The following is a 230,686-nucleotide window of genomic DNA, read 5'->3' on the forward strand; positions in this document are numbered from 1 at the left end:
GGCAAGCTTGCCCTTCTGGCTGATCAGCCCGAGTTTTGCGCGCAGCCACGGCTCCAATGCGTCGATCAGCGGGCGGCTTCTCTGCTGCCGAACGATCCGACGCTCGTCGGCGCTGCGGCCGCGGATGTCCTTCTCGATCGCATACAGCGCGGCAATGCGCTGAAGCGCTTTGCTGGCGATCGGCGCAGGTCCGGGCGTGGCGAGCTTGTAGAAGTTGCGCCGCACATGCACCCAGCAGAATGCAAGCTGCACGTCGCCGCGCTCAGCCAGCCTGCGGTAGCCGGCATAGCCATCGACCTGCAAGACGCCCTTGAAGCCGTTGAGATGGGTTATCGGCCGCTCGGCCTTGCGGTCCGGGGCGTAGACATAGACCGCACCCGGCGGATCGGATCCGCCCCATGGCCGGTCATCAGCGGCATAGGCCTACAACTGGCCGGTCTTGGTGCGACCGCGACCGGGGTCCAGCACCGGCACCGTGGTCTCATCGGCGAACAGTTTTGGCCGCTCGTTGAGCTTGTCGAGCAGGCGTTGGTGTAGCGGGCGCAGATGCCAGGCGGCATGGCCCACCCAGTCTGCCAGCGTGGAGCGGTCGAGGTTGACGCCCTGGCGGGCGCAGATCTGGGCTTGGCGATACAGCGGCAGATGATCAGCATATTTGGAGACCAGCACCTGGGCGATGGTGGCTTCGGCAGCCCACCCTCGATCAACCGCGCCGGCGCCGGGGCCTGCACGACGCCATCCTCGCATGTGCGGCAGGCGTATTTGGGTCGGATCGTGACCAGCACCCGGAACTGCGCTGGCATGATATCCAGCCGCTCGCTCTTGTCTTCACCGATCCGATGCAACGCGCCCTGGCAGCAGCGGCAGGTCTTGTCGTCGATGTCGATGGTGGTCTCAATCCGCGGCAGATGCGCCGGCAGCGAGCCGCGATTGGCCCGCCGCTTCGCAGCTCCGGCCTGTCGTGCGGCCGGTGTCGCCTGCTCCGCGTCTGTCGCGTCACGCGCCGCCGCCTGCTCGACGTCTTCCAGACCCAGCAGCATCTGGTCTTCGGGCAGTGTCTCCGCCCGGCGGCCAAACTGGTGGCGTTGCAGGTCCCTGATGATCTGGCGCAGCCGTTCGTTCTGCACCCGCTCGGCGAGCAGCATCGCTTTCAGCGTCTCGGAATCATCGGGCAATGCGTCGCGCGGCATGATCAAATCAGATCATATTTCCCGGAATTTTGCGACGCTCCCGATGCTGCTGATTCACTTTGCCGCAACAACACGCATGAGCTCGGCCGTGCGGGCGTCACCGTCTCACGCGCCGCATGGACACGCCGCCAGTCCAGCCTTTCGAGCAGCGCCGACAATTGCGCGGCCGACAAATGGATCACGCCGTCTTCGATCTTCGGCCAGCGGAAGATGCCACCCTCCAGTCGCTTGGCGAACAGGCACAGACCCGTGCCGTCCCAAAACACCAGCTTGATCCGGTCCGCACGCTTCGCGCGGAACACGTAGACCGCGCCCGAGAACGGATCCGCTGCCATGCTCTTGCGCACCAGCGCCGCCAGCCCATCGGCGCCCTTGCGGAAGTCCACAGGCCTGGTCGCCACCATCACCCGCACCGTGCCCGTCGGGCCGATGACGCGCCGGCTTTCAAAGCCCGCAAGACCGCGGCGATTGTGTCCGCCGGAGCGCCAGGGCCAATGCGCACCGTCACGCCGTCAATCACAACCTCGATCGTTCCGGCGAGCGGTTCGTCCCGCTGACGGCGCGGCGTCTTGCGCTGCAGATGTCCCGCGGTGTCGGACGGTGCCGCATCTACGACCGCCGGGACGAACCGCGGTTCATCATCTTTGGAAACGACCGCCTGAGCTTCTTTGACTTGCCGGCGCCAGCCAAACAATTGCTGCGGCGACAATCCGTGCCGCCGCGCTACGCCGGAACCAGTGTCGCCGCTGGTCTCGATCTCCGCGACCACCCGCGCCTTGTCCTCATCGCTCCACGTCCGCCGGCGACCTGCGCCGGTGAACACCTCCAGCCGGCGAACCGACTTGGTGATAGCACTATCCACTGTGTCCATTCTAAGCCTAGCGGTTCGACAGAACCGCAAAGTCGCAGATCAGGACGTCAGCCGGAAGGTGGCGCCGGAACGACGCTTACCAAACGATTGTGGTCCCTTCAGGTAATGGTCTGTAAGTGAGGGTGACTATCCTGGGAGCCTGCATACTGTCTTCTGCAATCACGCATTTGCTAAATTTCCTCGGCGTCGGAAAGTAAATTGGCGCTCCGATAAGAGCGGCGTCCAGATTTCTTCGGATATTGACTCATGCATCGGCTTCTCTGTCAGCTTCAAGATAGTTGCTTCCGATAGCACGACCGTTGTTTTTTCTAACGCTTTGGTCGTTCAGCGATATAGATATCAGCGATCTTTGAACGCGCAACGCGTTCGAGGCCCGGTGCCGCGATCGCGCTCTCGCAAGTACCGTGGAGGTCGACGACGACGTCGAAACGGTCGCGCCAATGCGAAATAACATTTGCCCATGCCGCGGGCGCATCCGCTTTCAATTTCAACTGTCCCGAAGTTCCTGAAAGCCACTCAGAGTTCACGATCGCCTGTGGCGCGGCCGCGATCGCGGCGTCTCGCGCGCGCACCGGCTGCAGACCCTGTCCGGCGAACAACGTGTTCACCTGTGCACGTCGGTCGATGACGGCGAAGGTCGAGAGGTTGTATTCGAAGTTGAGATTTGGATCGGGGCAATTTGGTGGTGCGACGGCAAGCACACTCGAACCAGGAGGAATGGCGGAGAGAGCGGCACGCAATTCGACGACATCCTCGTTATACGCGCTCCACACGGGAATCAGCAGTGCGAGCCGCGCAAGTGCGAAAGCGAAGACAGCGATCGAGACAAAGCCGACCAGATGCTTGGGCTTGGGGACACGCGCGACGGTCGCGCCTAGCGCCAAATACGCCCAAAGCACCACGAGGCGCGCATCTACCAGGTTCGCTGTGCCCATCGAGGAAGGCGCGCAGGCTGCGACGACAAAAAATCCGAACACGGCGAACCTCGCCGGCTCTGCGATGACGATGAAGCGTACGGCGAAAAGCGCCAGGATAAGCGCTGCCAAACCGACGCCCCATTGAAGGTCTAGTGGGAGACCACTATAGAAGGGCGCAACGAATATCCAAAATTTGGCGCCCGTTAATTCATAGCCGTGCGGCAGCTGCGGCATCGACCAGACAAGGGCCACAGCTGCGGCGACATGGAGCGGAGACCGCAGGGCGCGAAGGAATGCCACCTTGAGCGGCTCTCCCTGGTGTGGCGTGGCCTCCAAGAACCCGAAAATGATGCAGAAAGAAGCGAGCGCCATCAGGTGACAGAAGAACAACGCGATTGCGACCGCGTTGACGACCAAGAGATCGTATAAGACGCGTCGGCGCTCGTGTGCGGCCCACCAAGCGAGCGCGATCAGCGCGAAGCCCATGCCAAGTCCGTAATTGACGAGCCCCACCGTCGTAACGAGGTTGTAGCTGAGAATTGGTGCGATAAGGATCGTCGGCGATGGTTCCTGCGCCCATACGCGATGCAAAGCCCAAACACCGAGCGCGGGCAGCCAGAACGCGAGGATGAAGGCGAGCCTTACGACCATCTCGGCACCCAACAGCGGCGCCAGCGCAATATAAATGAGATCGAGCCCAAGGTTGGGATAGGCCCCCCATTGGACAAGGTAGAAGGTGTTGAGCGGATCAGACGCCGGCATGGTGAGAATTGTCAGCCGAGCCCAGTGGTTCACGAGGTCTGCCGTACGCGGGATCAGGAAAAGCGCCGGCAGCGTCATCAGCGCCAGCAGGGCGAAGTAGGCCGTGCGCAGATCGAAGGCTCCAGTCCGTTCCACCCACCGCTTCGCTTTCATGTCGCTCCTTTCGAATGGTGCAATCCAAAGCTTACAGGCTGTTAGGACCTGAGCCGAGATTATCGATTTGGCGGCCCAAACACGGCAGAAAGAACACCATCGCCTGCTACCATTTTGGAAACCTTCATCTGGCGAATCTGGTCGATATGGTATTTCATGCACCATGATTTCTTTTGCGATCTTGGCGGCGATCTTAACGTCGCTTGCCGAATTCGTGACTTCCGCCATAACCGGCCGTTTATCCATTCTGCTTCGATCTAACGTCGTCTCGACGCCCAAGATTCTCGCCGCCTCGGCGAGGCCAGCGTCAGGCGAACAGAGTTCAGCGAGATCCGCCACCGCTGGTAACAGCTCTTCAATCGCTGGCCCAGTCCTCAGCCGATTGACATCGGACCGCTAGTTTCGCGAGGTTTTGCAGTGTTGGCCCGCGCGAGATGGCGGAACCATTTGGCTCTGATTGCCTCAAGTCGTCCAGCTCCCCGACTTTTTTATGCCGATAGCGGACTCAGTACCCATTTCGTGATCGAGGTGCCGGCGCCCAACACCATACACCGGTCTTCAGCGAATGCGCCTCGGCCGGTAGCGGCCTCCCTGGCTCATTTATCGCTCCTTGTCGCCACTAACTTTCGTTCCCATCAATCGAAGATCTGTTGGACTAAGCCATCCCACTTCGTCAGGCGACGTGTTTATCATGCGGCGAATGATTGACCAGGGGACGTCCAATTCCTTCGCGACGTCTGCCATCGACTTGGTAGCAGCGCGAGACACGACACCCTTCTCGGAGGCGCCATGCACTCCGATGCGGGCACTCATACTTGCGTATTTGGTTTCCCCTGCGGAGAAAATAAGAAAGCAAGCTGATGCGCAGGTTGCGCTCTGTCCTACATTCGTGGATATTTTCGCAGACTTGACCCAGTCTGCCACCAGGACAGCTTCTAGCAAATTGCCGCCCTCAGAGTTTAACCGCAGCGAGGTCACCATTTCCCCGCATCATTCGCCGCTTTGATGGAAGCCCTCAGTGCGTCAATGTCGCCCGGCGCTATATTGCCGGAGATGGAAATTTCGACGTTATCGTCTTTGAGATTAAAGGACTTTATCTCGGCGGCGGCTGCGATCGACGGACTCAGTGCGAATCCCACATTCAGAAGCGCGCAAAGCGCAATTCCCACTTTTGCCACTCGCAGAGAACAGGGGTGCTCATTTCTTCGCCTTCTCTTCGAGGTCCTACGGTCTAGCACCTTACCTTCTAACGCCAACCGCACCCAGGGCAAAACGTCAGATAAACAAGTCGGCGCCAGCCCTGCACAAGTAAGGTTGACGGGTTAGGTTAAATCGAGTTCTCAGTTGTGCTCGTTTCGGTCGTGCCACGAAGGTGGTTATTATCTTGTGGGCTACCTGATTTGAGCAAGGCTGCGATTTCGAGCACGGACCTGATTGGAGGAATTTTCAGCAGAAGTTGTCTTCCCTCAGTGGCAACTCTGCGCCGGTGTTCGAGTGCGATCATACCAAACAACGGCAGTTGGTTACCGTCACGGGCGCGCGAGCAAAAAGCAACCGAGCAAGTCAAACGGGTCGCAAAGATACAAAAGCACATGTACGGTGCGGCCGGCGGACCTAGATCGTTCTTGTTAATCCGCTTCGTTAGAACATAAACTCCACGAAGCATGGGCGTAGCAGTTCGCCGCAGCCCCATCACCAATGGCCGACGTGCAATCAAGCCGCTGCAATTCGTGCCGTAGATCTTGTCGCTTGTCGCCGATCATTCAATCACTGTTATCGTCGCAGTCCCCGATAGCGGCCACAGATCGCCTTCTCAAACAGTCCTATCGATATCAGGAGCCTACCCCCGGGAGCCATTGATGCCAACTCTTGCCAAGGCCCATTTGGTCCAATCCGACTCGCCGTGGCGCGCCGCGTACGACCGGATGTATCTCGAACTGCGCCACCACCGCGCCGACATATTGACCGCTCTGGGATTTTACGCGGAACGCGACTTGTTGCCCCCGGAAAATCCAGACACCACGCCTACCGAGCAGGAAGAAGAGCTACGCCAGATAGCCAGCGCGCTGACGGTCGCGGCTGCGGCGTCGGAGGCAATGCCCACGAGTGTCTTGGTCTCCACCCTTGCCAAGGTTTCGAAGGATCCGAGCTTGCTGTTTGGCCGGGAGTTCCCACAGCCCGTCGAATGGGAAATCGCAAACGATTATCAGCGCGCCGACGAGCGCCCCGGCACGCACTGGCGCGACGTATGGGGTGACCAAACGGCTACTTTCCCAGGCGAGGTCGAACAACCGACCGAGCTCAATATTGCGAAAGCCGCAGGCGCCGCACTCGCTAGAATTCAGGAAACGCGGAACGATGGCCGACCTTACAATCAAGCCGATCAAGTTCTTGCGGACCGATTGGGCGCGATTTTTCGCCAAAGCGGACAGGCGATTCGCCGGCGCCGCGAACCGGTCATGCGCCGGGACCAGGTGGTCTACGTCGAAGGTGGTCCCATTTACGATTTTCTCGAGCTTGTTTTGAAACCGCTGCGCGCACACCTGCACGAGCGGCACTTGGCACCGGTGACCGCCGACACGATCGTGCGGCGCATTACCGCCGATTTCCCCCCCCCGGCTGACTAAGCCGCCTTACCCGATTGTTCCCACAGCGGGACGCTCGCAGAATCCTTTCCGCTCCTGCTCCTTGATAAACGGCACAATTCCGTGCCGTTTATGAGGAACCGCGATGAGCACCCACGAACCCATCCAAACGAAAATCCATCCGCTGAAGATCCACTCGCGGCTTCTCGACGCTCCGGAACTGCTCCCCCACGAAAAGCCGGAGGAATTCGTCGAGTTGTATGAAAGACTCCAGGATCATGGAAAACCGCAGAATTCCCGCGACTATTTGGCTGTCCACCAAGCCGCGGTGTTGACCTGGGATATCCTGCGCTACCAGACGATGAAAATCGGCGTGGTGCGCAACCACCATCGAGCGGCACTGGAGTCCCTGGTCTTCAAAACGCAGGTATCGAGGCCGATCGTGAACGCCTTGTCCGAAGCGTCTGCGAAAACGGAGGTACAGAGGCTCGTGGCCCCGTGGTTCAACGACCCGGCCTGCCGACCCGGCATGATGAAAAGGATCGAGAACGCCGGCTACCCGCCCAATGCCCTGGAGGTGGAAGCATTCACGATGGCGCTGCCGGCCTTGGCCACGATCGAGCGCTTGATCGTGTCGGCACAGAAGCGTCTGAACGTGTTCCTGGACGATCTGGAAAGGTCATCCAAAGCGAGCGCCCGCGCGCTGCGCCTGGCAACGGAAAAGGCCGTCGCCACCAAGGCTGCCGGCCAGTCGCAGCCGACGATGAAGTAAGCCTATGACGTCACAAAGGAAGATCGCGGCCAATAAGCGCAGCGGCGCAAAAAGCCGCGGTCCCTCTCAGTCAAGAAGGCAAAGCGCGCTCGAGGATGAACGCGCTTCGCCACGGATTGGCGGCTAAGGCTACACCGAGGGCAAGTTTCGATGCGCTGGCCACGGCCGATGTCGACCACGCCTGCCCCGACGAGTTGTTTGCGGATGCCATGTACCAGCGTCTCCGGCAGATCGAAGTCGAGCGTGTTAAGGTCCTGAACGACTTTTACAGCCTCTCAAGCTCCCAGGATGTCGACAAACTCGAAACTGTACTGCGGACCCTCACGGCGCTGGAACGCTACTCGCAGCGCTCGCATTCGAAATTGAAGAAACACATTTCTCTTGCGGAGGTATCAACCAGAAAAATGAAATAAAAATGAAATAATGGGAATTCTGCAGAACGAACCCAACCGAAATACTTTTTAGAACACAGAAGGTTACCGGAACAATGTCTAGCTCCCAGATCGCAATGACAACGAGGTCGTTACCGTTCGCACGGCCGAATTGATGCGCTGCACAATCTTGACAAATTGAGCCGCAAACAGGACCATCCGCCCGGTCACCACCATGGCGATCCGCCACTTGGTCGTTTTGGGGCTGAAGGTTAGCAAATGAGTGCGGATAAGCTTCAGTCAGTGAGCGATACTGCTGCGGAGATACTCAGTGAGCCTCCGTCGCCCCATACTTACTTTGATGAGGATCCAGGCGAGGCAGAGCAGGTTGCGAAGGCTTCTGGCAATCTTGGGCCGGGCACCGAAACTTCAAAAGAAAATTTCGGAAGGCTAAACGCTCGCAAATTTGGAATTTCACCCAGCGCTATTCACGATGTGCGCATTGTCCGCGACGCCAAGAACGAGAGCGTTGGCATAGCTCGTCAAGCGCTTGCCGATCAGATCCCTGCTGCCCCTCAGGGCGATGCGGATCAACGGCTTTCCATGCTGTCGCACGAAACCGCAAGCGCCCGGTCGGATCCGCGTACCGCGAGCATGAGCCCGTTTCCCCCGGCGGACTCGGGCAACCGGATTTCACCTGGCAGATGGTCGTTACGGGGCTTCGTCGTCATCCTGCTGGCAGCCGGCGTCGGGGTAGCCGCCGTCACGTGGTTTGGGTCGTCCCGCGATGCTGCAAAGACAGCCCTTTCACAACCCGCACCTCAGGCCCGGATCGCGCCGACCGCCGCCGTGCCGCTCGAGTTGACGCCGTTGCTCCAGTCGATGGCGCGCGATCTCGCAAGCGTGGGAAAGGAAATCGAGCAGCTCAAGGCCGGTCGTGAACTCTTGGCTCGCGACAATGTGAATCTCAGCGAGCAGCTCAAGGCGAGCCAGGAGCAATTGACCCGCGTCGTTGCTCGGCTTTCCGAACAGCTTCAGGCCAGCCAGGATCAGGCCGCGCGCGACAATGCGAACGTGGCAGAGCAGATCAAGGCAATCCAGGATCAATTGGCCCGCGTCGTTTCCCAGGCGTCCGAGCCGAAGAAGCTGCCCAAAATAGCTGCGACTTCGCCACGGCTGCCACCTCTTCCGCTAGGGCCTGCAGCTCCCGCGGCGCGCAAGCCGGTGCCCACCGCCCTGCCAGCGCCGTCCGCAGCCAAGCCGAAAGGCGAAAAGCCAAAACTGTCATCGGCGCCGCGTCCGCCGGCGCCCGCGCGCTAGACTAGTTGGGCGGCAAGACGATGTCGGCTTGCCGGCTATCGCGTCTCACGATGATGATTGAACCGTTGCGGGTGGTGAACCTAGCCCCGAGCAGTTTTGGGATCTTCTCCATCAGCGGCGAGGGCAACGGGATCGTTGCAATGCCGACCGTATCGCCGACATTGATCGCAGGCGCGGGCGTGCCTGCGGACGGAGCTGGCTTGATGTAGTCCCGGACCAGATGAACTTCTTCTGCTGTCAGGCTGAGCGCGGCTTGCTCGGTTCGAAGGTTGGCTCCAGCCCTACTGTTTTCAGCCGCCGATTTGTTTTGGGATTCCTTTTGCTGGTCAGCATTCTGCTTTGCTTTTTCCAGAAGGTCCGCCCTGGTTGCGCGTTCCCTGAGAGGCGAGAGCTCGCGCTGAAGCGTAGCGACTTCTGACTTCAGGGATCGGATCTGGGTGAGGGCAAACACCGCTCCGGCGCAGATCACGAGCACGAGCAGGGTGAGCATCGCAATCGCTCCGGCGCCAACGTTGCTGGTCGGTTTTCCGGCCCTTAAGTCCGGCGTATCCCGCTCCAGATGACGTCGCCAGACCGCGCGCGCCTGCTGAAGTCGGGCGGCAATCAACAGGAGGAGACGGGCTTGCCGCGGGCGTGAAGCTTCGGGTGCCTTGATGCCTGGATTGAAGCGATCTCGTGACAGAAAAGCCGGCGCGTCCTGGGATTTCGCGGTCGCGGATACAGGGGTGTGCGCTGTTTCCGGCGCCCAAGGAGGTGCGCTGCCGTGGTCCAGGTAGGCATTGCCAGTTTCCCGAGGAATGCCTGGCAGGGCAAATTCAGGGGGGAGGTCCGGGTCTGTCTCTTCTGCTGGGTTCGACGGGGCAGGCGTCGGGGCGGCATCCTCGGCTTCGGTCCCCTCGGGATCAGGTTCGATTACTTCGCTTCGCAGCTCAAGGTCGAATATCTTCTGACGTTCCTCCGAGCCGATCAGATCGTCGATCAACTTGAGTGAATGCGAGGTGGCGGAAGTGGGGGACAGATCGAACGAGGCCTCGCTTGCGCTTTCCAGCGCCTCCAGCGCCGATCGGCCCCTATCGGTGAGCCGCAAACCGCCGTCCTCCGGGATCACCAGGCCGGACTGAAAAATATCGATGTCGTCGAGTGCGGACGCGAGACCATCGGGCTGATCGGCGTTGGCCGTAAGCGCCTCGACCTCGCCCTTGAGCTCGTCAAGCGTCGCACGGCCGTCGGGCCGCGTGGCGAGGACACTCAGGATCGCCAGTTTGAATTGCACAGCGTCCTCGGCGAAAAAATGAGACGGTCTGATTCGGGTGACAGGCGACCTCTTGATAGCCTGCCCCGGCCGCTTTGATACTCCTCGCAGCCCAAAAGTCGGTCAATTGAAACCAGCGTGGGCCGCCAAGACCCTTGATAAGTGATCCGCCCTTTGGCACTCTTGAGCAGAACCACCTCGGCCAATTGAGGTTACCATGCAAAAATCATTACTTGCGATCTTCGCCGTTTTTTCCTTTTTGATTGCGACCAGTGGCGGGGCAATGAGCGGGCCGTACCCGTACGGTGACGAGCCCTACACGCTTGATTGGAGACCTCATCCCCAAATTGAAGCTGGCTGCTGGAAGTGGAATTGGCAGCAGTATCTCTATAACGATGTCTGCCCGGTCTATGTGCACCCGAAGGCTTACATGTATCCGCGTTCCTCACGCGTCGTGCTTCGCACCAAAGGCTGATAGCCCCTGCGGGAGCAGCCTGTGCGCTGCTTCCGTTGCCGGTGCGGCAGAACCGCCGATGAGCTCGTCGGTGGTTTAGGAATGCTGGATCGTACAGGCGGTCTGGCTGTGCTTTCCGAAATTCAGCAAGGCATTCTCGCGGAAGCCATCGAGCCAGATCCCGCGTCCGGCGTAGCGATAGCCGACACCCATCGGGATCAATCTGACATGCGTTGCTCCGCGATGTCCGGTGTGCAGTGAGGCGGTAACGACCTCTCCCACAACGCTGACGGCAATCGGGCAGAGCGGATAGGTACGACCGTTTTCACAGGTGAATACGATCTCCGAACAACTCCCGACAGCGCTCGGACCGGATGTCATGATGCCGAGGTCGGCAGCCGCCGCTGAATGCGGACTGGCACCCACGGCAAACCCAGCAAACAGTACAGTCGAAATAAACGAGTAAAATGCGGCGCGCATGGCTGCCCCCAAGGTGATAATCTATCGTCAACAGAGCAAGAATCTTCAAAAAGGTCAATCGGGGTAGTAGGTCAGTTTAGTTGTGGCGCCCGGACGGGCTGAAAACTGAGATCGCGGTCAGGATTTTTCTCCCTTCGCAATGTCCATGATCGACTGGGCGAGCTTGTTGAAGTCTCGGGGGCGTTTGGTATGCATTCAAACTAAGCTTTCCTTGGCGCCGGCAGCAAATCAGGCTTTCGGCCACAGCTCCACATAGCTGTAAACTTTCCAAGTCACTTTCCTCGCCTTGATCAGGTCCCCCTATTGGGGCGGGGAATTTTAGCTTTCCCGACTATGCGCTGGGACTCCGGGCCCGATTGCTCGCCTAAAAACGGGCACGGCAACGCCATGGTGCTCGGTTGAATTCGTCCGTGAGGTCAACCCCACGGCAGAGGTCGACTGAGGGTTGGCGACATCGATCCGGCCGTGACAAGTGCGTTACAATGGGCATTTTGCCGCCCCTTTCGCTGCCTGAGCGATTAACGGGGGCAAATCAGACTGCAAAATCAATCGATTACAGTATTGTGCGTCACGCTAACCACACTTGCGTCCGTCTTGCTTATGCCCGTCAATTCTGGGGGGTTATCGTTGGTGGATGAACTCAATTGAATTATAAGGAACTCATTAAGAGAGATTGCTAAATCCTTAATTCATTTGAGGCAGCTTGATGTTTTCCGTCCTGAGCGACAGCGGCCCCGCTGGGGGACTATCTCCCTTGAAGTTGGGCGACGCTTTAGGCTTTGGCGAGGCGGCAAATGCCGGTCGTATCGTTGTTCCGGATGCGAATCTCCTGTTCTCCGGCGACTTCAAGCGCTCGGGTCTCGATCTCGAGCTTTCCCACGACGACCGCCATTTCCTGGTCCGGGACTACTTCCGCGGTGAACATCGCGCAGCCCTGTCGTCATCTGACGGGGCCTGGCTTACCGGCGATGTCGTCAGCGCGCTGACGGGCCACACTCAGTTTGCGCAGGCCGACGGCCTTGCCGGCGCCGGCAAAATTATTGGTCACGTCACCAAGCTCGCCGGCAGTGCCACCGTCATTCGCAACGGCGTATCAATTATCCTGAACCTCGGCGACAACGTCGAGAAGGGCGATGTCGTCCAGTCAGGCTCCGACTCCAAGCTCGGTATTACCTTTATCGACGGCACCGTGTTCGGCCTCGCGTCCAATTCGCGCATGGTCCTCAACGAAATGATCTACGACCCGAACGGGTCGAACAACTCCTCGCTGCTGAGTCTCGTTGCGGGAACCATCACTTTTGTCGCCGGTCAGACCGCCAAGCACGGCGACATGAAGGTCGATACCCCGGTTGCGACCATGGGTATCCGTGGCACCGCGGTCCTGGTCCAGAAGATCGAATTTCTTGTTTCTCAAAACGCTCAGAGTGGAGGCCCGGCTCAGGTTACTGGAGGGTTTCAGGTTCTGGTCGAGCCCGACGGAACAACCGGTTCCTATGTTCTCATGGACCGGATAACGCTCAATCCGATCGCGACGGTCAATGATGCCGGTCGGATCGTCACCTACAATCAGGGCGTGTTCGGTACTTCGGCCGCTGCGCCGCTGTCGGCGGAAATTCAGCAACTCATCACCGACGTGTTTGCGCTGAAGTTTACCGACACAAACCCGAAAACATTGAACCAGTTTACCGATTCGATCGTTCCGGACGGTATTCCGCACGCGGTGTTTGCAAGCGACGATGGCAATCCATCGAAATATTCGGTTGGTTTCGGGCAGGGCGCGGTAACGGCCACGGCTACCTTCGAGGTGATTACAAGTCAGGTGCACTACGACGCGCCGCCGATCGTCAATGCGACGTCGGGTGAATTCACGGTGCGCTCCGGCGCGGTTCACCGCGGCGGGATCGATGCCGTTTCGGGCGTCATCACCTTTGACGACGTCAATCGCGGCGATGTTCCGACGGTCAAAACCAAATTTGCCTCGTTCAAGGTTCTGGATGCGCAGGGCAACGATATCACTTCGAGCCTGACCGCCAAGGAACTGGCCGCAATCGCGGCGGTGGAAGTTGGCCTTACCGTGGTGGCCAGTCCGGGTAATGGCAGTGCCGGTTCAGCCACGTGGACCTATAGCGTCGCCGACAGGGCGTTCGATTTCCTGGGGGCCGGCAGGAAGCTGGTGCTGACCTATCAAGCCCAGGTCGACACCAATTACGTGGGCTATAATACGACGGTTCTCCAGCCGTTTACGATTACGATCTCCTCTCCCCACGCGGTTGAGTGGATCCACCCGAGCGACGGCTTGTGGAGCGTCGGTTCAAACTGGAAGACCGGCCTGGTGCCAACCGCGCTCGATGATGCCATTATTCCTGCGCAGGACATTGTTGGCGGAACCGGTCACTACGCGGTGACCATCGCCGAAGCCGCGTTTGCGAACTCGGTGACACTGGATGCCGCCGACACCACTGGCGCGCAACTCATCAACAACAGCACCTTGACGGTAAGTAATGCGCTGACGCTGTTCAACGAAAGCGCATTCTACAATTTCGGCACCACGAACGCCGGCCTGATCGAGCTGGTGAACCAAAGCTCGCTCCACAATTCCGGTCTCATCAAGCTGACGGAGGGTGGTGATTTTATCGATCAAAGCTCCGTTTCGAATGACGAGGCGGGAATACTCGAATTAGCCGGCGGCACGCTCAATGTTGCCGTCAACGTTGCCAACGCCGGCCTGGTACTGATCGATCCGGCCGCGAACCTGACGCTGCACGGCGCCTCGATCAATGGCAGCATCGAAAACAAAGGGACCATTGATCTCACCGGTTTGGCCGCGTTGATCAATGGCACGTTGGATAATTTTGGTCATGTCAATGTCAGCGGCGCCGGCAATGCCCTGCACGACGAGATGGTCAGCAACTTCGGCGCCATCGTCGTTACCGGGGAATTGACCCTCGATCTCGGCACGACGATCACAGGTGGCGTCGTTTCAAACGCCGGCACCGTCAGGGTTGAAAGCGAGCAGGGTGCGACGCTCGATAATGTCGACGTTGAGAATCTTGCAGGTGCCATTCAGGTCGGTAGCACGCCGGCCGCGACCGTGCTGGTCGTCGAGGACGGCACCGTCATCAATGGCGGAACGCTGTCGACAGGATCGGCCGGCACATTTGAGGTTGCGGGAGCTTCAATCGCGACGCTCGGCGGCGTTAGCGTCTTCAATTCCGGATATGTGCAGGTGGACGAGGGATCCACACTCAATCTCCTGGGTTCAACCATTTCTGGCGGCTTCATCACCGACAACGGCATCATTGATGTCAGTGGCGACAGCGCGATCAACAATGCAGCCCTTAATGGCGGCCAGGTTACGGTTGACGCGACGCGGACGCTGACACTGGACGGCACCACGGTCACGGGCACCACGATTATCGACGACGGCACCATCAAGGTCGGCAGCGGCAAGACGCTGAACCTGAGCGGGGTGTTTCTGAGCGGCGGGTTGATCATCAACCTTGGCCTGATTGATATCAAAGGCGACAGTTCGATCAGTGACGATACGATAAATAACAGCCAGCTCACGATCGATGATGGCACGACGCTGACCTTGAACGGCACCATCATCCTCGGGGGCATCGTCACCGACGACGGCATCATTCATGTCACCGGCGACAGCGCCATCAACAATGCGGCGATATATGGTGGCCAGATCATCGTCGATGATGGTTACACGCTGACGCTAAACGGAACCACGGTGACAAATACCGTGATTCACGACGACGGGTTCATTCAGATCGATGTCGACAAGACGCGTTTGCTGGATGGGGTCGCGATCAACGGCGGTACGATCAACAATTTTGGACTCCTTGAGATCATCGGCGATAGCTCGATCAGCAATGACTTGCTGAATAACCACCAGCTGACGATCGACACCGGCAAGACGCTGACCTTGAGCGGAGCCACGATAACCGGTGGCATCATCAGCGATAACGGCGCCATTCATGTCATCGGCAACAGCGCCATCAACGGCAATGCCGAGCTGAACGGCGGCCTCGTCACGGTTGACGCATCGACGCAACTGACGCTCGACAATGTGACGGTCAGGGGGACCGCCATCGTCGACAATGGCACGGTGACGGTGGATGCGGGCTCGGCACTGGATTTAAGCGGGGTGACGCTCAGCGGCGGGGCGATCGACAATCTCGGTTTGATCGACATCGTCGGTGACAGCTCGATCACCAACGACACGCTGACCAACGCCAACACGCTGAGTGTGATCAACAACAGCATCCTGGAGCTGACCAACACGGCGGTGGCCAACCTCGGCGGCGTGGTGACGGTGGCGGCCGGCTCGACGCTGGACCTCGACAGCGGCGCCAGCATCACCGATGGCGCGCTGGGCAACTCCGGCGAGGTCAACGCCGAAGGCACCACGGCGCTGCATCACCTCGGCATCACCAATTCGGGCACGCTGGAATCGACCGGCGGGGTCCTGACGATCGACGCCGGCAGCAGCATCAGCAATACCGGCACGCTGCAGGCCAATGGCGGCGAACTCGACCTCACCAACGACACGGTGACCAACAGCAATGCGCTGAAGGCGATCAACAACAGCATCCTGGAGCTGACCAACACGGCGGTGGCCAACCTCGGCGGCGTGGTGACGGTGGCGGCCGGCTCGACGCTGGACCTCGACAGCGGCGCCAGCATCACCGATGGCGCGCTGGGCAACTCCGGCGAGGTCAACGCCGAAGGCACCACGGCGCTGCATCACCTCGGCATCACCAATTCGGGCACGCTGGAATCGACCGGCGGGGTCCTGACGATCGACGCCGGCAGCAGCATCAGCAATACCGGCACGCTGCAGGCCAATGGCGGCGAACTCGACCTCACCAACGACACGGTGACCAACAGCAATGCGCTGAAGGCGATCAACAACAGCATCCTGGAGCTGACCAACACGGCGGTGGCCAACCTCGGCGGCGTGGTGACGGTGGCGGCCGGCTCGACGCTGGACCTCGACAGCGGCGCCAGCATCACCGATGGCGCGCTGGGCAACTCCGGCGAGGTCAACGCCGAAGGCACCACGGCGCTGCATCACCTCGGCATCACCAATTCGGGCACGCTGGAATCGACCGGCGGGGTCCTGACGATCGACGCCGGCAGCAGCATCAGCAATACCGGCACGCTGCAGGCCAATGGCGGCGAACTCGACCTCACCAACGACACGGTGACCAACAGCAATGCGCTGAAGGCGATCAACAACAGCATCCTGGAGCTGACCAACACGGCGGTGGCCAACCTCGGCGGCGTGGTGACGGTGGCGGCCGGCTCGACGCTGGACCTCGACAGCGGCGCCAGCATCACCGATGGCGCGCTGGGCAACTCCGGCGAGGTCAACGCCGAAGGCACCACGGCGCTGCATCACCTCGGCATCACCAATTCGGGCACGCTGGAATCGACCGGCGGGGTCCTGACGATCGACGCCGGCAGCAGCATCAGCAATACCGGCACGCTGCAGGCCAATGGCGGCGAACTCGACCTCACCAACGACACGGTGACCAACAGCAATGCGCTGAAGGCGATCAACAACAGCATCCTGGAGCTGACCAACACGGCGGTGGCCAACCTCGGCGGCGTGGTGACGGTGGCGGCCGGCTCGACGCTGGACCTCGACAGCGGCGCCAGCATCACCGATGGCGCGCTGGGCAACTCCGGCGAGGTCAACGCCGAAGGCACCACGGCGCTGCATCACCTCGGCATCACCAATTCGGGCACGCTGGAATCGACCGGCGGGGTCCTGACGATCGACGCCGGCAGCAGCATCAGCAATACCGGCACGCTGCAGGCCAATGGCGGCGAACTCGACCTCACCAACGACACGGTGACCAACAGCAATGCGCTGAAGGCGATCAACAACAGCATCCTGGAGCTGACCAACACGGCGGTGGCCAACCTCGGCGGCGTGGTGACGGTGGCGGCCGGCTCGACGCTGGACCTCGACAGCGGCGCCAGCATCACCGATGGCACGCTGGGCAACTCCGGCGAGGTCAACGCCGAAGGCACCACGGCGCTGCATCACCTCGGCATCACCAATTCGGGCACGCTGGAATCGACCGGCGGGGTCCTGACGATCGACGCCGGCAGCAGCATCAGCAATACCGGCACGCTGCAGGCCAATGGCGGCGAACTCGACCTCACCAACGACACGGTGACCAACAGCAATGCGCTGAAGGCGATCAACAACAGCATCCTGGAGTTGACCGGGACAACGGTAATCAACACTGGCGGCACGGTGACGGTCGGTACCGGCTCGACGCTGGACCTCGACACCTCGACCATCACCAGCGGTCTCGTTACCATCAGTACCAACGGCTCGATCGATCTGAACGGCCTGGCAGTGCTTGCGAACGGATCGCTCAGCAATTCGGGCCACCTCAGTGTTAATGGCACCGGAAATGAGCTGTATCATGAAACCGTCACAGCCAATCACCTGCTGGAGATCATGGCCGGCGGCGCGCTGCTGATTGATCAGGGCTCTACGATTGCCAATAGCGGTGGCACGGTGCAGGTCGACGTTGGCGGAACGCTGACGCTGAACTCAGCGAGCTTGTCACCAGCAATCATCGACGGGGGCACGGTCGCTGATTACGGCACGATCTATGTCATCAATACGGTTGATATTTCCGGAAACATCATCGGGACCGGTGCGATCAATATCGCAAATCTGGCCGAGCTCGAGATCGGTGGCTCGGTTGCATCCGGCAATACGGTGCTGTTTACGGGCGTCCAGGGCGAACTCATCCTCGATCAATCAAACCAATTTTTCGGATTGATCACGGGGTCTTCGGTCGGGACGCTTCTGACACTGGATGATCAAATTGACCTGAGGGATCTGTCGTTCAATTCGAACCATATGTCTACAACGGTTTCCTACAGTTCGAACGTCAGCACGGTCACTTTCATTGATCATACCGATGCCGGCGACATCTCTGTCCAGATCCGGCTCTCGGGCGACTATACAAACCAAGGATGGCTATTCACGAATGATGGTTATGGCGGCAGCTTGGTGCAGTTGGCACCGCCGCCGGTGTTCTCAGACATCATCGACAATCGATATGCGTTCACGGGACACAAAACTGCCGCAGGAACCAGTTGGACGTTCCAGGCTGCAGTGACGGATGACGACGCGACCACTGTCGGCCAGGGCGGCATCACAAAATTCGACCTTTATGATAACGGGACGTTGTTCGGCTCTGCGACGTTTAACGGGAGCGCATGGACGGTGTCCGGCTCATTAATGTCTGTCAGTTATGCGGACGGCATCTATACGATTACCAGCAATACGACAGCTATCAAAAACGGAGACCTTCTCGAGATTACTGCATACGACGCCGCGAACTTATCTGCCTCGAAGTCCGTAACGCTCAAAAATGAATCCTCTTTCCAGGTCGCGCCTGCCGGTATCGCGGGAGAGCCAATCAATTTGGCGCTGACGGATCCCTCGGGTGGCCAGCTAACGGGTCCGGTCCACCTGACGTTGACGGGTGTGCCGTCGGATTGGAGCATCAGCGAAGGCACCAATCTCGGCAACGGCACCTGGACGGTAGAGACGAACGATCTCACCGCGCTGACGGTCACAACGGCCGCAGCCTATACCGGAGCCATGGTCCTCAGCGTGACCGAGACCTGGACAAATGCGGACGGCAGCACGGGAGCCGCGGTCGTATTGGACAACGTCGAAGCCTATGCGACGGGTTCGCCCATCTTTGCCCTGTCAGGCGACGACACGCTGACCGGCGCCGTCGGGAATGATCTCTTCGTCTTCGCGCAGCCGATCGGTCACGACACGGTTTACAGCTTCGATACTGGACACGATCAGATTGACTTGATCGGCTACGCCGGGTTCACGAGCTTCGCCGATGTGCAGGCGCATTTGACCGAAGACGCTAACGGCAATGCGTTGATCACGTTGGGAGACGGACAGTCGATCGAGTTGCAGGGAGTGCATGCGGCAGCCTTGACACAGACCGACTTCGTTTTCGACCAGGTGCCGACCCTTGACAACGCCGGAACAATGACGATCAGCGATGGGGCCGTGATGCCCCTGAGCGGCACGATCAACAATAGTGGCACTATCGCGCTGAATTCGACCGGCGACGAAACAGACTTGCAGCTGATCGAGCACGGCGTGACGCTCCAGGGCGGCGGCCAGATAGTGCTGTCTGACAGCGCCGCGAACATCATTTCCGGAACAAGCTCCGGTGTCACGCTGGACAACGAAGACAATACGATTTCCGGAGCTGGCCAGCTCGGCAACGGTGAACTGACATTGACAAATGCCGGCACTATCGATGCTACCGGCACGCACGCTCTTACGATCGATACCGGCGCGAACTCCGTGATCAATTCAGGAATTCTGGAAGCGTCGGGCGGCGGCGGGTTAACGGTTGCAAGTTCGATCGTGAATTCAGGTGTATTGTGGGCAAACGGATCCACCCTCACGGTTCAAGGCCAGGTGAGCGGAAACGGCACCGCCGTGATCGATGGCACCGCGACGCTTGATCTCGAGGCCTCCGCCACGGTCAATGTAACGTTTGGTTCGGGGGCTGGCACACTAAAGCTTGGAGACTCATTCCACTTCAATGGGACGATCGCGGGATTCGGCGGTGCGGATGTCATCGACCTTGCCCATGTCGAGTTTGGTACGGCCTCGCTCAGCTACCATGAGAACGTTGGCGGCACCGGCGGGACGCTAACGATTTCGGACGGAGTGCACATTTCCGAGCTGTCGCTGGTCGGCAATTACTCGGCCGACAATTTCAGTCTTGCGCCGGACCTTATAAAGGGGACCGCAATCACCTATCTGGCTCACGATCTCGTCGTGTGATGTGTCTCGGTCTTGGCGGTGCCGCGGGCGCCGGCAACAGCCGGATTGGGGGCCCCCCGTAGAATTACGGAATGGCGACGGGGCTTACCCGACTTCCTTCCATGCCGTGCGGGTCTTTTTTGAACGAAGTGTTGCACGTTCGCCGCAGTGACATAGAATGTTGTACGAGACGTATGTTTGCCAGTGCTGGTATACCTTTACTCGCCACAATTAACCTGCAAGTGGTCAGCATGCTCGATTCGGACATTTCGTTCGGATCAGTAGGCCATGGGGGCAGGGAATGAACTTTCGCGTATTTGCAGCGATTATTGCCGTGCCCTTGTTCTCGCTCCCGGCTCAAGCCCAAGACACCAAACCCCCATCGGCTCCATCCCAAACTCAGCAGACCCTACAGCATGAGGCCGCGCCGACGGAGGCTCCGAGCTTCCGTAAGGGACTTTGGCGTTTTATCAGAACCTTGGACATCGTCCGGAATGCCAACAAGAACGTCAAGTATCGGATGGTCAACCGGGAAATGACCCGCTGCGTCGACCCCACACGCGCCATGCAGGCTACCTTTTCCTCGCCGCCGGTCGGAAGCTGCGTTTCGGACAAACCGGAAAAGGTCGGCAACAAGTACACGTTCGGCCACAGGTGCGATTACCTGGGGGCGGTCAGTACTGTCATAACCGTTCACGGCGATGACAGTTATACCGAACTCAACGAAGTTACGGTCGGCGACAGTCCCAAGACCGATACCGTCGTTGCAACGCGAATTGGGGATTGCAACGACGAGAAGGCGGAAGATCCGGCAAGATCAGCCGTTTCGTCCCTGCAGCACTAAAGCGCGTCTCTTGCCCGGCGTGCCTCACCCGCCGGGCAGCCAGGTCCGCGGTCGTTCCTCCATCGGTTCTGTCGCTCGAACGGCTTCGCATCGGATCCTGATTACATTCTCGTTTACTAGGCCGGCGGCCATTTCAAGCCGGGCTTGATTTGTTAACCGGGCCTTAATGCAGGGGGCCTGGAATGACAGCGTATCGAGTAGAGCCGCATTCATCGGTCGTGATCGACTGACCGGGACGCCGTCATGGGGAAATGGACGATGGGTTCGAGTAAAGACTTGGCGAGGCAAAAAGCCGCCGTTCGCGTCCTCTCTGTCATGGCGGCACTGATCGTCTCAGTGCCCTTGTTTCCGTCAGCGGTCTCGGCCGACGAGGGCTTCAGTGGCCCGACCTTTCGAAAAGGGATGTGGCGGTTTGTGCGCACGCTTGAAATCGTCACCCATTCGAATGTCAGGCAAAAGTTGCTGGAACGCGAGATGACGCGCTGTGTTGATCCGACCCAGGCCATGAAGGCCACATTTTCATCATCGTCGGTCGGAAGCTGCCATTCTGCCAAGCCTGAAAAAATCAACAACAGGTACATATTCTCGAACCGCTGCGACTACATGGGCCCTGTGAGCACCGTGATTACGGTTCAAAGCGCAGAAGCCTACACGGAGTCCAACGAACTCCACGTTGGGCAGCTTCCCAGGAAAGACCTCGTAATTGCAACACGCGTTGGTGACTGCCGCGAGGATAGTGCTGCACTCAGTCAACCACCTGGATCGCCGATCGAGAACTAAAGCGTGAATTTGCTCGCGCCCAACCTTGCCTCGCGCGATGATTGACGCGACGAAAGGCGAAAACGCGGCACGCCACCGTCGGGATTGAACTCGTTCCAAAACCCTTGCATCGAGACCAGCAGGTCAGATTTAGTCTCTGCAAGGTTGAAGTCTCGCTTTGCTTGGATTTCCCTTGTAAATCATCACAAGCAGCTTTCGCGCTATTAGTCTGGACGATGATGAGAACGATCGCGATTATAATTTTGCTTGGTTTATCTCCCGAGGCTGTCACCGCGCAGACGGCGATTCAATGTTCAACTCTGCCGAGGGCCGGGGACCTGTTGGCTTGCTATAATGGAATTGCGCCACAGCACGTCCCGCGTAAGCAGGTCACGCCAAAAGCTCCGACAGTCGCGGAAAAACGCGACACGGCTGCGACCGTCCAGCAACCTCACGACGACATGCTGGAGGCCGAGAACAAGAAATTGGGTGCGAAGCTAAAGACCATTTGCCGGAATTGCTGAACCCCGCTCCGCGATGCGCAAGCGGGCGACATCGCCGACCACCCTGCTAGGCTCGGTCTCGAGCGGCGCCGTGCCGTTAGCCGGTATGGTCTGGAAGGAGGCGAGCCGAGCCTTGGAGGTCAGTCAGGATTCCGACGCTGCAGGGCCAGGCGCGGGATATGGATCGCGCGCCTTGCCGCGCCGCTGGAGCCCTTCTGCCATGGTTGGCGGGGTGCGATCATTCGAACCGAATTTTTAGCCGACAGGTCATTTGTGGGGGCTTGGGTAGTCCACCTTTTGACGCGCGAGGTGTGGCGCATCTTGCCGACGAATCGGACTGGAGCGAACGGGTCGTACCCAAGGCGCTACCCCGATGGAGCCATCTTCTAATTCGGGCAGAATGGCCATTCCGACCCCCTCGCGGGTTGGCGCGTGCCAGTGTGATCGTTCGCGGAAAGGCACAGTTACGCCTCGGATGGGTTGACCCGATATTGGAGCGGTCGAAGCCTTTCAGATCTTTTGTTGCCCGCCCGGACCGTTCACTTTCACCGTAATTTTCTGAATTTCCGTACGGCCCCCTTCGTATTTGACCTCGATGGTCAGGATGTCGTCTCCTAGAAATTCTGGTGGGGATTTGTAAAACGCCACATAGGCGGGCACTTCGAGCGCCAAACAAGCCTTGTAGTTGGTCGCCTTTGCCTTTGCGGTCTTTACGACCACCTTGCCTGCGGCAGGCGGGCTAACCAGTCGGATGGTGGGCAGGGGTCCCGACGTGCAGTCGGGCAAGACGTTCAGAAATACGCCTATTTGCGTATCTCGGTTGGCCAGAGTTTTGACCGAACGCTCGACGGTCGTCTCCGTCGGGGCCTGCGCGCTCGTCGCCGTAATGGACCCCAAGAGCAGCGTGATTGCGCCCGCCAGACAGATTACCCGCATCGGCCTCTCCAAATTCTCAGGAAAATCAACAAAAGCGGGCGGGTTAAGGCCCGTCAAAAGGTTAACTCCCGCTAACCTTTTGTTCTGACGGCAAGTCTGTCCCCTCTTTACCACATCCCCATCGAAAGTATTGATTAACCAAACACTTTTCTTGACCGGGATAGGGGTTAACAATACTTTAAGCTCAAATTTATCGCTAAAATTTCGACAAATCTAATTCAAAAGACCTCAGGGGTCGGCGGAGTTTAAAATGAACGGTCAGTTTCAGGTTGCTCAGGCTACCGGCACCGGCGGCAATTCCAACAGCAGCGCAACGCCGCGTATCTACAAACTGACAAAGCCGCTTACGGATCAGTCCGTCGTCGTCAATGTCGGATACGACCAGAAAGTTCAGGTCGATTTCTCGGGTATTGCCAACGAAAAAATCACGCTGGTTCACGTCGGCGAAAAACTCATCATTCTGTTCGACAACCAATCGACCTTGACGGTAGAGCCGTTTTTCGATTCGCGGGCGGACGGGCTTGCAAACGGAGTTGGAGGCCAGGCTCGCGATAATATCACGGTTGAGATGGCGCCCGGCCGCGATATCTCAGTCAAGGAATTTGCGAACCTCTTCACGATAACGACCGATACCTCCGTCTTGCCGGCGGCCGACGCTGGCGGCACGTCAAACGCCAATGCCCAGGCCTCCGGTGCGAACTTTAGCCCGTTCACGATTGACCCGCTTCCGCCCGTGCCGACGAACCAGTTGGCCCCTCAGGAAGATTTGGGTAATTTTACTCCCGAGCTGCCGACCGGTGTTGTCCCGCCACTCGAAACTCCGGCTCCTGGTCCGACCATCACTGCCGGTGTTGTTCCGGGGCTGGTCGTTGACGAGAGCTTCCTGACCGTTGCGACCAATGGAATTGCCGGTTCGACCCCTAACGTTGCGAACACGGTGGCGACGGGATTGGTGCCGTTCACCATCGACGTTCCGGCCGGCGAAAAGTCACTCACCTTTGCGCTTTCTGTAAGTGCGCAGGGCGTTGACTCGGGGCTCATCGACTCGCAGACCGGCCATCATGTCTTTTTGTTCGTTGAGGGTGGCCAGGTTGTAGGCCGTGAGGGCGCGACCTCTGGCGCGGCTGCCGGCGGACCGATCGATTTCAGGCTGTCGGTGGATGCGACGGGTCATATTACGCTGACGGATCTGCGTTCTGTTCATCAGGGTGCTGGTGAGGTCGGCGATATCAATGAGGGGGCATCACTGCCCGCCGGCCTAGTGTTGCTGACGGCGACGGTGACGGACGTCAATAATAACACCGCGAGCGCGAGCGTCGATGTCGGCCCGCATCTTGCGATCCTGGACGACGGTCCGAGCATCTCTGTCGTGATCGAAGGTGAGACGCCGTTCTTGGTGGTTGACGAGAGCAACCTGCCGAACGGCACGACGCCGACCCCGGCGCTGACGGTTGTGACCGGCGACTTCCACGGCGCGTTCACCTCGGTGCAGGGCGCCGACGGCGCCACCATCGCGTACTCGCTGGGCGTGAGCTCGCCGAGCGTGGACTCCGGGCTGATCGACTCGGCGACGGGTCAGCACATCCTGCTGGTCCTGAACGGCAACACGGTGGAGGGCCATGTCGGCGCCACCGCGACGCTGGCCTTCACGCTGGCGGTCAATACCGCGACCGGCGTGGTGACGCTGACCGACCTTCGCGCGGTGCATCAGGGCGTCGGCGAGAACGGCGACGTCAGCGAAGGCATCAGCCTCAACAGCATTGCCAACCTGGTGACGCTGACGGCGACGATCACGGATGCGGACGGCGACCACCAGGCCGCCACCATCGACCTCGGCAAGCAGGTCACCTTCAACGACGACGGCCCGACCATCGTGGTCAACAACTCGGTCGAACCGACGCTGGTGGTTGACGAGAGCAACCTGCCGAACGGCACGACGCCGACCCCGGCGCTGACGGTTGTGACCGGCGACTTCCACGGCGCGTTCACCTCGGCGCAGGGCGCCGACGGCGCCACCATCGCGTACTCGCTGGGCGTGAGCTCGCCGAGCGTGGACTCCGGGCTGATCGACTCGGCGACGGGTCAGCACATCCTGCTGGTCCTGAACGGCAACACGGTGGAGGGCCATGTCGGCGCCACCGCGACGCTGGCCTTCACGCTGGCGGTCAATACCGCGACCGGCGTGGTGACGCTGACCGACCTTCGCGCGGTGCATCAGGGCGTCGGCGAGAACGGCGACGTCAGCGAAGGCATCAGCCTCAACAGCATTGCCAACCTGGTGACGCTGACGGCGACGATCACGGATGCGGACGGCGACCACCAGGCCGCCACCATCGACCTCGGCAAGCAGGTCACCTTCAACGACGACGGCCCGACCATCGTGGTCAACAACTCGGTCGAACCGACGCTGGTGGTCGACGAGAGCAACCTGCCGAACGGCACGACGCCGACCCCGGCGCTGACGGTTGTGACCGGCGACTTCCACGGCGCGTTCACCTCGGCGCAGGGCGCCGACGGCGCCACCATCGCGTACTCGCTGGGCGTGAGCTCGCCGAGCGTGGACTCCGGGCTGATCGACTCGGCGACGGGTCAGCACATCCTGCTGGTCCTGAACGGCAACACGGTGGAGGGCCATGTCGGCGCCACCGCGACGCTGGCCTTCACGCTGGCGGTCAATACCGCGACCGGCGTGGTGACGCTGACCGACCTTCGTGCGGTGCATCAGGGTGTCGGCGAGAACGGCGACGTCAGCGAAGGCATCAGCCTCAACAGCATTGCCAACCTGGTGACGCTGACGGCGACGATCACGGATGCGGACGGCGACCACCAGGCCGCCACCATCGACCTCGGCAAGCAGGTCACCTTCAACGACGACGGCCCGACCATCGTGGTCAACAACTCGGTCGAACCGACGCTGGTGGTCGACGAGAGCAACCTGCCGAACGGCACGACGCCGACCCCGGCGCTGACGGTTGTGACCGGCGACTTCCACGGCGCGTTCACCTCGGCGCAGGGCGCCGACGGCGCCACCATCGCGTACTCGCTGGGCGTGAGCTCGCCGAGCGTGGACTCCGGGCTGATCGACTCGGCGACGGGTCAGCACATCCTGCTGGTCCTGAACGGCAACACGGTGGAGGGCCATGTCGGCGCCACCGCGACGCTGGCCTTCACGCTGGCGGTCAATACCGCGACCGGCGTGGTGACGCTGACCGACCTTCGTGCGGTGCATCAGGGTGTCGGCGAGAACGGCGACGTCAGCGAAGGCATCAGCCTCAACAGCATTGCCAACCTGGTGACGCTGACGGCGACGATCACGGATGCGGACGGCGACCACCAGGCCGCCACCATCGACCTCGGCAAGCAGGTCACCTTCAACGACGACGGCCCGACCATCGTGGTCAACAACTCGGTCGAACCGACGCTGGTGGTCGACGAGAGCAACCTGCCGAACGGCACGACGCCGACCCCGGCGCTGACGGTTGTGACCGGCGACTTCCACGGCGCGTTCACCTCGGCGCAGGGCGCCGACGGCGCCACCATCGCGTACTCGCTGGGCGTGAGCTCGCCGAGCGTGGACTCCGGGCTGATCGACTCGGCGACGGGTCAGCACATCCTGCTGGTCCTGAACGGCAACACGGTGGAGGGCCATGTCGGCGCCACCGCGACGCTGGCCTTCACGCTGGCGGTCAATACCGCGACCGGCGTGGTGACGCTGACCGACCTTCGCGCGGTGCATCAGGGTGTCGGCGAGAACGGCGACGTCAGCGAAGGCATCAGCCTCAACAGCATTGCCAACCTGGTGACGCTGACGGCGACGATCACGGATGCGGACGGCGACCACCAGGCCGCCACCATCGACCTCGGCAAGCAGGTCACCTTCAACGACGACGGCCCGACCATCGTGGTCAACAACTCGGTCGAACCGACGCTGGTGGTCGACGAGAGCAACCTGCCGAACGGCACGACGCCGACCCCGGCGCTGACGGTTGTGACCGGCGACTTCCACGGCGCGTTCACCTCGGCGCAGGGCGCCGACGGCGCCACCATCGCGTACTCGCTGGGCGTGAGCTCGCCGAGCGTGGACTCCGGGCTGATCGACTCGGCGACGGGTCAGCACATCCTGCTGGTCCTGAACGGCAACACGGTGGAGGGCCATGTCGGCGCCACCGCGACGCTGGCCTTCACGCTGGCGGTCAATACCGCGACCGGCGTGGTGACGCTGACCGACCTTCGCGCGGTGCATCAGGGCGTCGGCGAGAACGGCGACGTCAGCGAAGGCATCAGCCTCAACAGCATTGCCAACCTGGTGACGCTGACGGCGACGATCACGGATGCGGACGGCGACCACCAGGCCGCCACCATCGACCTCGGCAAGCAGGTCACCTTCAACGACGACGGCCCGACCATCGTGGTCAACAACTCGGTCGAACCGACGCTGGTGGTCGACGAGAGCAACCTGCCGAACGGCACGACGCCGACCCCGGCGCTGACGGTTGTGACCGGCGACTTCCACGGCGCGTTCACCTCGGCGCAGGGCGCCGACGGCGCCACCATCGCGTACTCGCTGGGCGTGAGCTCGCCGAGCGTGGACTCCGGGCTGATCGACTCGGCGACGGGTCAGCACATCCTGCTGGTCCTGAACGGCAACACGGTGGAGGGCCATGTCGGCGCCACCGCGACGCTGGCCTTCACGCTGGCGGTCAATACCGCGACCGGCGTGGTGACGCTGACCGACCTTCGCGCGGTGCATCAGGGCGTCGGCGAGAACGGCGACGTCAGCGAAGGCATCAGCCTCAACAGCATTGCCAACCTGGTGACGCTGACGGCGACGATCACGGATGCGGACGGCGACCACCAGGCCGCCACCATCGACCTCGGCAAGCAGGTCACCTTCAACGACGACGGCCCGACCATCGTGGTCAACAACTCGGTCGAACCGACGCTGGTGGTCGACGAGAGCAACCTGCCGAACGGCACGACGCCGACCCCGGCGCTGACGGTTGTGACCGGCGACTTCCACGGCGCGTTCACCTCGGCGCAGGGCGCCGACGGCGCCACCATCGCGTACTCGCTGGGCGTGAGCTCGCCGAGCGTGGACTCCGGGCTGATCGACTCGGCGACGGGTCAGCACATCCTGCTGGTCCTGAACGGCAACACGGTGGAGGGCCATGTCGGCGCCACCGCGACGCTGGCCTTCACGCTGGCGGTCAATACCGCGACCGGCGTGGTGACGCTGACCGACCTTCGTGCGGTGCATCAGGGTGTCGGCGAGAACGGCGACGTCAGCGAAGGCATCAGCCTCAACAGCATTGCCAACCTGGTGACGCTGACGGCGACGATCACGGATGCGGACGGCGACCACCAGGCCGCCACCATCGACCTCGGCAAGCAGGTCACCTTCAACGACGACGGCCCGACCATCGTGGTCAACAACTCGGTCGAACCGACGCTGGTGGTCGACGAGAGCAACCTGCCGAACGGCACGACGCCGACCCCGGCGCTGACGGTTGTGACCGGCGACTTCCACGGCGCGTTCACCTCGGCGCAGGGCGCCGACGGCGCCACCATCGCGTACTCGCTGGGCGTGAGCTCGCCGAGCGTGGACTCCGGGCTGATCGACTCGGCGACGGGTCAGCACATCCTGCTGGTCCTGAACGGCAACACGGTGGAGGGCCATGTCGGCGCCACCGCGACGCTGGCCTTCACGCTGGCGGTCAATACCGCGACCGGCGTGGTGACGCTGACCGACCTTCGCGCGGTGCATCAGGGTGTCGGCGAGAACGGCGACGTCAGCGAAGGCATCAGCCTCAACAGCATTGCCAACCTGGTGACGCTGACGGCGACGATCACGGATGCGGACGGCGACCACCAGGCCGCCACCATCGACCTCGGCAAGCAGGTCACCTTCAACGACGACGGCCCGACCATCGTGGTCAACAACTCGGTCGAACCGACGCTGGTGGTCGACGAGAGCAACCTGCCGAACGGCACGACGCCGACCCCGGCGCTGACGGTTGTGACCGGCGACTTCCACGGCGCGTTCACCTCGGCGCAGGGCGCCGACGGCGCCACCATCGCGTACTCGCTGGGCGTGAGCTCGCCGAGCGTGGACTCCGGGCTGATCGACTCGGCGACGGGTCAGCACATCCTGCTGGTCCTGAACGGCAACACGGTGGAGGGCCATGTCGGCGCCACCGCGACGCTGGCCTTCACGCTGGCGGTCAATACCGCGACCGGCGTGGTGACGCTGACCGACCTTCGCGCGGTGCATCAGGGCGTCGGCGAGAACGGCGACGTCAGCGAAGGCATCAGCCTCAACAGCATTGCCAACCTGGTGACGCTGACGGCGACGATCACGGATGCGGACGGCGACCACCAGGCCGCCACCATCGACCTCGGCAAGCAGGTCACCTTCAACGACGACGGCCCGACCATCGTGGTCAACAACTCGGTCGAACCGACGCTGGTGGTTGACGAGAGCAACCTGCCGAACGGCACGACGCCGACCCCGGCGCTGACGGTTGTGACCGGCGACTTCCACGGCGCGTTCACCTCGGCGCAGGGCGCCGACGGCGCCACCATCGCGTACTCGCTGGGCGTGAGCTCGCCGAGCGTGGACTCCGGGCTGATCGACTCGGCGACGGGTCAGCACATCCTGCTGGTCCTGAACGGCAACACGGTGGAGGGCCATGTCGGCGCCACCGCGACGCTGGCCTTCACGCTGGCGGTCAATACCGCGACCGGCGTGGTGACGCTGACCGACCTTCGCGCGGTGCATCAGGGCGTCGGCGAGAACGGCGACGTCAGCGAAGGCATCAGCCTCAACAGCATTGCCAACCTGGTGACGCTGACGGCGACGATCACGGATGCGGACGGCGACCACCAGGCCGCCACCATCGACCTCGGCAAGCAGGTCACCTTCAACGACGACGGCCCGACCATCGTGGTCAACAACTCGGTCGAACCGACGCTGGTGGTCGACGAGAGCAACCTGCCGAACGGCACGACGCCGACCCCGGCGCTGACGGTTGTGACCGGCGACTTCCACGGCGCGTTCACCTCGGCGCAGGGCGCCGACGGCGCCACCATCGCGTACTCGCTGGGCGTGAGCTCGCCGAGCGTGGACTCCGGGCTGATCGACTCGGCGACGGGTCAGCACATCCTGCTGGTCCTGAACGGCAACACGGTGGAGGGCCATGTCGGCGCCACCGCGACGCTGGCCTTCACGCTGGCGGTCAATACCGCGACCGGCGTGGTGACGCTGACCGACCTTCGTGCGGTGCATCAGGGTGTCGGCGAGAACGGCGACGTCAGCGAAGGCATCAGCCTCAACAGCATTGCCAACCTGGTGACGCTGACGGCGACGATCACGGATGCGGACGGCGACCACCAGGCCGCCACCATCGACCTCGGCAAGCAGGTCACCTTCAACGACGACGGCCCGACCATCGTGGTCAACAACTCGGTCGAACCGACGCTGGTGGTCGACGAGAGCAACCTGCCGAACGGCACGACGCCGACCCCGGCGCTGACGGTTGTGACCGGCGACTTCCACGGCGCGTTCACCTCGGCGCAGGGCGCCGACGGCGCCACCATCGCGTACTCGCTGGGCGTGAGCTCGCCGAGCGTGGACTCCGGGCTGATCGACTCGGCGACGGGTCAGCACATCCTGCTGGTCCTGAACGGCAACACGGTGGAGGGCCATGTCGGCGCCACCGCGACGCTGGCCTTCACGCTGGCGGTCAATACCGCGACCGGCGTGGTGACGCTGACCGACCTTCGTGCGGTGCATCAGGGTGTCGGCGAGAACGGCGACGTCAGCGAAGGCATCAGCCTCAACAGCATTGCCAACCTGGTGACGCTGACGGCGACGATCACGGATGCGGACGGCGACCACCAGGCCGCCACCATCGACCTCGGCAAGCAGGTCACCTTCAACGACGACGGCCCGACCATCGTGGTCAACAACTCGGTCGAACCGACGCTGGTGGTCGACGAGAGCAACCTGCCGAACGGCACGACGCCGACCCCGGCGCTGACGGTTGTGACCGGCGACTTCCACGGCGCGTTCACCTCGGCGCAGGGCGCCGACGGCGCCACCATCGCGTACTCGCTGGGCGTGAGCTCGCCGAGCGTGGACTCCGGGCTGATCGACTCGGCGACGGGTCAGCACATCCTGCTGGTCCTGAACGGCAACACGGTGGAGGGCCATGTCGGCGCCACCGCGACGCTGGCCTTCACGCTGGCGGTCAATACCGCGACCGGCGTGGTGACGCTGACCGACCTTCGCGCGGTGCATCAGGGTGTCGGCGAGAACGGCGACGTCAGCGAAGGCATCAGCCTCAACAGCATTGCCAACCTGGTGACGCTGACGGCGACGATCACGGATGCGGACGGCGACCACCAGGCCGCCACCATCGACCTCGGCAAGCAGGTCACCTTCAACGACGACGGCCCGACCATCGTGGTCAACAACTCGGTCGAACCGACGCTGGTGGTCGACGAGAGCAACCTGCCGAACGGCACGACGCCGACCCCGGCGCTGACGGTTGTGACCGGCGACTTCCACGGCGCGTTCACCTCGGCGCAGGGCGCCGACGGCGCCACCATCGCGTACTCGCTGGGCGTGAGCTCGCCGAGCGTGGACTCCGGGCTGATCGACTCGGCGACGGGTCAGCACATCCTGCTGGTCCTGAACGGCAACACGGTGGAGGGCCATGTCGGCGCCACCGCGACGCTGGCCTTCACGCTGGCGGTCAATACCGCGACCGGCGTGGTGACGCTGACCGACCTTCGCGCGGTGCATCAGGGCGTCGGCGAGAACGGCGACGTCAGCGAAGGCATCAGCCTCAACAGCATTGCCAACCTGGTGACGCTGACGGCGACGATCACGGACGCGGACGGCGACCACCAGGCCGCCACCATCGACCTCGGCAAGCAGGTCACCTTCAACGACGACGGCCCGACCATCGTGGTCAACAACTCGGTCGAACCGACGCTGGTGGTTGACGAGAGCTTCCTGACAGCAACCACAAACGGCATCGACGGTTCGACGCCGAACGCGGCGAACACCCACGTCACGGGCAATTTTAGCGGTCTGTTCACCGCGGTGCCAGGCGCTGATGGCTCAGCTGGAATCACCTATGCGCTGAGCATCACGGGCGGCAACGGCGCGGCATCTGGGCTGCTGGATGCGCAGACCGGGCTGTCGGATGTGCTGGTTTTGAACGGCAACACGATCGAGGGCCATGTCGGCAGCGCGCTGGGCGCGCTGGCGTTCACCATTGCGATCGACCCGAACACGGGGATTGTGACCTTCACGGAGGACCGTTCGGTGAAGGAGGCCACGGCCTCGAACCCGGACACCAGCGAGGGCATCAGCCTGACCGCGGGTATTGTGAACCTGACGGCGACGATCACGGACAAGGACGGCGACACTGCGACGGCCAGCATCGACCTCGGCAAGCAGCTGACGATGCTGGACGATGGTCCGACGATTGGAGGCTTCGAACACGCAATTATCGCCGCCCAGGACAATCAGATTGCTAACGGTACCTACAACGTCAATTTCGGCGCGGACGGCGACGCGGCTATGCTTGTGGCCGTCCACAGTGGGGCCGTTGGTAGTACGGGATACAATCTGGCGACAGCGCCGGCTGCAGGTAGCGGCGTCACGTCCGTACATGTGACCGGGAATGGTGACGATTATACCTTCTATTACACAACCCACGCGGTGAGCGGCGGTGTGGAGCTGGATGCGTTCTTCACCGACACAAGCGGGACGCTAAGCAATCCATTCTTTACGTTGGCGATCGATCCAAATGGAACGTACACGTTTGACTTGGAGAGCGTCGGCGCATTGACGCAAACGACGGTAAGCGGCTCTACTTTCGGAGCCTCCGGCGGCGGCACGCTGTCACTTACCGCTGGTGATCTCACCATCACTGGCAGTGACAACGCTGGCAACCCCCTCGACGTCAAGGCATCGAACAACGGCATCGCGGTCGGTGACACCGGGCTGCAAATGGATGTGAATGAGAACTTGCATCTGACCTTCGTGGACCCGACAACGCACCTTGCGGTGGAGCAAACGCAGATCAGCTTCACTCTGGTTCAGTGGCAAGGAAACGGCACGGCCGACGTTTTGTTCAAAGTCTATGACGGAGCAACTCATACAGACTTCGACATCCAGATTCCAAAGCCAGCGGGCGGCCTTGACACGGTCTTTGTGGTAGAGAATGCTGCGCTCGCGGGCACCCACGTCGTCGATAATGCCGCTCACACGATTACACTGTACGTGGGATCGACATTCGATCAGGTGCAAGTTGACTATGTAAGTGCGGTAACAGGGAACACCACGTTTACCGTCAATAGCATCACCTTCGACCAGAAAACGACCATCCCCAGCACGGATCTGTTGTTCGATGTAACAGCCGTCGACGGTGACGCTGATACGTCAACGACCCAGCTTCAGGTCGACCTGCAGGGCGGTTCAAACGTTCCGACTGGTCTCACAGTTAATGGCACCACGGGCGACGACGTGCTGGTTGGCGGCAGCGGCAACGACACGCTGATCGGCGGAGCAGGAAATGATAGTCTGACCGGCGGCGGCGGGAACGATCTATTCGTTCTGGACGGGCACAGCAGCGGAGGCGTGAGCCTGAGCGGGCACGACGTCATCCAAGATTTCGCAGCGGGTGATCTGATCCTGGTAGACGTTGCCAGTCAGGCCTTTACGATTGGTACCTCGGCGGCGATTTCAGCCGCGCAGTTTACTTCTGTTGCAACAGATGCAGCACAGACAGCTGCGTGGAACGGGACGACCAACCAATTCGTCTTTAACACGGCTAATCACGAGCTCTTCTATTCAGCTAATGGTTCAGCGGCCACAGCGATTGACCTCGCCCACGTGAGCACGGGCATCCCAGCAGCGACCGCAATCCATACGTTCTGAACATACAATCTAAGAAGACCAGCTGGCAGTTATGCCGGCTGGTCTTTTCGTTTTCGCTCTCGATTGCTCCGACCGAAAGATCACATTAGCAGCGGCAGCCAGCCCGACGGGGCGGGGCCTCGCTTGGACGCATCCGCATCTCCCCATTCGTGGACATCATCGCTACCAGCCGCCGCAGGCGCAGTCTCGACATCGTCAGTTAGCAACAGATGTTGGGCATAGGGCGCCGCGAATAGCTGAACGCCGCGATGGTTGATCGCATAGAATGGTGTGAAGCTCGTGGCGTCGGCGTCATCCATCAAGTCTGAGCGTCGGCTGTCGAGGATGAGCCAACGGCCGTCCAGACGTGCGGCGAGAACGGCATGGTCCTGCCGGACGGCGCGATCGCGAACCAGGACCAGTCGCAGTTCTTCGCGCGGGAAGCCGGCCTCGGTCAGCGCAACGTATTTGGCGATCGCATAATCCTCGCAATCGCCCTTTCCGGTTGCAAAGGAGGCGAGCGGAGCACTCCAGCGATCAGCTTCGCCGTGCTGGGCAAAATCGCTGACATAACGGATCGCGACATTGACCGCGCGATTGGCTTCTTCCAGCTGGCCGCGGCCGGATTGCGCTTTCACCGCGTTGATCAACCGCAGGAACTGCGCTGCATAGGAAGGGCAGCTCCCGGCGTCGGTCCGGCAGCGATCCAGCACAGCCTGTTCTTTCGTGATGTCGGATTCAATGCCGCGCCACTTGCGCCACAACACGCCCTCCGGTGCCCGAAAGGTAAAGAGACCGAATGGCTCTGTGCCGACTGCAGGAGCTGCTTTCGGCACAGGCGAAGCGTCGGTCGCAACATTCGAGGGGGTCAACGACGCCAGTCGCAAGGCGCCAGGGCCGCGCCCGCGCTGACGATCGAGCTTCGCCAAGACCTCGTTGATGGTGAAAAAAGTCGCCGGCGGGCGCATCGCTTCGCGGTCCGAGCCCGGTACCATGTCGCCATTGGCTCCAAGGGGAACGCCCTCATCCGCGGCGATCGCGACAGGAGCGGCGGCGCTGAGGCCCACCGAAAACGCGGTTGCCGCAATGAGTGGAGCCAAGGCAAGTCTTGGCCATTTCCGACACGCAATCATTTGACGTCCCCAAGGTCAGGGACGCACGTCAACGTCTTGTGCGTTGATCCGCGTCCCGAGCTGTTATCGGAACGAAGATTGCGGTCGCTACCGCTTAAGCCGGGTTAAGTGACGCTTGAGAGGGGAGCAATGTTGAAAGAGAGGGTCTACTGCCGGTTTGCAGGGTCGTTCAAAGTTGAACGACCCGATTTAGTAAACCTTTAAGCAACCTCGTTGCTCAATGCTCGCGAAGGGCGTCGTCGCGCAGGGTACGCGCGGGCTTCACCAGATAATCCAGGACCGATTTCTCGCCGGTCAGCACTTCCACCGTTGCTATCATGCCTGGGATGATCGGCAATGGCTTGGCCTCGGTACCAAGGTGGTTTTTCTCGGTCCGCACCATCACGCGGTAGAACATTTCCGGCCGTTCGGTTTTTTCCTTGTCGTCGACGATGGTATCGGCGCTGATGCGCTCGACCTTGCCTTTTAGCGACCCATAGACCGAAGAATCATAGGCGGAGATCTTTACGACGGCGTCCTGGTTTGGACGGATAAAGGCAATGTCCTGCGGACGGATCTTTCCCTCCACCAGCAATGAATCGTCCAACGGAATAATATCCATTAAATTGGCACCGGGCTGCACCACCGCGCCGACAGTTGTGACATTCAATTTGTTGACGATGCCGTGTACCGGCGATTTCAGATCAGTCCGCCGTACCCGATCCTGCGCAGACTTGATGTTTTCATCGAGCACGGCGAGGTCGCCGCGCGATTTCGCCAAATCTTCATCGGCTTGGGAGCGGAAGGACGCGGTGATATTGACGATTTTTGATTGAGCCTCGGCGAGCTGTCCTCTCATTTCGGTGGCTTGCCGATCCAGTCGTAGCATTTCGATTTCAGGCACGACCTTTTGTTCGTAGAGCTTGCGAGTGATCGAAAGCTCGCGCTCAAGCAATTTGAGCGAACCGCTGAGGCGGGTGACCTGTTGGTTCAAGACGTCGACGTCCTGCGCGACCTTCTGCGATCGCATTTTGAACACGCTGGTCTCGGTCGAGACCGCAGCCGGCACCATCTTGTCGAGCTGATCGGGGAACGTGACTTCGCTGCGCCCTCTCGCCTCGGCCTCAAGTCTGGCAACCCGCGCGGCCATCGCCGCGCGACGCTCACGGATTTCGCCAAACTCCGAGGCAAATTTGGTGTCCTCGATTCGCATCAGGGATTGTCCGCTCTGAACGATGGCGCCCTCCTGAACGAGAATCGCGCCCACGATACCGCCCTCGAGGCTCTGGACCACTTGGGTTTGTTGCGATGGCACGACCCGGCCGTTGCCCCGCTTGACTTCATCCAGCACCGCAAAGTGCGCCCATACCAAAAACGCGACAAAAAGCGCCAAGAAGGAGAACAGCAGCATGCGCGAGGTGCGTGGCGTACGCAGCGCAGCTGCCGCCCGAATATCGTTCGCAAACGCAAAATCAGAGGAGGGCATTGAAATTACACGTCCTTGACGCCGTCTACGCAGATTTGGGTTGAATTGTATTCTCGTGCACCGGGGCTGTTGCCGCTGCTACCGGTTTGCCTTGCAAGATCGCCAACACCTTGTCGCGAGGCCCATCCGCCACCAGCCGGCCGTTATCAAACAGCAGCAATCGGTCGACCATATTCAGGAGTGAAAGGCGATGCGTCGAAATAATGATCGTCATCCGTTCGCCGCGAATGGCTTTCAGCCGCTCCAGGAATTCGGCCTCGCTTCGGATATCAAAATGCGCCGTTGGCTCATCCAGGAAAAGAACCCGGGGTTTCCTGATCAAGACGCGGGCAAGTCCGATCGCCTGCTTCTGGCCGCCCGACAGGCTACGCCCGCCCTCGGAAATGGGCATATCATACCCCATCGGATGACCCGCGATGAAGCTCTCCACGCCAGAAAGCCTAGCGGCCAGCAGGATCTCTTCATCTGTCGCCTCCGGCTTGCCCAAGGCGATATTGTCGCGCAACTTTCCAAAGAAGAGGTCGGTATCCTGCATCGCGAAGCCGATGCCAGTACGCAAATCGGAAGGGTCATATTGTCTGGAATCGACCCCATCGACCAGAATGCGACCCTCCTTGGCATCGTAAAAGCCGAGAAGCAGCCGCCCAACGGTGGTCTTGCCGGATCCGACCCGACCGATGATACCTACCTTTTCACCACCCTCGATCTTGAACGAGACCTTCTCGAGTGCGTTGCCCGGGGCATTCGGATAGGCGAAGGTTACGTTTTCGAATGCGATCCGACCTTCTTCGATCTTCCTGGCTACGTAAGCTCGCTGCGGTGACCGCTCGCGCTCCAGCGACATGATCCGATCAATCGACTTGAGTGACGTCAGGGTCTGGGTTCCTCGCGTGATTACCGAGGCAATTCCGGCTATAGGGGCAAGGACACGTCCGGCCAGCATGTTTGCGGCGACCAGCGCTCCGACCGTAAGTTTGCCGTCGAGGATCAGAAAGACACCAATTACCAGCAGGGAAAGGCTGGTAATCTGCTGGGCAACGTTAGCGCTGGTCAGTGATAGCGAGGACCAGAAATGAACGTCTTCTCCAGAGCGCGCGGTCGCGGCGACAGAACGCTCCCAGGCTGTCTGCATGCGGGATTCGGCACCCGTTGCGCGAACGGTCTCAAGACCTGACAGCGTTTCCACCAGCACGCCATGGCGTGCGGCCGATTCAGCTTGCAGTCGCTTCATCGCACGATCGAGCGGCCGTTGAAGGACAAAGCCGATCAAGATCATGACTGGAAACATCAGAAGCGGAATCCATGCCAACGGCCCGGCGATAATGAAAAGAACTCCAATGAATAGGAAGGCAAAGATCAGATCGGTTGCGGAAACCACGCTACCGGAAGTGAAGAACTCGCGCGCCGAATCAAAGTCTCGGAGCTGGTTGGCGATGATGCCAACCGAACTCGGTCGCTGCGCCATCTTCACGGCCATCACATGCTCGAAAATGTTGGCAGCGAGAACGACGTCCACCGTCTTTCCGGTGACATCGATCATTCGGCTTCTGACCATCCGGAACAAAAAGTCGAACGCGATGGCCAGACCCATTCCGATCGACAGCGCAATGAGCGAGGGGATGGCGCCGTTCGGCACCACCCGATCATAGACGCTCATCGTGAAGAGCGGAGTGGCTAATGCGAGAATGTTGGTCAGCAGGGCGGCGAGAGCGATATATCCATAACTGCGCCAGTGCACCTTAACAACTGACCAGAACCAGTGACTTCGTGGCAAGTCGCCCGCTGCAACAGCCCGTGCGTCAGTTTCCGCCGCAGCCCTGACAAGGAATGCATAGCCGGTATAATCAGTGCCAATCGTTTTGATACCGAGCAGCCGCGGCGAGTTTGATCTCTCCAGGGGATCCAAAACTTTTACGCTTTGGTTTGCCTGGTCTACGCCGAGGAGAATGAGTGCCGTCCCGTTTTTCATGATCAGGACAGCCGGCAGCACTAGCGCGGGAATATCAAGAATATCCCGCTTGATAGCTTCGGTTTCGAGCCCTGCGCGTCTGGCTGCACGGTCGTAAAGGGCAACCGACAGTCTCCCATCCAGGATTGGGAGCCCTCCCAGCAAAGCCTCGCGGCTTACGGCACGGCCATGATAGGCGGCGAGATAGGTTAGCGACGCCGCGAGAGTATCGTCTCCTCCGGGGTCAACCCGAGCAGGCCCATCGATTTTCGATTTTGGCTCGTTGTTGGCTACGCTGCCGGGCTCAGAAGCCACTTTAGGGGTTCGAAATAACAACGTGGAAGCCTTTGGTCTGTAATAAGTTGCACGAAAAATAAGACACGCTTACCCGCCTTGAATACCACAAATTGCTAACGGAATCATTTGGTTAATTGGAGTTTCTGGTCTGAGAGTTAAAAAAGGAAAAGGCCCCGATTAAGGGGCCTTTTCCGCATTTTTGGCATCAAGATTACGTCAAGATATCGAACGAAGACTCTATTTCTGAACCGTGGCGAATGCCGACAGCAGCCAGTGAGGCTTTTTCTGATCCGTTGCAGCGAAGGACGAAGCCTCTGCCCCATCGGCGGGCCCGTAAATAACGGTCGGCGTATCGACGTTGCGGCCCTTTTGCTGTGCGATCCAAGCCGAAGCGCCGGGCGCGTTACCAGCCACAGTGGAACTTGGCCAACGATCTGCGAAGCCATCCGTAGCCTGGGCCACGCTCTTCTGCGGCGTCGCGCTCCCTAGGGATTGAACCGAGGCGTAGGCTGCCGAGGGGCCAGTGCCGGCCACAGCATTCGAGACGCGCAGCGGCTCAGAACCGGTCTGCGGTGCGTTGATACGAACCGTCGGAAGCGAATATGCTGGCAGACCGAACGACAGGGTGTCGACCGGCGCTGCATCGACCGGAGGCGGAGCTTTAAGATATTCAGCTAGCGAGCCCATGGCAGCAAGCAGTTGATAGTCTGCGAAGACCACGACGCCGCGTGCCGAAGTCAGCGACACCGCTGCGTTGAAATATTGATTCTCTGCGTTCAAAAGATCGATCAGGGAGCGCTGGCCTAGTTCATATTCCTTTTGGAAGGCCGCGATGGTCTTCTTGTCGGCCTGAAGCTGACGAGTCAGCGCTGCGATGCGGGTAGCGGTGACGGTACGAGCAGCCCAAGCCTTGTCGATTGACTCAAGGGCGTCGCGCTGCAGGCGAGCGTGCCGCATCGTTGCTTCTGTAAAGCGCTCGGCCTTTTCCGACCTGTTCCAGACATCCTGCCCGCCGCGGAAGATATCCCACGACATCACGACCTTGCCTGAGTAATCCTCATGAGTAACGTTCGGCAAACCAGGTGAGGTGACATACGGAAACGCGTTCTCGTAATGTGTCGCCCGACCTTCCAGGTAGAGTTTGGGAACGAATGCGCCGTCAGTCACCCGGAATGCATGTTTCGCGGCATCGGCGTCGGCCTGAGCCGCCTGGATCGTCGGGTTGAACCTTACGGCGACCGCCAAGGCTTCGTCCCGGCTACCCGGCATACCACCAAGAGGCGCCGGGAAACGAACGTTGTAAGCTTCAAAACCGACAACCTTGCGGTATTTTGCCCTTGAATCATCCAAGGTTTTACGGAACTCGGCGAGCTGGGCCTTGGCGTTTTCAACGCGTTCCCTGGATTGTTCCAGATCGCCTTCGCCGGCCCGACCACCGGAAAAACGAGAATTCACATTGCTAAAAATCTTCTCATGGTTGGCGACGTTTTGTTCCGCAAGACCAACCAGCCGCATGTAGCGCGCAACATCGACATAAGCTTCGGCGGCATCGAGCGCCAGCAGTTCGGTTCTCTCCTTCACGCGAGACGCCGCGGCGTTGACTCGCGCGGTCTGGCGCCAAATATCGTGAATCGAAGCAAACCCGTCGAAAAGGATCTGTCGGACGACGAGCGACTCCTGGTTGCCAGTACGCCAAGGACCGGAACCCACCGTCGGCACCTGTATATTATTGCCGACGACGCCTGGACTTTGATCAAATTTTTCAGGCCCCACACTGGCATCGATGCGAACCTGAGGTAACAACGTGCTTTGGGTCTGTCGAAGTTCGCTTTCTGTGGCGCGTCGATTTGCCGAAGCCTCGCCGACACCAGGATTGGTCAGCATCGTCTGGCGCAGTGCATCGTTAATCGAAAATACCTCGGCTGCCGCAGGACTCACGGCCAGACAGAGGCCTGCGATCGCAAAATATGCCGGTTTCATATCCCTAGCCCCGCTAAAATCTACTACCTAGAATGTCTGTCAAAGCCTAACAAACCGAACATCGTTCACCTATGACATTTCGGCCACACGTCGGAACCAACTTGCGCCAGCCGCAGGTCGCTATCGCGCGGCATGCATATTGAAAAATAGTCTTTATTTATCAATTTGTTACGAGAATTTAAATGTGTTGCGAAATAGTTCCACATGGCAGGACTCGATAACCTCGAGCTTGAATCTCGGTTAACACCCTAGCAGCCGCCGATCGGCTCTCGGCCGGAGCAATCCAGATTGCAGTCTGAGTCGCGGCACAACCAAATCTTGGTTTTGTCGCTGTGGCGCAAAAGCATGCGCCGACGCATTCGCGAGCCGCACCGCTTGGGCGAGTGAAGGAATTAGCAACACCTAAAATTTCGTTTTCGGCTTTTGCCGTCGTTTTCACTCGACCGTCCTCGGGGACCGCAACTTCGACCTGTGCGTGTGATCACAAGGCGGTAGCAAAAATGCTGAACATTACGGACCGAGAAGATAAACATCCGCATCCCGTTAGCTCCTGCCCAGTTGATGACGCCTTCGGCGTGCGTCGAAATCAGCGCCAATGGAAGCGCACATATGTGGGCGACGCTTGCTGTCAGGTCAGATCATACCCGTGACCGCCAAGTGTAAGAACACGAACCGCAAGGTCCAGTGTTGGGTGTGGGCATATCAGTTTTGAAAAATACCAGATCAATAATTCGATTGTTGGGATGATAGGTCATGCACCGACCTTATCTCTCGCTCAACGACGCGCCGACACCGCGCCCTGAGGCTGGACCCGCAAGCGGCTTTACCTTTCGACCAGTGCGAAAGGACCCAGATCGAATGAGCCGAGCCGGGAAACCTCCTGGTCTGAATAGGGCGATGGCTGCATCACGACAAAGGTCGCATTCGGATGCATCTTCCAGATCCAAATTTCATCCGCACGTATCTGAACAAGGCCGTATCGCGACTTGTATTGGCCGGGTTCAGTCGTCATCCCGACATCGCTCCAACTGAGTTTCAGAACGTCTCCATTGCTTTGTAGCGGTAAGAGCTGTTGCCCTGACACCAGTTTGCTTTCGAATTCCCTGGGCCTGCTTGCACTGGCCAGCGCGTTCTGTACTGGTGGCTCTGGCTGGGGTGGTTTGGTTGAGGCCTGCTCAATCGTGGTCGCTGCCTCAGACTGGATGGTCGTCGCTTCGGGAGGCTTTTCCCTTGTTGGCGACGTTTCGGTTTCCGGCACGGGCAGGGCCGCGCGGTCGGGCTGCTTTTCACCCGCGGTCGTCGACTGAAACGGGTCGATCTTATGTTCTTCGATCGGTGGAGTGTCCCTCGCAGACGTCAACGTTCTGACATCGAACTGCCGCTCCGATCCCATGTGCGGCGCCTTCGGCTGTGTCGCTTGTTCGTCCGGCTTGCTAGCGGCTTGTGCTTCCGTTGCTCGCGGCCCAGCAAGTTGCTTGGCGGAGTCCAGGAGATCCCAAGCAAAATGAGCGATCGAATCTTCGGTATCCATTTACCTTGCTCTGCTTTAACGCCGATCAGGTGTTTCGAAGCCAAACGGTGATGTCCGTGCCGCTTTTTCGAGAGGGACCATCGTCTCTTGCCGAGGGCTCGTCAAATCGGCGGAAGGCCTTTCCGCAAAAGGTCCAGCATTGTTTCCCGCAAGAAACGACGTTTGGCTGACCATTGGGGCCCGCCGTTCTGAGAGGCCCAGTCCGGCCTGCAGACGCACGACGTTTCGCGCTTGGGGGCGGGCCCTACCAGCCGCATCCAGCATCCGCTCCGCGTCCATTACTCAGAACGCCGAACTATAATTCTCCGTGGAGGCAGTGGAAGGTCACGAGGAACGAAAGCTCTGACGCTCCGTTGATGGAACCAGACAATTATCAAGGGAGAATTTGCATGAAAAGAGTTGCTGTCGTCCTAGCTGCGGCAACCTCGGGCTTGTCGGTTTAGCGTTCAGGAAGAACAGGGGGGGAGCCCTCCCATCCGAGTTAGCGTATATCGTGCTCGTTACGGCACATTCAAAGTTCGCGACATGTGCTTTGCACTAATTGTCTTATTCTTTTTGCCGATCGCGCTCTGTAGCTGCGCGGTGCCGGCCGCTCATATCAGTTTCGACCCGCCTCCAAAGCCTCAAGTGTTCGCCTGGGGAGGGGGCGGGTCACGATCCCAACCGGCCGCGCGCAAAGTGAAACGCGTCAGGGTTGCAGCCGAGAACGGACCTGAAGCCCCTTGACGCGGCTGGGCTTCACGCCAGAATGAACGCTGCACAAAGCCGGGAGCGTTCATGAAATTTTATATAACTGCGCTCGATACATCTGGGACGGTCACGTTGCATCGTGACTCCGTGCCTGCCGCAATAAAGAAAGCTTCCGAGCTGATTTCCGACGGATGCCTGAACGTGGAGATCGTCATGCCGGACGGGGCAACCTATCGACGCGGCGAATTTGAGCAGTTGAAAGAGCGCATCGGGGCCTGATCGAACGAGGCGCCGAATTGAGGCGGTCTTGGAGGGCTTTCGGGATTCCGTCTCGGCTGTCCTCGATGCGGGCTCTGCGACCAATTGCCGTCGGCTGGGCTAGCCGGAAATGTCCCTGCTGCAGCGGCCGACGCGCAAGCTCGATATCAAACACTTTTTCTCTGGCCGGCGCCCGCCCTGCGGCGCCATCTCGCCGTGCCATGAAGCCATGCACCGACGAGAATCGACGGCGCTACGGCGGCGGTCATGAAGTAGGGCGATATCGGCTTCGGCGTGATCCACTCGATCGCCATCACCGATACCAGCCACAGCGTTGCCAGCGTGATCGCCAGATCCGGCCCCGGCAACTTCAAATGATAGAATACGGCACCGACGATCATCGCCGGCGCCAGCACAGCCCCGACCATGTAGACGTTCAGTTCCTTCGGCGTCAGCACGTCGATCAGCATCGCCGCCAACAGCCAAAGCGCGCCTGACATGACGGCCGTGTCCATCGGGTGTCTCATGGCTCCCCCACCTTCCCGTCGGGTGGTATCGAAGTGGGAACCACGGCGTGCGTCAATAGCCGTTCAGAGCAAAAATGCCCTTCGCGAATCATCCGCGGCCGCACTTACGCCGCGCACCGTCGCCGGCTATCGCGGCGCAAACCGCTGGAAAGGCTATGCGAGCAGCGCCATCAACGGACGAACATGAAACTCACCGTCGGCCGTAATGGCGCCCTCGACCGCCATTGCCTTTTCGGGGCCGATGGCGTCGGCCAACAGCGCCCTTGCCTTCGCCGTGACCCGTTCGTCCGGCACGGGCCTGCTCCAGCTTCCCATCGGGGCATCGCAACGCCGCCGGATGATCTGGCCATCGTTCAATTCAACGGTGATCTCGACATGCATCTGGTCGAAGCGGCCGGAGATCGCGGGATCGCTGATCAGGACAGTGCGATCCAATAGTGCGACGACATCGTCGCCAAATCGCCGTTCGTCCTTGAAACTCGCGGGCTCGACCTTGCCGTCCAGCAGGGCGATATCAGCCGTATATTGCCATGAGAATTTTCCGTCGAGGCCCGAATAGGGGCGCGGCCGGTCGATGTAAGGCATCGCCGGCGTTCGCAGTTCGACGCGAGAAATCCGCTTCAACGCATCGGCGCCGATGGCCTCGCGCGCTTCGAGCGCGGCGGTGATGGCGAAATGCGTCGCGAATTGCGACGGGAAAAGCTTCCAGGCCGGACCGGGATTCAACGCGCGGCCGCTGCCGACCGGCGCCAGCAGATGCGCGCGATCGAACGTCGCGCCGAACAGCGAAGCGCCCCAGCCGCGCGGGCTCCCGAGCGCATCTTCGTCGGCACTGAAGCCTGCCGCCGCCAGCATCGCGGCCTGAACGCCGTTCGCGGCGGCGTCGCCACAGTGAAGCGCCTTCGTCATCGAGCCGACATTGGCGAGCAGTCCGCCGGAGCGTGAACTGGCGATGGCGACCGCCGCGGCCGACCGCTCGCCTGCGAGGCCAAGCATATCAGCGCATGCGAGGGCGGCCGCCAGCGCGCCGACGGCGCCCGGCGGATGGATCGAGAGCTTGGCCGGTTCGATTTGACCTGAAGCGAGGCGCAGCCGCCCCTGGGCCTCGACGCCCTTGGCGATGGCCCGCAACACGACGTGTCCTTGCGGGCCGGCGCCGTCCCGCTCGCGCAGTTCGGCCAGCGCGAGCAGCGCCGGAAGCAGCGTCGAAAGCGCGTGGTTCGGCGGATTCCACATCGGTTCGAAATCCAGCACATGCATCGCCATGCCATTGACGCGCGCGGCTTGCACGACGCTGGTCGTAAGCCCATGGCCGATCACGGTCGCCGGGCCGTCAGGACATTCGGCTCGCGTCTGCTCAGCCATCAAGCTGGGCCCGCGTTCGCCGGCGCCCGCCGCCGCGACGGCAAGTCCGTCCAGCAACAGCAGCCGGCAGCGATCCAGCAACGCTGGATGATCCGGCTGCCACGCCGCCAGCAAGTCGGTGAAAGCGCGGGTCAGCGAGACCGCTGGTGCAGCGGCGGTCACCTGATCGGCTAACGCGGGAGTTCCATGGTCGAGGTCCAATTTTGGCATCATTTTCCAACTTTTCGCTTTGCATATGTATGTATACAAGGTTATACAAACAGGAAAGGTCGAAGTTTCTCTCTTGGAGGCGGCTATTTCGGGATCCAGCACGATTGAGGATGACACGCTTCTGGCCTGGCCCGGCGGCGCCTCATCGCGGGCTGCCGGAGGGTTGGCCGAACAGGCCTATCGGGCCATCCGCAATGCGATCCAGGAGGGCCAGCTCGAAGCCGGCCAACGCGTTCCCGAACTTGAGCTTTGCTCCTGGCTGAAGGTCAGCCGCACGCCGATCCGCGAAGCCATGCGCCGTCTGCAATCCGACGGCATGCTGGTCCATGCGCCGGGTGGAGGGCTTTCGGTTGCGCAACACGACCTGCGCGCGGTCGCCGAACTCTATGATGTGCGCGAACGCCTCGAGGGTGCCGCGGCCGGGATGTCGGCGCGCTTTGCCGACGCGACCGAAATCCACATGCTGCAGGCGATGGTGGATACGCATCGTCAGTTGCCCGACGATCCCAAGGTCCATGCGCGGGAAAACACCATCTTCCACGAGCACATCTACCGCGCCGCCCATAATCGTTTCCTGCTGAAGAGCCTGCAGGACCTGCATGATTCCGTCGTCCTGCTCGGCCGCACCACGTTCGCCGCACCGGGCCGTATCGCGGAAGCGCTCGGCGAACATCAGGCCATCGTTGCCGCCATCGCGCGGCGCGACGAGGCCGAGGCCGAGGAACTGGCCCGCCGTCACGTCCGGCGTGGCTACGAGCTTCGCCTTGCCGCCATGGCCGAGGCTGCGCGTGCCGGATCGCAAAATCGGGTCGATGGTCTGAAGGATCTGCCGCGCCGATAAAACAACAAGTCCCCGTCATCAAAACAAGACGCGGCCAAGCCGCGCAAAAACAGGGAAACTGCCTATGACGAGAATCGGCGATCGCGACATCACGCGCCGTACTGCCCTTACAAGTCTCGGCGCCGCGCTGGCGCTCGGTGCCTTGGCGCCATCGCGTGCGATGGCCGCCGCCGAGGACTGGCCCGCGGTACAGGCCGCGGCATTGAAGGAAGGCAAGCTCAGCTTCTATCACAACCTGCGCCCGCAAGGCGTCGAGCAGCTTCTCGTCGAATTCCGCAAGGCAAATCCCGGCATCCAGACCGAACAGATCCGGCTCGGCAGCGCGCCGCTGATCGAGCGCTTCTCGACCGAATTCAACGCCGGCCGCAACCTCGCCGACGTCATGCTGACCTTCCCCGATGACGCGATGTTCGCCGGTGTCGACAAGAGCGGCTGGGCCGCCGAATGGACGCCGCCGGAACTCGCCACGTACGACAAGGCTGTCAATCACGCCAACAAGATCTTCGCCGTCCACACCTCCCGCAACGTCATCATCTACAACAAGCAGCGGGTGAAGCCATCAGATGCGCCGAAGGAATGGACCGATCTCTGGGATCCGAAGTGGAAGGGCAAGGTCGCCATGGACCCGCCCTGGCGCTCGATCGCCGTGCAGGGTCTCGTCGCTTTCTGGGTCAAGAACGGTATCCCTGACGCGGCGCAGAAGCTGAAGGCCAACGACGTGCGGTTCTTCGAAGGATCGGCCGGCGTGTTCCAGGCTGTGCTGCGCGGCGACGTAATGGTGGCGACGCTGGCCGACCTGCCGCTCGAGCCTGGCCTCGAGGACGGCGCGCCGATCGGCTTCGTCTATCCGAAATCCGGCACCGCCACCAATAGCGGCTACGTCATGGTGAGCGGCCGCGCACCGCATCCCAACACCGGCAAGGTGTTCGTCAACTGGCTGATGAGCGCGCCGGGACAACTGGTGCTGCAGGAGCAGGGCGGTTTGCCGGTGACCAGACCGGGCGTGACGCCGACCAAGTTCATTCCACCGACCTCGGCGCTGTCGAACGCGGTCGATTCGCTGACGATCGTCTCCGGGCCCGAGCAGAACAAGACCATCGACGTGTGGCGTGAAACCTTCGGCATTCGTTGAAGCCCAGTTGAGACCTATGTCGATCTTCGAGAGTTCACAGCTGGATCAGAGCGAGGAGCGCTTCGGGCTGGAAGCGTCCGCCGCGCGCGTGCGTCCTTCCGCCGTCAAGCGCGCAGCCGCCCATGACGGCGTCCTGACCGGGCTCTATGTCGTGGTGTTTGCGATCGTGGCGTTTCTCGCGCTGGTTCCGCTCGCGGCACTGGTGATCGGCAGCCTGCGCGACACCTCGCCCGGCATGCCGGGGCAGTGGACATTGGCGAACTGGGCCAACCTGGCTTCGCCCGGCGTCGTCGAGACCTTGCTGACGACGCTTGAAGTCGCCGGCCTGAGCACCTTGTTCGCAATGATCATGGGCACCGCGCTCGCGCTGGTGATCCATCGCACGGATTTCCGCTGGCCCAACACCATGACGGGACTGCTGGGGCTCAGCTTCTATTTCCCGTCCTTCATCCTGGCGATGGCCTGGATCGTCATCGGCTCGCCCGGCGGCGTCATCAACGATCTCTTGCGCTTGCTCGATATCGAATCCGTCTCGGTCGATATTTACAGCGCCGGCGGCATCATCTTCGTCATGATTCTGCATCAGGTGCCGTTCGTCTATCTGACGATCCGCGGGCCGATCATGGGCATGGATCCGAGCTACGAGGAGGCCGCCCGCACCGCGGGCGCATCGCCGTGGCGGATGCTGCGCAGCGTCACGCTGCCGATGCTGTCCTATGCGCTCGCCTCCAGCGCCTTGCTGTGCCTGGTGCTGACGCTGGAGCAGTTCGGCATCCCCGTGCTGATCGGCGTTCCCGGCCACGTCACGGTTCTTGCCACCCAGATCTATCTGTTGTGCCGGTTTCCACCGACGGCCTATGGGCTCGCGGCCGCCATCGGCCTGACGCTCGCGGCCATTACCGGCATTGCCATCCTGCTGCAGCGGCGGCTGGCGCGCGGCGGACGCTCGGTGGTGACGACGGGCAAGGCCGGCAAGATCACGCCGATCCCGCTCGGCGCCTGGCGCTGGCCGGTGAACCTGCTGTGCGGTTTCTACATCGCGGTCAGCCTGGTGCTGCCCGGCTTGATCCTGCTCTACACGTCGCTGATCAAGTTCTTTACCGCCAATCCGTTCGACGCCGCCTTCACCTTCCGCAACTATCTCTATGTCTGGAATTCCGAAGAGACGCAGCAGGCGATCGTCAACACCGTGATCGTCTCCGGCGGCGGCGCGCTGGTCGGCGTCGTGCTCGGCATCGCCTGCAGCTATTTCACCGTGCGGCTGCGCCCGACCGGATATCGCGCGCTCGATGCGCTGGTCATGCTTCCGTTCGGCGTACCCGGCATCGTGCTCGGCCTCGGCCTGTTATGGGCCTACGCCTATCTGCCGCTACCGCTCTACGGCACGCTGACCCTGATCGTACTGGCCTATGTCACGCGCTTTCTGCCCTATGCGACGGAAACGTCCGGCGCCCGCTTCGTGCAGCTCGATCGCAGCCTCGAGGAAGCGGCCTGGACCGCGGGCGCCAGCCGGATTTCCGGCGTCTGGCGCATCCTGATGCCGCTCAGCCTGCCGTCGCTGCAGAGCAGCTATTTCCTGCTGTTCATGGCGTTCTTCCGCGAAATCTCCGCCACGATCCTGATCTTCACCGCCTCGACCTCGGTGCTGTCGGTTTCGATCTGGTCGTCGTTCGAGCAGGCCAATTGGGGCCTGGCGAGCGCGCTCTCGATTCTCGCCATGATCTTGATGGTCGCCATGATGTCCCTGCTGCTTTGGGCCATGCCCGGCGCCCGCAGGCGATAGAGCAAAGGAACCATCAGCGATGGGTATCGCCGTAAGTAACCTCGTCAAATCCTATGGCGCCTTCACCGTGATCCACGCGATATCGTTCGATGTCGCCGACGGCGAGTTCGTCACGCTGCTCGGTCCTTCCGGCTGCGGCAAGACCACCACGTTGCGATGCATCGCGGGCCTGGAAACCCCGACCGGCGGCAGCATTGCGATCAACGGCGAGACGGTTTCCGATCCTGCCACCAACCTGTTCGTGCCCCCGCATGAGCGCGATCTCGGCATGGTGTTCCAGTCCTATGCGGTCTGGCCGCATTTGACGGTTGCAGAGAACGTCGCGTTTCCGCTCACGGTGAAGGGTGAGCGCGACGTCGCCGCCGGCGTCAACTGGGCGCTCGACATCGTGGGCATGGGCAAGCTCGCCAAGCGACGCCCTTCCGAATTGTCCGGCGGCCAGCAGCAGCGCGTGGCGCTGGCGCGGGCGATCGCGGCGCGTCCCCGATTGCTATTGTTCGATGAGCCGCTGTCAAACCTCGACGCCCGCTTGCGCGATCGCACCCGGCTCGAGATCAGCCGGATCCAGCGCGAACTGAAAGTGCCTGCGCTCTACGTGACGCACGACCAGACCGAAGCGCTGTCGATGTCCGACCGCATCATCGTGATGGAGACCGGCCGGATCGTGCAGGAAGGAACGCCGCGCGACCTGTACCAGCAGCCGGTCAACCGCTTCGTTGCCGATTTCATCGGCAACGCCAATTTCCTGCATGTGCAGCGCGTCGGCCGCGTGTGGCAACTGGAAAACGGCTCGCCGGTCGAGGTCGATCCGGCGACCGACCGCGACGATGGCCGTTCCAAGATCGCCCTGCTGCGTCCCGAGGCGATCCGGCTCGACCAAAGTTCGGCGCAGGCCGTTGCCGGGCAAAACCGGCTGACCGGCCGCGTTATCGGCGGCATGTATCTCGGTCCGCATGTCGAATACATCGTCGAGGTCGGCGCCGACCGCCTGCGCGCCTATTCGCGCAGCGCGCTCGCGCCGGGCAGCCCCGCGATTCTTTCGTTCGATGCCCGCGACTGCCGGCTCGTCGACGATATGGCTCACACGGAAGCGAGGCCGCATCATGCTGGATAAAACCTCCGCAGCCGCCGTAGTCACCAAGCCCGCTCAACGCCTGGCCGAATTTGCTGCCGGCTTGAAGTTCGAAAATATCCCGGCACCGGTGCTGCACCGCGCCAAGCTCCTGATCCTCGACGCGCTGGGCTGCGGCCTTGCATCCAACGCCTATGACTTTGCCGATGTCGCGGTCGCCGGCGCCACGGCGCTGGGCGGCGAGGGGACCTGCAGCGTGATCGGCCGCGATGTCCGCCTGCCGGTGCGCGACGCAGCGCTCGCGAACGGCATGCTGATCCACGGCCTCGACTTCGACGACACCCATCTCAACAGCATCATTCACGCCACCGCGGCCTGTCTTCCCTGCGCGCTGAGCTTCGGCGAATCCCGCGACATCGACGGCAAGGCAATGCTGGTCGCCTACGCCGCCGGAATGGAGACCGCGATCCGCGTCGGGGCGGCGGTCAAGGGCGGCTTCCACCATGCGGGCTTTCATGCCACCGGCCTCGTCGCCCATTTCAGTTCGGCCGTGGTGGCCGCGCGCATCCTTGGACTGTCCGCGGAAGGCATCGTCGCCGCGCAAGGCATTGCCGCCAGCACGGCTTCGGGCGTCCAGGTCTTCCTTGAGGAGGGTGCCTGGACCAAGCGCATGCATCCGGGCTGGGCCGCAGTCGCCGGAATTACCGCCGCCGTTCTTGCGCAAAAAGGCTTCAAGGCCCCGACGCGTCCCTATGAAGGCCGCTTCGGTTTCTTCGATACGCATATTCAGCATCCGCCGGCGCCGATCGACCTCAACGCCGAACTCGCCAGTCTCGGCGACGTCTGGGAACTGGCCCAGACGGCGATCAAGCCCTATCCGGTCTGCCATTTCATCCATGGCTGCGCGGATGCCGCGATCGAACTGCATGCCGAAATCAAGCCTGCCGATATCGCCAGCGTCGAAGCGTACCTGCCACGCGACACCATGCCGATCATCGCTGAGCCCGCCGCCGCCAAGACCCGGCCGACCAATGAATATGAGGCGAAGTTCAGCGCCCAGTTCGTGGTGGCAACCTGCCTCATCAAGGGGGCGTTCGGCCTCGCCGACCTGATGCCGGCCGCATTGGCCGATCCGGTGGTGTTGGATCTGACGCAGCGCGTCACCTGCGCCATCGATCCCGACTCGGCCTTCCCGACCTATTTCTCCGGCGGCGTCCGCGTGACGCTGAAGGACGGCCGCAGCCTCTTCAAGCACATCCGCATCAACGCCGGCGCCGGCGAGCGTGCGCTGGACGAAGCCGCGGTCTCGAAGAAATTTCTCGCCTCTGCCGCCCTGTCGATCCCGTTGCATCAGGCCGAACGCATTCGCGAAGCCGTGCTGAAGCTCGAAACCCATTCCGTCACCGAGATCGCGGCCTTGCTGCGATCCACAACAAACTGATCAATCAGGAGAGCGAAGTTATGAGTACGTATGACGTCATCGTGGTCGGCGCCGGCAACGCTGCATTGGCTGCCGCCGTTTCCGCCAAGGAGAATGGTGCCGAGCGCGTCGTGGTGATCGAGAAGGCGCCGCGGGAGATGCGCGGCGGCAACACCCATTGGAGCGGTGGCGTGCTGCGCTTTGCGTTCGACGATCCCCGCGAGATCGGTGAGCTGCTGCCAGACGTCGAAGAGGAGTTCGAGAATTTCTACGACGGCATCTCGCCTTATCCGAAGGAAGACTTTCACGGCGACCTGATGCGCGTCACCAGCGGACGCACCGATCCGGTGCTGTCGAAATTGCTGGTCCACAATTCCTTTGACACCGTGAAGTGGATGAAGAAGGTCGGCGGCATCAAGATGGAGCCGGCGATCACACTGTCTGCGGTCAAGAAGGACAACGTCATGGTGTGGGCGCGCGGCCTCGTTGTGCGTGCCGAGCATGAGGGCGTTGGCCTGTCGCGGAGCTGGTTCGCCACCGCCGAGCGGCTCGGCATCGAAATTCGCTACGGCACCGCGGCGGTCGAACTGTTGATCGGAGACGACGGCAGGGTCAACGGCGTCAAGGTGCGCGACGACGACGGCATGTCGGTGCTGAACGCCCGTTCGATCGTTCTTGGCTGCGGCGGCTTCGAAGCCAATGTGCAGATGCGCACCCAGCATATCGGCCCGCTGGTCGGCGCGGCCAAGGTGCGGGGAACACCGCACAATCAGGGCGACGGCCTGCGGATGGCGATGAACGTCGGCGCCATGCCATGGGGACAGTGGAGCGGTTGCCACGCCACGCCGATCAGTGCGGACTGGGGCGAGTTTGCGCCGCGCGAGCTCACCGATCGCAGTAATCGTCTGAGCTACGTCTATGGCATCATGCTCAACCGCAAGGGCAAGCGCTTTGTCGACGAGGGCGAGGACGGCGCGCTGTTCACCTATGCCAAGTTCGGCCGCGCGATCTTGGCCGAACCCGGCGCCAAGGCCTGGCAGATCTTCGACTCGCGGGTGATCCATCTGCTCGAGCCGCGTTACCAGACCAGCAAGCCGATTACGGCGAACACGCTGGAAGACCTCATCGAACAGCTCGACTTCGACGACAAGGCGCAGGCTTTGAAGACCGTCGACGAATACAATGCCCACGCCCGTGAGATGGACGACGGCTTCGATCCGACCAAGAAGGACGGCCTGTCCAGCAAGGGGCTCGATCTCGAAAAAACCAACTGGGCGCTTCGCGTCGCCAAGCCGCCGTTCTATGCCTACAGCGCCACCGGCGGCATCACCTTCACGTTCGGCGGGTTGAAGGTGAACGAAACCGCGCAGGTGATCGGTACCGACTGGAGGCCGATCAAGGGGCTTTTCTGCTGCGGCGAAATGGTCGGCGGCCTGTTCTACGACAACTATCCGGCTGGTACCGGGCTGGTCTCGGGGGCGACGTTCGGGCGGATTGCCGGACGTAGCGCGGCCGCGGCCGATTAAGAGCGTACGAACGGGAGAAGCAACATGAGCGACGTATCTTTGGCATCGGTGAAAGCAAACCCTGCAACACTGCTAGGCGGTTCTTCCGGTATCACGCTGCTTCAGAACCTGGCGCAGCATGTTCTCGCCTTTGACAAGCGTCAGCTCACCAAGGGCGCGGTCGCGCAAGCGCGGACGTGTATCCTCGATGCGATCGGCGTAACCTTGGCGGGATATCCGGAACCCTGCACGCAGATCCTGCTGAAAACCCCGGGCGTAGCGACAGCGCCGGGGCCTTCGCTGATCTTCGGCTCGGCGCGGCGCACCAGCGCGCTGGATGCCGGGCTGATCAACGGCGCCGCGTCGCATGCGCTCGATTTCGACGATTTCAGCGGCATCATGGGCGGCCATCATTCGGTGCCGCTGGTATCGACGCTGCTGGCGCTCGCCGAGGAGCGCGGCGGCACCGGCCAGGATATCGTGGCGGCGTATGTGATCGGCGTCGAGGTCGAGATCAGGTTGGCGCGCGCCGTCAACTTCCACCATTATGACAAGGGCTGGCACCCGACTGCGACGCTCGGCGTGTTCGGCGCCGCGGCGGCCGCCTGCCATCTGATGAAGCTCGATCATTCAAAGACCACGATGGCGCTGTGTATCGCGGCATCGCTCGCCAGCGGCCTGAAGTCGAATTTCGGCACCATGACCAAGCCGTTGCATATCGGCCAGTGCTGCCGCAACGGCCTGCTCGCCGCGCTGCTGGCCGAGGGCGGCTTTGATGCCGCCACCGATGCCTTTGAGCATGCGCAGGGCTTCCTCAACGTCTTCAACGGGCCCGGTACGTTCGACACCGCAAAACTGTTCGAGAACTGGGGCCAGCCGTGGGAGATCGAAGCCAAGTCGATCGGGCTCAAGCAGTTTCCCTGCTGCGGCAGTACCCATCCCGCCATCAACATGGCGCTGAATTTACGCCGCGAGGAGAAGATCGACGCCGGCGACATCGCGCGCATCGAAGTGATGCCGCATGGCCGGCGGCTGCGCCATACCAACACGCCGCATCCGCAGACATCGCTGGAAGCCAAGTTCAGCGTTCAATATGTCGTCGCGCGCGCGCTTCGTTACGGAGTCTTGCGCCTGAAAGACTTTGAAGGCGACGCGCACTTCGACCCCGAGATCGTGCGGCTGCTGGACCTGACGACGGCCAGCCCGCATCCTGATATGGCCGACGATGCCGAGCATCAATGGGGCGCCGAGGTGATCGTGACACTGAAAGACGGCAGGCGCCTGGCGCGGCGGGTCGACAATCTCGTCGGCCGGGGCGGGGATAACCCGATGAGTAGCAGCGAGTTGTGGGACAAGTTCAGCGATTGCGCGGCCCGCAGCCTGCCCCGCGAGCAGATTGCGCCGTTGTTCGAACGGCTGGAGACATTCGAAAAGATCACCGAGGTCGCGCAAGTCACGCGGCTGTTGGAAGTCAGCGAGTTGCACAAGGCTCCGGCCAAGAAGGTCGTGTTCGCCCCCCGCGGCGCGCAGGAGGCTCCTGAGACGACCTGGGTACCCTGAAATGACAAGCGCCGCCGGTGTTTGCCGACGGCGCTCGTTCGGGATGTGCTGTTACTGCAAATCGATCGCGGCGCTGCCCAGCGCCAACAGGCGCTCGCCGCAGACGACGCGCAATTCGAAATGCGCGAGGCTCGCGGTCGTCTCGCCCACCACCATTTCGAGCGTGACCGTCTCGCCAATTCTGGCGGGATCGAGAAACTTGGCCGTCAGTCGTCCGGTTCGGCTCCATGCGGCTTCGCCGAATAAATCGCAGAACCAGGTTTCGAAGCGGGCCAGCAGCAGGGGCCCCTGTGCAATGACGCAGCCGAACTGGGTTTTGGCTGCGTAGGCGGCATCGTTGTGGACGGGCGCATCGGTGCCGAGCAGGGCACCGAAGTCGGTAAAGGCCTGAAGCGTGAGCGGCGGGCCGGGGCGCGTCAGCCGCTGTCCGGTCTTGAGATCATGTCGGTTCAGCATGGCCAGTACAGAATATGTTTGATCGTCATGATGGATCGCTGGTCGGTCGCGCAACGCACGTGCTGATCAAAGACGATGAAGCGTTTGTCGTTGCGGATGTACTTGTCGGCGATCACGATCGAGACCATCAGCGGCTCGCCGAGGCGGGCAGCGCTGTGCATCTCGATTTCCTCCTGCGCGTGCAACACGCCCGGTGGAAATCTCAGCTGCTGCTTCAGCGCGCGGATTTCATTGAGCAGGAATGCCGGTATGCGGGTGCCGATCTCGGGCGTCGGACGTACCTCACCGATGCTGCGGTAGAAGCGGGCCACATCGTCGGCACTGATCGGGAGCGGCTGCGGCGGATAGGTGCGTCCGACCTCGATGTCGTCATAGCCGACGCCGGTCCATCCGCCCATGCGGCGGTCGGGCTCGGGCATGCTCATGCGCCGCGGCCTGCCTGCATCGTGGATGTTGTCGACCGGCGCATTTTCCGTAGTCCCCGCGTCCGAAGGCCGCAACGTAGGGGACCTCCAAAAGATGTCAACAGTTTTCAGATGACATAGAAAGGCAGGGCGGGGTAGGGTGAAACCATGCGGCCGAATGGCCCATCAAGAAACGCTCAAAGGAAACGCAATGCCGCTGTTCAACGATTTTGGTTTCACCGACGAACAAAAACTGATGCGCCAGAGCCTGCTTGCTTTGGCCGAACAGCATCTGCCGGTGGAAAAAATCCGACAGCTCGACCGCGATGCCGGCTGGCCGACCGAAGCGTATCAGGCGCTGGCCAAGGGCGGATGGCTGGGCCTGCCCTATCCCGAGGAATACGGCGGACTCGGCGGCAGCTACAAGGACATGGCGATCCTGCTCGAGACGCTGTCCTATCACTATGCCTGTCTCGGCACGACCTACATGACCAGCGCGATCTATGCCGGCCTGCAACTGCTCTACAACGGCAGCGAATATCTCAAGCAGACCTACATGGTGCCGATGATCAAGGGCGACATCTACATCGCCTTTGCGCTGACCGAGCCGCAGACCGGATCGGATGCCGCGTCGATCAAGACCAATGCCGTGCGCGACGGCGATGACTACGTCATCCGCGGCCAAAAATGGTTCATCACCTCGGCCCATGTTGCCGACTACATCGTGCTGGTGGTCAAGACCGATCCCTCGGCGAAGCCGGCGCATGACGGCTTCAGCCTGTTCCTGGTCGACGCCAAGGCAAAGGGCGTCTCGATCCGACCGATCGAAACCATGGGGCGTCACACCACCCACACCAACCAGATATTCTTCGACGAGGTCAGGGTGCCCGCGCGCAACCTGATCGGCGAGCAGAATCGCGGCTGGAAAATTCTGATGCGCGGCCTGAACCTCGAACGGATGGCGATTGCCGCCTGCGGCGCCGGCAACGCACAGAAGGCGATCGATATCGCGCAGGACTATGCGACCCAGCGCATTCAGTTCGACCGTCCGATCAGCAAGTTCCAGGTGATCTCGCACAAGCTGGCGGACATGCGGATCAAGGCCGAGATCGCTCGTCTCGTCACCTATCGGACCGCGGAGATGATGGACGCCGGATACGATACGCGGATGGAAACCGCGATCGCCAAGATCGTCGCCACCGACAACGATTTCGAATGCGCCCATATCGGCATGCAGGTGATGGGCGGCGCCGGCTTCTCGATGGAGCACGACATGCAGCGGTTGTTCCGGGACTCGCGGCTCGGACCGATCGGCGGCGGCAGCAACGAAATTCAGCGCAACATCATCGCCAAGCTGATGGGACTCTAGGTTTGGACGCAACGGAGACCGTGGATATGACCGACGTTCCCGCCCCACGCGGCATGTATTTCGAGGACTTCGAAATCAACCAGGTTTTGCAAACCGGCCGCCGCACCATTACGTCGACCGACATCGTCAACTTTGCCTGCCTGTCCGGCGACTTCAACGACGTCCACGCCAACCACGAATACTGCAAGACCACGCCGTTCGGCGAGCCGATCGCGCATGGACCGCTGGTATTCGCCGTGGCGGCCGGGCTGAACTACGCCTCCGGGATCAACGACGGCACGCTGATCGCGCTGCTCGGCATCGACAAGTGGCGGATGAAGAAGCCGGTCAAGCACGGCGATACCATTTACGTGCGCACCACCGTCACCGGCAAGCGCGAGACCAGCCAGCCCGACCGCGGCGTGGTGACCTTTGGGCGGGCGTTCGTCAACCAGCACGGCGAAGAGGTGCAGGAGATGGAAGTGACGATCATGTACCGGCGACGGCCCAAAGGCTGATCTCTCGCTGCATAAACAAGAAAACAGGGAAGAACGAAATGAAGATCAGCCGGAAACTCGGAGCACTGTTGCTGGCGCTGACGGCGATGGGCGGCATCGCCAACGCCGAAAGCTACCCGACCAAGGCCGTGAAGCTGGTAGTCGGCTTCGCGCCCGGCGGCACCATCGACGTCGTCGCGCGCATCGTTGCCGACAAGCTCGGCAGCAAGCTCGGAAAACCCTTCGTGGTCGAGAACCGCAGCGGAGCCAACGGCATTCTCGCAGCGACAGCGGTGGCGCAGTCGGACCCGGACGGCTACACCATCTTCGTCAGCAACAGTTCCACCATCACGCTGAACCCGACGCTGTTCAAAGACCTCAAATACAATCCCGAGCGCGACTTCGCGCCGATCACGACGGTGATTTCGGTGCCGCTGATCCTGGCCGTCGACACCACCAATCCGCAGACGGCAGGGATCAAGACCCTTGCTGATCTCGTCGCGCTGGCGAAGTCGAAGCCGGGCATGGTGACCTACGGGTCGGCGGGCAACGGCAACATCACCCATCTGGCATTCGAACTGCTGAGCCAGAAGGCCGGCATCCAGATGCTGCATGTTCCCTATCGCGGCGCCGCGGCGGCGGAAGTCGGCCTGCTCGGGCATGAGGTGATGGTGGCGTTCGATACGCTATCCGCCGTGCAGCTTGTGAATGCCGGAAAGTTTCGCGCGCTGGCGGTTTCGTCGAGTGAGCGACTGGCGTCGCTGCCGGATGTGCCGACCATCGCCGAACTCGGCTATCCCGGCTTCGATGTGACGTTCTGGGTCGGCCTGTTTGTGCCGAAGGCCACGCCAACCGCCACCGTCGATCTCTTGAACAAGGAGATCGTGACGGCGGCGACCGAGGCCGCCGTGCGCGAACGCCTGGAGCCGCAGGGCAACGTCCTGACGCTCTCGCAGGCCGCGTTCGCCGAGAAGATACAAAAGGAGACCAGGGAACTGGCCGACGTGGTCGCCAAGGCCAACATCAAGGCGGAGTAGTGGTCTGCACCTCCCTGACGGCCGGCTAGGCGTGAACCGGCCACCAGAGAGGGAGGTCGACTAGTTTTTCGGCTTGGCCCAGTTCTGGTACATCGCCAGCAGCGAGACGATGTCCTGGCCGCGAAACCCTTCGGCCAGCGCCAGCGCATACATTTCGCGGGTCGCGGAAGCCGAAGGCGTCGGCATCCGCGTCATGCGCCCGAGCTCGACGCCGAGCGCGAGGTCCTTTTCACCCAACTCCATCTTGAACCCGGGCGAGAAGTCGCCCTTGATCGCATTCGGGAAGCGCTTGGTGAAATGATGCGAGCGGCCGCCGCTCACCGACAGCACGTCGTAGAGCTTCTCCGGCTCGACGCCGGCGGCGACGCCGAGCGCAAACGCTTCGGCTGCGACCAGCACGTTGCCCATCGACATCATGTTGTTGACGATCTTGACGACCTTGGCGGTGCCGACGCCGCCGGTATATTTCCACTCGTTGCCGAGCAGTTTCAGGATCGGTTCGGCGCGGGTGACGTCGGCCCTGTCGCCGCCGGCGATCAGGATCAACTTGCCGGCGCGTGCCTCGTTGGGGCTGCCACTGACCGGGCAATCGACCACCGCGATGCCGCGCGCGGCGGCGGCTTCGGCCGCCTGCCGCATGGTCTGCGGATCGATGGTCGAGAGTTCGATGCACAGCGTGCCCTTGGCGGCATGGGCGACGATCCCCTCGGCGCCGAGCCAGGCTTCCGTCACTGCTTTCGGGTCGGGCAGGCTGGTCAGCACGATCGAACGGCCTGACAGCGCCTCCGCGATGCTCGATGCCATCGCAAAACCGTCCTTGGTCAGGCGCGCGCGCTGCTCGGCGTTGACGTCGTAGCCGACGACGTCAAGGCCGGATTCCTTGAGCCGTCCGGCCATCCCGGATCCCATCTGCCCCATTCCGATGACCGCGACCTTCTCAAACATTGTTTTTCTCCCGTTCTTCATTGGTTGCAAGGATTCTTGCAAGGCCGTGTCGCCCCGCCGAAGCTTGTTCGCCGGCCCCCTCTATACAGACAGGCTCGCCGTTAAGCGACGCCGTAGCCCCGCTGGCCGCGCAACGACGTGCGCCCATACCGCATAATGAAAACTGTAGACAGTTTGACGGGGCGGCGATACGGTCTGCCGCAATTCGACCGATCGCGCCCGCGACCCACTATCCGGCGGACCGGTTCGACGCGCACATCAAGGGAGATGCACATGAGAGAGTATGACGTTGTGGTCGCCGGTGCCGGAAACGCGGCGCTCTGTGCGGCGATCTCCGCGCACGAAAACGGCGCGCGGGTGCTGGTGCTCGAACGTGCGCCCGAAGCCGAGCGGGGCGGTAACTCCTATTTCACCGCCGGCGGGTTCCGCTTCGTCCACGAAGGCGCGGAAGATGTCGCCTCCGATATCATCCCGGACATGACCGCGGAGGAACGATCCAAGATCGTGCTGCCACCGCACAGCCGCAAATTCTTCTACGACCAGTTGATGGAAGTGACCCACCACCAGTCCGACGAGGACCTGGCCAACCTCCTGATCGACCGCTCGCGTTCGACGATGGCGTGGCTGCGCAGCCATGGCATCCGCTTCGTTCCGATGTACGGTCGCCAGTCGTTCCTGGTCGACGGCAAGCATCATTTCTACGGCGGCGTGAACATCGAAGCCGTCGGCGGCGGCGCTGGCCTGGTCGAGGCCGAAATGGCGCGCCTTGAGAAGCTTGGCATTGAAATCCGCTACGGCTCGGCGTTGATCGGCCTGGTGCAGCGGCCCGACCGCGTGATCACCGGCGTGAAGATCCGGACCCAGCAGGGCTATTCCGAAATTGCGACCAAGTCGGTGATTCTCGCTTGCGGCGGCTTCGAATCCAATCCGGAGATGCGGGTGCGCTATCTCGGATCGGGCTGGGATCTGTGCCGGGTTCGCGGCACGCGCCACAACATGGGCGAAGGTATTCTGGCCGCGCTTGCGATCGGCGCGCGTCCGTTCGGCAACTGGTCGAGCTGTCACGCCTGCGAATGGGACATCTCGGCGCCACCCTATGGCGACCGCTGGGTGCTGGATAATTTCCAGAAGCACTCCTATCCGCTCGGCATCATGGTCAACATCAACAGCAAGCGCTTCGTCGATGAAGGTGAGGACTACCGAAACCTCACTTACGCGAAATTCGGCCGCGAGATCATGAACCAGCCGCGCCGCACCGCGATCCAGATATTCGACCAGCAGACGGTCGCGATGCTGCGCGACGAATACCGCATCAAGCAGGTGACCAAGGTCGAATCGGACACCATCGCCGGCCTCGCCGAGCAGCTCGAGCTCGATCCGGTGGAACTCGAGAAGACCGTCAGCGAGTACAACGCCGCCTGCGGTCCGGAGCCGTACAATCCGGCGATCCTGGACGGCAAGGCCGCCCGCGGCATCTCACCGCCCAAGTCGAACTGGGCGCTGCCGATCAACAAGCCGCCTTACGTCGCCTTCGTGACCACGACCGGCATCACCTTCACGTTCGGCGGTCTGCAGATCAATACCAGCGGCGAAGTGCAGGACATGACCGATCAGTCGATCCCGGGGCTCTATGCCGCCGGCGAGCTGGTGGGTGGCCTGTTCTACGAAAACTATCCGGGCGGCACCGGCCTGATGTCGGGTTCGGTGTTCGGCAAGCTCGCCGGCGAAAGCGCCGCGGCCTATGTCGGGGCCAAGGACAAGCGTTCGGTCGCCTGATCCGCTACCGATATCCGAAGGGCGTCCTGCGCCCTCCGGATCTCATGTCCGCGCGCGCGGATATCATCGAGGGGAGCCCGTCTCGCGGGCTTCCTGTTTGCCGCGGCTAGCGGCGTTGTCTGCGAAAGAGTTGTGAGCCTCCATGAAGATCGCGGAAGGAAAGTTTGTCGTCACCGGGGGCGCCAGCCTGATCGGATCGCACGTCGCGGAACAATTGCTGAGCCAGGGCGCGCGCGAGGTCGTGCTGCTCGACAATTTTGCGCTGGGCAATCCGGATACCGTCAAGTCGCTGCTGGCCGATCCCCGGGTCAAGCTGCTGCGCGGGGACATCCTGCGTATCAATGAGCTTTACGATGCCTTCGAAGGCTGCGACGGCGTGTTCGCGATTGCCGGCTTCCTGACGCTGCCGCTCAGCCAGAATCCGAGCCTTGGCCTCGCGGTCAACGTCGAGGGCCAGGTCAATATCTTCGAGGCGTGCCGCTACCGCAACGTCAAGAAGGTGGTGTTCTCGTCGTCGGTCGCCGTCTATGGCGATCCGGCCCCCGGACTGGTCGACGAACAGGCCCCGGCGCAACTCAACAGCTTCCAGCCGGCGGCGGCGCTATATGCCTGCACCAAGCTGATCGGCGAAAATCTCTGCAAGCTCTACAGCGCCAAGCACGGCGTCCAGGCGGTCGGGTTGCGATACTCGACGGTCTACGGCGAGCGCCAGCACTATCGCGGCGTCAACGCGCTCTACATCATGGAAAATTACGACCGCATCGCGCGCGGCGAACCGCCGGTCATCACCGGCGACGGCAGCGAGGTGCATGACTACATTCACGTCGCCGACGTCGCCCGGGCCAATGTCATGGCGATGGCCTCCGACGTGACAGCCGAAAGCTTCAACGTGGTGACGGGCGTTGCGACCTCGCTCAACCGCCTGGTCGAGATCCTGCTGTCGATCACCGGCAGCAAGCTCAAGCCAGTGTTCAAGACCGGCGGCGGCAGCGTGCGATCCAGCGTGACCGATCAACTCGATTTCAGCCGCGCCAAGATCGAGAAAATGCTGGGATGGGTGCCCGAAGTCTCCATCGAGCAGGGCATTCGCCGGCTGCTCGAATGGCGCAAGGCGCAAGAAAAGGCCTGAGACGAGGCCGCGAGCTAGCCGCCGGAACGGAGCAACCATGTCGGAATACGAAATCCTCGCGATCCGCTACGCCCACAATGCCGAGCGTAAAACGGCGGAGAATTTTCTCGGCGGCGATCCGCATGACGGGCCGATGCCGATGGACTTTTTCGTCTGGGTGCTGAAGGGCGGCGGCCGGACCATCGTAATCGATACCGGCTTCGACGCCGACATGGCGACGCGCCGCGCGCGAAAACTGACGCGGCCGGTGGCCGAGGGCCTGAAGGCCGCAGGTATCGACGCGGCCGGCGTCAAGGACGTGATCCTGACCCATATGCACTACGACCATGCCGGCAACCACGACCTGTTTCCGAACGCGAAGTACCACGTTCAGGACCGGGAAATGGAATACTGCACCGGCCGTTGCATGTGCCATTCCACTTTGCGTCACCCGTTCGAGGCGGAAGACGTCACCGCGATGGTGCAGAAGCTGTTCCAGGGCCGCGTCGCGTTCCACAACGGCTCGAGCGAAATCGCCGATGGCGTGTCGCTCCATCTGGTGGGCGGTCATTCGCGTGGCCTGCAGTTCGTGCGGGTCCGGACCCGGCGCGGATGGGTGGTGGTCGCCTCCGACGCTTCGCATTACTACGCAAATTTTGAACAGTACCGGCCGTTCCCGGTCGTCGTCGACGTCAGCGAGACGCTCGAAGGTTATGACGCGATGCGGCGCATGGCGACGTCGCTGTCCCATATCGTACCGGGCCACGACCCGCTCGTGTTACAACGCTATCCGGCGCAGCCGGGCGGGCCTGCGGATATCATCCGCCTGGATGCCGAGCCGTTGAAGTAAGGACGAGAGGGACCCTCCATGGCAAATGCTCGACTTCGTGCGGTCTTCATGCGGGGCGGCACTTCCAAGGCGGTGATGTTCCGAAAGGAGGATCTGCCGGCCAAGACTGCGGATTGGGATCCGATCTTTCTGCAGGTCATGGGCTCGCCCGATCCGAACGGCCGCCAACTCGACGGCATGGGTGGCGGCATTTCCTCGCTGTCGAAGATCTGCATCATCGGCCCGCCGAGCCGGCCGGACGCGGATGTCGACTACACTTTCGCGCAGATCGGCGTTCGCGACACTTTTGTCGATTACGGCGCCAATTGCGGCAACATGTCTTCAGCGGTCGGCCCGTTCGCGCTCGACGAGGGTTTGGTCACCGGTCCCGCCAATGGCGAAGCCACCGTCCGCATTCACAACACCAACACGTCGAAGATCATCGTCGCGCGCTTTCCGGTCGAGCAGGGCTCGCTGGCAGCCACCGGGGATATCGAAATCGATGGCGTCGGCGGCAAGGCCGCACCGATCCGGTTGGAATTTCTCGAGCCGGGCGGCGCGCGGACTGGCAAGCTGTTGCCGACCGGCCGCGCCGTTGACGAGTTCGACATCAACGGGCTCGGGATCGTCAAGGCGTCCTGCGTCGATGCCGCCAATCCGTGCGTGTTCGTCGAAGCGAGTGCCGTCGGCCAGTCCGGCGACGAACTGCCGGACGCGCTCGACCGCGATACGGTCTTTCTGCAGCGCATGGAAGACATCCGCTGCGCGGCATCGGTCAAGATGGGCATTGCGCCGGATCTCGAAACGGCGCGCCGCATGACCGGCATTCCCAAGGTCGCGATGGTATCGGGTCCGCGTGCCGGGCGGACCTTGTCGGGCCGCGAGCTTGCCGTCGCGGATGCCGACATCTGGGTCCGCATGATCTCGGTCGGCCAGCCGCATCGCGCCACGCCAATCACAGGCGCGATCTGCCTGTCGGTCGCGACCCGGGTTCCCGGCAGCATTCCCGCGCAGCTGAGCAACGCGAACGGGCCGATCCGGATCGCGCATCCGTCCGGCGTCACGCTGGTCGATGCCGGGGTCTCGCTTTCCGCAGACGGCGTCGCGAAGGCCGACTACGGCGCGGTCTATCGTAGTGCCCGCCGCCTGTTCGAGGGCAACGTTGTCTATCGAACGCCGCAATAGTCCGTATCCATAGCCTGGTGAGTATGCCGATGTTTCCGAAACTGTTTGCGCCCGGCAAGATCGGCTCACTGGAGCTGCCGAACCGGGTCGTGTTCGCGGCCACCAGCTCGGAACTCGCGGACAAGGACGGCTTCGTCGGCGACGATCTCGTCGAGTACTATGCCGAGCGCGCCCGCGGCGGTACCGGGCTGATCGTCGTCGAAGCCACCTATATCGAGCAGGAAGGCAAGCGGCTGCATCACAATGCGATGCTGCACGACGATTGCTTCATTCCCGGCCTGCGGAAGGTAGTGCAGGCAGCCCATGCCGAGGGCGCCAGGATGGCGCTGCAGCTCAACCATGGCGGCCGCGAATCCATTCCCGACGTGTCGGGCTCGGTGCCGCTGGCGCCATCACCGATTCCCTCGCAATTCACTGGTGTCGGCGACGCGGTGATTCCGAAGGAATTGACCGTCGGCGAGATCGACCGCATCGTCGAGCGGTTCGCGGAAGCGGCGCGGCGTTCGCGCGACGCCGGGTTCGACGCCGTCGAGCTGCATGGCGCGCACGGGTATTTGATCGGCGAGTTTCTGTCGCCCGATTCGAACAAGCGCGAGGATGACTACGGCGGCAGCGTGCAGGGCCGTGCTTATTTTTGCGTGCGCCTGATCCAGGCGATCAAGGCGAGGCTGGGCGCGGACTATCCCGTCATCGTTCGCATGAACGGCCGGGATCATGTCCAGCACGGCCTCGAACTCGCCGACGCCGTCGAGATGGCCGTGATGTTCGAGGCGGCCGGCGCGGATTCGATCAGCGTGTCCGGCGGCGTGCATGCGTCGCGGCCCTATATGGTCGTTCCCGGCATGTCGGTCGACCGAGGTTGTTACGTGAGCTATGGCGATGCGATCCGAAAACGGGTCAAGGTCCCCGTGATGGTGGTCGGACGCATCAACACCCCCGAACTTGCCGAACAGATCCTCGAGGACGGACAGGCGGATTTCATCTGCCTCAGCCGCGCCTTGATCGCCGATCCGTATTTCCCGGCCAAAGCGAAGTCCGGCCGCGTCGAGACGATCGCGCCCTGCATTGCCTGCAACGAGTGCATCGCCACGGTTCATCGCCACAAGGGTCTGGCCTGCACGGTCAACCCGATGGTGAGCCGGGAACTGGAGTTGAAGCCGCTGCTCGCGCTGAAGCCGGAGGCACGACGCGTTGTCGTGATCGGCAGCGGGGCTGCCGGTTTGTCCGCTGCCGTGACGGCGGCCCGGCGCGGTCACGATGTCCATCTGTTCGAAAAGGAAGCCGTGATCGGCGGACAATTGTTGCTGGCGCATCAGCCGCCGCATCGCGGTGAGATCAGGAACGCGTTGCGCTATTTCGCCTCCGAGATCGCGCGCCTCGGTATTCCCGTCAGTCTCAATCGATCGTTTTCCGCCGATGATGCGCGCGCGCTCAAGCCCGAGGCCATCATCGTGGCCACAGGCGCTTCACCGGTTCAGCCCGATGTGCCGGGATCCGATCTGCCCCATGTCTTGAGCGGATGGCGGGTTATCGCCGGCCTCGAACAGGCGGGCCAGACCTGTGTCGTCGTCGGTGGCGGCCTGGTCGGCATCGAGGTTGCGGATTATCTGGCGGACCAGGGCAAAAAGGTCATCATGATCGTGCGCTCGGAAATGCTGAAAAAGGCGGTCCACGCCGACCGGGTCTACTATCTCGACCGGATTGCGGAGCTGAATATCGAAGTGCTGGCGAACATGGAGTTGCTCGCGGTCGGTCCGGACTGGGTTGAAATCAAGCCGGAAGGCCGTGTGCGCCGTACGCTGCACGATATCGACAACGTGATCTTCTGCACCGGCTACGCGTCGCGGAAGGCCGAAACCGACAGCCTCGAGGGATTAGGCATCGCCGTGCACTATGCCGGCGATGTCGGGGGCCCGCGAAAATTCTTCCAGGCGATCGAGGAGGGGACGCTGACGGCGCTCCGGATCGTTTAACTGTAGACAGTTGATGGAACAGGTATTTCTACGATTGATTGTTTTCCGGGAAGCGACATATTGATGGGCAAGAGGGCCGATCCGGCAATGTCGCGCGAACGAACAGGATCGTTGTTTCCTCCGCGCCGGGCCGGTGCGGAGGCGTCTGCACGGGCTCCTGAAGGAGTGGTCCTCGGAGGGTTTTCATGAACGGCATTTTGAGCAACAAGGTTTCCGCGCAATCATTGGTGGACGCGCTCGCGGAGCGGATCGAGGCCGCGATTATGAGCGGCGATCTTCAGCCGGGTAGCAAGATCAGCGAGCAGGCACTGGCCGCGTCACTGGGCGTCAGCCGTGGTCCGTTGCGCGAAGCCATCCGCAGGCTCGAAGGCCGCAAGCTGTTGCAGCGGACTCCGAACATCGGCGTTCGCGTCGCCAGCCTGTCACCCGCCGATCTCTATGAGGTACTGCAGGTGCGCGAAGCGCTCGAAGGGCTGGCATGCGGGCTTGCCGCCAAGAACATGACGGACGAAGAACTGGAGGCGCTTTCCGAACTGCTCGATCAGCACCAGCAGCAGAAGAGTGTCCAGGAAGGAACCGGCTACTACCAGGAGTCAAAGGACTTTGATTTTCACTTCCGGATCGTGAAGGGCAGTCGCAACGCGCGGCTGGTCCAGATGCTGTGCGAGGACCTCTATTATCTGCTCCGGGTCTATCGCTACAAATCCAGCACCAAGCCGGGACGCGCCAAGCAGGCGCTCCGCGAGCACAAGGATATCGTGGCGGCGCTGATGCGGCGGGATCCGGTGGAAGCCGAACGGAAGATGCGCCTGCATATCGGCAACGCGCGCCTCTATGTCGAGGAGCAGATGCGGGAAGCGGCCAGCCGGCAGGAAGTAGCCCCTGCAGTCCCGGTGCGCAAACCGAAGGCGGCGACCGCACTGTCCGGCAAAGGCGGCAGGGCTGCCGCACTGGCGCGAAGGTAGTCGCGCGCCACGCTTGCGCCGTGGTCCCTTGCTACGGCTATTTGCCGGTTGATCGCTGCGGCATACCCTCCGGGGTCACCGACGTGATGATCGAAGAATCCAGCGCCTCGTATTCGTGGTAGCCGATGGTGGCGTAGAGTTCCGCGCGGGTTTGCATGCGGTCGATCAGGCGATGGGTGCCGCCGTCGTCCCGGATTCCCTCATAGAGATCGGCCTGTGCCTTCGCCGCCATGCGCAACGCACTGACCGGCCAGATCACCATCTTGTAGCCGAGCGCCTCGAACTCGGCGGCGGTCATGAACGGCGTTCGCCCGAACTCGGTCATATTGGCCAGCAGCGGCACTTTAATTGTCTCGGAAAACTTGCGGAACGCCTCGGGGTCATGAAGGGCTTCCGGGAAGATCGCGTCGGCGCCGGCCTCGACGTAGAGCCTGGCCCGGTTGATCGCGCTGTCGAGCCCTTCGTCGGCGGCGGCGTCCGTCCGGGCCACGATATAAAGATGCCGGCGCGCTTTTGCAGCGGCTGCGATCTTCGCGGCCATGTCCTCCGGCGCGATCAGTTTCTTGTCGTTGAGATGGCCGCACTTCTTCGGCAGGATCTGATCCTCGATCTGGACCGCCGCGGCGCCGGCGTCCTCGAACGCGCGAACCATGTTCATCACGTTGAGCGCTTCGCCGAAGCCGGTATCGCCATCCACCAGCACGGGAAGCTGCGAGGCGCGGGACACCTGCCGGACGAAGAAGCAGACGTCCTCGATGGTAAGGATGCCGAGGTCCGGCAGCCCCATCGAGGCGGACATCGCCGCGCCCGACAAATACAGCGCCTCGAACCGGGCCGCCTTGGCCTGCAGGGCGGCGAGCCCGCAATGGGCTCCCGGGATCTGGAGGATGCCGGGACGTTGCAGCAGCTTTCGAAAACGCTCGCCGGCCGGAAGCGTCGGCAAATCATTGGCGACCAGATAGGTCATTTGGCCTTCACCTGTGCTGTGTGTCTTTTTTTCGTATAGCGGCCCGGACTTCCCAGTTGAATGGGTTTAGGCCGGAAAGGTCTTGCCGTCCGAACTGTTTGCGTCACTGGCGGTCGGTCATCAGGCTCCTCGACAGGGTCGTTGCGGCGCTACGCCGCGCCGGATGTTTCCAACATCACTGTTCAACTGTCAACAGTTGACGTTCCTCAATGCGGCGGGCTAGGTTCAGCGCTGCCCGTCGCCGGTTTGAGCCGACGGAAGCCATCAACAGCGAGATCATGAGGGGGCGGCTGCGACCGCTCCCCGACATTAGGGAGGTAGCCATGCGTGGATTTCTGAAGATCGCGCTTCTGTCGTCGGTCTTTGCTGTTTCTTCATATGCAGCCGAGGCCGAGACGTTGAAGCTCGGCGTGCTCGCGACGCTTTCCGGCGCCGGAACGGCATGGGGCATTGCGATGCAGGGCGCGGCCGAACTCGCCGCCGAAGACGTCAACAGCAAGGGCGGCCTGGAAGTCGGCGGCAAGAAGTACCAGGTCGAAGTCGTCGCCTATGACGATCACTACAAGGCGGCCGACGCGCTGACCGCGTTCAACCGCCTCGTCTTCGATGACGGCATCAAGTACGTGGTCGGCCCGCTCGGCTCGGCGCCGGCGCTGGCGCTGCTTCCGGTCTCGACCGAAAACAAGGTCATCACCATGACGATGGCGTTCACGCCGAAGGCGCTGTCGGCGGAGTACAAATACAGCCTGCGCCCGGTGATTCCGTCGGACGTGTTCTCCGATCCGCAGATCAAGTGGGTGGTGCAGAAGCTCGGCGCGAAGCGGGTCGGTGGCCTGTTCCCGAACGACGAATCCGGCCAGCAGGTGGGCGCCGCCAACGAGGCCGCCTACCAGGCGGTGGGGGCCAAATTCGTGGCCAAGGAATTCTTCGAACGCGAGCGCGTCGACTTCGTGCCGCTGCTGACACGCGTGCTGGCGCAGAACATCGATGCCTTCGAGCTCGACGGCAATTCGCCGCAGACCGCGGGGCTATTGGTCAAGCAGCTTCGCGAACTCGGCTTCAAGGGTCCGATCATCCGCACCGGCGGCGACGCCACCGCCGACCTCCTGAAGATCGCCGGCAAGGAGGCGACCGAGAACGTCTACGTTCATCAGCCGATCAATCCGGAACTCGCTTCGATCAAGGAGTACACCAAGCGGTTCGAGACCAAATACAAGGTGCCGCTCAACGCCTTCAGCCCGTTCTTCTACGCCAACGTCCAGATGCTGTTCGCCGGCATGCAGAAGGCGGGAACGGTGACCGACGTGGATAAGGTCCGCGAGGCGGTCTTGGGCCTGAAGGATTTCGACAGCGTGCTCGGCAAGGTGAACTGGATCGGGCAGGCGCAGTGGAAGTCTGACCAGCAGCTCGATGCCCCGTTCTATGTGGCGCTGATCAAGGGCGGCGAAGCGCATGTCGTCGCCAAGTGTACGCCTGCGGTGTGCGAATAGCGTGGGTCTCGCAACCGATCGGTGCGGCCTGACGCGGGAGAACGGGTTTGGACTATTCAATACTTCTGGCGCAGGCGGCGCTGAACGGTCTCGTCATCGGCGCGATGTACATGCTGATGGCGGTCGGTTTCACGCTGGTGTTCGGGATCATGCGCGTGGTCAACTTCGCGCATGGCGAGTTCTATATGCTCGGCGCGTTCACGGCGTTCTTTACCTATGTCTACTGGGAAATGCCGTTCGTGGTCTGCCTGGCGATCGCGGCGGTGACGGTCGGCATTCTCGGCATGCTGATCGAGCGAACCCTGATCCAGCCGTTTCGTTCCGATGAAATGTCGGGAATGATCGCCACGCTGGCGATTTCCGTCATCATTCAGAACGGGGCCGTGCTGCTGTGGGGACCGGCGCCGCGCGCGATGCCCGATATCGTCACCGGCACGCTGGCGGTCGGCCCCTTCAGTTTCCCGTGGTCGCGGCTCGTGGTGATCGCGGCGGCGGCGCTGATCTTCGTTGCGTTCTGGCTGTTCATGCAGCGAACCCGGCTCGGGCGGGCGATGCGGGCGGTCGCCCAGGATACCGAAACCGCGCTGCTGCAGGGCATTCGCGTCAACTACATCTATCCGTTGGCGTTCGGGCTGAGCGTGGCGCTGGCGGCGCTGGCCGGCGCGTTGATGGGCCCGGTATTCTCGGTCTCGCCGTTTGTCGGACTGACGCCGATGCTCAAGGCCTTCGTCGTCGTCATTCTCGGCGGTCTCGGCTCGGTCCCGGGGGCGGTGGTTGGCGGACTGATGCTCGGCATGATCGAGAGCTTTACGGCAACGATGTTCGGATCGCTGGTGTCTGACATTCTGCAGCTTCTGCTCGTCATCTTGATCCTGCTGGTCCGGCCGGCCGGCCTGTTGGGACAAAGGGAGGCCTGAGTTGGAGGGATCATCATCCGCCATCGGCCGCGACAAGCCCGCCCTTCCGGCCCGCAACCGCATGCTGCCGCGCGTGGCCATGGCGGTCCTGCTAACGGCCGCGCTGGTTCTGCCGCAACTGACGGCAAACCAGTTCTATATTCATCTGGCGAACCTGATGCTGCTCAATTCGATCTTCGCGGTCAGCCTTGGTCTGATCGCGGCGGTCGGACAGATATCGCTCGGGCACGCCGCGTTTGTCGCCGCCGGGGCCTACATCTCGGCGCTGGCGGCGCTGACGTTCAAGATTCCGCCGATCCTCGGCATCGTTCTTGCCGGATTTGCGACCGGGCTGGCGGCGGCGCTGCTCGGCAAGATCCTGTTGCGCCTGCGCGGGGTCTATTTCGTGCTCGTCACGTTTCTGGCCGGGCAGGTGTTCACGCTGATTGCGCTCAATTGGGAAAGCGTCACCCATGGCGCCAACGGATTGCTCGGCATACCCGCCATTTCGCTGTTCGGTTTTCCGCTCTCGACGCGGTTGCGGTTCTATTATTTCGCGCTGGCCGCCTTCATCATTGTCCTGACCTTCGTCTGGGCCCTGATGCGGTCGCAATACGGCCGGGCATTCCGCTCGATCGCGGAAAACGTCCGGCTTGCCGAATCCAGCGGCATCGACGTCAGCCACTATCAGATCGTCGCCTTCGCGCTCGGCAGCGGCATCGCGGGTGCTGCCGGCGCGACGATGGTTCACTATATCCGCTTCCTGTCGCCGGACAGTTTCACCTTCAACGATTCGATTGCCTATATCACCATGCTGGTCGTCGGCGGGCGGCAGACGATGATCGGAGGCGTCCTCGGCGCGCTGTTCCTGACGCCGTTGCCGGAGTTGCTGCGCGGCCTGGTCGGGGCGCAGCACATCGTCTACGGCGCGATCCTGCTCGCGGTATTGCTGTTCCTGCCAAAAGGACTGGTCTCGATCGGACGCTCCCTCTTCGGGAAGACTTCCAGCGCGGAGGCGCCGAAATGACCGCCTTGCTGGAAGTAGACGGCATCAGCCGGCGTTTCGGTGGGCTGAATGCGCTGAAGGACGTTTCGTTTGCGGTGAACAAAAGCGAGATTGTCGGGCTGATCGGCCCCAACGGCGCCGGCAAGACCACCTGCTTCAATGTCGTCAGCGGGGTCATGGCGCCGACGGCCGGTGCGATCCGGTTCAGGGGCCACAGCATCGTCGGCAAGAAGCCGAGCGCCATCGTCAGCGAAGGGCTGGTACGGACGTTCCAGGCCACAACGGTGTTTCCGGACGCAACGGTGATCGAAAACGTCATGCGCGGCGCATTCGCGACCACGCCGGTCTCGATGCTGAGTTCGGTGTTCAACACGCGTGCCGCACGCGCCACGCTGGCGGCAACCGGCGATCGTTGCGATCTGTTGCTCGATCGGCTGCAGCTCACGCCGTACCGTGAATGGCGCGCCGGCGAATTGTCGTATGGCGGTCAGCGCCGGCTTGGCGTCGCGATTGCGCTCGCCGCCAACCCCGAGCTTCTGATGCTCGACGAGCCGGTCGCGGGGCTCAATCCGGAAGAAGCGGCCGAGTTCGGCCGCCTGATCAGGGAAATCCACGAAACCGAGGGCGTCGCCGTGCTGCTGGTCGAGCATCACATGCGACTGGTGATGGGCTTGTGCCATCGCATCGTCGTGTTGGACCACGGTGAGCTGATCGCCGAGGGGGTGCCGGCCGAGATTCGCGCCAATCGCAAGGTGATCGAGGCCTATCTCGGCTCCGAGGAGGTCGGATGAGCGAGGCACTGTGTATCCGGGATATCCATGTCGAATACGGCAGCCGGGTCGCGCTCAGCGGCATCAGCCTCGACGTAGCACCTGCGCAGATCGTGTCGTTGGTGGGCAGCAACGGCGCCGGCAAGACCAGCACCCTGCGCGCGATCATGGGCCTGAGGTCGCCGAGCAAGGGCGAGATCAGCTTCGGCGCCGCTCGGATCGACGGGATGTCGCCACCCGAAATCGTGGCCCGGGGCATTGCATTGTCGCCGGAGGGACGGCGGGTTTTTCCGCGTATGAGCGTGCACGACAATCTCTTTGTCGGCGGCTATCTGCAGCCGCAAGGCGCGCATTTGCACAAATCGGTCGAACGGATGTTCGACTTCTTCCCAAACCTGCGGCAGCGCCGCAGCCAGATGGCGGGCTCGTTGTCGGGAGGCGAACAGCAGATGCTGGCGATCGCCCGCGCGCTGATGGCGGCGCCGAAGGTGCTGTTGCTGGATGAACCTTCGCTCGGTCTCGCGCCGATCATGGTGCAGGAGATCGGCCGCCTGATCCAGACGATCAACAAGGAGCAGGGCCTGTCGATCGTGCTGGTCGAGCAGAATGCCAGCCTCGCGCTCCGGCTCTGCCACTACGCCTATGTGCTGGAGAACGGCCGGATCGCGTTGAGCGGTCCAGGGCCCGAACTCGTCAAGAGCGACTACGTTCAGCGGGCTTATCTCGGCGTCTAAAAAACGCAACAAGGGGATCGTCATGGAAGCCAAAATGAAGGCATCCACGGCACTGAAGGAATTCAACGGCCTGCTGGCTGAGGCGGCGGCGAAGAAGTAAGGCAGACGTAGGCCGGGACGGCCGATGCCTGGACGTCAGTTCCGGATCGCATAGAGCGGAGTTCGGAGCGTCAACTGGTACGACGGTTTCGGCGTCCATGCGATCTGCGCGGTGACGCCGAACAGGCGGTTGTCGTTGTCGTCCATGAGGTCGAGATCGAACCGCACGATCGGCTGGGTGAACGGCTGGAATGGCGTCAGGTTGAGAAGTTGGGCGCCTCCGAAGGACTGTACGCCGAGCCGGCTGGTAAATTTCCAGTTGTTGTCCCACTGATAGTAGCCGCCGACATATCCCATGATGTCGGGTTTGACTTCGGCAAAGCCGGTATCGATCAGTACCCTTGTGTATTGCACGCCCGCCAGTAATCCCCGCGTTTCGTCGGTATTGAGCGCGTAGTCCGCCTCCAGGATCGTGTTGTAGGCCGTCGTCGCCAACGGCGCGTCGGAAATCGATCGCGTCACATTGGATTGAAGCGTGAGCGTCGGAAACATGCCGCCGTTTTGCTCATAGATGTCGGCCTGAAGGCCGACGGTGAAACCATAAGAGGTGAAGGCCGTCCAGGCATCGGTACCCGACTGCGAGGTGCTGCCGCTGACGCCACCATAGACCGAGAGCCGGTCGTTGACGTCGACCGTTAGGGGAAGATCGACTGCGATGCTGCGGCTGGACGGCGACGTCAGGGTCGTGAGCGACGACAGGTTCGACAGCGTCGACAATAGCGGAGGTGCGCTGAACCCGATCGACAGCGCGCCCGCGGGCAGGGTGGTGTAGATGGTCCTCATATCGAGGTAGATGTTCGGCAGGGTCGGTTTGGCCGGGGCCGCATCCTCTTCATCGTCTTTGGCGAGCGCGAGACCGGAAAAGCACATCGATAGCAGCGCGCCGAGCACTGCGCGCTTGGCGAAACGCATCAGCCGAACCCGCGGGCCGCGCCACGAGTTCGCGCTGGAACCACGCGGTGGCGCAAGCTGGCTGGACACAGGCTCTCGGCTATCGCGCGCGAGCAGGGGAGGTCATGGCTTCTGGCCGGAACAGACGGTCCATCTGTTCCTTCGTCAGCAACTTCTCCTCCAGCACGATGTCGGCGACGCGGCGCTTTTGCGCCAGCGCCTGCTTGGCGACCCGTGAGCAGGTCTCGTAACCCAGAGCCGGGACGAGCGCCGTCACCAGCCCGATGCTGTCCTCGACCAGCGCGCGGCATCGCTCGCGGTCGGCCTCGATGCCGACCACGCACTTCTTCGTCAGCGTGTTGATCGCGGCCGTCAGCGTGCGAAGCGATGACAGCACGCAGTAGCCGATCGTCGGTTCGAACGCGTTGAGCTGAAGCTGTCCGCCCTCGGCGCACATCGTCACGGTGAGGTCGTGGCCGATCACCATATAGGCGACCTGGTTGACCACCTCGGGAATCACCGGATTGACCTTGCCCGGCATGATGGAGGATCCCGCCTGCACCGTCGGCAGGCGAATCTCGCCGAAGCCCGCGCGCGGGCCGCTCGACAGCAAGCGCAGATCGTTGCAGATCTTCGACAGCTTGACGGCGACGCGCTTCAGCACGCCGGAGAACAGCACGAATGCGCCCATGTCGGAGGTCGCCTCGATCAGGTTGCTGGCCGGCACCATCGGTTCATGGGAGGCGCGCGCCAGTTCCTCGATCGCAAGTGCTGCATAGCGCGGATCGGCGTTGATGCCAGTGCCGATCGCCGTTGCGCCGAGATTGACTTCGCGAAACAGCGCCGCGGCTTCCCTTATTCGGGCGACGTCTTCCTTGATGGTGGCAAAATAGGCATCGAATTCCTGGCCCAGCGTCATCGGCACTGCATCCTGAAGCTGGGTTCGGCCGATCTTGAGAACGTCACCGAACTCGACGGCTTTCGACTTGAAGGCAAAGGCGAGTTCGTCGAGCGAGGCGATCAGGGGGGCGGCGGCGAAAATGATCGCAAGCCGCAGCGCCGTCGGATAGGCGTCGTTGGTCGACTGCGCCATGTTGACGTCATCGTTGGGATGAAGTGCCGCATAGTCGCCCTTGTGTTTCCCCATCAGTTCGAGCGCCACGTTGGCAATGACCTCGTTGGCGTTCATGTTCGTGGAGGTTCCGGCGCCGCCCTGAATGGCGTCGACCACGAACTGGTCGTGAAAGCGTCCGTCCTTGGCGATCAAATCGCAGGCGCGGTCGATGGCGTCGGCCTTCGCCGGCGCCAGGTGCCCGAGACGCCGGTTGGCACGCGCCGCGGCCTGCTTCACCAGCGCCAGCGCCCGTACCAGGTCTGGGAAATGACCGACGGGAACGCCGGTGATGGGGAAATTGTCCACGGCCCGCAAGGTGTGGACGCCCCAATAGGCGTTGGCGGGCACGTCGGCGTCGCCAATCAGATCGTGTTCGCTTCGCGTCGCGACCTGGGTCAGCTCGATCGACCGGGTGGTGGCAACTGCGACGGATTGGGGGGGATCCACATTGATCTTGGTTTCGGCCATCGCGCTCTTTCCCTGTTGGAAACTGCTGATCCAGGGGAGGGACGCTAACATTCCATGGCAGGGTCAGGAAGCTGAAAGCCCGATGTTGCAGGGCCACCTGACTTGGTTAAAGATGGGGGCGACGCTGGAATCAGCCGGCCTTGCCGGCCGCCTCGATGGCCACCGACAGCGCCAGCTTGGTCTGCTCCACGATCTCCTCGACCAGCTCTTCCCGGCTGATATGGCCGACCTCGCCAGTGAGCAGGCCCTGTTCCGCCAGCATGACCACGCCATGCAGCGCGGCCCAGATCTTCAGGGCGCTGCGCTCGCGCAAATATCCGATCGCCGGCGCTTCCAGTGCTTCCAGCAGCAGGTCAAGGGTCTCCATCGCAGCACTATGAAGCTCGCTGCCCTTTGGTGCGCACGCCATGATGCGCGAAGCGAACATCAGGCGGTAGACACCGTTGCGGCGCAGGCCGAAATCCAGCGTGAGCTGCGCGAAGCGCGACAGCTTCGAACGCTTCGACGGCTTGACGATCGACGCCCGCAGCATGGCGCTGAACTGCCGGAAGGCTTCCGCCGTGACCGCGACCAGCAATGTCTCACGGTCGGCAAAATGCTTGTAGGGCGCCGGCTGCGAGACACCGAGCTTCTTCGCCAGCGCGCTGATGCTGATCGCTTCCGGGCCGCTGCGCTCGGCCTCCTGCAACGCGGCCTGAACCAGGGCATCGCGGAGATCCCCGTGGTGGTAGGCGTTGAGCGCTTTGCGTGCGGGTCGAGGCGGCATTTGGTATGATGAACTATAACTATTCGCTTGACAGCACAACCGGGTACGAATGTAATAGTCCATAACTTCGAGGCATTCCAGCCCGCCCGCTGGCGTTCCCCGAAATCGACACAACGCAAAACAACACACGCGCAGCCAAGCGCGCCACAGAGGAAACGCTTGCCATGGCCGGAAAGCTGAAAATCCGCGTCGACCAGGACAAATGTCAGGGACACGCGCGCTGCAAATCACTGGCGCCTGAACTGTTCAATCTCGACGAATTCGGCAACGCGCACGAAATCGGCGACGGCACCGTGCCGGCCGGCCTGGAAGACAAGGCCTGGCTCGCCCAGACCAACTGCCCGGAAAACGCGATCGAAGTGACCGAGGAATAGCTCCGGTCCTTGAACCTATCTCGCCATTTGAATTTGCACGAACGCAGCAGAAGGAAATTGTCCTGATGTCCGATCCCGCCAAGATCATGCCCGAACCCGACAGCATCATGCCCGAGCATCCCCCGGTCTCGGACTGGGTCCACGATTTCGACCATACCGATCCGCGCTGGACCGAAAATCCGTTTCCGATCTGGGACGAACTGCGCAACGAATGTCCGGTTGTCCATACCAAGCGCTTCCTCGGCTGCTATCTGCCGACCACCTATCAGGCGGTGAAGGAAATCGCCTACGACACCGAGCATTTTTCCTCCCGCCGCGTCATCGTGCGCGACGTCCGGCCACCGATTACCAATACGGCGCCGCCGATCACGTCCGATCCGCCGGAGCACAAGCCCGCCAAGCAGTTGCTGCTGCCGCCCTTTACGCCGGATGCGATGAAGAAGCTGGAGCCGCGGGTCCGCGAGATCTGCAACGAGTTGATCGACGAGTTCATCGAAGACGGCAAATGCGACGCCGCGGCGCGCTACACCAAGAACATTCCGGTTCGCGCCATCGCCCACATGCTCGGCATTCCCGAAAAGGACAGCGATCTCTTCATCAAGTGGATCCACGAAATTCTCGAGCTCGGCATCAAGGACGACAGCGCCCTGATGCGCGCGGTCCATGAAATGACGGCCTATTTCGCCGGGCATATCGAAGCGCGCAAGAACAACCCGACCGACGACCTGATCTCGACGATGATGAACGCCAGGGACAAGGACGGTCAGCCGCTCTCGGACATGCATGTGCTCGGCTCGCTGCGGCTGCTTCTGATCGCCGGCATCGACACCACCTGGAGCGGGATCGGCTCCTCGCTGTGGCATCTGGCGAAAACGCCCGCCGATCGCGACCGCCTGATCGCCGAGCCGGAACTGATGCCGACCGCGATCGAGGAATTTTTGCGGGCCTATTCGCCGGTGACAATGGCGCGCGAGGTGATGAAGGAAACGACCATCAGCGGCTGCCCGGTCAAGCCCGGCAACATGGTGCTGCTGTCGTTCCCGGCCGCCAACCGCGATCCGGCGATGTTCCCGGATGCCGACAAGGTGGTAATCGATCGCAAGGAAAATCGCCACGCCGCCTTCGGCCTCGGCATTCACCGCTGCGTCGGCTCCAACCTCGCGCGCATGGAGATGACGGTCGCGATCGAGGAATGGCTGAAGCGGATTCCGGATTTCAAGCTGGATCCGGCCGGTGAGGTGAAATGGTCGGAAGGCACCGTGCGCGGGCCGCGCCAGCTTCCGGTGCTGTTCAAGGGGAAGTGATCGCGCTCCATCACGTTTCAAGACAGGAGCCCGGCTCTGATTCAGTCAGAACCGGGCTCTTGGCATTTCAGCGCATATAGGCGCCGCCATTGACGTCGAGGGTTAACCCGGTGACGTAGGACGAAAGATCGGACGCGAGGAAGAGGCAGGCGCCGGCAATTTCGGTGGGGTCACCGGCCCTTCCCAGCGGCCAGTCCTTGGCAATGGCGTGCTTGGATTCGTCCGTGGCCCCGGATCGCGAGAAGTCGGTCAGGATCAGGCCGGGCGTGATCGCATTGGCGCGGATGCCGTCGGGTCCGAGTTCCCGCGCCATCGCCCTCACCAGACCGAGGACGCCGGCCTTGGCGGCGCAATAATGCGCGCCGCCGAACACGCCGCCACCCTGCTGCGCCGACATCGACGAAATGCAGATGATGCTTCCCGCGCGCTGCGATTTCATCGCGGGCATGGCGGCCTGCGACAGCCGCAGGGTGCCTGCGAGCACGACCTCGGTGACGCGGCTGTAGTCTTCGGGCGAGATATCCGCGACCCGCTTCCTCTGGGTGAGGCCCGCATTGTTGACGAGGACATCGATCCGGCCCCGGCTTTTCGGCCACGCCAGCACGCGCTCGATCGCGGTCCGGCAGGAATCGGGATGGCTGACATCGCATGTGATGCCGATGGCGTTTGCGCCCGTGGCGGCGACGTCGGCCGCCGCCGTCTCTACCTCCGCCTCATCGAGATCGAGCAGGGCGACGCTGGCGCCGTGCGCCGCAAAGAGTTTTGCGGTTGCCTTACCGATGCCGCGCTCACGCCCGGCCCCCGAAATGACGGCGACGCGCCCTTCGAGCAGGGCGCCGACGCGGTGACCGTTCGGCATCGCGATGACGGCAGGAGCCGGTGAAGATGACGACGTCATGGCGTGAGGCCTCTACTTGATTTCGATTTTGGCTTCGACCGCGACCTTCTTCCAGGCCTCGATGTCGCGTGCGTTGATGTCGCACTGCTGATCGCCCGGAACGAAGTCGGCGGTGACGCCAAGCGCGAGCAGTTTTTCGACGATCTCGGGATCATCGACCGCCTCCTTCAGCGCGGCCGATAGTTTTCGCGCGACGACGTCGGGAATGCCTGCGGGCGCGTACATCACCCAGGACAGGCTCCGCTCGAAATCAACGCCCTGGTCCTTGTAGCTGCCGACCTGCGGCAGGCTTGGCGATCGGCCACCGCACACGGCTAGCGCCTTCAGCTTGCCGTCCTTCACGAACGGCGTTGCCGTCGCCATATCGAGCATTCCGAGCTTGATGTGGCCGCCCAACAGGTCGTTAGCGAGCTTGGCTGCGCCACTGAACGGAACATGCTCGAGGCGGACGCCCGCTTTCTGGGAAAGTATTTCGCCGCAGAAATGTCCGGTCGAGCCCACGCCCCAGCTCCCGTACAGGATCGGATCGCCCTTCTTCGACATCGCGGTCAAGCTGCGAAGGTCGTTGGCGGCGAAGTCGTTAGTTGCCACGAGAAGGATCGATGATGTTCCGATGCGCCCGATGGTCGCAAAATCCTTGATCGCGTCGTAGGGGAGGCTGGCATAGGAGGCCGGCGCGAGCACGTGGGTGGTCATGCCGCCGATCGTGATGGTGTAGCCATCCGCCGGCGAAGTCGCGGCCTGCTGGGTGCCGATGGTGCCCGCGGCGCCGGTGCGGTTTTCGATGAAGATGGTTTGCCCGAGGCGCTTGCCCATCTTGTCAGCCAGCAGCCGGCCGATGACGTCGCCGCCGCCGCCGGCCGCGAACGGCAGCAGCATCCGGATTTTCCGGGAGGGATAGTCGGCCGAATCCTCGGCGCATGCCGGTATCGTTGCCAGTGCCAGTGCCAGCAGCGACAGCATCATCGTGCGGAATTTCATTTTCTCTCCCTGGGATTTCCCGTGTTGTTTTTATTAGGCGGGCTTCTTATCGGATCACTTCGGGCGGCCTCGCGGTTCGGCGCAGGAGTGCCGAAGGATGAATCTGGTCGGCAGATAGATCGGCCGCGTGTCTGGCATGGCGTTCTGGGCCTCGTCGCCGTCGCGCATCCGGTCCAGCAGGATTTTTGCCGCGATCCGTCCGATTTCGCTCAAATCCCATGTCAGTGAGCTGATCGCCGGCGTCGCGTGGCGGGCGAGATCGGTGTCACCGACGCATACCAGCGAGATGTCGTCCGGATACCGAACGCCGTTGCTGGCAAGGGCGTCGAGGACGCTCGCGAGCATATGCGTTCCAAGTGTGATGATTGCGGTCGGCGGGGCGGGGCTCTGCAGCAACTGGCAGACGTCGCTGAAGGCGATACCCGATCCGTGCACCTGCGGCCGGACCAGATCGAGATCGATTTCGAGTCCCGCGTCGATATGTGCCTGCCGATAGCCGGCGAGCCGCTCCGTACTTGGTAGCAGCGAGGCGGGCCCGGTCAGCAACGCGATGCGGCGATGGCCGAGTGCAATCAGATGGCGCGTCACCTCAAGGCCGCCGCCGCGATGATCCGCGCGCACCGACGGGGCTCCAGGGACCTCGCGATCGATCCCGACGCAAGGCAGGTCGAGCGTTGCAAGCGCGGCCGTGAAATCCTTGTGGGTGTTGTCGCCGGCAAACAGCAACAGTCCATCCATCCGCCGCCGGCGAACAGCGGATATGAACGCCGTTTCGCGAGCTTCCGCGTGTCGCGTAGCACCGAGCATCAGCACGTGGCCGGCGCGCTGCAGCTCCTCCTCCGCCGCGTTGACCATCTCGCTGTAGAGCGGGTTCGAGATGTCCGACACCATGCAGCCGATGGTGTTGGTCGCGCGGGAGCGCAGAGCTTGCGCCGCCGGATGGGGCTCGAATCCCAGCCGATTGACTACGCGCATGATCTTGCCATGCAACTCCGGGCTGGTGTGCGGGCCGCCGTTCAATACCCGGCTGACACTGCTGACCGATACGCCGGCCTGTGCGGCGACGTCGCGGATTGTCGGGCGTGTGTTCGGCTGGGTTCGTGCCATCGCGCTTCCAGGTCAAATCTCATATCGATTTAGGCATATAAATGTTGTTTTATCAAATGCTTGAGTAAAATATATCCAAGATATTGAAAACGTTTCCAGAAACAATATAGCCTCGGTTCGAATACCTGCAGGTGTCCTCCGCAGCGGCAATCCGCTTCGAATTCCACCAGCGGCAAATAACATCGGGACGGAACTGGCGTGCGCCCCGGGGCGGATGCTGCCGGCAAAGGAGCTAACATGAGTCGTGTTTTCGGTGCGGTCGCCCAGAACGGTTATGTGGTCCGCGACATCCGCGCTGCCATGGATCACTGGATCAACGTGATGGGGGTCGGGCCCTGGTACTACATGGATCGGGTCAAGACCGACTATTTCCGTCATCGCGGAAAAGACTCCGACGTCGAGATGAGCATCGCCCTTGCCAATTCCGGCGATCTGCAGATCGAGTTGATCCAGCAACGGAACGATGCGCCGTCGATGTACAAGGAGTTTCTCGACTCCGGCCGCGAAGGGCTGCAGCACATGTCGTATTGGTCGAAGGATTACCAGTCGCTCTACGACCGTGCGCTCTCGCTCGGTTACAAGGTCGGGCACGAAGGCCAGATCGGCGGCGAGCAGGGCCGCTTCGCCTATTTCGATACGCAATCCCATCCCGGCACCGTGATCGAAATATCCGATATCAGCGGCACCAAGGGAGCGTTCTTCGAGCGGATCAGGCAGGCCGCTATCGATTGGGACGGCTCCAGGCCGATTCGTGAAGTAGGCGGGCGCTGACGGACGCGTGCATTGACCACGCCCCAGGTTGAAGCGATCATCGCGGCCGGCAATCGAGACGGCGATGGCGTGGAGTTGATAAGATGAGCGGTGCACCGGAAGCGGGTCCGCGATCGACGGACGAGATCGCGAGCTATCACGCCCACATCTACTACGATCCGGCGACGACGCGGGCCGAGGCCGAGCAATTGCGCGCCTGGATAGGCGAGCGCTTTTCGGTCACGCTCGGACGCTGGCACGAGGTCAAGGTAGGCCCGCACGATCGGGCCATGTATCAGGTGGCCTTCGCCAGGGAGATATTTCCCGAACTGGTTCCCTGGCTGATGCTCAACCATGGCAGGCTGAGCGTTCTGGTTCATCCGAACACCACCAACCCGCGGCGGGACCATCTTGCCGATCCGATCTGGATCGGCGAGGCGCTGGCCGTGCACGCGGAAAAGCTGCCGGAACATGCCGAAATGGAGCAGGCGCCCGCTCCGAATACGAATCCTGTTCTCCGCCCCTGAATTGTGGCAGGTATTTCATGCCGCCGGCCCCGGCGGGCCCGTTTACCATGACATGGCCTGGAGCCGTGGATTTGGCCGGGGGTGATGGCGGTAATCGCCTGTCTCGATTATGCCTTGTTTTGGTTTGCATTATACTGGCACTTATTCGGTGAATCCCTTACGGAATCAGGGGTGATTTCGGAGCGCCGAGCCGGGGACGGATGGATAGCTTCACGACGAGACATGCCGGGCGTGCGTCGAGCCGCGGCGCCCCATTGTTCGCCAAGGCGGCATTCGCCTTCGCCGCGCTGGTAATGGCGTCGGGACTGGCCGCCTGGATCACCGATTTCGACCTCGCCGACTGGATCCACAAGCCGGCATCGGCCAATGTCGCCGGCGCGAACGCGTTCGTCGCTGGCGCGAACGCGTCCGCAGGCGACTCGATCTCGTTCGATGACCGGTTCGGCTCAAGCGCGGCCCGCAATGCGTCCGTGATCAGCTATCCCTCGCGGCCGCTCGCCCGGTCGCTGCGCGCCGATTTCGACGCCGAGTTCGCCCACATCGAAAGCCTGTTGATCGGGAAGTTGCGCGACGGCGGCGGCGCGTCCAATCCGCCCGCATCCACGGCCGAGGCGGCGGTGCCGTTGCCGCGGTCCCGGCCGGTCGAGGCCAATCTTCAGGTGAGAAGCGATCCGCCACCTCCGGCGCCGTCGGATAGCCGTACCGCGTTCCAGAAACTGGCCGATCTCGTGCCGATGCGTTTCACCTTAGCGTCGCTGACGCCCGGCGACGGATTGTTTGCCGCGAAGCCTGATCTTGGCGCGCTTGGCTACGATAACCTCACCGCCGTTTACGACATTTCGGCGCGCGCGGTGTACTTGCCGGGCGGCGCAAAACTCGAGGCGCATTCCGGCCTCGGCAGCCTGATGGACGATCCCTCCCATGTGAACGAGCGCATGGTCGGGGCGACGCCGCCGGCCGTCTATGATCTGAAGCCGCGGGAGCGGTTGTTTCACGGCGTCGCGGCGCTCCGCATGACGCCCGTGGGCGAAAGTGATGCGCTCGGCCGCTCCGGCTTGCTGGTGCACAGCTACATGCTCGGCCCCAACGGCGATTCCAACGGCTGCGTTTCGATCAGGGACTACGACAAGTTCCTGACGGCATATCGTAACGGCGAGATCACGCGTCTTGTCGTGGTGCCGAGTCTTCGCGAGGGTCTCACCGCTTCGCGGCGTTCGACGTCTCCGTCATGACGGCGATCGCGGGCGAAGCCGCGGATTCCGACACGCCGCTGCGGGCGATTTTCAAGATCAATCTCAACGGCCAGACGGTGTCGATCGGTACCGTCGGCCAGGCCTATCGCTTCATCACCAATCTCAGCAGCATCGAATGGATCGAATTCCGCGCGCTGCACGCCGATGCCGTCGGCGCCCTGCAGCGCGCCGCCGGCAATGCGATGCTGACGGTGCAGGCGACCAACGCGTTGCGCGCGCTGTTCGTCCGCGCCAAGCTGCTTTGAGCGCGTAAGCGCGCCCGCTCATCTCCAATCCCTCATGTCTTGGCAGCCATCGCCAGGTGTGGATATGTCTCGCTGATAACGGGAACATATTCGGAAGGAACGCCCGCATGCCCGAAAGCGCGACCGAGATCGAAGACGACCGCCTGATCCGGGCCTTGCTGCAGAACTGGGCGATCTGGCGCGACGCCGGAGAGTGGGAGCGCTTCCGCACGGTGTGGCATCCCGACGGGCACATGATGGCGACCTGGACGCAGGGGACCGGCGAAGAATTCATCGAGATCAGCAAGCAGGCCTGGGCCAAGGGCGTCAACATCCTGCATTTTCTCGGCGGCATCGCGGTAGACCTCGCCGGAGACCGTGCGATTTCCCAGACCAAGATGACGATCTCGCAGCGCGCCGAGGTCGAGGGCGTGCTGTGCGACGTGCTCTGCACCGGGCGGTTCTACGATTTTCTCGAAAAGCGGCAGGGGCGCTGGGGCATCGTGCTGCGGCAGCCGATCTATGAAAAGGACCGCATGGATCCCGTCACCCCCGGAGCAGCGCCCGTTCTCGACGGGGCGTTGCTCGAACAGTTTCCGCCGGGCTACCGGCATCTTGCGTATTTGCAGACCCGCATCGGCTACACGGTGAAGCGCGACATGCCCGGCCTGAAGGGACCGGAAGTTGAGGCGTTGTACGCGCGGGGCGCGGCTTGGCTGCAGGGCAGGCCGCTTTAGCTGATCTCCTTGCGTACCGTCGCCGCCGCGTCGCACATCGCCTTCAGCTTTCCGAAGGCGACATGGCGCGGCATGTACTTCATGCCGCAGTCGGGCGCGACGACAAGGCGATCGGCCGCGACGTGCTTGAGGCCGTTGCGGATGCGGTCGGCCACGACGTCAGCCGTCTCGATTTCGGGATTGCCGAGGTCAAGCACGCCGAGCATGATCTTCTTCGACGACAGATCCTTCAGTACCCCGAGATCGAGTTTCGGCTGCGCCGCCTCGATCGAGATCTGTTCGGCATGGGTGTCGGCGAGTTCAGCGAGGAACGAATAGCCGGCCGGCTTGGTCGAGCCCGGCACGACGGCGGCATAGCCAAAGCACAGATGAACCACCGTCGGCACCGTGATGCCCTGTAAGGCGCGGTTGATCGCCTTGACCGCATAGCGCCGCGCCAAGTCCGGATTGTTGCGCACCCAGGGCTCGTCGAGCTGGATCACGTCGGCGCCGGCTTTCTGCAGGTCGAGCGCCTCGGCATTGACGGCGGCGGCAAACGCCATCGCCAGCTCCTCGTCGTCCTTGTAGAACTCGTTCTTGGCCTGCTGGCTCATCGTGAAAGGGCCGGGCAAAGTGATCTTGGCGGCGCGGTCGGTATTCTTGCGCAGGAATTCCATGTCCGGCAGTTCGACCGGATGGCTGCGCTTCACCGGGCCGACCACGCGCGGCACCGGGGTCTGCGTGCCGTTGCGGGCGGTGATGATGGCGGGATTGTCGGCATCGATGCCGTCAAGCGCGGTGGCGAAGCGGTTGGAATAGCTTTCGCGGCGGATTTCGCCGTCGGTGACAACATCGATGCCGGCGCGCTCCATGTCGCGGATCGCGACGATGGTGGCGTCGTTCTGCGCCTCCTCCAGATGCTCCGCCGGCAGCCGCCACATCGCATGCATGCGGGTGCGCGGAACTACCTTGGACAGCATCGCGCGGTCGACCAGCCATTCCGGTTGCGGATAGCTGCCGACTACCGTGGTCGGCAACAGGTGCTTTGGCAGGTTCATGATCGCTTCCTTGCTCTTATTGGTGATTTGCACATAGCAAGCGAAGTGGATACCGGTTCACGTCAGGAAAACGCGTCAAAAAGGAAAAGCCTCAAGCCGCACGCGTCGCCGCTGCGACAGCCTCGTTCTTGACGGGATTGCGCAACACGCCGATGCCGGAAACCTCGACCTCGACCACGTCGCCCTCCTTCATCCAGAGCGGCGGCGTGCGGTAGGCGCCGACGCCGCCGGTGGTGCCGGTCACGATGACGTCGCCGGGGACGAGTTCGGTGAAGGTCGAGCAATAGGCGATCAGGGCAGGGACGTCGAAGACGAGGTCGGAGATGGGGGCTGCCTGCACCTCGACGCCGTTGAGGCGGGTCGCGATGGTTTGCTTGGAGATGTCAGGAATTTCGTCTGATGTCACCATCCACGGCCCGAAGCCGCCGGTGCCGACGAAATTCTTGCCGGGCGCGAACTGCGAGGTGTGGCGCTGCCAGTCGCGGATGCTGCCGTCGTTGTAGCAGGCGTAACCCGCGACATGCGCGAGTGCCTGCTCGCGGGAAATGCGGCGGCCGGCCTTGCCGATGATGACGGCCATTTCGCCCTCATAATCGAAGCGCTCGGATTCCAGCGGCCGGATCATCGGCTGCCCGTTACCGACCTGGCTGTTGGCAAAGCGCGTGAAGATCATCGGATGCGGCGGGGTAGGGTGGCCGCTTTCGGCCAGATGGGTGGCGTAGTTGACACCGATGCAAAAAATCTTGTCCGGGTCGGGCACAGTCGGCAGCAGCTCGACTTCGGCCAGCGCATGGTCCGCCCGCTCGCCCTTGAGCGCGTTCAATTCGCTAAGCGAGCCCTTCGCCAGCAACGCTTTCAGCGTCGGATAGGCCTTCAGCCGCTTGCCGGCGTCGATGATGCCGGCGTCGGTGACGAGGCCCCAGGTTGCGATGGTACCCGCCTTGAAACTTGCAATCTTCATGGTGTGACACTCTCTTCGACGTTGGAAACATAGGCGTGGGTGGGCAGCACGATCTCGCCCGAACGGATCGGAACGCAAGCGGGTGGAAAATCCTGATGGAAGCGCGCGCCGGCTTCGGTGGCGCGGTGGATAAAGCGTTCGAGACGGTTCATCGCGCCGGTCGGCAGGTCGTGCAGCACCATAAGGCTCCACGATTGTGACCGGCATTGCTCCAGCGCACGTTCGACCCAGCCATCCGGATCGTCCCAGTCGCGCGGGATAGCGTTCCAGAGCACGCAGCTATGTTTGTGGCTTGTGAGGTAATCGACGACGGACGGCTTCAGTAACCGGTCGTCGAGGTTGCCGCCGCCGCCGAACGGGCGGAACCAGCGATTGGGATGAGCGAGGTCGCCGATCGCTGCCTGTGTCCGGCCAATCTCGTTTTGCGCCGTCGCTGCATCGCGCTGCTGCCCGAGCGGCACGGTATGCGTAAAGGTATGATTGCCGATCCAGTGGCCTTCGTCATGGGCGCGCACGGCGAGCTGCCTGCGCAAGGGATCGCCGAGTTTTCCACCGATCACGAAAAAGGTGGTCCCGATACTGCTCATTACCGGGCAGATTGGCGGGCTATTCCGGTGTCGTCAATCGAAAATCGATTTTTTGGACCTGGCTCACTGTGCCATTTGACGCGGATCGTAGAAGAAACGTTCCTCGACCAGCTTGTCGCCGCGCCAAGTCTGCCAGGCGATTTCTTCCAGCGAGCGCGACGAACCGTCAGCGCCGGTGAAGGTGAATTTCCAGCGCGCCGTCACGGTGTCGCCGTCGATCAGGACGGGGCCGATCCGCGAGGCCTCGATCTTCCGGAAACTGGCCATGACACCGCGCTCCTTGGCCATCAGGACGTCGCGGCCGACCACGGGCTCGCCGGTGTTCTCCCGCGTCGAAGCGTCAGGCGCGTAGAAATGCTCGATCGCACCGACGTAGTCGCCGGCTTCCACCAGCGCGACAAAGGCTTCGACGGTTTGACGGTTCGGCATGGCGTGTCCTCGTGCTGGATATAAACCGACTGCAGGTCGGTAAATACCGACCGAAGGTCTGAAAGTCAACTGGCCGCTGCGGCGAATTTCGACTAGACAAGGCCGATGGCGAAACAGGCTGAACGGCGCGCGGCGACAACGGAAGCGATCCTGAAGGCGGGACGCCGCCTGTTCGGCGAACGCGGCTTTGCCGCCACCACCATCGACGATATCGCGGAGGCCGCGCAGGTGGCGAAGGGCGCCGTCTATCATCACTTCGCCACCAAGGAGGCGGTATTCGCTGCGGTGTTCGATGTGGTCTCGCGCGATCTCGTCGCGGAAATCGATCGCGCGGTGCGAACGGAAAAGGATGTGCTGGTGGCGATGGTCGCAGGTACGCAGCATTATTTTGCCGCCTGCGCGAAAGGGCCGACCTGCCAGATCATCCTGCGCGACGGGCCAGCGGTGCTGGGTTGGGAACGCTGGCGTGAAATCGACGCGCAGCATTTCGGCGGGAAGTTTCCGCGTGCGCTCGCGGCGGCGATGGAGGGCGGACTGATCGCGCGGCAGCCGATCGAGCCGTTGGCGCGTCTGCTGCTCGGTGCCGTGACGGAAGCGGCCGTCGCCTGTGCCGGCCGGTCCGATGTTCTCAAGGCCGGCAGCGAGTACAGCCGCGCTTTTAAGTCGCTGATCGAGGCGCTTCGGCTGCGTTGAAGGCCGCTTGACCGCCTCTGACACCCCCGCTACCTCTCATTTGCCGCGCGCGGAGGAAACAAATGAATAACAATAATAACGATGCTTCCGAATTCGATTACGTCGTTGTCGGTGCCGGTTCGGCCGGTTGCGTGCTCGCCAATCGACTGAGTGCCGACGGAAAGCACTCGGTGTTGCTGCTGGAAGCCGGACCCAAGGACACCAATCTCTGGATCCACGTACCGCTCGGCTACGGCAAGCTGTTCAAGGAGAAGAGCGTCAACTGGATGTACCAGACCGAGCCCGAACCGGGGTTGAACGGTCGCCAGGTGTTTCAGCCGCGCGGCAAGGTGCTGGGCGGTTCGAGTTCGATCAACGGCCTGCTTTACGTGCGCGGGCAGCATGAGGACTATGACCGCTGGCGTCAGCGCGGCAATGCCGGCTGGGGCTATGACGACGTGCTGCCCTACTTCAAGAAGGCCGAGAACCAGCAGCGCGGCGAGAGCAAATATCACGGCGCGGGGGGACCGCTGCCCGTCTCCGACTGGCGGCACGCCGATCCATTGTCGGAAGCCTTCGTGGTCGCCGCCGCCGAGACCGGCATTCCGACCAATCCCGATTTCAACGGCGCGACCCAGGAGGGCGCGGGCTTCTTCCAGACCACGACACGGCGCGGCCGGCGCGCCTCGACCGCATTCTCCTATCTGCGGCCTGCAAAAAACCGCAGTAACCTGCACGTCGAGACCTCGGCGCTGGCGCAGCGCATCCTGTTCGAAGGACGCCGCGCCAAAGCGGTCGAGTACAAGCAGGAAGGTCGCGTGCGCACGGCCAAGGCCCGCAAGGAAATCCTGGTTTCCAGCGGCGCGTATAATTCGCCGCAGTTACTGCAGCTCTCAGGCGTCGGACCTGCGGACCTGCTGAAGAGCCACGGCATCGAGATCGTGCTCGATGCGCCCGGCGTCGGCAACGATCTGCAGGATCACCTGCAGGTGCGGCTGGTGACGCGCTGCGCGCAGTCCGTGACGCTCAACGACATCGTCAACAATCCCATCCGCAAGATGTTGGCCGGCGCGCAATATGCGGCGTTCCGCAAGGGTCCGCTAACGATCGCCGCCGGCACGTCGGGCGCGTTCTTCAAGACCAATCCCAGATTGGCGAGCCCTGATATCCAGATTCACTTCCTGCCGTTCTCGACAGACAAGATGGGCGAGAAACTGCATGCGCAGTCTGGTTTCACCGCTTCCGTCTGTCAGCTTCGTCCGGAGAGCCGCGGTTCGCTGCGCATCAGGAGCGCGGATGCTTCGGTGCCGCCGGAAATCCGCATCAACTACCTCGCCACCGAAACCGATCGCCGGGCCTTCATCGATGGCATCCGGATCCTGCGCAAGATTCTGGCGGCGCCTGCGTTAAAGCCCTACGCGGTCGGCGAGGTCGATCCGGGGCCGAAGGTCGCGAGCGACGACGAGTTGCTCGACTTCTGCCGCCGCACCGGCAGCACGGTCTATCATCCTACCTCGACCTGCCGGATGGGCAACGATCCGCTCGCGGTCGTCGACCAGCGTCTCAAGGTGCGCGGTATCGAAGGCTTGCGTGTCGTCGATGCCTCGATCATGCCGGATTTGATGTCGGGCAACACCAACGCGCCGACGATCATGATTGCGGAAAAAGCGTCGGATATGATTTTGGAGGATGCGCGGTAACCGCGACGAAGCAGCAAATACCGATGTCATCATCCGCGAAAGCGGATGATCCAGTACGCCGTGACATCTGGGCTCAAGCGCAAGCCGGTGATTACTGGATACCCGCTTTCGCGGGTATGACGGCCGGTGGTTGGTTCAGCCTTTGTAGTCCCGCACGCGCTTCAGCATCTGCTCGACATGCGCGATCGGGGTTTCCGGCTGAATGCCGTGGCCGAGATTGAAAATCAGCCGACCCTTGGCGTAATTCGCCAGCACGTCGTCCACCGCGCGATCGAGCGCGGCGCCGCCCGCAATCAGGACCAGCGGATCGAGATTGCCTTGCACGGCGACCCGGCTCTGCACACGCTCGCGGATCAGGGACGGTTCGGCGGCCCAGTCGATGCTCACGGCATTGACGCCGGTTGCTTCGACATAGGCCGGAAGCTGCGCGCCGGCGCCGCGCGGAAAGCCGATGATCTTTGCATCCGGCACCTGCGCGCGCACCCCGGCGACGATGCGTTTGGTCGGTTCGATCGACCAGCGCTGGAATTCGCGCGGCGGCAGCACGCCGGCCCAGGTGTCGAAGATCTGCAGCACGTCGGCGCCAGCCTTGAGCTGGCTGAGCAGGTACGTAATCGAATTCTCCACCAGCACGTCGATGATGTCGGCGAACGCCTCGGGATGCCGGTAGGCCATCATGCGCGCCGGGCCCTGATCCGGCGTGCCTTGCCCGGCGACCATGTAGGTCGCGACCGTCCACGGCGCGCCGCAGAAGCCGATCAGCGCGATGCGCGGATCAAGCTCGCAGCGGACGCGGCGCAGCGCTTCATAGACCGGCTCGAGTTTGCCGAAGTCGGCGTGGCGCGCCAGCGTCGCCACTTTCTCCGGCGTATCCAAGGGATCGAGCCGCGGGCCTTCGCCGGCTTCGAAGCGCACGGACCGGCCGAGTGCGTAGGGGATCACCAGAATGTCGGAAAAGATGATCGCGGCATCGAAGTTGAAACGCCGGATCGGCTGCAGCGTGACTTCGGCGGCATATTCCGGCGTGAAGCACAGATCGAGAAAACCGCCCGCCTTGGCGCGCAGCTCGCGATACTCCGGCAAATAGCGCCCGGCTTGCCGCATCATCCAGACCGGCGGCACCGGTTGGCGGTGGCCGGACAGCACATCGATAAAGGGTTTCACGGCGGATTTCTGGGTCAAGGAAACGTTCCTGCGGGAGCTGCCGATATTTAGGGCCTCTGATACACGCCGGTTCCGGTCTGGCCAAGGAGAGATGTGGAACCACGGGGAATACGGGGCGTTAATACGGTCATGGAGGACTGACGACATGGCTGAGAAATTCAATCCCGCGCCGCATGACAAGTACGCGGCCGATCCCGTTGCCGCACGTGCGGCCGACCGGGACACCCACGCAAAGCTGGAGACCGGATTGATGGACAGCTTTCCGGCGTCAGACCCGGTGAGCGCCGTGCAACCGGCGCCATCGAAGCCCGACCGTCGCGTTCCCGACCGTCGCGTTGAAGACGAGTCGCTTTGGGAAAAATTGCGCGCGGCATTCCGGTAACCGCGCGCCGGGCGCCGGAACAAATCACATTTCCGCGAATTGCATCAGCAGCAATTCATTCAAACAGGAGCATGCGATGATCAAGCGTCTTGCAGTGGCGGCCGTCGCGTTGGCCACGATTTCCGTTGCGATGCCGGCGGGTGCGGAAGAAGTAGGCGTCGGTGTTGGCCCGGCGGGCGTCGGCGTTACCGTCGGCACCGGTCACGGCGACCGCTATCGCGACCGTGAAGTGATCCGTGAGCGCGAGTATCGCGATCGCGACGATGCCGTAGTAATCCGTCGAGGCCACGATCGCGACCGCGATTACGATCGTGACCGCAAGGTCATCATCGAGCGCGAGCGCTGATCTCGGTCCCCATTGAACGGACGAAGCGGCCTCCTTGCGGAGGCCGTTTCTGTCTGTCGTTTCCGTTTGTACTTTCTGTTTTTCCTGCGTCTAGTAGTGCGGCGGCGGCTCGTTCGCCGGGCCTGGCGCATGGCGTTCGGCCTCCTGCAGGCGCTCTTTCATTTCGGAAAGCTGGCGCGTCAGCCTGTCGATCTCAAGCCATTGCTTCGTGATCGCCTGGTTCAGGGTTTCGATGGCCTCGTCCTGATAGGTCAGCCGCATTTCCAGGGCGTCGATGCGTTCGTTCAGCGCGTTGCCGTCACTCATGGTCGCCATCGTTCATGTTGTGCTCGCGCAGGCCGTGGCCGAGTGCGACTCGTTCATCGAACACGAAGCATTCGCCGCGCCAGCGGCTTTGCGCCTGGGGTACGCCTTCTAGGTAGCGTAGGATGCCGCCCTTGAGGTGATAGACTTCGTTGAATCCCTGCGTCAGCAGATAGGCGCTGGCCTTCTCGCAGCGGATTCCGCCGGTGCAGAACATGGCGATCTTGCGATGCTTTATCGGATCGAGCTTCTGTGCGGCAAATTCCTTGAACTGGCCAAAACTCTTTATTCCCGGATCGACCGCGCCCTCGAACGTGCCCATCGCTACCTCGAATTCATTGCGGGTATCGATGACCAGCGTATCGGGCGCGGCAATCAGCGCATTCCAGTCGGCGGGGTCGACATAGGTGCCGACCTGCCGCGTCGGATCAACGGCGGCGCCGAGCGTGACGATCTCTTTCTTCAGCCGGACCTTCATCCGCTGAAACGGCATCGCGGAACTCTCCGAGAATTTCAGTTCGAGATTGTCGAGCCGGCCACCGAACAGCGCGCCGCGCTGCAGTTCGGCTACCAGTGCGTCGATGCCCTCGGCGGGACCAGCCACCGTGCCGTTGATTCCCTCCTGCGCCAGCAGCACGCTGCCTTTCAGCCCGAGGCCTACGCAGATCGCGCGCAGCGGCTCGCGCAACTCCCGGAAATCCGGCAGCGCGGCGAATTGATAGAAGGCGGCGACTTTAAAGGGCATGGCGACCGTTTATCAGGCGGGCAGGGGTGGGGAAACCCCGCAAAGTCAGGTGTATTCCGTGCATTTTGTGCAGGTATTCCCTGGCATGCCAGCCATTGCCCTGCCCGGGATGAATATGCCAAGAAACCCTCGATCAGCCTGCCTAATGCCGGCGGGGCGCCCAAAAATACGCTCATAAAGAAAGACTAGCGATGAGGAATTTCCATTTCGCCGGCCGCTCGACGGTCCATGCCCAGAACGCGATGGTGGCGACGTCGCATCCGGCGGCGGCACTGGTGGCGGTCGACGTGATGCGCGCGGGCGGCACGGCCGCCGACGCGGCCGTCGCAGCGTCGGCGCTGCTCGCGGTGATCGAGCCGCAATCGACCGGCATCGGCGGCGATTGTTTCGCGCTGATCCAGCCGAAAGGCGAGGGCAAGATCGTGGCCTATAACGGCTCCGGCCGCGCGCCTGCCGCGGCCACGGTCGAATGGTATCTGGAGCGCAAGATCAACTCGGTGCCGCTGACCTCGGCGCATGCCGTCAGCATTCCCGGCTCCGTCGATGCCTGGGCGACCATCCTGCGCGATCACGGCAAGATGGGGCTCGACAGCCTGCTGCAGCCGGCGATCAAGGCCGCGGAAGAGGGGTACGTCGTCGCGCCCCGTATCGCATTCGACTGGAAGAACCAGTTCGAGAAGCTCAAGAACGGCACCAACACCGAGCGCTACCTGCTGCCGCACGGCAAGCCGGCGGTCGCCGGCGACGTGATCCACCAGCCTGAACTGGGCAAGACGCTGCGCGCGATCGCCAAGGACGGCCGCGATGCGTTCTATACCGGCGCCATCGCCGAGGACATGGTCGAGACCCTGCGCGGCATCGGCGGTCTGCACACGCTGGAGGATTTCGCCAGCCATACCACCGAGACCACGTCGCCGATCGGCACCATCTACAAAGGCCACGACGTCTGGCAGTGCCCGCCGAATGGTCCGGGTATCACCATGCTGGTGATGCTCAACATTCTGTCCCGCTTCGACCTGACCAAATTCCCCGCACTCAGCGTCGAGCGCTTCCATCTCGAGGCCGAAGCCGCGCGCATCGCCTATATGATGCGCGAACAATATATCGGCGACCCCGCCCAGGTTCATGTCGACGTCGCCGGCATCCTGGCCAAGGAATTCGCCGAGGAGTACATCAGCAAGATCAGCATGGACAAGCTGCTCGATTTGCCGAACGTCGCACCGCCGATGAACCCGTCCACGATCTACATTACCGTGGTCGACAAGGACCGCAATGTCTGTTCGTTCATCAACTCGATCGCGCATTCCTTCGGGTCGGCGATCGTTTCCAACAAGACCGGCGTGCTGCTGCAAAATCGCGCCGGCGGCTTCCGGATTCAGCCCGGCCACCCCAATTGCATCGCCCCGCGCAAGCGGCCGCTGCACACGATCATTCCGAGTCTCGCGACCAAAGGTGGCCGCGCGGTGATGCCGTTCGGCGTGATGGGCGGCCAGTATCAGCCGGTCGGCCAGACCCATGTGCTGACCAACATGCTCGACTATGGCTGCGACGTGCAGGAAGCCATCGATATGCCGCGTGGCCTGCATTACGAGGGCGTCTTCCAGCTCGAGGACAGCGTGCCGGCTGCGATCGTCGAGGGCCTGAAGAAGATCGGGCACAAGACCACCAGCGTGGTCGGTCCGCTCGGCGGTGGCCAGGCGATCTGGATCGACTGGGACAAGGGCACGCTGACCGGCGGCTCGGATCCCCGCAAGGACGGTTGCGCGCTGGGCTATTGAGCCCGTCGTCATCCGCACACCCCGGAACAACACTTCGTCGCTTCTGTTAAAGCGTCGAGGCCAGGACGGTCGCATGATGCGGCCGGTTGCCTGTTGCCGGGGTGGGGTAGCAACGCCGGTTTCGTTGCGCTAGACACGTTCCGCCCTACCGACGAAAGGTATTTTTCACAGATGCGATCTTCCCGACGCACCATCATTCAGACCGCGTTCGCCGCCGTGGCGGCTGCGGTTGCCACGCCCGTTGCCTCCAGGATGGCATCGGCCCAGACCGCAGGAAAACCCATGACCACAGCTTCAGGTTTGCAGATCATCGACAGCACGGTCGGCACCGGCGCTTCGCCGAAACCCGGCCAGACCTGCGTCATGCATTACACCGGCTGGCTCTATGAAAACGGCCAGAAGGGCAAGAAATTCGACAGTTCCGTCGACCGCAACGAGCCGTTCGAGTTTCCAATCGGACAGAAGCGGGTCATCGCCGGCTGGGACGAAGGCGTTGCCTCGATGAAGGTCGGCGGCAAGCGCACGCTGATCATTCCGCCCGCGCTCGGCTATGGCGCGCGCGGCGCCGGCGGCGTCATTCCGCCCAATGCGACGCTGATGTTCGATGTCGAATTACTGGCGGTGAAGTAACCGCCTGCAAGCAACCGCCTGAACGACAACTGACGGGGGAGCGCATCGTGAAAGTCTCGATCCTCGACGATTACTTCGACACGCTGCGCACCCTCGACTGTTTCCGCAAACTGGCCGGACACGACGTCACAATCTGGAACGACCACGTCCAGGACGTCGATGTTCTCGCCGAGCGCCTGCACGACACCGAGGCGCTGGTGCTGATCCGGGAGCGGACGCAGATCCGCACGCCGCTGCTGGAGCGGTTGCCGAAACTGAAGCTGATCAGCCAGCGCAGCGTCTATCCCCATATCGATATCGATACCTGCACCCGGCTCGGGATCGTCGTGTCCTCAAGCCAGCACGCCGACACGCCGTCCTATGCAACCGCCGAATTCACCTGGGGGCTGGTGCTGGCGGGGATGCGCGCCATCCCGCAGCAGGTGGCGGCGATGAAGGCCGGCAAATGGCAGATCGGCGTCGGCCAAAGCCTGGGCGGCAAGACGCTCGGCATCTATGGCTATGGCCGTATCGGCGCGGTCGTCGCCGGCTACGGCAAGGCGTTCGGCATGAAGGTGCTGGTATGGGCGCGCGAGCCGGCGATGGCAAAGGCGCGTGCCGACGGATACGCCACCGCGGCCAGCAAGGCTGATTTCTTCGAGCAATGCGACGTGCTGTCGCTGCATATGCGCCTGGTCGACTCCACGCGCGGTATCGTCAAGGCCGAGGACCTCGCGCGGATGAAGCCTTCGGCGCTGCTGGTCAATACCAGCCGCGCGCCGCTGATCGAGCCGAACGCGCTGGTTAACGCGCTCCGCGCCGGGCGGCCCGGCATGGCGGCGGTCGACGTCTACGAGAAGGAGCCGCTGCGCGACGTCAACGATCCCTTGCTGAACCTTCCTAACGCGATCTGCACGCCGCACATCGGCTACGTCACCCGTGACGAATATGAGCTCCAGTTCACCGATATCTTCGACCAGATCGTCGCGTATGCCGCGGGCACGCCGACCAACGTCGTCAATCCGGATGTGATGGCGAAACGGCGTTAAGCGACATCGTTCCACGTCATGCCCGGCCTTGTGCCCGGGCATCCACGTCCCTTGTTGCGATCCGCAGGGCTCCAAATGTTCCGCTATTTGACTGGTTTGCGATCGCGGTTTTAGGTACGCTGCGGCACTCAAGGAAGATTTTCGGAAAGCAACAAGAATGACCGGTTCTCACGATCACACCCATTCGCATCATCCGCACGATCACGATCATTCGCACGGCGACTCCGAGCGCTGGAAGCATGACGGCGTTCGCGTCATTCCCGGCAACCAGCTCGATCCCAACGTGCCGTCGACCGCGGGCATGGACCGCAAGGCCGCGATCAATTTCGCCCGCGTCGGCGCGCAGAAATTATGGGCCGGCACCGTCACCATCCGGCCCGACGCCAAGACCGGCGCACATCATCACGGCCACCTCGAAAGCATCATCTTCGTCGTCAAGGGCAAGGCGCGGATGCGCTGGGGCGAGCAGTTGCAGTTCACCGCGGAAGCCGGTCCCGGCGATTTCATCTTCGTTCCGCCCTATGTGCCGCATCAGGAGATCAACGCCAGCCGTGACGAGGTGCTGGAATGCGTGCTGGTGCGCAGCGACGGCGAGGCAGTGGCGATCAATCTCGATATCGAGCCGGTGGAAAAGCCGGAAACCGTGCTGTGGGTCGATCCCGTGCACCGGGATCCCGCCGAGAAGAAGTGACATCGTCCTTCCGGGGCGCGCGCTAGCGATTCCGGGTCTGGTCCTTCGGACCATCCCGGAATGACAAAAACGACGCAAAAAATGCGTGATACGGGAGGAACCCCATGAAGCTCGTTCGCTACGAGAGCGCCGGTCACGTCGCTACCATCACGATGGATCGCGCCTCCGCGCATAATGCGCTCAACCCCGCTTTGTGCGAAGATCTGTGCGAGGCTTGGCGCCGATTTCGGGACAGCGACGATCGCGTCGCGGTGCTGGCATCAGCCGAAGATGCGTATTTTTGTGTCGGCGCCGACGTGAGAGATTTTCCCGCCGACATGTGGCGGGCCGTTCCCGGACTGGGTGTCGAACTGGACAAGCCGGTCATTGCCGCGACGTCCGGCTGGGTGGTCGGCGGTGGTTTCGTGTTGGTCCAGATGGCCGACATGTGCGTGGCGTCGGAGACGACGCGGTTCAGCTACCCCGAGGTCAAGGTCGGAACCACCGGCGGCGGCGTCTCGTCGGTGCTGGCGCGCATGCCGCACAAGATCGCGATGGAGTTCCTTTTGGTCGGCGAAGAGATGTCGGCGCAACGCGCTTACGAGATCGGCTTCGTCAACAAGGTCGCGCCAAAGGGGCAGCATGTCGTGCTCGCCCAGGAGATGGCCGCCAAAATCGCCGCCGCGGCACCACTGGTCGTTCAGGCCCTGAAGCGGCTGGCGCGCGAGGCGATGCCGAAGGGGCCGCTGGAAACGGTCGCCGAAGTGCGCCGGCTGCTCGATCCGGTGCGAACCAGCGAAGACCTCAAGGAAGGCGTCAAGGCCTTCAGCGAAAAGCGCAAGCCGCTGTTCAAGGGGAAGTAGCCGAGACGTCATTACACAAACACGCATCGCGCGATGTTGTTTTCGCGGTGCAGCGCACACCGGTTTCAAAGCATCAGGCCCGTGTTAGACTTTGCCCAAAGCAAGCTTCACGCGAGGGACGAAACCATGACCGATTCCGGACAACCGCCGGCGCGACGCACAGTCATCAAGGGCCTCGGTGTTGGCGTGGCCGCGGGCATGACCGCTGCGATGCCGGCAGCGGCCGCGACGGCAGTCGCTGCGGAGCGTGGCGAGATCTGGAGCAGCGAGTACTGGACCAAGAAGGGCGACATTCCGCTGTGGATGTTCCGCAAGCGGATCGGCGCGCCGAAGGCCGGCGAGCCGGCAAGGCCGGTGGCGTTCTTTGTCCACGGCTCGTCGGTGACCTCGCGGGTGTTCGATCTCAGCGTGCCCGGCAAGGGCGAATATTCCGTGATGAACGAATTCGCCCGGTACGGCTTCGACGTCTGGACCATGGATCACGAGAATTACGGCAAGTCCGGCCGCACCTCGGGCAACGCTGATATCGCCAGCGGCGCCGAAGACTTGAAGGTCGCGGTCGAACTCATTGCCCGCGAGACCGGCCAGCAGAAAGTGCATTTCGTCGGCGAGTCCTCGGGCGCGCTGCGCGCCGGCGCCTTCGCGATGCTGGCGCCCGAGCGGGTCGACCGTCTGGTGTTTGCCGCTTTCACCTACAAGGGCGAGGGGTCGCCGACCCTGACCAAGCGCGCCGAGCAGCTCGCTTATTATCGCTCGCACAACATGCGCAAGCGCGACCGCGACATGATTCGCTCGATCGCGACCCGCGACAAGCCCGGCACGTCCGATCCCGCCGCGATCGAGGTGCTGGCCGATGTCGAGATGCAGTTCGGCGACCAGATTCCGACCGGCACCTATCTCGACATGACGGCGAACTTGCCGGTGGTGCACCCGGAGAAAGTGCTGGCGCCGGTGCTGCTGGTCCGCGGCGAGTATGACGGCATCGCCACCGTCGCCGATCTCGAGGAGTTCTATAACAAGCTGCCGAACGGCGACCGCCAGTTCATCATCCTCCCCGGCACCGCCCATTCGGTGGCGCTGGCGATCAACCGGCAGCTGTTCTGGCACGTGACGCTGGCATTTTTGACGATGCCGACCCCGATCGCGACGTAAGGGGACGGTGTCATTCCGGGGCGATGCGTCTGGTCCTTCGGACCATCCCGGAATGACGCTCCAATAAAAAATAATTGCTCGCCTTGTCGGATCATTGCCGGCCCGCTCGTCCTCGGGCGGAACCCCTCAAATGGAGCCCCTGATGACCAAGATGATCTTCGTCAACCTGCCGGTCGGCGATCTTCCCCGCGCCACCAACTTCTACCAGGCGATCGGCGCCGCCAAAAACGAGCAATTCAGCGACGACACGGCCTCCTGCATGGTGTTTTCCGAAACCATCCACGCCATGCTGCTGACCCACGACAAGTTCAGGCAGTTTACGTCGAAGAAAATCGCCGATGCCAAGACCTCGTGTGAGGTCTTGATCTGCATTTCGGCCGACAGCCGCAATGCGGTCGACGATATCGTCAGCAAAGCCAAGGGTGCCGGCGGCAGCGCCGATCCGACGCCGACCCAGGATTTCGGCTTCATGTATGGCCGCAGTTTCGAAGATCCGGATGGTCACATCTGGGAAGTGATGTGGATGGACGTCGAGGCCGCAGCCAAGGCGCAGTCCGCAACCGCTGACGCCTGATCCACATCTGCAGGAAGCGCACGCCCGCCCCGCATGCGGGGCGGGCGTATCGATTGGAAGCTAATAGCTGATGCGCAATCCGACGCCGCCGTGAATGGTGTTGCCGACAGGTTGCGGGCCGGCGGTGCCGTTCAGGAATAAGTCGGCGACCCAGCCCCTGGTGATCCGGAAGCCGAGTCGGCCGCCATATTCGAACCAGCCCTGGTTGCCGATGGTCGGCACCACGGTGCCGTCGCCGGTCACGGTGGCGATGATGCCGGAGCGCGTCGCAAACGACTGTACCCAGCCGCCGTTGATATTGGCTTCGACGCTCGAGCCGAACAAATGCGTCCACTGTCCGCCGACCTTGACGAGGCTGCTACGGTCGGTGCCGTCCGCGATCGAGGCGTCGAACGGATTTAACGGTGCGCCTGCCGGATCGGTGTAGCCATTGACCCGTTGCCACAATTGCCAGACCTCGACGGAGGCCGCGACTTCATCGCGCGGCGACAGCCGGCTCATCCAGCCGGCGCGGCCGTAGACCGCGTAATTACTGGCGGTGGTCTGGCTGTCGAGCGATACTGCGCCAAGGCTCGTGGCATAACTGCGCGTGTAACGCACTTTCTCGTAGGGCGTCAGGATCGTGCCGATTTCGAAGAACGGCCGCGACGATCCCCAATCGACGAAATCATAGCGCAGCGCGAACGCGCCGATCGGCGCACTGGTGACGCTGTAGCCGCCCTCGCTGTACTGGGTATAGGCGATGCCCGCCAGTAGTGACAGATTGTTGGTCAGGCTCTTGCGGCCGTGAATGCCGGCCGAAAACGAGCCCGCCGAGCCGAACGCGCTGACGCAATCGCTGCAGTTGACCTGCTCGTTGACGCCCAGCAGCACGGTTCCGAGCACGCGGTTGGTGATCATCTGGTTGAAGCGCTGCTTGGCCAGATCATTGACCGAAGTGCCGCTGGAATCGGCGCCGGTGGTTGTCGGAGTTGGCGTCGGGGTCGGCGTTGAAGTCGAGGTCGAAGTGGATGTCGAACTGGACGTCGACGTCGAAGTGCACCCGGTCCCTGTGTAGGAGTCCGAATTGACGCTGTCCGAACTAATGTTTGTCGATGTCGAAGTGGATGTCCCGCAGGAATAGGATTGCGCGTGGGCAATGCCCGACTCGTCACGCAGAAAAAACAGCGACACTGCGAGCAGCATGGTGCCGAAGACGATCCAGCCTCGTGAGAGTTGTGCCATCGTCAGCGCCCGCACAGCATGCCGGTGGGATCGCTGCCGTCATCCACGGGAGGAACCACCGTGGGCGTCGCGTCCGCATATTGCGTGGTGCTGCAAAGTCCCGCGGCTGCGCTGCAGGTCTTGGCGAAGGTCCACGGCGAATTGTTCGTCTTCTTGATCGTCGTCTTGCCGCCGCTGAAGGTGATGACGGCGGTGTCGCCGGGCAGCGTCAGCTGAATGCAATCAAACGTGACCGTGCAGACCGAGGATGCGCCTTCCTGCAGGTTGACGATGGTCTGGTTGCGCTGCGACAGGATATCCAGGATGGTGCCGCGGACGCCGATGGTCGCCAGCGGCGTCGTGATCTTGTAGGCGGCCTTCTCCGAATTGCCGGTCACGAATCGGAAGGTGCCCGACGTCAGCCGCACGGCGACGTCGCGATAATGGTGCTCGTCGTCGAACACGGTGCGGTCGAGCTTGAGCGTGGCATTCGGACCGAGCGACAGGTTGGTGCTGTCGGCCATCACCAGCCGCGTTGCGCTGTCGAGGCCGGTGCGCACGACCTCGTCGCGCAGCAATCCGTCGCCGACATTGATCTGGCTGGTCGAAGACGCGGCTACGCGGAGAACTTCATTTTTCACGACGGCGGCTTCGCCGACGCGGGTCTGAGCTTGAACCGGAAATGAATCGACACCCGCCACGAGGCAGATTCCCAACACAGCAAAAATGTAGTTACGCCAATTCATTTCCCACCGTACAATCTATGTCGGTCATCGTACCGGATTGTGCGGACCAGCGATGTTGTAATTTTACCACAAAGTCGTCCCACTTTACCGGCCCGTCGATTAGTGACTTCCAGACGAAAAAAAGTTCAACACGATCGATCGCAAAGTACTGCTCCATCCAGAGAGCTGCGCGCGACGGAATATTCCCGTGAAGCTGCGATCGAATCGCCGTTTGTTCCGCAATATCCGGTCTGGAAGATTGTGGCAATTTCCATCGCGATCTTCGTCGTCGCGCATCTTGCCTTGATGATCGGACTAACCACGCCCGACAAAATCAATTTCGACGAAGTGCACTATGTGCCCGCTGCAAAGCAGTTGCTTGAACCGGGTGTACCGAGTCCGTTGCTCAACCCGATGCATCCGCCACTGGCAAAGCAGTTCATGGCGTTGTCGATTCGCGCCTTCGGGGATCGGCCGCTCGGCTGGCGCTATCCCAGCGTCGTGTTCGGATCGCTGGCGATCGTCGCGATGTATCTTTGCGGGCTTGCGATGTTTGCTGGGCAGGGACCGGCGCTCGCGACCGCGCTGCTGACATTCCTCAACCAGATGGTGTTCGTGCAATCGCGTATCGCGATGCTGGATATTTACGCCCTGACATTCGATCTCATGGGCGTCGCGGCGTTCATCCATGGCTTCAGGAAACAGAAACCGGAGATCGCGTTCGCGCTTGCCGGCCTCGCTTTCGGTTTGGCGACGGCCTGCAAATGGAGCGGACTGTTTCCGCTCGGCGTATGTATCGCGATCGTTGCCGTCATCCGCCTGATGCAGGGCTGGCGCGCCTCATTCGCGGACGCCAATGCCGACGACTGGTATCAACCGGACTGCTGGCCCGGGTTCAGATATTATCACTTCGCCGTCTGCTTTCTGCTGGTTCCCGCGCTTGCCTATTTCGTGACGTATATTCCCCTTTACGGATTGTCGATCGGCGATTTCATCGAAGCGCAGCGCCGGATCTTTGTCGAGAACTCCGGCTCGCATCCGTCGCATCCCTATATGAGTTCGTGGCCGTCATGGCCGCTGTTGATGCGGCCGATCTGGTTTCAGTTCGACAAGCTCGCCGACGACCGGTTTCAGGCGATCGTCTTTCTCGGCAATCCGCTGATCCTGTGGCCCGCTTTGGTCGCGCTCGGCATCTGCCTGAGGGACTGGATCGTGAAGCGCCGCGCCGATGCGTTTCTGATTCTGGCGTTCTACGTCGGGTCGTGGATGGCGTGGGCGGCGCTGCCGCGCACCATCGGCTTCATCTATTACTACTTGCCGTCGGCGACGATCGCGACGCTCGCGCTGGTTTATGCGTTCACGCAAGGCGAGCGGGTACCGCCACGCTGGATGTTGTGGGCCTTCGTCGCGGCGGCATCGCTCGGATTCGCGGCGATGCTGCCGATCTCGGTGGCGTCGCTGGGCACCTCGATGGAGACCTATCGTCGCCTGATGATCTTCCAGAGCTGGATCTGAGGCGGGCTGTGATTTTGATGCCGGTCCCCCAAATGACGTCCGCCTGCCGAAGGAGGCCGGCGGATCAATTCTCAAACCTCACTTCGACGCGGTCTTGGTGTCCATGTTGACGACCTGAACGCGGCGGTTCGCCGGATCCATCGGCGCGTTCGGATCCTTCGGCCTGGTCTTGCCGTAACCGACGGTCACGAGGTTGGCGCCGGCGATGCCGTATTTATCGGTCAGGTACTTCTTGATCGTATCGGCGCGGCGCTCGGAGAGGTCCTGGTTATAGGACTCGCCGCCCACCGCGTCGGTATGACCGGCAACGACGAAGGTCGAATCCTTCAGGCTGGCGTTGGAGAGCGCCTTGCCGAGTTCCTGCACCGACGGCATCGAGTCCCTAGCGATATCGGCCGAGTTGTAGTCGAAGTGAATTTCAAGATCGATTTTCGGCTTGGTCGCGGCAATCTCGGCGATCTCCTGGCGCTCGCCGAGCGAAAGCGACCGGGTCTTCCGGTTGCGCAGCGTATCGACAAAGCTGGCTTCCCTGGTCTGTGCGGCGGTGTCGGCTTGCGTGCCGCTCGAAAGGCTGCGGGTCACCGGCTTTGGCTGCAGCGCGCTCAGGATCTGGTCGGCCGAGACGGTATCGCCGGCAAAAGCCAAGCCCGCCGTCATCGACAGCGCGGCGCCGACTGCCACGATGGAAAATCCATTAAAGCGGGGCATTGTCCTGTTCCTCACGGTTACGCCAGCGTTGGCGTGCATGGCGTTTTGATGCTGGAAACCTAGGACAGGTTCAAGGCCGCGAATGTGATTCAGGTCACGTTGGGGAACGTCCGGTTTTCCAGGTGAAGGCGTTTGCGTCCTGGCGTCCGTGTTTCGAGGCGCTCCTTGCGTCGTTCGCCTTGGCCCGGATCGCCTCGCTGCGGGCCGGCCCCGCGACCGTCACCCGCAACCTGACCACGACCGTCGGCATCGGCCCGCTGAGCCCGGCACGCCGAGCGACAATAAAAGGCGGCCCGTGGGCCGCCTTTTGATTCAAGTTACGATGCGGTCTCAATGACGTCGCGCCGGTGCCGATCTCTGGACAACAAATCGGCCAGATGCAGGCCTAGCAGGACAGCTCACAAGAAAACTCAAGAAGAAATCGTTCGAGACAAGACGGGCGGGGCAGTGTTTCAGTCGGTGAAGCGTCAGCGTGAGTATCAGGGCTATCGCCCCAGCACACCGGAGCCGGAAAGTTCCGGAAGCTCGATGCCGATCCTGATCGGCGCCGCCATGATCGCCGCGGCCATCCTGTTGTCGACGCTGATCAGTGCGCTCGGCAGCCGTTATGTTGGCATCGAAAGTCCTACCGAGGAGACCGCATGGCTGGTCGATCGCCTCACCGGCAGCATCTATCGATGCCAGGCGTCGGAACGCGGCCGGGCCTCCTGCGACGCCACGATCGCGACCGGCAGCATTCCGGAGCGGGCCAAGCATTGAGGTGCAGGAATTGAGGTGACTCGCTTGACGGGTGCCTGATTCCGGACTCCTCACGGGCGCGAATCCGACTACATTGCCGCGCGATGCCCCGCGCGACCGAACCCCTTCCCCTGACCAAAGCCCGTGCGCGGCGGATCTGGCTCCGCGCCCAGCGGCTCGATACGCCTGTGCCATTCGGCGACGGGCCGCAGGCGACGGCGGCGGCGGTCGAGCATCTCGGCTATGTGCAGATCGACACCATCAACGTGATCGAACGCTGCCACCACCATATTCTCTATAGTCGTATCCCCGCCTATACCCGTGCGGATCTGCGCGCGGCCCAGAGCGCCGACAAAAGCGTGTTCGAATACTGGACGCATGCGCTGTCTTACGTGCCGGCGAAGGATTTCCGCTTCTTCGTCGCGTCGATGAAGCTGCACAAGCGCGAAGGCCACCGCTGGTTCGCTTCCGTGAAGCCTGAGGACACCCGCAAGGTGATGCGGCTGCTGCGGCGCGACGGGGCGCTCACCATCCGCGACATCGAGGACGACGTGCTGACGGAGAAGGAGCATCTGTGGCAGAGCCGCAAGCCGTCGAAGCGGGCGCTGCAGCTCGCCTTCTATACCGGCGAGGTGACGATCTCCGAACGCACCGGCATGCTCAAGACCTATGACCTGACGGCGCGGCATTTCGGCTGGGACCGGCCGCCAAGGCCGGCTTCGGCGGCCGAGACCACGGCCTATCTGCTCGACCGCGCGCTGCGTTCGCAGGGCCTGGTCAGCCTGGATTCGATCTGCCATCTCGATGCGCCGAGCAAGGCCGCGATCCGTCGCCTGATCGAAGCGCGGGTGCGGCGCAAGGAATTGACGCCGGTTGCACTGGAAGGCGCCGGTAAGCAGGAGCATTGGGCCAAGCCCGAAATAATTGAGTCCGAGGTGCTGGAGCCGGACGTAGCGGTGCCGGCAGGCGAGGGCGATGCCGGCCTCGTGCATATTCTGTCGCCGTTCGATCCCCTGATCATCCAGCGCAAGCGCACCGAACTGTTCTTCGGCTACGGCCACCGTTTCGAGGCCTATGTGCCCAAGGCAAAGCGCGTATTCGGCTATTTTGCGCTGCCGGTGCTGGTCGGCGACGACATCGTCGCCGCGATCGACCTCAAGACCGACCGGCAGAACCGGAAATTGCTGATGCAGAAATGGAACTGGGTCGGCAAGGGCACCGCGCGCGGTGGCGCCAAGCTCTACAAACGCCGCATCGAGGAAGAGCTGGACCGGTTCGAGCGGTTTCAGTTGGCGGAGTGAGGCGCCCGGTATTCCTCCATCGCTCCGCGCGCGTAGTCCTACGGGAAAGGCCAGCCCCCCAGCAACGGAATGCCCGCGTTGCGCCAGCGCGGGCATTCGCCGTTGCCAGAAGCGAAAGCACTCGGTAATCCCTTAGGCACAAGAAACCTCGGGGGGAGAAACCAATGAGCCAATCCAGTACGCTTGCCACCACGCTTGCGAAGAGCGAGATCGAGACGTCCACCATCCGCGCCATTTCGTGGCGCCTGATTCCGTTCCTGGTGCTGGCCTATTTCTTTTCCTACCTCGACCGCGTCAATCTCGGTTTCGCCGCGCTGACGATGAACGCCGAGCTCAAGTTCACGCCGCTGATCTTCGCCTGGGGCGCCGGCATCTTCTTCATCGGCTATTTCATCTTCGAGGTGCCGAGCAACCTGGCGCTGGAAAAATTCGGCGCCAGCCGCTGGATCGCCCGGATCATGGTGACCTGGGGCATCATCTCGGCGGCGATGGCGCTGGTAAGCGGCGAGACGAGCTTCTACGTGCTGCGCTTCCTGCTCGGCGTCGCCGAAGCCGGCTTCTTTCCCGGCATCATCCTCTATCTGACCTATTGGTATCCGGCGGAATATCGCGCGCGGTTTCTCGCGGCATTCGCGATTGCCGTTCCCGTCTCGACCGTGATCGGCGCGCCGGTCTCCGGCCTGCTGCTCGGGCTCGACGGCGCCATGGGGCTGAAGGGATGGCAGTGGCTGTTCATCATCGAAGGCATCCCCTCGGTGCTGCTCGGCATCGTCACCTGGTTCTATCTCACCGACAAGCCGGAGAAGGCCGACTGGCTGTCATCAGAGCAGAAGGCGTGGCTCGCGGCAAAGCTGCAGGCCGAAACTGCGACCAAGCAGGCCGCCAGCCACATGACGCTCGGGCAGGCGTTGTCCTCGGGCAAGGTGATCGCGCTGAGCCTGATCTATTTCGGCTTCGTCGGCGCGCTGTACGGCATGCAGTTCTGGCTGCCGCAGATCGTCAAAGCGTTCGGCCTCACCAACGCGCAGACCGGCTTCGTCACCGCGATCCCCTATCTGTTCGGCACCATCGCGATGATCCTGTGGGCGCGGCATTCCGACGCCAGCCGCGAGCGCGTCGCCCATGTCGGCGGGCCGTTGCTGCTCACGGCGGTGGCGCTCGGCGCTTCCAGCTACATCACCGACCCGACCACGACCATGATCGTGCTGACGGTGGCGGCGATCGGCGTGTTCTGCACCTTTGCGGTGTTCTGGACGCTGCCGACCGCGTGGCTGTCCGGCACCGCGGCCGCAGGCGCGATCGCGCTGATCAATTCGGTCGGCAACCTCGCGGGCTTTGGCGGACCCTACATCGTCGGCTGGATCAAGGATGCAACCGGGAGCACGTCAACTGGCCTCCTGGTGCTGTCGCTGTTGCCGCTCGCGGCTGGGCTATTGGTGTTCCTCGGCGGCCACGACACCAAGACCGAGTTCGCCACGGCGAAGTGACGGGCGGCCGGCTGGCCCGGGACTCAAAATCGCGAAAACAACCCCATGCAAAGTAGGGGTTGGCGTCGCCGCACCCAAAACCACAAGATCTAGCGTAGCCGGGTGCGTCGGCCGCGTCTGAGACCCCGCGAACCACTCCCTAACCCCGGTTTCCGATCACGAACTCATGATCACTGACGAATATTGACATTCGTCAGTTAGTATTCGACACTCTTCATCAGATCCGCGATGGAGAGGCCGATGTTCGCCCGTTCGATTTTTTCCAGCTATTACAGGCTCTTGACCGGGGCTGCGTTGGCCCTGGCGGTATTTGCGCTGACCGGCTGCAATGAAAAAGCGGCCGAGGTGGCGGCGCCCGGGCGCCCGGTTCTGGTCGCGACCGTGCATTACGAGGCGGAGACGCCGGAGCGCAGTTTCGTCGGCACCATCAAGCCCCGGATCGAGACCGACATGGGCTTTCGGGTCCCCGGCAAGGTAGCAAAGCGCCTGGTCGAGGTCGGCCAGACCGTCGACGTCGGCCAGCCGCTCGCCACCCTCGATGAGGTCGATCTGAAGCTGCAGGCCGAGCAGGCCGTGGCCGAATTCACCGCCGCGACCGGCGTGCTGGCCCAGGCCGGTGCCGCCGAACAGCGCGCCAAGGATCTGCGTGCCAAGGGCTGGACCACGGATGCGCAGATGGATTCGAGCCGCGCTGCCGCCGACGAGGCCCGTGCGCGCCTCAACCGCGCCGAGCGCTCGGTCGAGCTGACCAAGAACTCGCTCTCTTATGCCACGCTGGTCGCCGACACCCGCGGCGTCGTCACCGCGACCCTGGTCGATCCCGGCCAGGTCGTGGCCTCCGGCCAGACCGCGATCCGTGTAGCGCGCTTTGCCGAGAAGGAAGCCGTGGTTGCGATCCCCGAGACGCTGGTCGGGCGCGCCAAGGACGGCACGGCCACGGTGACGCTGTGGTCGGATGCCGACAAGAAGTACGCCGCGAAGCTGCGCGAGGTGGCACCCTCAGCCGATCCCGCGACGCGGACTTTTCTCGCCAAATTCTCGCTGCCCGAGGCCGGCGACAAGGTCTCGCTCGGCATGACTGCGACGCTGACCCTGTCCGATCCCGCCACCGAGCGCGTGGCACGGCTGCCGCTGTCGGCGTTGTTCAGCCAGGGCAGCGAACCTTCGCTCTACATCGTCGGCGATTCCGGCGAAGTGGTGCTGAAGCCGGTCACGGTGAAATCCTATGAAAGCAATTCCGTCGTGATCACCGGCGGCGTCCCTGAAGGCGCGAAGGTCGTCGCCCTCGGTGTGCAGAAACTCGATCCGGCCCAGAAGGTCCGGGTCGTTTCGTCGCTGTCGTTCTAAGCCTGACTATCATCGGAGGGTGACATGAAGCGCTTCAATCTCTCGGGCTGGGCGGTAAGCCATCCGACCTTGATCCTGTTCCTGATGATCGCGCTGGGTGCAGCCGGCTTCGTCTCCTACCAGAAGCTCGGCCGCGCCGAGGATCCGTTCTTTACGGTGAAGGTGGTCAACGTCTCGGCGATCTGGCCCGGCGCCACCGCCCAGGAAATGCAGACCCAGGTCGCCGATCCGATCGAGAAGAAGCTGCAGGAACTGCCGTTCTTCGAGAAGGTGCAGACCTATTCCAAGCCGGCGTTCACGGCGATGCAGGTCACCTTCAAGGATTCGACCCCGCCCAAGGACGTGCCCTATCTGTTTTACCTGCTGCGCAAGAAGCTTGCCGACGTGCAGGGCCAGTTGCCGACGGGCCTGCTCGGCCCGGTCGTCAACGACGAGTTCTCCGACGTCGATTCGATCCTCTACATGATGACCGGCGACGGCGCCGATTACGCGCAGTTGAAGAAGACCGCCGAAGGCATGCGCCAGCGGCTGTTGAAGGTGCCCGGAGTCACCAAGGTCGACCTCTATGGCACCCAGGACGAGCGCATCTATGTCGAATTCTCGCACGCCAAGCTGGCGACGCTCGGCATCACGCCGCAGGCGCTGTTCGATTCGCTGGCCAAGCAGAACAACGTGACCCCGGCCGGCACCGTCGAAACCTCGTCGCAGCGCGTGCCGCTGCGCGTCACCGGCGCGCTCGACGGCGTCAAGGCGGTGGCCGAAACGCCGGTCGAAAGCAACGGCCGCGTGTTCCGTCTGGGCGACATCGCGACCGTCACCCATGGCTATGTCGATCCGCCGACCTTCATCGCCCGTCAGGAGGGCAAGCCCGCGCTCGGCATCGGCGTCGTCACCACCCGCGGCGCCAACATCCTCGAGCTCGGCAAGGACGTCGAGAAGGCGGTCGCGGAGTTCATGGCTGCGGTGCCGCAGGGCATCAATGTCGATCAGATTGCCGACCAGCCGAAGGTGGTCGAGCGCGCGGTCGGCGAGTTCGTGCATTCCTTCATCGAGGCGCTCGCGATCGTGCTGTTCGTCTCGTTTGTCGCGCTCGGCTGGCGCACCGGTATCGTGGTGGCGGCCTCGGTGCCGCTGGTGCTGGCGATCGTCTTCATCGTCATGAATGCGATGTCGCTCGATCTGCACCGGATCACGCTCGGCGCGCTGATCATCGCGCTCGGCCTGTTGGTCGACGACGCCATCATTGCCGTCGAGATGATGGTGGTGAAAATGGAACAGGGCTGGGACCGCGTGCACGCGGCGTCCTTTGCCTGGGAATCAACCGCGTTTCCGATGCTCACGGGGACGCTGGTCACGGCCGCTGGCTTCCTCCCCATCGGCTTTGCCAATTCGGCGGTCGGCGAATATGCCGGCGGCATCTTCTGGATCGTGGCGATCGCGCTGGTCGCCTCCTGGTTCGTCGCGGTGATCTTCACGCCCTATATCGGCGTCAAGCTGTTGCCGAACATCAAGGTCCACCACAACCACGATCCGCACGCGGTCTACGAGACCCGGATGTATCGCGGCCTGCGCCGCGTGGTACAGTGGTGCGTCGATCACCGCGTCAAGGTGGTGCTGGCGACCGTTGGCGTGTTCGTGCTCTCGATCGTCGGCTTCGGCCATGTCCAGCAGCAGTTCTTCCCGCTGTCGGAACGTCCCGAACTGTTCCTGCAACTGCGCCTGCCCGAGGGCACCGCCTTCAACGTCACGGAAAAGTCCGTCAAGAAGGCCGAAGCGCTGCTGAAGGGCGACAAGGATATCGCGACCTACACCTCCTATATCGGCCAGGGCTCGCCGCGGTTCTGGCTCGGCCTCAATCCGCAACTGCCGAACGAGGCCTTTGCCGAGATCGTGATCGTCTCCAAGGACGTCGAGGCCCGCGAGCGGATCAAGGCGCGGCTGGAGAAGGCGGTCAATGAAGGCGAACTGACCGAGGCGCGGGTGCGCGTCGATCGCTTCAATTTCGGCCCGCCGGTCGGCTTCCCGGTCCAGTTCCGCGTCATCGGCCCCGATCCCAACACGGTGCGCGACATCGCCTACAAGGTGCGCGACGTGATGCGGCAGAACGACAAGACCAAGGACGTGCAGCTCGACTGGAACGAGCAGTCGCCTTACCTGAAACTGGTCGTGGACCAGGACCGTGCCCGCGCGCTCGGCCTCACCCCGCAGGACGTCTCGCAGGCGCTCGCCATGCTGATCTCGGGCGCGCCGGTCACCACCATTCGCGACGGCATCGAGAAGGTCGGCGTGATCGCGCGCGCGGTGCCGTCCGAACGGCTCGATCTCGGCCGCGTCGGTGACCTCACGGTGACGTCACGCAACGGTGTTGCGGTGCCGCTGCAGCAGATCGCCAGGATCGAGTATGACCACGAGGACCCGATCCTGTGGCGGCGTAACCGCGACATGGCGATCACCGTGCGCAGCGACGTCGTCGACGGCGTGCAGGCGCCCGACGTCACCAGCCAGATCTCGCCGAAGCTGCAGGAAATCCGCGATCACCTCGAGCCGGCCTACCGGATCGAAGCGGGCGGCGCGTTCGAGGAATCCGCCAAGGGCAACGCCTCGATCTTCGTGCTGTTTCCGCTGATGGTACTGGTCATGCTGACGCTGCTGATGATCCAGTTGCAGAGCTTCTCGCGCCTGATCCTGGTGTTCCTGACCGCGCCGCTCGGCATCGTCGGTGCTTCGCTCGGGCTCAATGTCGCCAACCAGCCGTTCGGCTTCGTGGCGCTGCTCGGGCTGATCGCGCTGGCCGGCATGATCATGCGCAATGCGGTGATCCTGGTGGACCAGATCGAGTCCGACGTCGCCTACGGCCTGACGCGCCGGGAAGCCATCGTCGAAGCCACCGTCCGGCGTGCCCGGCCGGTGGTGCTGACGGCGCTGGCCGCGATCCTTGCCATGATCCCGCTGTCGCGCTCCGCCTTCTGGGGACCGATGGCGATCACCATCATGGGTGGTTTGTTTGTTGCAACCTTCCTGACCTTGCTGTACCTGCCGGGCCTCTACGCGCTCTGGTTCCGCAAGAGCCTGGAAGAAAGCGGCCCGGTCGAACAGCCCGATCTTGCGCCGCAGCATCAGGGCAAGGGTCTGGTAGCTACGCCTCCGCTCGCATTTCCGCTTGCCGATGCGGCGGAATAATTGAAGATTGTGTTCTGACATGACGCTGATTTCGGAAAACATCGAAACCGATACCCGGGAACGGATTCTCGTGGTGGCGGAGCGTCTGTTCCGGGTGATCGGCTACCAGAAGACCACGGTGGCCGACATCGCCAAGGAACTGCGGATGAGCCCGGCCAACGTCTATCGCTTCTTCGACTCGAAGAAGGCGATCCACGAAGGCGTGGCGCGCGGCCTGATGGGCGAGGTCGAGCAGGCCGCGCAGGCCATCGCGGCCACCGGCGGCCCGGCGGCCAGCCGCCTGCGCGAACTGATGACCTCGATCCACCACATGAATGCGGAACGCTATGTCGACGATTCCAAGTTGCATGAGATGGTCGAGATCGCGATGGAGGAGAGCTGGGACGTCTGCGTCGCCCATATGGAGCGGATCACCGGAACCATCGGCAGCGTGATAGCCGAAGGCGCAGCCTCCGGAGAGTTCGAGGTTACCGACGTGCCGTTGGCGGCGCTGTGCACCTGCACCGCGATGATGCGGTTCTTCCACCCGCAAATGATCGCCCAATGTGCCAACAAGCCGGGCCCGTCGATCGACGAAATGATCGACTTTGTGATCGCGGGGCTGTCGCCGCGTGCTAAAGGGGTTGGCAAGGCGAAATAACTTTGCCCGTCATTCCGGGATGGTCCGAAGGACCAGACCCGGAATCTCGAGATTCCCCGATGTGCAATTGCACACCTGAGGTTCGATGCTTTGCATCGCCCCGGAATGACAGACATCCCAAGGAATTCCCTGCGTGACCACCAAAGACCTGCACTACTACGAACCGAAGAACGGCCACGGCCTCAAGCACGACCCCTTCAACGCCATCATCGCGCCGCGCCCGATCGGGTGGATTTCGTCGCGGGACAGCAAGGGCAACGTCAACCTCGCGCCCTACAGCTTCTTCAATGGCTTTTGCTACGCGCCGCCGATCATCGGCTTTTCCTCGACGTCCTGGAAGGACACCGTCCAGAACGTAAAGGACACCGGCGAATTCGTCTGGAATCTCGCCACCCTGGATCTGGCGAAGCACATGAACGCGACGGCCGCCCATGTCGCGCCGGACGTCAGCGAATTCCAGATCTCAGGTCTGACGGCGGTGCCTGGCAAGCTCGTCAACGTGCCGCGGGTGGCTGAAAGCCCGGTTGCGTTCGAATGCAAGCTGACCCAGATCATCCAGTTGCAGGGCGCCAACGGTGAAAAGGCCAACGCCTGGCTGACGCTGGGTGAAGTCGTCGCCGTCCATATCGACAAGGCCATGATCAAGGACGGCGTCTATATAACTGCACTGGCTCGCCCGATCGTGCGCGCCGGCCGCCGCGGCGATTATTTCACGGTCAAGCCGGAAGACATGTTCGAGATGATTCGCCCGGATTGATCAATTGTCCTTGCCGAAGGCGTCGTAAACCAGCTTCTTGAAAGCGGGTGTGATGCGCGCGCGTTCGTTCTGGGTCTGCTCCAGCAGGATGTAGATCATGTCGAGGCTAGGATCGACGCCGAAGTACGTGCCGCTGCCGCTGTCCCATTTGAGTTCGCCGATGGAGCCCGGCGGCGGCGGCCGGGCATTGCCGGGATCGGTGCGCACGGCGAGGCCGTAGCCGTAGCCAAAGCCGTCGCCTGGAAAATAGTAGTAGTCCCGGGCGACGCCGGAACCGGGTCCGACGTGGTCCGATGTCATCGTCTTGAATGCCGCCGGGCCAAGATACCGTTTGCCGTCAAGCTGGCCGCCGTTGAGCAACATCTGGGCAAAGCGGGCGTAGTCGGTTAGCGAAGATACCAGCCCGCCACCGCCGGATTCCCATTCCGGATGGGCGCGGCGTTCGGTCTCGGCGTTTTTCAGGATGGTATCATCAGGCAACGGCTCCGCCATTCGTGCGCGTTCTCCTGCGTCGTCCAGGACATACTTGGTGCTGGTCATGCCCAGCGGATCGAAGATGTGTTGCTTCTCGAACTGATACAGCGTCTGTCCGGATACGATCTCGATAATGCGGCCAATGACATCGGTCGAATGGCCGTAACGCCAGAGCGTCCCGGGCTGCCGCGCCAACGGCAATTTTGCAATGCGATCGGCAAACGTCTTGTTGTCGTAACGCCCGTTGAAAAGCCCGGATTCGGAATAGGCCTTCATGATCAACCTGCCGCCGATATACTCGTAGGTGATGCCCGATGTCTGGCGCAGCAAGTCCGCGATCGTTATCGGCCGGTCCGCCGGAACAAGTTTCAGGGCATCTTTTTTTTCCGTCTCGATACCAACCGTGACATCGGCAAATCCGGGGATGAATTTGGATGCCGGATCCGAGAGCGACATCTTGCCGGCCTCGATCAACATCATCGCCGCCAGGCTTGTAATCGGCTTTGTCATCGAATGGAGCGCAAAGATCGTATCAGATGTCATCGGCGCCTTGGTTGCGACGTCCTGGACGCCGAAACACTTCAGATAGACCGGCTTGCCGTGCTGCTGGATCAACACGACGGCGCCGGGCAATTTCCCGCTAGCAATCTCGTTGTTGAAGAATTCGGTGATGCGATTGAGCCTGTCCGGCGATGGGGCAGGCATGTCGGCCGCGCGGCTGGTCCCGACGACAGCCCAGATCGCCGCAACCGCAATTGATAGGGCGTACGACACACGGGATCCGAAGATCGGATGATGAGCCAACGTCGCCATGAGCCTATTCGTTTGGTGATCGAATTAATCGATCGGCGGAGACTTGGACCGGACAACGAGAGCAATACTATAGCAGTGTTCTCACCCGGTTCAGTATTGCGTCACGTTGTCCGATCGTTCAGCGGGGGGAGCGGTGGCGTCAGTCGGCCTCGGGGCAGACTTCCGCCGGCCAGGAAATGCGCCAATCCTGCTCAAACGATGGAAAATGCAGCCTTTTCGGAACCGAAACGGGTCACCGCCGTTATCGGTTGGTTCATCAATTTCGCTTCATTCCCGCCGCCAGACGCCCCCGAATCCCGCGCTATCAGCTAGGATGAACCGTCGTCTGGCCCAGGTGCGGCGACAGCCGCACGTTTGGCTTGAGGTGCGGCGACAGCCGCACGTTTGGCTTGAGGTGCGGCGACAGCCGCACGCTTGGCTTAGCGTGCGGCGCCAGCCGTGCCGTCAACCATGAGGTGATCGCCATGAGCTTCCGCCGCGACTTCATCACCAAGCCGATCTTCTCCTGGGCGCACGGCGTATTGCCCACGATGTCCGACACCGAGCGCGAGGCGCTGGAGGCCGGCGATGTCTGGTGGGATGCGGACCTCTTCACCGGCAATCCGGACTGGTCGAAATTGCTGGCGACTGAGCCCGCCAAATTGACCGACGAGGAGCAAGCCTTCCTCCACGGCCCGGTCGACGAACTCTGCGCCATGCTCGACGAATGGAAGATCTGCTGGGAATGGCGCGACCTGCCGCCGGAAGTGTGGTCCTTCATCAAGGAGCACAAGTTCTTCGGCATGATCATCCCGAAGGAACATGGCGGGCTCGGCTTCTCGCCCTACGCGCATTCCGAAGTGGTGCGCAAGATTTCGTCGCGTTCGCTGACCGCCGCCGTCACCGTGATGGTGCCCAACTCGCTCGGGCCCGGCGAACTGCTGATGCGTTTCGGCACCAAGGAACAGCAGCAACAATGGCTGCCGCGGCTGGCCGACGGCCGCGATATTCCCTGCTTCGGATTGACCAGCCCCGAGGCCGGCTCGGATGCGGCGTCGATGATCGACACCGGCATCATCTGCAAGGGCCAGTTCGAAGGTCGCGACGTGCTGGGCCTGCGGCTGAACTGGCACAAGCGGTACATCACGCTAGGACCGGTTGCGACGCTGCTCGGGCTTGCCTTCAAGGCCTATGATCCCGATCACCTCGTCGGTCAGGAAGAGGACCTCGGCATCTCCGTGGCGCTGATCCCGACGCATCTGACCGGCGTCCAGATCGGCCATCGCCATCTGCCGGCGATGCAGGTGTTCCAGAACGGCCCGAACTGGGGCCACGATGTCTTTATCCCGATGGACTATATCATCGGCGGCCAGGAACGGCTCGGCCAGGGCTGGAAGATGCTGATGACGGCGCTCGCCGCCGGCCGCGGCATCTCGTTGCCGTCGCTTTCTGCTGCGGGCGCAGCTTACGCCGCGCGCACGTCCGGCGCCTATGCCCGCATCCGTGAGCAGTTCGGCATTTCCATCGGTAAGTTCGAGGGCATCGAGGAGCCGCTCGCGCGCATCGCGGGCACGGCCTATCTGCTCGACGCCGCGCGGCGGCTGACCTGTGCGGCGCTGAACCAGGGCCATCATCCTGCGGTGATTTCCGGGATCATGAAGCTGCACGCCACCGAGCGGATGCGGATCGCGATCGACGACGCCATGGATATTCACGGCGGCAAGGCCGTGATCGACGGCCCGCAGAACTACATGGGCAATCTCTACCGGTCGGTGCCGGTCGGCATCACCGTCGAGGGCGCCAATATCCTGACCCGCAACCTGATCGTATTTGGGCAGGGCGCGATCCGCGCGCATCCCTATCTGCTGGAAGAGATGAATGCGCTCGGCGAACAGGATCAGGCAAAGGGCCTCGATGCCTTCGACCAGGTGTTCTGGAAACACATAGGCCACAGCTTCAAGACCATGTTCCGTGCCTGGGGCCGAAGCTGGAGCGGCGGCCTGTTTGCGCCGGCGCCCGAGGCCGGCGAGGCGGCGCGGTTCTATCGCCAGCTCGCGCGCTATTCGTCGGCGTTTGCGCTGTGCGCCGACATGGCGCTGTTGACCCTGGGCGGCGCGCTCAAGCGCAAGGAAATGCTCTCCGCCCGGTTCGGCGATATTCTGTCCGAGCTTTATCTTCTGTCTGCCGCGCTGAAGCGCTGGCAGGACGAGGGACGCCAAAGTGCGGACTTGCCCGCGCTCGAATGGTGCATGGCGAGCGGTTTCCGCACCATCGAGAACCGCTTTGCGGAAATCCTCGGCAATCTGCCGAACCGGTTTGTCGCGGTCATTCTGAAATTCCTGATCCAGCCGTTCGGCGCCAGGGTGCTCGGTCCGTCCGATCGCGTCGTGCACCAATGCGCGCAACTGGTGCTGGAGCCGTCGGCGGCGCGCGACCGGTTGACGCCGGATCTGTCGCACGTCGACGACGACGGCGGCGTGGCCCGGCTGGAGAAAGCGTTCCTGCTGGTTACCGCCGCGGAGGATATTTCAAAGAAGATGCGCGCGGCGCGCCTGCACGACTGGAAGGACGCGGTGAAGAAGGGCGTCATCACGCAAGGAGAAGGCGAGCAGCTCGCGGCGGCGCATGAGGCCGTTGCGAAGGTCATCGAGGTCGACGATTTTGCGCCCGAGGCGCTGTCGCCGATTTACAGGAAGCCCGCCGACGTGCATCAATTCTTCCAGGAACTGGGTGAGCAGAGGGCAGCGAGCTGATGGCGCGACCGGTCTTTATCGTCGACGGCAGCCGGACGCCGTTCCTGAAAGCGCGCTCCGGTCCCGGCCCCTTCACCCCGGTCGATCTCGCCGTGCAGTGTGGCCGGCCGCTGTTGGCACGGCAGCCTTTTGCGCCATCAGTCTTCGACCAGGTGATTTTGGGCTGTGTCAACGTCATCGCCGACGAGATGAACCCGGCCCGCGTCGCGGCACTCCGGCTAGGCATGGGCGAGAAGATGGTCGCCTTCACCGTGCAGATCAATTGCGGCTCAGGCATGCAGTCGATCGACACCGGCTACCGCTATATCCGCGAGGGCGTCTCCGACCTAATCCTGGCCGGCGGCTCCGAGGCGCTCAGCTACGCGCCGCTGGTGTGGCCGCAGCAGGGCGTGCGGTGGTTCGCGGGACTTGCCGGCGCCAAGGGGATCGGCGCCAAGATCATGGCCGCGCTAAAACTGCGGCCGGGCTATCTCAAGCCAATCATCGGGCTCGAACGCGGGCTGACCGATCCCATCACCGAACTCAACATGGGCCAGACCGCCGAAGTGGTCGGGCATCTCTTCGGCATCACGCGCGCGCAGTCGGATGCCTATGCAGCCGAAAGCCACAAGCGGCTGGCGAACGCCCAAAGCCAAGGCTGGCTTAAAGGCGAAGTCGAAACCGCGTTCGCCCGTGACGGCAAATTCTACGACCACGACGACGGCGTGCGACCGGACTCGACGCCGGAAACGTTGGCGAAATTGAAGCCGGTGTTCGAGCGGCCCTGGGGCCAGGTCACCGCCGGCAACTCCTCGCAGATCACCGACGGCGCCTCCTGGGTGATCCTGGCGTCCGAAGAAGCCGTCGCCAGGCACGGCCTTACGCCGAAGGCGGTCATCCTCGACAGCCAGTGGTCGGCGCTCGATCCTGGCATCATGGGCCTCGGGCCGGTGCTGTCGGCGACCGAACTTTTGAAGCGCAACAGTCTGACATTGCAGGATATCGAGACCTGGGAATTGAACGAGGCCTTTGCAACGCAGGTGCTGGGCTGTCTCGCGGCCTGGAAGGACGAAAAGTTCTGCAAGGAAATTCTCGGCCTCGAAGCTGCGGCCGGCGAGATCGATCAGACCCGAATGAACGTCGATGGCGGCGCCATCAGCCTCGGTCATCCCGTCGGCTGCAGCGGCAACCGCATCGTGCTGCATCTCGTCAACGCCATGAAGCGGCTGGGTACACGGCGCGGCATCGCCACCGAATGCATCGGTGGCGGGCAGGGTGGCGCGATGCTGATAGAGACGGTGTGATCATGGAATCACGGATCATGGACCTTCTCGGCGATCGCGTGCTCGAACTCGGGCCGAAACCCGACGCCAACGGGCCCTACAGGAATTTCAAGCTGACCCGCGATGAGGACGGCGTCGCCTGGCTGTTGTTCGACCGCGCCGGCGCCAGCGCCAATACGCTCTCGGCCGATCTGCTCGAGGAACTCGACAAGGTGCTGGCCGAACTCGAAAGCGCACGGCCGACCGGGCTTGTCGTTCGCTCCGCCAAGACATCCGGCTTCATTGCCGGTGCCGACGTCAACGAATTCCGCGGCGCGACCGACGCCCGCGCGGTCGAGACCCCGATCGGCCGGGCGCACGCGGTAATCGACCGGATGGAGGCGCTGCGCATCCCGACGGTCGCCGTGATCCACGGCTTCTGCCTCGGCGGCGGCCTCGAGGTGGCGCTGGCCTGCCAGATGCGGATTGCGATCGACGATGCCCGGTTTGGTTTTCCGGAAGTGATGCTCGGCCTGCATCCCGGCCTTGGCGGCACGGTGCGCTTCACGCATCTGGTCAATCCGATGCAGGCGATGACCTTGATGCTGACCGGCAAGACCATCGATGCGCGAAAGGCGAAATCGCTCGGACTGGTCGATGCCGTTACCCAGGAGCGGCATGTCCGCAACGCGGTGAAAGACGCGATCTCCGGCCGCCTCAAGCGCGCGCGGCCCGGGCTGCTCAACACCGTTCTCAACCTCGGCCCGGTGCGGGGTTTGCTCGCCTCGCGGATGCGCGCCGAGGCCGGAAAGGCAGCACCCGAGGAGCACTATCCGGCGCCGTACGCGCTGATCGATCTCTGGGAAAAGCACGGCGGCGACAGGGTTGCGATGCTCGACGCCGAGAAGGCGTCGTTCGCCAGGTTGATGGTGACGCCGACTGCACAGAACCTGATCCGGGTGTTCTTCCTGCGCGAGCAGATGAAGAAGCTCGCCGGTACCGGCAACAAGATCGCGCACGTTCACGTCATCGGCGCCGGCGCGATGGGCGGCGACATCGCCGCCTGGTGCGCCGGCCAGGATATGCGGGTCACGCTCGCCGACATGAAGCCGGAGCCGATCGCCGGCGCCATCAGGCGCGCTGCGGAATTGTTCGGAAAAATCCTGCGCAAGCCTACCGAGGTCAGGGATGCGCTCGACCGGCTGATGCCGGACATGCAGGCCGAAGGCGTTCGCAACGCCGATCTCATCATCGAGGCGGTGCCGGAAAAGCTGGAGCTGAAGCAGAAGGTTTATGCCGGCTTGGAGCCTGTCATGAAGCCCGGCGCGATCCTCGCCACCAACACCTCGAGCATTCCGCTGCAGGATTTGCGCACTACATTGCAGAAACCCGAGCGACTGCTCGGATTGCATTTCTTCAACCCGGTGTCGCGGCTGCAATTGGTTGAAGTGGTCAGCCACGACGGCACGGATGCGCAGCTGTTGAAGGAGGCGCTGGCCTTTGTCGGCGCCATCGACCGCCTGCCGTTGCCGGTGAAGAGCTCGCCGGGGTTTCTCGTCAACCGTGCGCTGACGCCCTACATGCTGGAGGCGATGGTGATGCTCGACGAGAAGGTCGACAAGTCGGTCATCGACGCGGCGGCGAGGAAGTTCGGCATGCCGATGGGCCCGATCGAACTCGCCGACCAGGTGGGCCTCGATATCTGCCTCGATGTCGGCGACATGCTGCGCTCGAAATTCGGCGATCAACTGCCGCCGACGCCAGCCTGGCTGCGCGACAAGGTCGCCAGGGGCGAACTCGGCCGCAAGACCGGCAAGGGCTTTTACGTCTGGAAGGATGGTAAGGCCGACATCGCGCCTTCGTCGCCCACCGCCGCGCCGCCTTCGCCCGAAATGATCGACCGGCTGATCCTGCCGATGTCCAATGTCTGCGTCGCCTGCCTGCGCGAAGGCATCGTCGACAATGCCGACGTGGTCGATGGCGCGGTCATTTTCGGCACCGGCTATGCGCCGTTCCGCGGCGGTCCGTTGAATTATGCGCGCGACCGCGGCGCGGAAAACGTGGTCTCGACCTTGCGCGCGCTCGCGGAAAAATTCGGCGGCCGGTTCGCGCCTGATGCCGGCTGGGAGAATTTCAAGTGACCGATACCCAAGTGACCGAAACCCATGCCCACGCGCTGCCAACCACCGAAACCGAGCCGAGCGGCGATCTCTGCATCCGCACGCTGGCGATGCCGGCCGATACCAATGCCAACGGCGATATCTTCGGCGGCTGGCTACTCGGCCAGATGGATCTCGGCGGCGGGGTGTTCGCTTCCAAGATCGCGAAATCCCGCACGGTGACGGTTGCGATCGAGGCGATGAATTTTCGCAAAGCGGTCTATGTCGGCGATCTCGTTTCCGTCCATGCCAGCCTGGTGCGGATCGGCCGGACCTCGGTCACGGTTCATCTCGAGGCTTGGGCATTGCGTCGCCGGGAGATGGTGCCGATCCTGGTGACCGATGGCAACTTCACCTATGTCTCGATCGACGATCAGGGCCATCCGCAGCCGATCCAGCAGGCCGGGCCACCGCCGATTCCGGTTTGAACGCCGGGGCGCTTTCAAGCTGAAGCGCGCTTTCAAACCGAGGTCGCGTTTCAAACGAAAATCCACCTCGCATATGATGCGAGGTGGATTTCTTTTGATCAAGTCCCGAGCTGAACAGGCCTTACGGGCAGGGGCGCTCGTAGCCGTCGCGGCCGATGAACGTGCCGCGGCTCGGATCATAGGACGGGGAGTACATGCAGCGCGGCCGCGGGGGCGGTGCGTAAGCCCGGGGCGGAGGCGCATATTCCGCGGTCTGGCAATAGCGCGGCGACACCGCCATCCAGCCCTCGGGCCGCTCCACGTAGCAACCGTTCTGGTAATAACGATAGCCGCCGGGGCGCGGCTCGCCCTGGGCGCCGATCGCGGCTCCCGTGCCCGCTCCGATGATAGCGCCGACCGCGGCGCCGCGGCCGCCACCAAGTGCACCGCCGACAATCGCGCCGGCAGCACCTCCGAAGAGAGCGCCTCCGAGCGTGCTGTCCTGGGCGGCTGCCTGGTGGACCTGCCCACAAATCGCGAGCGCAGCCACCATCGTGACCGCAAATTTCGAAATCATGTCTGTTCTCCCTGCTGTCAGGCCCTTCATAGCAAAGATTCGTCGGGAACACAGGGCCCAGCTTGGTCGCAGCTCAAGCCTGCAGCGCAGCAACCCGCGGGCAATAAGGCGAAAATACGTCTATCGGGATCCAAGATGCGGTGGCGTCTGCACGCCCACCGGCGCCATCGCCTGCGTCGCGTGTGATGCGTTCGGCTGGACGCGAAGACGCCACGGCTTCGTCATACGCCCGGAACAATCAGCCCCTAAATCCGTTGCCAGCAGCGAATCAACGAAGGCTGGCAATGTCGGATACGTTCATTATCGAAGTTTCGTCGCAACCTGCGGGCATCGTCGTGCGCGGCCCCGGCGGATTCCAGTTCTTCGCTGCGTCGCACCGTTTCGACCGGCTGGAAGGCCAGGTGTTTCGCAACGCGCGCGAGGCCGAGCGTGCCGCGACCCGTCTCGCGAACGGCGCGCTGCCGACGGCGGCGTAGACCGGCGAGCCGTCTCGTAACGTTTCCTCCGTCATTGCGAGGAGCGCGAGCGACGACTTGTCCGCCGTAGCTCAACGAGCGTAGGCGGAAGCACTCCATCTTTGCGGCTCTCCATCTTTGCGGCTCGATGGATCGCTTCGCTTCCCGGAATGCCAGCCCTTAACTTTATTCTGATCTCCCTCGTTGACGGTATCGCCAATCGGCCGCACCATGGGACGCCTTCCATCCCAAGGTGCTCGCCGTGGCCGGACTGTCCAACCGCCAGACTGAAATCCTCAATATCGCCCGCGCCTCCGGCCGTGTGATCGTGGAGGATCTTGCCCGGCGTTTCGAGGTTTCGGCGCAGACCATCCGCAAGGATCTCAACGATCTCTGCGACCAGCGCTCGCTGACGCGCATCCACGGCGGCGCCATCATCGCCTCCGGCGTCGAAAACCTGGCCTATGAGGCGCGGCGCTTTGTCGCCGCCGAGGAGAAGCGCGCGATCGGGATCGCCGCGGCGTCGCGAATTCCGAACGGCTGTTCGCTGTTCATCAACATCGGCACCACGACGGAAGAAGTTGCGAGCGCGCTGACCTCGCATGAGGACCTGCTCGTCATCACCAACAATCTCAACGTCGCGATGCTGCTTTACCGGCATCCGCGCATCGAGGTCATCGTGGCTGGCGGCGCGGTGCGCCGCGCCGACGGCGCCGTGATCGGTTCCACCGCGATCAGCCTGATCGGCCAGTTCAAGGTCGATTACGCCATCATCGGCGCATCGGCGATCGACGAGGAGGGCGCGCTGCTCGACTTCGACTATCGCGAGGTGCAGGCGGCGCAAGCGATCATCGCCAACGCGCGCAGCGTCATGCTGGTGGCGGACTCCACCAAGCTGCGTCGAAGCGCGCCGGTGCGCATCGCCCATCTCAGCCAGATCCACACCTTTGTCACCGACGCGCCACTGCCCGCCGGCCTCGCCAACATCTGCCATGGCAGAGGCATCGAGGTGGTCGAGGCAATGGACAAGCCGGCCGCCGATATCGATGAGCCGGCGGGTGATTCCGCCGCGACCGTGGTGCGGCTGAAGTAGCGCGCTGCCAGATCTCGGCTGCATGGTTCGAGACGCGCGGCGTTGCCGCGCTCCTCACCATGAGGTCTGAGAATTTCGCAGCCGCCAAACTCGCAGACCTCATCCTGAGGAGGCGCGAAGCGCCGTCTCGAAGGATGTAGCCCCGCTCTTTCCAAGTCAGCGCCGTCCTCAGGGAATTCCATCGCCAGTTCCCACTTTCGCTTGCTTTCGTTTTTCTTTGTGATTTAATCTAATCCGAAAGCGAAATCGCCGAAGTGAAGAGGCGGTCGCCGGGGAAGCGTTCGTTGGACAAGGTATTCGACCTCGCCATCATTGGAGGCGGCATCAATGGCTGCGGCATCGCGCGCGATGCGGCGGGCCGGGGTAATTCTGTTTTCCTTTGCGAAATGAATGACTTGGCGAGCGGGACGTCGTCCTGGTCGACCAAGCTGGTGCATGGCGGGCTGCGCTATCTCGAATATTACGAGTTCCGGCTGGTCCGCGAGGCGCTGATCGAGCGCGAAATTCTCTGGCAGATCGCGCCCCACATCATTCGTCCGCTTCGTTTCGTTTTGCCGCACCATTCCGGGTTGCGACCGGCCTGGCTGCTCAGGCTGGGGTTGTTCCTGTATGATCACATCGGCGGCCGGCATCTGCTGCCGCCGACCCGCTCGGTCGATCTCGCCCGTGACGAGGTGGGAAAACCCTTGATCGCCAACCGCTACACCAAGGGCTTCGAATATTCCGATTGCTTCGTCGACGACGCGCGCCTGGTCGTGCTCACGGCGCGGGATGCGGCCGATCGCGGCGCGGAAATTCACACCCGCACCCGCGCGGTCGAGATCAAGCAGGTCGACGGCATCTGGCAACTGACGGTGGAGAACACGATCGGCGGCGCGCGCACCACCATTCAGGCGCGCACGCTGGTCAATGCCGGCGGTCCCTGGGTCGAGCAGGTGCTGTCGTCGGGCTCCGGCGTCAACGCGCGCGCCAAGGTGCGCCTGGTGCAGGGCTCCCATATCGTGGTGCGCAAGCTCTACGAGCACGACCGCGCCTACATGTTCCAGAACGCCGACGGTCGCATCATCTTCGTCATCCCCTACCAGGACGATTTCACGCTGATCGGAACCACCGATCGCGATTACGACGGCGATCCTTCGAAGGTGAAGGCGTCGACCGAGGAGATCCGGTATCTCTGCGCATCCGCCAGCGAGTATCTGAAAAATCCGGTGACACCGGAAGACGTGGTCTGGACCTATTCCGGCGTCCGCCCGCTGTATGACGACGGCGCCAGCGAAGCCAAGGCCGCGACTCGCGACTACGTGTTCGAACTCGATACGCCCGGTGGCGCGCCGCTGCTGTCGATCTATGGCGGCAAGATCACGACCTATCGGCGCCTCGCGGAAGAAGCGCTGGAACGGCTCGCGCCTTACCTGCGTAGCGCCAAGGCAAAAGAGGGCTGGACTGGCAAGTCGGCCTTGCCCGGTGGCGACATGGATGTGTCGGCGATTGCGGCACTAACCGCGGAACTGGTGCGGAAATATCCGTTTCTCTCGACCGCCCATGCCAACCGGCTGGCGCACGCCTACGGCACCCGCGCAGCGAAGGTTCTCGGCAACGCGAAATCGATGGCCGATCTCGGCCAGTCGTTCGGCGCCAGCTTGACGGAAAGCGAAGTCAGGTACCTGATGTCGGTGGAATGGGCCTGTACCGCCGAAGACGTGGTGTGGCGCCGGTCCAAGTTGGGCTTGCGGCTGTCGTCAGACGAAATCGCCGCGCTCGACGCGTGGATCGCGGCCAACCGAACCTCCGGCGAACGTCCCCTCCGTGAAGCGAGAGGACGGACATGAGCGTCACGCTCGAACATGTCACGCGCACCGTGGATGGCATCCCGACCATTCGCGATGTCTCGCTGACGCTCGATCGCGGCACGCTGAGCGTGCTGCTCGGGCCGACGCTGTCGGGCAAGACCTCGATCATGCGGCTGCTCGCCGGCCTCGATAAGCCGACGACCGGCCGTGTGCTGGTCGACGGCAAGGACGTTACCGGTGCTGACGTGCGGCAACGCTCGGTCGCGATGGTCTATCAGCAGTTCATCAACTATCCCTCGCTGACGGTCTACGAAAACATCGCCTCGCCCCTGCGGGTGCAGGGCAAGCCGCGCGGCGAGATCGAAAAGCGTGTGCAGGAGGCGGCAAGCCTGCTGCGGCTGGAGCCGTACCTGAAGCGCACGCCGCTGCAATTGTCCGGCGGCCAGCAACAGCGCACCGCGATCGCGCGCGCGCTGGTCAAGGGCGCCGATCTGGTCCTGCTGGACGAACCGCTCGCCAATCTCGATTACAAGCTGCGCGAGGAACTGCGCACCGAACTGCCGCGCATCTTCGAGGCGTCGGGCGCGATCTTCGTCTATGCGACCACCGAACCCTCGGAAGCGCTGCTGCTCGGCGGCGACACGCTTTGCATGTGGGAAGGCCAGGTCCTGCAGGCCGGCAATACCTCAAAAGTCTATCGCCATCCCGACACGCTGCGGGTGGCGCAGGTGTTCTCCGATCCGCCGCTCAACCTCGTCGGCATCGAGAAGAAGAACGGTTCAGTGCAATATGCCGGCGGCATCCAGGCGCCTGCAACCGGACTTTACGCTTCGCTCTCCGACGGTCCGTATCGCGTCGGCTTCCGCGCCCACCAGCTCGAGGTTGCGAACGGCATCGCCGGCCGCCATGCGTTCCAGGCCACCGTCACCGTGACCGAGATCACCGGTTCGGAAAGCTTTGTGCATCTCAATCGCGATGCATCCAATTGGGTGGCGGTGCTGCAGGGCGTCCATGAATACGAGCCCGGCCATGTGCTCGATGCCGTGCTCGATCCCGACAACGTCTTTGTGTTCGATGCCGCCGACCGTCTGGTCGCGGCGCCGGCCTCCCACATAGCGTTTTCAAGCGAAGTGGTTGGCGGTTCGCGTCAAGAAAACGCGCCCACCAAAAAGCCCACTTGAGGGAAACGCATCATGGCCCGCATTGACCTCGTCGATCTCGCGCATTCCTACGGCGGCAATGATGCGCCACCCGAATCATTTGCGCTGAAGCCGGTGACGATGACCTGGCGGCAGGGCGGCGCCTATGCGCTGCTGGGGCCGTCCGGCTGCGGTAAGACCACGTTGCTCAACCTGATTTCCGGCATCGTGACGCCGTCGAGCGGCCAGATCCTGTTCGACGGCGCCGATATCACACCGCTGTCAACCCAGAAGCGCAATATCGCGCAAGTGTTCCAGTTTCCGGTGATCTACGACACCATGACGGTCGGCCAAAACCTGGCATTCCCCCTGAAGAACCGCGGCGTGCCGAAGGCCGACATCGACGCGCGGGTCAAACGGATTGCCGACCTGCTCGACCTCACGCCCTATCTCGGCCGCAAGGCGACACGGCTGACGGCGGATGCCAAGCAGAAGATCTCGCTCGGCCGCGGCCTGGTCCGCTCCGACGTCGCCGCGATCCTGTTCGACGAGCCGCTGACCGTGATCGATCCCGAACTGAAGTGGCAGTTGCGCTCGAAACTCAAGGCGCTGCACCGCGACCTCGACCTCACGATGATCTACGTCACCCACGACCAGACCGAGGCGCTGACCTTTGCCGACACCGTGGTCGTGATGCATGACGGCCGAGTGGTGCAGAGCGGCACGCCGGCCGAACTGTTCGACAAGCCCGCGCATACCTTTGTCGGCTATTTCATCGGCTCGCCCGGCATGAACATCGTGCCGGCCATGGTGAGCGGCCACGAGGCGCGGATCGACGGCCATACCATCGGCCTGCATCGCAATTACGGCGTGCTGCCGGCGGGGGCGAAGATCGAGATCGGCGTGCGGCCGGAATTCGTCAACGTGGCGGCTCCCGCCTCGGGGTTGTTGTCGGCCAATATCGAGCGCATCGACGACCTCGGCCGCGTCCGCTTTGCCCGCGTTCGCATCGGCGACGCCAAATTTGCCGCGCGCGTGCCGCAGGGATTTTCGGTTTCCGACAACACGGTCGGGTTGGTGTTCGATCCCGGCCATGTTCACGTCTATGCCGACAGCCGTCTTGTCGAGGGGGTTGCCTGATGGACAAGACGGTCAACCAGAAGGCCTGGTTCCTGGTGCTGCCGGTGTTCCTGGTGGTCGCGTTCTCCGCGATCCTGCCGCTGATGACGGTGGTGAACTATTCGATGCAGGACACCTTCGGCAACAACCAGTTCTTCTGGAACGGTGTCGGCTGGTTCAAGGAGCTGCTCGATCCCTCGACCGACCTCGGCGGGCGCTTCCTGGCATCGCTCGGCCGCAACCTGTTCTTCTCCGCCGTGATCCTCGCAATCGAGGTGCCGCTCGGCATCGTGGTGGCGCTGTCGATGCCGCGCGAGGGCTGGTCGGTCGCCGTCTGCCTCGTGATCCTGGCGTTGCCGCTTTTGATTCCGTGGAACGTGGTCGGGACCATTTGGCAGATTTTCGGGCGGCCCGACATCGGCCTGCTCGGCTATACGCTCAACGGGCTCGGCTTCAACTACAACTACGTCTCCAACGAGTTCGACGCCTGGGCCACCGTCATCGTGATGGACGTCTGGCACTGGACCAGCCTGGTCGCACTGCTGTGCTACGCCGGCCTGAAGTCGATCCCCGACGCCTATTACCAGGCGGCGCAGATCGACGGCGCCTCGCGCTGGGCCGTGTTCAAGGCGATCCAGTTGCCGAAGATGAAGCGCGTGCTTCTGATCGCGGTGCTGCTGCGCTTCATGGACAGTTTCATGATCTACACCGAACCGTTCGTCGTCACCGGCGGCGGCCCCGGCAATTCGACCACCTTCGTCTCGATCGAACTGGTCAAGATCGCGCTCGGGCAGTTCGACCTCGGCAAGGCGGCGGCGCTGTCGCTGGTCTACAACCTGATCATCCTGATCGTGTGTTGGTTGTTCTACACCGTGATGACCAATGCCGGAACCGAGCGTCCGGCCAAACAGGGAGTCGCCTGATGCATTCGATTCCCGGCCGCCGCGCCATCATGGTGCTGTTCCTGATCTTCCTGATGTTGCCGATCTACTGGCTCGTCAACATGAGCTTCAAGACCAATGGCGAGATCGTCTCGACCATGACGCTGTGGCCGCACCAGCCGACGCTGGAAAACTACATGCGCATCTTCACCGACGAAAGCTGGTATTCCGGCTATATCCACTCGCTGAACTACGTCGTGATCAACACCGTGATCTCGATCGCGGTGGCGCTGCCGGCGGCCTACGCGTTTTCGCGCTACCGCTTCCTCGGCGACAAGCACCTGTTCTTCTGGCTGTTGTCGAACCGGATGGCGCCGGCGGCAGTCTATGCGCTGCCGTTCTTCAATCTCTATTCGGCGATCGGCCTGTTCGATACGCCGTGGGCCGTGGCGCTGGCGCACTGCATCTTCAACGTGCCGCTGGCGGTGTGGATCCTCGAAGGCTTCGTCTCGGGGGTGCCGCGCGAAATCGACGAGACCGCGTTCCTCGACGGCTACTCGTTCCCGAAATTCTTCGTCAAGATCCTGGTGCCGCTGATCGCGAGCGGCATCGGCGTCGCCGCGTTCTTCTGCTTCATGTTCTCCTGGGTCGAGCTGCTGCTGGCGCGAACGCTGACGACGGTCAACGCCAAGCCGATTTCGGCGATCATGACGCGCACGGTTTCCGCCGCCGGCATGGACTGGGGGCTGTTGGCCGCCGCCGGTGTGCTCACCATCATCCCCGGCGCGCTGGTGATCTGGTTCGTCCGCAACTACATCGCGCGCGGTTTCGCGCTGGGCAGGGTGTAGTCATGGAAAACGTCGCATGGATGGCCTGGACCGTGCCGACCGCGATCTTCTTCGTGATGCTGTCGCTCACGCTCGGCGTCATGACATGGCTTGCGGTCGCCTATCCCGAGGCCGAACGGATCGGCATCCTGCGGATTCCGACAACGCGGGGCGACCGGCTGTTCATTTCGCTGGTGCTGACCGCGGTGATCCATCTGTTGTGGATCGCCTTTGTCGGCACCGACGCGATATTCACGCTTCCGATCGGGGAGGGCGTTGAGATTTCGAGCCTGTGGCTCGCAACCGTGATTTCGCTTCTCTCGGCCGTTGCGATTTTCCGCAACGTCTGAGAGATGCGAAAAATGAGCAGATCCGGGATCAACCCGGGCCTGGTTTTTGATTCTGCAACCGGAGGAACCAAAATGCGATACTTGAGAGGAAAGACCAAGGATCGTCTTCTGACGATGACCAGCGCCGCCGCGCTGATCGCGGCGTCGGTGACGATGGCTGCGCCGGCGCTTGCCGACGACGCAACCGCGCAGAAGTGGATCGACAGCGAATTCCAGCCCTCGACCTTGTCGAAGGCGGACCAGTTGAAGGAGCTGCAGTGGTACGAAAAGGCCGCCCAGCCCTTCAAGGGCATGGAAATCAACGTCGTATCGGAAACCATCACGACGCATGAATATGAATCCAAGACGCTGGCGAAGGCGTTCACCGAGATCACCGGCATCAAGATCAAGCACGACGTCATCCAGGAAGGCGACGTGGTTGAGAAACTGCAGACCCAGATGCAGTCGGGCAAGAACGTCTATGACGGCTGGATCAACGATAGCGACCTGATCGGCACCCACTTCCGCTACGGCCAGACCATCATCCTGTCGGACTACATGACCGGCGAGGGCAAGGACGTCACCGACCCGATGCTCGACGTCAACGACTTCATCGGCAAGTCGTTCACGACGGCGCCGGACGGCAAGCTCTATCAGCTTCCCGACCAGCAGTTCGCGAACCTCTACTGGTTCCGCTACGATTGGTTCTCCAATCCGGACTACAAGGCCAAGTTCAAGGCCAAGTACGGCTACGACCTCGGCGTACCCGTGAACTGGTCGGCGTATGAAGACATCGCCGAATTCTTCACCAACGACATCAAGGAAATCAACGGCGTCAAGGTCTATGGCCACATGGACTATGGCAAGAAGGATCCCTCGCTCGGCTGGCGTTTCACCGACGCCTGGCTGTCGATGGCGGGCAACGGCGACAAGGGCATTCCGAACGGTCTGCCGGTCGACGAATGGGGCATCCGCATGGAAGGCTGCCGTCCGGTGGGCTCGTCCGTCGAGCGCGGCGGCGACACCAACGGTCCGGCGGCGGTCTACTCGATCGTCAAGTATCTCGACTGGATGAAGAAGTATGCCCCGCCGCAGGCGCAAGGCATGACCTTCTCCGAATCCGGACCGGTGCCGGCGCAAGGTGCGATCGCGCAGCAAATCTTCTGGTACACCGCCTTCACCGCCGACATGGTGAAGCCGGGTCCGGTGATGAATGCCGACGGCACGCCGAAATGGCGCATGGCGCCGTCGCCGCACGGCGCGTACTGGAAGGAGGGCATGAAGCTCGGCTACCAGGATGCCGGCTCGGCGACGCTGCTGAAGTCGACGCCCCCGGATCGCCGCAAGGCGGCCTGGCTCTATCTGCAGTTCATCAACTCCAAGACGGTGAGCCTGAAGAAGAGCCATGTCGGTCTCACCTTCATTCGTGAGTCCGACATCTGGGACAAGTCGTTCACCGAGCGTGCGCCGAAGCTCGGCGGCCTGATCGAGTTCTACCGCTCGCCGGCGCGCGTGCAGTGGACCCCGACCGGCAACAACGTGCCTGACTATCCGAAGCTGGCTCAGTTGTGGTGGCAGAACATCGGCGATGCGTCGTCCGGTGCGAAGACCCCGCAGGCGGCAATGGATGCGCTGGCCGCAGCCCAGGACTCGGTGATGGAACGTCTTGAGAAGTCCGGTGTGCAGAAGGAGTGCGGACCGAAGCTGAACAAGAAGGAGACCGCCGAGTTCTGGTTCGCCAAGGCTCAGAAGGACGGCACGCTGGCGCCCCAGCGCAAGCTGGCGAACGAGAAGCCGAAGGGCGAAACCATCGACTACGACACGCTGGTCAAGTCGTGGCCGGCGACCCCGCCGAAGCGGGCGGAAGCGAAGTGACATCGTAGATGTCATGGCCGGGCTTGACCCGGCCATCCACGAATAGTGAAAGGCCGGGAGCGATCCCGGCCTTTTTGTTGCCCCGCTGTCATCGTCCGCGAAGGCGGACGATCCAGTACACCGCAGTCCGTCGGTTCAATCACCGGTGCCAGTGATTACTGGATGCCCCGCCTTCGCGGGGCATGACAGTCAGCTACTCCGCCGCCTGTGCGGCCCCGAGCGTCGGATAATCCGTGTATCCCTTGGCGCCGCCGCCATAGAACGTCGCCTTGTCGAACGGGTTCAGCGCGGCGCCCTTCTCCAGGCGCTCGACCAGGTCGGGGTTCGAGATGAACGGCTTGCCGAACGCGATCAGGTCGGCCGCGCCTTCAGCCAACACCTTGGTGGCGAGCTCGAAATCGTAGCCGTTGTTGGCGACGTAGGCCTGCTTGAAGCGCTTGCGCAAGGACGCATAGTCGAACGGCGCAATGTCGCGCGGACCGCCGGTAGCACCCTCGATGACGTGAATGTAGGTCAACTTCAGCGCGTTGAGCCCTTCTACGATGTAGTCGAACAGCGGCTGCGGATTGCTATCCGAAACGTCATTGGCCGGCGTCACCGGCGAAATGCGGATGCCGGTGCGATCGGCGCCGGCGACGGCCGCCACCACCTTGGATACTTCGAGCATCAGCCTGGCGCGGTTCTCGATCGATCCACCATAGGCATCGGTGCGCTTGTTGGCGCCGTCCTTGGCGAACTGGTCGAGCAGGTAACCGTTGGCGCCGTGGATTTCGACGCCGTCGAAACCGGCTTCCAGCGCGTTCGCGGTACCGCGCTTGAAGTCCTCGATAATCCCCGGAATTTCCGAGAGCTCGAGCGCGCGCGGCTCGGAGATATCGGTGAAGGTGCCGTTGACGAAGGTCTTGCCCTTGGCGCGGATCGCCGAGGGGCCAACCGGCTTGCCGCCGCCGGGCTGCAGCGAGTCGTGCGAGATACGGCCGACGTGCCAGAGCTGGATATAGATGCGTCCGCCCTTCTCATGGACGCGGTCGGTGACCTTGCGCCAGGCGGCGGTCTGTTCCTTCGAATAGATGCCCGGCGTGTCCTGATAACCCTGGCCCTGCTGCGAAACCTGGCTGGCTTCGGTGATCAGCAATCCCGCCGAGGCGCGTTGGCCGTAATAGTCCACCGCCAGCGGGCTCGGCACCAGGCCGGACGGTATCGCGCGGTTGCGGGTCAGGGGCGCCATGACGACGCGGTTGGGCAGCGTAATCGGGCCAAGTTTGAAGGGCTCGAACAGTTTGGACTGGCTCATGTCGTTGGGTTCCGGAAAGTTGGCGGGTACGGAACAGTTGGGCATTGCCGCGTGCAGTGCAATGCCCCGCCCCATAGTGTTTTCGTGAGAAAACACGTCAAACAAAAAAGATTGACGGAGATTAACCGCGCACGATCCCGCCCATATGGCCGGCATCGAGGAACAGCGTGTGCGCGTTGACGTAGGATGATTCATTCGAAATCAGGAACAACGCAGCATAGGCGACCTCCCAGCCGGTGCCCTGGCGGCCGAACGGCACCGTCAGCGCGCGATCGGCCCGCCTTCGGCTGGCGTCGCGGCCCATCGGACTGTCGATGAAGCCCGGCGCGATCACATTGCAGCGAATGCCCTTTTCTTCACCGGCGCGGGCAATCGCCCGGCCGAGCGCGATCTGCGCCGCCTTGGAGGATTCATAGGCCGGGTTGCGGCCGTTGCCGCGCTGGCTCGCCATCGACGAGGTCAGGGTGATGGCGCCGCCCGGCGCCATGATCTCCAGCGCCTTCTGCGCGAACAGCATGTGGCTGCGCACGTTGACGGCGTAATCCTTGTCCCAGGCTTCCGCCGTCATTTTCGGCAGCGACAGGCCGCAGGAAATGCCGACATTGAGCGCCAAGCCATCGAGACCGCCGAGCTGCTTGGCACAGCGCTCGATTGCGGGTGCGATCGCCGCGACGTCGGAGACATCGACCACGTCGGTAAAAGCCTTGCCGCCTTCGCTTGTAATCTGCGCCACGGTGTTGTCGGCGGCTTCCTTGCTGACGTCGATGCAGGCGACATGCGCGCCCTCGCGTGCGAACAGCACCGACATGGCGCGGCCGTTGCCGATCGGCGGCTCCTCGTCGATGATTTTGCGCTGCCCGGCGCCGACCACGATGATGCGGCGGCCGGCGAGGCGGCCATGGCTCTTGGCAAGGCCAAGCGATTCCGCATGCAGCGAGGCGGACGGATCGATTTTTTGGGGGGCGTGCGTGGTGGTGGACATCGGTGTGGCTCTCCCTGAGTTTCTTGTTGCGGAGAGCACTAGCACGTCATGGCCCGCGAAGTGAAACCACCCGGTCTCGTCAGGCGAAACCGGGTGGGCTGTTCCCCTCATCCTGAGGAGCGGCCAGTTGGCCGCGTCTCGAAGGATGAAGGCCCGTCTGTGGCCTCATGGTTCGAGACGCGCTTCGCGCTCCTCACCATGAGGAGTATGCCGTCAATTCGCGCCCATAAAATCGCGCTTGCCGACCTCGACGCCGTTGTGGCGCAAGAGGCCGTGGGCGATCGCGGCATGGAAATAGAACTGCGGCAGGGAGAAGTTCGAGATGAACTGCTGGCCCTTCATCGTCATCGTCTTTTCCGGACCCATCGGGAAGGTGACGTCCTTGGTATCGGCGCCTTCGAACTGCGCGGGTTTGAACGATTTGACGTAGTCGATGGTCTTGGCGAGCCGCGCGCGCAATTCCTCAAAGGTCTTTTCGGTATCGGGCGTCTGTGGCACGTCGCTATGGGTGACGCGGGCGCAGCCGCGGGTGGCGAAATCGGCGGCGAGCTGGATCTGCTTCGATAGCGGCAGCATGTCCGGATAAAGCCGCGAATTGAGCAGCACCTCGGGCTGGATGTTCTTGGCCTTGCAATGCGCCTCGGCCTTGGTGAGCAGGCCGGAAAGGGAGCCTAGAACCTGCAGATAGGCCGGCACGGTGGCGTCGTAGAAAGACATGGGATGCTCTTTTCGTGTTGTGGAATATCGTTGCGTGCAGAGACTGCGTGCTGCAGGTGGGGCGGCCGGTAGGTAAATGCAACTGCATCCACCCGTCGATTACGAGATTTATTTCACGCCGTCATCGTCCGGCTCGACCGGACGATCCAGTATTCCAGAGGCGTTTGCTGTTAAATCGAAAGGCCGCGGCGTACTGGATTCCCCGCTTTCGCGGGGAATGACGGGCGGAGTTACCTCGGCCCGCCGCGCATCCGTGCCAGCAGCTCCGCGGTCGGCCAGGAATCCGCCGGCAGGCCGTATTTGGCCTGCATCGTCTTCACCGCAATCCGGCTCTGCTGGCCGAGCACGCCGTCGACCTTGCCGACATTGAAGCCGGCGCGCACCAGAAGCTGCTGCAATTCCTTGATCTCGTTGAGCGGCAGTTGCACCACCGGCGCCGACGGCTGTCGCATCGGCGCGGCACCGGCGATGCGGGTGGCGAGATAGCCCGCGGTGGTCGAATAGATCAGCGAATTATTCCACTCGGTATAGGCCGCGAAATTCGCATAAGCGAGGAACGCAGGTCCGGTGCGACCCATCGGCAGCAGCAGCGAGGCCGGCATGTCGTCGTTGGGCAGCGGTTTTCCATCCGCATAGGTGACGCCGAGCTGCGCCCATTTTGAGCGCGGCAATTTGATGGTCAGGTCCGCCTGGTCCCAGGGAAAACTTGAAGCGAGGTTTTGCGGCGCGCGCACTTCCTGCAGCCACGGCTCGCCGCGCCGCCACTTCAGGCCGTTGGTGATGTAGTTCGCGGTCGAGCCGATCACGTCGGGCGCGCTGCGCAACAGGTTGCGATGGCCGTCGCCGTCATAGTCCACCGCATAGTTGAAATAGTGCGTCGGCAGGAATTGCGTCTGGCCGAGTTCGCCGGCCCACGATCCGATCATCTCGCTGGGCGTGAGATCGCCGCGATCGACGATTTTCAGCGCCGCGATGGTCTCGTTCTGGAACATCTCCGAGCGGCGGCAGTCGTAGGCCAGCGACACCAGCGACGGCAGCGTATGCAGATTGCCGAGCTCCGCGCCAAAACTGCTCTCCAGTCCCCAGAACGCGGCGATCACGGCCGGCGGTACGCCATATTCCTTCTCGGCGCGATTGAACGCGGCCGCATGTATCCGGACCCGCGCCTGGGCCTGTTGGGCCGCGCTGTCGGACGCCCGGCGCCTGGCGAATTCGGTGAACACCTGGCCGAACACGCGCTGGCCGCGGTCGCGGTTCACGATGCTCTGGTCATAGACGAGATAGGGCGCTGCCTCGCTGAGCGCGCGCTGCGACACGCCGGCGGCCACCGCCCGCTGTTTCAGTTCGGCGAGGAAGCGGTCGAAATTCATCCCGTTGTGACAGGCCGCCGCGCGCGGGCTGGGCGTCGCTGCCACCGGCTGGCCGGGTGCCGCGATGGCTGGCCTCGGCGCAGTCACCGGTCTTGGCTGCGCCGGCCGGACAGGCGCCGGCGCCGGTTGGGCCGATGCGAGCGATGAAAATGCCAGTGACGCCGCGGTGACAACGAGAAATCTGGAAAACGGCATCAATGTCACCGGCCTGAAGTGAATAAGAGAGGCAAGTCTTAGACCGGAGGGACGGATTAGCCAACGGGCCTTGCCTGGGCCACCGGCTGCGACGCGAAACTCGGAGCAATATCGCCGCGCAAGCCCCGCTCTGCGCATGGGAGCCCGCCGCCTGAGCCCGATCTCGCAGGCTGTTCCAACCGGCATCCGCCGTGTAGGCTATTGTCCGCAGGCCGAAAAAGGGCCGCCGCCCATATGGGGCGCACAGATCAGGGAGACGGGGAACGGTATGACGGAACTCCGATACATGGCGCCGGCGACGCTGGACGAAGCGATTGGCGCTTTTGCCGCCGCAGGCAGCGCCGCGCGCATTCTGGCCGGTGGCACCGATTTGCTGGTGCAGATGCGCGCCGGCATGGTGAAGCCCGGCCTGATCGTCGACATCAAGAAAATTCCCGACCTGACTTCGATCGAGCAGACCAAAGATGGCGGCTTTCGCGTCGGCGCTGCCGTATCCGGCATGGCGCTGGCCGAGCACAACAGCTTCGGCAAGGTTTGGCCCGGCGTGCTGGAGGCCGTCAATCTGATCGGCTCCAAGCAGGTCCAGGGGCGGGCGTCGGCCGGCGGCAATCTCTGCAACGGCTCACCGGCCGGCGACAGCGTGCCCGCGATGGTCGCGGCCGGCGCGATCGTCACCGTGCAGGGCCCGAACGGCCGCCGCGATATCAAGGTCGAAGACGTGCCGGCCGGTCCCGGCCGCACCAATTTAAAACCTGGCGAAATCCTCGTCAGCTTCACGTTGCCACCGCGCGCGCCCGGATCCAGCGATGCGTATCTGCGCATGATCCCGCGCACTGAAATGGATATCGCCGTCGTCGGCCTCGGCGTCAGCCTCACCATGAAGGATGGCGTCTGCACCGCCGCGCGCGTCGGCCTCGGTGCCGTCGCGCCGACGGTGCTGCTGGTGGAAGATGCTGCCAAAGCGTTGATCGGCAGCAGGCTCGATGACGCCGCGCTCGCCAAAGCCGCCAACGCCTGCTCCGCCGCCTGCCGTCCGATCGACGACAAGCGCGGCACCATCGCCTACCGCACCAAGGTGGCCGGCGTGCTGTTGAAGCGCACGACCCTGATCGCCGCCAAGCGCGCCCAAACGAATTGAATTCGGGAAATCATTTTCATGGCCAAAGTTCACGTCACCACGTCCATCAACGGCGAGCCGATGGAATATCTGTGCGAACCCTCTGACACCATGCTCGACGCGCTGCGCGGCCCACTCGGCCTGACCGGCTCCAAGGAAGGCTGCGCTTCCGGCGACTGCGGCGCCTGTTCGATCACGCTCGATGACCGGCTGGTCTGTTCGTGTTTGATGCTCGCGGTCGAGGCCGAAGGCCACGAGATCCGCACCATCGAGGGCATGGCACATGGCGACAAACTGCATCCGCTGCAGCAGAAGTTTCTGGAATCGGCGGCGCTGCAGTGTGGCATCTGCACCTCGGGCATGCTGATCGCCTCCGACGCGCTGTTGCGGAAAAATCCCAATCCGAGCGAAGAGCAGGTCCGGTTCTGGCTCGCCGGAAATCTGTGCCGGTGCACGGGCTACGACAAGATCGTTCGCGCGGTGATGGAAACCGCCGCTGATATGCGGGAGACAGCACAATGATGAACGTCGTCACCAACAACAAGTGGATCGGCCAGCGCACCATTCGCCCTGACGGCGTCGACAAGGTCACCGGCCGCGCAGCGTTCGCCGCCGACACCACCATGCCCGGCATGATCTGGGGCAAGGTGCTGCGCAGCCCGCACCCGCATGCGCGGATCAAGTCGATCGATACCTCGAAGGCGGAAGCGCTTCCGGGTGTGAAGGCGGTGGTCACCGCCAAGGACATCGTCGATTTCCCGGTCGACAAGTCGGTGATGCTCGGCATCCAGGACATGCGCTGGATGTGCCGCAACGTGATGGCGCGCGAGAAGGCGCTGTTCCCCGGCCACCCGATCGCTGCCGTTGCCGCCACGTCGGAAGCGATCGCAGCACATGCCTGCGAGCTGATCGAGGTCGATTACGAAGTGCTGCCATGGTCGATCGAGATCGACGATGCGCTCAAGCCCGATGCGCCGATCCTGCATGACTTCGTCAAGTTCGAAGGCAAGCCGTCCAACATTGCCGGCCGCCTCGAAGTCAAGAAGGGCGACATCGTCAAGGGTTTTGAAGAAGCCGAGGTCGTGATCGAGCGCTCCTTCGCCACGCGGCCGGTGCATCAGGGCTATATCGAGCCGCACGCCTGCCTGATTTCGGTCGCCGCCGACAACAAGACCACGATCTGGAGCTCGAGCCAGGGCCAGTTCATGGTGCGCGCGATGACCGCGCACCTCACCGGCATCAACCAGAGCGACATCCGCGCCATTCCCGCCGAAATCGGCGGCGGTTTCGGCGGCAAGACCATCGTCTATCTCGAACCGCTGGCAGCGATGCTGGCGAAGAAATCCGGCCGCCCGGTCAAGATGGTGATGACCCGCGAGGAAGTGATGCGGGCGACGGGCCCCACATCCGGCTCGAAGAGCACGGTCAAGATAGGCGCCAAGAGGGACGGCACCATCGTCGCCGCGCACGGCATCTTCTATCTGCAGGCCGGCGCGTTTCCGGGCTCGCCGATCCGCGGCGCGGTTGGATGCAGTTTTGCGCCCTACGATATTCCTCATGTTCTCTCGGAGGGTTTCGACGTGGTGTCGAACCGCTCCAAGGTCGCGGCCTATCGCGCGCCGGGCGCCCCGATCGGCGCCTACGCCGTGGAGTGCGTGCTCGACGAACTCGCCGAAGCCTTGAAGATGGATCCGCTGGCGCTGCGCCTGAAGAACGCGGCAAAGGAAGGCACCAAGGCCGCCCACGGCCCGGTCTATCCGCGCATCGGTTACGTCGAGACGCTGGAGGCTGCGCGCGACTCCGATCACTACAAGGCGCCGCTCGGCAAGTTTCAGGGCAGGGGCGTCGCCTCCGGCTACTGGTTCAACGCCGGCGGCGAATCCTCGGCGCAGGTCAATATCACCGAGGACGGCAATGTCGTCGTCACCACGGGGCACCCTGATATCGGCGGCTCTCGCGCCGGCATCGCCAACATCTGCGCCGAACTGCTCGGCATCGATTATCGCCGCGTTTCGGTCCTGATCGGCGACACCGCGACGATCGGCTTCTCGAACCTCACCGGCGGCAGCCGTGTGCTGTTCGCATCCTCGATCGTGGTGACGCAGTCGACCGAGAAGGTGATCCACACGCTGCGCGAACGCGCGGCGAAGATCTGGGACATCGATCCCGAAGCGGTGAAATGGGAAAACGGCGCGGCGCATCCGGTCAGTCCGAACGCCGGCCAGTTCGAACCGCTGACCTTGGCGGAGCTCGCCGAGAAGGCCCCCTCGATGGGCGGGCCGATCGGCGCCGGCGTGCAGCTCAACACGGTCGGCGCGGAAGGCGGCTTCGGCACCCACATCGCCGACGTCGAGGTCGATGTCGAACTCGGGATCGTCCGCGTGATCCGCTACACCGCGATCCAGGACGTCGGCCGCGCCGTGCATCCGAGCTACGTCGAAGGCCAGTTGCAGGGCGGCGTCAGCCAGGGCATCGGCTGGGCGCTGAACGAGGAATATATCTACAACAAGCAGGGCAAGGTCGATAATCCCGGCTTCCTCGACTATCGCATGCCGGTGTGTTCGGACCTGCCGATGATCGACACCATCATGGTCGAGGTGCCGAACCCGAAACACCCGCAGGGCGTCAAGGGCGTCGGCGAAGTGCCGCTGATCCCTGTCATGTCCGCCATTTCCAACGCCGTCCACCAGGCGCTCGGCAAGCGTTTTTACAGTTTGCCGATGTCACCGCCGAAGGTGCTGGAAGTGATCGAGGGGTAAGCGCGATCCAGAAATGGCAGGCCCGACTGGTGAACGGGCCATGCTTTGGCGTGCGATCATTAATTCAACGGGACCTTCACGGCGCAGCGCGTTGAAGCAGAGCGTTGATGGGCTCCGCAGTCGCGGCCTAGTTGTGACTATCCGGTGCGGAACTTGTTCCGGTTCCCGTCGTTGGAGCCGCCGCCGTTCCGTGTCCGGTTCCGATGGTATCGCCCGTGGTGCCGTTGTTCATGGCGCCGCTGGCAATGCCCGCGCTCAGGCTTGGACGGTTGTCGCTCCGGGAACCGGCGTTGGCTGGATTTGATGGGGCGGGGGAAACCGCGGCGTCGCCGATCGTCGCGGTCGAGCCCGTGCTGGTGTTTTGTGCCAGCGCCATCGAAGTTGCGATAAGTGCGGCGGTCGCGAGCGCGATCATCGAGAATTTCATGTTGGGTTCCTCCGGGCCAACTGAAATGAAAACGGCCGCAGGGGGCGGTAGTTCCCGTTCCCGCGTGGCTTGCAAATGGGGGCTGAATGGCTATTCAGAGCCGGTTCATCGCGCCGCCACTACCTTGTATCCGCGGGGCGGGAGGCACAGGAGGTGGACGATGTCGAACTCCCCAATGGCTTTCGATCCGATTGGCACCGTGGTGGATTGGATTGACGCCTGCCGGCAGCGCAGTCTCGCGGCACTTGTTGATCTCTATGACGAAGCCGCCAAAGTCGATTGTTGCGAGGGCGGCAGCTTTCGCGGCAAATCCGGCGTGGAGCGCTACTGGCTTCCCAAGTTGAAGAAGCCCGTGCCGGGCGCGTTTGCGGTCGATGCGTTGTTGCCCGAGGCCGGAGGCGTGTCACTCGATTACAGGGATTACGACGGCAGGCCGGTTCGTACCCATTTCCGTTTCAGCGAAACCGGAAAAATCATCAGCACCGCCTGCGCGCCGACCTAACCACACGGCAAGAATCTCGCGTCGCCACCGCGAACGCGGAACCGAGGCGCGTCAGCGGCAGACCTGCTCCCACGCGCACTTGCCCGAGGTGTCGCAAACCTGGGCCTGTTTGCACTGTGACCCATCCAGCGGCATCACGTTCGGCGGAATGACGGGAGCGACCGATGGCTTTGGAGGCCGACACACCGTCGGCGGGCAGATTTTCGGCGGGTTGACGCCGTCATCGCACAGCGGCTGCATTTGCCCGTCGACGCACTGGCAGGTGCAGGCCGCATTGGCAGCGCTGCCGCCGATCAACAAGAGTGTGAGTGCGAATAGAACCGAGCGCATGCGGTCTCCCAAATTTCATCCCGACGCGAGCCGCCATTTCAGTTGCTCCGTACAATACGTAACACAGGAACCCGCCGTACGCACCCGATGCGTTGTTCTGAATCACGCCACCACAGGAACGTTTCATCGCGCCCTTTGTTTTCGTTGACCTGCTCACACCGGGAGGACGATACATGGTTAGGGAAGTACGCGAACAGGGGAATCTGATCGGGAGCGACAAGGTCGAGGGCACCGCGGTCTACGGCGCTGATCGCAACAAGATCGGTTCGATCGAGCGCGTCATGATCGACAAGCGGAGCGGCAGGGTGTCTTACGCCGTGCTGTCGTTCGGCGGTTTCCTCGGTATCGGCGACGATCACTATCCGCTGCCGTGGCAATCGCTCAAGTACGACACCTCGCTCGGCGGCTACGTCACCGGCGTGACCGAAGCGCAGCTCAAGGGCGCGCCGAAATACGGCAACGACAATGCCTGGAACTGGGCCGACGCGGCCCGCACCCGCGCCATCAACGACTACTATGGCATCGCGATCTGATCTCGGTGCGATCTGTCGACAAACAAACCCGAACTACAATCCTGCCGGGTCCGCCACCGACTCGATCGAGAGCAGCGGCTCGCCGTGAAGCGTGGCCTCGAATGCGCGCAAGCGATTATAGATCGAGATCAGATCGACGATGGTGCTCCAGGAAGTGATCAGATACTGAAACGAGGATCGAACCTGCCCGAACGCTCTGATGATCTGGTTCATCGTACCAAGCGTGATGGTGCCGGCGACGATGGTGGGCCCCAGCAGGATGTAGGCGAAAACGGCATCAGTTTGCAGGTAAACGAAGCGGCCGATGTTGAAGTACAGGAAGTTCAAATAAAGCCGGAAATAGTTTCGGCGAATGTTGACGAACAGCTCGTTGAGGGTCGGTGGATCGGCGCGGGCCGTGTCGTCTTCGCCGAGCACCAGTTCCTTGCGGTAGGCGGCTTCGACTCGCTGGTTGAAGAATTCGATGCCGGGCAGTCTGATGCCGATCAACGCCAGCAAGCCGGTTCCGAGCACCGACCAGAGCACCGCAGCAATGACCAGCGGATAGGGGATGGCGCCGACCAGCGGCAGTTCCGTCACGCTGCTGGAGAGTTTCACAAGCACCGGCAGGAACGCCAGCAGCGTCATACAGGCACTGATGAGTTCGACCGCGAGACTTTCCATGGTGGTGGCGAATCGCATGGTGTCTTCCTGTACCCGCTGCGAGGCGCCCTCGATAGTGCGAAGCCGCGGCCAGTTGGCGATGTAGAACTCGTTCATCGCGGTGCGCCAGCGGAAGATGTAATGGCTGACAAAGAACCGCGTCATCACGACGGCCACGATCGCGACCGTGGCGATGGAGGCGAAGGTCGATATGTGGCCGTAGAACTCCCCCAACGTCACCGGCCGCGATTTCGTAAGCGCGGTCTGGACGAGATTGTAAAACGGCCCGAACCAGTCGTTGATGACGACGTTGACCTGAACCTGAAAATAGGTGGCGAACAGGATCAACGCCGAGCCGCCGATCGACCAGGTCGCCCAGGGATGTGGCGCGAACCAGGTCCAGGCCGCGGCGAAGACCGCTACGCTAATCGCAAAATACAGGTCGAACCACAGCGAGCGCGCCGTCCAGAAGCGGTTGACGCCGATGGGCTCGGGGGCCGACGAGCCGATCAATTCGCCGGCGAAACCGTACCAGAGGGCCACTGCCAGCGCGGTCCACAGGATCGCGGAGATGAAGAACAGCTTTGGGCGCGGGAAGAATGAAACGAACATTCGATTGTCCTGTCCATGCTAGGAAGATTAGGGGATTAGGCGGCTCACAATTCCCGCGCATTCGAGAACGCGAACGACGATACCCGCCGCGTGTTCTCGTCGAGGATCAGCGTCCGCGTGATCGGCGGCTCGGCGCGCTGGCTGCAGTTCTCGCGTTCGCAGAGCCGGCAGTTGACGCCGATCGGCGTCCCCTCGGTCTTTTCCAGATCCATTCCCGCGGCGTAGACGAGTTTGGCCGCATGGCGGATTTCGCAACCGAGCCCGATCGCAAAGCGCGGCTGGGCTTGCGGATGCGGCGCCACCGGGCGGCGCACCGTCTGCGCGATCGAGAAATAGCGGGTGCCGTCCGGCAGTTCGATCACCTGGCTGAGCAGCCGGTCCGGGGTATCGAAGGTCGAATGCACGTTCCACAACGGGCAGGTGCCGCCGAATTTCGAGAACGGAAAGGTACCGGAAGAGAACCGCTTGGAGACGTTGCCGGCATTGTCGACGCGCAGCAGGAAGAACGGCACGCCGCGCGCATTCGGCCGCTGCAGAGTGGTCAAGCGATGGCAGACCTGCTCGAAGCCGGCATTGAAGCGCTGCGCCAGCACGTGCACGTCGTAGCTCAGCGCTTCGGCGGCGGCGTGAAACGCCTGATAGGGCATCATCGCAGCCGCAGCGAAATAATTCGCCAACGTGATCCGGTAGAGCCGGCGCGGCGTGTCGTCGAGCGGGCCCGCGCGGTTGACGATGGCGTCGATAGCGGCGCTGGATTCGGCAAGGCCGATCTGCAGCGCGAGCTGAAAGCTACGCCCGGGGCCGTCGACCAGCTCTGAGATCAAGAGTTGCCGGCGATGACGGTCGAACCGTCGCAACGTCTCGCGCATCACGTCAACCGGCATGATGCGGGTCACGATCGAGTGCTTTTCGCGCAGGCGCGCTGTCAGCGCGGCGAACAGGCCTTCCGCCGGCACGTTGAGTTCGTCGCGGAGGTTTTCCGCGGCGGTCTCAAGCTCGGGGAAATAGTTGCGGTTGGCCTCGATCAGGTCGCGCACGCGCTCGATCGGGTTGGCTTCGAATCTGGAGCCCTCGTCACGGTCGGCCATTTGCGCCGCGACCAGTGTCTCGCCGCGGCGGGCTTCGGTATAGGCGGCGTAGAGCCGCTGCAGCGAATGGGTCACGCCGGGGCAGAGTTCGGCGAGGTCGCGCAGTTCCTGCTTCGGCAGGTCGATCTGGCGGAACAGCGGATCGGAGAAGATTTCGTTCAGCTCGGCAAAGAAGCGATCCTCGTCGGCGGTGGCGAGATCGCGCAGATCGAGGTCGTAGGTCTCGGCCAACCGCAGCAGGATCTGCGCCGTCACCGGGCGCTGGTTGCGCTCGATCAGGTTGATATAGCTCGGAGAAATGCCCAGCCCCTCGGCGATCTGGGTTTGCGACAGGCCAAGCTGCTGGCGGATTCGCCGGAATCGCGGCCCGACAAACAGCTTCTTTCCGGAATCAGCAGGCATGGCAGCTTTCCTGACCCATTTTGTGACTAACTTTACAAAATGACATTTATTACAAGTATGGATGTTACACAACATCACCATTCAAATACAAGGGGACTGTACCAAATTAGCTTTCCGGCGTTTAGTTCACAGTACGTTTCGCAACGCATTGTCACGAATGTCGATTGCAGCCGGGTAAGCGGAACAACAGGAGACGACCATGACGAAGAGCAATTTCTGGGTGATCGGCGGCGAGTTCGGATCGATGAACTTCCACAAGCTCGTGGAAGGCTCGGCCCAGGTGCAGGGTCCGTTCAAGACCCGCAAGGAAGCCGAGGACGCCTGGCGTACGGTTTCTGAAGAGAACCGTCACAAGGCCGGCGTACGCTTTTCGATCGTGGAAGAGCCCTCGCGCGTCTCGGCCTGATCGGCCGGCTGCTCATAACATTTAGGGAAACGCCAGGAACAGGCGGCCCCATCCGGATTTTCCGGGTGGGGCCGTCTTGCGATTTGCAGACGCGCCGAACGATTGTCTCCCTCGCCTCGCCGGGCCGGCTCAGTGAGTCTCGATGCCGATGAACGCGTAAGTCATTGAAAATGAAAGACCTTTGCGCAGGTTGCGGTTGCTGCTAGGTTAACCGGGCCCACCCCTTCAGGACAAAGGCGGCTTGCAGATGTCAGACGCGCACAACACCGGCAACGAGGCCCGCGAAACGCGACCGACGCGGCTGCGCGACGCGTTGCGCCAGGCCCGGATCGAGGCCGCCGATCGCACCGGCGTGGTCGTCGAACTGCGCGATGCCGAAGTCGCGCGGCTCGAGATTCTGAACGAGGCGCTCGATCCGCTGTTTGCCCAGGTGCCGGAGCAGGTCGACCTGTTCGACCGCGGCGTCAGCCAGGGCGAAACGCCGCGGCTGTGGATCGACGTGGTCGCCCATGTCGTGATGGGCCGCGACAAGCGGATCTACCGCTTCGTGCAGGACACCAGGTTCGGCCGCATCGTTCTCGCCGAATCGCATGACGTGCCCGTCATCGTCGATGCCGTCACCGGCTATGTCGCGCGCCGCATGATCGAGCGCGAGCATGCGATGGTGGCAACGCCGCTGGCCGAGCCGGTGGTGGAAGAGAAGCCGCGCCGCCGCGGTGGCTTCTGGACCTTCGTGCTCGGCTTCCTCGCCGGCGCGATCGCGCTGTTCGCGCTGGCGCTGTTCGCGAGTCTGAAGAATCTCTAGATCAACTGCGTCCGTCTGATTTCCTGCACGCGCAGGCTGGCGTCGATGCCGCGCACGGTCTGCACGCAGCGCCATTGATTGCCGTCGCGTTCGATCGAGAACAGATTATACGCCGCCGCCGGATAATGCCGGTGCGCCAGCGCCGAGGCCGACGGCACGCCGATCGCCGGGATTTGTTTGTCGGTGCCTTCGATCCACATCGTCGAATGGATGTGGTCGTGTCCATGCAGGATCAGATCGACGCCACGCGCCTTCAGCACCGCGCGTAAGCCACCCGAGTCGGTCAGCCGCTTCATGCGGGATTTCGAGTGCAGGGGATGATGCACCAGCAACACCCGGAAGGCGTCCTCGGTCGACAATTGTGCCAGATGACGGTCGAGCGTGTCGAGCTGCCTGCGGCCGAGCCTGCCCGTCGCCATCAGCGGCGGCGTCGGCACCGCCGAGGACATGCCGATCAGCGCCAGCGGGCCGCGGCGTCGCAGGAAGGGAAACGCTTCGCCTTCGGTCCCGGCGTCGCCGCGCAGATAGTCAGCGAAGGTGCCGGCGAAACGGTGCCGCGTGGCGCGGACATAGGCGTCGTGATTGCCGGGAATGACGGTGACATGCTGCGGTTGGCCTACGCTCTCGAGCCAGGCCTGCGCCGGGTCGAACTCTGCCTCCAGCGCCAGATTGACGAGATCGCCGGTCACGGCGATATGGTCCGGCCGCTGCGCCTGCATGTCGGCGACCAGCGCATCCAGCACCTCGCGGCGATGATATTTGTGGCGGTTGCGGGTCCAGTTGAGATAACCGAGCGCGCGCTTGCCCGCGAGGTCGCGCAGCCGGGCCGCCGGCAATGGCGGCAGATGCGGGTCCGACAGATGCGCCAGCGTGAAGGCTGTCATAGGCGTTCTGCCGGATGGCCCGTGATATGAAGCTGTCGCGCGATCATGCCGCGATATAAGGATCAAACATGATCTCTGTCCATCCGGGGGATTTGTGACCGCTCTGCAAACCTTGCGAAAGCGCCTCGAGCCGCAATTGCGGCAGGTGTTCCATCTCTACTGGCGGATTGCCCGCGGCATGACGCTGGGCGTGCGCGGTGTCGTGCTGGATGCCGATGACCGGGTATTCCTCGTCCGTCACAGTTATGTCTCCGGCTGGCATCTGCCGGGCGGCGGGGTCGAGGTCGGCGAGAGCTTTCTCGAGGCGCTGCGGCGCGAGCTGATCGAGGAGGGGCGGATCGAACTGGTCGGCGAGCCGGCCCTGCATGGCCTGTTCTTCAACCGCCACGTGTCCCGCCGCGACCATGTCGCGGTCTATGTGGTGAGGCAATTCCGGCAGGACCGGCTGCCGGAGCCGAACCACGAGATCGTCGAGTGCGGATTCTATGACGCAAGCGCGCTGCCGTCGGACACCACCACGGGCACACGGATGCGGATCGCGGAAGTGCTCGACGGCGTGGCGCCGGTTTCGACGTGGCGATGAGCGCCCGTTACCGACTGCTGTTCGCGACGCTCGACCGGCGCGGCCAACCGGCCGCGGATAACATCGCCTTCCCGCAACCGGCCAAAGCCCGATTGGGGTATAAACGCCGCATGGACAGACGTGATTCGGCGGGCCTGCGATGACGACACCAGCGTTGCGGGTTGCGGTTCTGGTGCCCTGCTTCAACGAGGAAGCTGCGGTTGCGACCGTGGTCGCCGACTTTCGAAAAGCCCTGCCGGCGGCCGAGATCTTCGTCTACGACAACAATTCAAAGGACCGTACGATCGAGATCGCGCGCGCGGCCGGCGCCGTGGTGCGCAGCGAGCGCCGCCAGGGCAAGGGCCACGTGGTCCGGCGCATGTTCGCCGATGTCGACGCCGACATCTACGTGCTGGTCGATGGCGACGCCACCTATGACGCCCCGAGCGCCCCGCGCATGATCGATCGCCTGGTCAACGATCACCTCGACATGGTGGTGGGCTTTCGCGTCGATCAGTCGGTCGCCGCCTACCGGCCCGGCCACCGCACCGGCAACTGGATGCTGACCAGCTTCCTCGCGACGGTGTTCGGCCAGGCCTTCAGGGACATCCTGTCCGGTTACCGCGTATTCTCGCGCCGCTTCGTCAAATCCTTTCCGGTGCTGTCTGACGGCTTCGAGATCGAAACCGAACTCAGCGTGCACGCGCTCGAACTGGCGTTGCCGGCAGCCGAAATCGAGACGCCGTATTATGCGAGGCCGGAAGGTTCGGTCAGCAAGCTCAACACCTGGCGCGACGGTTTCCGGATTCTCGGCACCATCCTGAAACTGTACCGGTCGGAAAAGCCGCTGCGATTCTTCACCGTGATCGGCATCTTCCTGATGCTGGTCTCGATCGGGCTCGCGATCCCCGTCATCGTTACCTATCTCGAGGTGGGCCTGGTGCCGCGGCTGCCGACCGCGGTGCTGTCGATGGGCTTGATGATCCTGGCGGTGCTGTCGGTCTCGTCGGGGCTGGTGCTGGACACGGTGACGCGCGGCCGTCGCGAAATGAAGCTCCTGGCTTATTTGTCCCAACCCGCCATCAAGGATTAAGGCAAACAGGGATTAAGCAACGCGGAATTTGGCGGACATAGCGTTTTCGAGCGAAGTGGATGCCGGTTCGCGTGAAGAAAACGCGTCAAAATATTAACGGGAGAGCGTAGGTTCTGATTTTAATCAGAACCTACGCTCTCCGCCGATGGACCGCGCCGCCGCCAGATGCTATCCCGCGCCTCATCATGAGCGAACTCTCCGTTACCATCCTGGCCGAAACCCCAAAGGACGCGCAGGCGATCGAGCGCTTGCACGAACGCACCTTCGGGCCTGGCCGTTTTGTGCTCAGCGCCTACCGCCTGCGCGAACACGTCGACCATCTGCTCGATCTGTCGTTCACAGCGCGGATCGGCACGCTGATGGTCGGCTCGGTGCGCCAGTTGCCGATCTGCATCGGCGATACGCCGGCCTTGATGCTCGGGCCGTTGACGGTCGAGCCGCCGTTCCGCAGCCGCGGCGTCGGGCGTATGCTGCTCGATCGTTCGCTAAGGGACGCCAAGGCCAAGGGACATCGCCTGGTGATCCTGGTCGGCGACGAAGCCTATTACAGCCGCGTCGGCTTCAAGCCCGTGCCGAAGGGACGGGCGACGATGCCAGGCCCGGTCGACTACAGCCGCCTGCTGGTCGCCGAACTGGTCGAGGGCGCCTTCAATGATGTGTCGGGCCCGATCCAGCCCGACTGGAGCAAGGCAAGATAGCGGCGCGTCATCCGCAGCCCGTAGCCCGCATGAGCGCAGCGATATGCGGGTGCAGCACGATAAGCAACTGCCGTCAGCCCCGGATATCGCTGCGCTCATCCGGGCTACGAATTCTCGATGTCGGGTCGGTTTCATATTCGATTGTCAAACAGCGTGAGGGTACGACTCTGCATTGCCGCGGCGCGATGCGCCCGGGCTCTGCGTCACGTTCCGCCCCAAAATGTAGAGGGCGCAGGGAAGACCGGGTGCGCGCTGCACCCGCGGTCTCGCGTGCGATTGCACAAAACAAAACTGCACACGAGCATACAGGTTCAGCGGAAACACTCCGGCCTTCCCTGCGCAGTGGCTTTACGGCTTACTTCGTGCTCGCCCCGGTGACCGGCTTTCTTGCCACCGTCATTAGCAAAATTACTTCCGCCAACTTGACGCCAGCACCGGGGCGTCAGGCCCACACGACTTCACCGTACGCTCTTGCCACGCTCGTCTTTGTGACATCAGCGTCCACCGCATCCCACCGCACGTTCGTGACGATCGCGAGCCGCCCCTCTCATCGGGTGAGACGGGGGAGTTGAACCACTGATTTGCCCGACGGGTTAAGCGAAATATTTTTGCGCGAAGGGCTGGACAGGCTTTTGGTGATTTACCCGACGGGTTACTTTGTCGCAGCACGGCTAAAACTTCAAATTCGCAAACGCTCTTACCCCGATGCCCGGCAGGAGAACCTCGTCCTTGGTGTAGGACACCGAATTGCGGATGTTCTCGTTCAACAGATTGTTGCCGACGAGGCCAATGGTCATCTCGCGCGCGCCGAACCATGACGAGTTGAGTTTTGTCGTGTAGGTGACCTCCGCCTTCAACAGGTTGTATCCCGGCGTCGGCGTCTCGCCGATCGGGGCGATGTCGTTCTGCGCGAAGGCGTGCAACAGGTTGATGCGCGCAAACCAGTTGGAGTCGCGCCAGTAGACGCCGCCGCCGACCCGCACCGGAGGAATCCGGGGCACGTTGGTACCATCGGCGAAGGTGGCGCGGACGACGTCGAACTGGTCCTCAACACCCCAGATCCCGCTATAGAGCGGCCCGACATCGAGCTGGCTCTGGAATTCGGCGCCGCGGAACGTGGCGTCACGCTGCGAATAAATCGCCTCCCTCAGTTCAAGCGGGTTGGGATCGGCTGCATCCACACAAGCGGTACTACCGTCGCATGTGTTGCCGTTCAGCCGGCGGAAGATGAAGCCGTTGAATTTGGTATAATAGCCGGTTAGTTCAAACCGCAGAGGGCCGGCTGCCCGCCGCAACCCGACCTCGATCGATTTTGCCGTTTCGATGCCAAGATTGGGATTGCCGATGTCGAACGTGGCGGTCGCGTCGTGTCCGCCGCGCGAAAATAGCTCTGTCGGCTTGGGCGCGCGTTCGACATATTGAGCGGTAACGCTTGCGACCAGATCGTACGGCAGATTTTGGATCAGACCTACACTCGCGCTTTTCGGCGTGAAATGCAGGTTGCGCGGCGTAGCAGGACCAATGGCGGCGGGATCGACGGTGAGATCAAAGACATCGGGTATGAACGCCGGCGTCGTTCCGGAGAGGTTGACGTGCTCGATGCGCCCGGCAATCTGCGCCTTGGTGGTCTCGCTGAATTTCAACTCGTTGAAGACATAGCCGGCGACCCTGTTGTTATTGTTCGGATCCCACAATCCGTTGATCGGGCTGCCTGGGTCGTCGGGGCTCGGCGCGGTCAGTTCCTGATGACCGGCCTGCAGGCCGAACGCCGTGGTGACCGCCGCAAAGCGGGCATTAAACGGCATCATCTGCACTTCGATGCGGCCTTCCTGTTCCTTGTTGGTAAAGGTCTGCCGCACGCCGAGCGTCAGTGGATCGGCTGGATCGGCGAGACCGATCTCGTTGTGCTTGTAGTCCGTAGCGCCGGCCCAGAACCTGATGGCGTCGATCGCCGCCGCGTCCGGCCGATATTCGCCCTTGGCGGTGAACTTGGTCTGATGGGCATCGATCCGGGTCTGGTGATCGGCGCCATCGATGCCGGGGATGCGATAGAGCGTATCGTTCTGGGTGATTGCAGCACCGATAAAGCCGCCCTGGAAGATATAGGAGCCGCCGATCGACGCCCCATCCGCCTGCATTGCCGAATTCGGCTGCCGGCCGTTGAATGGCTTGTTGGGGTCGAACAGATACGGATAGCTAGGGATACTGTAGTCGGTGGCCTTGCGGCCATAGGCGTCGGCGTGGAACGCGAAATTACCGCCGCCAGTATCGAGCAGGATGCCGCCATCGACGCCCCGGTCGACGGAACTGACGGCCGTGCGGGTTTCGACGTTCACGCAGGGAGCTGATTGCACGTTCGCGAGTGGCGCCTTTGCCGGCAGCCCGTAGGTCTGGAACGGTGCAGCCGCGCAAGAAGGCAACGCATCCGGGATGCGATTGTTGGTCGCGCTCACGACGCCGCCAATCGATGTCGATCCGTAACGCATCGCCGCCGGACCGCGGATAACTTCTACCTGATTTGTCGCCAGTGGATCGACCGGAACGAAATGGTCTTCGCCGAGATCGGAAGCGCCACCGGCGTTGTTGCCGTTCTCGATGATGCCGACGCGATTGACGTCGAGACCCCGGATGATCGGCCGGCTCGAGGCGCCCGGCGCAAAGGTCGAGCCGGTGATGCCGGGTTTTGAGAACAGGAGATCGCCGAGCTGGGCCGTGCCCTCGCGGCGGATTTCCTCGTTGGGCACCACGGTGACGGTGGCGAACTGGTCGGTGACCACAGGCAGCACGCCCTGCTGAGGCGTTGCCGCGACGGGAGCGGCTTGCGGCTCCGGCGGCCGTTCGCGATTGCGTCCGGGCGCTGAGCGGGCGACGCGCACTGGCGTACGCGCCGGAACAACGGTCCGGTGCCGCACGATCGGGCTTGGCGCCGTCACGGTGATTTCAGGCAGTTGCGTCGAGGCCGACGGTGCGGCGGCATCCTCGGCCATCGCATGGTTGCCGATCGCGCACAGGAATAGCCAGCTTGCTCCGCCGATATGGAGTGCTCGTCTTCTCTGGAATGTCATTGTCGGGGTCCTGATGCCGTCGATGTGCGACGGCCCGATTTCGATTTATCCTTGAGGGGAAGCCGCGCATGGCGACGATCCCCCCAAGGGCGCATCAATCAATCGATGTCAGGAGGCGGGTGGTGCGCGCGACTGGAACGCAGAATGCACCGAGCCGAGATGAACGAACTCGGCGTCGGTCGTGAGATAGAGAAACTCGACCGCCTGCGGCAGTTGCAGCAGTGGCGGCGTCGCGAACAGCACATTGCCGGCCAGCGACATGACGGCGCAGATCGCGCAATTGTCCGCCGGTTGCTGGTCGGTGTCAGGGGTGGAAGGCTGCTGCTTCTGCGCGACCTCATCGGCCGCCGTTTGCGCGGCTGTTGTTGCGGCATAGGCAAAGCCAGCGTCCGTCACGCCGGTCTGGATGGTCGGCGCTGCCCGTGCGGCTAGCCCGTGGAAATGGCCGAACGCCATCACGAACTGGATCGCGAGCGCAAACAGCGCCAGCCGCGAGCCACCTCTGAGATGTTTTCGGAACCAGTTCATCCAGGTCTTCGTCCCAATGTTATATTATAACATCGGAAGGAACGGGAGATGTCAACCGTAGGTCGGACCGGCTTTCGCTTAATCAGTTCATGCTGTGGGATTGAAGCAACGGCGGAGTGTCCTCACTCTACGCTCCGCCATCATCGCGTGTTCCAGAGGTTGTGGCCAACGCCCGATGGCAGTTGTCCCGGTAGGTCATCCATGACTTGATCGCTGAATAAGCGATGGCGACGGCGCCTGCCGACGCGAGCAGCGCTCCGTCCAGTCGCCCACCAAAGTAACAGGACAGTGCGAAGCAGGCCATGGCGACGCCGCCACCGGCGAGCGACTTCACGAAGTCGGCCTGCAGCTTCAACGGCGTGGACGAATGGAGCGCATACACGGGAGCCGCAAATCGCGAACTCAGCCCGTCCTGGAATTGCGATGGCAAGGAATCGGCCAGCGCGCTGCAGACGGCTTGGTATCGGATCGCCGACAAAATCCCGACGAAGGCGGCCAGAAAACCAAAGACTTCAATCACGCCCCATCTCCACCACCGCGCGCGGAATGTCAGCACGCACTACCGCCCCTCGCGCACCCACGTCGCCGCGAACGCGCCGAGCAGCAGCAGCAGGCCGATCAGGCCTGCGAACATCGGCAGCACGCCGACGCCCTTGACGACGCTGGCGTCGCGCATCTTGACGCCGAGCCAGCCGTCGCCGCGGTAGATGCCGGAGGCGCGCACCGGCACGATGCGGGGCATGTCGAGGCTGCCGCCGTCGACCACGCGCCGGGCGTCGCCACCGGTTGCCTGCGCCAGCGGCTTCAGCATCTCGGTGGTCGAGGTGACTTCGGAAAATTCCTTCGGGTTGGTCGGTCCGACATTGATCAGCGCCTTCAAGGTGCCGTCGGTCGCCTGCCAGAGGCCGAGTTCGTTCGCCGGCAGCGTCGCACGCCATTCGCCGGGATCGCCCGCGGTCAGCGTCATTTCCTTTGTCGTGCCGCTCGGCGAGGTCACGGTCACCGGCGGCACGCTGTCGGCCATGGTCTGGCGCACCACCACGAGATCCTTGCCCTGGATCTGCAGGCGCAGCGCCTCTTCGTCGAGGTCCGGCTGCTTCATCAGCCAGTGCGACATCCGCCGCAGCAGATCCAGATGCGGTCCGCCGCCCTCATAGCCGCGTGCCCACAGCCAGATATGGTCCGACAACAGCAATGCGACGCGGCCTTCGCCGAAACGCGACAACAGCAACAGCGGCTTGCCGTCGGCGCCGGTCATGACCGGCGGGGTGACGCTGTTGCGCGTCTCGACCGTGCGGAAGAACCGGCTCCAGTGCGGCGGCTCGGACGCGGAGCCTTCCAGGCCGCGCGTTACCGGGTGGCGCTTACCGGCGTCGCTGAGATGCGCATAGAACGGTTTCTCGGTGACGCCGACCGGTTCGGCCGGCAGCACCGAATCCAGCGGCGTACGCCAGATGCTGGTGGTCGAGGCGTAATCCGGCCCGGCCGATACCAGCACCGCGCCGCCGGCGCGGACGTAGCGCGCGATGTTGTCGAAATAGGCGATCGGCAGCACGCCCTGGCGGGCGTAGCGGTCGAAGATGATCAGCTGGAAGTCGTTGATCCTCTGCTGGAACAGTTCGCGGGTCGGAAACGCGATCAGCGACAGCTCGTTGATCGGCGTGCCGTCCTGTTTCTCCGGCGGACGCAGAATCGTGAAATGCACGAGATCGACGCTGGCGTCCGACTTCAACAGGTTGCGCCAAGTGCGCTCGCCCGAATGCGGTTCGCCGGACACCAGCAGCACGCGCAGTCTGTCGCGCACGCCGTCGATTGCGACCACGGCGCGGTTGTTGACCAGCGTCAGCTCGTTCTCCAGCGGCGAGGCCTCGATCTCGACGATGTTCGGGCCGGCATGCTTGATGTCGATCTCGACACTGGAGGTCTGGCCGCTCGAGAGCATGCGCTCGCCGATCACCTCGCCGTCACGGCGGATCACGACCTTGGCACGCTGGTTGGTGACGCCCTGATCGTCGAGCCGGTAGGTAATGGTCTGGGTCTGGCCGACGATGCCGAAGCGAGGTGCTGCCGAAATCGCAATCCGACGATCGCGCTCATCCTTACGGCCGGTGACCAGCGCATGCACCGGCGCCTGGAAGCCGACCGCCGCGGCGTTGGCGGGAATGTCATGGACCCGGCCATCGGTGATCAGGAACGCGCCGGCAACGCGATCGACCGGGACGTCCGACAGCGCCGAGGACAGCGCGCCGAACAATTTGGTGCCGTCCGTTTCACCATCAGCCTGTCCGGCCTCGACGACGCGCACTTCCAGCCCCTTGATCTTCTTCAAGGTGTCGACGAGGGCTTCCTGCGCCTTCGCCGTCTCCTCGTTGCGGGTGCCGAAATTCTGGCTCGGGCTCTTGTCGATCACGACGGCGGCGACCGACGACAACGGCTCGCGGTCCTCGCGGGTGAAGGAAGGATTGGCGAGCGCCAGCAGGATCAGCGCCAGCGCCGCCACGCGCACCGCGGCCCCGCGGGCGCGGCCGAGCAGCAGCAGCGCCGAGATCGCGACGATCGCGGCAAGCGCGATCCACAGCACGAGCGTGGGAACCAGGGGGGTGAATGCGATGCCGTACTGCATGCTCTACTGCCCCAATCGTTCGATGAGGGCGGGCGCGTGAACCTGGTCGGCCTTGTAGTTGCCGGTCAGCGTGTACATCACGATATTGACGCCGGCGCGGAAGGCGAATTCGCGCTGCCGCGGCTCGCCCGGTGTCAGCGGCAGCATCGGCTGGCCGTCGGGGCGGATCGCCCAGGCGCCGGCGAGATCGTTCGAGGTGATGATGATCGGCGAAACGCCGTCACCGCCGCGCGCCGGCTTCGACGCGGCCTCGTCATCGTCCTCGCGCGGCAGGGTTTCGACCCAGGTCTGGCCGGCGTTGAAGCGGCCGGGGAAGTCGCGCAGCAGATAGAACGTCTTGGTCAGCACGTGTTCGCGCGGCACTGGCTCGAGTTCGGGCACATCGAGCGAGGAAAGAATCTCGCGCAGGGTCTGCATGCCCGGCGTCTGCGCCGCGCCGTTGTCGCCCGGCGGTGCCTCGATGGCGTCGCGGGTATCGAACACGACCGTGCCGCCCTGTTTCATGTAGGCGTCGATACGGTTGATGGCGTCCTGCGGCGGTTTCGGTGTGCCCGGCACCACCGGCCAGTAGATCAGCGGGAAGAATGCCAGTTCATCCTTCGCCGGATCGACGCCGACGGGATCGCCGGCTTCCAGCGCGGTGCGTTGCGCCAGGAACAGCGTCAGCCCGGCCATGCCGGCCTTGACGATGGAATCGACGTCGGCATTCCCTGTCACGACGTAGGCGAGCCTTGTCTGCGACACCGACTTGATCGCGAATTCGTCATTGGTTTCGGCGCGCAGCGGCGACGGAACGATCGAGGTTGCGGCCAGGATCAGCGCCAGCGCAAGTGCTGCGGTCGCGGTGCGCCGCCGCCACAGCGCGGCAAGGCCCACGCCCAGCATCGCGATCACGATCGCATCGATCAGGAACAGCGCCAGCGACGACGACAGCAGGATGCCGCGGAGATCGCGCGGCTCGGCATTGGAGTAGGTGGCATGCTGCGCGCGCAGCGATGAGGTATCGAGCGCGGCGATGCGATCGGCCGACGCCAGCGTATTCACTGCAATCGGTCCTTCGGCGGAGCCGTAGAAGCCGGGCGGATGGTCCGGGGTAGCGCGATCGCGATAGTCGGCCGGCATCGGCTTGGCGGTCGAGGGCGGCGGCCCGAACGCGCCAAAGCCGTCGAGCGTGCGCAGCGGCGCCACGGTTTCGACATTGGTTGCTTCGCTGGCGACACCTGGGCCGGGCTTGGAGGTGTAGCCGGACATATCGACCAGCCGCCGCAGCATTTCGACGAAGCTGCCGGACATCGGCAGGTCCGACCAGCGCGAGTCGGCGCCGACATGAAACAGGCTGACGACGCCCTTGCCGCGATGTTCGCCGGTGACCAGCGGCGTGCCGTCTTCCAGCGACGCCCAGCTCCGGGTCGCGAGCACCGCATCGGGTTCGGCCAGCACTTGCCGGTTGACGGTGATGTCCTTCGGCACGTTAAGCCCCGCGAACGGGCCGTCGGCGGCGAACGAAGCCAGATGCTGCGGCTTTTCCCAGGTGAGGCTGCCGCCAAGCGTGCGGCCGCCCCGGCGCAGTTTCACCGGCACCAGATCGTCATCGGCCTGCGCCAGGCGAGGACCGGCGAAGCGCACCAGCACGCCGCCCTGATCGATCCAGGCGTTGAGGCGCTCGCGGATTTCCGGCGACAGCGTGCCGACATCGGCCATCACGATCATCGGCAACCGCTGATCGAGGAATTGCGCGATCACCTGCTGCGGCGCGCCGCGATCGCCCAGCCGCACATCGGCGAACGGCTGCAGCGCACGGGTCAGATAGAAGGTCGAAGCCAATAGCGGCTGCGCGGTATCGCTGGTCGCGCCGGTGACGACGCCGATGGCGCGGCGACGCCAACGCTTGTCGAGCAGTTGCACCGCGCCCGCGGAGCGTTCGCCCGATATTTCCAGCCGCGCGATATCGTTGCGCAGCTCGACCGGCAGATCGAACGCGGCTTCGGTCTCGCGATCCTGCAGTCCGAACGCAAACCGGGCCTCGCCGATCGGCGAACCCTTGGCGTCGATCGCGCGCACCACGCCCGCGGCATTGCCGCCCGCCGTGCGCAGCACCTTCACGGTCATCTTCGCCGCGGCATTCTCGGCGGCCACCAGCGCCAGCGCAGGCGAGGCGCCGCCCTCGAACACCGTCAGCTTGCGGTCGCCGATGGTCTTGCCGAGGCCTTCGAGGAATTCGGTGCCGCGCCCGGTGTCGACGCCATCCGACAGCCAGGCAATCTCGGCATCGCCGGTCGCCTTGAGAAACCGTTCGATGGCGGGGAGCGTTTCGACGCGCTCGATCGAATAAGGCTTGGGCGCAAGCTGGCGCAGCGCCACCCGCGCGGTGCCGCCGGGCATCAGGGTGATGTCGCGCGCCGGTTCGGACAGCGGCACCAGCGCGACGCCGCGGCGGTCGTTGTCGGCATTGGCGATCAGTTCATCCGCCGCCTTGATGCGGATCTCCCAACTCGAGGCCGCACTCCAGCCGTCGTCGAGCAGGATCACCAGCGGCGCCTTGCTGCCGCCGACGCCGGTCTGCGGATTCCAGATCGGCCCCGCGGCGGCGAGAATGACCAATGCTGCGGCCGTGAGACGCAACAAGGTCAGCCACCACGGTGTCCGCGACGGGGTTTCTTCCTTGGGCTTGATGTCGAACAACAGCCGCGTCGGCGGAAACTCGATCCGCCTCGGCCGCGGCGGCATCACGCGCAACAGCCACCACAGCACCGGCAGGCTAAACAGGCCCAGCAGCAGCAGCGGTTCGGCGAAGGTGAGGGGGAGTCCTGCGATCATGCGCTTCGTCCCACCTTGACGGTTGAGGAGCGCACGCTTCCCTTGCTCACCATCATGCCCGAATGCAGGAACAGCAAGAGTTCGGCGGCGGAGCGGCTGGTGGTGTGGGTCGAGAACAGCCAGTCGAGCTTGTTGGTCTCGTTGCGGATCTCGTCGCGATGTAGCGCAACGCGCGCGACGTAATCCTGCGCCCAGCTCTCGGCGCGGCCCGCGGTGATGACGCCGCCGCCCTCGGGCTCGACGAATTCGACCCGGCCGGAATAGGGAAAGGTTTCTTCTGCGGGATCGACGATCTGGACCAGCGTGCCATGCGCGCCGGAGGCCGACAGGCCGGCGAGCATGTGGCGGATTTCCGGCATCGGCGACCAGAAGTCCGACAGCACCACGATCTCGGCCAGCGCCGACGGCACAAACGACGGCGGCAGGCTGGCGCGCGCGGCATCGTCGTGCAGCATCGCCTGCGCCATCTTGTCGATCACGCTGCGGCTTGCGGTCGGTGACATCAGGCCGGGAATGCCGACCCGTTCGCCGCCCGCGACCAGCAGCTCGGCCAGCGCAAAGGTGACGATCAGGCCGCGCTCCAGCTTGGAGTCGCGCGCGCCTTTGGAGGCAAAGGCCATCGACGGCGAGCGGTCCGGCCACAGCCACACGGTATGCGCGGCCTCCCATTCCTGCTCGCGGACATAGAGATGATCGTCGCGCGCCGAGCGCCGCCAGTCGACATTCTGCGACGGCTCACCGGAGACGAAGCGGCGATACTGCCAGAAACTTTCGCCGGCACCGGCGCGGCGCCGGCCGTGCAGTCCGTGGATGACGTTGGCGGCGATGCGGCGGGCTTCAAGCACGAGACGGGGCAGCGATGCGGCGAGCGTTCGGCTTTCGCCATCGGCACGTCGGATCGCTAAAAGCTCCTTTTGCTCCCCGTCAAGCTGCCTGGTCTCTGCGGCCATCAACCAATCCGCGTCTTCAACTGCCGGATCACGTCGGGAATGGTGCGTCCCTCGGCGCGCGCCGAGAAGGTCAGCGCCATGCGGTGCTTGAGAATGGGTTCGGCCAGATCGAGCACGTCGTCGATCGAGGGCGCGAGGCGGCCGTCGAGCAGCGCGCGGGCGCGGACCGCCAGCATCAAAGACTGGCTGGCGCGGGGACCCGGTCCCCAGGCGATCAGCTTGTCGCCGTCGCCGTCGGGATTGGGACGCGCGGCGCGCACCAGCGAAAGAATGGCCTCGACGACGCTGTCGCCGACCGGCAGCCGCCGCACCAGCCGCTGCGCGGCGATCAGGATTTCCGCGTTCATCGATGCCTTGGCGAGCGTTTCTTCGGCGCCGGTGGTTTCGAACAGGATGCGGCGCTCGGCGTCGCGATCGGGATAGTCGACGTCGATCTCCATCAGGAAGCGGTCGAGCTGCGCTTCCGGCAACGGGTAGGTGCCTTCCTGCTCCAGCGGGTTTTGCGTCGCCAGCACGTGGAACGGTTTGGGCAGATCGTGGCGCGCGCCCGCAACCGTGATGTGCTGTTCCTGCATGGCTTGCAGCAGCGCCGATTGGGTACGCGGGCTGGCGCGGTTGATTTCGTCGGCCATCAGGAGCTGCGCGAACACCGGCCCCGAGATGAAGCGGAACGAGCGCTTGCCGGAATTGCTCTCGTCCAGCACCTCGGCGCCCAGAATATCCGACGGCATCAGGTCCGGCGTGAACTGGATGCGCTTGGCGTCGAGGCCGAGCGTGATGCCGAGGGTTTCGACCAGTTTGGTCTTGGCCAGACCGGGAACCCCGATCAAGAGCGCATGACCGCCGGACAGGATCGTCACCAGCGTGTTTTCGATGACCCGGTCCTGGCCGAAAATGACGGTGGAGATCGCTTCCTTGGCGGCGCGAATCTGGCCGGCGACCTGTTCGGCCGAGCGGACAATCGCGTCCTCGAGTTTCTCGACACCGTCTGCGTTCGCCATGTCTCTCTCCTTAACCGTTTCACGACATCGCCGATTGCGTCGTCATGCCACGAACCTCATGCTAAACCTATGCAAAGGCCCTGTATTCGTTCAATTAAACTATCCCCACATTATCGGTATTTCGGGGTATGAACGGCATCACGTTGTGGCGACCTGACCCGGAATAATACGGGCGCAAATCGTCCAGGATAGATATCGGAAGACTTGCACCAATCGTGCCAGATCGAAGCAGTCAGACTCGGGTCAAACAATGGCGAAGCAAGGGCAAACCAGCGATCAGGGGCTCGAAGGCAACAAGCTTGAGGGCAAGAATGAAGACAAGAACCTTGAAGGCAAGAATCTGGAAGGTCTGACCGTTGCCGCGCGGGAAGCCGTCAACGCCACGGCCGCCGGAAAGGGGCTGCCGCCGGTGCATCTGTGGAATCCGCCGTTCTGCGGCGATCTCGACATGCGAATCGCAGGCGACGGTACGTGGTTCTACATGGGGACGCCGATCGGACGGCCGGCGCTGGTGCGGCTGTTTTCGACGATCCTGAAGCGCGAGGACGGCAAGCACTTTCTCGTGACCCCGGTCGAGAAGGTCGGCATCCGCGTCGACGATGCGCCGTTCATGGCGGTCGAGATGCAGAACGAGGCCGGCGATCGCGGCCGGCTGTTGCGCTTTCGCACCAATGTCGACGACTGGGTGCCGTGCGACTCCGGACATCGCCTGCGGTTCGAGATGGCGGCCGATGGCGGCCTGACGCCCTATCTGCACGTCCGCGCCGACCTCTGGGCCAAGGTGACGCGCGCGCTCTATTACGATCTGGTTGACATGGGGGAAGAGCGGGTGGTCGATGGCGAACCGATGTTCGGAGTCGAATCCGGCGGTGAGTTCTTTGCGATGGCGGATGCGAAGCAGGTGAGGGACGCGCTTTGAACGAGCCGATTCTGAAGACGAAGAGAGCGGCGCCAGTCAGCGCGGAGGAATTCTTCGCGCGCAGCCGGGCGCGGCTGAACTTCGAGGTGCCGGCGGGACTGATCGATCCCAACATCATTCCCCGGACCGGCGATAGCGGCAACGACCGCATGCTCGAGATCGTGGCGCGCGAGCAGCCGGTACGGCCCGCGGCGGTGCTGATCCCGGTGGTCGATCATCCGGAGCCGACGGTGTTGCTGACCCAGCGCTCGGAGCATCTGTCCAGTCACGCCGGCCAGATCTCCTTTCCCGGCGGCAAGATCGACGCCACCGATGCCTCGCCGCTCGATGCCGCCGTACGCGAGGCCTGGGAGGAAGTCGGCCTCAAGCGCGACTTCGTCGAGCCGATCGGCTATCTCGATCTTTACGGCACGGCGTTCGGGTTTCGCATCCTGCCGACGGTGGCGCGGGTCAGACCCGGCTTCACGCTCAAGATCAACGAAGGCGAGGTGGTCGATGCCTTCGAGGTGCCGCTGGCGTTCCTGATGAATCCCGAGAACCACCAGATCCACAACAAGGAATTCCGCGGCATCGAGCGTTCCTATTACGCGATGCCGTATGCCGAGCGGTACATCTGGGGCGCGACCGCGGGCATCCTGCGCGTGCTGTATGAGCGGATTTATCTCTCATGATCCGTCCGGTATTGACCGAAGTCGGAATTTTCCTGATCCCGTTCGCGGTCTATGCCCTGTTCCTGATTGCCACCCGTTCCGGCGTGATGGCGCCGTCTTCCTGGCCGATGCATCTGATCGCCAAGCTGGTGCTGGGATCGCTGCTGCTGGTGGTGGTCAGCTTCGTACTGTTGGCGCATTTTTCCGGAGCATCGCCGAACTCGACCTACATTCCAGCCCATATCGAGAACGGCAAGTTCGTGCCCGGGACCGAGAAATGAGCGAGGTGGCGCGTGTTCATTGATGCGCCCTGGCTCAAATCCGGTGCGGCTGCGCGTGTGCTCGCCCTGCTCAACGGCGATGGCGAGGAAGCCCGCGTGGTCGGCGGCGCCGTGCGCAACGCGCTGCTGAACATTGCGACCGGCGATATCGACATCGCGACCACCGCGCTGCCGGACGAAGTCGTGCGCCGCGCCAAGGCCGCCGGCATCAAATGCGTGCCGACCGGCATCGACCACGGCACCGTGACCCTGGTCGTCGATGCGCAACCGTTCGAGGTCACGACGTTGCGCGAGGATACCGAGACCTATGGCCGCAAGGCCAGGGTGGCGTTCGGCCGCGACTGGGTCCGCGACGCCGAGCGGCGCGATTTCACCATCAACGGCCTTTCGGTCGATGCCGATGGCCTCGTGCATGACCACGTCGGCGGCCTTGCCGATATCGAAGCCCGACGGGTGAGATTCATCGGCGATGCCGCGCAACGGATCGCCGAGGATTATCTGCGCATCCTCCGGTTTTTCCGCATGCACGCCGCCTATGGCGCCGGCGCGCCCGATCGCGCCGGCTATCTGGCCTGCATCGCCGGACGCGCGGGCCTCGTGAGCCTGTCCGCCGAACGCGTGCGCATGGAGATGCTGAAGCTTCTGGTCGCTGACGGCGCCGAGGGCGCAGCGATCGCGATGACGGATGCCGGCCTGTTGCTGACGATTGTCGGCGGCGTCAGCTATACCGGGCCGTTCGCGGCGATGATATCGGCGGAGCGGGCGCTGGGGCTCGCGCCGGATCCGGTGCGCCGGCTGGCCGCGCTCGCTGTTGCCGTGACCGAGGATGCCAAACGTGTCGCCGTGCGCCTGCGTCTTTCCAATGCGGAAACCAAGGTGCTGGATTCGATGGGGCATCGCTGGTGGCGGCTGGCCGGCATGGACGAGATGCGGGCGCGGCAGCGGCTCTACCGGCTCGGCGAGGAACAATATCGCGATCGCCTGATGCTGGCCTGGGCGCGTTCGGGCGAAGGCTTCGAGGCTGCGTATTGGCGCGAATTCGCCAACCTGCCGCAGCGCTGGACCGCGCCGAAATTTCCGCTGCGCGCGGCTGATTTCATTTCTCGCGGCATTGCCGAGGGGCCGGCGCTCGGCCACGTGCTGACGCTCGCGGAAGACGCCTGGCTGGCGGCGGATTTTCCGCTTGCCCCGGCAGCACTTGCCGCTATTGCCGACCAGACCGTCACACGTTTCAATCGCGATCACCGTTTGTGAATATTCTTTCCGGCTTCGCCGACATTTCCGTGGCTCAGCTGGTGTTGGTTGCCGGCGTGGCGCTGTTTGCCTCCGTCATCGGCGGGCTTGCGGGCTACGGCACCGGCGCGCTGATGCCGCTGGTACTGGTGCCGCTGATCGGTGCCGAACCGGTGGTGCCGATCATCGCGATTTCCTCGATCTTCACCAATCTCAGCCGCTTCGTCGCCTACATCCGATATGCGGACCGTCGCCGGGCGCTGATTGTCGTATCGGCGGCGATCCTCACCACGGCGCTCGGCGCGTACGGCTATACGCGGCTGAGCGGTGCCGGCGCGGCGATGGTGATCGGCAGCATGCTGATCCTGAGTGTGCCGCTGCGCCGGCTCGCCAAGCACCACGAAGTCAGGATCGGCGACACCGCGCTTGCCGCCGGTGCGGTGGGTTACGGCGTGGTGGTCGGCGGCACGTCCGGCTCGGGCGTCGTTTTGCTGTCATTGCTGATGGCGGCGGGACTCGAAGGTGCCGCCGTGATCGCGACTGACGCGGTGATTTCGCTCGCGACCAGCGTCGTCAAGATTTCGGTATTCGGCATGGCCGGCGTTGTCACGGCGCAGGTGCTTGCCTTTGCGCTCCTGATCGGCGCTGTGGCGATCCCCGGGGCATTTCTTGCCAAGGCCTTTGTCGAGCGGATGCCGGTGCATATTCACACCGCGATCCTCGACTTCGCCGTGATCACCGGCGGCCTGGTCATGATCTCCTCGGCACTGCGCTGACTTATTCTGCCGGCAGCAGCTCCGTCAGGGAGCGGATGATGCGGTCGGGCTTGATGGCGGAGTCGGCTGGCAGGCCGTCGCCATGCACGTCGATCCAGATCGCGTAGATGCCGAGGCGCTGCGGCGCCTCGACTTCCCATTGCAGATTGTCGCCGATCATCCAGGTCTCTTGTGCGGTGACGCCGAGCGACTGCATGGCGTGCAGATAGGCGCGCTCTTCCGGCTTGCCGAAGCCATGTTCGCCTTCGATCTGGATGTGATCGAAGCGGTGGGTCAGTTCGAAGCGTTCGACCTTGGCGCGTTGGGTCTCGGCGGCGCCGTTGGTCACGAGCGCGAGTTTGACCCCGTGTGCCTTCAGCGCGTCGATGGCGTCATGCGCGCCGGGGAACACGAACATCGCTTCTTCGCGATAGGTGGTGAAGCGGTTGGCGAGCCGCGTTGCCAGATCGCCCGATAATGCGTGGCCGCCGGCGGCGAGCGCGGCAAATCCGTCGTGGACGACGATGCGCCGCGCTTCGTCGAGTTTCAGCCGCCACTCGGGACCGGCCGCGCCCCAGAATTGGCGCGCGGAACTGAGAACCGCCGAAGCCACCTGGTGCGGCGTCAGCGGTCCGAATTCGGCGGCGAACTCCGCGGCGATCTGGTTCCAGGCAATTTCGGGGCGGCCATAGGCCGACAGGATGGTGTCATCCATGTCGATCAGCATCGCGCGGGGCAGGTGTGTCATGGTCTCCTAGCTACTTATTATTCAAGCCACTCTGTATTCAAGCCGTTTCATGGCCGGACGCATGGACGGGAAGCTGCGGCCGGGTTCCCGCGCATATCAAATCCGCCGCGCCGGGTCCAATCCCGGCAGACGACGTCGCCGGGGAACGATTATGTCCCGGCGACGTCAGGTGCCCCTCACTTCTTTTTCTTGTGCTCGTGCTCGTCCTCTTCTTCCTCATTATCATCATCATCTTCTTCGTCTTCATGCTCGTCTTCGTCGTCTTCCTCGTCGTCGGACGGTTCGGCTTCCGCGAGTTCAAGCACGGCAAGGGGCAGCGTTTCGCGGAACAAATCGCCTTCGTTACCCATCCACACGCACGCGGCGGTGGTCTCGCTCACCTCGACCACGCTCAGCGGATGGCCGCCGGACTTCAGAATGACGACATCGCCTGGTTTCACTTCCATGACCTGCTCCTGGAATTTTTCTTGGGATTTGCATAACGCGAATCCCATTCTAGCGGTCGGTCATGACAGGCCGATCAAGGCCATTTCACTTCCGGGGGCATCGAGGACAGGATCGAATCGACATTGCCGCCGGTCTTCAGCCCGAACATGGTGCCGCGGTCGTAGAGCAGGTTGAATTCGACATAGCGGCCGCGGCGGATCAACTGTTCCTCGCGGTCATCGGCGGTCCACGGCGTCGCGAAATTGCGCCGCACCAGTTCGGGATAGATTTTCAGGAAGGCGCGGCCGACGTCCTGCGTAAAGGCGAAGTCGGCCTCCCAGTCGCTGGAATTATGATGGTCGTAGAAGATGCCGCCGATGCCTCGGGCTTCCTTGCGATGCGGCAGATAGAAATATTCGTCGCACCATTTCTTGTACTTGTCGTAGTCGGCCACGCCGTTCGATCCGCCGCATGCCTCCTGCATCGCCTGATGAAAGGCCGTCGTGTCCGGGTCCTGCTGGCTGCGCCGCCGGTCGAGAACCGGGGTCAGGTCGGCGCCACCGCCGAACCAGGTCCTGGTGGTGACGACGAAGCGGGTGTTCATGTGCACCGCCGGCACATGCGGATTGTGCAGATGCGCGATCAGCGAGATGCCCGAGGCCCAAAACCTGGGATCGTCGGCGGCGCCGGGAATCTGCGCGCGGAATTCCGGCGAGAATTCGCCGTGCACGGTCGAGCAATGCACGCCGACCTTCTCGAACAGCCGGCCGTGCATCATCGACATCACCCCGCCGCCGCCACCGGGCTTGCCGGTATGGTCGGTGCGGTCCCAAGGCGTGCGGACGAAGCGCCCGGCCTCGCCCTGGTAAAGCGAGGCCGGCGCTTCGTCCTCCAGCCGTTCGAACGCGGCGCAGATGTCGTTGCGCAGCGCCTCGAACCAGGCTCTCGCCCGCGCCTTGCGATCCTCGATGTTCAGCGTCTCCATGGTCCCCAACATTAATGTCCGACCTGATTGAACCATATTTTTCCGTCATTGCGAGGAGCGCCAGCGACGAAGCAATCCAGTTTTCACAAGTCTGGACTGCTTCGCGGAGCCTGTCATCGGGCGCGCATTCGCGCGACCCGATGGCTCGCAATGACGGAATTCAAACCTGGCCTTGCGGCCCGAAATACGTGCAGCTCTCGTTGCAGCTGTCGCGGTGGACGCTGACGCGCGTGATCCGGCCGGTGTGCTGAACCCGTTCCCAGATGAAGCGTGAAATATTTTCCAGCGTCGGCGTCCCCAGCGCTTCGATCCTGTTCAAGAGCTTGTGGTCCAGCGTCTTCTGCACCTCCGCCATGCTGCGTTCGAGCAGGCCGAGATCGAGCACCATGCCGGTTGCGGGATCGGGCGTGCCGCGCACGCTGACTTCGGCTCGAAACGAGTGGCCGTGAATTTCCTCGCTGGCCGCGCCAAAGGTCGTTCCCTGCAGCGAATGCGCGGCTTCAAAGCGAAACGATTTCGTCAATTCCCACATCGTGAAACTTAAATCCTATCTGATGCCGAGTGTCTTGTGCGTCTGCAGGCTGAGCCGCCACTGCGGATGCCGCAGGCAATAATCCACCGTGCGCGCGGTATTCTCGATCACGTCAGGCCCGTCCATCGGCTGCAGCGAGAAGCGCTCGAAGGCGAGGGCGGCGAAATCCTCAGGGCAAGCACCGGCCTGCGGATAGACCAGTTTCAATTCATGTCCGCGGCGCACCACGAGGTCGGCGCCGGCCTTTGGGCTGACGCAGACCCAGTCCATCCCGTCCGGCGGCTCGATCGTGCCGTTGGTCTCGAGGCCGATCGCAAAGCCGCGCGCATGCAGCGCATTGATGAAGGCAGTGTCGACCTGCAGCAGGGGCTCGCCCCCGGTCAGGACGACGTAACGGTTGGTGTTGTCGCCGGTCCACTGCGCGGCGATGGTATCGGCGAGTTCGTCGGCCGAGGCGTATCGGCCGCCCAGGGTGCCGTCGGTGCCGACAAAGTCGGTGTCGCAGAACTGGCAGGTGGCGCTGGCGCGGTCCTGTTCGCGACCGCTCCAGAGGTTGCAGCCGGAAAACCGGCAAAACACCGCCGCGCGGCCGGCATGCGCGCCTTCGCCCTGAAGGGTGAGGAAAATCTCTTTGACCGCGTAACTCACTGTCTCTCCTTCGACCGCACCTATTGCTGGATCGCGGAATTGGTCTGTCGCACCGCCTCGCCCAATGCCATGGCAGCCGCCATGGCCACATTGAGCGAGCGCAAGCCCGGCTTGATCGGGATCACCAGCCGCGCGTCGGCAACGGCGGCGACCTCGTCGGGAACTCCTGCGGACTCCCGCCCGAACAGCAGGACATCGTCCCGGCCGTAGCGAAAGTCCAGATAGGAACCGGCCCCCTTGGTCGTAAACAGCACCAGCCGGAAGCCCGCCTCGTTACGCCATTGCTCGAATTTTGACCATGAGTCATGGCGGGTGATGGACACCTGGTCGAGATAGTCCATGCCGGCCCGGCGGAAATGCCGGTCGGACACCGGAAACCCGGCCGGCTCGATAATATGGGCGGCGACATCCAGGCACGCGCACAGCCGCAGGATGGTTCCCGTGTTCTGGGGGATATCGGGCTGGAAGAGGGCGATTTGCATTCTGACTAGGTTTGCTCATCCAAGGGACGCCGTGCCGAATGCCGGATGTGAACAATCCAGACGTCAGCGTCCTCGACGAAATAGTGGATTCGGTACGGATACCGCGTGACCAAGCGGCTGCGCAATTCCGGGGCTCTGGCATTGCGAATTCCGAGATAGGGTTCGCGCAGCGATCAGTGCGGTTGCGTCAAAGATTGCCCGACCCACCCGGACCGCGGCCGCCGGGTTCTCTTTGGCGATATATTCCATGATTTCCCGAAGATCGTCGCGCGCGCGAGGCGTAAACCGGAGCGTCATGAACCGCGCGGCTTGAACAATGCGGCGATCTCGTCTGCCGATACGGCTTCACCCCGCTTCGCTTGAGCGAATCCCTGCTGGATTGCGGTCCACTCGTCGTCATCCGGGTGATAAAATTCACCCTCGCGCGCTTCCAAGGCGAGGAGCATTTGGGCGGCGTCCTCCTGCCGCTCCTGCGGCCAAGTGAGCACGCGATCCAGAACCTCTTTGACTTGCTCTTTTGTCATGTTCGATCGACTTCCAGAAAGGCGATGACATGCTCCCTGGTCACGGACGGGAAGCCCTCCAGAAAATCGTCGATCGATTCCCCGGCTTCCAGGTAGTCCAGCAGGGTCTGCACAGGCACCCTCGTTCCGTGAAAAACGGCCGTGCCGCCCATCACGTCGAGATTTCGCGAGACCGTTGGTTGCTCCTGCGTCATGACCGAAACCATATCATGTGGCCCGCTAGCGGTACACATTGCCGGCCGGCGAATGAAACAGCCGAAGGGCCCGCAAGATTCGCCGGATAATGACACGGGCAAGACGTCCGGGCGGCGGTATAGGCGGGCACAGCGCCCCTCCGGCGGCCGATGAAATCTCTGAAAAAATCATCGCCCGGCGCGGATTTAGTGCATTGCACCGTCGTGGGCCGATAGCGGGCTTGCGCTCGTCCGGCAAGGGTGCCAATAGAACGATTCTGGACTGCCTGTTCCGCCCGATCGGTGGGGATAAAGCGGTCGTTCTGCCGCCGCGGGGGGTCGCGGGCGCCGGCAACCACTCCTTGTCGCATTTGGCGTCTTTGGGGCGGTTCCACCGGCTGCAGATAAGAAAGGGCTTGGAATCGTGACGACAGCGTCTTCGGCGGACCATCCGACACGCCGTGATTTCCTTTTTGTTGCAACGGGAGCCGTCGCCGCCGTCGGCGCAGCCGCCACCGTGTGGCCGCTGATTTCCCAGATGAACCCGGACGCCTCGACGATCGCGGCCGGCGCGCCGATCGAGGTCGATCTGGCCCCGATTGCCCTGGGACAGGACATCAAGGTGTTCTGGCGCGGCAAGCCGATTTACATCAGCCACCGCACCAAGAAGCAGATCGACGAGGCGCGCAGCGTGCCGGTGTCGAGCCTGCCCGATCCGGCCACCGATCAATCGCGGGTCAAGGAAGGCCACGACCAGTGGCTGGTTGTCATCGGCATCTGCACCCATCTCGGCTGCATCCCGATCGCCCATGAAGGCAATTACGACGGCTTCTTCTGCCCTTGCCACGGTTCGCAGTACGACTCCTCGGGCCGTATTCGCCAGGGGCCGGCTCCGGCCAACCTGGCGGTGCCGCCCTACACCTTCGTTTCCGATAGCAAAATCCAGATCGGCTAAGGGCTCGGACGTCAGTCCGAGACCCCTTAACCCGTCGCGTCGTCTTACTTCCTCAGGATCGCATCAATGAGCGGACCATCCGATTTCCAGCCGACCAATCCCGCCTTGAAGTGGATCGAACGGCGTCTCCCGATCATGGGACTCATGCATTCCTCGTTCGTGGCGTATCCGACGCCGCGCAACCTGAACTACTGGTGGACCTTCGGCGCCATCCTTTCGTTGATGCTGGGCGTGCAGATCCTGACCGGCGTGATCCTGGCGATGCACTACACGCCGTATGCCGATCTCGCCTTCAAGTCGGTCGAGCTGATCGTCCGCGACGTCAATTACGGCTGGCTGCTGCGCAACATCCACGCCAGCGGCGCTTCGATGTTCTTCTTCGCCGTCTACATTCACATGTTCCGCGGCCTGTATTACGGGTCGTACAAGGAGCCGCGTGAAGTGCTCTGGATCCTCGGCGTCATCATCTACCTCTTGATGATGGCGACGGGCTTCATGGGTTACGTGCTGCCGTGGGGCCAGATGAGCTTCTGGGGCGCCACCGTCATCACCAACCTGTTCTCGGCCGTGCCCTATTTCGGCGAGAGCATCGTCACCCTGCTGTGGGGCGGCTATTCGGTCGGCAATCCGACCCTGAACCGCTTCTTCTCGCTGCATTACCTGCTGCCGTTCGTGATCGCCGGCGTGGTCGTGCTGCACATCTGGGCGCTGCACGTTGCCGGCCAGAACAACCCGGCCGGTGTCGAGGCGAAGACCGAAAAGGACACGGTGCCTTTCACGCCCTACGCCACCATCAAGGACGCGTTCGGCGTCTCCTGCTTCATGTTGTTCTTCGCCTGGTTCATTTTCTACATGCCGAACTATCTCGGCGACGCCGACAACTACATTCCGGCGAACCCCGGCGTGACCCCCGAGCACATCGTGCCGGAGTGGTACTACCTGCCGTTCTACGCAATCCTGCGTTCGATCCCGAACAAGCTCGCCGGTGTCGCCGGGATGTTCGGCGCGATCATCGTGCTGGCGTTCCTGCCCTGGCTCGACAACGCCAAGACCCGTTCGTCGAAATATCGTCCGTTGGCCAAGCAGTTCTTCTGGATCTTCGTCGTCGTCTGCATCGGGCTCGGCTATCTCGGTGCGCAGCCGCCGGAAGGCATCTATGTGATCGCCGGCCGTATCCTGACCTTCTGCTACTTCGCCTATTTCCTGATCCTGCTGCCGTTGCTGAGCCGGATCGAGACGCCCCGTCCGGTGCCGAATTCGATCGCCGACGACGTGCTGGCGAAGTCAGGCGGCAAGGTCGCGGCGTCGATCGCGATCGCGCTCCTCGTCGCCGGAGGCCTGTTCGCAGGCAGCGTGCAGAACGCGCGCGCCGCGGAGCATTCGGACTCGCCGCCCGGCCAGAAGTGGTCGTTCGCCGGTCCAGTGGGCACGTTCGATCGCGGCTCGTTGCAGCGCGGCCTCAAGGTATACAAGGAAGTCTGCTCGGCCTGCCACGGCCTGTCCTACATCGCCTTCCGCAATCTCGCCGATGCCGGCGGCCCCGGCTATTCGGTGGCGCAGGCGGCGGCGTTCGCGTCGGATTACAAGGTCAAGGACGGCCCGAACGACCAGGGCGAGATGTTCGAGCGGCCGGGCCGGCCCGCCGACTATTTCCCGTCGCCGTTCCCGAACGAGCAGGCGGCCCGCGCGGCCAATGGCGGCGCCTTTCCGCCGGACCTGTCGCTGATCACCAAGGCGCGTTCCTACAAGCGCGGCTTCCCGATGTTCATCATCGACTTCTTCACCCAGTACCAGGAACAGGGTCCGGATTACGTCGACGCGGTGCTGCAGGGGTTTGAGGAAAAGCCGCCGGCTGGCGTGACCATCCCCGAGGGTTCCTACTACAACAAGTATTTCCCGGGCCACGCCATCAAGATGCCGAAGCCGCTCAGCGACGGCCAAGTGACGTTTGACGATGGTTCGCCGGCCACCGTTGCGCAATACGCCAAGGACGTCACCACGTTCCTGATGTGGGCCGCGGAACCGCACATGGAAGCGCGCAAGCGGCTGGGCCTGCAGGTGTTCGTGTTCCTGATCCTGCTCAGCGTCCTCTTGTACTTCACCAAGAAGAAGGTCTGGGCCAACGCCCACTAAGACCGCCTTCGACAGCGAATTCGTAAAAAGCCCCTGCGGGGGCTTTTTTGTTGTCTCCTCGCGGTGACGGGCTAGTGCATTGCATCCGAGCCACCCAGCGGACAAAATGCCCGCCAATCAGCCAGAAATCATCCCGGAGGAAATCATGGGTACCAACATCACCTTCAAGCGCCCGGACGGCAAGGACGCCAACGGCTACCTCGCCAATGCCGCGCGCGGCAATGCGCCTTGTGTGGTCGTGATCCAGGAATGGTGGGGGCTGTCCGACCAGATCAAGGGCCTGTGCGACCGCTTCGCGGTGGCGGGTTTCGACGCGCTGGCGCCCGATCTCTACAACGGCAAGGTGGTGCCGTATCACGACACCGACGCTGCCGGCAAAGAGATGAACTCGCTGGATTTCATGGACGCCACCACGCAGACCGTGCGCGGCGCGGCGCAATATCTGTCAAAGAACGGCGCCAAGGTCGGCCTGACCGGTTTCTGCCTCGGCGGTGCGGTGACCATCATTGGCGCCGTCAAGGTTCCCGAGCTCACGGCGGGCGTCGTGTTCTACGGCATTCCGCCGGAACAGGCGGCCAAGCCCGCCGACATCAAAATTCCGCTGCAGGCCCATTTTGCCAACAAGGACGACTGGTGCACGCCGGCGCTGGTCGATGGTTTCGAGAAGGCGATGAAGGCCGCCGGCAAGTCGCTCGAGCTGTTTCGCTATGACGCCGAACACGCCTTCGTCAACGAGCAGCGGCAATCCGTGCATGATCGCGCCGCCGCCGAACTGGCCTGGGGCAGAGCGACGGAGTTTTTCAAAAAGCATCTCGGGTAACAGTGAAAGTCTTCTGCACAGGTGCGTCCGGCTATATCGGCGGATCGGTCGCCGCGCATCTCGTTGCCGCCGGGCATCAGGTCACCGGCCTGGTCCGCTCGCAGGAAAAAGCCGACGCGGTTCGCGCCCGGGGCATCCAGCCGTTGCTGGGAACGCTGGATGACGCCGAGCGCCTGGTGCAAGCGGCACGCGCCGCCGACATCGTCGTCAATGCGGCGAGCGCCGATCACAAGGGGGCGGTCACGGCCCTGCTTGACGCGCTGGCCGGAAGCGGCAAGCCGTTCATCCACACCTCAGGATCGAGCATCGTCGGTACGCGCAGCCGTGGGCACCGCTCCGACGCGGTGTTCGACGAAAGTTCAGCCATCACGCCTTCGCCGGCCCGCGCGGCCCGGGTCGCGTTGAACGATCTCATCCTCTCCTGGCGCGACAAGGGATGCCGTCCGGTCATCATCTGCCCGAGCCTGATCTACGGCCTCGGCCTTGGCGTCGAGCAACACTCGACGCAGGTGCCGCTGTTGATTGACCTGGCGAAAAAACGAGGTTGTGCCGCACATGCCGGGCCGGGCGAGAACATCTGGTCGAACGTGCATATCGACGATCTGGTGACGCTCTATGCGCTCGCCATCGAGAAGGCACCGGCGGGGGCGTTCTGCTTTGCCGAGAACGGTGAAAATTCGATGCGCGAGGTGTGCGAGGCCATCAACCGCATGCTGGGTCTTGCCGGACCACCAACGGCGATGTCGATGGAAGAGGCGGCCGCCGAATGGGGCGAGGGCACCGCCGAGGATACGATGGCTTCCAACAGCAGGGTGCGCGCGGTCCGGGCGCGGCAACTCGGCTGGAAGCCGAAAGCGCGGAGCCTGATCGAGGAGATCGAGCAGGGCTGTTACCGGTAGCGGCAGCCGACCCGATATCTTATCGGTCGCACGCAGCTATTGCTTCACTCCGTCCCACCACGCGCACGTCCCCGACATCAGTTTGTAATTGCCTTCCATCACCTGCACCGGCGCGCGCAGCCCGCTGGCCGCGGCATGCATACGCATCTCGCGCGCGACCGCGCGGTCTTCCGGCGGCAGCCAGACGCGCTCATGGCCCCACAGGCTCGGCCCGTCATGCATCTCGACCGGCTGCCAGGTCGCGGGATCGATCTCGCGGCCGCCCCAGCCGCATTCAATCATGAAGGAGGACGGCGTCTTGGCGTAGAACGAGGTCGTGAAATCGTTGGTGTGGCGGCCGAGCGTAACGCCGATGCGGTCGTCCTGGGTCAGCGCGATGTCGTAAGCCTGGCCGACATCGTCGAGCGAATAGAGCTCGACCATCAAATGGTGCATGCCGTTCCTGCCGGTCTCGATCAGCGCCAGGCTGTGATGCCGGGCATTGACGTGGAAGAAATAGGCGCGGAACGGCTTTTCGATGTAGTCGGACAACCCGAAGCCCAGCACGTCGACATAGAACGCCATCACGGGGTCGATGTTTTCGACCGTCAGCACGGCGTGGCCGAGCCCGAGCGGGCCGGTGCGAAAACCCGAGATCGATCGTCCCGGGCTGAACGGCGTCTCGTCGATTTCGGGGCCGTAAAACGCTTCGAGCCGGTTGCCGGCGGGGTCGAGGAACGAAATCAGACTGCGGACACGCCTCGCATCGGCCAGCGTCTGCGGTTCGGCCACGACCCGGACGCCGGCCTGTTCCAGCCGGGCCGCGAGTGCGTCCAGTGCAGCCGCGTCCGCGACCTCCCAGCCGAAGAAACGCGTGCCTTCGCCCATGGCGCGGTCGATCACGATGCGTTGTTTGCGGTCGTCCATCCGGAACGCCAGCAGCGAATTGCCGCGCTCGACCGCCTGCAGGCCGACGAGCCCGGTCCCGAACTGCCGCCAGTCCTCGAGGGCGGCCGATCCGAACCCGGCATATCCCAGACCGAGCAATGCCATGTGCTGCCTCCCTGATACCCATTCCGGGCGGTTCGCCCGCCGCTGCTTCGGCGCGAATGCTACGCGTATTTCGGCGCTTTCAAACCCCAAAAGTTGGCCGAGGGGGCTGCCGGCCCCGCACCGGGCCGTCCCTTGACATCGTCGGCGGCGGATGGTGTTTAAACCGCCATGAACACCGTCGTCCGCCCATTCCGTCTTTGGTGGCGCACCTCTTAAAGAGGTGGCCGGTGCGATTTCATTTTCCCAAATCGTCGAAGGTCGCCATCGCAGTGCGACGGTCCTTCGTTTGTCCTGTGTGGCGCTCCCTCCCCAAGTTTCGTAAGAGGATCACATGAACAGGACAGCCTTCTCCCTGCCGGAGCACAGCGAATACCGGACCCGCGGCGGCCTCGTCGTGTCACGGGCTGTCGAGCAGTTCACCGGTAACGCCAAGCGCCTCGACGATCTGATCGACCTGCTCGATCGCCGCCGCGGCGTGGTGCTGTCCTCAGGCACCACGGTGCCGGGCCGCTATGAGAGTTTCGACCTCGGCTTTTCCGATCCGCCACTGGTGCTGGAAACCGCCGGCGCCAACTTTTCGCTGGCTGCGCTCAACGCGCGCGGCGAGGTGCTGATCGCCTTTCTCGGCGATGCGCTGCGCGATCCCTGCGTCGTGATCTCGGAAAAGAACGCGACCCGTCTGGCCGGACATATCATCCGCGGTGCCGCGCCTGTTGACGAAGACCAGCGCACCCGCCGCGCCAGCGTGATGTCGCTGGTGCGCGATCTCGTTGCCGCGCTGTCGTCCAATGACGATCCGATGCTCGGCCTGTTCGGCGCCTTTGCCTACGACCTCGTGTTCCAGATCGAGGACCTGGTGCAGAAGCGTGCGCGCGAAAGCGACCAGCGCGATATCGTGCTCTACATCCCGGATCGCCTGCTGGCCTACGACCGCGCCACCGGGCGCGGTGTGGTGCTGAGCTATGATTTCGCCTGGAACGGCAGATCCACCAAGGGCCTGCCGCGCGATACCGCCGAGAGCATCTACGCCAAGACGCCGCGGCAGGGATTTTCCGATCACGCGCCCGGCGAATATCAGGCAACCGTCGAGGTCGCCCGTGCGGCGTTCGCGCGCGGCGACCTGTTCGAGGCGGTGCCGGGACAGTTGTTCGCCGAACCCTGCGAGCGCTCGCCGGCGGAAGTGTTCCAGCGGCTCTGCCGTATCAACCCGTCGCCCTATGGCGCGCTGATGAATCTCGGCGACGGCGAATTTCTGGTGTCGGCCTCGCCGGAAATGTTCGTGCGCTCCGACGGCCGCCGGGTCGAGACCTGCCCGATCTCGGGCACCATCGCGCGTGGCGCCGACGCGATCGGCGACGCCGAGCAGATCCGGCAGTTGCTGAATTCGGAAAAGGACGAATTCGAACTCAACATGTGCACCGACGTCGATCGCAACGACAAGGCGCGGGTCTGCGTGCCCGGGACTATTAAAGTTCTGGCGCGGCGCCAGATCGAGACCTATTCGAAACTGTTTCACACCGTCGACCATGTCGAAGGCATTTTGCGGCCGGGCTTCGACTCGCTCGATGCGTTCCTCACCCATGCGTGGGCGGTGACAGTGACCGGCGCACCGAAATTGTGGGCGATGCAGTTCGTCGAGGACAATGAGCGCTCGTCGCGGCGCTGGTATGCCGGCGCGATCGGTGCGATGAATTTCGACGGCAGCATCAATACCGGGCTCACCATCCGTACCATCCGGATGAAGGATGGCCTGGCCGAAGTCCGTGTCGGCGCCACCTGCCTGTTTGATTCCGATCCGGCCGCTGAAGACCGCGAATGCCAGGTCAAGGCGGCGGCCTTGTTCCAGGCGCTGCGCGGCGATCCGCCAAAACCGCTGTCGGCGTTTGCGCCCGACGCCAGCGGTTCGGGCAAGAAGGTGCTGCTGATCGATCACGACGACAGTTTCGTGCACATGCTGGCGGATTATTTTCGGCAGGTCGGCGCCGACGTCACCGTGGTCCGGCATGTTCATGCGCAGGACATGCTGAAGAAGAAGTGGGATCTCCTGGTGCTGTCGCCCGGGCCGGGAAGACCTGAGGATTTCGGGATTTCGAAGACTATTCGTACCGCGCTGGACAACAAGCTGCCGATCTTCGGCGTCTGCCTCGGCGTGCAGGCGATCGGTGAATATTTCGGCGGCCAGCTCGGCCAGCTCGGCCAGCCAGCGCACGGACGGCCATCCCGAGTCCAGGTGCGCGGCGGGCGGCTGATGCAGAACCTGCCCAACGAGATCGTCATCGGCCGCTATCATTCGCTCTATGTCGAGCGCGACAGCGTGCCTGAAGTGCTCGAGGTCACCGCGACCACCGAGGACGGCGTCGCGATGGCGATCGAACACAAATCTTTGCCGGTCGGCGGCGTGCAGTTTCATCCGGAGTCGCTGATGTCGCTCGGCGGCGAGGTGGGCCTGCGCATTGTCGAGAACGCGTTCCGGCTTAATGTTGGAGCGAACTGAATGCAGGTTTCCACCCCGTCATTCCGGGATGGTGCGTTAGCACCAGACCCGGAATCTCGAGATTCTCAGATGCGCAATTGCGCATCGTAGTTCGATGCTTCGCATCGCCCCGGAATGACATTTGAAGCGAGAACCCGATGACATTCGACCACGATCTGAAAGCCACCGTCCGCACCATTCCGGATTACCCGAAGCCGGGCATCCTGTTTCGCGACATCACCACGCTATTGGCGGACGCGCGCGCCTTTCGCCGCGCGGTCGACGAGCTGGTGCATCCCTGGGCCGGCAACAAGATCGACAAGGTCGCCGGCGTCGAGGCGAGGGGCTTCATTCTCGGCGGCGCCGTGGCGCATCAGGTCTCCGCCGGCTTCGTGCCGATCCGCAAGAAAGGCAAGCTGCCGCACACCACGGTACGGATCGCTTACTCCTTGGAATACGGCCTCGACGAAATGGAAATGCACGCCGATGCCGTGCATCCCGGCGAGCGCGTGATCTTGGTCGATGATCTCATCGCCACCGGCGGCACCGCGGAAGGCGCAGTAAAACTGTTGCGCCAGATCGGCGCCAACGTGGTCGCCGCCTGCTTCATCATCGACCTGCCGGATCTCGGCGGCGCCGCCAAGCTGCGCGCGATGGATGTGCCGGTGCGAACGCTGATGACGTTCGAGGGGCATTGAACGCGGTTTCGTCGCGCTCAGACGGCCGTGGCGCCGAGCTGCGACCGCCAATGCAGCGCGCGCTCCTTCAGCAGCGCGTCGCGGACATAGGGGATATCTTCCTCTTCCAGCCGTTCGCATTCGGCGAACGTCAGGCTGTCGGGCCCGTGCGCGGTCCATGCCGCCTGCAGGCTCCGGCAGGTATGGCTGCCCTGGCGCAGCGAGAACCAGATCCGGTTCTGGATCTTCTCCAGATTGGGCGACTGTCCGACCCACGTCTCCGAGGTGGCCGTGCAGCGGACGACGTAAATCCCCGCGATGGTCTTTCGCTCCTTGTAGGCGGCGATCGCGGCCTTTCTGTCTGACGTCACGGGGTGGCCTCGCGAGGGTTTTCAGGGTCGGCGAAGCGATAACAGGCCGGGGAGGTTGCGTCAATATTACCCGGGTAATATTTGCCGAGCAGCGGGACCAGCGAGCTACGACCCCTGCAGCAGCAGGCTGAGTTCGAGGTCCCGAAAACTGCTGTAATTCCGGCGGATCCATTGATGCAGCTCGGTCGACGAATCCTTTTCGTTGCGCAGGTAGCCGGTGAACGAAAAGGTCAGGCGGTCGATATAGGTCTTCAGGAACGTCGGCAGCGCCGAGATCCGCAATACCCGTCCGCCCTCCATCGCCGCGGGCAGCTCGCCGCGCACCACATGTTCGTTGTCGACGGTGACGAGGGCGTTCGGCGGGATCTGCTGCTGCAGCATCGGAAAGGCCCGCGCGGAGACGCGGTCGATGTCGGCCACGAACAGGATGACCGGCGCGACCCGGCGTCTGGCGGCTTCCTTCAGGAAACCGATCTCCCCGGTCATCTTGAAGAATTCGTCGAAGGCGTGGAAGCCGAGGTCGATCACCTTGGCGATGCCGTCATCGACGATCAGGCGGTCCATCAGCTGCATCTTGCCGTAGGTGTCGATGACGTCGGCCGTCTCGGTCGTGCGCGGCAGATAGTCGAGCAGCGACGGCTCCTTCAGATTGATATCGAAGGAGTTCACCGTGCCGTTTTTCAACAGCAGGAATTCGCTGAGCAGCCGCGCGATCAGCGTCTTGCCGACCAGCGGACGGGGCGAGCAGATGATGTAAACGGGCGTGAGGCTCATCACGCGCTATATCAGGGGATTTTTTCGCCTAATCCAGCCCCATCCCGCCCGGCAAGCGACTATTTTTCGCCGCTGCGCGCCATCGGTTTGCCGGCGCCGACGAGGTCGGTCAGCTTGATGCGGTCGAACTCGCTCCAGACATTGGCGAGCCAGTGCCGGACATAGCCGCGCAGCACGAACGAATAGTTCGCGGCCTCGTCGTCCTTGCCCTTGTTGGCGACGAATTTGAGGAACGGCACCGAGGAGACCTCGACCTGTTCATAGGCCATTTCGTTGAGCTTGGGGATTGTTAGCTCGGTGGCGTCCTTGATGCGGTGGAAATAGGAATTGTAGGTCGCCTGGTCCCACTGGAAGAACTGGGTGTCGTTGATGAAGTTCTTCACCAGGAAATATTTGGCGCCGACCATGAAGTTCGCCGTCTCGGCGATTTCGTCGAGCGAGGCGATCGAGGGTCCCAGTATATGGAACACGGCAAAGGTGATCTGGCCGGATTTCGCCGCATCGAGAAAGCCGATATCGCGCAGCGAGGCCAGCGCCGGCGACAGCAGTCCGGCGCGGACGTCGATCACGGTGACCGAGGGGCTGGCGGCGTTCAGCGTATCGAAGATCTTCATCTGGTCCGAGGTCGTCGTCATGTCGACGATCTCGGTGATATCAGGGTGGAAGCGCATCAGCGTGCCGCGCGGCGACTCGGTGTCGAACGCCCGTGTCGGCACGTTGTTGGCACTGAAATAATCCAGAAGAGTCCGCGAAACCGTGGTCTTGCCGACCCCGCCCTTGTCCGCGCCCACCACAATCACGACCGGCTTTGCCATGGAATTCCCTTGAACAGCGCCCCCGACCGCGGGAGCGATCGGCAGGTCCCCATCCCCTGCTTTGGGCGCGAACATGGCAGAAACAAGGGAGAATTCAATTCCTCAGGCCGCCGCTTGCGTTATTCCTCCCAGATTCCTTCGCAACCGTGGGCTGCGGGCGAAAGGGGGGCTCAGCGGCGCCGGCCCCAGGGGCCTGATAACGGAGGCGGGGTTCCTCCCTCCGCGCTATCCGCGGGCCGGCCGGCATCGCTCCACGGGCCGCGGGGAAGGGGCGGCGGGGTCTGATCCGTCTGCTCTGCCTGATCGTCGGGCTCGCTGGACGCATCCGACGGCAGCGCCAGCGGGCCCGGATCGTGGCCGCCCGCGAACTGGACCAGCGCCTTGATGCGCGAATCCACCGACGGATGGGTCGCGAACAGATCGGTAAAGCCCTCGCGCGGGTTATCGACGCAAAGCTCCATGACGGCCGAGGTAGCACCCGGAAGCTCGCCGCGATTCTCGATCTTGCGCAGCGCCGAGATCATGGCGTCGGGATCCTTGGTGAGTTCGACCGAGCCGGCGTCGGCCAGGAACTCGCGCGACCGCGACAGCGCCAGTTTGACGACCTGCGACAACAACCAGGCCACCACGATCAGGGCGATCGCGATGATGACGACGATGACGGCGCCGCCGCCGGAGCTTTTGCTGTCGCTGTCCGAGGAGGACGACGACGATCGCGAGGATGACGACGAGGATCCCCAGCCGCCGCTCCAGCTCAAATTGGTAAACATCCGGAAGAACAGTTCGCCGAAAAAGCCGACCACGCCGGCGATGATGACCGCGACCACCATCAGTTGCACGTCGCCGTTGCGGATATGGGTCAGCTCGTGGCCCAGCACGGCCTCGATTTCGTGGTCGTTGAGCGCGTTGAGAAGTCCCGTGGTAACGGTGACGGCATATTGCCGCCGGTTGAGACCGGTCGCGAACGCATTCAGCGCCGGGCTGTCCATCACCTTCAGCTTCGGCATCGGGATGCCGCGCGAGATGCAGAGATTTTCCAGCAGATTGTAGAGCCGCGGCTGCTGCTGCCGCGTCACGTCCTCGCCGCCGGTGACGGCGTCGATCATGTTCTGGTGGAAGAAATAGGCGATCACGATCCACAATGCGGCGACGATTGTCGCGTAAGGTGCTGATGTGATCAGGTCGCGGAAGGCTGCCCTCAAATAATAGTCGGCCGAGGCGTCGCTGTTGATCACGACCTCCGCGATCAAGGCGCCGGCATAGACCAGCACATAGATCAGCAGGAACAGGCCGGCGAGCAGCAGCATCGAACGAAACTTGTTCGACGCGATGTGCGTGTAGAGACCATACGCGGCCATGATCGTTACGCCCGGTCATTCCGGGGCGTCGCACAGCGACGAACCCGGAATCTCGAGATTCTCGGACGTGCAATTGCACGTCCAAGTTCACGCCGTTGGCGTGCCCCGGAATGACTGAGGTGGCGAAGCATCATGCCTTAGAACTTCACCGTCGGCGTCGCCTCGACTTCGGTGCGGCTGGCGCCGAGGTCGAAGAAGTCCTTGCGGGTGAAGCCGAACATGCCGGCAAACAACGCGGCCGGCATCTGCTGGATGCCGGTGTTGTATTCCTGAACCGCGTTGTTGAAGAAGCGGCGGCTGGCCGCGATCTTGTTTTCGAGGTCGGACAGTTCGCCGGCGAGCTGCTGGAAATTGGCGTTGGCCTTGAGGTCCGGATAGGCCTCCGACAACGCGATCAGCCTGCCGAGTGCGCCAGAGAGCTGGTTCTCGGCGGCGCCGACTTGGGCCGGTCCCTGCGCCGACATCGCCGAGTTACGGGCCTTGATGACGTCGTCAAGCGTGCCGCGCTCGTGGGCGGCGTAACCCTTGACGGTTTCGACCAGGTTCGGGATCAGGTCGTGGCGCTGCTTGAGCTGGACGTCGATGTCGGCAAAGGCCTGACTGACGCGCTGACCGAGTGCGACCAGCCGGTTATAGGCGCCGAACGCAAACAACACGATAATGACGATGACGCCGAGAACGATCCATCCGGTCGACATGGCAAGCAGCTCCTGTGGGACTGACAATCGGGGAAAACTAGACGAAAAACCGGGCGCGCGGCACCCCGCCGCGACTTGGGGCACACCGTTAGTCGGAAGTAAGGCTGGATAAGTTCACTGTCGCGAACACTCAGGCGTCATTCCGGGATGGTGCGTTAGCACCAGACCTCAGGGGTGCAATTGCACCCCGGGGGAATCTCGAGATTCCCCGATGTGCAATTGCACATCTGAGGTTCGATGCTTCGCATCGCCCCGGAATGACGAGATCAATCCACCGCATCGCCCCATCGCCAGCGCCGGGCGCGGGCATAATCGGCCTTGGCGCGGCGCGGCGTGCGCGTCCACGCGAGGCCGTCCGGGGTGCACAACTTGGCCGATACTTCGACCTTGCTCACTTCAGGCTGCGCCAGCACCCGGGCCGGACGTTTCGTCATCGGTGTGCGGGTCAGCGCGACATAGGCGAATTTTTCGTCCTCGAACGGCAACTCGGCGCCCTTGACCTGCTTGTGCGCGCGCGAACGCTGCAGGCGCTGGGTGAAATGGCACCAGTCCGGCGCGGCAAGCGGGCATTGGCCGTCGTGCGGGCAGGGGGCGGCGACATGCGCGCCCAACGCGATCAGTTGCGCGCGCAGCGCGATGATCCGCGCGTAACCGGCCGGCGTGCCGGGTTCGACCACGAGCAGCGTATCGCCGGTCTTTTCCCACATCAGAGCGGCCAGCGCGCGTCGTTCGACATCGCCAATCTCGCCGATCATGTAACTGGCGATGACGAGATCGGCGGCGTCGGCCTTGGCCAGCGCGGATCGGGCCTCGCCACGTTCGTAGTCGGTGTTACGCAGGCGAAAGCTGTCGCTGAAGAGATTAAGCGCCAGCGTCCGAAGGGCGTCGTTGGCATCGAGCAGCGCAAAGCCTTGCAGCGACGGGAAGGTTTCCGCCGCCGCCCAAGTGGCGGTGCCCGGCCCGGCGCCTATATCGAGCAGACTTGCCGGTGCAAAGTCCGGCCTGATCTCGCAGAGCGCGTTCAGGCTCGCCGTGACCGCGGCGTAGGTCGCGGGCATCCGCGCCAGCGCGTAGGCCAACGCATCGGTCTCCGACCGGATCGCGCCGGAGCCGCCGCCGTCGCGGTAGGTTTTCGAAATCGACGCGGCGCGGCCGGCGGCATCGCTGCGCGAAAAACCCCGCAGCTTGCCGTCGAGTGCTGCTTTCAGTTCGGCGGGGAGGTCGGGTGAGGTCATTTGTTGCCGTCATCCACGTCATTCCGGGATGGTCCGAAGGACCAGACCCGGAATCTCGAGGTTCCGGGTTCGTCGCTGCGCGCCGCCCCGGAACGACGGATTTCAGCTCACGCCACGTTCTGATCGAGGATCTTGACCGCGTCGTCGAGGCCAACCGAGACCAGTTGCGAGACGCCGCGTTCGGCCATGGTGACGCCGTACAGCCGATTCATCCGCGCCATCGTGATCGGATTATGCGTGATGATGATGAAGCGGGTGTCGGTCGACGATGTCATTTCGTGCAGCAGGTTGCAGAACCGCTCCACGTTGTGGTCGTCGAGCGGCGCGTCGACTTCGTCCAGCACGCAGATCGGCGACGGGTTGGTGAGGAACACCGCGAAGATCAGCGCCAGCGCGGTCAGCGCCTGCTCGCCGCCCGAGAGCAGCGACAGCGTCTGCGGCTTCTTGCCGGGCGGCTTGGCGATGATTTCGAGGCCGGCTTCCAGCGGATCGTCGCTCTCGATCAGGTGCAACGCCGCTTCGCCGCCGCCGAACAGTTCGACGAACAGCCGCTTGAAGTGCTCGTTAACGGTCTCGAACGAGGTCAACAGCCGCTCGCGCGCTTCCTTGTTCAGGCTCTGGATGCCCTGGCGCAGCCGCTTGATGGCTTCGACGAGGTCGTCGCGCTCGGTGGTCAGTGCCGTGTGCTGGGCCTCGACCTCGCGCAGTTCTTCCTCGGCGCGCAGGTTGACGGCGCCAAGGCGCTCGCGATCGCGGCGCAGCTTTTCGAGGTTTTCCTCGACCTCGTTGAGCGGCGGCAATTCCGCGCCCGGCTCGAGTTCGGCCAGCGCCGCCACGGCGTGCGGTTCGACTTCGAGCATGTCGTGGATTTCACGCTCGATGTCCGCAAGCCGGCGCTTGGTGCCTTCCATGCGCTCCTCGGCGCGGGCGCACGCTTCGCGGGCGCTGGAGAGCGCTTCGAGCGAGGCCTTGGCCTCGCGGTCGGTTTCCGCCATCACGCTTTCGGCGGCGGCCAGCGCGTCCGCGGCAACGCGCCGGGCGCTTTCGGCCGATTCGATTTCGTTGATCAGCGCGCGGCGCTTTTCCGCGAACACGGCCGGTGCGTTATCCAGCTCGGCACGCTCGGCGGTCACTTCGGTGATGCGGGCTTCGACGGTGGTGACCTGCGAAGCCGCGCTCTGCTTGCGGTTCTGCCATTCGGTGCGCTCGGCGAGGATCGCCTGCACGCGGCGGTCGGCCAACTCGGCCTCGCGCGCCAGCGCCTGCGCTTCGGCACGCACTTGGGCGGCGAAACGGCGATGGCCTTCGATGTCGGTGCGAACGGCGGCAAGCCTTGTCTCAGTGTCGAGGCTCGGCGGCAGTTCGTCGAGCGCCGCGTTGGCGCTCTCATGCGCGGCTTCGGCCTCGGCGCGGTCGGCAGCCAGACGCGAATGGGCTTCCGTCAGCGCCGATTTGCGGGCGCTGTGGCGGTTGATCTCGCGTTCGGTCGTGGCATAGCGTTCGCGCGCGGCATCGGCCTCGCGCTGCGCGGCGCGCCATGCCTCGCGGGCCGCGGACTCGGCGCTCGATGCCATCTTCAGTTCGGTCTCGGCGTCTTCCAGCGCCTGCCGCTTTGCGGCAGCGTCGGTGCGCGCCTGCTCCAGTTCATGTTCAATGTCGACAAGCCGGGCGCGTTCGGCGAGACGCCGTGCCGCACCGGTCGGCGCATGCGCGGCCGCGACAAAACCGTCCCAGCGCCAGACGTCGCCTTCCAGCGACACCAGCCGCTGGCCGGTCTTGAGTTGCGAAACCAGCTCCGCGCCGCGTTCCTTCGGCACGACGCCGATCTGCGCCAGCCGGCGCGTCAGTTCGGTCGGCGCCTCGACATGGGAGGCGAGGGCTTCGACGCCGGCCGGCAGTGCCGGGTCGTCGAAGGTGGCACCGGCATTGGTCCAGCGCATCGGCGCCGACGGATCGACCGGCGCGTCGAGATCGTCGCCGAGCACGGCGCCGAGCGCCTTTTCAAAACCCTTGGCGACGGTGACGCCGTCGATGATCGGCGGCCACAGGTTCTTGGTCTCGCCATTGACGAGCTTGGAAATCGTGCGGGCTTCGGTCTCGAGTCGCTGCACGCGCTTGTCGGCCTCGGCGAGCGGGGCGCGCGAGGCTTCGAGCTTTTGCCGCGCGGCGACGTGGCCGGTCTCAGAGGCCTGGGCTGCGGCTTCCGATGCCGCGAGGCTTTCCTGCGCGGTCTCCATGGCGCCGGCGAGCGCGTCGATGTCGCCGAGATTGCCGGTTTCCTGCGCCAGCTTCTGCTCGTCGCTGGCGACGTTGGCGATTTCCTGGTCGAGCCGGGCCAGGCGGTCGCGATGGGTGCGCACGCCGGCCTCAAGCTGGTTGCGCTTGGCGGTGAGGTCGGCAAGCGCGGTGGTCAGCTCGCCGAACATGCGCTCGGCCGCGGCCAGCGTCGCTTCGGCTTCCGAAACCCGTTCGTCGACGCCGGAGCGCTTTTCGACGCGCGACTTGATCTCTTCCTTGATCTCGGAATCTTCGGTGTCGAGCCGCTGCAGCGCGGCGTCGGCATCCAGGTTCTGCTGCTGTTCGCGGGCGATGTCGGCGGCGAATTGCGTCAGCCGGCGGTCGAGTTCGGCGACGCGCTCCTTGGCGCGCGCTTCCTCGCGGTTGAGCTGCTCGCGGGCATTGGTCAGTCGCTGCAGTCCGGCGGCGGCGCGGGCTTCGCCCTCGCGCAGCGCCGGCAATTCGCTAGCGCGGATCGCCTGGATACGCGCGGCCTCGGCCTGTTCGCGGGTACGTTCGGCCATCTCGCGAACGTTGAGGTCGTGGGTATGGGCGGACTCGGCGACGTCGGCATGGGCCTCGAGCCAGCGCAGATGGAACAGCGTGGCCTCGGCCTTGCGTACCTTGGCGGCGACTTCGCGGAACCGGATGGCCTGGCGAGCCTGCTTCTTCAGACCGTCGACCTGGCCGGCGAGCTGGCCGATCACGTCCTCGACGCGGGTCAGGTTGGTTTCGGCAGCCTTCAGCCGCAGTTCGGCTTCGTGGCGGCGGGCGTGCAGGCCGGCGACGCCGGCGGCGTCTTCCAGCACGCGGCGGCGCTGTTCGGGCTTGGCCTGAATGATCTCGCCGATCTTGCCTTGGTGGACCAGCGCCGGCGAGCGCGCACCGGTGGCGGCGTCGGCGAACAGGATCTGCACATCCCTTGCACGGACGTCGCGGCCGTTGATGCGATAGACCGAGCCTGCCTCGCGCTCGATGCGGCGCGAGATTTCCAGAACCTGGCTGTCATTCATGGCCGCGGGCGCCGTGCGATCGGCATTGTCGATCGTCATCACGACTTCGGCGTGGTTGCGCGCCGGACGGTTGCCGGAGCCGGCGAAGATCACCGCATCCATGTCGGCGGCGCGCAGCGATTTATGCGAGGTCTCGCCCATCGCCCAGCGCAGTGCTTCGACCAGGTTGGATTTGCCGCAGCCGTTCGGTCCGACCACGCCGGTGAGGCCGGGTTCGATCATGAAGTCGGTGGGTTCAACGAATGACTTGAAGCCGTGGAGGCGGAGGCGCGTGAGTTTCATGAACAAAAATCTCGCTTGGCCGGGCGCGAATCTCCCTGCCGTGACAATACCATGGAAGGCAATGTCGGTGTGTGGACGAACCGCCTTTGCGGCTCTTATGGCCGGGGACAATGGCGAGGCCGGGGCCGGAGGGCAACGGGCCGCCGCGGCTTTTCCCAAGGGTTTTATAGGGGTTTTGTCCAGTCTTTTGCTGGACTTATGGGATCGCGCGAATCAGCGAGCGCGAATCAGCTTTTCAACAGCGAATCGATGCGCTTGGCGAATTCCTCGAAGGCGGCTTCACCCACGATCTCGTCGCCGTTGATGAAAAAGGTCGGCGTGCCCTCGACCTTCAAGACGTCCTCGGCAAACTTCTGCCCGGCGCTGATCTTGTCCTGCATCGCCTGGTCCTTCAGGCAATCCTCGACCGCCTGAGTGCTGAGACCCGCCTGCCGCCCGATCAGCCGCAGCGTATCGGAGGTCTTCTCCACCAATTGGTCCTGCTGCCGGAACATGATGTCGACCACGGCAAAATATTTTGCAGAGTCCTCACCGGCGATCCGGCGCGTCAGCATCGCGCAGGCGAGATCCTTGATGTTGAGCGGGAACTCGCGGAACACGTAACGCACCTTGCCGGTGTCGATGAATTCCGACTTGATCTTCGGAAACACGTCCTTGTTGAACGCGGCGCAATGCGGGCAGGTCGGCGCCGCGTATTCGACGATCGTCACCTTGGCGTCATCAGGGCCGAGCGCCATGTCAGGCAGCGCCTGCGGCCTGGTCACCTCGCTGGCAGGTACCGCCATCGCCCTGGAGATCAGCGCGGTCAACGGCAAGGCGGCAGCGAAGGCGCGGCGGGTGATGAGCAAGGTGTGCTCCCGTCAATGAAGCGATCAGCTCTTCAGCAGCGAATTGATGCGCTTGCTGAACTCGTCGAAGGTCTGTTCGCCCTTGAGCATCTCGCCGTTGATGAAGAAGGTCGGCGTCGAATTGACCTTCAGCACCTCGGCGGCGAATTTCTGGTCGGCGGCGATCTTGTCGAGCAGCGCCTGATCCTTCAGGCAATCCTCGACCGCCTGCTGGGTCAGGCCGGCCTGCTTGCCGATCCGGGTCAGCGTCTCCGTGGTGTTCTTCACCACCCATTCGTTCTGCTGCTTGAACAGCAGGTCGACGACGGCGAAATATTTCGGCGCGTCGTCCTTGGCGATGCAGCGCGCCAGCATCGAGCCCGCGGCCGCCTTGATGTCGAGCGGGAATTCGCGGAACACGAAGCGGATCTTGCCGGAGTCGATGAATTCCGACTTGATCTTCGGAAACACGTTTTCGGTGAAGGCAGCGCAGTGCGGGCAGGTCATCGAGGCGTATTCGGTGATGGTCACCGAGGCGTTGGCCGGGCCGAGCCCCATGTCGGGCAGCGATTGCGGCTTGGCGACGTCGGCCGCACCCTGTGCCATCGCGTCCGAAATCAGGCGCAGCGGCGAGAAGCCCAAGGATCCTGCAAACAGGCCAAGGCCGGTCAGCGACAGGGCGGCGGTGAAGGCGCGGCGCGTGATCATGAGAAATCCCCGAATGGCGCGTTCACGCCCGATCATTGCGAAAAGAAGCCTTCGCTAGCTTGAAACGATAATTGTGGCAATGGCAGGTTGCGGTAGCCGGAACAGGCGGCAGGCTCAATTTCGCTTGATCGCGGCGCCCAGCCGCGCCAGCGCGGCGCGCAATTGTTCATCTTCCACCGCCGACAGCGTTTCAGCGACCCTGGCGACGGCTTTGGGGTCCGGCGCGCGGGGGACGGCCGGGAGTTTTCGGCGCGACAGTGGCGCCTGCCGCAGCGCCAGCCGGCCGACCGCGCTCCAGCCGAAGAAGCGGTTGACCCGCGCCAGGATGACGTCGGAGGAATGCTGGATCTCCAGCGCCATCGGCCCTTCGACCCGCAACACCAGCGTGGCCGGCTCCTGCGGCTGCCCCTCGACCGGCCGCGGCCACTGCATCTTCAGGGGCTCGGAGTGGGCGGCGACCGTGGCCCCCGCGATTTCGGCCCAGCGCGTCACCAACTCACGGGCGGCAAATCCCTGCTTGGCATAGGCGTCGGAAAACACGTCGCGGAGCAGGACGGAAAGCGGTTTTGCCGAGATCGGGCCGGGTTTTGCCATGGGGACTTATAGCACTGCAACGAGACGGTGGAAGGACGGCGTCGCTGCCGCTCGCCTATGCCCGGCCATCCACGTCTCGGATCAACGAGTAAAGAAAGACGTGGATGCCCGCGACAAGCGCGGGCATGACGTGGAGAGATTGGAGTCCGGGTACTACAGTGCCTTCATGAACACTTCTGCGGCCGTCAAAGCAAAACGACGAGGAACCGAAACGTCTTCAGACCGTCCCGCGCTGCTGCTCGACTGGTACGACCGGCATCGCCGCCGGTTGCCGTGGCGGCCGCCGGCGGGCGAGCGCGCCGATCCGTACCGGGTCTGGCTGTCGGAAATCATGCTGCAGCAGACCGGCGTCAAAACCGTTGGACCGTATTTCGAGAAGTTTCTGGCGCGCTGGCCGGATGTCACGGCACTCGGCAGTGCGTCGCAGGACGACGTGCTGCGGATGTGGGCCGGGCTCGGCTATTATTCGCGCGCGCGCAACCTGCACGCCTGCGCGGTCGCAGTGCTGCGCGATCACGGCGGGGTATTTCCGGATACCGAGGAAGGCCTGCGCGCGCTGCCGGGGATCGGGCCTTATACGGCGGCGGCGATCTCAGCGATCGCCTTCGATGTCAGGACCATGCCGGTCGACGGCAATATCGAGCGCGTGGTGTCGCGGCTCTACGCAGTCGAGGAACCGCTGCCGCAGGCCAAGCCGCTGATCGGACAATTGGCGGCGACGCTGCTGGCTGAATCCCGCGCTGGTGACAGTGCGCAGGCGCTGATGGATCTCGGCTCCTCGATCTGCACGCCGAAGAAGCCGGCCTGTGCGCTGTGCCCGCTCAACGAGGATTGCGTGGCCCGCGCACGCGGCGACCAGGAAGCGTTTCCGCGCAAGGCGCCGAAGAAGACCGGAACGCTGCGCCGCGGGGCTGCCTTCATCGTCACGCGCGGCGAGGAGCTTTTGGTGCGTACGCGCGCGGAAAAGGGCCTGCTCGGCGGTATGACCGAAGTGCCGGGCTCTGAATGGTTGGCTGGACAGGATGACACAGTAGCATTGAAACAGGCGCCGGCGCTCAAGGGCGTGACGCGCTGGCACCGCAAGGCCGGCGTCGTCACCCATGTGTTCACGCACTTTCCGCTGGAACTTGTGGTCTATACCGCCGAGGTCCCCGCGCGCACGCGCCCGCCCGAGGGCATGCGCTTTGTGCCGGTGGCGACGCTCGCGGATGAAGCGCTGCCCAACGTCATGCGCAAGGCGATCGCCCATGGGCTTGGTCTCTAAAGCGGGTAGGCTGCTGACACCATGCTGGCAACAGGGCCGGACTAGGAAGGAGCCTCACGGAGGTTCCCATGATCGCAACTGCGCTCGATAATCTCGCCGCGCCGCCGTCTTCCAAACTGCTCGGCTGGCATCTCATCGATGCCCGCCCCAAGGACGGCTGGGTCCGGATCGGTTTCGACGGCCGGAAAGACTTCTGCAACCCGGCCGGCTTCGTCCAGGGCGGCATTCTTTCCGCGATGCTCGACGACACCATGGGGCCGGCGGTATTCGTCATGACCGAAGGCAGGCTCTATACGGCGACCGTGACCATGACGGTGAATTTCCTGGCGCCGGCCAAACCGGGACCGATCACCGGTGAGGCGACCGTCACCCAGCTCGGCAAGACCATCGCCTTCGTCGAGGGACGGCTGACGGACAAGGATGGCACATTGCTCGCCACCGCCACGACCAGTGCGCGGCTGGTCGAGGCCGCGAAGGCGATCCGGTAGGGTGCCGTCATTGCCTGCAACAAACGCGAAGCGTTTGTGCAAGGGAGCGTAGCGGACAAAGCAATCCATTCTTTCTATACGCGGCGAGATGGATTGCTTCGCGGAGCCTGTCATCGGGCGCGCATTCGCGCGACCCGTTGGCTCGCAATGACGAGTATTTATCCCGCGCGGGCGTGAGATAGCTGCACGATCGGCGGCTTGGCGTTGAGGCCTTCGACCTGAAAGCCGGCGACGCGCTTGTAGTTGGCGGCGATGTCTTCCAATTCCTTCAGCGAGAGCACGTCGGTGACGACGTCGTAGCCGTTGGGCGCGCGCTCCTCGACCATCTGCATGACCTGCTCCGGCCCGTTGCGGCGGTTCAGCATCACGAGGTCTGACGTGGCGGGCCGGCGTTCGGCCTCGTACGCGACCAGCGCGGCATTGGTTGGGCCCTGTGCCAAAATCTCGCGGGTCAGCACGCGGGCGTCGAGGATCGCCTGCGACGCGCCGTTGGAGCCGATCGGGTACATCGGGTGCGCGGCGTCGCCCATCAGCGTGACCTTGCCGAAGGTCCATTGCGGGATCGGATCGCGGTCGACCAGCGGATATTCATAGGCGTGCGGGCAATTCCGGATCAGGCCGGGGACGTCGAGCCAGTCGAAGGTCCAGTCCTTGAACCAGGGCAGAAACTCTTCGAGGTTCGCGGTCCGGTTATAGTCCTCGCGCCGCCACTGATAGGTCGGCGGCATGTGCCGTTCGGCGACCCAGTTGATCGAGAACTTGCCGTCGGCGTCGGGCACTTTCGAAATCGAATAGCAGACGAATTTCAGGATCTCGTGGCCGGCCATGATCATGGTACGGCCCGAGAGGAAGGCACTGCTCTTGGTGATGCCGCGCCACAGGATGCGCCCGTTCCAGATCGGCGGGCCTTCGTTCGGATAGAGTTTTTCGCGAACCGCCGAATGGATGCCGTCGGCGGCGATCAACAGCGCGCCTTCATGATGGCCTGCCGGCTTGCCGGTCGCCTTATCGATGAAGTCGGCGCGGACGCCGTTGTCGGTCTCGGTCCAGCCGGAAAGATGGTGGCTGGTGAGAATGTTCTCCTTGCCCAGCCGTTCGGTCGCGGCATCGAGCAGGATCTGCTGCAGCGTGCCGCGATGGATCGAGAATTGCGGCCACTTGTAACCGGCCTCGATGCCGCGCGGCTCGCTCCAGATCGGCTTGCCGTGTTTGGAAAAATAGGCGAGCTCCTTGGTGCGGACGCCGGCTGCGTCGAGCGCATCGTGCAGGCCGAGCTCGATCAGCTCGCGCACCGCATGCGGCAGCACGTTGATGCCGACGCCGAGCGGCCGTAGTTCGGGCACGCTTTCAAAGACTTTGGCTGATACCCCGATCTGGTGCAGGCTGAGCGCCAGTGTCAGCCCGCCGATGCCGCCGCCCGCGATAAGAACCGTCATGTTGCGCCCTCGGTCCGCCCATATTTGACAAGGTCATGACATGGGAGCGCCGCCGTGGGCAACCACGAAAACCGGGCCCGGCAGGTGGTTGACGGCGGCGGGATGGACGGCACGGGGCCGCGCCGATAACGTAGCGTTTCCCGAAAAGAGGATGTGAAATGCTCAAGCTCTATTACGCCACCGGCACCTGCGCGCTCGCTTCGCATATCGCTCTGGAGGAGGCCGGCGTCGCCTATACGGCCGAGCGGCTCGACTTCAAAAACAGCCAGCAGACCAGCCCGGAATATCTCGCGATCAATCCGAAGGGGCGGGTGCCGGCGCTGGTGACCGATCGCGGCGTCCTGACCGAGACGCCGGCGATCCTCGCATTCGTCGCGCAGAGCTCGCCATCGGCGAAGCTGATGCCGGACGATCCGTTCGCGTTCGCGCAGGCGCAGTCCTTCAACAGCTATCTGTGTTCGACGGTGCATGTCGCGCATGCCCACAAGGGCCGCGGCTATCGCTGGGCCACCGAGGAATCCTCGTTCGCCGACATGAAGCGCAAGGTGCCGGAAACCATGGCGGCGAATTTCGCGCTGATCGAGCGCGACATGCTGAAGGGCCCATGGGTGATGGGCGAGCAATACACGGCCTGCGACGCCTATCTGTTTACGCTGACCGGCTGGCTGGAGGGCGACAGTGTCGATATCGCGACGCTGCCGAAAGTCGCCGCTCACCGCAAGCGGATGTCGGAGCGACCGGCCGTGCAGAAGGTGCTGGCCGACGAGAAGGCCGCGTAGCTTCGTAGGGTGGGCAAAGCGATAGCGTGCCCACCATCTTCCCTTCACGATTGTCAGGGGTTGGTGGGCACGGCGCAAGGTGCGCCTTTGCCCACCCTACGCAACCGTTTTCCGGCCGCGTTCCATCTCGCGGCCGATGCCGAGCATGATGTTGCGCAGCCAGATCGAGCCGGGGTCCATCTGGGCGCGGGTCGGGTAGAACATGAACTGCTGGTCGATCCCGGGATCGAGCGGCGGGGTGATCGCGGCAAGCGACAATTGCTTCGACAACGCGCCGATCAGGCGGCGCGGCACGAAGGCGACGAGATCGGTGCGCGCGGCCACATGCAGGGCCTCGAGATAGCCTGACACGACCAGCGCAATCCGCCGCTCGATGCCTTTGGTGCGGAGCCAGCTGTCGATCAGATCCTCGCTCTGGCCGCGGATCACCACCGCGACGTGCCGCGCGTCGAGAAAAATCTCGCGACGCTTCAACTTCGCGCCGACCGGATGGCCGCGCCGCACCGCGAGTGCATCGCTGTCGGTGTAGAGGAGCTGGCGGTGAAAGCCGCTGAACGCGTTGCCGATGCTGATCACGAGATCGATGGTGCGGGCAAACTCCGCGGCAAAAATCGCCGGTCCGCGCCATGGCACCACGTCGATCCGGACGTTCGGTGCGATCCGGGTGATCTTTTCCATCAGCGGCGGCATCAGCAGTTCGACCGCGAGATCCGGCATCATCAGGCGAAACTGCCGCTCGCTGGTCGAGGCGTCGAAACCGTCGGGAACGAACAAGGCGCGTACCTGGTCGAGCGCTTGCGCCAGCGGTCCGCGCAGCGCCTGGGCGCGCGGCGTCAGTTCCATGCGCGCGCCTGATCGTACCAGCAGCGGGTCGCCGATCAGGTCGCGCAGCCGCTGCAGCGCATGGCTCGCGGCCGGCTGCGACAGCCCGATCCGCATCGCGGCGCGGCTGACATTGGCCTCCTTCAGCAGCGCGTCGAGTGCAACCAGCAAATTCAGGTCAAGCGAATTCAAATTCATGGGGTGAATATATATCATATTCACTATCGATTGGAAGAATGCCGCTCCGAGCGCGATGATCCGAAGCATCGGATCAAAACGGAGAACCGCCATGAGCGCCGCAGAGAACAAGAAACTGGTACAGCAGGTCTATACCGATTCCGCCAACCGCAGCGGCACCACCTTCGTCGACCATCTCGCCGAGGACGCGGTCTGGGTCGTGACCGGGCAATATTCCTGGTCGCACGAATTCAGGGGGCACGAGGCGATCCAGATCGGCCTGATGGGCCAACTGCGGTCTTTACTCGCCGCGCGGCCGCGCACCGTGGCGTTCAATTTCATCGCCGAAGGCGACTACGTCGTGGTCGAGGCGCGCGGCGACAACGTCACCAAAACGGGCCTTCGCTACGACAATCAATATTGCATCGTCTGGCGCATCGAGGACGGCAGGATCAAGGAGATCAAGGAATATTGCGACTCCGCGCTGGTCGAGCGCGTGCTCGGGCCGCTTCCGGAACAACGGAAGCTGGCGGCTGCGGAGTGAAGCCTTGAGAGTGCCTGCGCCGGCGAAAGCCGGTGCGGGCGGCGGGGTGCGGTGTGACTGATCGAGTTCCAGTTCTCGAATCATCAATTAGCTTAACTCACAATAATTCGTGTGCTCAGTTTGAACTGGAGCGCGCGCTTCGTTTTGCTCGAATGTGATTATACTTAGACAAATAATTCTGTTCGCGAGGAAATGTTTTTGGCATGCAATCTCTGTTTGCATTTCAAAATATTGCTGCATACGGTTGGGCAATTCAACTCTTGCTATCGCGCAGCCGCAGGACCTCTTCAATGTTTCACAATCCGCGCGATTTTGGGCCTAAGGGCACTTACGGAGCATATCCAGTAATTAAAGCATTCAATCCGCTTAGCAGTGTCGGCACCTTTCTATTGGCCACCGCACTGTTGTTGCTTGGATTGATCTCAGAGAGTCATGCCGACGCAACTAGCACGCGTCAAGCCAGCACGCGTCAAGAGCGCTTTGCTGCTGGGTTTTTCTTTACCGCTTCGTCACGCCAAGCCGCATTTCCTGTCCCGGTTGGGGGCGGACGTATCGACGTGATGATTGTCGACCTAAAATCCGGCGATCGAAAGCGCCTTAGCAGTGCCGATTCAAGCCTGTTGACGCCACTTTTGTCAGCGGACGGCGAACGTTTGCTGCTCGTTCGCTTCAATCGTACTGGCATTTATGACCTGTTGTCGTGCACGACGACGACTTTTGTTTGCAAAGTTGAGACTTCCGGAGAAGGCTCTATCAATTCACCCGTTGAGGTCGGCGCAAATAGGATCTTGTATGTTGGAAGTCCGATCCGAACCATTCCGGGTGTTCGGTCCCGATATCCTCAACATGATCTATGGATTCTAGAAAGGGGAGCATTGCCTCGACAGCTCACGCAATTGCAGTTCTTTGAGATGAATTGGTTGAGCGTGGCGGGTACGAATGTCTACTTTTCTGCGATGGGGTCGGGCTCTGGCAAGGAGATAATTCCAAAGTTCGAGCCGGTGGCGATGAACTATAGCGACATTTTCAGACTTCCCTTCGATGCAGTCCACGGGTCAGTCCGACCACCTGATCGGCAGTTGGCGCCTATTTTCATTTCGGGAGGCAGATCAACTGCCGCGAACGTGGCCCCAGATGAATCAATCGCGGCGTTTCTGTCGACGCGAAATCAGGTCGGTGGCTATCGATATGATCTAGTAGTAACCGATGTGAGAAGCGGAGGTAGCAGGACAGTCGAATCAACTGGTCGGGGCTTTTCCCGCCCGGCTATGGTTGACGGGGCAGTGTTGGTTAGAGAAATCTTCGACGACCGATACGTAATCGGCCGGTTGGCATCGAGCGACTCAAAGATTGTGCCGCTGGTCGAGGTCAACGATAGTTCGATCTCCACGACCGAAATCACAGAAATCAAGATTGAACTTGGGGGGCTGCGCTGATCTATCCTGCTGGGCAGGTGTTGAGTGACGCGTCCGGCAAAATGGTAGGCGAGGGCAATTTCGAGGCCCAGGCCGAGCAGGTATTCCGCAATATCAAGCTTGGGCTTGGAGCGGCGGGCGCCACCATGGCCGATGTCGTCAAGTTGAACGTCTACATCGTGGCCGAAGTAGACCAGGCTGATGTGCCGACGTTGCGCGCGATCCGTGACCGCCACGTCAATACGGCGACGCCGCCGGCGAGCACGCTGGTGTTCCTCACGCGTCTCGCCCGGCCGGGCTGGCTGATCGAGATCGAAGCGATCGCGGCAATTGACGCGTAGTCATTCAAAAAATTGAAGCCCGGCTCTGATCCGATCAGAACCGGGCTTCAAGTCATCGTTTCGCCGTGTCGGCCAGATCAGGCGGCTTTCACCGCAAGATGTTTGAACATGTTGCGGCGGGCCTCGTCGTCCATCTCGGCCTTGAACTTGAAGTTGTCCTTCAGCGCGATCGCCTTGGCTGCCGCGGGCCGGGCCGAGATTTCGTCGACCAGTCTTTTGACGTTGGAGTATTTCGCGACGGCGTCCTCGCCGAGTACGAACGGGATCATGCGGGCCCAGCCCCACACGTCCATGTCGACGATGGTGTAGGTGTCGCCGACCATGTAGCGCTTGCCGGCGAGGTGGTCGTTGAGAATTCCGAAGTGCCGCTGCGCCTCGAACTGGTAGCGGTTATGGGCGTAGTCGACCTTTTCCGGCGCGAAATGCTTGAAGTGGACAGCCTGGCCCGAGAAAGGACCGACGCCGGTTGCGACGAACATCAGCCAGGACAGCAATTCGCCGCGGTTGGCCGGCGTGTTCGGCGGCAGGAACTTGCCGGTCTTTTCGGCGAGGTAGAGCAGGATGGCGTTGCTGTCGAACACCTTGACGCCGCCGTCGTCGATCGCCGGCACCTTGGCGTTCGGGTTGATGGCGAGATATTCCGGCGTGAACTGGTCGCCCTTGCGGGTATCGACCGCCACCGGCTCATAGGCGATGCCGGCTTCCTCGAGAAACAGCGCGACCTTGGTCGGGTTCGGTGATCCGTTGAAATAGAATTTGAGCATTTGGAAATCTCCCCTGCTTTTGTTGCCGACAAGACATCGGGACGCGGCAGCACTGCCGCGGACGGCCTGTCCTTGCTCAAATTTTGGCGAACGGCGCAACCGACGAGTTCGTGAATGGCGGCCCGCATGGCGCGTCGATCAGCCGACCAGGAAGAGGCCTGCGATACCCGCAACCATCATCGCTGCTCCTGAGAGGTGCAGCGGCACAGCCATGCGCGTTGCCGACTGCAGGTCGGAGACCTGGATGGCGCGATCCGGCCCCCGCGCATAGCCATGGGCGATCACTTCCCGATTGAAATCACCATGGGCGTCCATGGTGACGGCAAGGCCGACGCGGATCAGGAGGATGCCGAAGATGACGAGGCCGGCGGATCCCAGCATGCCGACCAGCAGCACCGGGAACATGCCGACGAAGAATATCGGCAGCAGCGGCAGGAGCAGCAATGTCTCGGATCGAGGTCGCATCGGCGGACCAATCGAAACAGCAACTGATATGGCCTATTCTAGGTCCGGCTTTCGACAGCAATCAAGTCGAAAGGGCGTGAACGCGGCGCAGGCTCAGCCCGCCGCCATCCCGGAGCGGATTTCGGCGCGCAGCTCGTCGATCAGGCGCAGGCCCTTCTTGGTCTCGACGTGCCAGAAGGTCCAGCCGTTGCAGGCGCCGGAGCCCTGCGCTACCGCGCCGATGCGGTGGATCGAGCCGACCTTGTCGCCGAGCATGATGGCGCCGTCGGCGCGGACCAGGGCGCCGTGGCGCTTTTTGGAATCGACCAGTCTGGTGCCGGGCGAAATCATGCCGCGCTCGATCAGTTCGGAGAACGCCACGCGCGGGGCGTCGCGTGCCGTCATGAACGGCGCCAGCGTGGCTTCGGGGAGCGGTTCGACCGCGGCGATGCGTTGTTCTGCCGCAGCTGCATAGGTCTGGTCGCGCTCGAAGCCGATGTAGCGGCGGCCGAGACGTTTTGCCACGGCGCCGGTGGTGCCGGTGCCGTTGAAGGGATCGATGACGAGATCGCCGGGTTTGGACGACGACAGCAGCACACGTGCCAGCAGGCCCTCGGGCTTCTGGGTCGGATGCACCTTCTTGCCGTCGGCGCCTTTGAGGCGTTCTTCGCCGGTGCACAACGGAATCAGCCAGTCCGAACGCGCCTGCACGTCCTCGTTGGCGGCCTTCAACGCTTCGTAGTTGAAGGTATAGCCCTTGGCCTTTTCGTCGCGCGCCGCCCAGATCATGGTCTCGTGGGCATTGGTGAAGCGGCGGCCGCGGAAGTTCGGCATCGGATTGGTCTTGCGCCACACAATGTCATTGAGAACCCAGAAGCCGAGGTCCTGCATGATGGCGCCGACGCGGAAAATGTTGTGGTAGGAGCCGATCACCCACAAGGTGGCCGACGGTTTCATGATCCGGCGGCAGGCTAGGAGCCAGGCGCGGGTGAAATCGTCATAGGCGGCAAAGGACGAGAACTTGTCCCAGTCGTTGTTGACGGCATCGACATGAGATTCGTCAGGGCGCTTGAGATCGCCTTTGAGCTGCAGATTGTACGGCGGATCTGCGAACACCAGATCGACCGAGCCAGCCGGAAGCTTCGACATCTCGGCGACGCAATCGCCGACGACGATGCGAGCGCTGGAATCGAACTCGAATTTAGTGCGGGGCGCCCTTGCAGACGCCCCGCGACGCGACACAACCATGACTCAACTACTCTGACTCAGGCGACGCTGTCGGCGACGCGGGACTAAACAACCGACTGGCGATACATTGACCGGGCAAAGTAAAAATCGACTTAACCCGTCATACTACCGAGCGAGATTTGCCGAGAAGAGATTGCCGCTTATGCGGACTAGGCAATAATTGCCGGGCGGGTTATTGATTAACGGGATGGAAATTTTACGTGACTGCTGCGTTGGGTATCTGTGCCACCAGCCGGGATGAGGAAATACCGCCATGCGTTACGATGATTTTCGCCGCAGCGACGATATCGATGACCGTCGCGACGATAGCGGCGGCGGAATGGGTGGCGGTGGCGGTTTCGGTCTTCCGATGGGCGGCGGCGGGCTCGGCATCGGTACCATCATCGTGCTCGGCCTGGTCGGCTATGCCTTCGGCATCGACCCGCGCATCCTGATCGGCGGCGCTGAAATCCTCACCGGCGGCAACCAGGCGCCGACCTACCAGACCGACCGTCGCTCGGGGCCGGCCAAGACCGGCGCGCCGAAGGACGAGATGGGCAGCATGATCTCCGGCGTGCTCGGCGAGATCGACGATCGCTGGAGCGAGATTTTCCAGGCCAGCGGGCAATCCTATTCCGGTCCGCGCATCGTGCTGTTCCGCAACGCCACCAATGGCGGACGCTGCGGCATGGCGCAGTCGGCGATGGGGCCGTTCTACTGCCCGCCGGACAAGCAGATCTTCCTCGACACCAATTTCTTCCGCGAGGTCGAGACGCGCTTCCGCGGCTGCTCGGGCAACGCTTGTAAATTCACCGCCGCCTATATCATCGCGCATGAAGCCGGGCATCACATCCAGAACCTGCTCGGCATCCTGCCGCGGGTGACGCGGCTGCAGCAGCAGGCCGGCAGCAAGGCCGAGGCCAACGCGCTGCAGGTCAAGGTCGAGCTGCAGGCCGATTGCCTGTCCGGTGTCTGGGTCAACCGCGAAGAGAAGAAACGTCCGGGCTTCCTCGAAGCCGGCGATATCGACGCGGCGCTGACCACGGCGAGCGCGATCGGCGACGACACGCTGCAGCGGCAGGCGACGGGCAGGGTGGTGCCGGATTCCTTCACCCACGGCTCCGCCGCGCAGCGCAAGCAATGGTTCATGACCGGCTATCAGCAGGGCACGGTGCAGGCCTGCAACACGTTCGGTGCGGGCGCGTTGTAGCCAGTAAAAGTATCGATCGTCATGGCCGGGCTTGTCCCGGCCATCCACGTCTATACTTCTGAGACAGTTTGAATGCGTGGATGCCCGGGACAAGCCCGGGCATGACGAAGAGAACGGCCAATGTCCTCCACCAACGAAACCAAGCAATTCGTCCCGCTCAATATCGCGGTGCTGACGATTTCCGACACGCGTTCGCTGGCCGATGACAAATCCGGCGCTACGCTGGCGGACCGGCTGACGGCGGCCGGTCATCATCTCGCGGCGCGCGAGATCATCGTCGACGATGTCGACGCGATCCGGGTCGTGATCCGGCGATGGATCGCCGATCCCAGCGTCGACGCCATCATCACGACTGGCGGCACCGGCTTTACCGGCCGCGACGTCACGCCGGAGGCGATCGAGCCCTTGTTCGAAAAGCGGATGGATGGTTTTTCCATCGCCTTTCACATGCTGAGCCACGCCAAGATCGGCACCTCGACGATCCAGAGCCGCGCCACCGCCGGCGTCGCCGGCGCGACCTTCATATTCTGCCTGCCGGGATCGCCAGGCGCCTGCCGTGACGGCTGGGATGGCATCCTCGCTGCCCAGCTCGATTACCGCACGCGCCCCTGCAATTTCGTCGAGATCATGCCGCGGCTGGATGAGCATCTGCGGCGGCCGAAGGCGAAGGGCGCCTCGGCTTGATTCCGCTGTCATTCCGGGGCGCGCCATTTGGCGCGAACCCGGAATCTCGAGATTCCCCGATGCGCAATTGCGCATCTGAGGTTCGATGCTGCGCATCGCCCCGGAATGACGGTGGTTACAACTGACTGTTAGCGCCGGCCGATGCCGGTCAGCAGATCCCAGATCGCGCGCCACATATTGCGATAATATTCCGCCCGCAATTCGTGCGCGCGTTTCGTGTAGAACGCGATCAGATCCGGCGTGATGCGCCGCGATGATGTGTCGCGGCGCCCCGGCTTCACAGCTCCAGCTCCCAGGTTTCGCTGACCAGGCTTTGACCGAAACTGCGGTTCGCCTCGCTCGCGACCAGCACGAAGCCGGCATCCTGATAGATCTTGCGGGCGGCGAGCAAAATGCTCTGGGTCCACAAGGTGATCTTGCGATAGCCGCAGGCCTTCGCGAACGCGATGCACTCGGCGACCAGCCGCTGGCCCAATCGCTGTCCGCGTCCGGCCGGATCGACCAGCAGCAGGCGAATTTTCGCGACATCGTCGCTATGCCGCACCAGAAATACCGAGCCGACCTGCGCGCCATCGATGTCGGCGATCCAGCAGCGTTCCCGCGACGCGTCGAACGAGGCGAGGAATTTCGCGGTGATCTCCGCGACCAGGCCCTCGAACGAGGAATCGAAGCCGTATTCGCTGGCGTAGAGCGCGCCGTGGCTCTGCACCACCCATCCCATGTCGCCGGGGCGGGGGCCGCGCAGGATGGCTGCCGGCGGCGGGGCATCCGGCGCGCCGAGCAGCCGTTCGATCACGGCCATGGCGCCGATCAGCTTTTGGCTGCCGCTTGCCGGTAGGGCTGCCAGCATCGCGCCGACATCTTCCTGCGAACTGCGCTCGAGCCTGGCAAAGGCCTGCCGGCCCTTGGCGGTCAGGCCGAGCCGGTATTGCCGGCGATCCGTCGGCAGCGGCTTGCGCGTGATCAGGCCGTTCTCGTCGAAATTCTGGACGATCCGGCTGAGGTAGCCGGCGTCGAGGCCCAGCTCGTTGCCGATTTCCTTGGCGGACAGATCTTCGCGATGGGCGAGTTCGTACAGCACCCGCGCCTCGCTCAGCGAATACGGGCTCTTCAGCAGTTGTTGGTCGAGCACGCCGAGCTTGCGGGTATAGAAGCGGTTGAAGGCGCGAACCGCCGCGACCTGGTGATCGGAATCCGTCTGGGACATGGCGCACCTCGATAGTTGCCATTATCAATTAATTGTTTGACTTTGGCAAGTATTTCCGCACGAACCGGTTCCCGTCCTACTTTGCATGGGGTTGTTTTAGCGATTTTGTGTCCGGCCCTCGTCGCAGGCCAAGGATCGTCTAGCGGATGGTTCAGGCCACCACCATGATCCGGCTGCGCAGGGTGGTGCGCGCGGAGCGGCCGAGCTGGCGCAGCAGCCGCGCCTCGGAACGGCGGGAGTCCGGCCGATAGCCGCCAAGCCGGTCGTAATGGTCGCGCGCGATCAGGAGCCCCTGTTCCGCCGACGGCCCGGCGAACATGCGGGCGACGAATTTCAGGCTGTCGCGAAAGCCGGTGTCGGCATAGGGCGAACGGGCGTAGCGGAAGACGCCGGCGCGGGGCCGGCCGCTGCTGGCGACGCCCTGGATGAACTGCGAGGTCTCTTCGATCCAACCACTGTCGAGCACGGCGCCGGCGTGCAGGAACATCAGCCAGGGCGAGCGCGAACTCCGCGCGCCCGCCGCCATCGCCGCGGCGCGGGTTCCCTCAAACGACAGAAAACGGCAGCCGGCCACGTCGGCGACTCGTTCGATGACCCCGGTTCCGGCGCGATCGACCAGCAGCACCTCGCGGATGATGCCGGCAGCGGCGCCCGGCACCAGCGCCGCCAAGGTGGCGACGGCGGTCTGTTCGACGCCTTCGGTCGGAATGATGACGCTCAGCATGAATGAGGCTTCGGTGGCTCAAACGGTGAAAAACGCTGCACTGTTATCACCTTGTCACATTCAAAACAGCCACCGTAGTGCAGTTTTTTGCGGCAGCCGCTAACTGTGGGTCAATCAGCTTTTTTCGCGCGCGGTGTGGATCGTTGCGATTCATGTTCTTGATTTGTTCTCAAGGCGTGCTATGTACGGATCATGAGCCGAGCATCCTCTCATGCCCTCAAGCACCCGCCGGTCACGGCGCCCTCCGAACCGGCGGGTGCGACTCCTTTTCCCGAACTCGCGGTCGCCATCGAGCGCGAGCGGCGGCGCGGCCGCGGCGCCCAGTCCAACGACTCTGGCCGGTTCGAGGCCGAGGCGCGGGTCGCCTTCGATGACGGCTGGCAAAGCCTCGACGATCTGCCGCCGTTCAAGACCACCGTTACCATCGACACCTCGCGCAAGGTGATCGCCCGCAACGACTCGCCCGATATCGGGTTCGACCGCTCGATCAACCCGTATCGCGGCTGCGAGCATGGCTGCGTCTACTGCTTCGCGCGGCCGACCCATGCCTATCTCGGCCTGTCGCCCGGGCTCGATTTCGAGTCCAAGCTGGTCGCCAAGCCCGATGCGCCCGAACTGCTCGAGAAGGAACTGGCGGCGCCCGGTTACGAACCGCGCATGATCGCGATCGGGACCAACACCGACCCGTACCAGCCGATCGAGCGCGAGCACAAAATCATGCGCGGCATTCTCGAAGTGCTCGAGCGCGCCGGCCATCCGGTCGGCATCGTCACCAAATCGGCGCTGGTGACGCGCGACATCGATATTCTCTCGCGGATGGCCAAGCGCAACTTGGTCAAGGTCGCGCTGTCAGTGACGACGCTCGATCCCAAACTCGCGCGCACCATGGAGCCGCGGGCCTCGACGCCGCCGAAGCGGCTGGAGGCGATCCGGAAACTGGCGGACGCCGGCATTCCGGCGACCGTGATGGTCGCGCCGGTGATTCCCGCGCTGAACGATTCCGAAATCGAGCGGATTCTCGATGCGGCGGCGCATGCCGGCGCCAAGGAAGCGAGTTACGTATTGCTGCGGCTGCCGCTGGAAGTGCGCGACCTGTTTCGCGAATGGCTGATGGCGAACTATCCCGACCGTTATCGCCACGTCTTTACCCTGATCCGCGACATGCGCGGCGGCCGCGACTATGACTCGCAGTGGGGCACGCGGATGAAAGGCTCCGGCCCGATGGCCTGGATGATCGGACGCCGGTTCGAAGTCGCCTGCGAGAAGCTCGGTCTCAACAAGCGCCGCTCGAAGCTGACGACCGATCATTTCATCAAGCCGAAGCGAAGCGGCCAGCAGTTGAGTTTGTTTTAGCGACGATACTGTTCGTCATTCCGGGGCGATGCGAAGCATCGAACCTCAGATGCGCAATTGCGCATCGGGGAATCTCGAGATTCCGGGTTCGCTTCGCGCCCCGGAATGACGGATGAGGAAGTAAGACGGATAACATGAGTAACCAACCACCCATCCCGCGCTTCACCGTCGTTACGCTCGGCGTCAGCGACATGCGCGCCAGCATCGCCTTTTATGAAGCCCTGGGTTTTGCGCGTAAATTTCGCGCCACCGGCGAGGCGGTGGCCTTCTTCGATACCGGCGGCACGGTGATCGGGCTTTTCCCGTGGGATCAGTTGGCAGCTGATGTCACGCTGCCGGACGAGCCGCGGCCAAAAGCCTTTCGCGGGGTGACGCTGGCCTGGAACTGCGGCTCGGTCGAGGAGGTCGACCAGGTGCTGGATTTCGCAATTTCGAAGGGCGCCTCGCTGCTGAAGGCGGCGCACAAGACCGACTATGGCGGCTACTCCGGCTATTTCGGCGATCCCGACAACCATCCCTGGGAGGTCGTGGTCGCGCCGGGCATCGAGGTCGGCGACGACCGGCGGGTTCATCTGCCGGACTAGTCCTGCGATGGAATAGCGGGAATTTCGTCCGGTTCCCGGTTGCGCCATGGCGCCCGCTTACGCACCATCCCGGCATGATTCGGGACAAGTCTTCAAAGATAAGCGCCAAGCCCGCCAAAGGTGTGATCGCGGTGACGCCGCCGAGCTTTCGCCGCGAGCGCGCGCTGATCAAGCGCGGGGTCTGGCCGGTGGCCGGTTGCGACGAGGCCGGGCGCGGGCCGCTGGCGGGTCCCGTGGTGGCCGCCGCCGTGGTGCTGGATCCCAAGCGAATCCCAAAGGGAATCGACGATTCCAAACGGCTCACCGCCGAGCGCCGCGAGGAATTGTTCGAGGAGATCTGCGCGACATCGTCGTTTGCGGTCGCCTTTGCCTCGCCGGCGCGGATCGACCGCGACAATATCCTGCGTGCCTCGCTGTGGGCGCTGACGCGTGCCGTGCAGGCGCTGCCTGAAAACCCGAGACATGTCTTTGTCGACGGCCGCGACCGGATCGACGTCGCCTGCGACTGCGATGCCGTGATCGGTGGCGACGGCATTGTGATGTCGATCGCCGCCGCCTCCATCATCGCCAAGGTGACACGTGACCGTCTGATGTGCGCGCTGGCGCTGGATTGCCCCGGCTACGGTTTCGAGACCCACAAGGGCTACGCGGTGCCGGAACATCGCGAGGCGCTGGACCGGCTCGGCCCCAGCGTCCACCATCGCCGCTTCTTCGCGCCTGTGGTCGCGGCGCGCGAGAAGCACGCGCCGCAGACCGTCGTCATCGAGCGCGACCTGTTCACGGTCGAAACGCAGATCGTGACCGAAGCCTCGGTAGCCATTTAGGACTTTTATTTTTCTGACGCGTTTTCTTGACGCGAACCGGGGCCACCCACGGATCAAGTCCGAGGGCATGCTTCGCTCGAAAACGCTATGGTTGCCTCGGCGACCGCTGCGCTCTATCAAATGTCATCGGACAGGGCGGCTCGCCCGGGCATTTCGGACGGTTCATGCGTTTCACCTCCCTGGTTGTCGAACTGATCCGCGCCCGGCCGCGGCTGGTGGTCTGGCTTGTGGTGCTGCTGCAGGCCACGCTTTGGCTGATGCTGCCGGTGCTGTTCTATCGCAGCCCGCCCGGGGAACTGGCGACCGTGCTGGCTTTTGGCCGCGAGTACCAGGTTGGAACCTATTTCGGTCCGCCGCTGGCGTTCTGGCTCGCCGACATCGCGTTCCGCGCCGTCGGCAATCACATGTTCGGCGTCTATCTGCTGGCACAGCTCTGCGCGATCGTCACCTTCTGGAGCTTCTATCAGCTCGCGCGTTCTATCGTCGGCGGACAGCAGGCGGTGCTCGCGGTGCTGCTCTCGATGACGGTGGTGGCCTTCAGCTCGCCCGGCGTCGAATTCGGCCCCCTGGTGCTGGCGCGGCCGCTTTGGGCGCTGCTGCTGCTGCATTCATGGCAGATCATCGGCCAGAACCGGCGCAGCGCCTGGTTCGCCTGGTCGATCGAGGCCGGCCTGCTGCTGCTGACGACCTCGGCGGCGATCGGGCTGTTGCTGCTGGTCGCAGGCTTTGCGGTCGCCACCGTGCGCGGGCGGCGCACCCTGATGTCGCTCGATCCGCTTTATGCGCTGCTGGTGATCGTCGTGCTGGCGCTGCCCTGGCTGATCTGGATCATCCGCGCCGACGTGCTGACGATGCCGCCGTGGCCGGCGATCAATGATCTCTCTGCCCGCGCGCTGCATTGGGGCGGATTGCTCGGCGGCCTGGTGCTGGCGATGTCAGGCGTCGTGCTGCTGGCGGTGCTCAACTCCGGCTGGTTCGCCCGCCACGCGGAGGACGCGCCGATCATCTACCGGCCGCCGGTCGATCCGCTGGCGCGCCAGTTTGTCTATTGCTTTGCCATCGGTCCGGCGCTGCTCGGCAGCCTGGTCGCCGGTGTGTTCAATCTCGACCGCGTTGCGGGCGGCCCCGGCGTTGCCTTGCTGATGTCCGGACTGGCCGCGATCGTTGCGACCGGTGACCTCATTCATCTCAGGCGCCAGCGCCTGTTGCGCTCGGTCTGGGCGGCGGCGGTTGCGGCACCTGCCTTCGTGGCGATCGCGGCCACGTTGTTTCTGCCCTGGACCGGCAGTGCCGATGTGCCGACCTCGCTGCCCGCGAAGGCGATCGCGCATTTCTTCGGCGACAGCTTTGAACGGCGAACCAACCAGAAGCTTCGCGCGGTGACGGGCGATCCGCAACTGGCGAGCTTCATCGCGATGGATAACAGCCGGCCGCATCTCCTGCTCGATGCCACCCCGGAGCGGACGCCGTGGCTGTCGGTTGCGAAATTCAACGAGACCGGCGGCGTCGTGGTCTGGCGCGCGTCCGATACGTCAGGCACGCCGCCGCCCGAACTCGCGCAACGCTTTCCCGGCCTGGTGCCGGAAGTCCCGCGCGCATTCGAATGGCTGGTGAACGGCCGCCTGCCGCTGCTGCGGGTCGGCTGGGCCATCGTGCGGCCGAAGGGGCAGTAGCTCGCTGTCATTCCGGGATGGTCCGAAGGACCAGACCCGGAATCTCGAGATTCCCCGATGCGCAATTGCGCATCTGAGGTTCGATGCTACGCATCGCCCCGGAATGACAGAACTACTGTTCCCCAATTCCATAGCACTCGTAGAACACTCCGATCGGTGCTCGCACGCGAAATGACGGCAGCGGAAAAGCCTCCCAAAGCCTGTCTGGATTCAGCCGCGCGATGTTTCGTAGAAACATGTCCTTCAACTCCGGCTTTACGTGGCCCTTACGATCCAAGAACTGTCCCCACCGCGACATGCCCTGAAACCGGTCGCCGCTATTGATGAGGACGCGCGACCCTACGTAATCTTCGGGAAACAGTCGCCGATAGGCTTCGGTGCCGTAAAGCCACGAGCGTCCCTCGACATAACAGGCGTTCGGAAAGCGCATTTTGATATAGGCGAACATGTTTTCGAGCTCGTGCCGCCGCACCTCCGCCCGGGGCTTGCTCAGCGGGCCCAAGACGTTGCGGTTCAAGGCATCGCGGTTATTGAAGTGGAGACGTACGATGTCGGTGGCGTCGCCGGCATGAAACGAAAAACAGCCGAAGACGTGATTTGGAAACGCGGACCGCTCGTCGGGGGCTTTTGCGTAGAACGTCTGGGTCCAGTCCGCGCGCTGCGGATGCGTCGCGAGAGTTTCGAGCCCGCGCGCGTATTGCTGCCATGCCGGACCTAGTGCGTCATCGGCGGGCGCGTCGCCAAGGCCAAAGCGGCGGTGAAAGTTGGTGGTGAGCAAGACCGCGTCGGCGATCGGCGTCGAGGTCTTCTCGGCAACCGCTTCGGCGAAGCGAAGCTGCAGGTCGAAGAAGTCCCGATAGCGCTCGATTTTTCCGTGATCGCCGCGCGTGCTGTCCATCGATCCTGCTACGTTGCCGGGGCCGGGTTCTCCAGGGCCTTTGCGATCGCGCGCAGGTCCTGCCAGGTCATCCGCTTGTAAGACGGCGAGCGCAACAGATAGGCCGGATGGAACGTCGCGATGGCGCGGATGATGCGCGTACCGGTGTCGTAGTCGAACCACTTCCCGCGGGTCTTCATGATGCCGTCGCGGGTCGACAGCAGCGTCTGCGTCGAGGGATTGCCGAGCGTCACCAGCACGTCGGGATTGACCAGCTCGATCTGCCGCCGGATGAACGGCAGGCAGATCTGGGTTTCCTGCGGCGTCGGCGTCCGGTTGCCGGGCGGCCGCCACGGAATCACGTTGGCGATATAGGCCTTGCTGCGGTCGAGCCCGATGGTGGCGATCATCCGGTCCAGCAATTTGCCGGAACGGCCGACGAACGGCAGCCCCTCGATATCCTCGTCGCGTCCGGGCGCCTCGCCGACGAACATGACGCGCGCCTGCGGGTTGCCGTCGGCGAACACCAGCCGCGTGGCGGTATGCTTCAGCGCGCAGCCGTCGAAGTTTTCGAGCAGTTGCCGCAGGGCCTCCAGCGAGGGCGCGGTTCGCGCCGCTTCCCGGGCGGAGGAAATCGCTTCGTCCGGCGCCAGCGCCACGTCGGCCCGGGGTGCGGCCGCCATCGCTGCCGGAATTTCCCGCGACGGTCGTGGCGGCGCGATCTCGCGGGGGGCGGCGGCAACCGGGACGCTGTCCGGCTCGGCCAACCGGTCGACCGGCGCGTCGCCAAGCGCGCAATCGACCCCGGCCTCCAGATAAAAGGCCAGCAATTGCTGCGCGGTAGGCGTGGGTTCGGGCATGAAATCCATTATGCCAATCTATCTAGGACGGATCGGCCCGCCGCGAAACGCCTCAGATGTCATTTCCGTGGTTGTCCTCCCCCGAAAAATCGGAAACAACGCACCTTTAGAAGCCTTCTCAACCGGGCCGGGACCTGATCATGAGCACCGAAGAACTACCCCCGCGCGAATCCATGGAATTTGACGTCGTGATCGTCGGCGCCGGCCCGTCGGGCCTCGCGGCCGCGATCCGGCTCAAGCAGCTCAATGCGGACCTCAACATCGTCGTGGTGGAGAAGGGTTCCGAGGTCGGCGCGCATATCCTGTCGGGCGCGGTGATCGATCCGGTGTCGCTCGACAAACTGGTGCCGGACTGGCGCGAAGATGCTGACTGTCCGCTCAAGACCCAGGTCAAGGACGACCGCTTCTACTGGACCACGGCGACCAGCGCGATCCGGCTGCCGAACTTCATGATGCCGCCGCTGATGGACAACCATCACTGCTATATCGGCTCGCTCGGCAATGTCTGCCGCTGGCTGGCGCCGAAGGCGGAGGCGCTCGGCGTCGAAATCTATCCGGGCTTCGCCGCGGTTGAAGTGCTGTACGACGACAAGGGCGCGGTGCGCGGCATCGCGACCGGCGACATGGGCATCGCCAAGGACGGCAGCCACAAGGATTCCTACACCCGCGGCATGGAACTGCTCGGCAAATACACGCTGTTCGCCGAAGGCGCGCGCGGCAGCCTGAGCAAGCAGCTGATCGCGAAATACTCGCTCGACGCCAACAGCGAGCCGCCGAAATTCGGCATCGGCCTGAAGGAAGTCTGGGAGATCGATCCCGCCAAGCACAACAAGGGCCTGATCCAGCATTCGTTCGGCTGGCCGCTGAACAATTCGACCGGCGGCGGCTCGTTCCTCTACCACTACGACGACAACAAGGTCGCGGTCGGCTTCGTCGTGCATCTCAATTACGACGATCCTTACCTGTCGCCGTTCGATGAATTCCAGCGCTTCAAGACGCACCCGTCGATCCGGACTGTGTTCGAGGGCGGCAAGCGGCTGGCCTATGGCGCCCGCGCCATCACCGAGGGCGGCTACCAGTCGGTGCCGCGTTTGAGTTTTCCGGGCGGCGCACTGATCGGCTGCGCCGCGGGTTTCGTCAACGTGCCGCGCATCAAGGGCGTCCACAATGCGATGGGTTCCGGCATGCTGGCGGCGGAATATGTCGCCAGCGCGGTCGGTGCCGGCCGAGCCAATGACGAGCTGTCGGAATACGAAAATGCCTGGCGGGATTCCGCCATCGGCAAGGACCTGCACCGGGTTCGCAACGTCAAGCCGCTGTGGTCGAAGTTCGGCACCGTCGTCGGCGTCGCACTCGGCGGCCTCGACATGTGGACCAACTCGCTGTTCGGCTTCTCGCTGTTTGGAACCCAGTCCCACGCCAAACCCGACCGCAAGACGCTGGATCCGGCGAAGACCCATGCGCCGATCGCCTATCCGAAGCCGGACGGCAAGATTTCTTTCGACAAGCTGTCGTCGGTCTTCATGTCGAACACCAACCACGAAGAAGACCAGCCGGTTCATCTGAAGGTCGCGGACCTCAACCTGCAGAAGACCTCGGAACATGACGTCTTTGCCGGGCCGTCGAACCGCTATTGCCCGGCCGGCGTTTACGAATGGGTCGAGGAAGCTTCCGGCCCGCGTTTCCAGATCAACGCCCAGAACTGCGTCCACTGCAAAACCTGCGACGTGAAGGACCCGAACGGTAACATCACCTGGGTTCCACCGGAGGGCGGCGGCGGCCCCAATTACGAGGCGATGTAACCCGTCGCTCCGACCACGATTGCGTGAGCAAGGCGTTTTCGAGCGAAGCGGATACCGCTTCGCGCGGATAAAATGCGTTGAAAAAGCGCGCCGAAACGCCCTTTGGCGTTCCGGGCATCCCCGGACCGGCCACGATACCGCCACAGTAAAAGCGTTTCCGGGTCAGGCTGGCTAAATCGGCGGCCCAAGGGTCTAATACAAGGGCCTAATAAGCGCCTAATCTGCCAATCGATTCGCCAACCCGTATCCTTGCGGATGAAGGCCAAAAGCGGCATTGTCGAGGGCCTTGGTCGAGGGCCGTGGCGCTGCCGCTTGGGTTCGCATTCGAGACTGATCGCCAGAGCGATCGTAGTGCCGCTGATCATAATGTCACTGATCGTAATGTCCTGCCGTAAATCCTGGAGCTAGGCGAACGTGATGCTTTCCACTCGTTTCAATCGCTGGACGATCGCTGCCGTTACCGTTGCAGTTTTGGCCGTACCCGGTCAGCTCCTGGCGCAGACGCCCGAGCATACCGGCGACAGCGCCGCGCAATTCCCGAGCAAGACCGACCTGAAGGCGCTGACCACGTCCGGCAGCTATCTGGCCGCGCGTCACGCCAGCGTCGAGCGCGATGCCGCGTCCGCGGCGGCGTTCTACCGCTCGGCGCTGCGCTCCGATCCGAAGAACAACGAACTGCTCGACCGCGCCTTCATCTCCTCGCTGGCGGATGGCGACATCGACGAGGCCGTCAAGCTCGCCGATCGCATCCTGACGCTGGACAAATCCAACCGGGTCGCCCGGCTGGTGGTCGGCGTGCGCGACCTCAAGCTGAAGAAATATCCGGCCGCACAGCTCAACATCAACCAGTCGATCCGCGGGCCGATCACCGACCTGGTGGCGACGCTGCTGTCGGGCTGGGCCAGCTATGGCGCCGGCGACGCCAAGACGGCGGTGGCCACGATCGACAAGCTGACCGGGCCGGAATGGTATCCGATCTTCAAGGATCTTCACGCCGGCATGATCCTCGAGCTCGCGGGCAAGGAAAAGGACGCCGGCGCCCGTTTCGAGCGCGCCTACAAGCTCGACGATTCCATGCTGCGCATCACCGAGGCCTATGCGCGCTGGACGTCGCGCAACAAGGACACGGCGGCGGCAAGCGCCATCTTCGAGGCCTTCGACAAGAAGCTGCCGCGGCATCCGCTGGTGCAGGAAGGCATGCGCGAGCTCAAGGCCGGCAAGAAGATGCCGCCGCTGATCGACAGCGCGCAGGCGGGCGCTGCCGAAGCGCTGTACGGCATCGGCGCCACGCTGACCCGCCGCGGCGGCGAGGATCTCGCGCTGGTCTACTTGCAGCTTGCACTTTATCTGCAGCCCAACCATCCGCTGGCGCTGTTGTCGCTCGCCGATCTCTACGAGTCGGTGAAGAAGCCGCAGATGGCGATCAAGGTCTATGAGCGCATGCCGGCGAACTCGCCGCTGAAGCGCAACGCGCAGATCCAGCTCGCCACCAATCTCGACGCCGCCGACCGCAGCGACGAGGCGATCAAGATCCTGAAGGAAGTCACATCAGAGGATTCGAAGGATATCGAGGCCATCATGGCGCTGGGCAACATCGAGCGCGGCCGCAAGAAGTTCAGCGATTGTGCCGTGACCTATTCGAAGGCGCTCGACGTGACGCCGGCTGCGACCGACAAGAACACCTGGGTCACCTACTACTACCGCGGCATCTGCGAGGAGCGTTCCAAGCAGTGGAGCAAGGCCGAGGCCGACATGCGCAAGGCGCTCGAGCTGCAGCCCGAGCAGCCGCATGTCCTGAACTATCTCGGTTATTCCTGGATCGACCAGGGCATCAATCTCGACGAAGGCATGAAGATGATCAAGCGTGCCGTCGATCAGCGTCCCGATGACGGCTACATCGTGGATTCACTTGGTTGGGCCTACTATCGGATCGGCAATTTCGAGGACGCGGTGAAGAATCTCGAGCGCGCGATCGACCTCAAGCCCGAGGATCCGACCATCAACGACCATCTCGGCGACGCCTATTGGCGCATCGGCCGCACGCTGGAAGCCAAGTTCCAGTGGGCCCATGCCCGCGACCTCAAGCCTGAGGCGGAAGAACTGCCGAAGATCGAGGCCAAGATCGCCAACGGCTTGCCCGAGGACACCTCTTCTGCGGCTTCCGCCGACAAGAAAAAAGAAGACGGCAAGGGCGGCTGATCGCAAGATGGTTGGTTGAAGGGCGTTGGGGGCGGGACGCGGTGCAGGCACTGAGTGAAGAGGGACGCGCGAAGGTCAATTTGACCTTGCGCGTGAATGGCCGCCGCGCTGACGGCTACCACGATCTCGAAAGCGTGGTGGCGTTCGCCGATTGCGCCGATCGCCTGACGCTGACGCCGGGCGCCGATCTGAATTTGCAAATGTCCGGGCCGCTGGCGCAGGCCTGCGGCGAGACCTCCGACAATCTGGTGCTGAAGGCCGCGCGCCTGCTTGGCAAACGCGTGCCCGGCATGAAGTCCGGAAGCTTCACGCTCGACAAGGTGTTGCCGGTCGCAGCCGGCATCGGCGGCGGTTCGGCCGACGCCGCGGCGGCGCTGCGGTTGCTGGCGCAATTGAACGGGCTGGCGCCCGACGATCCCCGCATCATGGAGGTCGCGGGATTGACCGGCGCCGACGTGCCGGTGTGTGTCAGGTCACTCGCCTGCGTCATGACCGGCGTCGGCGAGACGCTGCAGCCGCTGGCGTTGCCGAAGATGCCCTGCGTGATGGTCAACCCCGGTGTGCCCGTCGCCACCAGGGACGTGTTCGGCGCGCTCGGCCTGCGCAGCGGTGAATTGCTGGTCGGCGCCACCGACGTGCTGCTGCAGGACCGCGAGTGGCCCGACGAAGGGGCGTCGCTCGAAGACTGGGTCGAAGCGCTTGCGGCCAGTTCCAACGACCTCGAAGCGCCGGCGATGCGCATTCAGTCCGTCATTGGCCACGTCATCGCCGCCCTCAGCGCCACCAACGGCGCCTGGCTGACGCGCATGTCGGGGTCAGGTGCCACATGTTTTGCAATCTACGAAAACACCGCCGAGGCCCAGCGCGCCGCGGAGAAGATCAGAGCCGATCACCCCGGATGGTGGGTGCATGCGGGGACGCTGAGTTAAGTATTCCAGAGACCTTGGTGGTTCAATCGAGAAGCCGCAGCGTACTGGATACCCGCTTTCGCGGGCATGACGACCTTGGTTTGCCGCCAATCTGGCTAACTCGCCGGCCGCCGTGCCAGCGCCAGCGAAATTCCGAGCCCGGCGATGAATAGTCCCGAACCCTGCCTCAGGCGCTGAAACAGACGCGGTCGGCGCGATAGGCCGGCACGCGCGCTTGAAGCGATCATCACCACAATAAGATCAACCGTTGTGTTGAGCGTCACCGAGATCAGGCCGAGTGCCACGAACTGGAGCGCGGGGGCGCCGCCGGCCGGGTCCAGAAATTGCGGAATGAAAGCCAGAAAGAACGCCGCGGTCTTGGGGTTCAGGGCCTCCACCAGCACGCCGTCCCGGAACGCCCGGGTGGCTCGGGCGGGAGCGTTCTGAAGCGGCAGGGGTTTACGGGCATCGTAGAATGTCGCGATGCCGAGCCAGATCAGATAGAGCGCCCCGGCGAACTTGACCGCCGTGAACAGCTCGGCGCTGGCAAGAATGATCGCCGAGACGCCAAGCGCGCCCGCGATCACATGCACCAGCCCGCCCAGCGCCGTTCCGAACGTCGACGCGACACCGGCCTTGCTGCCACCCGACAGCGTCCGCGCCGCGACATAGAAGATTCCGGGGCCGGGCACCGCGGCGATGACAAGCGCGGCGAGAAGAAACAGCGTGAAGTTCGCGCCGTTCAATTAATGCGACCTAGCCAAACAGAACGCCACCACCTGCTCCAGCGCCGATTTCATCGGCGAGGCCGGGAACAGCGCCAGCGCGTCGACGGCCATGGCGCCGTAATGCTGGGCGCGGCTGATGGTGTCTTCCAGCGCGCGATGCTTGGTCATCAGGCCGATGGCGTGATCGAGATCGCTGTCGCCGATCTCGCCGCGCTCCAGCGCTCTGATCCAGAACGCGCGCTCGCTGTCATTGCCGCGGCGGAACGCCAGCACCACCGGCAGCGTGATCTTGCCCTCGCGGAAATCGTCGCCGATGTTCTTGCCGAGCTTGGCGGCCTTGCCGCCATAGTCCAGCACGTCGTCGACGAGCTGGAAGGCGATGCCGAGATTCATGCCGACCGAGCGGCAGGCGGTCTGCTCGGCCTTCGGCCGGTTGGCGATGACCGGGCCGACCTCGCAGGCGGCGGCAAACAGCTCGGCGGTCTTGCCGCGGATGACGGCGAGATATTCGTCCTCGGTGGTTGCGGTGTTCTTGGCGGCCGCGAGCTGCATCACCTCGCCCTCGGCGATGGTGGCGGCGGCGGAAGAGAGAATGTCGAGCGCGCGCAGTGAGCCTACTTCGACCATCATGCGGAAGGCCTGGCCGAGCAGGAAGTCGCCGACCAGCACGCTGGCCTCGTTGCCCCACAGCATCCGTGCCGACAGCTTGCCGCGCCGCAGCTCGCTTTCGTCGACGACGTCGTCATGCAGCAGGGTCGCGGTGTGCATGAATTCGACGGCGGCGGCGAGCTTGATATGGCCGTCGCCGGAATAGCCGGTGAGGTTGGCCATCGCCAGCGTCAGCATCGGGCGCAGCCGTTTGCCGCCCGAGGAGATCAGGTGATTGGCGACCTCGGGAATCATGGTGACTTCCGAACCCGTCCGCGACAGGATCGTGGCGTTGACCCGCTCCATGTCGGCGGCGACGAGGCCTACCAGCGCATCGATCGAGGCGTTCGACGGGCTTTCGAATGGTACAATAACCGCCACGCAGGTCTCCACTTTTGGCCAATTCGCACTATCCTTGACCTACAATAGAAAGTGCCGGCTGGGGCGGCAAGGGCACGATGCGGTTGACAGCCGCGGCACAGCCCTCGCAATCGGGCAATCAGGAGAACGCAAATTGCGGGAATTGGTTCGGACCAACGATATCGTGCTGGTTTCCGCGGTTGGAGCGCTGCTCGACGGCGCCAATATCCATCACCTGGTGCTGGATCAGAACATGAGCGTCATCGAGGGGTCTTTGGGCATGCTGCCGCGCCGGATTCTGGTCCATGAGGACGACAACCGCGAGGCCCGCCAGATACTGACCGACGCGGGCCTTGCCCACGAATTGCGGGCCGATGACTGAGCCCACCCTCGATCTGTCGGAGGACGCGTTTCTCGGCGGGCAGTTGCGGCTGCGGCAACTGAAGTCGGGACACCGCGCCGGTCACGATGCCGTGTTGCTGGCGGCGGCGACGCCGGCCCGTCCGGGCGATCGCGTCGCCGATTTCGGCGCCGGGATCGGCGTCGCCGGGCTGTCGGTGGCACGGCGCGTCCGCGGCATCGATCTCGTCCTGGTCGAGATCGATCCGACGCTTTCAGATCTCGCGCGCGGCAATGCGGCGGCGAATGAAATTGCCGCCGAGGTCATCGTGCTCGACATCGAAGCCAGGCCTGCGGCCTTCGCGGCGTGCGGCCTCGTGCCCGACAGCATCGATATTGTGTTGATGAATCCGCCCTTCAACGATCCGGCGCGGCACCGGCGTTCGCCGGACGGCGCACGCGGGATGGCGCATGTGGCGACGGAAACCACGCTGGCGAACTGGATTCACGCCGCGCGGCGCATCCTGAAATCCAGGGGTGTGCTGACATTGATCTGGCGTGCGGACGGATTGGCCGAGGTGTTGTCGGCGCTCGATCACGGTTTCGGCAGCCTGGAAATCCTGCCGGTTCACGGTGACGTGAGGGGGCCCGCGAATCGCATTCTCGTGCGCGCCATCAAGGGCGGACGGGCGCCGATGCAGATCCATCCCGCCCTGATGCTCAATGATGAGTCAGGCCTGCCTAATAAAAAGGTGCAGGAGATTCTGGCCGGGCAGGGAATATTGCCGCTGGCGAACCGTTGAAGATTCGTCCAATTGCGCAAGCCTTGGGCGTGATGTCGAGCCGTGTATGCAACGGGCTATTGCGGGAGTGTTTCCGACTGCCGTTTCGGGGCGGAAGTGAAGTGAACCGCGGTCAAAAGCGCGCCGATCAGCATTATCAGCAGATAGATTTTCATGTCACTCTCCGCTGCGCCATTGCAGCCATGACAGCCACAATGCAAAAGGCGTTCCAGCCAGTTGGCTTGCCGCCTCTCCAATGACAGTGGCGCGATAAAAAATGGTTAATTCGAGGTATCGGCATGAGTGAACAAATAAGTGATCGCACCGGAGTGCCTGATCTGATCGACCGGCTGAAGCGATTGGTTCCGGCGAAATTCCGGCCGGGAAATGTGGTGGTGCCGGTGGTGCGATTGTCCGGCGTGATCGGCGCGGTGACCCCGCTGCGGCCGGGGATGTCGCTGGCCGGCGTCGCCAAAACGCTCGAACGCGCGTTCGCCACCAAGAATGCGAAGGCAGTGGCGTTGGTGATCAATTCGCCCGGCGGCTCGCCGGTGCAGTCGCGCCAGATCTATCTGCGGATCAGGCAGCTTGCCGCGGAAAAGAAATTACCGGTGCTGGTGTTCGTCGAGGATGTCGCGGCATCCGGCGGCTACATGATTGCCTGCGCGGGCGACGAGATCTTCTGCGACCCGTCCTCGATCCTCGGTTCGATCGGCGTGGTCGGCGGCAGCTTTGGATTTGTGGATCTGATCAAGAGGGTCGGCGTCGAGCGCAGGCTCTATACGGCGGGTGAGCACAAAGCGACGCTGGATCCGTTTTTGCCGGAAAATCCCGATGACGTGGCGCGCCTGAAAACGATTCAGCGCGAAATCCACGCCATCTTCATCGCGCTGGTCAAGGGCAGCCGCGGCGCCCGCCTCAAGGGCGCCGACGATTTGCTGTTCACCGGCGAATACTGGGCGGGCGAGACCTCGGTGTCGCTGGGCCTGGCGGATGCGATCGGCGACCTCCGTTCGACGCTGCGCGCCCGCTACGGCGACAAGGTACTGACGCCGGTGATCGCGCCGGCGACCGGGATGCTGTCCGGGCTGCTGGGCCGTAGATCGGCGGGGGCGGGGACATCGTCGCTCGACGGTATTCAGGGATTGCCGGACGGGCTGATTTCGGCGCTGGAGACGCGGGCAATTTGGGCCAAATTCGGGTTTTAGGGGCGCTTTACCCGCGCCATTTAGTCCCAAAAGCCCAATTGCGGCGCGGACCGGCTTGGAGGAGAATGCTGGCATTGGGGGCTGACACGTGAACGACAAGGATCGACCGATGCCGCCGTTGATCGCATTCGCTGGCGCCCTGGGTGGGCTGGCCGTGGTCCGCTGGGCCTACAGAACCGCCGTCCGCATCAATCGAGAGCTCGAAGAGGCGCGCATGGCGCGCGTCGCCGAGGCCGCCCGTTCGGGCGATATTCCGACATTGCGCCGTGATCCGGTGACCGGGGCTTATCGGCCGGGTTAAGCTAGCCACGTCATTCCGGGGCGTGAAGCGAAGCGAAACGAACCCGGAATCTCGAGATTCCGGGTCTGGTGCTAGCGCACCATCCCGGAATGACGGCGATCGTTGCCGCCCCGCCTTCGCCTTGATTCCCCTCGCTGCCGCCGATACGGTCCCGCGCGCCCAAAACCCCCTCGCGAGACCGATTCTGCCGATGGATGACTTGCCTGCCCATATGCGCCCGGAACGTTCGTTCCAGGGCTTCATTCTCGCCCTGCAGCGGTTCTGGGCGGAGCAGGGCTGCGTGATCCTGCAGCCCTACGACATGGAAATGGGGGCCGGCACCTTTCACCCGGCGACGACGCTGCGGGCGCTCGGGCCGAAGCGCTGGAATGCGGCCTATGTGCAGCCCTCGCGGCGGCCCAAGGACGGCCGCTACGGCGAAAACCCCAACCGGCTGCAGCACTATTACCAGTTCCAGGTGATCATGAAGCCGTCGCCGCCGAACTTGCAGGACCTCTACCTGAAGTCGCTGGCCGCGATCGGCATCGATTCGGCCCTGCACGACATCCGCTTCGTCGAGGACGACTGGGAAAGCCCGACGCTCGGCGCGTGGGGGCTCGGCTGGGAATGCTGGTGCGACGGCATGGAAGTCAGCCAGTTCACCTACTTCCAGCAGGTCGCGGGCGTCGAATGCGCGCCGGTTGCCGGCGAACTCACCTACGGCCTCGAGCGTCTGGCGATGTATGTGCAGGGCGTCGACCGCGTCTACGATCTCAACTTCAACGGCCGCGACGGCGACGAGCGTGTCACCTATGGCGACGTCTACCTGCAGGCCGAGCAGGAATATTCCCGGCACAATTTCGAGCATTCCGATTCCGAGATGCTGTTCAAGCAGTTCACCATGGCGGAAGAGGCCTGCCGGAAATATCTCGAGGCGGGATGGAAAGACGGCAAGCGCGAGGCGCATCTGATGGCGCTGCCGGCCTATGACCAGTGCATCAAGGCGAGCCACGTCTTCAACCTGCTCGATGCCCGCGGCGTGATCTCGGTAACGGAACGGCAAAGCTACATCATGCGCGTGCGCGAACTGGCAAAGGCCTGCGGCGAAGCCTGGGTCCACACCGAAGCAGGCAGGGCGGTCTGATGCCCTTGATGCACGCGACGATGAACATGGCGATTGCTGATCTGCTCCCCTCCACCCGCGCGCGAAGCGCGTGGCGGGGTCGAGACGAGCGAAGCTCGCTCTTAGGGGTCGGGGGTGGGGGGTGCATGCCACAGAGAACACAGCGTGCCGTCGACAGGCGCGTACCGCGCGCCCGAGCCTTGCGTCGCGACGCGACCGAGGCCGAGAAGAAGCTGTGGCAACACTTGCGGCAACCGCCTTTCAAGGCGCATCACTTTCGGCGCCAGGCCACCATAGGTCCTTACTTCGCCGACTTCGCAACGCATCGGGCCAGGATCGTCATCGAGGTAGATGGCGGTCAGCATTCCGGCAGCGGCTCTGACGAGGTGCGTTCGCGATATCTCGAAGCCAACGGCTATCGTGTGCTGCGCTTCTGGAATAACGACGTTATGGCGAACCTGTCCGGCGTTCTTTCGGCCATCGATGCGGCGATCAATGCCGATAGACCCCCCACCCCCCCCCCCCCCCCCCCCCCCCCCCCCGCGCGGGGGGGGGGGGAGGGGAGTAGAGCTAATGCCTGATCTTCTGTTCGAATTGTTTTCCGAAGAAATCCCCGCGCGCATGCAGGCGAAGGCGGCGGACGATCTGCGCCGCATGGTGACCGACAAGCTGGTGGCCGAAGGGCTCGTCTACGAAGGCGCCAAAGCATTCGCGACGCCGCGGCGGCTGACCCTGACCGTGCACGGCATTCCGGCGCGGCAATCCGATCTCAAGACCGAACGTCGCGGACCGAAAATCGGTGCGCCCGATGCGGCCGTGCAGGGCTTTCTGAAGGCGACCGGTTTGAAGTCGCTCGACGAAGCCACCATCCAAAAGGATCCGAAAGGCGATTTCTACGTCGCGCTGATCGAGAAGCCGGGCCGTCCGACGCTGGACGTACTCGCCGAAATCCTGCCGCCGATCATCCGAACGTTCCCGTGGCCGAAATCGATGCGCTGGGGCGAGCGCTCGGCCAAACCGGGTTCGCTGAGCTGGGTGCGGCCGCTGCATTCGATCATCGCGACCTTCGGGATCGAAACCGAAGAACCCGATGTCGTCAAATTTTCCATCGACGGCATCGAGGCCGGCCAGACCACGTTCGGTCACCGCTTCATGGCGCCGGCTGTGATCTCCGTGCGTCGCTTCGAGGATTACGAAGCGAAGCTGAAGGCCGCCAAGGTCGTGCTCGATCCACAGGCGCGCAAGGACATCATCCTGGCCGACGCCAAGACCCTGGCGCAGGCGCAAGGTTTTGAGCTGGTCGAGGATCAGGTGCTGCTCGACGAGGTCTCGGGCCTGGTCGAATGGCCGGTCGCCCTGATGGGATCGTTCGACCAGGAGTTTCTGTCGATTCCCGGCGAGGTGATCCGCGCCACCATCCGCAACAACCAGAAATGCTTTGTCGTCAGCGATCCCAAAACCGGCAAGCTGACCAACAGGTTCATCCTCACCGCCAACATCGACGCCAGCGACGGCGGCAAAACCATCATCGGCGGCAACGAGCGCGTGATCCGCGCTCGGCTGAGCGACGCGAAATTTTTCTACGAGACCGACCTCAAGACCAAGCTGGAAAGCCGGTTGAAGAAGTTCGACCAGATCGTATTTCACGAGAAGCTTGGCACCCAGGCCGAGCGCATCAAACGCATCGAGCGACTGGCGGCGGAAATCGCTCCCTTGGTCGGCGCCGACGTTGAAAAGACCAAACGCGCCGCGCATCTGGCGAAGGCGGATTTGCTGACCGAAGTGGTCGGCGAATTCCCGGAGCTGCAGGGCCTGATGGGCAAATATTACGCACTGGCGCAGGGCGAGGACGCTTCCGTCGCCGCCGCCAGCGAGGAGCACTACAAGCCGCAGGGGCCGGCGGATCGGGTGCCGAACGATCCGGTGAGCATTGCCGTGGCGCTGGCCGACAAGCTCGATACGCTCGCCGGCTTCTGGGCGATCAACGAGAAGCCGACCGGCTCGAAAGATCCCTATGCGCTCCGTCGCGCGGCGCTCGGCGTGATCAGGCTCGTGATCAACAACGAGATCCGTTTTCCGCTCGGACCGATCTCGCAGTCCGCATTTGGCAGCCATGTGACGGCCGGCTACGGCATGGGTGATCAGGTCGTCGATCTGCTGCCCTTCTTCGCCGACCGCCTGAAAGTCCAGCTTCGCGACCAGGGCGCACGGCACGATCTGGTCGATGCCGTGTTCTCGCTCGGCGGCCAGGACGACTTGCTGATGGTGGTCCGCCGCGTCGAGGCGCTCGGCAAATTCCTCGAGACCGACGACGGCAAGAACCTGCTGGCCGGCACCAAGCGCGCCAGCAACATCCTCTCGATCGAAGAGAAAAAGGACAAGCGGGCTTTCGATGGCGCGCCGGACCCCTCGCTCTACAAGCTCGACGAGGAAAAGGCGCTGGCGAAGGCGATCGACGAGGTCAAGCGCGAGGCCGGCAGTGCCGTCGCCAGGGAAGATTTCGCCGCCGCGATGAGCGCAATGGCAAAACTCCGTCCGGCGGTCGATGCGTTCTTTGACAAGGTCAAGGTCAATGACGATGAACCAAAGGTGCGCGAGAATCGACTAAAGCTCTTGAATGAAATCCGCGCGGCGACGCGCGCGGTTGCAGATTTTTCCAAGATCGAAGGCTAGGCCATGGATCGCAAAACGCTTGCCGCTTACGACCAGGATGCGGCGGCGTTCGCGAAGGACTGGCACGACCAGCCGGCGCCGCGCGATCTCCAGGAGATCGTCGAACGGTTTTTCGTCCGTGGCGGCACCTCGGCCGATATCGGCTGCGGCAGCGGCCGCGAGGTCGGCTGGCTCAATGCCAACGGATTTTCCGCCACCGGTTTCGACGCCTCGGAAGGCCTGCTCAAGGAAGCCTGCCGGCGCTATCCCGGTCTCAAGTTCCGGCATGCCGAATTGCCCGAGCTGCGCGGTGTCGGCACGTTCGACAACGTACTGTGCGAAACCGTCATCATGCATCTCGACCGCAAGCAGATCGCGGCTTCGGTCCGCCGCCTGCTCGACGTCGTCAAGCCGAGCGGCATTCTGTACCTGAGCTGGCGCGTCACCGACGATGCCGATCTGCGCGACGCCCAGGGCCGGCTCTATTGCGCCTTCGATGCCGCTTTGGTGCTGGCGGAACTGAAAGCGACCACCGTGCTGCTCGACGAAGAGGTTTTGAGCGAATCCTCGGGCAAGAAGATTCACCGCCTGGTGGTCAAGAAGCCGGGTCTGGAAATTCGCGAGTAACAAAAAGCCCCGCCAGGAGGGGGACGCCAGGCGGGGCTTTCTTGTCCGGTCGGATCTCACGCACATCCGCTTGCGCGGCGCCCGGACTACCTCTGTTTTGACGCGTTTCCTTCACGTCCCCCGGATCAAGTCCGAGGGCATGCTTCGCTGGAAAGCGCGATGCCCGTCCAGGTGCGCGGGATTATTCGACCACCTGAACGATGCGACGCGAGCGCGGCTCGACCAGCACGGTCCGGCCGTTCACCACGGTGTAGCGATAGGGCGTGGCGCCGAACGTCTGCGGCACGTCGTAATAGGTCACGCCGGCTTCCGGCAGCACACCGCCGACGATCACACGATCGGGAATCGTGTAGTTCGGGACCCGTTCGCGCACGATGTATTCACGGAACGCAGGCCGCTGGTCGACGGCGATCCCCTCGTTGTCATCGATGACCACGGTGCCGCCGCCGACCACGCCGACGGTGCCCTGCGCCTGCGCCGCGACCGGCGCCGCCAAAGCGCCGGCAACCGCGGCAATGGCCAATATCCTGTTTCGCATGGCGAACTCCTTTTGCGAGAAAGGCACCGGCAATCGCCGGCGCATCAGGCGAGCCAATTCATCGCACGCGGCAATGTTCCGGGAATACGCGGCCTCATACGCGGCATTTCCGGGGAATTGTTGTGGGGCCTGGAACCGGTTGAGGCGGCTCGGCGTCTTCTGTTGCGGAACCGTGCCACCGGGTAGATTGCCGTCCTCGATTCGATTTTCCATCAGATCAGCCGGAGACGTTTCAAATGACCATCACCGCCGCGCACGTTCCCGCCATCGTGGCCCTGATTGCAGGAATTCTGATCCTGCTGATGCCGCGGCTGCTCAATTTCATCGTGGCGATCTACCTGATCTTCGTCGGACTGGTCGGTCTCGGCGTGCTCAAGATGTTTCACTTCTAGCGCTGGAAAGCGGGGTTTCGCGGCTTGCGCGGAACCCTCCAAAGTGGTGTAAGGCGCCCATCATCCCCATCCTCGGATAGTTGGAATCCATGGCCAAAGCCGTCGCGAAGTCCAAGAAAACTGTAGTGAAAGCTGCAGTGAAAACCGTAGCGAAATCAAAGCCATCCGCGCGGGCCAAGGCGGCGCCGCCGCCGTCCGCCCGCAAGGCCTTGAAGAAGGCTCCGACCAAGCCTGCCGCCAAGAAGGCTGTGAAGGCGGCCGTGAAGAAGGCTGCGGTGAAGAAGCCTGCGGTCGAAACGGTAAAATCCGGCAAGTGGGTCTATACCTTCGGCGACGGCAAGGCCGAGGGCAAAGCGGGTCTCCGCGACCTGCTCGGCGGCAAGGGCGCCAACCTCGCCGAAATGGCCAACCTCGGCCTGCCGGTGCCTCCCGGCTTCACGATCCCGACGTCGGTCTGCACCTACTTCTACGCCCACGGCAAATCCTATCCGCCGGCGTTGAAGACGCAGGTCGAGAAGGCGCTCGATCACGTCGGCAAGCTGACCGGCAAGGCGTTCGGCGATTCCAGGAATCCGCTCTTGGTGTCGGTACGTTCCGGCGGCCGCGCCTCGATGCCGGGCATGATGGACACCGTGCTCAATCTCGGCCTCAACGACAAGACGGTGGAGGCGCTCGCCGAATTGTCGGGCGATCGCCGCTTCGCCTATGACAGCTATCGCCGCTTCATCACCATGTATTCGGACGTGGTGCTCGGCTTCGAGCATCATCATTTCGAGGACATCCTCGACACCTTCAAGGACGGCCAGGGCTACACCCTCGACACCGACCTCACCGGCGACGACTGGGTCGAACTGGTCGGCCGTTACAAGGAAGCGGTGGCGCGCGAGACCGGCAAGGATTTCCCGCAGGATCCGCATGAGCAGTTGTGGGGCGCGATCGGCGCCGTGTTCTCGTCCTGGATGAACGCGCGCGCGGTGACCTATCGCCGCCTGCACGATATTCCGGAGTCGTGGGGCACCGCGGTCAACGTGCAGGCCATGGTGTTCGGCAACATGGGCGATACGTCGGCGACCGGCGTTGCCTTCACGCGCAACCCTTCGACCGGCGAGAGCAAGCTCTACGGCGAATTCCTGATCAACGCGCAGGGCGAGGACGTGGTGGCGGGCATCCGCACGCCGCAGGACATCACCGAATATGCGCGCAAGGAATCCGGCTCCGACAAGGCGTCGATGGAAGTTGCGATGCCGGACGCGTTCAAGGAACTGACGCGGATCTACACGCTCTTGGAAAAGCACTACCGCGACATGCAGGACATGGAGTTCACGGTCGAGCAGGGCAAGCTTTGGATGCTGCAAACCCGCGGCGGCAAGCGCACGGCGAAGGCCGCCTTGCGCATCGCGGTCGAGCTCGCCAATGAAGGCCTGATCTCGAAAAAGGACGCGGTGATGCGGATCGATCCGGCGTCGCTGGATCAGTTGCTGCATCCGACCATCGATCCCGCGGCCAAGCGCGACATCATCGCGACCGGCCTGCCGGCCTCGCCGGGCGCCGCCTCGGGCGAGATCGTGTTCTCGTCCGACGAAGCCGCCAAGCTGCAGGCCGACGGCCGCAAAGTGATTTTGGTGCGGGTCGAGACCAGCCCGGAAGACATTCACGGCATGCACGCCGCTGAAGGCATTCTCACCACCCGCGGCGGCATGACCTCGCACGCCGCCGTGGTTGCGCGCGGCATGGGCAAGCCCTGCGTCTCCGGCTGCGGCACCATTCGCGTCGATTACGGCCGCGGCACCATGAGCATCGGCTCGCGCTCGTTCAAGACCGGCGACGTCATCACCATCGATGGTTCGCTCGGCCAGGTGCTGGCCGGACGGATGCCGATGATCGAACCCAAATTGTCCGGCGAATTCGGCACGCTGATGGGCTGGGCTGACTCAGTCCGCAAGCTCGGCGTCCGCGTCAACGGCGACACGCCCGACGATGCGCGCACCGCCATCAAGTTCGGCGCCGAGGGCATCGGCCTGTGCCGCACCGAGCACATGTTCTTCGAGGAAACCCGCATCCGCACCGTGCGCGAGATGATCCTTTCCGAGGACGAGCAGTCGCGCCGTGCCGCGCTGTCGAAGCTGCTGCCGATGCAGCGCGCGGACTTCGTCGAGCTGTTCGAGATCATGAAGGGCCTGCCGGTCACGATCCGCCTGCTCGATCCGCCGCTGCACGAGTTCCTGCCGCACACGCAGGCCGAGATCGAGGAAGTCGCGCGCGCGATGAACACCGATCCGCGCAAGCTCGCCGATCGCGCCCGCGATCTCGCCGAGTTCAACCCGATGCTGGGTTTCCGCGGCTGCCGTCTGGCTATCGCCTATCCTGAGATCGCGGAGATGCAGGCGCGCGCGATCTTCGAGGCCGCTGTCGAGGCCGAGAAGCGCACCGGCAAGGCGGTCGGCCTCGAGGTGATGGTGCCGCTGATCGCGACCAAGGCCGAGTTCGACCTGGTCAAGGCGCGCATCGACGCTTCCGCGCAGGCGGTGATGAAGGAGACCGGCAAGAAGATCGCGTATCAGGTCGGCACCATGATCGAGTTGCCGCGCGCGTGCCTGATGGCCGGCGACATCGCGCAGACCGCGGAATTCTTCTCGTTCGGCACCAACGACCTGACGCAGACCACCTACGGCATCAGCCGCGATGACGCCGCGAGTTTCCTCGGCACCTATGTCGCCAAGGGCATTCTCGAGATCGATCCGTTCATCTCTGTTGACCGCGCCGGCGTCGGCGAACTCGTCAAGATCGGCGTCGCCCGCGGTCGCAAGACCCGGCCGAACCTCAAGGTCGGCATCTGCGGCGAACACGGCGGCGACCCCGCATCCGTGGCGTTCTGCCACGAGATCGGGCTCAACTACGTGTCGTGCTCGCCCTACCGCGTCCCGATCGCCCGCCTTGCCGCGGCGCAGGCCGCCCTCGGCAAGACGGTGGCGAGCCAGGCGTAACCCACAACAACTGACGAGATTGAAATGGCCGGGATTTTCCCGGCCATTTTCGTTTCTGGCGCCGCCGTCATTGCGAGCGAAGCGAAGCAATCCACCTCACCGCATAACGGATAGATGGATTGCTTCGTCGCTATCGCTCCTCGCAATTGTGCATGTTCAATAATTCGCTGATTGAATCACCCCCCTGAGAGGAGGAGGATTCGATGCGCGACAACAGCTATGACCGGACGATTGAGCGCAATTACCTTCAGAAATGGCGGTTTCTGATCCCGGAGTATGAGGCGGTGAAGGCTGGCCGATCGGGCACATTTCGCCGGGTCGGCGATTTTTACCGTCATCACGGGACGTGCTCGCAGACCTTCCGGAAATATTACAACCGATATCTACGGAGCGGCGCGGAGGCTGACCTACTGCCGCAGCGCCGCGGGCCGAAGTGGCGCGAGCGGCGCGAACCGGAAGGTATCGAGGCCGAGATCGTCGCCTGCCGCCACCGTGGCATGAACCGTTACGAGATCCATGCCGCCTTGCGCGAGCGGCGCGATACGCTACCTTCGCCATCGACCATCTATCGGGTCCTGAAACGCTATCAGCTGAACCGCCGCACCCCGGCGATGCGTGAGGAGAAGCGCCGCATTATCAAGGACAAGCTCGGCGAATTGGGCCATGTCGATCTGCATCAGCTACCGCGTGACATGTTCCTCGCGCCACCCTCAAGCTCGGCCTACATTGTAAGCTTGCTCGATAGCTGCTCGCGGCTGGCCTGGGCCGAGGTCATCACCTCGAAGAAGGCGCTGCCGGTCATGTTCAGGACGCTGAAGATGATCAACACGCTCAACGTCACTTACGGACTGGTCTTCGCTGAAATCCTGTCCGACAACGGCTCCGAATTCGCCTCCCGCAATCACCCTGAAGGGCACCCCTTCGAGGCCATGCTGCTCGAACTCGGCATCAAGCACCGTTACACAAGACCCTACCGGCCGCAGACCAACGGCAAGGTCGAACGCTTCTGGCGCACCATCGACGATGACGTCATCGACGGCGCGACCTTCGACAACCTAGATCACTTCGCCAACGAGCTCTTCGAGTATCTGATCTACTACAACAACCACAGACCTCATCAGGCCCTTGGCGGACAGACCCCGAAAGACTTCGCTTTGACCAAAACTCAAGCCACTCAATCAGCGAATTAGTGAACTCGCACAGCAATGACGTAGAGACGACGTCATTCCGGGGCGCGAAGCGAACCCGGAATCTCGAGATTCCGGGTTCGATGCTTTGCATCGCCCCGGAATGACCGAGCGTCATCACGGTTCCCGTACTCACCGGCCCGAAATTTTTTCACCGTCTTCGTTGACGGGATATTTACCACTTTCATCGAGCGGGCATTTACCAACACTTTCGAAGCGAAGCTGCAAAAGCGCGCGGTGCATTGCGTGTGACATACACGCCACGCGGATTAACTCCCCGGCAACCTAAATTCGATACCAACAAAAAAGGTCGAATTTTACGGACGTACTGAAGTTCGATCGCGTCTTGTAAGCGTTGCGTAGAGCGTATCGATGTTTGTGTTGCGTAACCATCCGAAGGGCGCGCGGTTCGCGTCCTTCGGACTCGGTCTTTGCGTCTTCGCATTGATGCCGACCGAGATCGGATATCAGGATATAGCTTCGCTATTGGCCCGGCAGCCCGGTGTCGCCGAGCGCTGGCAGAACCGTGTGTTCTCCGCCGTCGGCACCATCCAGGTCGCGACCTTCGCGTTTGGCCGCCCGATCGGAACCTCTTCACCGCAGACCGCGACCTACCGGCTCGCCAGCCTCGACAATCAAGGCATCGACATCACGGGTTCAGTGACGCGCAATCCGCTCGCATCTGCGCCGCCGCGGTATCAGGCCGCCGATTTTCCGAGAGTAGACCGCACCGCGAAGGGCGACCGGCTGGTTGTGACGCCGCCGCAGCCGACCGAGGCCGCAAACCCGGACGAACATGTGCCGGCGCACGAGGATCCTGCGACCTCCAACGCATTGGTGAAGGGCGCCAAGACCGTCGAGCGGGCGCCGTCGGCAGAACCCGCGCCGCTCGATCCGGAACTGCAGGCCGCCTTGAGCGCACCGCCGCTCGCGCAATACGACGTGTCGATGTCGCTCGAAGCCAATCCGCTCGACGATCTCAAGAGCGCGCCGCTGGCGTTATCGCCTTCGGTCGCACTCGCGCCCGCAGCCCCGCACGACAATTTTTCCTTCAAGACCTCGAGCCTGTTTTTTGGCTCCTCGCTCGGTTCGCCCGAAAGCATCGAGCGCTGGCGGCCCGGCGAGGAACCGGTGATCGTGATGCCGGGCGCGGCTCCCGATCCCGACATGAAGGTGATGGCCTCGCTGCCGGTCGACGCCGACGGCCCGGTCAGGGCCGGCGAGATGGGCGAGAGCGTTGCGCCGAAGGGCGAGGTCAATTCCGACAACCAGCGCGCCAAGACGCCGGCCGAACGTCTCGGCCTGTTCGACGACAAGTCGCGCGCCAAGCCGGAAAAATGTCTGGCGGAAGCCGTCTATTTCGAAGCCCGCGGCGAGGCCGTGCGCGGCCAGATCGCGGTGGCGCAGGTGGTGCTGAACCGCGCCTTCTCGGGCAAATATCCGGATACGGTGTGCGGCGTGGTCTACCAGAACAAGCATCGCCATCTGGCGTGCCAGTTCACCTTCGCCTGCGACAACAATGCCGATGTCATTCGCGAGCCCGACATGTGGGACCGTGCGCAGAAGATCGCCAAGGCGATGCTGGACGGCCGGCTGTGGCTGCCGGAAGTCGACAAGTCGACCCACTACCACGCCTATTGGGTGCGCCCGTCCTGGGTCAGCGAAATGAAGAAGACGTACAAGTTCGGCGTCCACACCTTCTATCGCCCGCGCGCCTGGGGCGACGGCAGCGACGCGCCGAGCTGGGGCAGCCCGGCCGAGACCGCCGCGATCTCAGCCAAGCTCGCCGAAGCCGCGCAGAGCTCAGCCGAGCAGGCCAGCGCGAAGCGGTAAGGCCTACACCGTCATTCCGGGGCATCGCGCAGCGATGAACCTCAGGTGCGCAATTGCGCACCGGGGAATCTCGAGATTGTGAGCGACATCGCAAACCAATCTCGAGATTCCGGGTTCGCGCCTTTGGCGCGCCCCGGAATGACGGTGCAAGTTGTTCTCCCTAATCCCCCACTGTCCTCGCCGATTTTGCAGGGCTGCCCTGCAGCGAAAAATTCTGCCCCGCCGCTCTTGGGATTTCCATGCGAATGCATTAACTCCCCGTAACGTTCTCGACAGACCGGATTCCTGGGGGAAGCTACATGGCTGTAACGGCAGACAATCTTCGTCCGGCATCGACCTGGCGAACGCCGCTTGTCATCATCATTTGCGGCTGCGCGATCGCGCTGTTGAGTTTCGGGCCGCGCTCGAGCCTTGGTTTCTTCATCCAGCCGATGACCCGGGAGTTTGCCTGGGGCCGCGACGTGTTCGGTCTCGCGCTGGCGCTGCAGAACCTGTTGTGGGGGCTGGGCCAGCCGATCGCCGGCGCTATTGCCGACCGGTTCGGGTTGCTGCGCGTGATGGTTGTCGGCGCGCTGCTCTATGCCGGCGGCCTCTTGGTGATGCGCTATGCGGCGAACCCGGGCTCGCTCGATCTCGGCGCCGGCGTGATGATCGGCTTCGGCCTGTCCGGCTGCTCGTTCAACCTGGTGCTGTCGGCATTCTCAAAACTGCTGCCGCTGGAGAAGCGCGGCCTGGCGCTCGGCGCCGGCACCGCGGCGGGTTCGTTCGGGCAATTCCTGTTCGCGCCGTTCGGCGTGGCGATGATCGACAATTTCGGCTGGCAGTCGGCGCTGACGGTGTTTGCGTTCCTGATGCTGCTGATCGTGCCGCTGGCGCTGGCGCTTTCGACGCCGCCGGCCGTGTCGTCGAACGTGCCGGTCGCGGACCAGCAATCGTTCAAGACCGCGCTTGCCGAAGCGTTCGGCCATCGCTCCTACGTGTTGCTGGTGCTCGGCTTCTTCACCTGCGGCTTCCAGCTCGCCTTCATCACCGTGCATCTGCCGGCCTATCTATCCGACCGCGGCGTTTCGGCGCAGACCGGCGGCTGGGTGGTCGCGGCCATCGGCCTGTTCAACATCGTGGGCTCCTTGAGCGTCGGCTGGCTGCAGAACAAGTTTCCGAAGCGCTACATCCTGTCGCTCATCTATCTGGCGCGGGCGTTGTCGATCGTGGCCTTCATCTCGTTTCCAATCACCGCCTTCTCCGCGATCGTGTTCGGCGCCGCGACGGGGCTGACCTGGTTGTCGACGGTGCCGCCGACCTCGGCGCTGGTGGCGCTGATGTTCGGCACCCGCTGGTTCGCGACGCTGTATGGCTTCGCCTTTGTCAGCCACCAGGTCGGCGGCTTCCTCGGGGTCTGGCTCGGCGGCGTCGTGTTCGAGAAATTCGGCTCCTACACGCCGATCTGGTGGCTCTCGGTGCTGTTCGGCGTGCTGTCGGCGCTGATCAACCTGCCGATCGTCGAACAGCCGGTGGCGCGCCCGGTTGCGCAGCCCGCCTGATCCGGTAAAACCCGCGGACATCAAAAGTCCGGGGAGTTTATCGTGGGAACGTTCAAGGCCATCAGGATCGACAAGGCGGAAAAAGGTACCACCGCCGCGCTGACGCAGTTCGACGAAGCCGAGTTGATGGAAGGCGACGTTACGGTCGCCGTCGAGTGGTCGACGTTGAACTACAAGGACGGCCTTGCCGTGACCGGCAAGGCGCCGGTGGTGCGCCGCTTCCCGATGATTGCCGGCATCGACTTTGCCGGCACCGTCGAACAATCCTCGCATCCGCAATGGAAGGCCGGCGACAAGGTCGTCTGCAACGGCTGGGGCATGGGCGAGACCCATCTCGGCGCCTATGCCGAAAAGGCCCGCGTCAAGGGCGACTGGCTGGTGCGGTTGCCCCAGAACATCTCGACCCGCGACGCCATGGCGATCGGCACCGCCGGCTATACCGCGATGCTGTCGGTGCTGGCGCTGGAGAAGCACGGCCTGACGCCCAAGAGCGGTCCGGTCGTGGTGACCGGCGCCGCCGGTGGCGTCGGCTCGGTCGCAATCGCCGTGCTGTCGAAGCTCGGCTATCACGTCATCGCCTCCACCGGGCGGATGTCGGAGGCTGACTACCTCAAAGGCCTCGGCGCCGCCGAGGTGATCGATCGCAACGAGTTGTCGGGTCCGGCCAAGCCGCTCGCCAAGGAGCGCTGGGCGGGCGGTATCGACAGCGTCGGCTCGACCACGCTGGCCAACCTGCTGTCGATGACGAAGTATGGCGGAGCCATCGCCGCCTGCGGTCTCGCCGCCGGCATGGACCTGCCGTCCTCGGTCGCGCCGTTCATTTTGCGCGGGGTGTGCCTTCTCGGCATCGATTCCGTGATGTGCCCGATCGAGCAGCGCAAGCTCGCCTGGAGCCGCCTCGCCAGCGATCTGGACCCCAAGAAACTAACTGATATTACTCAGGAAATCGCTCTTGACCAGGTCGTCGCCGCCGGCGCCCAAATTCTCGCCGGCCAGGTCCGCGGTCGAATCGTGGTAAAAATTGTCTGACCGCGTTCAGACTTTACCAACCAAGCTGCTCCAAAGTTGCCACGG

205 protein-coding genes and 2 pseudogenes (1 of these 207 only partly in view) are annotated in these 230,686 nt (G+C 63.1%); 120 read left to right on the forward strand and 87 right to left on the reverse strand.

Going from position 1 to position 230,686, the window contains the following annotated elements:
- The 5 genes and pseudogenes from FFI89_RS07190 to FFI89_RS07210 form a co-directional block, all read right to left on the reverse strand.
- A pseudogene (locus tag FFI89_RS07190) lies at positions 1 to 1,190 on the reverse strand (IS66 family transposase) (it extends 331 nt beyond the left edge of the window).
- A gap of 119 nt (positions 1,191 to 1,309) precedes the next feature.
- A pseudogene (gene tnpB / locus FFI89_RS07195) lies at positions 1,310 to 1,594 on the reverse strand (IS66 family insertion sequence element accessory protein TnpB); the annotation flags it as partial.
- Entirely contained in the window at positions 1,594 to 2,061 is a 468-nt protein-coding gene (locus FFI89_RS07200) for a transposase (RefSeq protein WP_138834198.1), read from the reverse strand. The pseudogene tnpB and the gene FFI89_RS07200, both read right to left, overlap by 1 nt.
- Positions 2,062 to 2,369: 308 nt before the next feature.
- Entirely contained in the window at positions 2,370 to 3,893 is a 1,524-nt protein-coding gene (locus tag FFI89_RS07205) for a hypothetical protein (RefSeq protein WP_138834199.1), read from the reverse strand.
- Between the two features lie 974 nt (positions 3,894 to 4,867).
- A complete protein-coding gene (locus FFI89_RS07210; protein ID WP_138834201.1) occupies positions 4,868 to 5,062 on the reverse strand; it encodes a hypothetical protein in 195 nt (64 codons plus the stop codon).
- Between the two features lie 690 nt (positions 5,063 to 5,752).
- On the opposite strand from FFI89_RS07210, the gene FFI89_RS07215 reads away from it, so the two are divergent.
- From FFI89_RS07215 to FFI89_RS07230, 4 genes are all read left to right on the forward strand, one after another.
- Positions 5,753 to 6,520 carry a hypothetical protein gene (locus FFI89_RS07215; protein WP_138834203.1) on the forward strand — a complete coding sequence of 256 codons (768 nt, stop codon included), beginning with the start codon at positions 5,753 to 5,755 and terminating at the stop codon, positions 6,518 to 6,520.
- A 103-nt stretch (positions 6,521 to 6,623) separates the two neighbouring features.
- Complete coding sequence (locus FFI89_RS07220) at positions 6,624 to 7,250, forward strand: hypothetical protein (RefSeq protein WP_138834205.1); 627 nt, start codon at positions 6,624 to 6,626, stop codon at positions 7,248 to 7,250.
- Positions 7,251 to 7,345: 95 nt separating this feature from the next.
- Entirely contained in the window at positions 7,346 to 7,663 is a 318-nt protein-coding gene (locus FFI89_RS07225) for a hypothetical protein (protein WP_138834207.1), read from the forward strand.
- Between the two features lie 237 nt (positions 7,664 to 7,900).
- Positions 7,901 to 8,941 carry a hypothetical protein gene (locus FFI89_RS07230; protein WP_138834209.1) on the forward strand — a complete coding sequence of 347 codons (1,041 nt, stop codon included), beginning with the start codon at positions 7,901 to 7,903 and terminating at the stop codon, positions 8,939 to 8,941.
- Position 8,942: 1 nt separating this feature from the next.
- Here FFI89_RS07230 and FFI89_RS07235 read toward each other — a convergent pair whose 3' ends face one another.
- Complete coding sequence (locus FFI89_RS07235) at positions 8,943 to 10,214, reverse strand: hypothetical protein (RefSeq protein ID WP_138834211.1); 1,272 nt, start codon at positions 10,212 to 10,214, stop codon at positions 8,943 to 8,945.
- Between the two features lie 196 nt (positions 10,215 to 10,410).
- On the opposite strand from FFI89_RS07235, the gene FFI89_RS07240 reads away from it, so the two are divergent.
- Complete coding sequence (locus FFI89_RS07240) at positions 10,411 to 10,668, forward strand: hypothetical protein (protein WP_138834213.1); 258 nt, start codon at positions 10,411 to 10,413, stop codon at positions 10,666 to 10,668.
- A gap of 75 nt (positions 10,669 to 10,743) precedes the next feature.
- Here the strand turns inward: FFI89_RS07240 and FFI89_RS07245 are convergent, their stop codons facing one another.
- Entirely contained in the window at positions 10,744 to 11,127 is a 384-nt protein-coding gene (locus tag FFI89_RS07245) for a hypothetical protein (protein WP_138834215.1), read from the reverse strand.
- Positions 11,128 to 11,881: 754 nt separating this feature from the next.
- Here FFI89_RS07245 and FFI89_RS07250 point away from each other — a divergent pair.
- The 3 genes from FFI89_RS07250 (at position 11,882) to FFI89_RS07260 (ending at position 21,605) form a co-directional block, all read left to right on the forward strand.
- On the forward strand, positions 11,882 to 20,002 hold the full coding sequence (locus tag FFI89_RS07250) for a FecR domain-containing protein (RefSeq protein ID WP_168212815.1): 8,121 nt from the start codon (positions 11,882 to 11,884) through the stop codon (positions 20,000 to 20,002).
- Between the two features lie 280 nt (positions 20,003 to 20,282).
- Positions 20,283 to 20,825: a hypothetical protein gene (locus FFI89_RS07255; protein ID WP_138834219.1), complete on the forward strand. Its 543-nt coding sequence runs from the start codon at positions 20,283 to 20,285 to the stop codon at positions 20,823 to 20,825.
- Positions 20,826 to 21,083: 258 nt separating this feature from the next.
- Entirely contained in the window at positions 21,084 to 21,605 is a 522-nt protein-coding gene (locus FFI89_RS07260) for a hypothetical protein (protein ID WP_138834220.1), read from the forward strand.
- Positions 21,606 to 22,597: 992 nt separating this feature from the next.
- Here FFI89_RS07260 and FFI89_RS34825 read toward each other — a convergent pair.
- Positions 22,598 to 23,080 carry a hypothetical protein gene (locus tag FFI89_RS34825; RefSeq protein WP_246669385.1) on the reverse strand — a complete coding sequence of 161 codons (483 nt, stop codon included), beginning with the start codon at positions 23,078 to 23,080 and terminating at the stop codon, positions 22,598 to 22,600.
- 193 nt (positions 23,081 to 23,273) lie between these two features.
- On the opposite strand from FFI89_RS34825, the gene FFI89_RS07270 reads away from it, so the two are divergent.
- Positions 23,274 to 33,977, forward strand: coding sequence for a DUF5801 repeats-in-toxin domain-containing protein (locus FFI89_RS07270; protein WP_144596278.1), 10,704 nt, complete (start codon positions 23,274 to 23,276; stop codon positions 33,975 to 33,977).
- Positions 33,978 to 34,057: 80 nt separating this feature from the next.
- Here the strand turns inward: FFI89_RS07270 and FFI89_RS07275 are convergent, their stop codons facing one another.
- From FFI89_RS07275 to FFI89_RS07295, 5 genes are all read right to left on the reverse strand, one after another.
- The gene (locus FFI89_RS07275; protein ID WP_246669386.1) at positions 34,058 to 34,924 is read right to left on the reverse strand and encodes a transglutaminase-like cysteine peptidase; all 867 of its coding nucleotides are present in this window, start codon (positions 34,922 to 34,924) and stop codon (positions 34,058 to 34,060) included.
- A 382-nt stretch (positions 34,925 to 35,306) separates the two neighbouring features.
- Positions 35,307 to 36,554 carry an HlyD family type I secretion periplasmic adaptor subunit gene (locus FFI89_RS07280; RefSeq protein WP_138834226.1) on the reverse strand — a complete coding sequence of 416 codons (1,248 nt, stop codon included), beginning with the start codon at positions 36,552 to 36,554 and terminating at the stop codon, positions 35,307 to 35,309.
- A gap of 25 nt (positions 36,555 to 36,579) precedes the next feature.
- The gene (locus FFI89_RS07285) at positions 36,580 to 38,769 is read right to left on the reverse strand and encodes a type I secretion system permease/ATPase (RefSeq protein ID WP_138836164.1); all 2,190 of its coding nucleotides are present in this window, start codon (positions 38,767 to 38,769) and stop codon (positions 36,580 to 36,582) included.
- A 267-nt stretch (positions 38,770 to 39,036) separates the two neighbouring features.
- Positions 39,037 to 40,779: a TolC family outer membrane protein gene (locus tag FFI89_RS07290; protein WP_138834228.1), complete on the reverse strand. Its 1,743-nt coding sequence runs from the start codon at positions 40,777 to 40,779 to the stop codon at positions 39,037 to 39,039.
- Positions 40,780 to 41,602: 823 nt separating this feature from the next.
- Positions 41,603 to 42,310 carry a hypothetical protein gene (locus FFI89_RS07295; RefSeq protein ID WP_138834230.1) on the reverse strand — a complete coding sequence of 236 codons (708 nt, stop codon included), beginning with the start codon at positions 42,308 to 42,310 and terminating at the stop codon, positions 41,603 to 41,605.
- A 777-nt stretch (positions 42,311 to 43,087) separates the two neighbouring features.
- Between FFI89_RS07295 and FFI89_RS07300 the strand changes: the two genes are divergently transcribed.
- Positions 43,088 to 43,279 (forward strand): hypothetical protein, encoded by a 192-nt coding sequence (locus tag FFI89_RS07300; protein ID WP_027539788.1) that lies wholly within the window; start codon positions 43,088 to 43,090, stop codon positions 43,277 to 43,279.
- Between the two features lie 146 nt (positions 43,280 to 43,425).
- Here FFI89_RS07300 and FFI89_RS07305 read toward each other — a convergent pair whose 3' ends face one another.
- Both FFI89_RS07305 and FFI89_RS07310 read right to left on the reverse strand, forming a co-directional pair.
- The gene (locus FFI89_RS07305; protein WP_138834232.1) at positions 43,426 to 43,773 is read right to left on the reverse strand and encodes a hypothetical protein; all 348 of its coding nucleotides are present in this window, start codon (positions 43,771 to 43,773) and stop codon (positions 43,426 to 43,428) included.
- 165 nt (positions 43,774 to 43,938) lie between these two features.
- Complete coding sequence (locus FFI89_RS07310) at positions 43,939 to 45,477, reverse strand: MmgE/PrpD family protein (protein ID WP_210249082.1); 1,539 nt, start codon at positions 45,475 to 45,477, stop codon at positions 43,939 to 43,941.
- 46 nt (positions 45,478 to 45,523) lie between these two features.
- Here FFI89_RS07310 and FFI89_RS07315 point away from each other — a divergent pair, with 46 nt between their 5' ends.
- From FFI89_RS07315 to FFI89_RS07345, 7 genes are all read left to right on the forward strand, one after another.
- Positions 45,524 to 46,201, forward strand: a complete 678-nt coding sequence (locus FFI89_RS07315; RefSeq protein ID WP_168212817.1) for a GntR family transcriptional regulator — start codon at positions 45,524 to 45,526, stop codon at positions 46,199 to 46,201.
- Positions 46,202 to 46,265: 64 nt separating this feature from the next.
- Positions 46,266 to 47,333 (forward strand): ABC transporter substrate-binding protein, encoded by a 1,068-nt coding sequence (locus tag FFI89_RS07320; RefSeq protein ID WP_138834236.1) that lies wholly within the window; start codon positions 46,266 to 46,268, stop codon positions 47,331 to 47,333.
- A 16-nt stretch (positions 47,334 to 47,349) separates the two neighbouring features.
- On the forward strand, positions 47,350 to 49,116 hold the full coding sequence (locus tag FFI89_RS07325; protein WP_138834238.1) for an iron ABC transporter permease: 1,767 nt from the start codon (positions 47,350 to 47,352) through the stop codon (positions 49,114 to 49,116).
- A 19-nt stretch (positions 49,117 to 49,135) separates the two neighbouring features.
- Positions 49,136 to 50,230 carry an ABC transporter ATP-binding protein gene (locus FFI89_RS07330; RefSeq protein ID WP_138834240.1) on the forward strand — a complete coding sequence of 365 codons (1,095 nt, stop codon included), beginning with the start codon at positions 49,136 to 49,138 and terminating at the stop codon, positions 50,228 to 50,230.
- Positions 50,220 to 51,629, forward strand: a complete 1,410-nt coding sequence (locus FFI89_RS07335; RefSeq protein WP_138834242.1) for an MmgE/PrpD family protein — start codon at positions 50,220 to 50,222, stop codon at positions 51,627 to 51,629. Before FFI89_RS07330 ends, FFI89_RS07335 begins: the two co-directional genes overlap by 11 nt.
- A 20-nt stretch (positions 51,630 to 51,649) precedes the next feature.
- Positions 51,650 to 53,134: an FAD-dependent tricarballylate dehydrogenase TcuA gene (gene tcuA, locus FFI89_RS07340; protein WP_138834244.1), complete on the forward strand. Its 1,485-nt coding sequence runs from the start codon at positions 51,650 to 51,652 to the stop codon at positions 53,132 to 53,134.
- 24 nt (positions 53,135 to 53,158) lie between these two features.
- The gene (locus FFI89_RS07345; RefSeq protein ID WP_138834246.1) at positions 53,159 to 54,673 is read left to right on the forward strand and encodes an MmgE/PrpD family protein; all 1,515 of its coding nucleotides are present in this window, start codon (positions 53,159 to 53,161) and stop codon (positions 54,671 to 54,673) included.
- Positions 54,674 to 54,724: 51 nt separating this feature from the next.
- Here FFI89_RS07345 and FFI89_RS07350 read toward each other — a convergent pair whose 3' ends face one another.
- Together FFI89_RS07350 and FFI89_RS07355 are read right to left on the reverse strand one after the other, a co-directional pair.
- Positions 54,725 to 55,129, reverse strand: a complete 405-nt coding sequence (locus FFI89_RS07350) for a MaoC family dehydratase (RefSeq protein ID WP_168212819.1) — start codon at positions 55,127 to 55,129, stop codon at positions 54,725 to 54,727.
- Complete coding sequence (locus FFI89_RS07355; RefSeq protein WP_138834249.1) at positions 55,123 to 55,548, reverse strand: hypothetical protein; 426 nt, start codon at positions 55,546 to 55,548, stop codon at positions 55,123 to 55,125. Before FFI89_RS07355 ends, FFI89_RS07350 begins: the two co-directional genes overlap by 7 nt.
- A 196-nt stretch (positions 55,549 to 55,744) precedes the next feature.
- Between FFI89_RS07355 and FFI89_RS07360 the strand changes: the two genes are divergently transcribed.
- The 3 genes from FFI89_RS07360 to FFI89_RS07370 are packed head-to-tail and all read left to right on the forward strand — an operon-like array spanning position 55,745 to position 58,415.
- The gene (locus tag FFI89_RS07360) at positions 55,745 to 56,902 is read left to right on the forward strand and encodes an acyl-CoA dehydrogenase family protein (RefSeq protein ID WP_138834251.1); all 1,158 of its coding nucleotides are present in this window, start codon (positions 55,745 to 55,747) and stop codon (positions 56,900 to 56,902) included.
- Between the two features lie 26 nt (positions 56,903 to 56,928).
- Entirely contained in the window at positions 56,929 to 57,399 is a 471-nt protein-coding gene (locus tag FFI89_RS07365; RefSeq protein WP_138834253.1) for a MaoC/PaaZ C-terminal domain-containing protein, read from the forward strand.
- Between the two features lie 38 nt (positions 57,400 to 57,437).
- Complete coding sequence (locus FFI89_RS07370) at positions 57,438 to 58,415, forward strand: tripartite tricarboxylate transporter substrate binding protein (RefSeq protein WP_138834255.1); 978 nt, start codon at positions 57,438 to 57,440, stop codon at positions 58,413 to 58,415.
- Positions 58,416 to 58,475: 60 nt separating this feature from the next.
- Here the strand turns inward: FFI89_RS07370 and FFI89_RS07375 are convergent, their stop codons facing one another.
- A complete protein-coding gene (locus FFI89_RS07375) occupies positions 58,476 to 59,360 on the reverse strand; it encodes an NAD(P)-dependent oxidoreductase (RefSeq protein WP_168212820.1) in 885 nt (294 codons plus the stop codon).
- Positions 59,361 to 59,633: 273 nt separating this feature from the next.
- On the opposite strand from FFI89_RS07375, the gene tcuA (FFI89_RS07380) reads away from it, so the two are divergent.
- The 6 genes from tcuA (FFI89_RS07380) (at position 59,634) to FFI89_RS07405 (ending at position 67,196) form a co-directional block, all read left to right on the forward strand.
- Positions 59,634 to 61,136, forward strand: coding sequence for an FAD-dependent tricarballylate dehydrogenase TcuA (tcuA, locus tag FFI89_RS07380; protein ID WP_138834260.1), 1,503 nt, complete (start codon positions 59,634 to 59,636; stop codon positions 61,134 to 61,136).
- Between the two features lie 142 nt (positions 61,137 to 61,278).
- Positions 61,279 to 62,265, forward strand: coding sequence for an NAD-dependent epimerase/dehydratase family protein (locus tag FFI89_RS07385; RefSeq protein WP_138834262.1), 987 nt, complete (start codon positions 61,279 to 61,281; stop codon positions 62,263 to 62,265).
- Between the two features lie 37 nt (positions 62,266 to 62,302).
- A complete protein-coding gene (locus FFI89_RS07390) occupies positions 62,303 to 63,094 on the forward strand; it encodes an N-acyl homoserine lactonase family protein (RefSeq protein WP_138834264.1) in 792 nt (263 codons plus the stop codon).
- A gap of 18 nt (positions 63,095 to 63,112) precedes the next feature.
- Positions 63,113 to 64,258: a 2-methylaconitate cis-trans isomerase PrpF family protein gene (locus FFI89_RS07395; RefSeq protein WP_138834265.1), complete on the forward strand. Its 1,146-nt coding sequence runs from the start codon at positions 63,113 to 63,115 to the stop codon at positions 64,256 to 64,258.
- A 29-nt stretch (positions 64,259 to 64,287) separates the two neighbouring features.
- Entirely contained in the window at positions 64,288 to 66,231 is a 1,944-nt protein-coding gene (locus FFI89_RS07400) for an FAD-dependent oxidoreductase (protein ID WP_168212821.1), read from the forward strand.
- 185 nt (positions 66,232 to 66,416) lie between these two features.
- Positions 66,417 to 67,196, forward strand: a complete 780-nt coding sequence (locus tag FFI89_RS07405) for a GntR family transcriptional regulator (RefSeq protein ID WP_138834269.1) — start codon at positions 66,417 to 66,419, stop codon at positions 67,194 to 67,196.
- 37 nt (positions 67,197 to 67,233) lie between these two features.
- On the opposite strand, the gene prpB is transcribed toward FFI89_RS07405, so the two are convergent.
- Positions 67,234 to 68,163 carry a methylisocitrate lyase gene (gene prpB / locus FFI89_RS07410; RefSeq protein WP_138834271.1) on the reverse strand — a complete coding sequence of 310 codons (930 nt, stop codon included), beginning with the start codon at positions 68,161 to 68,163 and terminating at the stop codon, positions 67,234 to 67,236.
- Between the two features lie 323 nt (positions 68,164 to 68,486).
- Here prpB and FFI89_RS07415 point away from each other — a divergent pair, with 323 nt between their 5' ends.
- From FFI89_RS07415 to FFI89_RS07435, 5 genes are read left to right on the forward strand one after another with little or no spacing between them, the layout of a single operon-like run.
- A complete protein-coding gene (locus FFI89_RS07415; protein ID WP_138834272.1) occupies positions 68,487 to 69,653 on the forward strand; it encodes an ABC transporter substrate-binding protein in 1,167 nt (388 codons plus the stop codon).
- A gap of 47 nt (positions 69,654 to 69,700) precedes the next feature.
- Positions 69,701 to 70,570, forward strand: a complete 870-nt coding sequence (locus FFI89_RS07420; protein ID WP_138834274.1) for a branched-chain amino acid ABC transporter permease — start codon at positions 69,701 to 69,703, stop codon at positions 70,568 to 70,570.
- Between the two features lies 1 nt (position 70,571).
- Complete coding sequence (locus FFI89_RS07425; protein ID WP_138834276.1) at positions 70,572 to 71,576, forward strand: branched-chain amino acid ABC transporter permease; 1,005 nt, start codon at positions 70,572 to 70,574, stop codon at positions 71,574 to 71,576.
- Positions 71,573 to 72,346, forward strand: coding sequence for an ABC transporter ATP-binding protein (locus tag FFI89_RS07430; RefSeq protein WP_138834278.1), 774 nt, complete (start codon positions 71,573 to 71,575; stop codon positions 72,344 to 72,346). The genes FFI89_RS07425 and FFI89_RS07430 overlap by 4 nt, the downstream gene beginning before the upstream one ends.
- Positions 72,343 to 73,059, forward strand: a complete 717-nt coding sequence (locus FFI89_RS07435; protein WP_138834280.1) for an ABC transporter ATP-binding protein — start codon at positions 72,343 to 72,345, stop codon at positions 73,057 to 73,059. Before FFI89_RS07430 ends, FFI89_RS07435 begins: the two co-directional genes overlap by 4 nt.
- Positions 73,060 to 73,194: 135 nt before the next feature.
- Here the strand turns inward: FFI89_RS07435 and FFI89_RS07440 are convergent, their stop codons facing one another.
- From FFI89_RS07440 to FFI89_RS07450, 3 genes are all read right to left on the reverse strand, one after another.
- A complete protein-coding gene (locus FFI89_RS07440) occupies positions 73,195 to 74,070 on the reverse strand; it encodes a hypothetical protein (RefSeq protein WP_138834282.1) in 876 nt (291 codons plus the stop codon).
- Between the two features lie 79 nt (positions 74,071 to 74,149).
- Positions 74,150 to 75,631, reverse strand: a complete 1,482-nt coding sequence (locus FFI89_RS07445) for an aspartate ammonia-lyase (RefSeq protein WP_138834284.1) — start codon at positions 75,629 to 75,631, stop codon at positions 74,150 to 74,152.
- Positions 75,632 to 75,761: 130 nt separating this feature from the next.
- Positions 75,762 to 76,397 (reverse strand): TetR/AcrR family transcriptional regulator, encoded by a 636-nt coding sequence (locus FFI89_RS07450; protein ID WP_138834286.1) that lies wholly within the window; start codon positions 76,395 to 76,397, stop codon positions 75,762 to 75,764.
- 164 nt (positions 76,398 to 76,561) lie between these two features.
- Between FFI89_RS07450 and FFI89_RS07455 the strand changes: the two genes are divergently transcribed.
- Both FFI89_RS07455 and FFI89_RS07460 read left to right on the forward strand, forming a co-directional pair.
- Complete coding sequence (locus FFI89_RS07455) at positions 76,562 to 76,771, forward strand: ferredoxin (RefSeq protein ID WP_138834288.1); 210 nt, start codon at positions 76,562 to 76,564, stop codon at positions 76,769 to 76,771.
- 107 nt (positions 76,772 to 76,878) lie between these two features.
- Positions 76,879 to 78,075: a cytochrome P450 gene (locus FFI89_RS07460; protein WP_371722501.1), complete on the forward strand. Its 1,197-nt coding sequence runs from the start codon at positions 76,879 to 76,881 to the stop codon at positions 78,073 to 78,075.
- Between the two features lie 67 nt (positions 78,076 to 78,142).
- Here the strand turns inward: FFI89_RS07460 and FFI89_RS07465 are convergent, their stop codons facing one another.
- The 3 genes from FFI89_RS07465 to FFI89_RS07475 are packed head-to-tail and all read right to left on the reverse strand — an operon-like array spanning position 78,143 to position 81,061.
- On the reverse strand, positions 78,143 to 78,934 hold the full coding sequence (locus tag FFI89_RS07465; protein WP_138836168.1) for an SDR family NAD(P)-dependent oxidoreductase: 792 nt from the start codon (positions 78,932 to 78,934) through the stop codon (positions 78,143 to 78,145).
- A gap of 51 nt (positions 78,935 to 78,985) precedes the next feature.
- Positions 78,986 to 79,954 carry a tripartite tricarboxylate transporter substrate binding protein gene (locus FFI89_RS07470; protein WP_138834291.1) on the reverse strand — a complete coding sequence of 323 codons (969 nt, stop codon included), beginning with the start codon at positions 79,952 to 79,954 and terminating at the stop codon, positions 78,986 to 78,988.
- Between the two features lie 54 nt (positions 79,955 to 80,008).
- Positions 80,009 to 81,061, reverse strand: a complete 1,053-nt coding sequence (locus FFI89_RS07475) for a LacI family DNA-binding transcriptional regulator (protein ID WP_138834292.1) — start codon at positions 81,059 to 81,061, stop codon at positions 80,009 to 80,011.
- Between the two features lie 237 nt (positions 81,062 to 81,298).
- Between FFI89_RS07475 and FFI89_RS07480 the strand changes: the two genes are divergently transcribed.
- The 5 genes from FFI89_RS07480 (at position 81,299) to FFI89_RS07500 (ending at position 84,552) form a co-directional block, all read left to right on the forward strand.
- Positions 81,299 to 81,832, forward strand: coding sequence for a VOC family protein (locus FFI89_RS07480; RefSeq protein ID WP_138834295.1), 534 nt, complete (start codon positions 81,299 to 81,301; stop codon positions 81,830 to 81,832).
- Positions 81,833 to 81,915: 83 nt separating this feature from the next.
- Positions 81,916 to 82,338, forward strand: coding sequence for a DOPA 4,5-dioxygenase family protein (locus FFI89_RS07485; RefSeq protein ID WP_138834297.1), 423 nt, complete (start codon positions 81,916 to 81,918; stop codon positions 82,336 to 82,338).
- A 200-nt stretch (positions 82,339 to 82,538) separates the two neighbouring features.
- Positions 82,539 to 83,570: a DUF2778 domain-containing protein gene (locus FFI89_RS07490; RefSeq protein WP_138834298.1), complete on the forward strand. Its 1,032-nt coding sequence runs from the start codon at positions 82,539 to 82,541 to the stop codon at positions 83,568 to 83,570.
- Positions 83,567 to 83,836: a hypothetical protein gene (locus FFI89_RS07495; protein WP_138834300.1), complete on the forward strand. Its 270-nt coding sequence runs from the start codon at positions 83,567 to 83,569 to the stop codon at positions 83,834 to 83,836. Before FFI89_RS07490 ends, FFI89_RS07495 begins: the two co-directional genes overlap by 4 nt.
- A 107-nt stretch (positions 83,837 to 83,943) precedes the next feature.
- Complete coding sequence (locus FFI89_RS07500; protein ID WP_138834302.1) at positions 83,944 to 84,552, forward strand: nuclear transport factor 2 family protein; 609 nt, start codon at positions 83,944 to 83,946, stop codon at positions 84,550 to 84,552.
- Here FFI89_RS07500 and FFI89_RS07505 read toward each other — a convergent pair.
- The 4 genes from FFI89_RS07505 to FFI89_RS07520 form a co-directional block, all read right to left on the reverse strand.
- Positions 84,549 to 85,589, reverse strand: a complete 1,041-nt coding sequence (locus tag FFI89_RS07505) for a uroporphyrinogen decarboxylase family protein (protein WP_210249083.1) — start codon at positions 85,587 to 85,589, stop codon at positions 84,549 to 84,551. The two genes, FFI89_RS07500 and FFI89_RS07505, sit on opposite strands and share 4 nt — an antisense overlap.
- Before the next feature lie 91 nt (positions 85,590 to 85,680).
- The gene (locus FFI89_RS07510) at positions 85,681 to 86,550 is read right to left on the reverse strand and encodes a fumarylacetoacetate hydrolase family protein (protein WP_138834303.1); all 870 of its coding nucleotides are present in this window, start codon (positions 86,548 to 86,550) and stop codon (positions 85,681 to 85,683) included.
- Positions 86,547 to 87,110, reverse strand: coding sequence for a polysaccharide deacetylase family protein (locus FFI89_RS07515; protein WP_246669387.1), 564 nt, complete (start codon positions 87,108 to 87,110; stop codon positions 86,547 to 86,549). Before FFI89_RS07515 ends, FFI89_RS07510 begins: the two co-directional genes overlap by 4 nt.
- Before the next feature lie 90 nt (positions 87,111 to 87,200).
- Complete coding sequence (locus FFI89_RS07520; RefSeq protein WP_138834308.1) at positions 87,201 to 87,566, reverse strand: nuclear transport factor 2 family protein; 366 nt, start codon at positions 87,564 to 87,566, stop codon at positions 87,201 to 87,203.
- A gap of 105 nt (positions 87,567 to 87,671) precedes the next feature.
- On the opposite strand from FFI89_RS07520, the gene FFI89_RS07525 reads away from it, so the two are divergent.
- Entirely contained in the window at positions 87,672 to 88,259 is a 588-nt protein-coding gene (locus tag FFI89_RS07525; RefSeq protein WP_138834310.1) for a TetR/AcrR family transcriptional regulator, read from the forward strand.
- 62 nt (positions 88,260 to 88,321) lie between these two features.
- Entirely contained in the window at positions 88,322 to 89,938 is a 1,617-nt protein-coding gene (locus FFI89_RS07530; RefSeq protein WP_138834312.1) for a GMC family oxidoreductase, read from the forward strand.
- A 135-nt stretch (positions 89,939 to 90,073) separates the two neighbouring features.
- On the opposite strand, the gene hemE is transcribed toward FFI89_RS07530, so the two are convergent.
- Positions 90,074 to 91,120, reverse strand: coding sequence for a uroporphyrinogen decarboxylase (hemE, locus tag FFI89_RS07535; RefSeq protein WP_246669388.1), 1,047 nt, complete (start codon positions 91,118 to 91,120; stop codon positions 90,074 to 90,076).
- A gap of 127 nt (positions 91,121 to 91,247) precedes the next feature.
- Between hemE and FFI89_RS07540 the strand changes: the two genes are divergently transcribed.
- A complete protein-coding gene (locus FFI89_RS07540; RefSeq protein ID WP_138834315.1) occupies positions 91,248 to 91,484 on the forward strand; it encodes a hypothetical protein in 237 nt (78 codons plus the stop codon).
- Between the two features lie 76 nt (positions 91,485 to 91,560).
- The gene (locus FFI89_RS07545; protein WP_210249084.1) at positions 91,561 to 91,830 is read left to right on the forward strand and encodes a hypothetical protein; all 270 of its coding nucleotides are present in this window, start codon (positions 91,561 to 91,563) and stop codon (positions 91,828 to 91,830) included.
- Positions 91,831 to 91,920: 90 nt separating this feature from the next.
- Here the strand turns inward: FFI89_RS07545 and FFI89_RS07550 are convergent, their stop codons facing one another.
- Both FFI89_RS07550 and FFI89_RS07555 read right to left on the reverse strand, forming a co-directional pair.
- Positions 91,921 to 92,136 carry a SlyX family protein gene (locus FFI89_RS07550; RefSeq protein WP_138834318.1) on the reverse strand — a complete coding sequence of 72 codons (216 nt, stop codon included), beginning with the start codon at positions 92,134 to 92,136 and terminating at the stop codon, positions 91,921 to 91,923.
- The gene (locus tag FFI89_RS07555) at positions 92,129 to 92,878 is read right to left on the reverse strand and encodes a rhodanese-related sulfurtransferase (protein WP_138834320.1); all 750 of its coding nucleotides are present in this window, start codon (positions 92,876 to 92,878) and stop codon (positions 92,129 to 92,131) included. The genes FFI89_RS07550 and FFI89_RS07555 overlap by 8 nt, the downstream gene beginning before the upstream one ends.
- Before the next feature lie 191 nt (positions 92,879 to 93,069).
- Here FFI89_RS07555 and ggt point away from each other — a divergent pair, with 191 nt between their 5' ends.
- The 7 genes from ggt to FFI89_RS07590 all read left to right on the forward strand — a co-directional run bounded on the left by ggt (position 93,070) and on the right by FFI89_RS07590 (position 99,573).
- Positions 93,070 to 94,656, forward strand: coding sequence for a gamma-glutamyltransferase (gene ggt, locus FFI89_RS07560; protein ID WP_138834321.1), 1,587 nt, complete (start codon positions 93,070 to 93,072; stop codon positions 94,654 to 94,656).
- Positions 94,657 to 94,827: 171 nt separating this feature from the next.
- Positions 94,828 to 95,286: an FKBP-type peptidyl-prolyl cis-trans isomerase gene (locus FFI89_RS07565; protein WP_138834322.1), complete on the forward strand. Its 459-nt coding sequence runs from the start codon at positions 94,828 to 94,830 to the stop codon at positions 95,284 to 95,286.
- A 47-nt stretch (positions 95,287 to 95,333) separates the two neighbouring features.
- Positions 95,334 to 96,314: a D-2-hydroxyacid dehydrogenase family protein gene (locus tag FFI89_RS07570; RefSeq protein ID WP_138834323.1), complete on the forward strand. Its 981-nt coding sequence runs from the start codon at positions 95,334 to 95,336 to the stop codon at positions 96,312 to 96,314.
- A 157-nt stretch (positions 96,315 to 96,471) separates the two neighbouring features.
- A complete protein-coding gene (locus FFI89_RS07575; RefSeq protein ID WP_138834324.1) occupies positions 96,472 to 97,005 on the forward strand; it encodes a cupin domain-containing protein in 534 nt (177 codons plus the stop codon).
- A gap of 104 nt (positions 97,006 to 97,109) precedes the next feature.
- Positions 97,110 to 97,847: an enoyl-CoA hydratase/isomerase family protein gene (locus FFI89_RS07580; protein ID WP_138834325.1), complete on the forward strand. Its 738-nt coding sequence runs from the start codon at positions 97,110 to 97,112 to the stop codon at positions 97,845 to 97,847.
- 126 nt (positions 97,848 to 97,973) lie between these two features.
- On the forward strand, positions 97,974 to 98,999 hold the full coding sequence (locus tag FFI89_RS07585; protein WP_138834326.1) for an alpha/beta hydrolase: 1,026 nt from the start codon (positions 97,974 to 97,976) through the stop codon (positions 98,997 to 98,999).
- Positions 99,000 to 99,141: 142 nt separating this feature from the next.
- A complete protein-coding gene (locus tag FFI89_RS07590) occupies positions 99,142 to 99,573 on the forward strand; it encodes a VOC family protein (RefSeq protein ID WP_138834327.1) in 432 nt (143 codons plus the stop codon).
- Positions 99,574 to 99,633: 60 nt separating this feature from the next.
- Here the strand turns inward: FFI89_RS07590 and FFI89_RS07595 are convergent, their stop codons facing one another.
- Both FFI89_RS07595 and FFI89_RS07600 read right to left on the reverse strand, forming a co-directional pair.
- Positions 99,634 to 100,797, reverse strand: a complete 1,164-nt coding sequence (locus FFI89_RS07595) for a hypothetical protein (protein ID WP_371722475.1) — start codon at positions 100,795 to 100,797, stop codon at positions 99,634 to 99,636.
- 2 nt (positions 100,798 to 100,799) lie between these two features.
- Positions 100,800 to 101,417 carry a FecR domain-containing protein gene (locus FFI89_RS07600; protein WP_246669389.1) on the reverse strand — a complete coding sequence of 206 codons (618 nt, stop codon included), beginning with the start codon at positions 101,415 to 101,417 and terminating at the stop codon, positions 100,800 to 100,802.
- Positions 101,418 to 101,807: 390 nt separating this feature from the next.
- Between FFI89_RS07600 and FFI89_RS07605 the strand changes: the two genes are divergently transcribed.
- Positions 101,808 to 103,016: a phospholipid carrier-dependent glycosyltransferase gene (locus tag FFI89_RS07605; protein WP_138836172.1), complete on the forward strand. Its 1,209-nt coding sequence runs from the start codon at positions 101,808 to 101,810 to the stop codon at positions 103,014 to 103,016.
- A 78-nt stretch (positions 103,017 to 103,094) separates the two neighbouring features.
- On the opposite strand, the gene FFI89_RS07610 is transcribed toward FFI89_RS07605, so the two are convergent.
- Positions 103,095 to 103,724, reverse strand: coding sequence for an OmpA family protein (locus tag FFI89_RS07610; RefSeq protein ID WP_138834333.1), 630 nt, complete (start codon positions 103,722 to 103,724; stop codon positions 103,095 to 103,097).
- 528 nt (positions 103,725 to 104,252) lie between these two features.
- Here FFI89_RS07610 and FFI89_RS07615 point away from each other — a divergent pair.
- From FFI89_RS07615 to FFI89_RS07645, 7 genes are all read left to right on the forward strand, one after another.
- Positions 104,253 to 104,483, forward strand: coding sequence for a hypothetical protein (locus FFI89_RS07615; RefSeq protein ID WP_138836174.1), 231 nt, complete (start codon positions 104,253 to 104,255; stop codon positions 104,481 to 104,483).
- Between the two features lie 83 nt (positions 104,484 to 104,566).
- A complete protein-coding gene (locus FFI89_RS07620) occupies positions 104,567 to 105,763 on the forward strand; it encodes a winged helix-turn-helix domain-containing protein (protein WP_138834335.1) in 1,197 nt (398 codons plus the stop codon).
- 164 nt (positions 105,764 to 105,927) lie between these two features.
- Entirely contained in the window at positions 105,928 to 107,250 is a 1,323-nt protein-coding gene (locus FFI89_RS07625) for an MFS transporter (RefSeq protein ID WP_138834337.1), read from the forward strand.
- Between the two features lie 240 nt (positions 107,251 to 107,490).
- Positions 107,491 to 108,597 carry an efflux RND transporter periplasmic adaptor subunit gene (locus FFI89_RS07630; RefSeq protein ID WP_138834339.1) on the forward strand — a complete coding sequence of 369 codons (1,107 nt, stop codon included), beginning with the start codon at positions 107,491 to 107,493 and terminating at the stop codon, positions 108,595 to 108,597.
- Between the two features lie 24 nt (positions 108,598 to 108,621).
- Complete coding sequence (locus FFI89_RS07635; RefSeq protein WP_138834341.1) at positions 108,622 to 111,777, forward strand: efflux RND transporter permease subunit; 3,156 nt, start codon at positions 108,622 to 108,624, stop codon at positions 111,775 to 111,777.
- Between the two features lie 19 nt (positions 111,778 to 111,796).
- Entirely contained in the window at positions 111,797 to 112,417 is a 621-nt protein-coding gene (locus FFI89_RS07640) for a TetR/AcrR family transcriptional regulator (protein ID WP_138834343.1), read from the forward strand.
- A 133-nt stretch (positions 112,418 to 112,550) separates the two neighbouring features.
- Entirely contained in the window at positions 112,551 to 113,174 is a 624-nt protein-coding gene (locus tag FFI89_RS07645) for a flavin reductase family protein (protein ID WP_138834345.1), read from the forward strand.
- On the opposite strand, the gene FFI89_RS07650 is transcribed toward FFI89_RS07645, so the two are convergent.
- Positions 113,175 to 114,353 carry a serine hydrolase gene (locus tag FFI89_RS07650; protein WP_138834347.1) on the reverse strand — a complete coding sequence of 393 codons (1,179 nt, stop codon included), beginning with the start codon at positions 114,351 to 114,353 and terminating at the stop codon, positions 113,175 to 113,177.
- Positions 114,354 to 114,765: 412 nt separating this feature from the next.
- A complete protein-coding gene (locus FFI89_RS34265; RefSeq protein WP_168212824.1) occupies positions 114,766 to 114,927 on the reverse strand; it encodes a hypothetical protein in 162 nt (53 codons plus the stop codon).
- Between FFI89_RS34265 and FFI89_RS07655 the strand changes: the two genes are divergently transcribed.
- From FFI89_RS07655 to FFI89_RS07670, 4 genes are all read left to right on the forward strand, one after another.
- Positions 114,926 to 117,193 (forward strand): acyl-CoA dehydrogenase, encoded by a 2,268-nt coding sequence (locus FFI89_RS07655; protein WP_138834349.1) that lies wholly within the window; start codon positions 114,926 to 114,928, stop codon positions 117,191 to 117,193. The two genes, FFI89_RS34265 and FFI89_RS07655, sit on opposite strands and share 2 nt — an antisense overlap.
- Positions 117,193 to 118,476 (forward strand): acetyl-CoA C-acetyltransferase, encoded by a 1,284-nt coding sequence (locus FFI89_RS07660; protein ID WP_138834351.1) that lies wholly within the window; start codon positions 117,193 to 117,195, stop codon positions 118,474 to 118,476. The genes FFI89_RS07655 and FFI89_RS07660 overlap by 1 nt, the downstream gene beginning before the upstream one ends.
- A 2-nt stretch (positions 118,477 to 118,478) precedes the next feature.
- A complete protein-coding gene (locus FFI89_RS07665; protein ID WP_168212825.1) occupies positions 118,479 to 120,575 on the forward strand; it encodes a 3-hydroxyacyl-CoA dehydrogenase NAD-binding domain-containing protein in 2,097 nt (698 codons plus the stop codon).
- Positions 120,576 to 120,664: 89 nt separating this feature from the next.
- Positions 120,665 to 121,021, forward strand: coding sequence for an acyl-CoA thioesterase (locus tag FFI89_RS07670; protein WP_371722502.1), 357 nt, complete (start codon positions 120,665 to 120,667; stop codon positions 121,019 to 121,021).
- Positions 121,022 to 121,142: 121 nt separating this feature from the next.
- Here the strand turns inward: FFI89_RS07670 and FFI89_RS07675 are convergent, their stop codons facing one another.
- On the reverse strand, positions 121,143 to 121,577 hold the full coding sequence (locus tag FFI89_RS07675; protein WP_138834355.1) for a glycine zipper domain-containing protein: 435 nt from the start codon (positions 121,575 to 121,577) through the stop codon (positions 121,143 to 121,145).
- Positions 121,578 to 121,861: 284 nt separating this feature from the next.
- On the opposite strand from FFI89_RS07675, the gene FFI89_RS07680 reads away from it, so the two are divergent.
- From FFI89_RS07680 to FFI89_RS07720, 9 genes are all read left to right on the forward strand, one after another.
- Positions 121,862 to 122,053, forward strand: a complete 192-nt coding sequence (locus tag FFI89_RS07680) for a hypothetical protein (RefSeq protein ID WP_138834356.1) — start codon at positions 121,862 to 121,864, stop codon at positions 122,051 to 122,053.
- Between the two features lie 241 nt (positions 122,054 to 122,294).
- On the forward strand, positions 122,295 to 123,125 hold the full coding sequence (locus tag FFI89_RS07685; protein ID WP_138834358.1) for a DeoR/GlpR family DNA-binding transcription regulator: 831 nt from the start codon (positions 122,295 to 122,297) through the stop codon (positions 123,123 to 123,125).
- A gap of 284 nt (positions 123,126 to 123,409) precedes the next feature.
- Positions 123,410 to 124,954: a glycerol-3-phosphate dehydrogenase gene (glpD, locus tag FFI89_RS07690; protein WP_138834360.1), complete on the forward strand. Its 1,545-nt coding sequence runs from the start codon at positions 123,410 to 123,412 to the stop codon at positions 124,952 to 124,954.
- Entirely contained in the window at positions 124,951 to 126,096 is a 1,146-nt protein-coding gene (locus FFI89_RS07695; protein ID WP_138834362.1) for an ABC transporter ATP-binding protein, read from the forward strand. The genes glpD and FFI89_RS07695 overlap by 4 nt, the downstream gene beginning before the upstream one ends.
- A gap of 12 nt (positions 126,097 to 126,108) precedes the next feature.
- Complete coding sequence (locus FFI89_RS07700; RefSeq protein ID WP_138834364.1) at positions 126,109 to 127,194, forward strand: ABC transporter ATP-binding protein; 1,086 nt, start codon at positions 126,109 to 126,111, stop codon at positions 127,192 to 127,194.
- Positions 127,194 to 128,096, forward strand: a complete 903-nt coding sequence (locus tag FFI89_RS07705) for a carbohydrate ABC transporter permease (protein ID WP_138834365.1) — start codon at positions 127,194 to 127,196, stop codon at positions 128,094 to 128,096. Before FFI89_RS07700 ends, FFI89_RS07705 begins: the two co-directional genes overlap by 1 nt.
- Positions 128,096 to 128,902, forward strand: coding sequence for a carbohydrate ABC transporter permease (locus FFI89_RS07710; RefSeq protein ID WP_138834367.1), 807 nt, complete (start codon positions 128,096 to 128,098; stop codon positions 128,900 to 128,902). Before FFI89_RS07705 ends, FFI89_RS07710 begins: the two co-directional genes overlap by 1 nt.
- Before the next feature lie 2 nt (positions 128,903 to 128,904).
- Positions 128,905 to 129,231 carry a DUF2160 domain-containing protein gene (locus FFI89_RS07715; RefSeq protein WP_138834369.1) on the forward strand — a complete coding sequence of 109 codons (327 nt, stop codon included), beginning with the start codon at positions 128,905 to 128,907 and terminating at the stop codon, positions 129,229 to 129,231.
- A gap of 114 nt (positions 129,232 to 129,345) precedes the next feature.
- Positions 129,346 to 131,085 carry an ABC transporter substrate-binding protein gene (locus tag FFI89_RS07720; RefSeq protein ID WP_138836178.1) on the forward strand — a complete coding sequence of 580 codons (1,740 nt, stop codon included), beginning with the start codon at positions 129,346 to 129,348 and terminating at the stop codon, positions 131,083 to 131,085.
- Between the two features lie 193 nt (positions 131,086 to 131,278).
- Here the strand turns inward: FFI89_RS07720 and FFI89_RS07725 are convergent, their stop codons facing one another.
- From FFI89_RS07725 to FFI89_RS07740, 4 genes are all read right to left on the reverse strand, one after another.
- Positions 131,279 to 132,379 (reverse strand): alkene reductase, encoded by a 1,101-nt coding sequence (locus tag FFI89_RS07725; RefSeq protein ID WP_138834371.1) that lies wholly within the window; start codon positions 132,377 to 132,379, stop codon positions 131,279 to 131,281.
- A 121-nt stretch (positions 132,380 to 132,500) separates the two neighbouring features.
- Positions 132,501 to 133,361: an SDR family NAD(P)-dependent oxidoreductase gene (locus FFI89_RS07730; protein WP_138834373.1), complete on the reverse strand. Its 861-nt coding sequence runs from the start codon at positions 133,359 to 133,361 to the stop codon at positions 132,501 to 132,503.
- Positions 133,362 to 133,574: 213 nt separating this feature from the next.
- The gene (locus FFI89_RS07735) at positions 133,575 to 134,078 is read right to left on the reverse strand and encodes a DUF1993 family protein (protein ID WP_138834375.1); all 504 of its coding nucleotides are present in this window, start codon (positions 134,076 to 134,078) and stop codon (positions 133,575 to 133,577) included.
- Positions 134,079 to 134,308: 230 nt separating this feature from the next.
- On the reverse strand, positions 134,309 to 135,643 hold the full coding sequence (locus FFI89_RS07740) for a lytic murein transglycosylase (protein WP_138834377.1): 1,335 nt from the start codon (positions 135,641 to 135,643) through the stop codon (positions 134,309 to 134,311).
- A 268-nt stretch (positions 135,644 to 135,911) separates the two neighbouring features.
- On the opposite strand from FFI89_RS07740, the gene FFI89_RS07745 reads away from it, so the two are divergent.
- From FFI89_RS07745 to FFI89_RS07760, 4 genes are all read left to right on the forward strand, one after another.
- Complete coding sequence (locus FFI89_RS07745) at positions 135,912 to 136,781, forward strand: xanthine dehydrogenase family protein subunit M (protein ID WP_138834379.1); 870 nt, start codon at positions 135,912 to 135,914, stop codon at positions 136,779 to 136,781.
- 18 nt (positions 136,782 to 136,799) lie between these two features.
- Positions 136,800 to 137,282 (forward strand): (2Fe-2S)-binding protein, encoded by a 483-nt coding sequence (locus FFI89_RS07750; protein WP_138834381.1) that lies wholly within the window; start codon positions 136,800 to 136,802, stop codon positions 137,280 to 137,282.
- The gene (locus FFI89_RS07755; RefSeq protein ID WP_138836180.1) at positions 137,282 to 139,519 is read left to right on the forward strand and encodes a xanthine dehydrogenase family protein molybdopterin-binding subunit; all 2,238 of its coding nucleotides are present in this window, start codon (positions 137,282 to 137,284) and stop codon (positions 139,517 to 139,519) included. The genes FFI89_RS07750 and FFI89_RS07755 overlap by 1 nt, the downstream gene beginning before the upstream one ends.
- Before the next feature lie 230 nt (positions 139,520 to 139,749).
- Entirely contained in the window at positions 139,750 to 140,448 is a 699-nt protein-coding gene (locus tag FFI89_RS07760) for a hypothetical protein (RefSeq protein ID WP_138834383.1), read from the forward strand.
- A gap of 51 nt (positions 140,449 to 140,499) precedes the next feature.
- Here FFI89_RS07760 and FFI89_RS07765 read toward each other — a convergent pair whose 3' ends face one another.
- A complete protein-coding gene (locus FFI89_RS07765) occupies positions 140,500 to 140,778 on the reverse strand; it encodes a hypothetical protein (protein ID WP_138834385.1) in 279 nt (92 codons plus the stop codon).
- Between the two features lie 173 nt (positions 140,779 to 140,951).
- Between FFI89_RS07765 and FFI89_RS07770 the strand changes: the two genes are divergently transcribed.
- Positions 140,952 to 141,311 (forward strand): PRC-barrel domain-containing protein, encoded by a 360-nt coding sequence (locus tag FFI89_RS07770; protein WP_138834387.1) that lies wholly within the window; start codon positions 140,952 to 140,954, stop codon positions 141,309 to 141,311.
- Positions 141,312 to 141,344: 33 nt separating this feature from the next.
- Here the strand turns inward: FFI89_RS07770 and sbmA are convergent, their stop codons facing one another.
- Together sbmA and FFI89_RS07780 are read right to left on the reverse strand one after the other, a co-directional pair.
- Complete coding sequence (sbmA, locus tag FFI89_RS07775) at positions 141,345 to 142,565, reverse strand: peptide antibiotic transporter SbmA (RefSeq protein WP_138834389.1); 1,221 nt, start codon at positions 142,563 to 142,565, stop codon at positions 141,345 to 141,347.
- Positions 142,566 to 142,609: 44 nt separating this feature from the next.
- A complete protein-coding gene (locus tag FFI89_RS07780; RefSeq protein ID WP_138834391.1) occupies positions 142,610 to 144,055 on the reverse strand; it encodes a short-chain fatty acyl-CoA regulator family protein in 1,446 nt (481 codons plus the stop codon).
- Positions 144,056 to 144,254: 199 nt separating this feature from the next.
- On the opposite strand from FFI89_RS07780, the gene FFI89_RS07785 reads away from it, so the two are divergent.
- Positions 144,255 to 144,461, forward strand: coding sequence for a hypothetical protein (locus tag FFI89_RS07785; protein ID WP_138834393.1), 207 nt, complete (start codon positions 144,255 to 144,257; stop codon positions 144,459 to 144,461).
- A 247-nt stretch (positions 144,462 to 144,708) separates the two neighbouring features.
- Complete coding sequence (locus FFI89_RS07790; RefSeq protein WP_138834395.1) at positions 144,709 to 145,266, forward strand: hypothetical protein; 558 nt, start codon at positions 144,709 to 144,711, stop codon at positions 145,264 to 145,266.
- On the opposite strand, the gene FFI89_RS07795 is transcribed toward FFI89_RS07790, so the two are convergent.
- Entirely contained in the window at positions 145,263 to 146,150 is an 888-nt protein-coding gene (locus FFI89_RS07795) for a metallophosphoesterase (RefSeq protein ID WP_138834397.1), read from the reverse strand. The genes FFI89_RS07790 and FFI89_RS07795 overlap by 4 nt on opposite strands.
- A 94-nt stretch (positions 146,151 to 146,244) precedes the next feature.
- On the opposite strand from FFI89_RS07795, the gene FFI89_RS07800 reads away from it, so the two are divergent.
- The 3 genes from FFI89_RS07800 to FFI89_RS07810 all read left to right on the forward strand — a co-directional run bounded on the left by FFI89_RS07800 (position 146,245) and on the right by FFI89_RS07810 (position 148,503).
- Entirely contained in the window at positions 146,245 to 146,733 is a 489-nt protein-coding gene (locus tag FFI89_RS07800; protein ID WP_246669390.1) for an NUDIX domain-containing protein, read from the forward strand.
- Positions 146,734 to 146,872: 139 nt separating this feature from the next.
- On the forward strand, positions 146,873 to 147,805 hold the full coding sequence (locus FFI89_RS07805; protein ID WP_138834399.1) for a glycosyltransferase family 2 protein: 933 nt from the start codon (positions 146,873 to 146,875) through the stop codon (positions 147,803 to 147,805).
- A 185-nt stretch (positions 147,806 to 147,990) separates the two neighbouring features.
- Positions 147,991 to 148,503, forward strand: a complete 513-nt coding sequence (locus FFI89_RS07810; RefSeq protein ID WP_138834400.1) for a GNAT family N-acetyltransferase — start codon at positions 147,991 to 147,993, stop codon at positions 148,501 to 148,503.
- 671 nt (positions 148,504 to 149,174) lie between these two features.
- Here the strand turns inward: FFI89_RS07810 and FFI89_RS07815 are convergent.
- From FFI89_RS07815 to FFI89_RS07845, 7 genes are all read right to left on the reverse strand, one after another.
- Complete coding sequence (locus FFI89_RS07815) at positions 149,175 to 151,568, reverse strand: TonB-dependent receptor (protein WP_138834402.1); 2,394 nt, start codon at positions 151,566 to 151,568, stop codon at positions 149,175 to 149,177.
- A gap of 108 nt (positions 151,569 to 151,676) precedes the next feature.
- A complete protein-coding gene (locus FFI89_RS07820; protein WP_138834404.1) occupies positions 151,677 to 152,096 on the reverse strand; it encodes a DUF2946 family protein in 420 nt (139 codons plus the stop codon).
- Positions 152,097 to 152,223: 127 nt separating this feature from the next.
- Complete coding sequence (locus tag FFI89_RS07825; protein WP_138834406.1) at positions 152,224 to 152,616, reverse strand: hypothetical protein; 393 nt, start codon at positions 152,614 to 152,616, stop codon at positions 152,224 to 152,226.
- Positions 152,617 to 152,655: 39 nt separating this feature from the next.
- Positions 152,656 to 154,719 carry a hypothetical protein gene (locus FFI89_RS07830; protein ID WP_138834408.1) on the reverse strand — a complete coding sequence of 688 codons (2,064 nt, stop codon included), beginning with the start codon at positions 154,717 to 154,719 and terminating at the stop codon, positions 152,656 to 152,658.
- 3 nt (positions 154,720 to 154,722) lie between these two features.
- On the reverse strand, positions 154,723 to 157,533 hold the full coding sequence (locus FFI89_RS07835) for a DUF4159 domain-containing protein (RefSeq protein WP_138836184.1): 2,811 nt from the start codon (positions 157,531 to 157,533) through the stop codon (positions 154,723 to 154,725).
- Positions 157,533 to 158,486, reverse strand: a complete 954-nt coding sequence (locus FFI89_RS07840; protein WP_138834410.1) for a DUF58 domain-containing protein — start codon at positions 158,484 to 158,486, stop codon at positions 157,533 to 157,535. Before FFI89_RS07840 ends, FFI89_RS07835 begins: the two co-directional genes overlap by 1 nt.
- A complete protein-coding gene (locus FFI89_RS07845; protein WP_138834412.1) occupies positions 158,486 to 159,487 on the reverse strand; it encodes a MoxR family ATPase in 1,002 nt (333 codons plus the stop codon). The genes FFI89_RS07840 and FFI89_RS07845 overlap by 1 nt, the downstream gene beginning before the upstream one ends.
- 250 nt (positions 159,488 to 159,737) lie before the next feature.
- Between FFI89_RS07845 and FFI89_RS07850 the strand changes: the two genes are divergently transcribed.
- Genes FFI89_RS07850 through FFI89_RS07870 form a run of 5 tightly spaced genes read left to right on the forward strand, consistent with a single transcriptional unit; the run spans position 159,738 to position 163,346 of the window.
- Positions 159,738 to 160,406 carry a DUF1285 domain-containing protein gene (locus FFI89_RS07850; RefSeq protein WP_138834414.1) on the forward strand — a complete coding sequence of 223 codons (669 nt, stop codon included), beginning with the start codon at positions 159,738 to 159,740 and terminating at the stop codon, positions 160,404 to 160,406.
- Positions 160,403 to 161,077 (forward strand): CoA pyrophosphatase, encoded by a 675-nt coding sequence (locus FFI89_RS07855; RefSeq protein WP_138834416.1) that lies wholly within the window; start codon positions 160,403 to 160,405, stop codon positions 161,075 to 161,077. The genes FFI89_RS07850 and FFI89_RS07855 overlap by 4 nt, the downstream gene beginning before the upstream one ends.
- Positions 161,074 to 161,337 (forward strand): DUF6111 family protein, encoded by a 264-nt coding sequence (locus tag FFI89_RS07860; protein ID WP_092515533.1) that lies wholly within the window; start codon positions 161,074 to 161,076, stop codon positions 161,335 to 161,337. The genes FFI89_RS07855 and FFI89_RS07860 overlap by 4 nt, the downstream gene beginning before the upstream one ends.
- Before the next feature lie 12 nt (positions 161,338 to 161,349).
- Positions 161,350 to 162,591: a CCA tRNA nucleotidyltransferase gene (locus FFI89_RS07865; RefSeq protein WP_138834418.1), complete on the forward strand. Its 1,242-nt coding sequence runs from the start codon at positions 161,350 to 161,352 to the stop codon at positions 162,589 to 162,591.
- The gene (locus FFI89_RS07870; RefSeq protein ID WP_138834420.1) at positions 162,588 to 163,346 is read left to right on the forward strand and encodes a TSUP family transporter; all 759 of its coding nucleotides are present in this window, start codon (positions 162,588 to 162,590) and stop codon (positions 163,344 to 163,346) included. Before FFI89_RS07865 ends, FFI89_RS07870 begins: the two co-directional genes overlap by 4 nt.
- 1 nt (position 163,347) lies before the next feature.
- On the opposite strand, the gene FFI89_RS07875 is transcribed toward FFI89_RS07870, so the two are convergent.
- The 9 genes from FFI89_RS07875 to FFI89_RS07915 form a co-directional block, all read right to left on the reverse strand.
- Positions 163,348 to 164,073, reverse strand: a complete 726-nt coding sequence (locus tag FFI89_RS07875; RefSeq protein WP_138834422.1) for an HAD family hydrolase — start codon at positions 164,071 to 164,073, stop codon at positions 163,348 to 163,350.
- 176 nt (positions 164,074 to 164,249) lie between these two features.
- On the reverse strand, positions 164,250 to 164,519 hold the full coding sequence (locus FFI89_RS07880; RefSeq protein WP_138834424.1) for a DUF2158 domain-containing protein: 270 nt from the start codon (positions 164,517 to 164,519) through the stop codon (positions 164,250 to 164,252).
- Between the two features lie 74 nt (positions 164,520 to 164,593).
- Positions 164,594 to 165,484, reverse strand: coding sequence for an oxygen-dependent coproporphyrinogen oxidase (gene hemF / locus FFI89_RS07885; RefSeq protein ID WP_168212826.1), 891 nt, complete (start codon positions 165,482 to 165,484; stop codon positions 164,594 to 164,596).
- A 160-nt stretch (positions 165,485 to 165,644) separates the two neighbouring features.
- Positions 165,645 to 166,016, reverse strand: coding sequence for a 6-carboxytetrahydropterin synthase (locus FFI89_RS07890; protein ID WP_138834428.1), 372 nt, complete (start codon positions 166,014 to 166,016; stop codon positions 165,645 to 165,647).
- Between the two features lie 15 nt (positions 166,017 to 166,031).
- Positions 166,032 to 166,664, reverse strand: a complete 633-nt coding sequence (gene queE, locus FFI89_RS07895; RefSeq protein ID WP_138834430.1) for a 7-carboxy-7-deazaguanine synthase — start codon at positions 166,662 to 166,664, stop codon at positions 166,032 to 166,034.
- 20 nt (positions 166,665 to 166,684) lie between these two features.
- Positions 166,685 to 167,146, reverse strand: a complete 462-nt coding sequence (locus FFI89_RS07900; RefSeq protein ID WP_138834432.1) for a tRNA (cytidine(34)-2'-O)-methyltransferase — start codon at positions 167,144 to 167,146, stop codon at positions 166,685 to 166,687.
- A gap of 63 nt (positions 167,147 to 167,209) precedes the next feature.
- Positions 167,210 to 167,443, reverse strand: coding sequence for a type II toxin-antitoxin system RelE/ParE family toxin (locus FFI89_RS35330; protein ID WP_138834434.1), 234 nt, complete (start codon positions 167,441 to 167,443; stop codon positions 167,210 to 167,212).
- On the reverse strand, positions 167,440 to 167,670 hold the full coding sequence (locus FFI89_RS07910) for a hypothetical protein (RefSeq protein WP_138834436.1): 231 nt from the start codon (positions 167,668 to 167,670) through the stop codon (positions 167,440 to 167,442). Before FFI89_RS07910 ends, FFI89_RS35330 begins: the two co-directional genes overlap by 4 nt.
- Entirely contained in the window at positions 167,667 to 167,864 is a 198-nt protein-coding gene (locus FFI89_RS07915) for a DUF433 domain-containing protein (protein WP_138834438.1), read from the reverse strand. Before FFI89_RS07915 ends, FFI89_RS07910 begins: the two co-directional genes overlap by 4 nt.
- A 403-nt stretch (positions 167,865 to 168,267) precedes the next feature.
- On the opposite strand from FFI89_RS07915, the gene petA reads away from it, so the two are divergent.
- The 4 genes from petA (at position 168,268) to FFI89_RS07935 (ending at position 172,650) form a co-directional block, all read left to right on the forward strand.
- A complete protein-coding gene (gene petA / locus FFI89_RS07920; protein ID WP_138834440.1) occupies positions 168,268 to 168,798 on the forward strand; it encodes a ubiquinol-cytochrome c reductase iron-sulfur subunit in 531 nt (176 codons plus the stop codon).
- 66 nt (positions 168,799 to 168,864) lie between these two features.
- Positions 168,865 to 170,931 (forward strand): cytochrome c1, encoded by a 2,067-nt coding sequence (locus FFI89_RS07925; protein WP_138834441.1) that lies wholly within the window; start codon positions 168,865 to 168,867, stop codon positions 170,929 to 170,931.
- A 145-nt stretch (positions 170,932 to 171,076) separates the two neighbouring features.
- Positions 171,077 to 171,751: a dienelactone hydrolase family protein gene (locus FFI89_RS07930; protein WP_138834443.1), complete on the forward strand. Its 675-nt coding sequence runs from the start codon at positions 171,077 to 171,079 to the stop codon at positions 171,749 to 171,751.
- Between the two features lie 2 nt (positions 171,752 to 171,753).
- Positions 171,754 to 172,650, forward strand: coding sequence for an NAD-dependent epimerase/dehydratase family protein (locus FFI89_RS07935; protein WP_138834445.1), 897 nt, complete (start codon positions 171,754 to 171,756; stop codon positions 172,648 to 172,650).
- A gap of 36 nt (positions 172,651 to 172,686) precedes the next feature.
- On the opposite strand, the gene FFI89_RS07940 is transcribed toward FFI89_RS07935, so the two are convergent.
- Positions 172,687 to 173,682, reverse strand: coding sequence for a VOC family protein (locus tag FFI89_RS07940; protein ID WP_138834448.1), 996 nt, complete (start codon positions 173,680 to 173,682; stop codon positions 172,687 to 172,689).
- A 331-nt stretch (positions 173,683 to 174,013) separates the two neighbouring features.
- Between FFI89_RS07940 and FFI89_RS07945 the strand changes: the two genes are divergently transcribed.
- Positions 174,014 to 176,176, forward strand: coding sequence for an anthranilate synthase component I (locus tag FFI89_RS07945; protein ID WP_138834450.1), 2,163 nt, complete (start codon positions 174,014 to 174,016; stop codon positions 176,174 to 176,176).
- A 137-nt stretch (positions 176,177 to 176,313) separates the two neighbouring features.
- Complete coding sequence (locus tag FFI89_RS07950; RefSeq protein WP_092515547.1) at positions 176,314 to 176,853, forward strand: adenine phosphoribosyltransferase; 540 nt, start codon at positions 176,314 to 176,316, stop codon at positions 176,851 to 176,853.
- A gap of 17 nt (positions 176,854 to 176,870) precedes the next feature.
- Here FFI89_RS07950 and FFI89_RS07955 read toward each other — a convergent pair whose 3' ends face one another.
- From FFI89_RS07955 to FFI89_RS08000, 10 genes are all read right to left on the reverse strand, one after another.
- Positions 176,871 to 177,203 (reverse strand): GIY-YIG nuclease family protein, encoded by a 333-nt coding sequence (locus FFI89_RS07955; protein WP_138834451.1) that lies wholly within the window; start codon positions 177,201 to 177,203, stop codon positions 176,871 to 176,873.
- A 105-nt stretch (positions 177,204 to 177,308) separates the two neighbouring features.
- Positions 177,309 to 177,977, reverse strand: a complete 669-nt coding sequence (locus tag FFI89_RS07960) for a hypothetical protein (protein WP_168212827.1) — start codon at positions 177,975 to 177,977, stop codon at positions 177,309 to 177,311.
- Positions 177,978 to 178,036: 59 nt separating this feature from the next.
- Positions 178,037 to 178,792: a hypothetical protein gene (locus FFI89_RS07965; RefSeq protein ID WP_138834455.1), complete on the reverse strand. Its 756-nt coding sequence runs from the start codon at positions 178,790 to 178,792 to the stop codon at positions 178,037 to 178,039.
- A gap of 170 nt (positions 178,793 to 178,962) precedes the next feature.
- The gene (locus FFI89_RS07970; RefSeq protein WP_138834457.1) at positions 178,963 to 180,150 is read right to left on the reverse strand and encodes a M48 family metallopeptidase; all 1,188 of its coding nucleotides are present in this window, start codon (positions 180,148 to 180,150) and stop codon (positions 178,963 to 178,965) included.
- A 137-nt stretch (positions 180,151 to 180,287) separates the two neighbouring features.
- Entirely contained in the window at positions 180,288 to 180,848 is a 561-nt protein-coding gene (locus FFI89_RS07975) for a LemA family protein (protein ID WP_138834459.1), read from the reverse strand.
- Between the two features lie 266 nt (positions 180,849 to 181,114).
- A complete protein-coding gene (locus tag FFI89_RS07980; RefSeq protein WP_138834461.1) occupies positions 181,115 to 182,083 on the reverse strand; it encodes a small ribosomal subunit Rsm22 family protein in 969 nt (322 codons plus the stop codon).
- 107 nt (positions 182,084 to 182,190) lie between these two features.
- A complete protein-coding gene (smc, locus tag FFI89_RS07985) occupies positions 182,191 to 185,655 on the reverse strand; it encodes a chromosome segregation protein SMC (protein ID WP_138834463.1) in 3,465 nt (1,154 codons plus the stop codon).
- Between the two features lie 227 nt (positions 185,656 to 185,882).
- On the reverse strand, positions 185,883 to 186,503 hold the full coding sequence (locus FFI89_RS07990; RefSeq protein ID WP_371722476.1) for a DsbA family protein: 621 nt from the start codon (positions 186,501 to 186,503) through the stop codon (positions 185,883 to 185,885).
- A gap of 24 nt (positions 186,504 to 186,527) precedes the next feature.
- Entirely contained in the window at positions 186,528 to 187,190 is a 663-nt protein-coding gene (locus FFI89_RS07995; protein WP_210249085.1) for a DsbA family protein, read from the reverse strand.
- 114 nt (positions 187,191 to 187,304) lie between these two features.
- Complete coding sequence (locus FFI89_RS08000) at positions 187,305 to 187,784, reverse strand: DUF721 domain-containing protein (protein WP_138834467.1); 480 nt, start codon at positions 187,782 to 187,784, stop codon at positions 187,305 to 187,307.
- 166 nt (positions 187,785 to 187,950) lie between these two features.
- On the opposite strand from FFI89_RS08000, the gene mutY reads away from it, so the two are divergent.
- Positions 187,951 to 189,048 (forward strand): A/G-specific adenine glycosylase, encoded by a 1,098-nt coding sequence (mutY, locus tag FFI89_RS08005; RefSeq protein ID WP_138834469.1) that lies wholly within the window; start codon positions 187,951 to 187,953, stop codon positions 189,046 to 189,048.
- A 68-nt stretch (positions 189,049 to 189,116) separates the two neighbouring features.
- Entirely contained in the window at positions 189,117 to 189,536 is a 420-nt protein-coding gene (locus FFI89_RS08010) for a PaaI family thioesterase (protein WP_138834471.1), read from the forward strand.
- 158 nt (positions 189,537 to 189,694) lie between these two features.
- On the opposite strand, the gene FFI89_RS08015 is transcribed toward FFI89_RS08010, so the two are convergent.
- Positions 189,695 to 190,972, reverse strand: coding sequence for a flavin-dependent oxidoreductase (locus FFI89_RS08015; protein ID WP_138834473.1), 1,278 nt, complete (start codon positions 190,970 to 190,972; stop codon positions 189,695 to 189,697).
- Positions 190,973 to 191,130: 158 nt separating this feature from the next.
- Between FFI89_RS08015 and FFI89_RS08020 the strand changes: the two genes are divergently transcribed.
- Entirely contained in the window at positions 191,131 to 191,751 is a 621-nt protein-coding gene (locus FFI89_RS08020) for a glutathione S-transferase family protein (RefSeq protein ID WP_138834475.1), read from the forward strand.
- A gap of 96 nt (positions 191,752 to 191,847) precedes the next feature.
- Here the strand turns inward: FFI89_RS08020 and FFI89_RS08025 are convergent, their stop codons facing one another.
- Complete coding sequence (locus FFI89_RS08025) at positions 191,848 to 192,771, reverse strand: LysR family transcriptional regulator (protein WP_138834477.1); 924 nt, start codon at positions 192,769 to 192,771, stop codon at positions 191,848 to 191,850.
- 91 nt (positions 192,772 to 192,862) lie between these two features.
- Between FFI89_RS08025 and FFI89_RS08030 the strand changes: the two genes are divergently transcribed.
- From FFI89_RS08030 to FFI89_RS08040, 3 genes are all read left to right on the forward strand, one after another.
- Positions 192,863 to 193,294, forward strand: a complete 432-nt coding sequence (locus FFI89_RS08030) for a nuclear transport factor 2 family protein (protein WP_138834479.1) — start codon at positions 192,863 to 192,865, stop codon at positions 193,292 to 193,294.
- 203 nt (positions 193,295 to 193,497) lie between these two features.
- Positions 193,498 to 194,730, forward strand: coding sequence for a hypothetical protein (locus FFI89_RS08035; protein ID WP_138834482.1), 1,233 nt, complete (start codon positions 193,498 to 193,500; stop codon positions 194,728 to 194,730).
- A gap of 20 nt (positions 194,731 to 194,750) precedes the next feature.
- On the forward strand, positions 194,751 to 195,050 hold the full coding sequence (locus tag FFI89_RS08040) for a RidA family protein (RefSeq protein WP_210249086.1): 300 nt from the start codon (positions 194,751 to 194,753) through the stop codon (positions 195,048 to 195,050).
- A gap of 77 nt (positions 195,051 to 195,127) precedes the next feature.
- On the opposite strand, the gene FFI89_RS08045 is transcribed toward FFI89_RS08040, so the two are convergent.
- From FFI89_RS08045 to FFI89_RS08055, 3 genes are all read right to left on the reverse strand, one after another.
- Positions 195,128 to 195,814, reverse strand: coding sequence for a glutathione S-transferase family protein (locus FFI89_RS08045; protein ID WP_138834484.1), 687 nt, complete (start codon positions 195,812 to 195,814; stop codon positions 195,128 to 195,130).
- A gap of 138 nt (positions 195,815 to 195,952) precedes the next feature.
- Positions 195,953 to 196,279, reverse strand: coding sequence for a hypothetical protein (locus FFI89_RS08050; protein ID WP_138834486.1), 327 nt, complete (start codon positions 196,277 to 196,279; stop codon positions 195,953 to 195,955).
- A 93-nt stretch (positions 196,280 to 196,372) separates the two neighbouring features.
- On the reverse strand, positions 196,373 to 197,506 hold the full coding sequence (locus FFI89_RS08055; RefSeq protein ID WP_138834488.1) for a site-specific DNA-methyltransferase: 1,134 nt from the start codon (positions 197,504 to 197,506) through the stop codon (positions 196,373 to 196,375).
- 253 nt (positions 197,507 to 197,759) lie between these two features.
- Between FFI89_RS08055 and FFI89_RS08060 the strand changes: the two genes are divergently transcribed.
- Entirely contained in the window at positions 197,760 to 198,695 is a 936-nt protein-coding gene (locus FFI89_RS08060; protein ID WP_138834490.1) for a neutral zinc metallopeptidase, read from the forward strand.
- A 120-nt stretch (positions 198,696 to 198,815) separates the two neighbouring features.
- Positions 198,816 to 199,379 carry a molybdenum cofactor biosynthesis protein B gene (gene moaB / locus FFI89_RS08065; protein WP_138834492.1) on the forward strand — a complete coding sequence of 188 codons (564 nt, stop codon included), beginning with the start codon at positions 198,816 to 198,818 and terminating at the stop codon, positions 199,377 to 199,379.
- Positions 199,380 to 199,507: 128 nt separating this feature from the next.
- Here moaB and FFI89_RS34270 read toward each other — a convergent pair whose 3' ends face one another.
- The 3 genes from FFI89_RS34270 to FFI89_RS08075 form a co-directional block, all read right to left on the reverse strand.
- Complete coding sequence (locus tag FFI89_RS34270) at positions 199,508 to 199,660, reverse strand: RSP_7527 family protein (protein WP_168212828.1); 153 nt, start codon at positions 199,658 to 199,660, stop codon at positions 199,508 to 199,510.
- Positions 199,657 to 200,586, reverse strand: a complete 930-nt coding sequence (locus tag FFI89_RS08070) for a helix-turn-helix domain-containing GNAT family N-acetyltransferase (RefSeq protein ID WP_138834494.1) — start codon at positions 200,584 to 200,586, stop codon at positions 199,657 to 199,659. Before FFI89_RS08070 ends, FFI89_RS34270 begins: the two co-directional genes overlap by 4 nt.
- A gap of 151 nt (positions 200,587 to 200,737) precedes the next feature.
- Positions 200,738 to 201,310 carry a glycosyl transferase gene (locus tag FFI89_RS08075; protein WP_138834496.1) on the reverse strand — a complete coding sequence of 191 codons (573 nt, stop codon included), beginning with the start codon at positions 201,308 to 201,310 and terminating at the stop codon, positions 200,738 to 200,740.
- Between the two features lie 192 nt (positions 201,311 to 201,502).
- On the opposite strand from FFI89_RS08075, the gene FFI89_RS08080 reads away from it, so the two are divergent.
- The 4 genes from FFI89_RS08080 (at position 201,503) to FFI89_RS08095 (ending at position 205,744) form a co-directional block, all read left to right on the forward strand.
- The gene (locus FFI89_RS08080; protein WP_138834498.1) at positions 201,503 to 202,663 is read left to right on the forward strand and encodes a PA0069 family radical SAM protein; all 1,161 of its coding nucleotides are present in this window, start codon (positions 201,503 to 201,505) and stop codon (positions 202,661 to 202,663) included.
- 134 nt (positions 202,664 to 202,797) lie between these two features.
- Entirely contained in the window at positions 202,798 to 203,247 is a 450-nt protein-coding gene (locus FFI89_RS08085; RefSeq protein ID WP_138834500.1) for a VOC family protein, read from the forward strand.
- 74 nt (positions 203,248 to 203,321) lie between these two features.
- A complete protein-coding gene (locus FFI89_RS08090; RefSeq protein ID WP_138834502.1) occupies positions 203,322 to 204,071 on the forward strand; it encodes a ribonuclease HII in 750 nt (249 codons plus the stop codon).
- Positions 204,072 to 204,235: 164 nt separating this feature from the next.
- Positions 204,236 to 205,744 (forward strand): glycosyltransferase family 39 protein, encoded by a 1,509-nt coding sequence (locus tag FFI89_RS08095; RefSeq protein WP_138834504.1) that lies wholly within the window; start codon positions 204,236 to 204,238, stop codon positions 205,742 to 205,744.
- Between the two features lie 112 nt (positions 205,745 to 205,856).
- Here the strand turns inward: FFI89_RS08095 and FFI89_RS08100 are convergent, their stop codons facing one another.
- Positions 205,857 to 206,642, reverse strand: a complete 786-nt coding sequence (locus FFI89_RS08100; protein ID WP_138834506.1) for a hypothetical protein — start codon at positions 206,640 to 206,642, stop codon at positions 205,857 to 205,859.
- An 8-nt stretch (positions 206,643 to 206,650) separates the two neighbouring features.
- Positions 206,651 to 207,481, reverse strand: a complete 831-nt coding sequence (locus tag FFI89_RS08105; protein WP_138834508.1) for a uracil-DNA glycosylase family protein — start codon at positions 207,479 to 207,481, stop codon at positions 206,651 to 206,653.
- 140 nt (positions 207,482 to 207,621) lie between these two features.
- Between FFI89_RS08105 and FFI89_RS08110 the strand changes: the two genes are divergently transcribed.
- The 3 genes from FFI89_RS08110 to FFI89_RS08120 all read left to right on the forward strand — a co-directional run bounded on the left by FFI89_RS08110 (position 207,622) and on the right by FFI89_RS08120 (position 212,411).
- Positions 207,622 to 209,283 (forward strand): electron transfer flavoprotein-ubiquinone oxidoreductase, encoded by a 1,662-nt coding sequence (locus tag FFI89_RS08110; protein WP_138834510.1) that lies wholly within the window; start codon positions 207,622 to 207,624, stop codon positions 209,281 to 209,283.
- A gap of 417 nt (positions 209,284 to 209,700) precedes the next feature.
- Positions 209,701 to 211,482, forward strand: a complete 1,782-nt coding sequence (locus FFI89_RS08115) for a tetratricopeptide repeat protein (protein ID WP_138834512.1) — start codon at positions 209,701 to 209,703, stop codon at positions 211,480 to 211,482.
- Between the two features lie 41 nt (positions 211,483 to 211,523).
- Entirely contained in the window at positions 211,524 to 212,411 is an 888-nt protein-coding gene (locus tag FFI89_RS08120) for a 4-(cytidine 5'-diphospho)-2-C-methyl-D-erythritol kinase (RefSeq protein WP_138834514.1), read from the forward strand.
- Between the two features lie 95 nt (positions 212,412 to 212,506).
- Here FFI89_RS08120 and FFI89_RS08125 read toward each other — a convergent pair whose 3' ends face one another.
- A complete protein-coding gene (locus FFI89_RS08125; protein ID WP_138834516.1) occupies positions 212,507 to 213,136 on the reverse strand; it encodes a LysE family translocator in 630 nt (209 codons plus the stop codon).
- On the reverse strand, positions 213,137 to 214,147 hold the full coding sequence (locus FFI89_RS08130; RefSeq protein ID WP_138834518.1) for a polyprenyl synthetase family protein: 1,011 nt from the start codon (positions 214,145 to 214,147) through the stop codon (positions 213,137 to 213,139).
- Between the two features lie 133 nt (positions 214,148 to 214,280).
- On the opposite strand from FFI89_RS08130, the gene FFI89_RS08135 reads away from it, so the two are divergent.
- From FFI89_RS08135 to FFI89_RS08155, 5 genes are all read left to right on the forward strand, one after another.
- Positions 214,281 to 214,508 carry a DUF2007 domain-containing protein gene (locus tag FFI89_RS08135; RefSeq protein ID WP_092515582.1) on the forward strand — a complete coding sequence of 76 codons (228 nt, stop codon included), beginning with the start codon at positions 214,281 to 214,283 and terminating at the stop codon, positions 214,506 to 214,508.
- Positions 214,501 to 215,268: a tRNA1(Val) (adenine(37)-N6)-methyltransferase gene (locus FFI89_RS08140; protein ID WP_138834520.1), complete on the forward strand. Its 768-nt coding sequence runs from the start codon at positions 214,501 to 214,503 to the stop codon at positions 215,266 to 215,268. The genes FFI89_RS08135 and FFI89_RS08140 overlap by 8 nt, the downstream gene beginning before the upstream one ends.
- 278 nt (positions 215,269 to 215,546) lie before the next feature.
- On the forward strand, positions 215,547 to 216,455 hold the full coding sequence (locus FFI89_RS08145; RefSeq protein WP_138834522.1) for a S49 family peptidase: 909 nt from the start codon (positions 215,547 to 215,549) through the stop codon (positions 216,453 to 216,455).
- A gap of 109 nt (positions 216,456 to 216,564) precedes the next feature.
- Positions 216,565 to 216,756, forward strand: a complete 192-nt coding sequence (locus FFI89_RS08150) for a hypothetical protein (RefSeq protein ID WP_138836190.1) — start codon at positions 216,565 to 216,567, stop codon at positions 216,754 to 216,756.
- Positions 216,757 to 216,946: 190 nt separating this feature from the next.
- Entirely contained in the window at positions 216,947 to 217,879 is a 933-nt protein-coding gene (locus FFI89_RS08155) for a glycine--tRNA ligase subunit alpha (protein WP_138834524.1), read from the forward strand.
- A gap of 101 nt (positions 217,880 to 217,980) precedes the next feature.
- Here FFI89_RS08155 and FFI89_RS34840 read toward each other — a convergent pair whose 3' ends face one another.
- A complete protein-coding gene (locus FFI89_RS34840; RefSeq protein ID WP_246669585.1) occupies positions 217,981 to 218,223 on the reverse strand; it encodes a hypothetical protein in 243 nt (80 codons plus the stop codon).
- Here FFI89_RS34840 and FFI89_RS08160 point away from each other — a divergent pair.
- From FFI89_RS08160 to FFI89_RS08170, 3 genes are read left to right on the forward strand one after another with little or no spacing between them, the layout of a single operon-like run.
- Positions 218,104 to 218,439 (forward strand): endonuclease domain-containing protein, encoded by a 336-nt coding sequence (locus FFI89_RS08160; protein ID WP_246669486.1) that lies wholly within the window; start codon positions 218,104 to 218,106, stop codon positions 218,437 to 218,439. The genes FFI89_RS34840 and FFI89_RS08160 overlap by 120 nt on opposite strands.
- Positions 218,432 to 220,531 (forward strand): glycine--tRNA ligase subunit beta, encoded by a 2,100-nt coding sequence (glyS, locus tag FFI89_RS08165; RefSeq protein ID WP_138846632.1) that lies wholly within the window; start codon positions 218,432 to 218,434, stop codon positions 220,529 to 220,531. Before FFI89_RS08160 ends, glyS begins: the two co-directional genes overlap by 8 nt.
- A 3-nt stretch (positions 220,532 to 220,534) precedes the next feature.
- Entirely contained in the window at positions 220,535 to 221,137 is a 603-nt protein-coding gene (locus FFI89_RS08170; RefSeq protein WP_138834528.1) for a bifunctional 2-polyprenyl-6-hydroxyphenol methylase/3-demethylubiquinol 3-O-methyltransferase UbiG, read from the forward strand.
- Between the two features lie 181 nt (positions 221,138 to 221,318).
- On the opposite strand, the gene FFI89_RS08175 is transcribed toward FFI89_RS08170, so the two are convergent.
- Positions 221,319 to 221,675 carry a DUF1236 domain-containing protein gene (locus FFI89_RS08175; RefSeq protein ID WP_138834529.1) on the reverse strand — a complete coding sequence of 119 codons (357 nt, stop codon included), beginning with the start codon at positions 221,673 to 221,675 and terminating at the stop codon, positions 221,319 to 221,321.
- A gap of 236 nt (positions 221,676 to 221,911) precedes the next feature.
- On the opposite strand from FFI89_RS08175, the gene FFI89_RS08180 reads away from it, so the two are divergent.
- The 6 genes from FFI89_RS08180 to FFI89_RS08205 all read left to right on the forward strand — a co-directional run bounded on the left by FFI89_RS08180 (position 221,912) and on the right by FFI89_RS08205 (position 230,641).
- On the forward strand, positions 221,912 to 222,067 hold the full coding sequence (locus tag FFI89_RS08180) for a DUF3096 domain-containing protein (RefSeq protein ID WP_138834531.1): 156 nt from the start codon (positions 221,912 to 221,914) through the stop codon (positions 222,065 to 222,067).
- Positions 222,068 to 222,156: 89 nt separating this feature from the next.
- The gene (gene ppdK, locus FFI89_RS08185) at positions 222,157 to 225,051 is read left to right on the forward strand and encodes a pyruvate, phosphate dikinase (RefSeq protein WP_168212829.1); all 2,895 of its coding nucleotides are present in this window, start codon (positions 222,157 to 222,159) and stop codon (positions 225,049 to 225,051) included.
- Between the two features lie 203 nt (positions 225,052 to 225,254).
- Complete coding sequence (locus FFI89_RS08190; protein WP_138834535.1) at positions 225,255 to 226,241, forward strand: integrase core domain-containing protein; 987 nt, start codon at positions 225,255 to 225,257, stop codon at positions 226,239 to 226,241.
- A 369-nt stretch (positions 226,242 to 226,610) separates the two neighbouring features.
- A complete protein-coding gene (locus tag FFI89_RS08195; protein ID WP_138834537.1) occupies positions 226,611 to 228,071 on the forward strand; it encodes a cell wall hydrolase in 1,461 nt (486 codons plus the stop codon).
- Positions 228,072 to 228,370: 299 nt separating this feature from the next.
- Complete coding sequence (locus FFI89_RS08200; protein ID WP_138834539.1) at positions 228,371 to 229,612, forward strand: MFS transporter; 1,242 nt, start codon at positions 228,371 to 228,373, stop codon at positions 229,610 to 229,612.
- A 42-nt stretch (positions 229,613 to 229,654) separates the two neighbouring features.
- Positions 229,655 to 230,641 carry an MDR family oxidoreductase gene (locus tag FFI89_RS08205; protein ID WP_138834541.1) on the forward strand — a complete coding sequence of 329 codons (987 nt, stop codon included), beginning with the start codon at positions 229,655 to 229,657 and terminating at the stop codon, positions 230,639 to 230,641.
- The last annotated feature ends 45 nt before the right edge of the window (positions 230,642 to 230,686 follow it).

This window comes from Bradyrhizobium sp. KBS0727 (assembly GCF_005937885.2).
In the GTDB taxonomy this organism is placed as follows: Bacteria; Pseudomonadota; Alphaproteobacteria; order Rhizobiales; family Xanthobacteraceae; genus Bradyrhizobium.

Coding starts and splice junctions, on each gene's coding strand:
- FFI89_RS08190 (WP_138834535.1), top strand. CDS start 225,255: ATGCGCGACAACAGCTATGACCGGACGATTGAGCGCAATTACCTTCAG.
- FFI89_RS07770 (WP_138834387.1), top strand. CDS start 140,952: ATGGTTAGGGAAGTACGCGAACAGGGGAATCTGATCGGGAGCGACAAG.
- FFI89_RS07545 (WP_210249084.1), top strand. CDS start 91,561: ATGATCAAGCGTCTTGCAGTGGCGGCCGTCGCGTTGGCCACGATTTCC.
- FFI89_RS07695 (WP_138834362.1), top strand. CDS start 124,951: ATGAGCGTCACGCTCGAACATGTCACGCGCACCGTGGATGGCATCCCG.
- FFI89_RS07500 (WP_138834302.1), top strand. CDS start 83,944: ATGCCCGAAAGCGCGACCGAGATCGAAGACGACCGCCTGATCCGGGCC.
- FFI89_RS07605 (WP_138836172.1), top strand. CDS start 101,808: ATGATCGGACTAACCACGCCCGACAAAATCAATTTCGACGAAGTGCAC.
- FFI89_RS08010 (WP_138834471.1), top strand. CDS start 189,117: ATGATCGCAACTGCGCTCGATAATCTCGCCGCGCCGCCGTCTTCCAAA.
- FFI89_RS07610 (WP_138834333.1), bottom strand. CDS start 103,724: ATGCCCCGCTTTAATGGATTTTCCATCGTGGCAGTCGGCGCCGCGCTG.
- FFI89_RS07745 (WP_138834379.1), top strand. CDS start 135,912: ATGACGGAACTCCGATACATGGCGCCGGCGACGCTGGACGAAGCGATT.
- FFI89_RS08060 (WP_138834490.1), top strand. CDS start 197,760: ATGCGTTACGATGATTTTCGCCGCAGCGACGATATCGATGACCGTCGC.
- FFI89_RS08155 (WP_138834524.1), top strand. CDS start 216,947: ATGGATGACTTGCCTGCCCATATGCGCCCGGAACGTTCGTTCCAGGGC.
- FFI89_RS07585 (WP_138834326.1), top strand. CDS start 97,974: ATGACCGATTCCGGACAACCGCCGGCGCGACGCACAGTCATCAAGGGC.
- FFI89_RS07435 (WP_138834280.1), top strand. CDS start 72,343: ATGAGCGAGGCACTGTGTATCCGGGATATCCATGTCGAATACGGCAGC.
- FFI89_RS07790 (WP_138834395.1), top strand. CDS start 144,709: ATGTCAGACGCGCACAACACCGGCAACGAGGCCCGCGAAACGCGACCG.
- FFI89_RS07390 (WP_138834264.1), top strand. CDS start 62,303: ATGTCGGAATACGAAATCCTCGCGATCCGCTACGCCCACAATGCCGAG.
- FFI89_RS07280 (WP_138834226.1), bottom strand. CDS start 36,554: ATGCCCTCCTCTGATTTTGCGTTTGCGAACGATATTCGGGCGGCAGCT.
- FFI89_RS07680 (WP_138834356.1), top strand. CDS start 121,862: ATGTCGGATACGTTCATTATCGAAGTTTCGTCGCAACCTGCGGGCATC.
- FFI89_RS07400 (WP_168212821.1), top strand. CDS start 64,288: ATGTTTCCGAAACTGTTTGCGCCCGGCAAGATCGGCTCACTGGAGCTG.
- FFI89_RS07225 (WP_138834207.1), top strand. CDS start 7,346: ATGAACGCGCTTCGCCACGGATTGGCGGCTAAGGCTACACCGAGGGCA.
- FFI89_RS07365 (WP_138834253.1), top strand. CDS start 56,929: ATGACCGACGTTCCCGCCCCACGCGGCATGTATTTCGAGGACTTCGAA.
- FFI89_RS08000 (WP_138834467.1), bottom strand. CDS start 187,784: ATGGCAAAACCCGGCCCGATCTCGGCAAAACCGCTTTCCGTCCTGCTC.
- FFI89_RS07620 (WP_138834335.1), top strand. CDS start 104,567: ATGCCCCGCGCGACCGAACCCCTTCCCCTGACCAAAGCCCGTGCGCGG.
- FFI89_RS07965 (WP_138834455.1), bottom strand. CDS start 178,792: ATGGCAAAGCCGGTCGTGATTGTGGTGGGCGCGGACAAGGGCGGGGTC.
- FFI89_RS07950 (WP_092515547.1), top strand. CDS start 176,314: ATGACATTCGACCACGATCTGAAAGCCACCGTCCGCACCATTCCGGAT.
- FFI89_RS08070 (WP_138834494.1), bottom strand. CDS start 200,586: ATGTCCCAGACGGATTCCGATCACCAGGTCGCGGCGGTTCGCGCCTTC.
- FFI89_RS07740 (WP_138834377.1), bottom strand. CDS start 135,643: ATGCCGTTTTCCAGATTTCTCGTTGTCACCGCGGCGTCACTGGCATTT.
- FFI89_RS07485 (WP_138834297.1), top strand. CDS start 81,916: ATGAGCGGTGCACCGGAAGCGGGTCCGCGATCGACGGACGAGATCGCG.
- FFI89_RS07795 (WP_138834397.1), bottom strand. CDS start 146,150: ATGACAGCCTTCACGCTGGCGCATCTGTCGGACCCGCATCTGCCGCCA.
- FFI89_RS35330 (WP_138834434.1), bottom strand. CDS start 167,443: ATGACGCTCCGGTTTACGCCTCGCGCGCGCGACGATCTTCGGGAAATC.
- ggt (WP_138834321.1), top strand. CDS start 93,070: ATGAGGAATTTCCATTTCGCCGGCCGCTCGACGGTCCATGCCCAGAAC.
- FFI89_RS07595 (WP_371722475.1), bottom strand. CDS start 100,797: ATGGCACAACTCTCACGAGGCTGGATCGTCTTCGGCACCATGCTGCTC.
- FFI89_RS07325 (WP_138834238.1), top strand. CDS start 47,350: ATGTCGATCTTCGAGAGTTCACAGCTGGATCAGAGCGAGGAGCGCTTC.
- FFI89_RS07575 (WP_138834324.1), top strand. CDS start 96,472: ATGACCGGTTCTCACGATCACACCCATTCGCATCATCCGCACGATCAC.
- FFI89_RS07755 (WP_138836180.1), top strand. CDS start 137,282: ATGAACGTCGTCACCAACAACAAGTGGATCGGCCAGCGCACCATTCGC.
- FFI89_RS07240 (WP_138834213.1), top strand. CDS start 10,411: ATGCAAAAATCATTACTTGCGATCTTCGCCGTTTTTTCCTTTTTGATT.
- FFI89_RS07260 (WP_138834220.1), top strand. CDS start 21,084: ATGGGTTCGAGTAAAGACTTGGCGAGGCAAAAAGCCGCCGTTCGCGTC.
- FFI89_RS07405 (WP_138834269.1), top strand. CDS start 66,417: ATGAACGGCATTTTGAGCAACAAGGTTTCCGCGCAATCATTGGTGGAC.
- FFI89_RS08085 (WP_138834500.1), top strand. CDS start 202,798: ATGAGTAACCAACCACCCATCCCGCGCTTCACCGTCGTTACGCTCGGC.
- FFI89_RS07615 (WP_138836174.1), top strand. CDS start 104,253: ATGCCGATCCTGATCGGCGCCGCCATGATCGCCGCGGCCATCCTGTTG.
- FFI89_RS08050 (WP_138834486.1), bottom strand. CDS start 196,279: ATGCGACCTCGATCCGAGACATTGCTGCTCCTGCCGCTGCTGCCGATA.
- FFI89_RS08200 (WP_138834539.1), top strand. CDS start 228,371: ATGGCTGTAACGGCAGACAATCTTCGTCCGGCATCGACCTGGCGAACG.
- FFI89_RS07900 (WP_138834432.1), bottom strand. CDS start 167,146: ATGCAAATCGCCCTCTTCCAGCCCGATATCCCCCAGAACACGGGAACC.
- FFI89_RS07480 (WP_138834295.1), top strand. CDS start 81,299: ATGAGTCGTGTTTTCGGTGCGGTCGCCCAGAACGGTTATGTGGTCCGC.
- FFI89_RS07970 (WP_138834457.1), bottom strand. CDS start 180,150: ATGGCCGCGTATGGTCTCTACACGCACATCGCGTCGAACAAGTTTCGT.
- mutY (WP_138834469.1), top strand. CDS start 187,951: ATGAACACTTCTGCGGCCGTCAAAGCAAAACGACGAGGAACCGAAACG.
- FFI89_RS07510 (WP_138834303.1), bottom strand. CDS start 86,550: ATGAAGATTGCAAGTTTCAAGGCGGGTACCATCGCAACCTGGGGCCTC.
- FFI89_RS07320 (WP_138834236.1), top strand. CDS start 46,266: ATGACGAGAATCGGCGATCGCGACATCACGCGCCGTACTGCCCTTACA.
- FFI89_RS07815 (WP_138834402.1), bottom strand. CDS start 151,568: ATGACATTCCAGAGAAGACGAGCACTCCATATCGGCGGAGCAAGCTGG.
- FFI89_RS07910 (WP_138834436.1), bottom strand. CDS start 167,670: ATGACAAAAGAGCAAGTCAAAGAGGTTCTGGATCGCGTGCTCACTTGG.
- FFI89_RS07735 (WP_138834375.1), bottom strand. CDS start 134,078: ATGTCTTTCTACGACGCCACCGTGCCGGCCTATCTGCAGGTTCTAGGC.
- FFI89_RS07730 (WP_138834373.1), bottom strand. CDS start 133,361: ATGTCCACCACCACGCACGCCCCCCAAAAAATCGATCCGTCCGCCTCG.
- FFI89_RS07630 (WP_138834339.1), top strand. CDS start 107,491: ATGTTCGCCCGTTCGATTTTTTCCAGCTATTACAGGCTCTTGACCGGG.
- prpB (WP_138834271.1), bottom strand. CDS start 68,163: ATGACCTATCTGGTCGCCAATGATTTGCCGACGCTTCCGGCCGGCGAG.
- FFI89_RS08195 (WP_138834537.1), top strand. CDS start 226,611: ATGTTTGTGTTGCGTAACCATCCGAAGGGCGCGCGGTTCGCGTCCTTC.
- FFI89_RS08055 (WP_138834488.1), bottom strand. CDS start 197,506: ATGGTTGTGTCGCGTCGCGGGGCGTCTGCAAGGGCGCCCCGCACTAAA.
- FFI89_RS07275 (WP_246669386.1), bottom strand. CDS start 34,924: ATGCGCCCGCCGGCGACTTTTTTCACCATCAACGAGGTCTTGGCGAAG.
- FFI89_RS08150 (WP_138836190.1), top strand. CDS start 216,565: ATGCCGCCGTTGATCGCATTCGCTGGCGCCCTGGGTGGGCTGGCCGTG.
- FFI89_RS08080 (WP_138834498.1), top strand. CDS start 201,503: ATGAGCCGAGCATCCTCTCATGCCCTCAAGCACCCGCCGGTCACGGCG.
- FFI89_RS07930 (WP_138834443.1), top strand. CDS start 171,077: ATGGGTACCAACATCACCTTCAAGCGCCCGGACGGCAAGGACGCCAAC.
- glyS (WP_138846632.1), top strand. CDS start 218,432: ATGCCTGATCTTCTGTTCGAATTGTTTTCCGAAGAAATCCCCGCGCGC.
- FFI89_RS08105 (WP_138834508.1), bottom strand. CDS start 207,481: ATGCCCGAACCCACGCCTACCGCGCAGCAATTGCTGGCCTTTTATCTG.
- sbmA (WP_138834389.1), bottom strand. CDS start 142,565: ATGTTCGTTTCATTCTTCCCGCGCCCAAAGCTGTTCTTCATCTCCGCG.
- FFI89_RS07715 (WP_138834369.1), top strand. CDS start 128,905: ATGGAAAACGTCGCATGGATGGCCTGGACCGTGCCGACCGCGATCTTC.
- FFI89_RS07295 (WP_138834230.1), bottom strand. CDS start 42,310: ATGGATACCGAAGATTCGATCGCTCATTTTGCTTGGGATCTCCTGGAC.
- FFI89_RS08170 (WP_138834528.1), top strand. CDS start 220,535: ATGGATCGCAAAACGCTTGCCGCTTACGACCAGGATGCGGCGGCGTTC.
- FFI89_RS07385 (WP_138834262.1), top strand. CDS start 61,279: ATGAAGATCGCGGAAGGAAAGTTTGTCGTCACCGGGGGCGCCAGCCTG.
- FFI89_RS07300 (WP_027539788.1), top strand. CDS start 43,088: ATGAAATTTTATATAACTGCGCTCGATACATCTGGGACGGTCACGTTG.
- FFI89_RS07360 (WP_138834251.1), top strand. CDS start 55,745: ATGCCGCTGTTCAACGATTTTGGTTTCACCGACGAACAAAAACTGATG.
- FFI89_RS07890 (WP_138834428.1), bottom strand. CDS start 166,016: ATGTGGGAATTGACGAAATCGTTTCGCTTTGAAGCCGCGCATTCGCTG.
- FFI89_RS08115 (WP_138834512.1), top strand. CDS start 209,701: ATGCTTTCCACTCGTTTCAATCGCTGGACGATCGCTGCCGTTACCGTT.
- FFI89_RS08015 (WP_138834473.1), bottom strand. CDS start 190,972: ATGACGGTTCTTATCGCGGGCGGCGGCATCGGCGGGCTGACACTGGCG.
- FFI89_RS08090 (WP_138834502.1), top strand. CDS start 203,322: ATGATTCGGGACAAGTCTTCAAAGATAAGCGCCAAGCCCGCCAAAGGT.
- FFI89_RS07590 (WP_138834327.1), top strand. CDS start 99,142: ATGACCAAGATGATCTTCGTCAACCTGCCGGTCGGCGATCTTCCCCGC.
- FFI89_RS07215 (WP_138834203.1), top strand. CDS start 5,753: ATGCCAACTCTTGCCAAGGCCCATTTGGTCCAATCCGACTCGCCGTGG.
- FFI89_RS07640 (WP_138834343.1), top strand. CDS start 111,797: ATGACGCTGATTTCGGAAAACATCGAAACCGATACCCGGGAACGGATT.
- FFI89_RS07555 (WP_138834320.1), bottom strand. CDS start 92,878: ATGCCCTTTAAAGTCGCCGCCTTCTATCAATTCGCCGCGCTGCCGGAT.
- FFI89_RS07850 (WP_138834414.1), top strand. CDS start 159,738: ATGGCGAAGCAAGGGCAAACCAGCGATCAGGGGCTCGAAGGCAACAAG.
- FFI89_RS07580 (WP_138834325.1), top strand. CDS start 97,110: ATGAAGCTCGTTCGCTACGAGAGCGCCGGTCACGTCGCTACCATCACG.
- FFI89_RS07880 (WP_138834424.1), bottom strand. CDS start 164,519: ATGGAAGTGAAACCAGGCGATGTCGTCATTCTGAAGTCCGGCGGCCAT.
- FFI89_RS07845 (WP_138834412.1), bottom strand. CDS start 159,487: ATGGCGAACGCAGACGGTGTCGAGAAACTCGAGGACGCGATTGTCCGC.
- FFI89_RS08035 (WP_138834482.1), top strand. CDS start 193,498: ATGCAATCTCTGTTTGCATTTCAAAATATTGCTGCATACGGTTGGGCA.
- tcuA (WP_138834244.1), top strand. CDS start 51,650: ATGAGTACGTATGACGTCATCGTGGTCGGCGCCGGCAACGCTGCATTG.
- FFI89_RS34840 (WP_246669585.1), bottom strand. CDS start 218,223: ATGCTGACCGCCATCTACCTCGATGACGATCCTGGCCCGATGCGTTGC.
- FFI89_RS07810 (WP_138834400.1), top strand. CDS start 147,991: ATGAGCGAACTCTCCGTTACCATCCTGGCCGAAACCCCAAAGGACGCG.
- FFI89_RS07550 (WP_138834318.1), bottom strand. CDS start 92,136: ATGAGTGACGGCAACGCGCTGAACGAACGCATCGACGCCCTGGAAATG.
- FFI89_RS07760 (WP_138834383.1), top strand. CDS start 139,750: ATGGCGCCGCTGGCAATGCCCGCGCTCAGGCTTGGACGGTTGTCGCTC.
- FFI89_RS08030 (WP_138834479.1), top strand. CDS start 192,863: ATGAGCGCCGCAGAGAACAAGAAACTGGTACAGCAGGTCTATACCGAT.
- FFI89_RS07475 (WP_138834292.1), bottom strand. CDS start 81,061: ATGGCACGAACCCAGCCGAACACACGCCCGACAATCCGCGACGTCGCC.
- FFI89_RS08075 (WP_138834496.1), bottom strand. CDS start 201,310: ATGCTGAGCGTCATCATTCCGACCGAAGGCGTCGAACAGACCGCCGTC.
- FFI89_RS07255 (WP_138834219.1), top strand. CDS start 20,283: ATGAACTTTCGCGTATTTGCAGCGATTATTGCCGTGCCCTTGTTCTCG.
- FFI89_RS08020 (WP_138834475.1), top strand. CDS start 191,131: ATGCTCAAGCTCTATTACGCCACCGGCACCTGCGCGCTCGCTTCGCAT.
- FFI89_RS07395 (WP_138834265.1), top strand. CDS start 63,113: ATGGCAAATGCTCGACTTCGTGCGGTCTTCATGCGGGGCGGCACTTCC.
- tcuA (WP_138834260.1), top strand. CDS start 59,634: ATGAGAGAGTATGACGTTGTGGTCGCCGGTGCCGGAAACGCGGCGCTC.
- FFI89_RS07245 (WP_138834215.1), bottom strand. CDS start 11,127: ATGCGCGCCGCATTTTACTCGTTTATTTCGACTGTACTGTTTGCTGGG.
- smc (WP_138834463.1), bottom strand. CDS start 185,655: ATGAAACTCACGCGCCTCCGCCTCCACGGCTTCAAGTCATTCGTTGAA.
- FFI89_RS07460 (WP_371722501.1), top strand. CDS start 76,879: ATGCCCGAGCATCCCCCGGTCTCGGACTGGGTCCACGATTTCGACCAT.
- FFI89_RS08095 (WP_138834504.1), top strand. CDS start 204,236: ATGCGTTTCACCTCCCTGGTTGTCGAACTGATCCGCGCCCGGCCGCGG.
- FFI89_RS07785 (WP_138834393.1), top strand. CDS start 144,255: ATGACGAAGAGCAATTTCTGGGTGATCGGCGGCGAGTTCGGATCGATG.
- FFI89_RS07925 (WP_138834441.1), top strand. CDS start 168,865: ATGAGCGGACCATCCGATTTCCAGCCGACCAATCCCGCCTTGAAGTGG.
- FFI89_RS07720 (WP_138836178.1), top strand. CDS start 129,346: ATGACCAGCGCCGCCGCGCTGATCGCGGCGTCGGTGACGATGGCTGCG.
- FFI89_RS07330 (WP_138834240.1), top strand. CDS start 49,136: ATGGGTATCGCCGTAAGTAACCTCGTCAAATCCTATGGCGCCTTCACC.
- ppdK (WP_168212829.1), top strand. CDS start 222,157: ATGGCCAAAGCCGTCGCGAAGTCCAAGAAAACTGTAGTGAAAGCTGCA.
- FFI89_RS07525 (WP_138834310.1), top strand. CDS start 87,672: ATGGCGAAACAGGCTGAACGGCGCGCGGCGACAACGGAAGCGATCCTG.
- FFI89_RS07430 (WP_138834278.1), top strand. CDS start 71,573: ATGACCGCCTTGCTGGAAGTAGACGGCATCAGCCGGCGTTTCGGTGGG.
- FFI89_RS07200 (WP_138834198.1), bottom strand. CDS start 2,061: ATGGACACAGTGGATAGTGCTATCACCAAGTCGGTTCGCCGGCTGGAG.
- FFI89_RS07305 (WP_138834232.1), bottom strand. CDS start 43,773: ATGGACACGGCCGTCATGTCAGGCGCGCTTTGGCTGTTGGCGGCGATG.
- FFI89_RS07915 (WP_138834438.1), bottom strand. CDS start 167,864: ATGACGCAGGAGCAACCAACGGTCTCGCGAAATCTCGACGTGATGGGC.
- FFI89_RS08110 (WP_138834510.1), top strand. CDS start 207,622: ATGAGCACCGAAGAACTACCCCCGCGCGAATCCATGGAATTTGACGTC.
- FFI89_RS07565 (WP_138834322.1), top strand. CDS start 94,828: ATGCGATCTTCCCGACGCACCATCATTCAGACCGCGTTCGCCGCCGTG.
- FFI89_RS07940 (WP_138834448.1), bottom strand. CDS start 173,682: ATGGCATTGCTCGGTCTGGGATATGCCGGGTTCGGATCGGCCGCCCTC.
- FFI89_RS07455 (WP_138834288.1), top strand. CDS start 76,562: ATGGCCGGAAAGCTGAAAATCCGCGTCGACCAGGACAAATGTCAGGGA.
- FFI89_RS07830 (WP_138834408.1), bottom strand. CDS start 154,719: ATGCAGTACGGCATCGCATTCACCCCCCTGGTTCCCACGCTCGTGCTG.
- FFI89_RS07270 (WP_144596278.1), top strand. CDS start 23,274: ATGAACGGTCAGTTTCAGGTTGCTCAGGCTACCGGCACCGGCGGCAAT.
- FFI89_RS07635 (WP_138834341.1), top strand. CDS start 108,622: ATGAAGCGCTTCAATCTCTCGGGCTGGGCGGTAAGCCATCCGACCTTG.
- FFI89_RS07520 (WP_138834308.1), bottom strand. CDS start 87,566: ATGCCGAACCGTCAAACCGTCGAAGCCTTTGTCGCGCTGGTGGAAGCC.
- FFI89_RS07625 (WP_138834337.1), top strand. CDS start 105,928: ATGAGCCAATCCAGTACGCTTGCCACCACGCTTGCGAAGAGCGAGATC.
- FFI89_RS07505 (WP_210249083.1), bottom strand. CDS start 85,589: ATGAACCTGCCAAAGCACCTGTTGCCGACCACGGTAGTCGGCAGCTAT.
- FFI89_RS34265 (WP_168212824.1), bottom strand. CDS start 114,927: ATGGCGATCACCTCATGGTTGACGGCACGGCTGGCGCCGCACGCTAAG.
- FFI89_RS07710 (WP_138834367.1), top strand. CDS start 128,096: ATGCATTCGATTCCCGGCCGCCGCGCCATCATGGTGCTGTTCCTGATC.
- FFI89_RS07355 (WP_138834249.1), bottom strand. CDS start 55,548: ATGCCCGAGCCCGACCGCCGCATGGGCGGATGGACCGGCGTCGGCTAT.
- FFI89_RS07660 (WP_138834351.1), top strand. CDS start 117,193: ATGGCGCGACCGGTCTTTATCGTCGACGGCAGCCGGACGCCGTTCCTG.
- FFI89_RS07290 (WP_138834228.1), bottom strand. CDS start 40,779: ATGAAACCGGCATATTTTGCGATCGCAGGCCTCTGTCTGGCCGTGAGT.
- FFI89_RS07530 (WP_138834312.1), top strand. CDS start 88,322: ATGAATAACAATAATAACGATGCTTCCGAATTCGATTACGTCGTTGTC.
- FFI89_RS08175 (WP_138834529.1), bottom strand. CDS start 221,675: ATGCGAAACAGGATATTGGCCATTGCCGCGGTTGCCGGCGCTTTGGCG.
- FFI89_RS07665 (WP_168212825.1), top strand. CDS start 118,479: ATGGAATCACGGATCATGGACCTTCTCGGCGATCGCGTGCTCGAACTC.
- FFI89_RS07945 (WP_138834450.1), top strand. CDS start 174,014: ATGAACAGGACAGCCTTCTCCCTGCCGGAGCACAGCGAATACCGGACC.
- FFI89_RS07470 (WP_138834291.1), bottom strand. CDS start 79,954: ATGAAATTCCGCACGATGATGCTGTCGCTGCTGGCACTGGCACTGGCA.
- FFI89_RS07655 (WP_138834349.1), top strand. CDS start 114,926: ATGAGCTTCCGCCGCGACTTCATCACCAAGCCGATCTTCTCCTGGGCG.
- FFI89_RS07440 (WP_138834282.1), bottom strand. CDS start 74,070: ATGCGTTTCGCCAAGCGCGCAGTGCTCGGCGCGCTGCTATCGATGTGC.
- FFI89_RS07780 (WP_138834391.1), bottom strand. CDS start 144,055: ATGCCTGCTGATTCCGGAAAGAAGCTGTTTGTCGGGCCGCGATTCCGG.
- FFI89_RS07415 (WP_138834272.1), top strand. CDS start 68,487: ATGCGTGGATTTCTGAAGATCGCGCTTCTGTCGTCGGTCTTTGCTGTT.
- FFI89_RS07805 (WP_138834399.1), top strand. CDS start 146,873: ATGACGACACCAGCGTTGCGGGTTGCGGTTCTGGTGCCCTGCTTCAAC.
- FFI89_RS07960 (WP_168212827.1), bottom strand. CDS start 177,977: ATGAGCCTCACGCCCGTTTACATCATCTGCTCGCCCCGTCCGCTGGTC.
- FFI89_RS07445 (WP_138834284.1), bottom strand. CDS start 75,631: ATGGCCGAAACCAAGATCAATGTGGATCCCCCCCAATCCGTCGCAGTT.
- FFI89_RS07675 (WP_138834355.1), bottom strand. CDS start 121,577: ATGATTTCGAAATTTGCGGTCACGATGGTGGCTGCGCTCGCGATTTGT.
- FFI89_RS07860 (WP_092515533.1), top strand. CDS start 161,074: ATGATCCGTCCGGTATTGACCGAAGTCGGAATTTTCCTGATCCCGTTC.
- FFI89_RS07670 (WP_371722502.1), top strand. CDS start 120,665: ATGCCGGCCGATACCAATGCCAACGGCGATATCTTCGGCGGCTGGCTA.
- FFI89_RS07750 (WP_138834381.1), top strand. CDS start 136,800: ATGGCCAAAGTTCACGTCACCACGTCCATCAACGGCGAGCCGATGGAA.
- FFI89_RS07230 (WP_138834209.1), top strand. CDS start 7,901: ATGAGTGCGGATAAGCTTCAGTCAGTGAGCGATACTGCTGCGGAGATA.
- hemF (WP_168212826.1), bottom strand. CDS start 165,484: ATGGAGACGCTGAACATCGAGGATCGCAAGGCGCGGGCGAGAGCCTGG.
- FFI89_RS08140 (WP_138834520.1), top strand. CDS start 214,501: ATGACTGAGCCCACCCTCGATCTGTCGGAGGACGCGTTTCTCGGCGGG.
- FFI89_RS08100 (WP_138834506.1), bottom strand. CDS start 206,642: ATGGACAGCACGCGCGGCGATCACGGAAAAATCGAGCGCTATCGGGAC.
- FFI89_RS07335 (WP_138834242.1), top strand. CDS start 50,220: ATGCTGGATAAAACCTCCGCAGCCGCCGTAGTCACCAAGCCCGCTCAA.
- FFI89_RS07370 (WP_138834255.1), top strand. CDS start 57,438: ATGAAGATCAGCCGGAAACTCGGAGCACTGTTGCTGGCGCTGACGGCG.
- FFI89_RS07700 (WP_138834364.1), top strand. CDS start 126,109: ATGGCCCGCATTGACCTCGTCGATCTCGCGCATTCCTACGGCGGCAAT.
- FFI89_RS07465 (WP_138836168.1), bottom strand. CDS start 78,934: ATGCCGAACGGTCACCGCGTCGGCGCCCTGCTCGAAGGGCGCGTCGCC.
- FFI89_RS07220 (WP_138834205.1), top strand. CDS start 6,624: ATGAGCACCCACGAACCCATCCAAACGAAAATCCATCCGCTGAAGATC.
- FFI89_RS07875 (WP_138834422.1), bottom strand. CDS start 164,073: ATGACACACCTGCCCCGCGCGATGCTGATCGACATGGATGACACCATC.
- FFI89_RS07495 (WP_138834300.1), top strand. CDS start 83,567: ATGACGGCGATCGCGGGCGAAGCCGCGGATTCCGACACGCCGCTGCGG.
- moaB (WP_138834492.1), top strand. CDS start 198,816: ATGTCCTCCACCAACGAAACCAAGCAATTCGTCCCGCTCAATATCGCG.
- FFI89_RS07765 (WP_138834385.1), bottom strand. CDS start 140,778: ATGCGCTCGGTTCTATTCGCACTCACACTCTTGTTGATCGGCGGCAGC.
- FFI89_RS07450 (WP_138834286.1), bottom strand. CDS start 76,397: ATGCCGCCTCGACCCGCACGCAAAGCGCTCAACGCCTACCACCACGGG.
- FFI89_RS07705 (WP_138834365.1), top strand. CDS start 127,194: ATGGACAAGACGGTCAACCAGAAGGCCTGGTTCCTGGTGCTGCCGGTG.
- FFI89_RS08180 (WP_138834531.1), top strand. CDS start 221,912: ATGACCATCACCGCCGCGCACGTTCCCGCCATCGTGGCCCTGATTGCA.
- FFI89_RS07840 (WP_138834410.1), bottom strand. CDS start 158,486: ATGGCCGCAGAGACCAGGCAGCTTGACGGGGAGCAAAAGGAGCTTTTA.
- FFI89_RS07725 (WP_138834371.1), bottom strand. CDS start 132,379: ATGAGCCAGTCCAAACTGTTCGAGCCCTTCAAACTTGGCCCGATTACG.
- FFI89_RS07995 (WP_210249085.1), bottom strand. CDS start 187,190: ATGATCACGCGCCGCGCCTTCACCGCCGCCCTGTCGCTGACCGGCCTT.
- FFI89_RS07820 (WP_138834404.1), bottom strand. CDS start 152,096: ATGAACTGGTTCCGAAAACATCTCAGAGGTGGCTCGCGGCTGGCGCTG.
- FFI89_RS07205 (WP_138834199.1), bottom strand. CDS start 3,893: ATGAAAGCGAAGCGGTGGGTGGAACGGACTGGAGCCTTCGATCTGCGC.
- FFI89_RS07975 (WP_138834459.1), bottom strand. CDS start 180,848: ATGTCGACCGGATGGATCGTTCTCGGCGTCATCGTCATTATCGTGTTG.
- FFI89_RS08145 (WP_138834522.1), top strand. CDS start 215,547: ATGAGTGAACAAATAAGTGATCGCACCGGAGTGCCTGATCTGATCGAC.
- FFI89_RS07540 (WP_138834315.1), top strand. CDS start 91,248: ATGGCTGAGAAATTCAATCCCGCGCCGCATGACAAGTACGCGGCCGAT.
- FFI89_RS07650 (WP_138834347.1), bottom strand. CDS start 114,353: ATGCCTGCCCCATCGCCGGACAGGCTCAATCGCATCACCGAATTCTTC.
- FFI89_RS07345 (WP_138834246.1), top strand. CDS start 53,159: ATGAGCGACGTATCTTTGGCATCGGTGAAAGCAAACCCTGCAACACTG.
- FFI89_RS07980 (WP_138834461.1), bottom strand. CDS start 182,083: ATGACCTCACCCGACCTCCCCGCCGAACTGAAAGCAGCACTCGACGGC.
- FFI89_RS07490 (WP_138834298.1), top strand. CDS start 82,539: ATGGATAGCTTCACGACGAGACATGCCGGGCGTGCGTCGAGCCGCGGC.
- FFI89_RS08025 (WP_138834477.1), bottom strand. CDS start 192,771: ATGAATTTGAATTCGCTTGACCTGAATTTGCTGGTTGCACTCGACGCG.
- FFI89_RS07350 (WP_168212819.1), bottom strand. CDS start 55,129: ATGCTGAACCGACATGATCTCAAGACCGGACAGCGGCTGACGCGCCCC.
- FFI89_RS07375 (WP_168212820.1), bottom strand. CDS start 59,360: ATGTTTGAGAAGGTCGCGGTCATCGGAATGGGGCAGATGGGATCCGGG.
- FFI89_RS08045 (WP_138834484.1), bottom strand. CDS start 195,814: ATGCTCAAATTCTATTTCAACGGATCACCGAACCCGACCAAGGTCGCG.